Origin of the sequence: Mesorhizobium sp. WSM4983, assembly GCF_029625765.1 — a bacterium.
Classification (GTDB): Bacteria; Pseudomonadota; Alphaproteobacteria; order Rhizobiales; family Rhizobiaceae; genus Mesorhizobium.
The window spans coordinates 398,093-612,674 of sequence record NZ_JARTVM010000003.1; the positions used below are offsets into that span (position 1 = coordinate 398,093).

The 214,582-nt window shown below is 64.5% G+C and carries 212 protein-coding genes, 2 tRNA genes and 4 pseudogenes (1 of these 218 only partly in view); 120 read left to right on the forward strand and 98 right to left on the reverse strand.

The features are described from left to right. The 5 genes from rplT to P9254_RS12825 form a co-directional block, all read left to right on the forward strand. A protein-coding gene (gene rplT, locus P9254_RS12805; protein WP_040968947.1) for a 50S ribosomal protein L20 crosses the window boundary here: on the forward strand, positions 1-98 show its end. 304 nt of this gene lie to the left of the window's left edge; 98 of the gene's 402 nt are visible here — the last part of the coding sequence; its start codon lies off the left edge, out of view; the stop codon is at positions 96-98. Positions 99-283: 185 nt separating this feature from the next. Beyond that, a complete protein-coding gene (pheS, locus tag P9254_RS12810; protein ID WP_278055027.1) occupies positions 284-1,336 on the forward strand; it encodes a phenylalanine--tRNA ligase subunit alpha in 1,053 nt (350 codons plus the stop codon). Further along, a complete protein-coding gene (locus tag P9254_RS12815) occupies positions 1,333-1,773 on the forward strand; it encodes a GFA family protein (protein ID WP_278055028.1) in 441 nt (146 codons plus the stop codon). The genes pheS and P9254_RS12815 overlap by 4 nt, the downstream gene beginning before the upstream one ends. Further along, positions 1,770-4,178: a phenylalanine--tRNA ligase subunit beta gene (pheT, locus tag P9254_RS12820; protein WP_278055029.1), complete on the forward strand. Its 2,409-nt coding sequence runs from the start codon at positions 1,770-1,772 to the stop codon at positions 4,176-4,178. Before P9254_RS12815 ends, pheT begins: the two co-directional genes overlap by 4 nt. 39 nt (positions 4,179-4,217) lie before the next feature. Beyond that, positions 4,218-4,820 carry a nucleotidyltransferase family protein gene (locus tag P9254_RS12825; protein WP_278055031.1) on the forward strand — a complete coding sequence of 201 codons (603 nt, stop codon included), beginning with the start codon at positions 4,218-4,220 and terminating at the stop codon, positions 4,818-4,820. Between the two features lie 82 nt (positions 4,821-4,902). Here P9254_RS12825 and P9254_RS12830 read toward each other — a convergent pair whose 3' ends face one another. After that, the gene (locus P9254_RS12830; protein WP_095799037.1) at positions 4,903-5,898 is read right to left on the reverse strand and encodes an aldo/keto reductase; all 996 of its coding nucleotides are present in this window, start codon (positions 5,896-5,898) and stop codon (positions 4,903-4,905) included. Between the two features lie 96 nt (positions 5,899-5,994). Here P9254_RS12830 and P9254_RS12835 point away from each other — a divergent pair, with 96 nt between their 5' ends. From P9254_RS12835 to P9254_RS12860, 6 genes are all read left to right on the forward strand, one after another. Next, a complete protein-coding gene (locus P9254_RS12835) occupies positions 5,995-6,885 on the forward strand; it encodes a LysR family transcriptional regulator (RefSeq protein WP_278055033.1) in 891 nt (296 codons plus the stop codon). A gap of 64 nt (positions 6,886-6,949) precedes the next feature. After that, positions 6,950-7,522 (forward strand): cytochrome b, encoded by a 573-nt coding sequence (locus tag P9254_RS12840; RefSeq protein ID WP_278055034.1) that lies wholly within the window; start codon positions 6,950-6,952, stop codon positions 7,520-7,522. Between the two features lie 67 nt (positions 7,523-7,589). Next, positions 7,590-8,165 (forward strand): YceI family protein, encoded by a 576-nt coding sequence (locus P9254_RS12845; RefSeq protein WP_067003284.1) that lies wholly within the window; start codon positions 7,590-7,592, stop codon positions 8,163-8,165. Between the two features lie 266 nt (positions 8,166-8,431). Next, complete coding sequence (locus P9254_RS12850; protein ID WP_278055035.1) at positions 8,432-9,418, forward strand: Gfo/Idh/MocA family protein; 987 nt, start codon at positions 8,432-8,434, stop codon at positions 9,416-9,418. 32 nt (positions 9,419-9,450) lie between these two features. Beyond that, positions 9,451-11,106: an FAD-binding dehydrogenase gene (locus P9254_RS12855; RefSeq protein ID WP_278055036.1), complete on the forward strand. Its 1,656-nt coding sequence runs from the start codon at positions 9,451-9,453 to the stop codon at positions 11,104-11,106. 238 nt (positions 11,107-11,344) lie between these two features. Further along, entirely contained in the window at positions 11,345-12,538 is a 1,194-nt protein-coding gene (locus tag P9254_RS12860; protein WP_278055037.1) for a caspase family protein, read from the forward strand. A gap of 233 nt (positions 12,539-12,771) precedes the next feature. Here the strand turns inward: P9254_RS12860 and P9254_RS12865 are convergent. Next, positions 12,772-12,848, reverse strand: a tRNA-Arg gene (locus P9254_RS12865). Between the two features lie 202 nt (positions 12,849-13,050). Further along, the gene (locus P9254_RS12870) at positions 13,051-14,544 is read right to left on the reverse strand and encodes an ATP-binding protein (protein ID WP_067002984.1); all 1,494 of its coding nucleotides are present in this window, start codon (positions 14,542-14,544) and stop codon (positions 13,051-13,053) included. Positions 14,545-14,799: 255 nt separating this feature from the next. Here P9254_RS12870 and rpmH point away from each other — a divergent pair, with 255 nt between their 5' ends. From rpmH to yidC, 3 genes are read left to right on the forward strand one after another with little or no spacing between them, the layout of a single operon-like run. Then, positions 14,800-14,934 (forward strand): 50S ribosomal protein L34, encoded by a 135-nt coding sequence (gene rpmH, locus P9254_RS12875; RefSeq protein ID WP_008833937.1) that lies wholly within the window; start codon positions 14,800-14,802, stop codon positions 14,932-14,934. 16 nt (positions 14,935-14,950) lie between these two features. Then, a complete protein-coding gene (rnpA, locus tag P9254_RS12880) occupies positions 14,951-15,304 on the forward strand; it encodes a ribonuclease P protein component (protein ID WP_278055038.1) in 354 nt (117 codons plus the stop codon). Between the two features lie 14 nt (positions 15,305-15,318). Continuing rightward, a complete protein-coding gene (yidC, locus tag P9254_RS12885) occupies positions 15,319-17,136 on the forward strand; it encodes a membrane protein insertase YidC (RefSeq protein ID WP_067002989.1) in 1,818 nt (605 codons plus the stop codon). Positions 17,137-17,482: 346 nt separating this feature from the next. Here the strand turns inward: yidC and P9254_RS12890 are convergent, their stop codons facing one another. From P9254_RS12890 to P9254_RS29065, 3 genes and pseudogenes are all read right to left on the reverse strand, one after another. Continuing rightward, positions 17,483-19,024 carry a DHA2 family efflux MFS transporter permease subunit gene (locus P9254_RS12890; RefSeq protein WP_278055039.1) on the reverse strand — a complete coding sequence of 514 codons (1,542 nt, stop codon included), beginning with the start codon at positions 19,022-19,024 and terminating at the stop codon, positions 17,483-17,485. Continuing rightward, positions 19,021-20,313 carry an HlyD family secretion protein gene (locus P9254_RS12895; RefSeq protein ID WP_278055040.1) on the reverse strand — a complete coding sequence of 431 codons (1,293 nt, stop codon included), beginning with the start codon at positions 20,311-20,313 and terminating at the stop codon, positions 19,021-19,023. Before P9254_RS12895 ends, P9254_RS12890 begins: the two co-directional genes overlap by 4 nt. Before the next feature lie 90 nt (positions 20,314-20,403). Further along, positions 20,404-20,560, reverse strand: a pseudogene (locus tag P9254_RS29065) (MarR family transcriptional regulator); the annotation flags it as partial. A 161-nt stretch (positions 20,561-20,721) separates the two neighbouring features. Between P9254_RS29065 and P9254_RS12905 the strand changes: the two are divergent. The 3 genes from P9254_RS12905 (at position 20,722) to yihA (ending at position 22,445) form a co-directional block, all read left to right on the forward strand. Then, positions 20,722-21,042 (forward strand): hypothetical protein, encoded by a 321-nt coding sequence (locus P9254_RS12905; protein ID WP_278103881.1) that lies wholly within the window; start codon positions 20,722-20,724, stop codon positions 21,040-21,042. Between the two features lie 96 nt (positions 21,043-21,138). Continuing rightward, positions 21,139-21,777 carry a CatB-related O-acetyltransferase gene (locus P9254_RS12910; RefSeq protein ID WP_278055215.1) on the forward strand — a complete coding sequence of 213 codons (639 nt, stop codon included), beginning with the start codon at positions 21,139-21,141 and terminating at the stop codon, positions 21,775-21,777. Beyond that, the gene (yihA, locus tag P9254_RS12915; RefSeq protein WP_278055044.1) at positions 21,774-22,445 is read left to right on the forward strand and encodes a ribosome biogenesis GTP-binding protein YihA/YsxC; all 672 of its coding nucleotides are present in this window, start codon (positions 21,774-21,776) and stop codon (positions 22,443-22,445) included. Before P9254_RS12910 ends, yihA begins: the two co-directional genes overlap by 4 nt. Positions 22,446-22,602: 157 nt before the next feature. Here the strand turns inward: yihA and P9254_RS12920 are convergent, their stop codons facing one another. Together P9254_RS12920 and P9254_RS12925 are read right to left on the reverse strand one after the other, a co-directional pair. Next, positions 22,603-25,056: a DNA translocase FtsK gene (locus P9254_RS12920; protein ID WP_127247475.1), complete on the reverse strand. Its 2,454-nt coding sequence runs from the start codon at positions 25,054-25,056 to the stop codon at positions 22,603-22,605. A 217-nt stretch (positions 25,057-25,273) separates the two neighbouring features. After that, a complete protein-coding gene (locus tag P9254_RS12925) occupies positions 25,274-25,972 on the reverse strand; it encodes a TetR/AcrR family transcriptional regulator (protein ID WP_067323814.1) in 699 nt (232 codons plus the stop codon). A gap of 135 nt (positions 25,973-26,107) precedes the next feature. On the opposite strand from P9254_RS12925, the gene P9254_RS12930 reads away from it, so the two are divergent. Continuing rightward, on the forward strand, positions 26,108-27,292 hold the full coding sequence (locus tag P9254_RS12930; protein WP_067323813.1) for an HlyD family secretion protein: 1,185 nt from the start codon (positions 26,108-26,110) through the stop codon (positions 27,290-27,292). 116 nt (positions 27,293-27,408) lie between these two features. Beyond that, positions 27,409-29,013, forward strand: a complete 1,605-nt coding sequence (locus P9254_RS12935) for a DHA2 family efflux MFS transporter permease subunit (protein WP_278055047.1) — start codon at positions 27,409-27,411, stop codon at positions 29,011-29,013. Between the two features lie 93 nt (positions 29,014-29,106). Here P9254_RS12935 and msrB read toward each other — a convergent pair whose 3' ends face one another. From msrB to P9254_RS12955, 4 genes are all read right to left on the reverse strand, one after another. Next, positions 29,107-29,610, reverse strand: a complete 504-nt coding sequence (gene msrB / locus P9254_RS12940; RefSeq protein ID WP_067323811.1) for a peptide-methionine (R)-S-oxide reductase MsrB — start codon at positions 29,608-29,610, stop codon at positions 29,107-29,109. Positions 29,611-29,805: 195 nt separating this feature from the next. Continuing rightward, positions 29,806-30,363: a fasciclin domain-containing protein gene (locus tag P9254_RS12945; protein WP_278055048.1), complete on the reverse strand. Its 558-nt coding sequence runs from the start codon at positions 30,361-30,363 to the stop codon at positions 29,806-29,808. A gap of 207 nt (positions 30,364-30,570) precedes the next feature. Beyond that, on the reverse strand, positions 30,571-31,293 hold the full coding sequence (locus P9254_RS12950; protein ID WP_278055216.1) for an anti-sigma factor: 723 nt from the start codon (positions 31,291-31,293) through the stop codon (positions 30,571-30,573). Beyond that, on the reverse strand, positions 31,290-31,829 hold the full coding sequence (locus P9254_RS12955; RefSeq protein WP_095831850.1) for a sigma-70 family RNA polymerase sigma factor: 540 nt from the start codon (positions 31,827-31,829) through the stop codon (positions 31,290-31,292). The genes P9254_RS12950 and P9254_RS12955 overlap by 4 nt, the downstream gene beginning before the upstream one ends. Positions 31,830-32,005: 176 nt before the next feature. On the opposite strand from P9254_RS12955, the pseudogene P9254_RS12960 reads away from it, so the two are divergent. Both P9254_RS12960 and argB read left to right on the forward strand, forming a co-directional pair. Beyond that, a pseudogene (locus P9254_RS12960) lies at positions 32,006-33,501 on the forward strand (amidase). 241 nt (positions 33,502-33,742) lie between these two features. Continuing rightward, positions 33,743-34,636 carry an acetylglutamate kinase gene (gene argB, locus P9254_RS12965; RefSeq protein ID WP_067003018.1) on the forward strand — a complete coding sequence of 298 codons (894 nt, stop codon included), beginning with the start codon at positions 33,743-33,745 and terminating at the stop codon, positions 34,634-34,636. A gap of 7 nt (positions 34,637-34,643) precedes the next feature. Here argB and bchE read toward each other — a convergent pair whose 3' ends face one another. Further along, the gene (gene bchE, locus P9254_RS12970; protein ID WP_278055049.1) at positions 34,644-36,212 is read right to left on the reverse strand and encodes a magnesium-protoporphyrin IX monomethyl ester anaerobic oxidative cyclase; all 1,569 of its coding nucleotides are present in this window, start codon (positions 36,210-36,212) and stop codon (positions 34,644-34,646) included. 325 nt (positions 36,213-36,537) lie between these two features. On the opposite strand from bchE, the gene P9254_RS12975 reads away from it, so the two are divergent. Beyond that, positions 36,538-37,608 carry a class I SAM-dependent methyltransferase gene (locus P9254_RS12975; RefSeq protein WP_278055050.1) on the forward strand — a complete coding sequence of 357 codons (1,071 nt, stop codon included), beginning with the start codon at positions 36,538-36,540 and terminating at the stop codon, positions 37,606-37,608. 125 nt (positions 37,609-37,733) lie between these two features. On the opposite strand, the gene P9254_RS12980 is transcribed toward P9254_RS12975, so the two are convergent. Continuing rightward, the gene (locus tag P9254_RS12980) at positions 37,734-39,713 is read right to left on the reverse strand and encodes a putative bifunctional diguanylate cyclase/phosphodiesterase (protein WP_278055051.1); all 1,980 of its coding nucleotides are present in this window, start codon (positions 39,711-39,713) and stop codon (positions 37,734-37,736) included. Positions 39,714-40,099: 386 nt separating this feature from the next. Further along, positions 40,100-40,576 carry an Lrp/AsnC family transcriptional regulator gene (locus tag P9254_RS12985; protein ID WP_067003023.1) on the reverse strand — a complete coding sequence of 159 codons (477 nt, stop codon included), beginning with the start codon at positions 40,574-40,576 and terminating at the stop codon, positions 40,100-40,102. Positions 40,577-40,716: 140 nt separating this feature from the next. Here P9254_RS12985 and phhA point away from each other — a divergent pair, with 140 nt between their 5' ends. Then, entirely contained in the window at positions 40,717-41,550 is an 834-nt protein-coding gene (gene phhA / locus P9254_RS12990) for a phenylalanine 4-monooxygenase (protein ID WP_278055053.1), read from the forward strand. 159 nt (positions 41,551-41,709) lie between these two features. Here phhA and P9254_RS12995 read toward each other — a convergent pair whose 3' ends face one another. After that, entirely contained in the window at positions 41,710-42,201 is a 492-nt protein-coding gene (locus tag P9254_RS12995) for a MarR family winged helix-turn-helix transcriptional regulator (RefSeq protein WP_278055055.1), read from the reverse strand. 94 nt (positions 42,202-42,295) lie between these two features. On the opposite strand from P9254_RS12995, the gene P9254_RS13000 reads away from it, so the two are divergent. After that, entirely contained in the window at positions 42,296-42,463 is a 168-nt protein-coding gene (locus P9254_RS13000) for a hypothetical protein (RefSeq protein ID WP_278055056.1), read from the forward strand. A gap of 116 nt (positions 42,464-42,579) precedes the next feature. Here P9254_RS13000 and P9254_RS13005 read toward each other — a convergent pair. Together P9254_RS13005 and P9254_RS13010 are read right to left on the reverse strand one after the other, a co-directional pair. Then, positions 42,580-42,726 (reverse strand): annotated as a pseudogene (locus P9254_RS13005) (GMC oxidoreductase); the annotation flags it as partial. Beyond that, positions 42,725-43,486 carry a GGDEF domain-containing protein gene (locus P9254_RS13010; protein WP_067323795.1) on the reverse strand — a complete coding sequence of 254 codons (762 nt, stop codon included), beginning with the start codon at positions 43,484-43,486 and terminating at the stop codon, positions 42,725-42,727. The gene P9254_RS13010 and the pseudogene P9254_RS13005, both read right to left, overlap by 2 nt. 150 nt (positions 43,487-43,636) lie before the next feature. On the opposite strand from P9254_RS13010, the gene P9254_RS13015 reads away from it, so the two are divergent. Next, entirely contained in the window at positions 43,637-44,344 is a 708-nt protein-coding gene (locus P9254_RS13015; RefSeq protein WP_067003034.1) for a pyrimidine 5'-nucleotidase, read from the forward strand. Positions 44,345-44,411: 67 nt separating this feature from the next. On the opposite strand, the gene P9254_RS13020 is transcribed toward P9254_RS13015, so the two are convergent. Further along, entirely contained in the window at positions 44,412-45,251 is an 840-nt protein-coding gene (locus P9254_RS13020; protein WP_082953833.1) for an LOG family protein, read from the reverse strand. Positions 45,252-45,394: 143 nt separating this feature from the next. On the opposite strand from P9254_RS13020, the gene dapD reads away from it, so the two are divergent. From dapD to P9254_RS13035, 3 genes are all read left to right on the forward strand, one after another. Beyond that, complete coding sequence (gene dapD / locus P9254_RS13025) at positions 45,395-46,249, forward strand: 2,3,4,5-tetrahydropyridine-2,6-dicarboxylate N-succinyltransferase (RefSeq protein WP_278055059.1); 855 nt, start codon at positions 45,395-45,397, stop codon at positions 46,247-46,249. 70 nt (positions 46,250-46,319) lie between these two features. Further along, positions 46,320-46,682, forward strand: a complete 363-nt coding sequence (locus P9254_RS13030; RefSeq protein ID WP_067323786.1) for a DUF805 domain-containing protein — start codon at positions 46,320-46,322, stop codon at positions 46,680-46,682. Beyond that, positions 46,675-47,052, forward strand: coding sequence for a DUF805 domain-containing protein (locus P9254_RS13035; protein ID WP_067003040.1), 378 nt, complete (start codon positions 46,675-46,677; stop codon positions 47,050-47,052). Before P9254_RS13030 ends, P9254_RS13035 begins: the two co-directional genes overlap by 8 nt. Before the next feature lie 139 nt (positions 47,053-47,191). On the opposite strand, the gene P9254_RS13040 is transcribed toward P9254_RS13035, so the two are convergent. Next, entirely contained in the window at positions 47,192-48,223 is a 1,032-nt protein-coding gene (locus tag P9254_RS13040) for a 2-dehydropantoate 2-reductase (RefSeq protein WP_278055060.1), read from the reverse strand. Between the two features lie 118 nt (positions 48,224-48,341). Between P9254_RS13040 and dapE the strand changes: the two genes are divergently transcribed. Both dapE and P9254_RS13050 read left to right on the forward strand, forming a co-directional pair. Continuing rightward, positions 48,342-49,541: a succinyl-diaminopimelate desuccinylase gene (gene dapE / locus P9254_RS13045; RefSeq protein WP_067003044.1), complete on the forward strand. Its 1,200-nt coding sequence runs from the start codon at positions 48,342-48,344 to the stop codon at positions 49,539-49,541. A 2-nt stretch (positions 49,542-49,543) separates the two neighbouring features. Then, the gene (locus tag P9254_RS13050; RefSeq protein ID WP_067323778.1) at positions 49,544-50,149 is read left to right on the forward strand and encodes a transporter; all 606 of its coding nucleotides are present in this window, start codon (positions 49,544-49,546) and stop codon (positions 50,147-50,149) included. Here the strand turns inward: P9254_RS13050 and truA are convergent. The 6 genes from truA to def form a co-directional block, all read right to left on the reverse strand. Further along, positions 50,146-50,934 (reverse strand): tRNA pseudouridine(38-40) synthase TruA, encoded by a 789-nt coding sequence (truA, locus tag P9254_RS13055; protein WP_278055064.1) that lies wholly within the window; start codon positions 50,932-50,934, stop codon positions 50,146-50,148. The two genes, P9254_RS13050 and truA, sit on opposite strands and share 4 nt — an antisense overlap. A gap of 23 nt (positions 50,935-50,957) precedes the next feature. Continuing rightward, positions 50,958-51,464, reverse strand: coding sequence for a GNAT family N-acetyltransferase (locus tag P9254_RS13060; RefSeq protein ID WP_067323775.1), 507 nt, complete (start codon positions 51,462-51,464; stop codon positions 50,958-50,960). Continuing rightward, positions 51,461-52,396 carry a methionyl-tRNA formyltransferase gene (fmt, locus tag P9254_RS13065; protein WP_067323773.1) on the reverse strand — a complete coding sequence of 312 codons (936 nt, stop codon included), beginning with the start codon at positions 52,394-52,396 and terminating at the stop codon, positions 51,461-51,463. Before fmt ends, P9254_RS13060 begins: the two co-directional genes overlap by 4 nt. 19 nt (positions 52,397-52,415) lie before the next feature. After that, positions 52,416-52,841 (reverse strand): type II toxin-antitoxin system VapC family toxin, encoded by a 426-nt coding sequence (locus tag P9254_RS13070; protein ID WP_067323771.1) that lies wholly within the window; start codon positions 52,839-52,841, stop codon positions 52,416-52,418. Then, entirely contained in the window at positions 52,838-53,116 is a 279-nt protein-coding gene (locus P9254_RS13075; protein ID WP_082953832.1) for a plasmid stabilization protein, read from the reverse strand. Before P9254_RS13075 ends, P9254_RS13070 begins: the two co-directional genes overlap by 4 nt. Positions 53,117-53,535: 419 nt before the next feature. After that, positions 53,536-54,066 (reverse strand): peptide deformylase, encoded by a 531-nt coding sequence (def, locus tag P9254_RS13080; RefSeq protein ID WP_127324580.1) that lies wholly within the window; start codon positions 54,064-54,066, stop codon positions 53,536-53,538. Between the two features lie 103 nt (positions 54,067-54,169). Here def and P9254_RS13085 point away from each other — a divergent pair, with 103 nt between their 5' ends. Beyond that, positions 54,170-55,411, forward strand: coding sequence for a DNA recombination protein RmuC (locus P9254_RS13085; RefSeq protein WP_278055065.1), 1,242 nt, complete (start codon positions 54,170-54,172; stop codon positions 55,409-55,411). 16 nt (positions 55,412-55,427) lie between these two features. On the opposite strand, the gene P9254_RS13090 is transcribed toward P9254_RS13085, so the two are convergent. Then, the gene (locus P9254_RS13090; RefSeq protein WP_095825477.1) at positions 55,428-55,832 is read right to left on the reverse strand and encodes a GFA family protein; all 405 of its coding nucleotides are present in this window, start codon (positions 55,830-55,832) and stop codon (positions 55,428-55,430) included. A 34-nt stretch (positions 55,833-55,866) separates the two neighbouring features. After that, the gene (locus P9254_RS13095) at positions 55,867-56,826 is read right to left on the reverse strand and encodes a cation diffusion facilitator family transporter (protein ID WP_278055066.1); all 960 of its coding nucleotides are present in this window, start codon (positions 56,824-56,826) and stop codon (positions 55,867-55,869) included. 247 nt (positions 56,827-57,073) lie between these two features. Between P9254_RS13095 and P9254_RS13100 the strand changes: the two genes are divergently transcribed. Together P9254_RS13100 and sugE are read left to right on the forward strand one after the other, a co-directional pair. Next, positions 57,074-57,199, forward strand: a complete 126-nt coding sequence (locus P9254_RS13100; RefSeq protein WP_082953831.1) for a hypothetical protein — start codon at positions 57,074-57,076, stop codon at positions 57,197-57,199. Positions 57,200-57,396: 197 nt separating this feature from the next. Further along, entirely contained in the window at positions 57,397-57,711 is a 315-nt protein-coding gene (gene sugE / locus P9254_RS13105) for a quaternary ammonium compound efflux SMR transporter SugE (RefSeq protein ID WP_095825476.1), read from the forward strand. A gap of 65 nt (positions 57,712-57,776) precedes the next feature. Here the strand turns inward: sugE and P9254_RS13110 are convergent, their stop codons facing one another. Continuing rightward, the gene (locus P9254_RS13110; RefSeq protein WP_095776825.1) at positions 57,777-58,205 is read right to left on the reverse strand and encodes a DUF6481 family protein; all 429 of its coding nucleotides are present in this window, start codon (positions 58,203-58,205) and stop codon (positions 57,777-57,779) included. Between the two features lie 225 nt (positions 58,206-58,430). Between P9254_RS13110 and P9254_RS13115 the strand changes: the two genes are divergently transcribed. The 10 genes from P9254_RS13115 (at position 58,431) to P9254_RS13160 (ending at position 68,104) form a co-directional block, all read left to right on the forward strand. Then, positions 58,431-59,483 carry an LLM class flavin-dependent oxidoreductase gene (locus tag P9254_RS13115; protein WP_278055068.1) on the forward strand — a complete coding sequence of 351 codons (1,053 nt, stop codon included), beginning with the start codon at positions 58,431-58,433 and terminating at the stop codon, positions 59,481-59,483. Between the two features lie 91 nt (positions 59,484-59,574). Next, on the forward strand, positions 59,575-60,744 hold the full coding sequence (locus P9254_RS13120) for an AI-2E family transporter (RefSeq protein WP_067003075.1): 1,170 nt from the start codon (positions 59,575-59,577) through the stop codon (positions 60,742-60,744). An 88-nt stretch (positions 60,745-60,832) separates the two neighbouring features. Continuing rightward, positions 60,833-61,024 (forward strand): hypothetical protein, encoded by a 192-nt coding sequence (locus tag P9254_RS13125; RefSeq protein ID WP_245459223.1) that lies wholly within the window; start codon positions 60,833-60,835, stop codon positions 61,022-61,024. Between the two features lie 3 nt (positions 61,025-61,027). Then, positions 61,028-62,026: an LLM class flavin-dependent oxidoreductase gene (locus tag P9254_RS13130; RefSeq protein WP_278055070.1), complete on the forward strand. Its 999-nt coding sequence runs from the start codon at positions 61,028-61,030 to the stop codon at positions 62,024-62,026. A gap of 386 nt (positions 62,027-62,412) precedes the next feature. Beyond that, positions 62,413-64,329 carry a molecular chaperone DnaK gene (gene dnaK / locus P9254_RS13135; RefSeq protein WP_095782077.1) on the forward strand — a complete coding sequence of 639 codons (1,917 nt, stop codon included), beginning with the start codon at positions 62,413-62,415 and terminating at the stop codon, positions 64,327-64,329. 220 nt (positions 64,330-64,549) lie between these two features. Then, positions 64,550-65,680, forward strand: coding sequence for a molecular chaperone DnaJ (dnaJ, locus tag P9254_RS13140; protein ID WP_067003083.1), 1,131 nt, complete (start codon positions 64,550-64,552; stop codon positions 65,678-65,680). Between the two features lie 120 nt (positions 65,681-65,800). Further along, positions 65,801-66,406, forward strand: coding sequence for a phospholipid N-methyltransferase PmtA (gene pmtA / locus P9254_RS13145; RefSeq protein WP_278055072.1), 606 nt, complete (start codon positions 65,801-65,803; stop codon positions 66,404-66,406). A gap of 75 nt (positions 66,407-66,481) precedes the next feature. Continuing rightward, positions 66,482-67,078, forward strand: coding sequence for an NADPH-dependent FMN reductase (locus P9254_RS13150; protein WP_278055074.1), 597 nt, complete (start codon positions 66,482-66,484; stop codon positions 67,076-67,078). Continuing rightward, entirely contained in the window at positions 67,078-67,779 is a 702-nt protein-coding gene (pyrF, locus tag P9254_RS13155) for an orotidine-5'-phosphate decarboxylase (RefSeq protein ID WP_095799003.1), read from the forward strand. The genes P9254_RS13150 and pyrF overlap by 1 nt, the downstream gene beginning before the upstream one ends. A gap of 37 nt (positions 67,780-67,816) precedes the next feature. Then, positions 67,817-68,104 carry a DUF1330 domain-containing protein gene (locus tag P9254_RS13160; protein ID WP_067324640.1) on the forward strand — a complete coding sequence of 96 codons (288 nt, stop codon included), beginning with the start codon at positions 67,817-67,819 and terminating at the stop codon, positions 68,102-68,104. Positions 68,105-68,228: 124 nt separating this feature from the next. On the opposite strand, the gene P9254_RS13165 is transcribed toward P9254_RS13160, so the two are convergent. The 6 genes from P9254_RS13165 to P9254_RS13190 all read right to left on the reverse strand — a co-directional run bounded on the left by P9254_RS13165 (position 68,229) and on the right by P9254_RS13190 (position 74,091). Further along, entirely contained in the window at positions 68,229-69,287 is a 1,059-nt protein-coding gene (locus P9254_RS13165; protein ID WP_278055076.1) for a D-alanine:D-lactate ligase-like protein, read from the reverse strand. 94 nt (positions 69,288-69,381) lie between these two features. After that, positions 69,382-70,254: an SMP-30/gluconolactonase/LRE family protein gene (locus P9254_RS13170; protein ID WP_278055077.1), complete on the reverse strand. Its 873-nt coding sequence runs from the start codon at positions 70,252-70,254 to the stop codon at positions 69,382-69,384. Beyond that, positions 70,254-70,892, reverse strand: a complete 639-nt coding sequence (locus P9254_RS13175) for a 2-dehydro-3-deoxy-6-phosphogalactonate aldolase (protein ID WP_278055078.1) — start codon at positions 70,890-70,892, stop codon at positions 70,254-70,256. The genes P9254_RS13170 and P9254_RS13175 overlap by 1 nt, the downstream gene beginning before the upstream one ends. Next, entirely contained in the window at positions 70,889-71,824 is a 936-nt protein-coding gene (locus P9254_RS13180; protein WP_278055080.1) for a 2-dehydro-3-deoxygalactonokinase, read from the reverse strand. The genes P9254_RS13175 and P9254_RS13180 overlap by 4 nt, the downstream gene beginning before the upstream one ends. After that, a complete protein-coding gene (locus P9254_RS13185; RefSeq protein ID WP_278055081.1) occupies positions 71,821-72,588 on the reverse strand; it encodes an SDR family NAD(P)-dependent oxidoreductase in 768 nt (255 codons plus the stop codon). Before P9254_RS13185 ends, P9254_RS13180 begins: the two co-directional genes overlap by 4 nt. A 153-nt stretch (positions 72,589-72,741) precedes the next feature. After that, a complete protein-coding gene (locus tag P9254_RS13190) occupies positions 72,742-74,091 on the reverse strand; it encodes a putative bifunctional diguanylate cyclase/phosphodiesterase (protein ID WP_278055218.1) in 1,350 nt (449 codons plus the stop codon). Positions 74,092-74,341: 250 nt separating this feature from the next. Here P9254_RS13190 and P9254_RS13195 point away from each other — a divergent pair, with 250 nt between their 5' ends. From P9254_RS13195 to P9254_RS13210, 4 genes are all read left to right on the forward strand, one after another. Beyond that, positions 74,342-75,352 (forward strand): glycosyltransferase, encoded by a 1,011-nt coding sequence (locus P9254_RS13195; protein WP_095825571.1) that lies wholly within the window; start codon positions 74,342-74,344, stop codon positions 75,350-75,352. Next, a complete protein-coding gene (locus P9254_RS13200) occupies positions 75,352-75,726 on the forward strand; it encodes a GtrA family protein (RefSeq protein WP_067323734.1) in 375 nt (124 codons plus the stop codon). The genes P9254_RS13195 and P9254_RS13200 overlap by 1 nt, the downstream gene beginning before the upstream one ends. 67 nt (positions 75,727-75,793) lie before the next feature. Next, positions 75,794-76,735, forward strand: coding sequence for a glutathione synthase (gene gshB / locus P9254_RS13205; protein ID WP_067323732.1), 942 nt, complete (start codon positions 75,794-75,796; stop codon positions 76,733-76,735). Between the two features lie 146 nt (positions 76,736-76,881). After that, positions 76,882-78,411 carry a YifB family Mg chelatase-like AAA ATPase gene (locus P9254_RS13210; protein WP_067003103.1) on the forward strand — a complete coding sequence of 510 codons (1,530 nt, stop codon included), beginning with the start codon at positions 76,882-76,884 and terminating at the stop codon, positions 78,409-78,411. 24 nt (positions 78,412-78,435) lie between these two features. Here the strand turns inward: P9254_RS13210 and P9254_RS13215 are convergent, their stop codons facing one another. The 6 genes from P9254_RS13215 to P9254_RS13240 all read right to left on the reverse strand — a co-directional run bounded on the left by P9254_RS13215 (position 78,436) and on the right by P9254_RS13240 (position 85,101). Next, positions 78,436-80,610 carry a malate synthase G gene (locus tag P9254_RS13215; protein ID WP_278055085.1) on the reverse strand — a complete coding sequence of 725 codons (2,175 nt, stop codon included), beginning with the start codon at positions 80,608-80,610 and terminating at the stop codon, positions 78,436-78,438. Positions 80,611-80,862: 252 nt separating this feature from the next. Beyond that, positions 80,863-82,899, reverse strand: coding sequence for a hydantoinase/oxoprolinase family protein (locus P9254_RS13220; protein WP_278055087.1), 2,037 nt, complete (start codon positions 82,897-82,899; stop codon positions 80,863-80,865). 191 nt (positions 82,900-83,090) lie between these two features. After that, a complete protein-coding gene (locus P9254_RS13225) occupies positions 83,091-83,462 on the reverse strand; it encodes an endonuclease domain-containing protein (protein ID WP_278055219.1) in 372 nt (123 codons plus the stop codon). Between the two features lie 119 nt (positions 83,463-83,581). Then, a complete protein-coding gene (locus P9254_RS13230; RefSeq protein WP_127242250.1) occupies positions 83,582-83,929 on the reverse strand; it encodes a hypothetical protein in 348 nt (115 codons plus the stop codon). 199 nt (positions 83,930-84,128) lie between these two features. Continuing rightward, on the reverse strand, positions 84,129-84,638 hold the full coding sequence (locus P9254_RS13235; protein ID WP_278055089.1) for a hypothetical protein: 510 nt from the start codon (positions 84,636-84,638) through the stop codon (positions 84,129-84,131). Positions 84,639-84,693: 55 nt separating this feature from the next. Further along, positions 84,694-85,101, reverse strand: a complete 408-nt coding sequence (locus P9254_RS13240) for a hypothetical protein (protein WP_245456837.1) — start codon at positions 85,099-85,101, stop codon at positions 84,694-84,696. Between the two features lie 219 nt (positions 85,102-85,320). Between P9254_RS13240 and P9254_RS13245 the strand changes: the two genes are divergently transcribed. Genes P9254_RS13245 through P9254_RS13255 form a run of 3 tightly spaced genes read left to right on the forward strand, consistent with a single transcriptional unit; the run spans position 85,321 to position 88,040 of the window. Then, a complete protein-coding gene (locus P9254_RS13245; RefSeq protein WP_127213846.1) occupies positions 85,321-85,665 on the forward strand; it encodes a hypothetical protein in 345 nt (114 codons plus the stop codon). Beyond that, entirely contained in the window at positions 85,662-86,177 is a 516-nt protein-coding gene (locus P9254_RS13250) for a type II TA system antitoxin MqsA family protein (RefSeq protein ID WP_127213845.1), read from the forward strand. The genes P9254_RS13245 and P9254_RS13250 overlap by 4 nt, the downstream gene beginning before the upstream one ends. After that, complete coding sequence (locus P9254_RS13255) at positions 86,178-88,040, forward strand: KGGVGR-motif variant AAA ATPase (RefSeq protein ID WP_278055093.1); 1,863 nt, start codon at positions 86,178-86,180, stop codon at positions 88,038-88,040. It begins immediately after the preceding gene. A gap of 14 nt (positions 88,041-88,054) precedes the next feature. On the opposite strand, the gene lepA is transcribed toward P9254_RS13255, so the two are convergent. Next, a complete protein-coding gene (lepA, locus tag P9254_RS13260) occupies positions 88,055-89,860 on the reverse strand; it encodes a translation elongation factor 4 (protein ID WP_095782361.1) in 1,806 nt (601 codons plus the stop codon). A gap of 425 nt (positions 89,861-90,285) precedes the next feature. Between lepA and P9254_RS13265 the strand changes: the two genes are divergently transcribed. The 4 genes from P9254_RS13265 to msrA all read left to right on the forward strand — a co-directional run bounded on the left by P9254_RS13265 (position 90,286) and on the right by msrA (position 93,582). Then, on the forward strand, positions 90,286-91,350 hold the full coding sequence (locus P9254_RS13265; protein WP_278055095.1) for a TadE/TadG family type IV pilus assembly protein: 1,065 nt from the start codon (positions 90,286-90,288) through the stop codon (positions 91,348-91,350). Between the two features lie 287 nt (positions 91,351-91,637). Then, the gene (locus tag P9254_RS13270) at positions 91,638-92,339 is read left to right on the forward strand and encodes a DUF1223 domain-containing protein (RefSeq protein ID WP_278055096.1); all 702 of its coding nucleotides are present in this window, start codon (positions 91,638-91,640) and stop codon (positions 92,337-92,339) included. An 85-nt stretch (positions 92,340-92,424) separates the two neighbouring features. Continuing rightward, complete coding sequence (locus P9254_RS13275; protein ID WP_278055098.1) at positions 92,425-92,733, forward strand: hypothetical protein; 309 nt, start codon at positions 92,425-92,427, stop codon at positions 92,731-92,733. 120 nt (positions 92,734-92,853) lie between these two features. Further along, on the forward strand, positions 92,854-93,582 hold the full coding sequence (gene msrA / locus P9254_RS13280) for a peptide-methionine (S)-S-oxide reductase MsrA (protein ID WP_278055100.1): 729 nt from the start codon (positions 92,854-92,856) through the stop codon (positions 93,580-93,582). 194 nt (positions 93,583-93,776) lie between these two features. On the opposite strand, the gene P9254_RS13285 is transcribed toward msrA, so the two are convergent. Both P9254_RS13285 and P9254_RS13290 read right to left on the reverse strand, forming a co-directional pair. Continuing rightward, the gene (locus tag P9254_RS13285; RefSeq protein ID WP_278055102.1) at positions 93,777-94,781 is read right to left on the reverse strand and encodes a cytochrome d ubiquinol oxidase subunit II; all 1,005 of its coding nucleotides are present in this window, start codon (positions 94,779-94,781) and stop codon (positions 93,777-93,779) included. Between the two features lie 145 nt (positions 94,782-94,926). Continuing rightward, entirely contained in the window at positions 94,927-96,288 is a 1,362-nt protein-coding gene (locus P9254_RS13290; protein ID WP_127325792.1) for a cytochrome ubiquinol oxidase subunit I, read from the reverse strand. Positions 96,289-96,550: 262 nt separating this feature from the next. Here P9254_RS13290 and P9254_RS13295 point away from each other — a divergent pair, with 262 nt between their 5' ends. Next, the gene (locus tag P9254_RS13295) at positions 96,551-97,477 is read left to right on the forward strand and encodes an ABC transporter ATP-binding protein (protein ID WP_278055104.1); all 927 of its coding nucleotides are present in this window, start codon (positions 96,551-96,553) and stop codon (positions 97,475-97,477) included. Between the two features lie 14 nt (positions 97,478-97,491). Further along, on the forward strand, positions 97,492-98,253 hold the full coding sequence (locus P9254_RS13300) for an ABC transporter permease (protein ID WP_067324602.1): 762 nt from the start codon (positions 97,492-97,494) through the stop codon (positions 98,251-98,253). A 15-nt stretch (positions 98,254-98,268) separates the two neighbouring features. Here P9254_RS13300 and P9254_RS13305 read toward each other — a convergent pair whose 3' ends face one another. Beyond that, entirely contained in the window at positions 98,269-99,306 is a 1,038-nt protein-coding gene (locus P9254_RS13305) for a phosphatidylglycerol lysyltransferase domain-containing protein (RefSeq protein ID WP_067323399.1), read from the reverse strand. 235 nt (positions 99,307-99,541) lie between these two features. Between P9254_RS13305 and P9254_RS13310 the strand changes: the two genes are divergently transcribed. Further along, on the forward strand, positions 99,542-100,048 hold the full coding sequence (locus tag P9254_RS13310; RefSeq protein ID WP_067323402.1) for a MarR family winged helix-turn-helix transcriptional regulator: 507 nt from the start codon (positions 99,542-99,544) through the stop codon (positions 100,046-100,048). Continuing rightward, positions 100,045-100,725, forward strand: a complete 681-nt coding sequence (locus tag P9254_RS13315; RefSeq protein ID WP_067323405.1) for a GNAT family N-acetyltransferase — start codon at positions 100,045-100,047, stop codon at positions 100,723-100,725. The genes P9254_RS13310 and P9254_RS13315 overlap by 4 nt, the downstream gene beginning before the upstream one ends. Positions 100,726-100,786: 61 nt before the next feature. On the opposite strand, the gene P9254_RS13320 is transcribed toward P9254_RS13315, so the two are convergent. Next, on the reverse strand, positions 100,787-102,781 hold the full coding sequence (locus P9254_RS13320; RefSeq protein ID WP_278055108.1) for a PhoX family protein: 1,995 nt from the start codon (positions 102,779-102,781) through the stop codon (positions 100,787-100,789). Between the two features lie 349 nt (positions 102,782-103,130). On the opposite strand from P9254_RS13320, the gene P9254_RS13325 reads away from it, so the two are divergent. The 4 genes from P9254_RS13325 to P9254_RS13340 all read left to right on the forward strand — a co-directional run bounded on the left by P9254_RS13325 (position 103,131) and on the right by P9254_RS13340 (position 106,341). Continuing rightward, positions 103,131-103,469, forward strand: a complete 339-nt coding sequence (locus tag P9254_RS13325; protein ID WP_067324604.1) for a hypothetical protein — start codon at positions 103,131-103,133, stop codon at positions 103,467-103,469. A 16-nt stretch (positions 103,470-103,485) separates the two neighbouring features. Next, the gene (locus tag P9254_RS13330; protein ID WP_067323413.1) at positions 103,486-104,187 is read left to right on the forward strand and encodes a phosphatase PAP2 family protein; all 702 of its coding nucleotides are present in this window, start codon (positions 103,486-103,488) and stop codon (positions 104,185-104,187) included. Between the two features lie 94 nt (positions 104,188-104,281). Then, entirely contained in the window at positions 104,282-104,551 is a 270-nt protein-coding gene (locus P9254_RS13335) for a helix-turn-helix domain-containing protein (protein ID WP_067323416.1), read from the forward strand. 80 nt (positions 104,552-104,631) lie between these two features. After that, positions 104,632-106,341, forward strand: coding sequence for a SulP family inorganic anion transporter (locus tag P9254_RS13340; protein ID WP_278055111.1), 1,710 nt, complete (start codon positions 104,632-104,634; stop codon positions 106,339-106,341). A 14-nt stretch (positions 106,342-106,355) separates the two neighbouring features. Here the strand turns inward: P9254_RS13340 and P9254_RS13345 are convergent, their stop codons facing one another. Together P9254_RS13345 and P9254_RS13350 are read right to left on the reverse strand one after the other, a co-directional pair. Further along, positions 106,356-107,285: a DMT family transporter gene (locus P9254_RS13345; RefSeq protein ID WP_067323422.1), complete on the reverse strand. Its 930-nt coding sequence runs from the start codon at positions 107,283-107,285 to the stop codon at positions 106,356-106,358. Positions 107,286-107,390: 105 nt separating this feature from the next. Then, positions 107,391-108,251, reverse strand: a complete 861-nt coding sequence (locus P9254_RS13350; protein ID WP_278055114.1) for an SMP-30/gluconolactonase/LRE family protein — start codon at positions 108,249-108,251, stop codon at positions 107,391-107,393. Between the two features lie 112 nt (positions 108,252-108,363). On the opposite strand from P9254_RS13350, the gene P9254_RS13355 reads away from it, so the two are divergent. After that, the gene (locus P9254_RS13355; protein WP_127213832.1) at positions 108,364-109,158 is read left to right on the forward strand and encodes a helix-turn-helix domain-containing protein; all 795 of its coding nucleotides are present in this window, start codon (positions 108,364-108,366) and stop codon (positions 109,156-109,158) included. Between the two features lie 3 nt (positions 109,159-109,161). On the opposite strand, the gene P9254_RS13360 is transcribed toward P9254_RS13355, so the two are convergent. Both P9254_RS13360 and P9254_RS13365 read right to left on the reverse strand, forming a co-directional pair. Then, a complete protein-coding gene (locus P9254_RS13360; RefSeq protein ID WP_278055117.1) occupies positions 109,162-110,100 on the reverse strand; it encodes a CHAD domain-containing protein in 939 nt (312 codons plus the stop codon). Beyond that, the gene (locus tag P9254_RS13365) at positions 110,097-110,570 is read right to left on the reverse strand and encodes a CYTH domain-containing protein (protein ID WP_278055119.1); all 474 of its coding nucleotides are present in this window, start codon (positions 110,568-110,570) and stop codon (positions 110,097-110,099) included. Before P9254_RS13365 ends, P9254_RS13360 begins: the two co-directional genes overlap by 4 nt. Before the next feature lie 90 nt (positions 110,571-110,660). On the opposite strand from P9254_RS13365, the gene P9254_RS13370 reads away from it, so the two are divergent. From P9254_RS13370 to P9254_RS13385, 4 genes are read left to right on the forward strand one after another with little or no spacing between them, the layout of a single operon-like run. Next, positions 110,661-111,365, forward strand: coding sequence for a DUF1956 domain-containing protein (locus tag P9254_RS13370; RefSeq protein ID WP_067323437.1), 705 nt, complete (start codon positions 110,661-110,663; stop codon positions 111,363-111,365). Further along, positions 111,362-112,315, forward strand: coding sequence for an HlyD family secretion protein (locus P9254_RS13375; RefSeq protein WP_095799517.1), 954 nt, complete (start codon positions 111,362-111,364; stop codon positions 112,313-112,315). Before P9254_RS13370 ends, P9254_RS13375 begins: the two co-directional genes overlap by 4 nt. Next, the gene (locus P9254_RS13380; protein ID WP_095825068.1) at positions 112,312-113,232 is read left to right on the forward strand and encodes an ABC transporter ATP-binding protein; all 921 of its coding nucleotides are present in this window, start codon (positions 112,312-112,314) and stop codon (positions 113,230-113,232) included. The genes P9254_RS13375 and P9254_RS13380 overlap by 4 nt, the downstream gene beginning before the upstream one ends. A gap of 8 nt (positions 113,233-113,240) precedes the next feature. Then, a complete protein-coding gene (locus P9254_RS13385; RefSeq protein ID WP_095777075.1) occupies positions 113,241-114,377 on the forward strand; it encodes an ABC transporter permease in 1,137 nt (378 codons plus the stop codon). 15 nt (positions 114,378-114,392) lie between these two features. Here the strand turns inward: P9254_RS13385 and P9254_RS13390 are convergent, their stop codons facing one another. Together P9254_RS13390 and P9254_RS13395 are read right to left on the reverse strand one after the other, a co-directional pair. Next, positions 114,393-115,373, reverse strand: coding sequence for a threonine/serine dehydratase (locus P9254_RS13390; protein WP_278055123.1), 981 nt, complete (start codon positions 115,371-115,373; stop codon positions 114,393-114,395). A gap of 313 nt (positions 115,374-115,686) precedes the next feature. Further along, positions 115,687-116,010: a hypothetical protein gene (locus P9254_RS13395; RefSeq protein WP_067003166.1), complete on the reverse strand. Its 324-nt coding sequence runs from the start codon at positions 116,008-116,010 to the stop codon at positions 115,687-115,689. 176 nt (positions 116,011-116,186) lie between these two features. Here P9254_RS13395 and mbfA point away from each other — a divergent pair, with 176 nt between their 5' ends. Then, a complete protein-coding gene (gene mbfA / locus P9254_RS13400) occupies positions 116,187-117,170 on the forward strand; it encodes an iron exporter MbfA (RefSeq protein ID WP_067003167.1) in 984 nt (327 codons plus the stop codon). Between the two features lie 167 nt (positions 117,171-117,337). On the opposite strand, the gene P9254_RS13405 is transcribed toward mbfA, so the two are convergent. Continuing rightward, positions 117,338-117,682: an antibiotic biosynthesis monooxygenase family protein gene (locus tag P9254_RS13405; protein WP_067003170.1), complete on the reverse strand. Its 345-nt coding sequence runs from the start codon at positions 117,680-117,682 to the stop codon at positions 117,338-117,340. After that, on the reverse strand, positions 117,679-118,047 hold the full coding sequence (locus P9254_RS13410) for an NIPSNAP family protein (RefSeq protein ID WP_067003171.1): 369 nt from the start codon (positions 118,045-118,047) through the stop codon (positions 117,679-117,681). Before P9254_RS13410 ends, P9254_RS13405 begins: the two co-directional genes overlap by 4 nt. Positions 118,048-118,233: 186 nt before the next feature. On the opposite strand from P9254_RS13410, the gene P9254_RS13415 reads away from it, so the two are divergent. After that, positions 118,234-118,908, forward strand: a complete 675-nt coding sequence (locus P9254_RS13415) for an ArsR/SmtB family transcription factor (RefSeq protein WP_067323441.1) — start codon at positions 118,234-118,236, stop codon at positions 118,906-118,908. A gap of 24 nt (positions 118,909-118,932) precedes the next feature. Here the strand turns inward: P9254_RS13415 and ligD are convergent, their stop codons facing one another. Beyond that, positions 118,933-121,446 carry a DNA ligase D gene (gene ligD / locus P9254_RS13420; RefSeq protein ID WP_278055126.1) on the reverse strand — a complete coding sequence of 838 codons (2,514 nt, stop codon included), beginning with the start codon at positions 121,444-121,446 and terminating at the stop codon, positions 118,933-118,935. Between the two features lie 153 nt (positions 121,447-121,599). Next, the gene (locus P9254_RS13425) at positions 121,600-122,106 is read right to left on the reverse strand and encodes a YciE/YciF ferroxidase family protein (protein WP_067003177.1); all 507 of its coding nucleotides are present in this window, start codon (positions 122,104-122,106) and stop codon (positions 121,600-121,602) included. Between the two features lie 398 nt (positions 122,107-122,504). Here P9254_RS13425 and P9254_RS13430 point away from each other — a divergent pair, with 398 nt between their 5' ends. Together P9254_RS13430 and P9254_RS13435 are read left to right on the forward strand one after the other, a co-directional pair. Then, positions 122,505-122,651: a hypothetical protein gene (locus P9254_RS13430; protein ID WP_082953820.1), complete on the forward strand. Its 147-nt coding sequence runs from the start codon at positions 122,505-122,507 to the stop codon at positions 122,649-122,651. A 195-nt stretch (positions 122,652-122,846) separates the two neighbouring features. Continuing rightward, positions 122,847-123,299 carry a thiol-disulfide oxidoreductase DCC family protein gene (locus P9254_RS13435; RefSeq protein ID WP_095799522.1) on the forward strand — a complete coding sequence of 151 codons (453 nt, stop codon included), beginning with the start codon at positions 122,847-122,849 and terminating at the stop codon, positions 123,297-123,299. A 201-nt stretch (positions 123,300-123,500) separates the two neighbouring features. Here the strand turns inward: P9254_RS13435 and P9254_RS13440 are convergent, their stop codons facing one another. Genes P9254_RS13440 through P9254_RS13450 form a run of 3 tightly spaced genes read right to left on the reverse strand, consistent with a single transcriptional unit; the run spans position 123,501 to position 126,999 of the window. Beyond that, on the reverse strand, positions 123,501-123,878 hold the full coding sequence (locus P9254_RS13440) for a DUF1850 domain-containing protein (protein ID WP_127216016.1): 378 nt from the start codon (positions 123,876-123,878) through the stop codon (positions 123,501-123,503). Next, positions 123,875-126,001 (reverse strand): TRAP transporter permease, encoded by a 2,127-nt coding sequence (locus P9254_RS13445; RefSeq protein ID WP_278055128.1) that lies wholly within the window; start codon positions 125,999-126,001, stop codon positions 123,875-123,877. The genes P9254_RS13440 and P9254_RS13445 overlap by 4 nt, the downstream gene beginning before the upstream one ends. A gap of 38 nt (positions 126,002-126,039) precedes the next feature. Continuing rightward, positions 126,040-126,999, reverse strand: coding sequence for a TAXI family TRAP transporter solute-binding subunit (locus P9254_RS13450; RefSeq protein ID WP_067003186.1), 960 nt, complete (start codon positions 126,997-126,999; stop codon positions 126,040-126,042). A 252-nt stretch (positions 127,000-127,251) separates the two neighbouring features. Here P9254_RS13450 and P9254_RS13455 point away from each other — a divergent pair, with 252 nt between their 5' ends. Further along, entirely contained in the window at positions 127,252-127,614 is a 363-nt protein-coding gene (locus tag P9254_RS13455) for a YciI family protein (RefSeq protein ID WP_127241934.1), read from the forward strand. Between the two features lie 4 nt (positions 127,615-127,618). Further along, positions 127,619-128,866 (forward strand): RNA polymerase sigma factor, encoded by a 1,248-nt coding sequence (locus tag P9254_RS13460; protein ID WP_278103882.1) that lies wholly within the window; start codon positions 127,619-127,621, stop codon positions 128,864-128,866. 22 nt (positions 128,867-128,888) lie between these two features. Here the strand turns inward: P9254_RS13460 and P9254_RS13465 are convergent, their stop codons facing one another. The 6 genes from P9254_RS13465 to hrcA all read right to left on the reverse strand — a co-directional run bounded on the left by P9254_RS13465 (position 128,889) and on the right by hrcA (position 134,553). Continuing rightward, the gene (locus tag P9254_RS13465) at positions 128,889-129,518 is read right to left on the reverse strand and encodes a glutathione S-transferase family protein (protein WP_278055133.1); all 630 of its coding nucleotides are present in this window, start codon (positions 129,516-129,518) and stop codon (positions 128,889-128,891) included. Between the two features lie 364 nt (positions 129,519-129,882). Continuing rightward, complete coding sequence (cysK, locus tag P9254_RS13470; RefSeq protein WP_278055135.1) at positions 129,883-130,863, reverse strand: cysteine synthase A; 981 nt, start codon at positions 130,861-130,863, stop codon at positions 129,883-129,885. A gap of 188 nt (positions 130,864-131,051) precedes the next feature. Beyond that, a complete protein-coding gene (locus P9254_RS13475; RefSeq protein WP_278055136.1) occupies positions 131,052-131,669 on the reverse strand; it encodes a LysE family translocator in 618 nt (205 codons plus the stop codon). A 112-nt stretch (positions 131,670-131,781) separates the two neighbouring features. After that, a complete protein-coding gene (locus P9254_RS13480; protein WP_278055138.1) occupies positions 131,782-133,131 on the reverse strand; it encodes a PQQ-dependent sugar dehydrogenase in 1,350 nt (449 codons plus the stop codon). A 110-nt stretch (positions 133,132-133,241) separates the two neighbouring features. Then, positions 133,242-133,439: a hypothetical protein gene (locus P9254_RS13485; protein WP_067003314.1), complete on the reverse strand. Its 198-nt coding sequence runs from the start codon at positions 133,437-133,439 to the stop codon at positions 133,242-133,244. 31 nt (positions 133,440-133,470) lie between these two features. Then, a complete protein-coding gene (gene hrcA / locus P9254_RS13490) occupies positions 133,471-134,553 on the reverse strand; it encodes a heat-inducible transcriptional repressor HrcA (protein ID WP_067003197.1) in 1,083 nt (360 codons plus the stop codon). 181 nt (positions 134,554-134,734) lie between these two features. Between hrcA and rph the strand changes: the two genes are divergently transcribed. The 5 genes and pseudogenes from rph (at position 134,735) to P9254_RS13515 (ending at position 138,212) form a co-directional block, all read left to right on the forward strand. After that, the gene (gene rph / locus P9254_RS13495; RefSeq protein WP_067003199.1) at positions 134,735-135,451 is read left to right on the forward strand and encodes a ribonuclease PH; all 717 of its coding nucleotides are present in this window, start codon (positions 134,735-134,737) and stop codon (positions 135,449-135,451) included. Between the two features lie 178 nt (positions 135,452-135,629). Next, positions 135,630-136,040 (forward strand): VOC family protein, encoded by a 411-nt coding sequence (locus P9254_RS13500; protein WP_278055140.1) that lies wholly within the window; start codon positions 135,630-135,632, stop codon positions 136,038-136,040. Beyond that, a complete protein-coding gene (gene rdgB, locus P9254_RS13505; protein ID WP_067323458.1) occupies positions 136,041-136,718 on the forward strand; it encodes an RdgB/HAM1 family non-canonical purine NTP pyrophosphatase in 678 nt (225 codons plus the stop codon). Beyond that, positions 136,715-137,893, forward strand: a complete 1,179-nt coding sequence (gene hemW / locus P9254_RS13510) for a radical SAM family heme chaperone HemW (protein ID WP_095825081.1) — start codon at positions 136,715-136,717, stop codon at positions 137,891-137,893. The genes rdgB and hemW overlap by 4 nt, the downstream gene beginning before the upstream one ends. Next, positions 137,890-138,212 (forward strand): annotated as a pseudogene (locus tag P9254_RS13515) (low molecular weight protein tyrosine phosphatase family protein). Before hemW ends, P9254_RS13515 begins: the two are co-directional and overlap by 4 nt. An 82-nt stretch (positions 138,213-138,294) precedes the next feature. On the opposite strand, the gene P9254_RS13520 reads toward P9254_RS13515, so the two are convergent. Continuing rightward, entirely contained in the window at positions 138,295-138,483 is a 189-nt protein-coding gene (locus tag P9254_RS13520; protein ID WP_095782034.1) for a hypothetical protein, read from the reverse strand. Between the two features lie 7 nt (positions 138,484-138,490). Continuing rightward, a complete protein-coding gene (locus P9254_RS13525; RefSeq protein WP_067003211.1) occupies positions 138,491-138,688 on the reverse strand; it encodes a hypothetical protein in 198 nt (65 codons plus the stop codon). A 153-nt stretch (positions 138,689-138,841) separates the two neighbouring features. On the opposite strand from P9254_RS13525, the gene rsmI reads away from it, so the two are divergent. Together rsmI and P9254_RS13535 are read left to right on the forward strand one after the other, a co-directional pair. Continuing rightward, positions 138,842-139,738, forward strand: coding sequence for a 16S rRNA (cytidine(1402)-2'-O)-methyltransferase (rsmI, locus tag P9254_RS13530; protein ID WP_278055141.1), 897 nt, complete (start codon positions 138,842-138,844; stop codon positions 139,736-139,738). Further along, positions 139,731-140,108, forward strand: coding sequence for a YraN family protein (locus tag P9254_RS13535; protein WP_278052003.1), 378 nt, complete (start codon positions 139,731-139,733; stop codon positions 140,106-140,108). Before rsmI ends, P9254_RS13535 begins: the two co-directional genes overlap by 8 nt. Before the next feature lie 34 nt (positions 140,109-140,142). Here P9254_RS13535 and P9254_RS13540 read toward each other — a convergent pair whose 3' ends face one another. Beyond that, complete coding sequence (locus P9254_RS13540) at positions 140,143-140,949, reverse strand: undecaprenyl-diphosphate phosphatase (protein WP_095799534.1); 807 nt, start codon at positions 140,947-140,949, stop codon at positions 140,143-140,145. A gap of 160 nt (positions 140,950-141,109) precedes the next feature. Between P9254_RS13540 and P9254_RS13545 the strand changes: the two genes are divergently transcribed. From P9254_RS13545 to P9254_RS13600, 12 genes are all read left to right on the forward strand, one after another. After that, on the forward strand, positions 141,110-141,802 hold the full coding sequence (locus P9254_RS13545; RefSeq protein WP_067003220.1) for a glutathione S-transferase family protein: 693 nt from the start codon (positions 141,110-141,112) through the stop codon (positions 141,800-141,802). Next, a complete protein-coding gene (gene queG / locus P9254_RS13550) occupies positions 141,783-142,940 on the forward strand; it encodes a tRNA epoxyqueuosine(34) reductase QueG (RefSeq protein WP_278055143.1) in 1,158 nt (385 codons plus the stop codon). Before P9254_RS13545 ends, queG begins: the two co-directional genes overlap by 20 nt. A 17-nt stretch (positions 142,941-142,957) precedes the next feature. Continuing rightward, positions 142,958-143,863, forward strand: a complete 906-nt coding sequence (locus tag P9254_RS13555; protein ID WP_278055145.1) for an SDR family oxidoreductase — start codon at positions 142,958-142,960, stop codon at positions 143,861-143,863. A gap of 190 nt (positions 143,864-144,053) precedes the next feature. Next, positions 144,054-145,136 (forward strand): penicillin-insensitive murein endopeptidase, encoded by a 1,083-nt coding sequence (mepA, locus tag P9254_RS13560; RefSeq protein WP_067323472.1) that lies wholly within the window; start codon positions 144,054-144,056, stop codon positions 145,134-145,136. Positions 145,137-145,376: 240 nt separating this feature from the next. Further along, on the forward strand, positions 145,377-146,396 hold the full coding sequence (locus P9254_RS13565) for a glucokinase (RefSeq protein WP_067003316.1): 1,020 nt from the start codon (positions 145,377-145,379) through the stop codon (positions 146,394-146,396). A gap of 131 nt (positions 146,397-146,527) precedes the next feature. Continuing rightward, positions 146,528-148,387, forward strand: coding sequence for an ABC transporter ATP-binding protein (locus tag P9254_RS13570; protein ID WP_278055146.1), 1,860 nt, complete (start codon positions 146,528-146,530; stop codon positions 148,385-148,387). Continuing rightward, on the forward strand, positions 148,384-149,205 hold the full coding sequence (gene dapB, locus P9254_RS13575; protein WP_278051989.1) for a 4-hydroxy-tetrahydrodipicolinate reductase: 822 nt from the start codon (positions 148,384-148,386) through the stop codon (positions 149,203-149,205). The genes P9254_RS13570 and dapB overlap by 4 nt, the downstream gene beginning before the upstream one ends. A 96-nt stretch (positions 149,206-149,301) precedes the next feature. Further along, a complete protein-coding gene (locus P9254_RS13580) occupies positions 149,302-149,922 on the forward strand; it encodes a 2,3-bisphosphoglycerate-dependent phosphoglycerate mutase (RefSeq protein WP_067003230.1) in 621 nt (206 codons plus the stop codon). 396 nt (positions 149,923-150,318) lie between these two features. Next, positions 150,319-150,403: transfer RNA gene (locus P9254_RS13585), tRNA-Leu, on the forward strand. Positions 150,404-150,526: 123 nt separating this feature from the next. Next, entirely contained in the window at positions 150,527-151,246 is a 720-nt protein-coding gene (locus P9254_RS13590; RefSeq protein ID WP_278055148.1) for a hypothetical protein, read from the forward strand. Positions 151,247-151,333: 87 nt separating this feature from the next. After that, entirely contained in the window at positions 151,334-153,019 is a 1,686-nt protein-coding gene (locus tag P9254_RS13595; protein WP_278055150.1) for an FAD-dependent oxidoreductase, read from the forward strand. Then, positions 153,019-153,324: a UBP-type zinc finger domain-containing protein gene (locus P9254_RS13600; protein WP_067003235.1), complete on the forward strand. Its 306-nt coding sequence runs from the start codon at positions 153,019-153,021 to the stop codon at positions 153,322-153,324. Before P9254_RS13595 ends, P9254_RS13600 begins: the two co-directional genes overlap by 1 nt. A gap of 36 nt (positions 153,325-153,360) precedes the next feature. On the opposite strand, the gene P9254_RS13605 is transcribed toward P9254_RS13600, so the two are convergent. The 5 genes from P9254_RS13605 to P9254_RS13625 form a co-directional block, all read right to left on the reverse strand. Then, on the reverse strand, positions 153,361-153,543 hold the full coding sequence (locus tag P9254_RS13605; RefSeq protein ID WP_164746949.1) for a hypothetical protein: 183 nt from the start codon (positions 153,541-153,543) through the stop codon (positions 153,361-153,363). Positions 153,544-153,644: 101 nt separating this feature from the next. Beyond that, entirely contained in the window at positions 153,645-154,466 is an 822-nt protein-coding gene (locus P9254_RS13610; RefSeq protein WP_278055152.1) for a maleate cis-trans isomerase family protein, read from the reverse strand. Between the two features lie 39 nt (positions 154,467-154,505). Next, a complete protein-coding gene (locus P9254_RS13615) occupies positions 154,506-155,747 on the reverse strand; it encodes a D-amino acid dehydrogenase (RefSeq protein WP_278051979.1) in 1,242 nt (413 codons plus the stop codon). A 279-nt stretch (positions 155,748-156,026) separates the two neighbouring features. Continuing rightward, positions 156,027-157,196, reverse strand: a complete 1,170-nt coding sequence (locus tag P9254_RS13620) for a trans-sulfuration enzyme family protein (protein ID WP_278055153.1) — start codon at positions 157,194-157,196, stop codon at positions 156,027-156,029. Beyond that, complete coding sequence (locus P9254_RS13625) at positions 157,193-158,629, reverse strand: pyridoxal-phosphate dependent enzyme (RefSeq protein ID WP_127216580.1); 1,437 nt, start codon at positions 158,627-158,629, stop codon at positions 157,193-157,195. Before P9254_RS13625 ends, P9254_RS13620 begins: the two co-directional genes overlap by 4 nt. Positions 158,630-159,572: 943 nt before the next feature. On the opposite strand from P9254_RS13625, the gene P9254_RS13630 reads away from it, so the two are divergent. The 3 genes from P9254_RS13630 to P9254_RS13640 all read left to right on the forward strand — a co-directional run bounded on the left by P9254_RS13630 (position 159,573) and on the right by P9254_RS13640 (position 162,285). Further along, entirely contained in the window at positions 159,573-159,935 is a 363-nt protein-coding gene (locus P9254_RS13630) for a septal ring lytic transglycosylase RlpA family protein (RefSeq protein ID WP_066991454.1), read from the forward strand. Between the two features lie 234 nt (positions 159,936-160,169). Next, a complete protein-coding gene (locus tag P9254_RS13635; protein WP_127216581.1) occupies positions 160,170-161,447 on the forward strand; it encodes a polyhydroxyalkanoate depolymerase in 1,278 nt (425 codons plus the stop codon). A 220-nt stretch (positions 161,448-161,667) separates the two neighbouring features. Beyond that, positions 161,668-162,285 carry a transglutaminase-like cysteine peptidase gene (locus P9254_RS13640; protein WP_127216582.1) on the forward strand — a complete coding sequence of 206 codons (618 nt, stop codon included), beginning with the start codon at positions 161,668-161,670 and terminating at the stop codon, positions 162,283-162,285. 10 nt (positions 162,286-162,295) lie between these two features. On the opposite strand, the gene P9254_RS13645 is transcribed toward P9254_RS13640, so the two are convergent. The 4 genes from P9254_RS13645 to P9254_RS13660 form a co-directional block, all read right to left on the reverse strand. Beyond that, positions 162,296-162,658, reverse strand: a complete 363-nt coding sequence (locus tag P9254_RS13645) for a helix-turn-helix domain-containing protein (protein ID WP_066991880.1) — start codon at positions 162,656-162,658, stop codon at positions 162,296-162,298. A gap of 25 nt (positions 162,659-162,683) precedes the next feature. After that, positions 162,684-163,208 carry a Smr/MutS family protein gene (locus tag P9254_RS13650; RefSeq protein WP_067323498.1) on the reverse strand — a complete coding sequence of 175 codons (525 nt, stop codon included), beginning with the start codon at positions 163,206-163,208 and terminating at the stop codon, positions 162,684-162,686. Further along, positions 163,205-164,311: a murein transglycosylase A gene (mltA, locus tag P9254_RS13655; protein WP_278055157.1), complete on the reverse strand. Its 1,107-nt coding sequence runs from the start codon at positions 164,309-164,311 to the stop codon at positions 163,205-163,207. Before mltA ends, P9254_RS13650 begins: the two co-directional genes overlap by 4 nt. A 130-nt stretch (positions 164,312-164,441) precedes the next feature. After that, complete coding sequence (locus tag P9254_RS13660; RefSeq protein WP_066991466.1) at positions 164,442-165,149, reverse strand: Tim44/TimA family putative adaptor protein; 708 nt, start codon at positions 165,147-165,149, stop codon at positions 164,442-164,444. A 203-nt stretch (positions 165,150-165,352) separates the two neighbouring features. Here P9254_RS13660 and P9254_RS13665 point away from each other — a divergent pair, with 203 nt between their 5' ends. Both P9254_RS13665 and secB read left to right on the forward strand, forming a co-directional pair. Next, entirely contained in the window at positions 165,353-165,850 is a 498-nt protein-coding gene (locus P9254_RS13665; RefSeq protein WP_278055159.1) for an FxsA family protein, read from the forward strand. 166 nt (positions 165,851-166,016) lie between these two features. Next, positions 166,017-166,517 carry a protein-export chaperone SecB gene (gene secB, locus P9254_RS13670; RefSeq protein ID WP_066991472.1) on the forward strand — a complete coding sequence of 167 codons (501 nt, stop codon included), beginning with the start codon at positions 166,017-166,019 and terminating at the stop codon, positions 166,515-166,517. 295 nt (positions 166,518-166,812) lie between these two features. Here secB and dnaQ read toward each other — a convergent pair whose 3' ends face one another. From dnaQ to P9254_RS13695, 5 genes are all read right to left on the reverse strand, one after another. Further along, entirely contained in the window at positions 166,813-167,520 is a 708-nt protein-coding gene (dnaQ, locus tag P9254_RS13675) for a DNA polymerase III subunit epsilon (protein ID WP_066991475.1), read from the reverse strand. A gap of 74 nt (positions 167,521-167,594) precedes the next feature. Then, complete coding sequence (gene coaE / locus P9254_RS13680) at positions 167,595-168,200, reverse strand: dephospho-CoA kinase (RefSeq protein WP_278055162.1); 606 nt, start codon at positions 168,198-168,200, stop codon at positions 167,595-167,597. 1 nt (position 168,201) lies between these two features. Further along, positions 168,202-169,035, reverse strand: a complete 834-nt coding sequence (locus tag P9254_RS13685; protein WP_278055164.1) for a shikimate dehydrogenase — start codon at positions 169,033-169,035, stop codon at positions 168,202-168,204. Then, positions 169,028-169,627: a Maf-like protein gene (locus tag P9254_RS13690; RefSeq protein WP_067323506.1), complete on the reverse strand. Its 600-nt coding sequence runs from the start codon at positions 169,625-169,627 to the stop codon at positions 169,028-169,030. Before P9254_RS13690 ends, P9254_RS13685 begins: the two co-directional genes overlap by 8 nt. 106 nt (positions 169,628-169,733) lie before the next feature. Further along, positions 169,734-170,651 carry a pyruvate, water dikinase regulatory protein gene (locus P9254_RS13695; protein WP_442920312.1) on the reverse strand — a complete coding sequence of 306 codons (918 nt, stop codon included), beginning with the start codon at positions 170,649-170,651 and terminating at the stop codon, positions 169,734-169,736. Between the two features lie 306 nt (positions 170,652-170,957). On the opposite strand from P9254_RS13695, the gene hemE reads away from it, so the two are divergent. The 3 genes from hemE to rho all read left to right on the forward strand — a co-directional run bounded on the left by hemE (position 170,958) and on the right by rho (position 173,952). Further along, positions 170,958-171,986, forward strand: a complete 1,029-nt coding sequence (hemE, locus tag P9254_RS13700) for a uroporphyrinogen decarboxylase (protein WP_278055167.1) — start codon at positions 170,958-170,960, stop codon at positions 171,984-171,986. Then, positions 171,983-172,519, forward strand: a complete 537-nt coding sequence (gene hemJ, locus P9254_RS13705) for a protoporphyrinogen oxidase HemJ (RefSeq protein WP_066991492.1) — start codon at positions 171,983-171,985, stop codon at positions 172,517-172,519. Before hemE ends, hemJ begins: the two co-directional genes overlap by 4 nt. A gap of 167 nt (positions 172,520-172,686) precedes the next feature. Then, positions 172,687-173,952, forward strand: a complete 1,266-nt coding sequence (rho, locus tag P9254_RS13710; protein ID WP_082953824.1) for a transcription termination factor Rho — start codon at positions 172,687-172,689, stop codon at positions 173,950-173,952. 188 nt (positions 173,953-174,140) lie between these two features. Here the strand turns inward: rho and P9254_RS13715 are convergent, their stop codons facing one another. Further along, positions 174,141-176,159 carry a thioredoxin domain-containing protein gene (locus tag P9254_RS13715; RefSeq protein ID WP_278055168.1) on the reverse strand — a complete coding sequence of 673 codons (2,019 nt, stop codon included), beginning with the start codon at positions 176,157-176,159 and terminating at the stop codon, positions 174,141-174,143. A gap of 110 nt (positions 176,160-176,269) precedes the next feature. Here P9254_RS13715 and mnmE point away from each other — a divergent pair, with 110 nt between their 5' ends. The 5 genes from mnmE to P9254_RS13740 all read left to right on the forward strand — a co-directional run bounded on the left by mnmE (position 176,270) and on the right by P9254_RS13740 (position 182,238). Next, complete coding sequence (gene mnmE / locus P9254_RS13720) at positions 176,270-177,583, forward strand: tRNA uridine-5-carboxymethylaminomethyl(34) synthesis GTPase MnmE (protein ID WP_278055169.1); 1,314 nt, start codon at positions 176,270-176,272, stop codon at positions 177,581-177,583. 380 nt (positions 177,584-177,963) lie between these two features. Continuing rightward, entirely contained in the window at positions 177,964-179,838 is a 1,875-nt protein-coding gene (gene mnmG / locus P9254_RS13725) for a tRNA uridine-5-carboxymethylaminomethyl(34) synthesis enzyme MnmG (RefSeq protein WP_278055170.1), read from the forward strand. Beyond that, the gene (gene rsmG, locus P9254_RS13730; RefSeq protein WP_127247392.1) at positions 179,835-180,476 is read left to right on the forward strand and encodes a 16S rRNA (guanine(527)-N(7))-methyltransferase RsmG; all 642 of its coding nucleotides are present in this window, start codon (positions 179,835-179,837) and stop codon (positions 180,474-180,476) included. Before mnmG ends, rsmG begins: the two co-directional genes overlap by 4 nt. Positions 180,477-180,493: 17 nt before the next feature. Next, complete coding sequence (locus P9254_RS13735) at positions 180,494-181,291, forward strand: ParA family protein (RefSeq protein WP_278055172.1); 798 nt, start codon at positions 180,494-180,496, stop codon at positions 181,289-181,291. A gap of 56 nt (positions 181,292-181,347) precedes the next feature. Continuing rightward, on the forward strand, positions 181,348-182,238 hold the full coding sequence (locus P9254_RS13740) for a ParB/RepB/Spo0J family partition protein (RefSeq protein ID WP_127215706.1): 891 nt from the start codon (positions 181,348-181,350) through the stop codon (positions 182,236-182,238). Between the two features lie 185 nt (positions 182,239-182,423). Here the strand turns inward: P9254_RS13740 and holA are convergent, their stop codons facing one another. Further along, positions 182,424-183,467 carry a DNA polymerase III subunit delta gene (gene holA, locus P9254_RS13745; protein WP_278055175.1) on the reverse strand — a complete coding sequence of 348 codons (1,044 nt, stop codon included), beginning with the start codon at positions 183,465-183,467 and terminating at the stop codon, positions 182,424-182,426. Between the two features lie 532 nt (positions 183,468-183,999). Here holA and P9254_RS13750 point away from each other — a divergent pair. The 4 genes from P9254_RS13750 (at position 184,000) to lpdA (ending at position 189,250) form a co-directional block, all read left to right on the forward strand. Beyond that, entirely contained in the window at positions 184,000-185,232 is a 1,233-nt protein-coding gene (locus P9254_RS13750) for a 3-methyl-2-oxobutanoate dehydrogenase (2-methylpropanoyl-transferring) subunit alpha (RefSeq protein WP_278055177.1), read from the forward strand. 3 nt (positions 185,233-185,235) lie between these two features. Beyond that, positions 185,236-186,249, forward strand: a complete 1,014-nt coding sequence (locus P9254_RS13755; protein ID WP_278055179.1) for an alpha-ketoacid dehydrogenase subunit beta — start codon at positions 185,236-185,238, stop codon at positions 186,247-186,249. 13 nt (positions 186,250-186,262) lie between these two features. Then, a complete protein-coding gene (locus tag P9254_RS13760) occupies positions 186,263-187,576 on the forward strand; it encodes a dihydrolipoamide acetyltransferase family protein (protein ID WP_278055181.1) in 1,314 nt (437 codons plus the stop codon). 276 nt (positions 187,577-187,852) lie between these two features. Further along, complete coding sequence (lpdA, locus tag P9254_RS13765) at positions 187,853-189,250, forward strand: dihydrolipoyl dehydrogenase (protein WP_278055182.1); 1,398 nt, start codon at positions 187,853-187,855, stop codon at positions 189,248-189,250. A 172-nt stretch (positions 189,251-189,422) separates the two neighbouring features. Here lpdA and P9254_RS13770 read toward each other — a convergent pair whose 3' ends face one another. Next, a complete protein-coding gene (locus P9254_RS13770) occupies positions 189,423-190,526 on the reverse strand; it encodes a saccharopine dehydrogenase family protein (protein WP_278051934.1) in 1,104 nt (367 codons plus the stop codon). A gap of 120 nt (positions 190,527-190,646) precedes the next feature. Between P9254_RS13770 and P9254_RS13775 the strand changes: the two genes are divergently transcribed. Then, a complete protein-coding gene (locus tag P9254_RS13775) occupies positions 190,647-191,075 on the forward strand; it encodes an Lrp/AsnC family transcriptional regulator (RefSeq protein ID WP_066991894.1) in 429 nt (142 codons plus the stop codon). A 171-nt stretch (positions 191,076-191,246) separates the two neighbouring features. On the opposite strand, the gene P9254_RS13780 is transcribed toward P9254_RS13775, so the two are convergent. The 5 genes from P9254_RS13780 to P9254_RS13800 form a co-directional block, all read right to left on the reverse strand. Next, on the reverse strand, positions 191,247-193,274 hold the full coding sequence (locus tag P9254_RS13780) for an aldo/keto reductase (protein ID WP_278055185.1): 2,028 nt from the start codon (positions 193,272-193,274) through the stop codon (positions 191,247-191,249). Positions 193,275-193,329: 55 nt separating this feature from the next. After that, positions 193,330-194,415, reverse strand: a complete 1,086-nt coding sequence (locus P9254_RS13785; RefSeq protein WP_127214483.1) for an ABC transporter ATP-binding protein — start codon at positions 194,413-194,415, stop codon at positions 193,330-193,332. A 12-nt stretch (positions 194,416-194,427) separates the two neighbouring features. Continuing rightward, entirely contained in the window at positions 194,428-195,264 is an 837-nt protein-coding gene (locus P9254_RS13790) for a carbohydrate ABC transporter permease (protein WP_278055187.1), read from the reverse strand. Continuing rightward, a complete protein-coding gene (locus tag P9254_RS13795; protein ID WP_067323545.1) occupies positions 195,261-196,121 on the reverse strand; it encodes a carbohydrate ABC transporter permease in 861 nt (286 codons plus the stop codon). Before P9254_RS13795 ends, P9254_RS13790 begins: the two co-directional genes overlap by 4 nt. A gap of 267 nt (positions 196,122-196,388) precedes the next feature. Then, positions 196,389-197,657, reverse strand: a complete 1,269-nt coding sequence (locus P9254_RS13800) for an ABC transporter substrate-binding protein (protein WP_278055189.1) — start codon at positions 197,655-197,657, stop codon at positions 196,389-196,391. A gap of 106 nt (positions 197,658-197,763) precedes the next feature. Here P9254_RS13800 and P9254_RS13805 point away from each other — a divergent pair, with 106 nt between their 5' ends. Beyond that, positions 197,764-198,630, forward strand: a complete 867-nt coding sequence (locus tag P9254_RS13805; RefSeq protein WP_278055190.1) for a helix-turn-helix domain-containing protein — start codon at positions 197,764-197,766, stop codon at positions 198,628-198,630. A gap of 9 nt (positions 198,631-198,639) precedes the next feature. Here the strand turns inward: P9254_RS13805 and P9254_RS13810 are convergent, their stop codons facing one another. The 3 genes from P9254_RS13810 to P9254_RS13820 are packed head-to-tail and all read right to left on the reverse strand — an operon-like array spanning position 198,640 to position 201,138. Beyond that, a complete protein-coding gene (locus P9254_RS13810) occupies positions 198,640-200,019 on the reverse strand; it encodes a sensor histidine kinase (RefSeq protein ID WP_278055191.1) in 1,380 nt (459 codons plus the stop codon). A 4-nt stretch (positions 200,020-200,023) separates the two neighbouring features. After that, positions 200,024-200,404, reverse strand: a complete 381-nt coding sequence (locus tag P9254_RS13815) for a YkvA family protein (RefSeq protein WP_278055193.1) — start codon at positions 200,402-200,404, stop codon at positions 200,024-200,026. A 56-nt stretch (positions 200,405-200,460) separates the two neighbouring features. Next, the gene (locus P9254_RS13820; RefSeq protein ID WP_127214473.1) at positions 200,461-201,138 is read right to left on the reverse strand and encodes a winged helix-turn-helix domain-containing protein; all 678 of its coding nucleotides are present in this window, start codon (positions 201,136-201,138) and stop codon (positions 200,461-200,463) included. 196 nt (positions 201,139-201,334) lie between these two features. Here P9254_RS13820 and P9254_RS13825 point away from each other — a divergent pair, with 196 nt between their 5' ends. Next, a complete protein-coding gene (locus P9254_RS13825) occupies positions 201,335-201,967 on the forward strand; it encodes a methyltransferase family protein (RefSeq protein ID WP_095825125.1) in 633 nt (210 codons plus the stop codon). 131 nt (positions 201,968-202,098) lie between these two features. After that, positions 202,099-202,284, forward strand: coding sequence for a hypothetical protein (locus tag P9254_RS13830; protein WP_127403648.1), 186 nt, complete (start codon positions 202,099-202,101; stop codon positions 202,282-202,284). A 43-nt stretch (positions 202,285-202,327) separates the two neighbouring features. Here the strand turns inward: P9254_RS13830 and P9254_RS13835 are convergent, their stop codons facing one another. Then, positions 202,328-202,546, reverse strand: coding sequence for a hypothetical protein (locus P9254_RS13835; protein ID WP_066991559.1), 219 nt, complete (start codon positions 202,544-202,546; stop codon positions 202,328-202,330). Between the two features lie 90 nt (positions 202,547-202,636). Beyond that, positions 202,637-203,398 (reverse strand): COG4280 domain-containing protein, encoded by a 762-nt coding sequence (locus tag P9254_RS13840; protein ID WP_278055196.1) that lies wholly within the window; start codon positions 203,396-203,398, stop codon positions 202,637-202,639. A gap of 204 nt (positions 203,399-203,602) precedes the next feature. On the opposite strand from P9254_RS13840, the gene P9254_RS13845 reads away from it, so the two are divergent. Beyond that, on the forward strand, positions 203,603-205,096 hold the full coding sequence (locus tag P9254_RS13845; protein ID WP_278055197.1) for an aldehyde dehydrogenase family protein: 1,494 nt from the start codon (positions 203,603-203,605) through the stop codon (positions 205,094-205,096). 168 nt (positions 205,097-205,264) lie between these two features. Beyond that, positions 205,265-206,284 carry an LLM class flavin-dependent oxidoreductase gene (locus P9254_RS13850; RefSeq protein ID WP_095825128.1) on the forward strand — a complete coding sequence of 340 codons (1,020 nt, stop codon included), beginning with the start codon at positions 205,265-205,267 and terminating at the stop codon, positions 206,282-206,284. Between the two features lie 100 nt (positions 206,285-206,384). Here P9254_RS13850 and P9254_RS13855 read toward each other — a convergent pair whose 3' ends face one another. From P9254_RS13855 to P9254_RS13865, 3 genes are all read right to left on the reverse strand, one after another. Further along, positions 206,385-206,618: a hypothetical protein gene (locus tag P9254_RS13855; RefSeq protein ID WP_164746687.1), complete on the reverse strand. Its 234-nt coding sequence runs from the start codon at positions 206,616-206,618 to the stop codon at positions 206,385-206,387. 70 nt (positions 206,619-206,688) lie between these two features. Beyond that, positions 206,689-207,132, reverse strand: a complete 444-nt coding sequence (locus P9254_RS13860) for a carboxymuconolactone decarboxylase family protein (RefSeq protein WP_095776734.1) — start codon at positions 207,130-207,132, stop codon at positions 206,689-206,691. A gap of 112 nt (positions 207,133-207,244) precedes the next feature. Beyond that, positions 207,245-208,321, reverse strand: coding sequence for a class I SAM-dependent methyltransferase (locus P9254_RS13865; RefSeq protein ID WP_095825130.1), 1,077 nt, complete (start codon positions 208,319-208,321; stop codon positions 207,245-207,247). Positions 208,322-208,513: 192 nt separating this feature from the next. Between P9254_RS13865 and P9254_RS13870 the strand changes: the two genes are divergently transcribed. The 5 genes from P9254_RS13870 to P9254_RS13890 all read left to right on the forward strand — a co-directional run bounded on the left by P9254_RS13870 (position 208,514) and on the right by P9254_RS13890 (position 214,360). Beyond that, on the forward strand, positions 208,514-209,605 hold the full coding sequence (locus tag P9254_RS13870; RefSeq protein ID WP_066991583.1) for a GlxA family transcriptional regulator: 1,092 nt from the start codon (positions 208,514-208,516) through the stop codon (positions 209,603-209,605). Positions 209,606-209,749: 144 nt separating this feature from the next. Next, positions 209,750-210,721 (forward strand): sugar ABC transporter substrate-binding protein, encoded by a 972-nt coding sequence (locus P9254_RS13875; RefSeq protein WP_095776731.1) that lies wholly within the window; start codon positions 209,750-209,752, stop codon positions 210,719-210,721. Positions 210,722-210,826: 105 nt separating this feature from the next. Beyond that, positions 210,827-212,329 carry a sugar ABC transporter ATP-binding protein gene (locus P9254_RS13880; protein ID WP_278055224.1) on the forward strand — a complete coding sequence of 501 codons (1,503 nt, stop codon included), beginning with the start codon at positions 210,827-210,829 and terminating at the stop codon, positions 212,327-212,329. After that, complete coding sequence (locus P9254_RS13885) at positions 212,326-213,342, forward strand: ABC transporter permease (RefSeq protein WP_095825133.1); 1,017 nt, start codon at positions 212,326-212,328, stop codon at positions 213,340-213,342. Before P9254_RS13880 ends, P9254_RS13885 begins: the two co-directional genes overlap by 4 nt. A 16-nt stretch (positions 213,343-213,358) precedes the next feature. Continuing rightward, positions 213,359-214,360, forward strand: coding sequence for a LacI family DNA-binding transcriptional regulator (locus P9254_RS13890; RefSeq protein ID WP_278055199.1), 1,002 nt, complete (start codon positions 213,359-213,361; stop codon positions 214,358-214,360). The last annotated feature ends 222 nt before the right edge of the window (positions 214,361-214,582 follow it).

Genomic DNA, 214,582 nt, shown 5'->3' on the forward strand with positions numbered 1-214,582 from the left:
AGCCGCAGGCTTTCGCAGCCCTTGTGGCCAAGGCCAAGGTGGCGCTCGAATATCTGAAGAACACCACGCCGAATGCTTTTGAGAGCGCTGTCGCCTAAGCCAGCGCTTCCCAAGCATTCGCTATTCTGATTTGGGGAACCCGCGCTGGCACGGCTGGCGCGGGTTTTTCTTATGCCTGATGCAACCAAATTGGTGACGCACCGGACCCCGGTGGTTGCCCGATCGAGAGAGTTTCGCCGTGAACGCCACCGCTGGAAATCTTGAAACCCTTGAAGCTTCTTTGATGGCCGACATCGCGGCCGCGGCCGACGAGCAGGCGATCGAGGCTGTGCGCGTCTCGGCGCTGGGCAAGAAGGGCTCGGTCTCCGAGATGCTGAAAACGCTCGGCGCGATGAGCGCCGAGGAGCGGCAGGTCAAGGGCCCGGCGATCAATGGGATGAAGAACCGCGTCACCGAGGCGCTGACGGCGCGCAAGTCGGAGCTGAAGGACGTGGCGATCGCGGCGCGGCTCGCCGCCGAAACGGTCGACGTCACGCTGCCGGTGCGCCAGTCGCCGGCCGAGCGCGGCCGCATTCATCCGATCAGCCAGGTGATCGACGAGATCGCAGCGATCTTCGGCGATCTCGGCTTCGCGATCGCCGAAGGTCCGGACATCGAGACCGACTATTACAATTTCACCGCGCTCAATTTTCCCGAGGGGCATCCGGCGCGCGAGATGCACGACACCTTCTTCTTCCAGCCGGACGAGAAGGGCGAGCGCAAGCTTTTGCGCACGCACACCTCGCCCGTGCAGATCCGCACAATGGAGCAGCAGAAGCCGCCGATCCGCATCGTCATTCCCGGCAAGACCTACCGGCAGGATTCGGACGCCACGCACTCGCCGATGTTCCATCAGGTCGAGGGGCTGGTGATCGACAAGACCGCCAACATCGCCAACATGAAGTGGGTGCTGGAGGAATTCTGCAAGGCCTTCTTCGAAGTGCCGAGCGTCAAGATGCGCTTCCGGCCGTCCTTCTTTCCGTTCACCGAGCCCAGCCTCGAGGTCGACATCCAGTGCGACCGCTCGCGGCCGGGCGAAGTGCGCTTCGGCGAAGGCTCCGACTGGATGGAAATCCTGGGCTGCGGCATGGTGCATCCCAACGTGCTGCGTTACGGCGGGCTCGATCCCGACGAATACCAGGGCTTTGCCTGGGGCATGGGCATCGATCGCATCGCCATGCTGAAATACGGCATGCCGGACCTGCGCGCCTTCTTCGACGCCGACGTGCGCTGGCTCACGCATTACGGCTTCCGGCCGCTCGACATGCCGACGCTGTTCGGGGGCCTTTCCACATGACTGCTCCCCACACCGGGGGCTGCCGCTGCGGTGCGGTGCGGTTCGAGGCCTCGGCCGAGCCGCACCACATCAGCTATTGCCATTGCGGCGATTGCCGGCGCGCCAGCGGCGCGCCAGTGTCGGCCTTTATCGGCTTCGCGGCCGACCAGATCGCGCTCGAAGGCAAGTCGCTGAAGAGCTACCGGAACGGCCCGGTGGCGCGCTCGTTCTGCGGCATTTGCGGCTCGCCGATCGCCTATAGCGACGAGCGGCTCGCCGGCCATATTTACTTCACGCTCGGCGCCATGGACATGCCTGCCTATTTCAGGCCGACGCTGCATGCGCATGTGCGCGAGCAGCTGCCCTTCCTGCATATGCCCGATTCACTGCCGCGGCACCTCAAGACGAGCGTGGCTAGACCTGACGCGCAAAGCCATTCCTACGGAACACAGTCATGAAATTCACCCTCTCCTGGCTCAAGGACCATCTCGAGACCGACGCTTCGCTTGCCGAAATCGTCGAGCGGCTGACGGCGATCGGCCTCGAAGTCGAACATGTCGACGACAAGGCGGGCCTAAAACCCTTTGTCATAGCCAAGGTGCTGACTGCCGTGCAGCATCCCGACGCCGACCGGCTGCGGGTGCTTACGGTCGATACCGGCGACGGCAAGCCGCCGGTGCAGGTGGTGTGCGGGGCGCCCAATGCCCGCGCCGGCCTTGTCGGCGCTTTTGCTGCGCCCGGCACCTATATTCCCGGCATCGACGTCACGCTTTCGGTCGGCAAGATCCGCGGCGTCGAGAGCCATGGCATGATGTGCTCCGAACGCGAGCTGCAGCTTTCGGACGAGCATACCGGCATCATCGACCTGCCCGAAGACGCACCGGTCGGCACCAGCTTCGCCGCCTACGCCCATCTCGACGATCCGGTGATCGAGATCAACCTGACGCCGAACCGCCCCGATGCGACCAGCGTCTACGGCATCGCCCGCGATCTCGCGGCGAGCGGCCTCGGCCGGCTGACCGGCGGCGCGATCATGCCGCATGCCGGCGACGGCATGTGCCCGGTCAAGGTCAAGATCGAGGCACCGGAACTCTGCCCCGGCTTCGCGCTGACTCTGGTGAAGGGCGTGAAGAACGGCCCGTCGCCGAAATGGCTGCAGCAGCGGCTGATCGCCATCGGGCTTCGGCCGATCAGCGCGCTGGTCGACATCACCAACTACGTCACCTTCGACCGCGGCCGGCCGCTGCATGTGTTCGACGCGAAGAAGGTCACCGGCAACCTTGTGGTGCGCCGCGCCAGGGACGGTGAAAACGTGCTGGCGCTCGACGGACGCGAATACTCGCTGACGCCCGAGATGTGCGTGATCGCCGACGACAACGGCATCGAATCGATTGCCGGCATCATGGGCGGCGAGCATTCGGGCTGCGACGAGAACACCACCGACGTGCTGATCGAATCGGCGCTCTGGGACCCGATCACGACGGCCCGCACCGGTCGCACGCTCGGCATCATCAGCGATGCGCGCTACCGCTTCGAGCGCGGCGTCGACCCTGAGTTCATGGTGCCCGGCGTCGAGCTCGCGACCAAGCTGGTGCTGGAATTGTGCGGCGGCACGCCGACGGAAATCGAGGTGGCGGGCTATGCCGGCCACAAGCCGAAGATCATTTCCTTCCCGCTGTCGGAAGTGACGCGGCTGACCGGCATCGAGGTACCGAGAGAAGAAGCGCTCACTATACTGACCCGTCTCGGCTTCGAGCCGCGCAGCTCAGGTGACGCCGTCGAGGTGAAGGTCCCCTCCTGGCGTCCGGATGTCGACGGCAAGGCCGATCTCGTCGAGGAAGTGATGCGCATCCACGGCGTCGACAACATAGCGCCGCAGCCGCTCACCTCGCATGACGCGGTCAACGGCAGGATCCTGACCATGCTGCAGGTGCGCACCCGGGCCGCCAAGCGCGCGCTCGCCGTGCGCGGCATGATGGAGGCGGTCACCTGGTCGTTCATTCCGGCGAAACACGCGGAGCTGTTCGGCGGCGGCCAGAACCGGCTGAAGCTCGCCAACCCGATCGCCGCCGACATGTCCGACATGCGGCCGTCGCTGCTGCCCGGGCTGATCAGCGCCGCCCAGCGCAATGCCGATCGGGGCATCGGCGACGTGGCGCTGTTCGAAGTGTCCGGCACCTATGAAGGCGACTTGGCCGACCAGCAGCGGCGCGTCGCCGCTGGCCTCAGGCGGGGCACCGCCAAGCTCGACGGCTCGGGCCGCAGCTGGGCCGGCAATGCCGGGCCGGTCGGCGTGTTCGACGCCAAGGCCGATGCGATCGCGGCGCTCGAAGCTTGCGGCGCCCCGGTCGACAGGCTGCAGATCGAGCCCGGCGGCCCGGCTTGGTACCATCCTGGACGCTCAGGCACGATCAAGCTCGGGCCAAAAACCGTGCTCGGCACTTTCGGCGAGTTCCATCCAAAGACGCTCGAAGTGCTCGACGCCTCCGGGCCGCTCTGCGGTTTCGAGGTCTTTGTCGATGCGGTGCCGGAGCCGAAAGCCAAGCCGACGCGGACCAAGCCGAAGCTGGAGCTCTCGCCGTTCCAGGCGGTGAAGCGCGACTTCGCCTTTGTCGTCGACCGCTCGGTCGAAGCGGGCGCTCTGGCGCGGGCAGCTTTGGCCGCCGACAAGAAGCTCGTCACCGGCGTCTCGGTGTTCGACGTCTTCGAAGGCGCTGCGCTCGGCGCCGCCAAAAAGTCGATCGCCATCGAAGTCTCGATCCAGCCGGTCGAAAAGACGCTGACCGACGAGGATTTCGAGGCGCTGGCCAAGCGCATCGTCGAGAACGTCAACAAGCAGACGGGCGGCGTGCTGAGAGCATAAAGGATTGCCGAAAGGTGGCGAATCGCCCTCCATTGGGCGATGCACCATCTCCGCTATTCCGGCCTGCCTTTCGAGGAGCAACGCGCGGCGTTCCTCGAAATCGTGGCGGCGGACCCGCTGCTGGCCAAAACGCTGGCGCGAGTGCGTGAACTGGCGTTGCCGGACTGGCTGGTGGTTTTAGGCGCGCTCTACAACAGCATCTGGAACCACCTCACCGGCAAGCCGCCGGGCTACGGCATCAAGGATGTCGATCTGTTCTATTTCGACGATGTCGACCTCTCCTACGAAGCCGAGGACGCGGTGATCCGCCGGGCGGCGCAGCATTTCGAAGGACTGACGCTGCCGGTGGAGGTGCGCAACCAGGCACGCGTGCATCTGTGGTATCCGGCCAAGTTCGGGCAGGCATGCCCGCGCTACACGAGCGCGAGTGAATCGGTCGGCTATTTCGCCTCGAAGACGCATGCGGTCGGGGTGCGGTTCGACGCAGACGAGGCGTTGGAGCTGGTGGCGCCGTTCGGGCTCGACGACATTTTTTCGTTCCGTATCACGCCGAACCGGGCGCTGGACAACCAGCGGACGCATGAGGCGAAGGGGAGGAGGGCGCGAGAGAACTGGCCGGAGATCAGCGTGGTGCCTTGGTAGGTCAGCGCGAGGCGCCCCCCTCTGTCCTGCCGGACAGAGGGGGGGCGCTGTCCCGCCAGCGTCTCAAAGCAAGCTGAAATGTCTAACCATTCACCAGCGCCAGCAGCTCTTCGGTATAGCGCTTACCGACGACCTTGTCGGGCGACAGCGCGTCGCCGATGGCCGCGACCTCGGCGGCGCTCAGCTTGATCCCGGCCGCTGCCGTGTTCTGCTCCAAATGGCGGATCTTGCGCGCGCCGGGGATCGGCACGATGAAATCGCCCTGGTGCAGCACCCAAGCGAGCGCCAGTTGTGCCGCTGTCACGCCCTTTTCCATCGCCAACTTTTCCAGCACGGCAATGACGGCATTGTTGGCTTCCATGGCTTCGGCCTGGAAGCGCGGCAGGCCGAGGCGCCAGTCGCCGGCGCCGAGCGTATCGCGCTTGGCGATGGTGCCGGTAAGCAGGCCGCGGCCGAGCGGACTGTAGGGGACAAAGCCGATGCCGAGCTCGCGGCAAACGGCAAAGACCTCGTCCTCGGGATCGCGGCTCCACAGCGAATACTCGCTCTGCACGGCGGCGATCGGGTGCACGGCATGCGCCCGGCGCAGCGTGGCGCCGCTCACTTCCGACAGGCCGAGCGCCCGCACCTTGCCCTCGCGCACCAGTTCGGCCATGGCGCCGACCGTGTCCTCGATCGGCACGTTCGGGTCAACGCGATGCTGGTAGTAGAGGTCGATGACGTCGGTATCGAGCCGCTTCAGCGAGGCCTCCGCCACCGCCTTGACGTGCTCAGGGCGGCTGTCGACGCCGATCATGCGGTCGATGCCCGAACCGTGCTCGGATATCTTGAAGCCGAATTTGGTGGCGATGGTGACCTTCTCGCGTACCGGCTTCAGCGCCTTGCCGAGCAGGATCTCGTTCTCGTAAGGGCCATAGACTTCGGCGGTATCGAAGAAGGTGACACCGATCTCGATGGCGCGGCGCAGCGTAGCGATGGCTTCCGCCTCCGGCTGTCCGCCATAGACAAAGCTCATGCCCATGCAGCCGAGGCCGACGGGGAAGACTTCGAGTTCAGTTCCTAATTTGCGGGTTTGCATGGCGCATCTCCTTGTTGCGATGGAGATGAAATAGCGCCTAGGCATCCGTTCGATAATCATGTCTCTTTCGCACAGCTCGCTCTATAAGATAGATCAATGAACCGGACGAACCTTTCCCAGCTGGCCGTTCTCGCCGCGGTTGCGCAATGCGCCAGCTTCCGCGGCGCGGCCCGCGAGCTCGGCATCGCGCCGTCGGCGGTCAGCCATGCGGTGGCGAGCCTGGAGGCGCGGCTCGGCGTGCGGCTTCTGGCGCGCAGCACGCGCAGTGTCGCCCCGACCGAGGAAGGCGCGCGGCTGTTGGAGCGCCTGCGGCCGGCACTGTCCGAGATCGACCTGGCGCTGGAAACGGCGGTCGAGACGCGCGACCGGCCGGCTGGCAATCTCAGGCTTAGCGTGCCGCGCACCGCCGCGCATCTGGTGCTGACGCCGCGGCTCGCTGCCTTCACGGCCGCCTATCCCGAGATCATGCTGGAGATCGTGATCGAGGACCGCTTCACGGATGTGGTGGAGGGTGGGTTCGACGCCGGCGTCAGGCTGGGCGAAAGCCTGCAGCGCGACATGATCGCGGCGCGCATCGGGCCGAACATCCGCGGCGCGTTGGTCGGCGCGCCCTCCTACTTCGCGACCATGCCCAAACCGCGTCATCCGCGCGATCTCGCCGATCACCGCTGCATCCGCTTCCGCTTCTCCAGCGGCATCCTCTACCGCTGGGAGTTCGAGAAGGACGGCGAGGAAATCGAGATCGCAGCACAAGGGCCGCTGATCCTCGACGAGGACCATCTGATCGCCCAGGCCGCGATCGACGGCGCCGGGCTCGCCTTCGTCTTCGAGGACTATGTGAAGGCGCCGCTCGCCGATGGCCGGCTGATCCGCGTGCTGGAGGACTGGTGCCCCGCTTTCGACGGCTTCTTCGTCTACTACCCAAGCCGCCGCCAGATGCGGCCGGCGTTGCGGGCCTTCGTCGATTTCTTCAAGGTGAGCCCGTAGGGCTCCTCCGTTCCGCTTGTGGGGAGGGCTGGAAGAAAGGTGATTTCAGCGACGTTTTTCGACCATGCAATCGTCCATCACCAACACCGCCACCCGCTATGGCTGGGCGATGATCATCCTTCACTGGCTGATCGGCATCATCTTCATCGGCCAGTTCGTGCTCGGCTTCGTGATGATGCGCATCGATAGCCAGCGGACGTCCTTCGAGCTGATCCAGCTGCATAAGTCCGTCGGCTTCCTGCTGCTTGGGCTGGTCATCCTGCGCATCGCCTGGCGTGTCGGCAATGCGGCGCCAGCACTCCCGCCTTCGGTCGGAACATTGGAGCGCAAGGCAGCGCCGCTGGCGCATTTGGCGCTTTACGCCTTCCAGGTTGCGCTGCCGCTCTCCGGCTGGGCGCTGGTCTCGGTCTCGACGCTGGAAATCCCGACGATGCCGTTCAACCAGTTCGTCATGCCCGACCTGCCGCTCGCCGAATCCGACGCCGCGGAAAGCTTCTGGTCGGCCGCGCATTGGTATCTTGCCTATGCCGGCATCGCGCTGGTCGAGTTGCATATCCTTGCAGCGATGCGCCACCATTTCCTGCTGCGCGACGGCGTGCTCACGCGCATAATCACGCCTTCGTCTGCCCGGGAATAGAGCGGGCCGCCCGTTCGTTGGTGGCGGGAAGACAGCAATGCGCTGGTTCAGGATAGGAAAGATGTCGATGCATGCGCGCATCCTCGGATTGGCGGCCTTTGCCGCTTGCCTTGCCGCGCCGGTTTGCGCCGCGGTGGCGCTCAGTGACGCCGCCGGCAGCTACACGATCAGCCCGGCGGGCTCCTCGATCCGCTTCACCATCGGCAAGGCCGGCGGTGGCGGCTTCGGCGGCGCCTTCGGCCGCTTCAAGGGCACGATCCGCATCGACAATGCCGATGTCGGGCGCTCGAAGGTCAACCTCACCATCTTTCCGGAAAGCGTCGGCACCGGCCAGGGCCGCATCGATGCTTTCCTGCGTTCCGACGCCGTCTTCGACAGCGCCAACAATCCGGAGATCCAATTCCGCTCGACAAACGTGACCCGCACCGGCGAGACCACCGCCGTGGTCACCGGCCGGCTGACGGCGCGCGGCAAGACGTTTTCGGAAAAGTTCACGGCCGAGCTCGATGGGCTGAAGTCAGGAACCATCAAGTTCCATGTCACCGGCAAGGTGCTCAGATCGCGCTACGGCATGGATGTCGGCACGCCGATCTATTCCAACGTCGTCGACTTCGACATGACCCTGACGGGGAGAAGGGGTTAGCTCTGGTCGCGCATCCTCGGGTTCGTCATCCTAGGGCGGAGCAAGGAGCGAAGCGACGCGCGCAGACCCTAGGATCCATGCCGTGACGCTAGGCGTTGCAACGGTGACAGAACTCTGCATCCCTGCACTTTACGTCATAGGTCACGGAATGGATCCTCGGGTCAAGCCCGAGGATGACGAAGGCGCTTTGTGGCCCGCGTCTGCGATTGGCTTTTCTCCGGAATTGGGGCACACCTCCATCGACGTAACCGACATGGAGAAGCATGATGTTCCGATGGGGTGTTCTGTCGACGGCCAAGATCGGCCGCGAGCAGCTTTTGCCGGCGATCGTGGATTCGGAGAATGGCGTGCTGTCGGCGATCGCCAGCCGCGATCTGGCGAAGGCTCGCGCCCTGGGCGAGCGTTTCGGCGCGCCGCATGCCTTCGGCTCCTATGAGGAACTGCTCGCTTCCAAGGAGGTCGATGGCGTCTATATCCCGCTGCCGACCTCGCAGCATGTCGAATGGACGGCAAAGGCAATCGAGGCGGGAAAACATGTGCTGGTCGAGAAGCCTCTTGCGCTCGACGCCAAGGACATCCCGCCGCTGATCAAGTTGCGCGACGAGAAGAAGGTGCTGGTCTGCGAGGCCTTCATGGTCGTCTACCACCCGCAGTGGATCAAGGTGCGCGACCTCATCGCCAGCGGCGCGATCGGCCGGCTGCGCCACGTCCAGGGCGCGTTTTCCTATTACAATGTCGATCCCAGCAACATGCGCAACCAGCTGGATCTTGGCGGCGGCGCGCTGCCCGACATCGGCGTCTATCCGACCGTGTCGACGCGCTTCTCGACCGGCAAGGAACCGGTCCGCGTGCAAGCCACCATCGAGCGCGACAAGACCTTCGGCACCGACATCTATTCCTCGATCCGCGCCGATTTCGGCGACTTTGAACTGTCCTTCTACCTGTCGACGCAGATGGCGGCGCGGCAGGTGATGGTGTTCCACGGCGAGAAGGGTTTCATCGAGGTCTTTGGCCCGTTCAATGCCGGGCTCTACGACCACCACCGCATCGAATTGCACAATCAGAACCACACCGAAGCGCAGGTGTTCCGCTTCCCGGGCACCCAGCAGTACCGGCTGGAATGCGAGGCCTTCGTACGCGCGGCCCAGGGCGGCGAGGACCGTGTCTTCACGCTGGAGGAATCGGTCCTCAACCAGAAGGTCATCGACGCCATCTTCCGCGCCGGCGGCAAGAACGGCTGGGAGCCCGTCTGACAGGCCGTCGGAAGGCGCTGGGGGGAACGAAGATGGCTGACGACGCGGATGTCATCATTGTCGGCGCGGGGCTGGCAGGCCTCGTCGCCGCGGCAGAACTTGCCGATGCCGGCAAGAAAATCATCATCGTCGACCAGGAGCCCGAGCAATCGCTGGGCGGCCAGGCCTTCTGGTCGTTCGGCGGGCTTTTCCTGGTCGACTCGCCCGAGCAGCGGCGCATGCGCATCCGCGATTCCCACGACCTCGCGCTCGCAGACTGGATGGGCACCGCCGCCTTCGACCACCCTGAGGATTTTTGGCCGCGAAAATGGGCTGAAGCCTATCTCGGCTTCGCCGCCGGCGAGAAGCGCTCCTGGCTGATCGAGCGCGGGTTGAAATTCTTCCCCGTCGTCGGCTGGGCCGAGCGCGGCGGCGGCAATGCCAGCGGCCACGGCAATTCGGTGCCGCGCTTCCACATCACCTGGGGCACCGGGCCCGGCGTGCTGGAGCCCTTCGTGCTGCGCGTGCGCGAGGCGCAGAAGCGTGGGCTCGTCGAGTTCAAGTTCCGCTACCGGGTCAACGAGATCACGCGGACCGGGAAGACGGTGACCGGGGTGCGCGGCGACGTGCTGGAGCCAAGCACGGTCGAGCGTGGACGCAAGAGCTCGCGCAACGTGGCCGGGGATTTCGAGCTCCACGCCCAGGTCGTGATCGTCGCTTCCGGCGGCATCGGCGGCAACCACGAGCTGGTGCGTAAGAACTGGCCGCAGCGTCTCGGCGCGACGCCGAAGCGCATGATCACCGGCGTGCCGGACCATGTCGACGGCCGCATGCTGGCAATTGCCGAAGCAGCGGGCGGGAGGGTCATCAACCGCGACCGCATGTGGCACTATGTCGAGGGCATCAAGAATTGGGCGCCGGTCTGGACCGATCACGCCATACGTATTCTGCCGGGCCCCTCTTCGCTATGGCTCGACGCGCGCGGCAGACGGCTGCCGGTGCCGCTTTTCCCAGGGTTCGACACTTTAGCCACGCTCAGCCATATCATGAGCACCGGTTTCGATTATTCCTGGTTCATCCTGACGAAGAAGATCATCCAGAAGGAGTTTGCGCTGTCGGGCTCGGAGCAGAATCCGGACCTCACGGGCAAGAGCTGGCGGCAGGTGCTCGGCCGCGCCACGTCGGGCATTCCCGGGCCGGTGAAAGCCTTCATGGAAAAGGGCGAGGATTTCATCGTCGAGGCCAACCTTTCGAAGCTGGTGGCGCGGATGAACGGGCTGGCCGGCGAGCCGCTGCTCGATGTGGCGCAGGTCGAACGCGAGATCCGCGCCCGCGACATGCAGCTCGACAACCCGTTCTCCAAGGATGCGCAGGTCACCGCGCTGCGCGGCGCGCGCGCCTATCTCGGCGACAGGCTGATCCGCACCGCAAGGCCGCACAAGATGCTCGATCCGGCGAACGGTCCGTTGATTGCGGTCCGCCTCAACATCCTCACCCGCAAGACGCTGGGCGGCCTGCAGACCGATCTCGACAGCCGCGTGCTCGACGCGGCGGGCGAGCCGGTGCCTGGTCTCTATGCGGTGGGCGAGGTCGCCGGCTTCGGCGGCGGCGGCGTGCACGGCTATGCGGCGCTCGAAGGCACCTTCCTCGGCGGCTGCATCTTTTCCGGCCGCAGCGCCGGAAGGGCGGCGACGAAGGCGGTCGGCTGAGCGAACGAACGGTTTGCCACAAGCTCGTGAGGCCTGCCCACCTTGTATGCTGCGGCCTCATTCAGGGGATTGATGGTGTTTGAAGTCGATGCCGCAAAGGGCGTTGACGATGCACGGAGACCTCATACCAAGCGGCCTCCGGCAAGTTTGGCCTCTTCCCCAAGCAAGATGGCCCTTACAACGGGTACCAACGCGCTTTAACGGATGCTAATATTCTCCGTTACTCGGGAAGGTCGCAATGTCCAAGGTTTGTTTGTTGTGCGCGTGCCTTCTTTTGCTGGCCGGCTTGTCGACACCGGCCTCCTCTGAGACCCAGATCGGTCAACGCAGCCATAGATATGCGCTCGTAATCGGTAACTCGGCCTACCGTTTTGCGTCATCGCTTCCCAACGGGGTAAATGATGCGAATGCCATCTCCCGAGTTTTGCAAGAGACGGGCTTCGACGTCACCCTTGGATTGGATACCGACGCATCAACGTTCAGGGCTCTCATCGGAAAATTCAGGCGAAACTTGCGGCCGGGTGACGTCTCCCTTTTTTACTTCGCCGGACACGGGCTCCAAGCGAACGGGGAGAACTACCTATTGCCCGTTGACGCCGCCCTTCAACGTCCGGCCGACTTGGCTCTGGAGGCTGAGCGCCTGCAAGACATCATCGCCGCCATGACGGCCGAGGAAAATATCGCAATCGTCCTTCTCGATGCCTGTCGGGACAATCCTTTCGTTAAGCAATTGAGTGGACCGGGTCAAAGTCGCGGCCTTGCCATAGCAAAGGGGCTGGGAGCCTTGGATGCTGGCAGGGGAGTCTTTATCGGCTTTGCAACACAACCCGGCAACGTGGCTCTCGATGGAGCCGTCAATCATAGTCCGTTTGCAGACTCTCTTGTGAAGCGGATAAAGACTCCTTCGATCGACATTGAAATTCTCATGCGTCGCGTCCGGTTGGACGTCATGAACGCGACTTCTGGGAAGCAGGTTCCCTGGAGCAACTCGTCCCTGGTGGAGCCGGGATTCTCATTCAACCCAGATGCCGCGTCTAGTCCGTCTTCGGCAGACACCTATCAGCCAGACACCAACGCGGCGGCAGAGCTCGAATTCTGGAAATCAATCAAGGATACATCCGATGTCTCGATGTATCGTGCCTATCTAGCGGCATTTCCGAATGGTGCATTCGTCGAAATTGCAAAGAGCCGAATTGCCAAGTTCCAAGCACCTACGCCGCCACGCAAAAAGATTCTGCCGAAGAAAGTCAGTCGCAAGCCGCAAGTGTCGTTGCCTGTCGATGAACCTTCCAATCGTTCGGCAAAAACGAGCGCACCAGCTAAGCCGGAAACCGTGGGGCGATGCAGGGATGGCAACAAGGAGAGGTGTCGCCAGAGATGCCGTGAAGGCGCAAGGCGTGCCTGTCGCAAGCTGCAACAGCTAGGGGGTTAGTAACGCCGATGACTGCCTTGCGCGCGGTGGGACTTAGGCCGCGCCGCCGACTGCGGCTGGAGAGCAGCAAGGGTGCATGAAAAAAAGCAGAACTCAAGAACGCTCCGGGCACCACTGCCGACCCGATCAGGATCGTGGATTAATACGCCACGTGAACGTCGCCGCGTGAGCGTAGGCAGTCAGCGACTGCTTCGGCCGGCGAGGCAAATGCGCGGGAGTTCAGTTTGATTAATTGGCGCGCCCGAAGAGATTCGAACTCCTGACCCCCAGATTCGTAGTCTGGTGCTCTATCCAGCTGAGCTACGGGCGCGCATCAGGCCGTGTGAGACACAAGCCCCGCGATCCGGTCGAGACGCCGGCCGCGATGTGGAGTGTTCCCTAACGACTGAATTTCGGAAAAGCAAGCCGGCCCGGCAAAAGTTTTGTCGCAGGCGTTTACAGGATCACATTCCGACCGGGGTCTTTGCTTCGCGGAACTCCGAAGCAGGAACGTCTTCCCTGGCCTGCCACGGTCAAGCCGGGCGGCGCAGGCCGTTGCGGGCCTGATCGAGCCGCACCGGCTGGTCGGGGATGGTGACGGCGAAGACCGTGCGGCCGCCGATCGATTCGACCAGCTCCACCGTGCCGCCATGGGCGCGGATCAGCTCATGGGCGATCGCCAGGCCAAGGCCGGTGCCGCCGCTGCGCGCCGAGCCGCGGAAGGCGGCGAACAGGTTCTCGCGCGCCTTGGGCGGGAGGCCGGGGCCGGTGTCGCTGACGGTGATGCGGCTGACGCTGCCCAAGCGCTCGGCCGAGACGGCGAGCCGACGCACCACCGCGCTCTCCGTGTCCGCCGCCATTGCCTGCACCGAGTTGCGGCACAGATTGGTGAGCACGCGGAAGAGCTGGTCGGAATCGGCGTCGACTTCGAAGGTGAGCTCGACGGCATTGATGAATTCGATGCCCTCCTCGATATCGAGCAGGCCGTGCACGTCGTCGACCAGCTGGCGCAGCCGCAAGCGGCGGCGCGACGGCGCCGGCTCCTGTGTGCGGCCATAGGCAAGCACGCCCTCCGAATAGGCGACGGCGCGGTCGAGCGCGCGCAACAGCTTCGGCGCGAAGGACTGGACGGTCGGATCCTTCACCTGGCGCAACCGGTCCGACATAAGCTGCGCGGAAGCCAGGATGTTGCGCATGTCGTGGTTGATCTTGGACACGGCAAGCCCGAGATTGGCGAGGTGCTTCTGCTCGGCGAGCATTTTTTGCAGCCGATCCTGCATCTGCGACAACTCGCGCTCGGCGACGCCGATCTCGTCGGCACGCTCCGTCGGGCAAATTATGCGGCCGGGATCGTCCGGCGCCTCGGAGAAGGACAGGATCGAGCGCGTCATGGTGCGGATCGGGCCGATCATGATCAGATCGATTGCCGCATAGACAAGCATGGCGGTGAACAGCGAGATCAGCAGCGAGACGACGGCGACGTTACGCGAATATCTGAGCATGGCGTTGCGCAGACTGTAGTCCGGCATGATCAGCTCGAATTCCTTGTCGCTGTCGCCGACCGGGCCGAAGACGCGCAGCATCCGGTTTCCGCCGGCGAACAGCGTTTCCAGCGCGCCGGTCATGCCGTTGACCAGACCGACATTGGCAATGTCGATATGCTCGTCGACCTTCGGCGGCATGTCGGCCACGACCAGCAGCCGCGAGACGCCGCCGTCGCGCACCGCGATCGCCTTGGCGCCGATCGCCATCAGCACGTCGTTCTGGGCGGTGTGCGACAGGGAGTTGGGCTCGCCCTGCAGCAACACGATCGACACGGCGGCGGAGGTGCTCAGCCGCTCCTTCAGCCAGTTCACCCGGTAGCTGGCGATCCAGGGCAGGAAGATCAGGATTTCGGCGAGCAGCACGAAGACGATGGTGAGAAGCAGAAGCTTGGTCGACAGACCGCGCGACAGCGGCACCCGGCGCGGCGAGCTTGCCGCCGCGGGGCGTGGCTTTTCATCCGTTGACAGGACTTCACTTGTCATGACGCGGTTTTCACGAAGGCTTGATCGAGCAAGATTATGCGATTTGCGGCTTTTTTGCCAATTTCGCCGCCAGCCAGTGAAAAAATGCCTTTGGGCGGGCTGGATTGACTTCCAAAATCCTTCTTCCTATAAGCCCGCTCACGCTCGGGCCTTCCGTCCCGGCGCGGTTTCGATCGCGCCTATAACCGGCCCGGCAAAGCTCCTGTTACAGTGTGACAGAATCAAGAAGGGCCGCACGCCGCGGTATTAAAACAAATGAAGCGTACCTACCAACCGTCCAAACTCGTCCGCAAGCGCCGGCACGGTTTCCGTGCCCGTATGGCCACCAAGGGTGGCCGCGGCGTCGTCGCAGCCCGCCGCAACCGCGGCCGCAAGCGGCTCAGCGCCTGAACGAAAGACGAGATCGTTGCCCGCAACCGGCAAGCCAAAGGGGAAAACTCCCGGGCGGCTTCTGAAACGCGCGGATTTCATGGCTGTGCGCGGCGGCGAGAAGCGCCGCGGGCGGCTTTTTCTCGTCGAGGTTCTCGACCGGGGCGACGATTGTGCGCCACGCGTCGGCTACACCGTGACCAAGAAGGTCGGCAACGCCGTGGTGCGCAACCGCGTCCGGCGGCGGCTGAGAGAAGCCGTGCGAACGCATGCCGCCGATGACATGGCGCTCGGCAGTGACTATGTCATCGTCGGGCGCGAAGACGTGCTTGCCATTCCGTTCGGCCAGTTGAAGGCCGAGCTTTCCCGCCGGCTGCGCGGAACACGATAGGCCAAGGGCTTTCGATGGAAAACAACCGCAATTTCTTCATCACCATCGCGCTGTCGGTGCTGATCCTGACGCTCTGGCAGGTGTTCTACATGAACCCCAAGATGGAGCAGCAACGCGAGCAGGCCCGCATCGAGCAGCAGCGCGTCGAGGCGCAGAAGAAGGAAGCGCAGGGGACCAATCCGGGCGCGGCCGGGACGCCGGCGCCGGCTCCGGGCGCCATCCCGACCGCACCTGGCGGCGAGACAGTCACTGTCGAGAGCCGTGACCAGGCTGTTGCCGCGACCAAGCGCATCAAGATCGACACGCCGAGCCTCGAGGGCTCGATCAATCTCACCGGCGCTCGCCTGGACGACCTCAAGCTCAAGCACTACACCGAGACGGTCGACAAGAATTCGCCCGAGATCCAACTCCTCAATCCGCAGGCGCTACCGACCGGCTATTTCGCCGAGATCGGGTTCGTCGGCACCGACAAGACCGGCGCGGTGCCGAGTTCCGACACGGTGTGGAGCGTTGAGGGCAATCCGACGCTGACCCCGTCGACGCCGGTGACGCTGACCTACACCAACGACAAGGGCCTGACCTTCAAGCGCACCATCTCGGTCGACAACGATTATATGTTCACCGTTTCGGACACCGTGCAGAATTCGGGAAGCGCTGCCGTCAGCCTGTTCAACTACGGTCGCGTCACGCGCTACGACAAGCCGGCGGTCGCCAGCACTTATGTGCTGCATGAAGGCCTGATCGGCGTTACTGGCACCGAGGGGCTGACGGAATACAAATACGCCGCCATCGAGAAGGACAAGGAAGTCAAGCCAGGCAAGTCGACCGACGGCTGGCTCGGCATCACCGACAAGTACTGGGCCGTCACCATGGTGCCGACCGAAAAGCAGCCCTTCCAGCCACGCTACGGCTATTTCGAGGACGGGCGCCATCGCTACCAATCCGACTTCCTCACTGATCCGATCAACATCGAGGCCGGCCAGTCCGCAACCATCGAAACCGAAGTGTTCGCCGGCGCCAAGGAAGTCGCCAAGATCAACGCCTATGAGGCTGACCGCCATATTCGCCAGTTCAATCTGCTGATCGACTGGGGCTGGTTCTATTTCATCACCAAGCCGATGTTCTGGCTGATCGACACGCTGTACAAATTCTTCGGCAATTTCGGCCTAGCGATCCTGGCCACGACCGTCATCGTCAAGGCCATCTTCTTCCCGCTGGCCAACAAGTCCTACGCGTCGATGGCGAACATGAAGAAGGTGCAGCCGAAGATGCTGGAAATCCGCGAGAAATACGCGGACGACAAGATGAAGCAGCAGCAGGCGATGATGGAGCTCTACAAGACGGAAAAGATCAATCCGTTGGCCGGCTGCTGGCCGGTGGCGCTGCAGATCCCGGTCTTCTTCTCGCTCTACAAGGTGCTCTACATCACCATCGAGATGCGGCACGCGCCGTTCTTCGGCTGGATCCACGACCTCGCGGCGCCCGATCCGACCTCGGTGTTCAACCTGTTCGGCCTGCTGCCCTTCGCGCCGCCGGCCTTCCTCCCGCATATGGGCGCCTGGGCGGTCGTGATGGGCATCACCATGTTCCTGCAGATGCGCATGAACCCGACGCCGCCGGACCCGACGCAGGCCGCGGTGTTCACCTGGATGCCGGTCCTCTTCACCTTCATGATGGGTTCCTTCCCGGCCGGCCTCGTCATCTACTGGGCCTGGAACAACCTGCTCTCGATCCTGCAGCAGGGCGTGATCATGAAGCGCCAAGGCGCCAAGATCGAGTTGTGGGACAATCTGGCGGCGATGTTCCGCAAGAAACCATCGCCGGCGGAATAGATGGCACCCCGGCCCTAACACCAAAAACCCCGGCATGACCGGGTTTTTTCGTTGGCGGCTTGCCCTATGGCGCTCCGGACAGAACTTCGCGCAGCCGTCTTTCGGAATTTGGCCTGCCCCCGCGAAACTGCGGCATGGCCTGCCTCGTAGCTTCCCCGGTCCTCCCCAAAAGCCGCGACGGCTTCCGGCGCAGCGACGCCGGTGTTGGGAAGGCCGTCCGGCAGGCCGGGGTCCCGCGGGGGGACCCCGGTTTTCCTCCTAAAGCGCGACGCGCTTTAGGGACTTTGTTTTAATGCAGTGTCGTTTTCCCAAAACCGCTCCACGCTTTTGGGCGACATGCACCAGCTCACTCCATGACGGCATTGTGGTCGACCTTGGTCGGTGTGCCAGGCTTGCGCAGCAGAAGCACAAGCGGGATGGCGGCGAGCGAGAGCAACATCATCAGCTCGAAGTCGTCGACATAGCTGATGATCGTTGCCTGCAGCGTGACCAGCCCGTCGAGCGCTGCGCGGCCGGCGGCGGTGTAAGGGCTCAGCGCCTGCGCGATCGCCGGATCGCCGAACGCCGGATTATAGGGCGTCACATAGTCGGCGATGTTGGCATGGTTGATCTGCTGGTTCTGCGTCAGAAGCGCGGTGACGACCGAGATGCCGACGCTGGAGCCGATGTTGCGCGACAGATTGTAGAGGCCCGTCCCTTCAGCGCGCCGTTCCGGCGCCAGCGTGGCGAAGGTGATGGTGGTGAGCGGCACGAACAGGAAGCCTAAGCCGGCGCCCTGGATGAAGCCGGTGCGGATGATCGTCCATTGCGAAACGTCCGGGGTCCAGCCGGTCATGTCGTACATCGCCCAGGCGGTGACCGCGAGCCCCGTGAACAGCAGCCAGCGCGTGTCGACCTTGCCGACCAGCCGGCCGACAAGGAACATGCAGGCCATGGTGCCTAGGCCCCGCGGCCCCATGACGATGCCGGCGGTCACCACGGGATAGCCCATCAGCGTTTGCAGGTAGGGCGTCATCAGCGCCAGCGAGGCGAGATAGGTGATGCCTATGATGAAGATGAACACCATGCCGACCGCGAAATTCCGGTCGAGGAACAGCCGCGGGTTCACGAAGGTGTCGCGGGCGGTGAAGGTGTGGACGATGAAGATATAGAAGGCCGACGCGCAGACCAGCGCCTCGACGATGATCTCGGACGAGGAGAACCAGTTGAGCTGCTCGCCGCGGTCGAGGAACATCTGCAGCGAAGCGATGGCGAGGCTGAGCATGCCGAAACCCAACCAGTCGAGCCGGGCCTTGAGGTCGAGCTTGGTCTCCTGCACGAACATCGAGACGCCGGCGAAAGCCAGCACGCCGATCGGCACGTTGATGTAGAAGACCCAGCGCCAGGAAACATTCTCGGTCAGCCAGCCGCCGATGACGGGCCCAAGCACCGGGCCGACCATCACCGAGACGCCGAACAGCGCCATGGCCGAACCGCGCTCCTCGACGCTGTAGATGTCCAGCAGGATACTCTGGGACAGCGGTACAAGGGCGGCGCCGAACAGGCCTTGAAGCAGCCGAAAGCCGACGATCTGCGGCAGCGACTGGGCAAAGCCGCACAGCACCGAGGCGACGACGAAGCCGGTGATGGCGACCAGCAGGATGCGCTTGCGGCCGAAGCGGTTGGCAAGATAGCCCGAAGGCGGCGTCATCACCGCCGCGGCGACGATATAGGAAGTGAGCACCCAGTTGATCTGGTCGGCGCTCGCCGACACGCTGCCCTGGATATAGGGCAGCGCCACATTGGCAATGGTGGTGTCCAGCGCCTGCATGATGACCGCCAGGATGACGCAGGCGGTGATGGCTCCGCGATTGGCGACCGCAGGGGTGCCCGTGGCGACGGTGCTCATGACTTTTGCTCAAACCGCTTGAAGAGGTCGGTCACGAAATCGGGCAGGCCGCGGGCATGGCCGGTGTCTATGCTGAGAACCGCGCTCATGCCCCCGCGCAGCGGCGGCTTGCCTTGCGGGTCGTCGATCGTCACCCGCATCGGAATGCGCTGCACGACCTTGACCCAGTTGCCGCTGGTGTTCTGCGCCGGAAGCAGCGAGAAGCTCGAGGACGAGGCCGGGCTGATGCTGCCGACCTCGCCATGCCAGACCTCGCCCGGATAGCCATCGATGCTGATCGTCGCCTTTTGCCCCGGCCGGACATAAGTGAGCTCGGTTTCCTTCGGCTCGGCGGCGATCCAGATGTCGGTCGACGAGACCAGGCTGAAGGCCGGCTGCGAGGCGGGAAGGTACTTGCCGACCTGCAGCGCATCGACATTGGTAACGACGCCGTCGAACGGCGCCTTGACGACGGAATCGCCGAGATTGCGCTGGGCATCATCCAGCGCCGATTGGGCCTGCAGGTAGAAGGGGTTCTTCTCGACCGGCTGGTCGGCGTCGCCGCCGAGCTGGGCGAGCGCTGCCTGCGCCTGCGCCTTGGCGACGATGACTTTCTGCCGGGCGGCGATGAGATCGTGCTGGGCGCTGTCGAAAGTCGCCTTCGAGGCGGTTGAGGTCTTGAGCAGATCCTGCTGACGCTGGAAGGCCGACTCGTAATAGGGGATGTCGGCCTCGGCTTGGGCGATCTGCGCCAGCGACTGCTGGTAGCTCGCCTGCAAGGTCAGCACCTGGTTGCGCACCGTGCCGAGTTGCGCCTGAGCGCCGGCCAGCGCGGTCTCGAACGAGGCCGGCCGCAAGCGGAAGAGCACCTGGCCCTTCTTAACCGCCTCGTTGTCATGCACGTCGATCTCCTGCACGGTGCCGGAAACATCGGTGGAGACGCCGAGCGACTGCGCCTGGATATAGGCATTGTCGGTGGTCATGACCTGACCGCCGACGACGTAGTAATAGCCGCCGACCGCCAGCGCCACCGGAAGCAGCGCAAACAGGACAGACCGGGTTAAGCTGCGCCGCGGCTTGGCCCGGGCCGGCGAAGCTGTCGTGACGGCGGCCGGCTTCGGCTGGGCCGAGGGTGCTTCGAGCGCAGCAGGTTCCGGCGCGACAGGCGCTTCCAGCTCATCGTTTTCGATCGCCGGATTGGCGGCACGCCTTTGCTCGCGCTGGCTGTCCAGGCGAATGATCTGGTCGCTGCTTCTGTCGCCGGCATTGTCGCCGTCGGCGGGCTTGCGTGGTGAGGCTGGTTCAGACATGGACTTTCTCCCGGTCGACAGCCGGCTGGGCGCAGGCCTCGAGCAGATTGGATTTGATCAGACAAAGTGTTTGCAGCTGCTGCCGCGCGTCCGCGGAAAGGTGAATGCCTTCCTGTCGAGACAGATAAGCCCGCACCTGCCAATGCCCGCGGGTCAGGCCCGAGCGGCGCGAGCGCTGCTCGAAGCGCTTTCCGGGCAGGCGCGCGACGTCGTGCAGCACGAAGCTGCTGGTGAGCGAGGAAGGCATGGGAGAAACTTCGCAGTCGGCAGACAGGCTTTCGTGAGCATGCTTATTATCATCATGCACCTAATCCTGCTGGACGCGGTGTGCAAGACCGGCTAAGCCGCCTGGAGCAAACGTCGCGCCGACGTGGCGCAACTGAAGGCCGGCAGAGGCACGCACGAAAAATGAAGACGAACCGGCTCAGGATCGCGACCGTGACTGCCCTGCTGACATGCGCGTTTCCGGCCGCCGCCAAGGAAGCGGTGAGCTGCGGCGGCGCGGCAATGCTCGGCGGCGCGCAACTCAACTGCAGCCACGTGCAACCCAAGGCTCCGCCGCAGTTCTGCACATATAGCTGGGCCCTGCACACCTCGGCCGGCGACCAGAAAGTCGTCGACGGCAGTTTCACGCTGCCGCCCGGCGCCTCCAACGCCCAGGTCTATCAGGGCAGCGGTTTCGACAGCGCGCTTTCCAACCCGATCGTGATCTGTCGCGGCAGCCGCTGAGCGCGGGTTGGTGCTGCAGCCGGATCACGGTAGTTTGATCGGGAGACAGCGTCGCCAGGGCGCCGCCTCGTGCCTGCCAACTACGGACTGACCGCGATGACCGGACCCAACCCCAACATCAAGCATCCCATTGCGATGCATCCGCGCGTCGGCTTCCTGAAGCCGCTGGTCAATGCGCCGAACATCGAGATCGGCGACTTCACCTATTACGACGACCCCGACGGCCCGGACAAATTCGCCGAGAGGTGCGTGCTGCACCACTATCCCTTCATCGGCGACAGGCTGATCATCGGCAAGTTCTGCGCCATCGCCGAGGGTGCCCACTTCATCATGAACGGCGCCAATCACGCGATGTCCGGCTTCTCCACCTATCCGTTCAACATTTTTGGCCATGGCTGGGAGGAAGGTTTTGACCCCGAGACCTGGTCGAAAGAGATCCGCGGCGACACGGTCGTCGGCAATGACGTGTGGATCGGCATGGATGCGGTGATCATGCCGGGCATCGAGATCGGCCATGGCGCGATCGTCGCCGCGAAATCGGTTGTCACGCACGACGTGCCGCCCTATGCGATCGTCGCCGGCAATGCGGCCAAGGTGGTGAAGATGCGCTTCGATGAGTTCACGGTGCGACGGCTTTTGAAAGCGGCCTGGTGGAACTGGCCGGTCGACAAGGTCAGCCGCAACCTCAACGCCATTCGAGGCGCCGACATTTCCAAGCTGGAGGCCGCCGTTTGAACGCGCCGGACAAAACCACGAGCGAAACTGCCATAAGTCCGGAGCTGTTCACCCGCGCGTGGATCTTCATCCGCGGCGTGCCGTCGATGAAATTCCTGCCGCCGGAAGGGCCGCCGGAGATCGCGTTTGCCGGCCGCTCCAACGTCGGCAAGTCGTCGCTGATCAACGCGCTGGTCGGCCAGAAGGGGCTGGCGCGCACCTCCAACACGCCCGGACGGACGCAGGAGCTGAACTATTTCGTGCCGGACGGCTTCTCCGGCGAAGGCGCCGACCTGCCGCCGATGGCGCTGGTCGACATGCCGGGCTACGGCTACGCCAGCGCGCCGAAGGACAAGGTCGACGCCTGGACGAAGCTGATCTTCGAATATCTGCAGGGCCGCGTCACGCTGAAGCGCGTCTATGTGCTGATCGACTCCCGGCACGGCATCAAGGCCAAGGACGAGGAGGTGCTGTCGCTGCTCGACAAGGCGGCGGTGTCCTACCAGATCGTGCTGACCAAGACAGATAAGATCAAGGCGGCCGGCGTGCCGAAGCTGATCGAGGAGACGCTTGCCAAGATCAAGAAACGGCCGGCGGCGTTCCCGGCGGTGCTCGCGACTTCGTCGGAAAAGGCCTCAGGGCTCGAGGATCTGCGCGCGGCGATCGCCTTGGTGGCGAACGGCGGCTGACGCATTTTTCGCCTTGGAGCAGGGCAGCCGCGTACTGCGCTCCCCCTCACCCAGTCTCCGCTTCGCCCGGCTGACCTCTCCCCGAGGGCCCCAGATAGACAAGGACGGGCAGGACCAGCCGCGATCGGCCGACCTGACTGCGCGCCCTAACGCCCGCTCAATCCGTCTCGTCGCGCTCCGGCGCATGGTCGCGCCGGCCGGCAAGGATTTCGCGCTTGCCGACATGGTTGGGCGCGCCGACCAGGCCTTCCTTCTCCATGCGTTCGACCAGCGAGGCGGCGCGGTTATAGCCGATGCCGAGGCGGCGCTGGATGTAGGAGGTCGAGCATTTCTTGTCGCGCTTGACCACTTTGACCGCTTCCTCATAGAGGGCGTCGCCATCCTCGGCGTCGATCGAGCCCTTGTCGAAGACTGGACCCGTGTCGGCCGGATCTTCTTCCTCTTCCTCGCCGGCGGTGACCGTATCGAGATATTCCGGGCGGCCTTGCGCCTTCAAATGCGCCACGACGTGTTCGACCTCGAGATCGGAGACGAAGGGACCGTGCACGCGCACGATGCGCCCGCCGCCGGCCATGTGCAGCATGTCGCCCTGGCCGAGCAGTTGCTCGGCGCCCTGCTCGCCAAGGATGGTGCGGCTGTCGATCTTGGACGTCACCTGGAAGGAGATACGGGTGGGGAAATTGGCCTTGATGGTGCCGGTGATGACGTCGACCGATGGGCGCTGTGTGGCCATGATCAAATGGATGCCGGCGGCGCGCGCCATCTGCGCCAGCCGCTGGATGGCGCCTTCGATCTCCTTGCCGGCCACCATCATCAGGTCGGCCATCTCGTCGACGATGATGACGATGTAGGGCATCGGGGCGAGGTCGATCTCCTGCTCCTCGAACAGCGGCTCGCCCGTGCCCTTCTCGAAGCCGACCTGCACCTGCATGACGACGACCTCCCCCTTGTCGCGGGCGGCCGCGGCGCGCTGGTTGTAGCCGTCGATGTTGCGCACGCCGAGGCGCGCCATCTTGCGGTAGCGCTCCTCCATCTCGCGCACCGCCCATTTGAGCGCGGTGACCGCTTTCTTGGAATCGGTGACGACCGGCGTGAGCAGATGCGGGATGCCGTCGTAGACGGACAATTCGAGCATCTTGGGATCGACCATGATGAGGCGGCACTCCGCCGGCTTCATCCGGTAGAGCAGCGATAGGATCATGGTGTTGATGGCGACCGACTTGCCCGAGCCGGTGGTGCCGGCGACCAGCAGATGCGGCATCTTGGCGAGGTCGGCGATGACCGGCTCGCCGCCGATGGTCTTGCCCAGCCCCAGCGCCAACTTACACGATGTGTTGCGGAAGCCGGCCGATTCGATCAGCTCGCGGAAATAGACCGTCTCGCGCGTTTCGTTGGGCAGCTCGATGCCGATGACGTTGCGGCCCGGCACCACCGCGACGCGCGCCGAGATGGCCGACATGGAGCGGGCGATGTCGTCGGCCAGGCCGATGACGCGGCTGGACTTCACGCCCGGCGCCGGCTCGAACTCGTAGAGCGTGACGACCGGACCCGGCCGGACATGGATGATTTCGCCCTTGACGCCGAAATCCTCCAGCACGCTTTCGAGCAGGTCCGCGTTCTGTTCCATCCGCTCCTGCGACATGTAGAAGCCCTGGCCTTCCGGCGGCATCTGCAGCAATTCCTCGGACGGAAGCTCGTAGCCGGCCGAAGCGGGCTGCGGCGCGACCTTGCCGGCGACGGGCAGGGGCGGCGCGGGTCTGGCGGCCTTGGCGCTCTTTGCGATGGGACGCGGCGCGACGGACTCAGGCGCGGGCGCGCGCGATTCGATTTCCCCAGGAGCGGACCGGAGAGCGGGCAGATCGACCGGCGCCGTCAGCGGGGCCAGACTTGCGGCCGGCCCGTGCGAGCGCCATTCGATGACGCGGTAGAACGAGGTCGCCTCGCCGATCGCGGCGGGGCGGAACGGGCTCGGTTGCGCCGCAGGACTCATCCGCGCGGGAGCCGCGGGCGTCTGCAAAGGATCGTTCAGCCGTGCCCGCGCCAGGCGCTCGGCGAGCAAGGGCAGGCTGAACTCGAAAAACGCATCGTCGGAAAGATAGGACCAACGAAATTTCGGCGGCTGCGGCTTTTGTGCCGGAGTGGCTACGGCCCGTGGCGGCGGCGCGGCGCTGGCCTGCTGCGGCTTGACGATGGCCTGCGGCGGCTTGGCCGGGGCGGTGGCGGCCGCGCCGGGGACTGCCCGGCCCGGATTGGTCGGCTGGGGCGCCAGCGGCGCCGGACGAATGGGAAGCCCGCGGGAAGCCACCGCCTTGGCCGGCGCTTCATCAACTGGCTCCGGTGCGGGCCGTTTGTCGGAATCCGGCGTGCGAGTGAAGCGCACATTGGGCGCGAGGAAGAAATATTGCTGCCAGGCCTGGCCGCCGAACTCGTCGCCGCCAGCCGAATCGGCGGCGTTCGATTCGCCGTCAGCGGCGGCTCGCAGCGTGACGACCTGCCCTGTTTGCCGCTGCGGCGGCACGGCAGCGCCATGGTGCCGCGCGTCTTCCGAGCTGCTGTCGTCGTTGTCGCCGTAAGCGGAAGCACCGGAAGGATTGGCACGGGTAAAACGCATGGATGTCACACTCGAGATTCATCGAACAAACGTGTCCCGAGACATAGGAACCGATGGTTAACAAGCTCTTCCGGAAGGGTCCGGGAAAAGTGCCGGTCGACGGTTCGAGTTGGGCTGGAAGAAGGAGGGTGACCGGTGGCATCGAAGTCGGCTGCCGCGGCGCCGTAGCGTCGTCAAAGCGCCTCGCGTTCCTTCGCAATCGCTGCGCGCCGCAGGTTCACGCCGAGAGCGACGCCTGCTCCTCGGCCGCGAGCTTCTCGGTGCCGTAGGCCTTCAGAAAGACGTTCACGCCGGAGCGAACGACATGCTCGATCTCGGCTTGGCTCGGCGCCTTGGTGCGGTAGGAAAAAATGCATTGGCGGAAGAGGCCGGCGAGGCAGAGCTCGGTGAACTGATAGGCGGCGAGATCGACATCGTCGATCTTCAGCAGGCCGCGTTCGACGGCTTCATTGAGGAAGATCATCACCTTGTCGTGGCCACGCTTGGGACCGCGCTCGTAAAAGCGAGCGCCAAGCTCGGGAATCCTGTCGGAAGCGCCGACCACCGTGCGCTGCGCCTGGATGACCTTGGCCGAGGTGATCTTGGCGGAGAGCACCATGCCGAACTTCACCAGCGTCTTGCGCAGGTCGTCGAAATGGTCGAGCACCTCATACATATTCTTGAAGATGGTGCCGCGCTCTTCCTCGATGAGAGCCTCGAACAGCTCTTCCTTGTTGGCGAAATAGACATAGATCGTGCCCTTGGAGACGCCGGCCTCGCGCGTGATGTCGTTCATCGACGCGGCTTCGAAGCCCTTGTCGATGAAGACGCGGCGCGCGCCTTCGATGATCTGGGCCCGTTTGATCGGATCCTGCCCGGCCGCGGGACGGCCTTTGCGCAGGTCGAGCAGATCGCTATCGGCTGTCGTTTCGACCATCGGAGTCAAACCTCACGAAATATTTCGAACCAACCGGTTCGATTTGCTCTTGATATGGGCCTCTTTCCGCGCTATGTCAATCACCAATTCGAACCGAACGGTTCAGTCTGACTGACTTGTCCCAGAGAGATTATCATGTCCTCGAACGCGCCCGCTACCGCCGAAGTCCGCAATTTCCCCAACGCCAAGGTCCAGCCGTCGACCGAAGCTCCGGAAGTGCCTGTAGTGCCCGCTCCTCCCGCGCCTGCCGAAGCGCCGGCCAAGAAGAAGCGCTCTGTCCGCTCGCTGCTGCTGCCGATCATCGGGCTGGGCCTCCTCGGCGCCGGCTCTTGGTACGGCTACGATTACTGGACCGACGGCCGGTTCATGATCTCCACCGACGACGCCTATGTCCAGGCCGACATGTCGTTCGTGTCGCCGAAAATCTCCGGCTATGTGGACAAGGTGCTGGTGAGCGAGAACCAGAGCGTCAAGGCCGGCGATCCGCTGTTCGTCATCGATGACGGCGACTACAAAATCGCGGTCGGCCAGGCGGAGGCGCAGATCGCCACGCTGGCGAAGACGCTCGACCGCATCGATGCGCAAACCAAGGCGGCGCAGGCCTCGCTGGCGCAAGCACAGGCGCAGAAGATCGCCGACCAGGCGGCGGCCGACAATGCGGCACGCGCACAGGCCCGCGCGGCGCAGCTGCTCAAGACGCATGTCGGCACGCAGGCACAACTCGACGACGCCCAGACGGCGCTCGACCAGGCGAAGGCAGCCCTCGCCGGCGCCGACGCGCAGATCACCGCCGCGCAGGCCAATATCGGCGTGCTCGAAGCCCAGCGTGCGGAATCCGCCAGCACGCTCGCCTCGCTGCAGCTCACCCGCGACAAGGCGCAGCGTGACCTTTCCTTCACCGTGCTCAAGGCGCCCTATGACGGCGTCGTCGGCAACCGCTCGGTCGAACAGGGCGACCTCGTCACGCCCGGCCAGAAGCTCGCCGTCGTCGTGCCGATGGATAAGCTCTACATCGTCGGCAACTTCAAGGAGACGCAGCTTGGCCGGCTGGTGCCTGGCGAGAAGGTCCGCATCACGGTCGATGCCATCGACGGCCAGACCTTCGAGGGCACGGTTTCGTCGCTGGCGCCGGCTTCGGGCGCGGTGTTCTCGCTGCTACCGCCGGAAAACGCCACCGGCAACTTCACCAAGGTGGTGCAGCGCGTGCCGGTCCGCATCGACGTGCCGGCCGACGTGCTGAAGACCGGCAAGTTGCGCGCCGGCCTGAGCGTCATCGTCGCCGCCGACAGCCGCACCGCGCCGGCCGCGACGACCAACTGAGCAGTTTGGGGGGCGGCCCGGTGGCCAATTGAGCGCCGAGCCGCCCAGCCTGTTTTGACGCAGTTCCGGGCGGAAAACGCCGCGCACTTTTGGAGCTGCCGCAGGGAGGCCATGAGATGGCAACCGCAACCATTACCGCAGGAGCAGCGCCGGCACGTCCGGCAGCCGTCGCCCCCGCCGACCACATGCCGGCGCGCCGCGTCATCGCCTTCCTGGCGATGGTGTTCGGCATGTTCATGGCGATCCTCGATATCCAGATCGTCTCGGCATCGCTGGCCGAGATCCAGGCCGGCCTCAGCGCCAGCTCCGACGAGATCCCGTGGGTTCAGACCGCCTATCTGATCGCGGAAGTGGTGATGATCCCGCTGTCGGGCTTCCTCAGCCGCATGCTGTCGACCCGCGTGCTGTTCACGACCGCGGCCGCCGGCTTCACAGCAGCAAGCGCGCTGGCCGCGACCGCCACCAACATCGACCAGATGATCGTCTACCGCGCCATCCAGGGCTTTATCGGCGGCGGCATGATTCCGAGCGTGTTCGCTGCCGCCTTCACCATCTTCCCGCCGTCGCGCCGCGCCGTCGTCTCGCCGATGATCGGCCTCGTGGCGACGCTGGCGCCGACCATCGGCCCGACGGTCGGCGGCTATATCAGCCATGCCATGTCCTGGCACTGGCTGTTCCTGATCAATGTCGTGCCGGGCATACTGGTGGCGACGGCTGCCTGGTCGCTGATCGATTTCGACAAGCCGAACCTCAAGCTGTTCTCCAAGTTCGACTGGTGGGGCCTGATCGGCATGGCCGCCTTCCTTGGCTGCATGGAATACGTGCTGGAGGAAGGCCCGAACCATGACTGGCTGCAGGAGCCGGCCGTCTTTGCCTGCGCCATCATCATGACCATAGGCGGTCTCATCTTCTTCTGGCGCGTGTTCACCGCCGAGGAGCCGATCGTCGATCTGCGGGCCTTCAACAATGTCAATTTCGCCTTCGGCTCGCTGTTCTCCTTCGTGGTCGGCATCGGCCTTTACGGGTTGACCTACCTCTATCCGGTGTTCCTCGGCCGCATCCGCGGTTACGATTCGATGATGATCGGCGAGGCGCTGTTCGTCAGCGGCCTGGCGATGTTCTTCACCGCGCCCGTTGCCGGCATCCTGTCGAACAAGATCGATCTCAGGCTGATGATGATGGTCGGCTTCATCGGCTTCGCCACCGGCACATGGTGGATGACGCATCTCACCGCCGACTGGGATTTTTATGAGCTCTTGATCCCGCAGATCCTGCGCGGCTGCTCGATGATGCTGTGCATGGTGCCGATCAACAACATCGCGCTCGGCACGCTGCCGCCGGAGCGGCTGAAGAATGCGTCGGGCCTGTTCAACCTGACCCGCAATCTCGGCGGTGCCGTCGGCCTGGCAGTCATCAACACGGTGCTGATCGACCGCAATGCCTTTCACTATGCAAGGCTTTCCGAGCATGTGCAGTGGGGCAGCGAGGCCGCGCAGACCAAGCTGCAGACCATGACGCTGACCTTTCAGCAAAACGCCGGCCTCGACGCCACGGCCGCCGCCATTTCAAAGCTGTCCGGCATGGTGCAGCAGCAGGCGGCGCTGTTGTCCTTCATGGACGTGTTCATGATGCTGACCGTGCTGTTCGCCTCGCTCGGATTTTTCGTGCTGTTCATCAACAAGGCGGCACAGCAAGGCGGCGGTGGCGGCGGAGGCCATTGAGGAGCCGGAACCCCCGCCTGGCGTCCTCAACGCGTGACCCCGGAAATCGTCGCCGATTTCCGGGGTCATTTCTTTGGACAGATCGCAGTCCGCTCAGGCCGCGGCGGGCTTGAAGGTCAGCGCCACGCCGTTGATGCAGTGGCGCAGGCCGGTGGGCGGCGGGCCGTCGTCGAAGACATGGCCAAGATGACCGCCGCAACGGCGGCAATGCACCTCGGTGCGCGTCATGCCGAGCGAACGGTCTTCGGTCTTGCCGATGGCATTGGGGATCTCCTGCCAGAAGCTCGGCCATCCGGTGCCGGAATCGAACTTCGTTTCCGACGGATAGACCGGCAGGTCGCATCCGGCGCAGGCGAAGATGCCCTTGCGGTGTTCGTTGAGCAGCGGGCTGGTGCCCGGATATTCGGTGCCCTCCCTGCGCAGCACGTCGAAGGCGGCATCCGAAAGGATGGCGCGCCATTCGGCGTCGGTCTTGGTGATCTCGAAGGTCTCGGCGGCCAGAGCCGGCTTCGCGCCGCCCATGTGCAACGCCGCTCCGGCTCCGATTGTGAGGGCAGTGGCGGCGGCACCGCTCCAGAGAAAGTCGCGACGGTTCATGGCCTTTCCTCCTGACGTGATCTTACAAACTAGGACGCCACCGGAAAAGCAAAAGCCGGTGACGGTTCGCGCGCCATCCCGCGTCGACCCGAGCCCTGGCGATGCGGAGCGGCGCTTGACGGCAGCACGGATCGTGGGAGGGAGACCGTGCGGCCGGCGCGGACATACGCCACTTCGCCGGCCGCACGCGCTTTGTTACATCTTCGGCAGAAGAACCTTGTCGATGACGTGGATGACGCCGTTCGACTGGCGCACGTCGGCGATTGTGACATGAGCGACGTTGCCGTTCTCGTCGGTCGCGGTGACCTTGCCCTTTTCGGACTTCAGCGTCAGGGCGCAACCGCCGACGGTCTTGACCTCATGCGCACCGCCATCGGCCTTGGCCATCTTGGCGACGTCGGCGGCCAGCGCCTTGGCGGCAATGACATGGCAGGTGAGGATCTTGGTCAGCTTGTCCTTGTTCTCGGGCTTGAGCAGCGTCTCGACGGTGCCGGCCGGAAGTGCAGCGAAGGCCTCGTTGGTCGGGGCAAAGACGGTGAAAGGACCGCGGGTCTGCAGCGTGTCGACCAAGCCGGCGGCCTTGACGGCGGCGACCAGCGTGGTGTGGTCCTTCGAATTGACGGCATTCTCGATGATGTTCTTGTTGGCATACATCGGGGCGCCGCCGACCATCGGATTGGCGGCATAGGCAACGGCGCCAAGCGCGGAAAGGCCGATTGTAGAGGCAAGCAGAAGGGTGGCGAGTTTACGCATTGTATCAGTCTCCTCGGGTTGTTTTCCCCATCCTTGGGAACGCGAGAAGATACGACGCGTCAAAAACTTAGTTTCGCGAACTTCGAAGATTTTTTATTCGTCGGCCCGGATGCAAACGTACCGCGTCTAAGCGCACGAAAGCGCTGCTGCCGACACATCTCGGGTGGATAGACTTGGGCTAGTCTCCAATTCTTTTCCGAAATGTCGTCAGATGCCCTTCAGATCGCCGGCGGCGACGACGGGGCCGGTCGGCTGGCCGGTCGGCGAACCGCCGGCCGGCTCAAGACTGACGGCGAGCACGGCGCCTTGCGCCAGCTTCTCCTGCACGGCCGGCGTGACGGCCATGCGCGCGGTCTGACCGGCCGGGATGACGCCCATCGAGACCGGCGCAGTCTTGCCCTCGATCATCCACAGCTCGAAATCCTTGCCGGCGCCGCGTTCGCCGGAAACATGCGAGAGGCCGACCTCCTGGCGCGCCGCGTCATAGACGGCAAGGTATTTGACGTTGCTGTTGTCGGCGGCGAGCGAGGCGACCAGCCTGGTTTCGGGCTGCGGCAACGGCGGATTGACGAGAGGCAGGGCGACAAAGACGGCCAAAGCGGCAAGCGCGGCCGCGGCAAGCCCGCGCCAGAAGGCGAGGCTCCCCAGCAGGCCGGTGCTGGGCGCGGCGGGGGTGGCCACTGATGAGGCAAACAGCCGCCGGTCAATCGCCGCCTTGACCGAAGCCGGCGCCTCGACCGCAGCGTAGGCGGCTGCCATCGGCGCGAAATGGGCTTCCCAGGCATCGACCAGGCGGGCAAAACCCGCCTCGGTATCGATGCGGCGGGAGGCGATCTGGCGTTCGTCGGCTGCCAGAACGCCGAGAACGTATTCGGCGGCGAGCAGGTCGTCGCCTCCGCGTTCCGGTCCGTTTTCTTCCGCCAGCGTCATCTTTCCAGGCATTCTCTCAGTTTGAGCAAGCTTCGCCGCAGCCAAGTCCGCATCGTGTTCAGCGGGACCTTGTGGCGCTCCGCCAACTCGGCATAGCTTTCGCCGTTGAGATAGGCGCCCCGGACCGCCGCCGCCCGGTCTTTCTCCAATTCGTCGAGGCAATGGTAGATGCGTTCGGTCTCGCCGCCCGCGACAGCCATGGCCTCAGGCCCCGGCGCCGGATCGGCGACCTCGAGCGCTGCATCGATATTGGCGGAAGGACCGCGCCGGGCCCTGATGCGGTCGATCGCATGGTTGCGCGCAATGGCCACCAGCCAGGAAATCGGGCTGAGATCGGAAATCGCGAAACGATCGGCCTTGGTCCAGATCTTGACGAAGACCTCCTGCAGTGCTTCTTCCGCCTCACTCTTGTCCCTCAATACACGAAGGCAGACGCCGAAAAGTTTCCCGCTGGTCTGCTTGTAGAGCAGATCGAACGCAGCCCGGTCCTTCATCGAAGTCCGGACGATCAGCTTGCTAATGTCCTGAGGCCCCATGCAGGCAAATTAGAAGATTGCGATTTATTTGCAACGGCGCGGGCGGTGTTGTCCACCCAAGGCTGTCGCGGCGCCAGTACGTGAAGTCATCTTCCGCAATGCGAGATGAACAACGCAAATCCGGATTTCGATTTGCGGCTTCATGCGATAGCCTTCGCCAAAACAGGGGAGCGGCGATGTCGATCGAACGCGTGCTTTGGGAACAGGATGCGACCGGACTTGCCGAACTCATCCACAAGGGGGAAATCTCGCCGCAGGAGCTGGTCGACGCCGCGATTGCCCGCGCCGAGGCGACAAGACCCGACATCAACGCCATAGCCACGCCGCTCTATGACGCCGCCAGGGCGCGGGCGAAGGCGATCGACCGCAAGCAGCCGCTCGCCGGCGTACCCTTCGCGCTGAAGGATCTCGGCATCGGCATCAAGGGCGTGCCGATCCATGGCGGCAGCCGCATTCCGGCCTTCACGGCCGATTTCAACTCGGTGATGGTCGAGCGCTATCTGGCCGCGGGCCTGATCCCGATCGCTACCAGCACCTCGCCTGAGCATGGGCTGCGGCTGATGACCGAATCGGCCCGCTTCGGCATCACCCGCAACCCCTGGAACACCGGCCACACCACCGGCGGCTCGTCCGGCGGATCGGCGGCGCTCGTCGCGGCCGGCGTGGTGCCGGCGGCGCACGCTTCCGACGGCGGCGGCTCGATCCGGTGCCTTCGGCCTGCAGCGGCTTGGTCGGGCTCAAGACCTCGCGCGGCCGGGTGCCGCTGACGCCGCTCACCAGCGAGAGCTGGTACGGCATGGTCGTCGACCATGCGGTCAGCCGCTCGGTGCGCGATACAGCCCTCCTGCTCGACCTGACGCACGGCGCCGATCCGCTGTCGCCTTATGCGGCGCGGGAGCCCAAGGGCGCCTTCACCGCCGCAGCGGCGCGCGATCCAGGCCGGCTCAGCCTCGCCGTCTACCGCAAATCGCCGCTCGGCCTGCCGATCTCGGCTGAGACGATGGAAGCGCTGGACACCGCGGTGGCGCTGGCGCGCGAGGGCGGGCACACGGTGGAAGAGATCGACCTGCCCTATATCGGCCGCGACTTCATCGCCGATTTCTGCAAGAGCGTCGCGTCGGCCATCGCAGGCATGATGCGTGCCGAGGCGAAGCGCGTCGGCCGCCCAGTGTCCGGCGAGGTCGAACGTGCGACGCGCGTGCTTGGTCGCCTCGGCGAAATGCTGTCCGCCGGCGAGGTCTATGACGCCGTGCAGCGGCTCAACGCCACCGCGCGGCAGATGATCGAAGACACGGCGCGCTTCGATGCCGTGCTGATGCCGATCATTGCGCACCCGCCGCTCGCCTGCGGCGCGATGGACCCGAAAGGCGCCGACGAGCTCGTCGAGAACGTCCTCGACAAATTGCATCTAACCGGGCTGCTCAGGATCAAATCATTTTTCGGCCAACTGATGGACAAGAGCCTGTGGTTCACTCCCTGGCCGGCGATCCACAATGTCAGCGGCCAGCCCTCGATCGCGCTGCCGGTGCATGTCACCGCAGGTGGCCTGCCGCTCGGCATCCAGGCCGCGGGACGGCCAGGCGACGAGGGGACGCTTTTGTCGCTCGCAGCGCAGATGGAGAAGATTTCGGGATGGCTGAAGCGCCGCGCACCGCTCAAGGTGCCCGGCTAGGTCTGTCAATATTCAGGTGATGCCGGCCTGCGAATGGCGGTCTTCTGCGCTTCCGTACTTGCGGACCAGAAAGTACGCTCCGTTCCGGTTCTCGAAATCCGCCATTCTCGACTCGGCCTGACCTGAATCTCGACAGACCTTGAAACCCGCCGATTTCGTCATTGTGAGCGCAAAGCCGTTTGCGACCTGCGGCAATTCCCGCTAAGACGCCCGCCATCCTTGCCACCTAGGGAAAGCACCGATGACGGACATCGCCGCCAACGCCGAAATGCAGGCCGCGCTGCTCTCGCGCGCGCTTCCTTATATGCAGCGCTACGAGAACAAGACGGTGGTGGTTAAGTATGGCGGCCATGCCATGGGCGACAACGAGCTCGGCAAGGCCTTTGCCCGCGACATCGCGCTGCTCAAACAGTCCGGCGTCAACCCGATCGTCGTTCACGGCGGCGGGCCGCAGATTGGCGCCATGCTCAACAAGATGGGCATCGAATCCAAGTTCGAGGGCGGGTTGCGCGTCACCGACCAGAAGACGGTCGAGATCGTCGAGATGGTGCTGGCCGGCTCGATCAACAAGGAAATCGTGGCGCTGATCAACGCCGAAGGCGAATGGGCTATCGGTCTCTGTGGCAAGGACGGCAACATGGTCTTCGCCGAAAAGGCGCGCAAGACCATGATCGACCCGGATTCCAACATCGAGCGGGTGCTGGATCTCGGTTTCGTCGGCGAGCCGGTCGAGGTCGACCGCACTCTGCTCGATCTGTTGGCCCGTTCCGAGATGATCCCGGTGCTGGCGCCGGTGGCGCCCGGCCGCGACGGCCATACCTACAACATCAACGCCGATACTTTTGCCGGCGCCATCGCCGGCGCCTGCCGCGCCTCGCGCCTGCTTTTCCTGACCGACGTGCCCGGCGTGCTCGACAAGAACAAGAAGCTGATCGACGAGCTGACGGTCGGCGAGGCCAAGGCGCTGATCAAGGACGGCACGATATCGGGCGGCATGATCCCGAAGGTCGAGACCTGCATCGAGGCGATCGAGCGCGGCGTCGAGGGCGTGGTCATCCTCAACGGCAAGACGCCGCATTCGGTGCTGCTCGAGCTGTTCACCGAGCACGGGGCCGGCACGCTGATCGTGCCGTAGCGATTATTTAGCCGGCTAGCCTTCTGCTTTCGGCGACCCGCTTATCTTCCGCGACGGGCAGGGCCGGCTTTCGCGCCGGGCGCTGAAAGACCATCGATTCCTCGTCGGCGTCCTGCGGCGCGCCCCAGAATTCGGCAAGCGTCGGGCCCGTGGCCACGCGGCGGTCCCGCACCAGAAAACCCCAAACCTCACGGAACCAGACGCGGCGGCCCATATTGGTGTACCAACGCATCGAATGCCGCTGCTCTGGGTCCGGATGGAAAAGGACGCGCGCCAGCGCTTTCGGCCGTGACTGCACGGCAAGCTCGATCAGTTTGACGGCGAAGAACAGCATCCACGGCTTCAGCCGGGTCATATGCAGCACCTGGTGCTTGTAGTCCCAGAGCCGGACGTCCTTCTGGATCACCCTGCGATCCTTGGCGATGCGGAAGAACGGCGTCCAGCGATGCGGCGTCACATAGAGCGCCTGGATCTGGTCGGGATCATAGGCGATGAGCTGGCGAAAGCCGCGCCAGAGATCGCGAAAACCCTCATCCTCGAAGCCAACGACCCAGGTCGCCATGGACAATATGCCGTGCCGGCGAAGCAGCCGGATCGCCTCGCGGTCGGACTTGGTGCTGCCGCCCTTGCGGATCAGCGACAGTGTGGCCTCGTCGGTGTTCTCCATGCCGAGCAGCCAGCGGATGACGCCGGCCTTGCGATAAAGGTGCAGGATATCGGCATCGCGCACGATATCGTCGGCGCGCGTCGAGCCGACGATCAGCACCGGCACGTTCTCGGCGATCATCGCATCGAGAAAGGCGCGCCAAGCCTTCTTCGAGGAGGTGGGGTTCTCGTCGGCCAGATTGACCAGTTCGACGCCATACTCGCGGTGCAGCCAGGCGATCTCCCTGGCGAAGCTGGCCGGGTCGCGATGTCGCCAGCGGGTCCAGAAGCCGCGCTGGCCGCAATAGTTGCACAGATGCGGACAGCCGCGCGAGAACTGCATGACCACGGCGCGCTTGCCGCCCCAATAGCTGTAGCGGCCATGGTCGATCAGCTCCCAGCCGATGCGGCAGGCGTCGAGATCGGTAATCGTCATCGCAGGCGGCGCCGCAAAGGGTCGGCCGCAATCGTCGCGATAGGCGATGCCGGCGACACCCGACACCGGCCGGCGCCTTTCCAGCGCCTCGACCAGCGCCAGCGCGGTCGCCTCACCCTCGCCGCGCACGATGAAGTCGAAGACGTCCGTTGCGGCGAGCACGTCGCGCCAGTGATAGGTCGGGAAGACGCCGCCATAGAGGATGACGACCCCTAGCGCGCGGGCTTTGATCATTTCCGCGATCCGCAGCGCGGTCGGATGCGCCGAGGTCGAGCCGGAATGGCCGATCAGGACGAAATCCGGATTATCGCTCAGGGCCTCATCGACGAGCGTGGAAAGCGGCATCGGCCCTAACTCCGCATCGACCAGGCGCACCCGATGGCCGGCATCGAGCAGCGGACCGCCGATCGCCAGCAGACCCAAAGGCGGCAGGTGATCGTCGGGCACGCGGCTGCCGATGGCCGTATGCGGCGGGTTGACCAGCACGATGTTCATGGCGGACCTCCGTTGCGTCGGTCCGCCGGTCGTATTTGGCGATGTCGAAGCCGCCTGGGCGCGGTTCAGCAGTTTCGATGCAGCTTTCCCACAGATTTGATGGGCACACCCGAAACGTCGCGCAGAGCGGGAGACGGCGTCAGCCCAGTGCATAACAAAAGGTTAAGGACGTGCGCGTTGCGCAGCTCGATCGAGCTCTGGTTTTCGGCGCTTCAAACCTTCGGCAAGGAGAGTATTAGCAGAAACTAATGCAGTTGACCCTAAACTTTTATTAAAACTCTAGGCATTTATAATTGTCGGTGGGGGACCACAAGGAAATGCCCATATGGCGCTGAATCCCGATCTGAAAATCGATGAGGCGAGCCTCATCACATCGACGTTGATCAAGAAGCACAAGGCGGCGTCCGCGGAGGCGGTCGACGCCGCCGAGCTCAAGGCGCGGGCGGCCCAGCTCGCCCTGGTGCTGGACCTCGCTCATCAGGCTTTCGCGCGCCAGGAGCCCGCAGGGCAAATCGTCGAGCGCCTGGCGGGTCGACTGCATGAACTGCGCCGGGAGGTCGCTCCGGCTCTTTGGCAGGAACTGATCCCGCTCACTCAGCAGCACCGCGTGGCGGCCTACCTGAAGCAGGATCCGTTCACGCGCTGGTCCTTCGAAAAGCCGCGCGGCTATTCGGGCGACGCGACGCTGCTGGACATCTACTACAAGCACCCGAGCGCCGACGAGATCGTGGCATCGTCGAGCGAACTCGGCCGCGAGATCTTTGCCTATACGAGCGAAGCGGCAAGCTCGGTGGCGGGGCGCGAGCGCCGCGAGATACTGGCCAAAACGGTCGACGAAACGGCTGCCCGGGTAGAAAACGCCGAGGTGCTGGCAATCGCCTGCGGCCATTTGCGGGAAGCCGAACTCTCAAAGGCGCTCGCCGAGAGAAGGTTAAAGCGCTGGATCGGTCTCGACCAGGATCCGGTGAGCGTCGGCACGGTCAACCGCGACCTCACCGGTACGGCAGTGGAAGCCGTGGACGGATCCGTGCGCGGTCTTTTGCGGCGCGCCTACCCGCTTGGCACATTCGATCTCGTCTATGCTTCCGGGCTGTATGACTACCTGCCGCTTCCGGTCGGCGCACGGCTGCTGCAGCGCGCCATGGAACTGGTCAAGCCGGACGGCGAATTCCTCTTCGCCAATTTCAGCGACGAGATCACGACCGACGGGTACATGGAAACGTTCATGGACTGGCCGCTCATCCTGCGATCGGCCGGCGACATGTGGGACATCATCAATGCCGCGGTGGATAAGAACCGCGTCGAAGCCGAGGTCTATTACGGATCGAATAGGAACATCGTCTACGGCAAGATCCGCAAACGCGTGGATTTCGCGGCGCCCGCCATGGAGCGGTAGCGGAGCCGCTTCACATCCGGATTTTCAAGTCGGGCCGTGCAGCGGCCCGGCTTTCTGATGCATCGCGCGGCGTCCTCGTTTCGCCGAGATGGCGCCGCCCTACATTCCTGCCGCACTGCTTTGAGTTAAGCGACGAGGTCCTGCCTGGCCTGCATGATCTCTTCGATCGGGACGGGACGTCCGGTCAGGAAGCCCTGGATCGACTGGATGCCCATGTGCTGCAGCAAATTCTGCTGCTCTTTCGTCTCGACACCCTCGACAAGGACCGTATGGCCCAGATTGCGCAGCAGTCTGACCATGTCCTGCAACAGGCTCAAGCCTCGAACCGTCTGGCAATCGTGCAAGAAACTCCGATCGATCTTGACGACGTCGAACTTGAAACGACGGAGCCAGGCCAGACCTGCAAATCCGGTTCCGAAATCATCGAGCCAGATCTGAACGCCCAAGGTTCGAAGCTGCTCGATACTTCTGGCGGCCTGCGCCTCCAGGGATATATCGCTGCCTTCCGTGACCTCGAGCGCCAGCCTCTGAGGCGCCATGCCGTGGCGACCAAGGATCTCGGTGACGTGAAGCGGGAAATTCGGAGCCTTGAGCTGGACGACCGAGACGTTCACGGACACGACCGATCCCAATCCGTGCTCGACCATGTCGCCGCAAGCCCGATCGATCACCCACATCCCGAGTTCCTCGATCCCGCCGGTCTGCTCGGCGACAGGTATGAACACGGACGGGCTGATCACGCTGCCGTCGAAGTCGCGCAGCCGCATCAACGACTCATGGCCAAGCACCTTGCCGGATATCGCATCGCAGATCGGCTGATAGACCACGGAGACCAGTCCCTCCGAAACGGCTTGCTTGAGCAGTTCCGAAAGATTCTGGCTGGCGCGCTTCTGATCGATGGCCTGCGCATCATAGATGGTGAAGGTCGCGCGACCGGAAAACTTGGAGGCGTAAAGCGCGCGATCGGCCTCCTGCAACAAGATCCGAAGCTCTATGCTTTGATCGGCGCGCGTCAACGAGGCGCCAGCGCTGATGGTGACGATGTTGAGTTTATCGTCCCGATCGGGATGGGAGATGTTCAAGTCCTCGACGGCCCGGCAGAATTGATGGGTCACCTCGCGCAGGTGATCCGGTCCGGCGACCTTGCAGAGCACGACGAATTCTTCGCCGCCGTACCGTCCCGCGATGGCGTGATTGGACGCCGCCGTCTCGTCGAAGGCTCGGGCAAGCTCGATCAGGCAGTCGTCGCCGGCCTGATGGCCGAGCCGGTCGTTGAACCGCTTGAAGTAGTCCACGTCCATGAGAATGACGCCTATTTCGTCATTGTCCCTGGCCCATTCCTTGCACAACTCCGCGAATTCTCGGGTGATCGCCCTGCGGTTCTTAAGCCCGGTAAGCGGGTCGGTGTCTGCGATCTCGATGAGCTTTTGACCATTTTCGATGGCGACCTGCTCCTGGATCTGCGCCTGAAGGGCATGCAGGAAGGTTTGGTAGCGCTCCATGCTGAGGCGCCATGACAGATAAAGCGACAAAACAAGGCAATTCACGAAATAGGTTGCAAGCACCAGACGGGTGCCAAGATCGGCTTGAAGCAAGAACAGCGTGGCGCCGAGGAATGCTATTGTCACGGTTGCGGACGACAGCGCCGAGAGCCATAGCCGGAAGTTGAAGAAAAGGTTGGCACCGAGAATGAAAACCGTGCCGAAGATGATGAAATGGGACAGCGCCTCCTGATGCGTCGTTCCGAGGGCCGACAGCAGCCATCCGATCGCGCCCGCCACGATCGCCAGAGCAGCAACGTAGTGCAGAGTGGTGACGGCAAAATCGCGTCGAGCAACAAGTTCGACAAGCACCAGGAAGGTCAATCCCAACGTCAGGCGCGTCAGAATCACACGGTCGGCAATGTCCGGGAAAAGGAACCAGTCAAAGGCCCCGTAGCATATGTAGCTCAACACGGCCGCCGCTATGCCCCAGCGCACGACCTTGCGATTCTGATCCGCGTTCTTCTGCAGCAGCATCGCAAAAAGCGTCGGATCGGCGGATTTCCACGGCGGGCGTGAAATCGCTTCAGTGACCCTCTGAGCCACGTCCTCCGTCAGTTGCATGCAATGCTCCTTTGCGATCATCCTCCGCATGAACGGGTTCGAGCAAGCGAAGTCCGTCAAGTCCTTACGGAAGGACGAAGGCAAGCCTGGTTCATTAAAAGACACTAATGTTGCTAACCGCCGGTAAACGGATCATGCGATTGCACCGGCACAGCGACCCGCTAAGGATTCCATGCAACAATCGTGAGTTACCGAATAATGCATGGTCACACTTTCTCCAGATCGCAAGAGACGACGCACGAAACATTGCGTAAATTTCCGAGCGCGTCTTTTGTTAAGGTTCGTGTAACCTTAATTTCAGTTGATATCGGGGAAATCGTCCCGAAGTAGATTCGCTCCGACCACATTGTCGGGCCGTTCTTTGCGGAGAACCGTTTCGGGTACGATTACCGCCGCAGATGGCTGAGCGGCACGTGGCCTGGCCCCTTGATGTTCTGCAGCACAAGCTGGGTATGGACGTCGCGGACGCCGGGCAGCCGCATCAGTCGGTGCATGACGAAAGCATTGAGATCGTCCACCGACGGCACCATCACATGCAGCAGGAAATCGTGGTCGCCGGTCATCGTCCAGCAGGACGAGACCTCGTCCATGCGCTGCACGGCGGCGATGAAGCTTTCCGGCGAGCCGTCGCTGTGGCTCACCAGGCGGACCTGGATGAATACCTCGACCGTCAGCCCCAGCGCGCGTCGGCTGAGCACGGCGGCAAAGCCCTTGATGATGCCGGCGCCTTGCAGCGCCTCGAAGCGCCGAGCGCAGGGAGTGGTCGACAGGCCGATCTCCTGCGCGAGTTCCGACACGGCCTTGCGCCCGTCGCGCTGCAGGGTGTCCAGCATTCTTATTTCGAACTCGTCCAACTGAGGCATTTTCCCTCCTAAACGTTTAAATTTGAGCGGAGTTTACCTCAAAATCCCTCGCGTGGCTACAAAGAAGGCTGATTTGCCTCACGAGCCGCGGCTACGATGACGCCACCATCCGGGAACCGACGATTTTTCAGGAGGAAGAAATGACGATCAGCGTTGCCGACTATGCCCGCGAGTGCGCGGCGCAAGGCCTTCGCGGCGACTATTCGGTGTGCCGCGCCGACTTCACAGTGGCTCAGCATTACGACTATTCCGCCGACGAGCAGGCAGTGTGGCGCACGCTCTGCGATCGCCAGACGAAGCTGACGCAGAGGCTGGCGCACCGTTCCTATCTCGACGGCGTCGCGACGCTCGGGCTGCTCGACAAGATTCCGGATTTCGACGCCATCAGCGAGAAATTGCGCAAGCTCACGCGCTGGGAAATCGTGGCGGTGCCCGGGCTGATCCCCGCCGGCCCCTTCTTCGACCATCTCGCAAACCGCCGTTTCCCGGTCACCAACTGGCTGCGGACCAGGCAGGAACTCGACTACATCGTCGAGCCGGACATGTTCCATGACTTCTTCGGGCATGTGCCGATCCTGACGCAGCCGGTGTTCGCCGATTTCATGCAGATGTATGGTGAGAAGGCCGAGGACATGATCGCGCTGGGCGGCGACGAGATGATCACCCGGCTCTACTGGTACAGCGCCGAATACGGCCTCATCCAGGAAGCCGGCCAGCCGGTAAAGGCTTTCGGCGCAGGACTGATGTCGTCTTTCACCGAGCTGCAATTCGCGGTCGAAAGCAAGGACGCCCATCATGTGCCGTTCGACCTGGAGACGGTGATGCGCACCGGCTACGAGATCGACAAGTTCCAGCGCGCCTACTTCGTGCTGCCGTCCTTCGACGCATTGCGCGATGCATTCGCCGGCGACGACCTCGCCGGGATCGTCACGCGGTTCAAGGGTCAGCCGGCGCTCGACCCCGCCACGGTGTAGGTACCGAAACAAATGCGCGGCGCCCAAAATCGTTCGGTGCGGCGCGCTTCGGGGTCCGGCTTTCGCCCAGCCGGCCGTCAGAGCGGTTCGGTGGCTAAAAGGCGACTGAGCCGCTCTGGGTTTGCGGAAGCAAGCCGCCAGTGTCCGGTCCCTCGGGCATCAGCCGGTCGAAGCCGGCTCGGCCTTGAGCCTCGCCAACTGCTCGCTTTGCAGCTCCAGCGCGGCGTCGATGAAACGCAGCACGGTCGCCAACTCGGCGTCGCTGAAAGCCGCCATCACTTTCTCGCCCTCGCGCGCGATGGCGCCATAGTAGCGCTCCGAAAATTCTCTGGTCAGCTCGGTCGCCTCGATCACCACCTTGCGCCTGTCTTCCAGGCTGCGGGTTCGGGTAACGAGCCCACGCGCCTCAAGGCGGTCGATCAAGGCCGTCACCGCTGCCGGCGTCAGCCCCGTCGCCGCCGCCACGGCGCCGGCCGATTGCGGCCCCGCGTAGAGCAAGCCCAGACAATGCCGCTCGGCCGCGATCAGCCCAAGCCGCTCCCCGACCGCCTCGTCATAGGCTTGCGTCGCGTCCTGCCAGCGCATGACGGCACGGCTGACGGCCGCCGTCATCTCAGCACGATTCATGCTTGACGAATTTAGTTCGATCATCTAACTATCAAGTTGTCTAACATTCAGACTATCGTATCAATATGCGATGCCACCCTTTGCGAAGCAAGGGCAAAGTCGCCGACAGGAGTGAACAATGACCTTGATTCAACAGCGCCCCCCTCTCTCGCATGAGGAGGAGTACAGATACGCCAAGCTGGCCATGGAATGGTATGGCTGGGGCTCGCCAATTGGCCTCGGCATCCTGCTGGTGGCACTTGCCGCCGCGGCCGTGCTGGTGCGGGTCGCCGTTTACGGACTGTAAATCCGACCCCCAAAGGCGCGCCAGGGCGGCGCCGGTTGCCATTGCAGGCGCCGGCGCCGCCCGCCTGTCGGGAGTTCAGACTATGATCACCTTCCTGAGGTGGCCGCCCGTCGGCAGGTACCCATGCGGGTGCCGCCCATATGGTGATGGCCCGCCGTCTCCTTATTCGTCGAATAATCGCCGCCTTTGCCGATCCAGTCGGCGATGCGCACGCGGCCGAGATTCTTCCGCGCCATGGTCGTGCCGAAGAGCCGCATGCCCTCAGGCGGCTTCCGAAAGGTCGCGATCGAGAACGGACAGGTTGCGGCCGCGATGCTTGGCCTCGTAGAGCCTGCGGTCGGCGGCGCGCATCAGCTCCGACACGGTGGCGCTCTCGCCACAGGTGATGCCGCCGATCGAGACCGTCAAAGGCACGGTCCGCTCGTCGACAGGGCGAAAGCGGATCAGTTCGACCTCGCGGCGGATGCGCTCGGCCACGCGCCTTGCTTCCGGTTCGGTGGCGCCAACCAGGAAGGCGGCGAACTCCTCGCCGCCGATTCGGCCGAGCACATCGCCGCTGCGCACGCCGCGCTCGATGGCGCCGGCGATCAGAAGCAGCGCATCGTCGCCGGTCAGGTGACCGTAATTGTCGTTGATGGTCTTGAAGTGGTCGGCATCGATGATCAGCAGGGCGCCGCGATCGGCCTTGCGCCGGGAACCGTCGAGCGCGGCGAAGAAGGTCTCGCGGTTGAGCATGCCGGTCATGTCGTCGCGGCTTGCCTTCTCCGACAGGCGTCTGTGGGCCGCGGCGAGCTGAGCATGCGCGCGGGCAAGCTCGCGATGCGCATTTTTCAGCCGGTCGCTTTGCCAGAAGGTGCCGACGCTGGCGATCCAGGCGAGAATCAGAGGGCAAACCGTGGCCGTCAGCCAGACGGTGCGGCTGATCGGAAAGCCCATGGCCGGGACCACAACCAGCGTCAACAAGAGCGAGACAGCGACCGAAGCGAACGCGACGACTGCGGACTTCAAGATTATGCGACTCATCGCTGTCTCCCAACGGACTGCCTCTGTGCCAGCAAGCGCTGAAGGTGACCTTTCCGGGACGATTAAAATTTGAAGCGAGGCGCCATTTTCACGACGCAAGACGCGCGGAAGTTGTGGATAAACTCCGCGTCCGCATGCCATAAGGAGGCCATGACGACGACACCCGAGCCCGCCCGTTTTGCCCATGTCACGGATTGGGTATTCGACCTCGACAACACGCTCTATCCGCATCACTCGAATCTGTTCGCGCAGATCGACGTGAAGATGACCGCCTATGTCGGCGAGTTGCTGACGCTCTCGCGCGAGGAGGCGCGCAAGCTGCAGAAAGAGCTCTACCTGGAGTACGGCACGACGCTGAACGGGCTGATGGCGCGCCATGGCATCGACCCCGACGACTTCCTCGAGAAGGTGCACGACATCGACTATTCCTGGCTGGTGCCCGATCCGGTGCTCGGTGCCGCGATCCGCCAATTGCCGGGCCGCAAGTTCATTTTCACCAATGGGGACCGCAAGCATGCCGAGCGCGCCGCGCGCCAGCTCGGCGTATTGGATCATTTCGACGACATCTTCGACATCGTCGCGGCGGGTCTCAACCCCAAGCCGGCCCGCCAGACCTATGAGCGGTTCGCCGAGCTGCATTCCGTGACCGGCCACAACGCGGTGATGTTCGAGGACCTGGCGCGCAACCTCTCTGTGCCGAAATCGCTCGGCATGACGACGGTGCTGGTCGTGCCGCGCAATTTCGAGCCGACTTTCTCCGAGATCTGGGAGCGCGACCCGGCGAATGAGGACGACGTGGATTTCGTCACCGACGACCTCGCCGGCTTCCTGACGGCAATCGTCGAGGTCCCGGGCTGAACCAACTCCAGATTGCCGGCGCCGCCGTCAGAACTCGCTGGTCATTGCGGTAACGACGAGCGCGCACTCAGAGGCTGTAGAAGCGGCGAACGATGTCCCAGGCTTCGTCGGCGGTGTCGACGAAATCGATGATGTCCTGGTCGCCGGGCGAGATCGTGCCTTGCTCGGCAAGGAAGTCGAGGTCGATCGCCCGTTGCCAGAACGCCTTGCCGAACAGGATCACCGGCACGCGCTCCATGCGCCCGGTCTGGATCAGCGTCAGCGTCTCGAAGAATTCGTCCATCGTGCCGAAGCCGCCCGGAAACACGGCTACCGCCTTGGCGCGCATGACGAAATGCATCTTGCGGATGGCGAAATAGTGGAAGTTGAAGCAGAGTTCGGGCGTCACATAGGCGTTCGGCGCCTGTTCGTGCGGCAGCACGATGTTCAAGCCGATCGACGGCGCGCCGACATCGTCGGCGCCGCGATTGCCCGCCTCCATCACTCCCGGTCCGCCGCCGGTGACGACGACGAATTCGCGATAATAGGACGTGGCCGACTGCTGCGAGCACAGCCGGGCGAACTTGCGCGCCTCTTCGTAATATTTGCTGTTCAGCTCGAGGTTCTTCTTCTGCGTCTCGTTCTTGGCGGCCCAGGCGGCGCCGCCCGGCTCGGGAAGCCGCGCCCCGCCGAACAGGATGACGGTCGAGCGGATGCCGCGCTCGGCAAGGATCATCTCCGGCTTCAAGAGCTCGAGCTGCAGGCGCACCGGACGCAATTCGCGCCGCGTCATGAAGTCGGGATCGTTCCAGGCCAGGCGATAGGTTTCGGCCCGCGTCTGCGGCGTGTCCGGCACGCTTTTCGACCGCTCGAGATCCTCGTCCGAATGGGGCAGCGGCGTCCAGCCCGCCTTTTCCATGGGTGTCATCGAATCCACCGTCCTAATTCCTTTACTTGCGCCGTCCCGTGACGCAGTCGCGATTGACCCCCATTAAGGCTTCACATAGGGTCCGCGCGATTTCAAAACAGGTTAAGGCGCAGGCCTTAACAGCTTTGTAATGGAGCAAATTCATGTCGAAGCCCGATCCGGCGAGCCTCGAAAAGACCATCGAAAAGGCCTTCGAGGAGCGCGATACGATTTCGACCGCGACCCGCGGCGAAACGCGCGACGCCATCCAGTCGGCGCTCGACTTGCTCGACCGCGGCGTGGTTCGCGTCGCCGAGCGGCAGGACGACGGCAAGTGGCTGGTCAACCAGTGGCTGAAGAAGGCGGTGCTGCTCTCCTTCCGGCTGAACCCGATGGAGATAATCAAGGGCGGCCCGGGCCACTCGGTATGGTGGGACAAGGTGCCGTCGAAGTTTGAGGGCTGGGGCGCGGTCGATTTCGAGAAGGCCGGCTTCCGCGCCGTGCCGTCCTCGGTCGTGCGCCGCTCGGCCTATGTTGCCCCGGGCGCGGTGCTGATGCCGTCCTTCGTCAATGTCGGCGCCTATGTCGATACAGGCACCATGGTCGACACCTGGGCCTCGGTCGGCTCTTGCGCCCAGATCGGCAAGAACGTGCATCTCTCCGGCGGCGTCGGCATTGGCGGCGTGCTGGAACCGATGCAGGCCGGTCCGACCATCATTGAGGACAATTGCTTCATCGGCGCGCGCTCCGAGGTGGTCGAAGGCTGCATCGTGCGCGAAGGCTCGGTGCTCGGCATGGGCGTGTTCATCGGCCAGTCGACCAAGATCGTCGACCGCGCCACCGGCGAGGTCTTCTACGGTGAAGTGCCGGCAAATTCGGTGGTCGTCGCCGGCTCGCTGCCGGGCAAGCCGCTGCCAAATGGCGAGCCGGGCCCGAGCCTCTACTGCGCCGTCATCGTCAAGCGCGTCGACGCCAGGACCCGCTCCAAGACGTCGATCAACGAATTGCTGCGCGATTGATCTTTCCCGCGAACAGACGCACCCTCCGCCGGCGCGACATTCCGTCGCGCTGGTTCAACGGAGGGGCGTCATGGACTGGAAGTATCTGCTGACGAGTTTCGACGGCCGCATCAACCGGGCCAAGTTCTGGGCCGGCATCGGCATATTCATCGTCATCGCCATCATTGCGTTCATTCTCGACTCGATCCTCGGCACACGTTTCACCACCGCCGGCGGCGACCAGATCGGCATCCTCGGCATCCTGGTCGCGCTGGCATCGATCTATTTCGCGATTGCTCTCTATGCCAAACGCTGGCACGACCGTAACAAGTCGGGCTGGTGGACACTGATCGGCCTTATACCCATCATCGGCGGCATCTGGCTGCTCATCGAACTGGGCATGCTCGAAGGCACCAGGGGCGCCAATCAATACGGACCGGACCCGCTTGCCTGAAAAAGCAGACTTCATCTGGCTCTTCTTCAAAACCTCGGGCCGCGTCAGCCGCGCGGCTTATTTTCTCGGCGGATTGCTGGTTGCTATCGTCCAGGCCTTTCCGCTTTATCGCTTCACGCTGGTGCCGGAAGGTTCGGCCGAGAGCAACATGTGGTCGTTCGTCTTCTTCCTCACGTTCCTCGCCTCGTTGTGGTCGAACGTCGTGCTGGCAGTGAAGCGGCTGCACGACCTCGACAAGCCGGGCATCGCGGCGCTGGTGCTGTTCGTTCCCGTCGTGTCGATCGTTGCCTTCCTGGTGCTCTGCCTGTTTCCGGGACAGCCCGGATCCAATCGCTACGGCAGCCGCACGAATGCGCCGGCCGACCGCTAGCGCCGGATGATTTTTAGGTCGTTTCGACCTCAAATCTGATCCGGCTCTAAATCACAGAGATAACGTAATCGGTCGACGATGTTGCCATCCTTGGCGTCAACGAGACCGAGAATTTGAGCTCGAACCTGTCGCGCAAATATCACGCTGATCGAAGACCGCGGCTGACCTCGTCGGGCGTCAATCCGGGCGGACCGCGCCTGTCCGCTTCCGCCTGACGCACCAGCGCCATGATGCGCTTCGTCACAGGCGCCGGCACTCCGGTCTTTTGCGCGAGCCGCAGTATCGCTCCCTGCAATTCGTCGACCTCGGTCGGCCGACGACGATGGAGATCGTCCCACATCGAGGAGCGCGCCTTGGGGTCGATCGCCAGCAGCCGCCGGGCCAGGATTCCGAACAGCCAGTCCGGAAGCCGCAGCACTTTCGGCAGCAGCCATGGGGGCGGCCCAGCGATGCGCGCCGGCTCGATACGACAAGCTTTCATTGCGGCCAGCGCCTCGTCGATCTGGTCCGCCAGAATGACGCGCCAGCCGCGGTCCGCCAATTCGGTCGCCAGCGGCAGATCGGAGAGCGCGACCAGCGCATTGTTGAGGTTCATCAGCAGTTTGCTCCACTGCACCGCCCTCATGTCGGCATGGGTTTCGACCCCAAGTCCTTCGACATTGAGCAGTGCTGAAAGGCCGGGCTCAGTATTCTCGATGATGACCATGCCGTCGCTGGCGCGGCGGACGCTGAACGGCGTCTCGCCATCCGGCGATTGCACGACGTTGAACGCAACCATACCGGCAAGCACGCGATGCGCGGGAAGCGCTCCACGCAGTTTGTCCGGATTGTCGACGCCATTCTGCAGGCTGATCACAATGGCATCGGGGCGGGCATGAGCCGCAACAAGCGCCGCCATCTCCTCGGTCGCGCCGCTCTTTACGGTGACCAGAACGATATCCGCGTTGCGCAGCGCCAGCGCCGGATCGTCGCTGACCGCCAGCGTCTCAGGCCCGATGCGTCTGTCGCGGCCGTCAAGATCGCTGATCCGCAGCCCGTTGCGCAACGCCTCCACAATGCGGCCGCGGCCAAGGAAGACGACCTTACGCCCGGCGAGCGCTAGGCAGCCGCCGACATAGCAGCCGATGCTGCCGGCGCCGGCTATCGAGATCGTCTTTCCTTGTTTGGCCATGCGATCATCCCGTCCTGGCCCGCGCGACTATACGACACGACAACCATATTGTCGGCGGCTTGCTCGGCGAACATCTGCCACCGTGACAGGCCTGCCGCTTTCGACTATCGCTTTGCCCATGAAATTGCCGACCGACCCTGCCCAGAACCTTGCCGCCCTGATCCGCTGCCCTTCCGTGACGCCCGCCGAAGGCGGCGCGCTGCAGACCTTGGAAGACATGCTGAAGCCACTCGGCTTCGCCGTAGAGCGGCCGATATTCTCGGAAGATGGCACGCCGAACATCGAAAATCTCTATGCGCGCCGCTCCGGCAACGGCCCACATCTGATGTTTGCCGGCCATACCGACGTGGTGCCGGTCGGCGACGAGGCGGCGTGGACGCATCCGCCCTTTGCCGCCGAGATCGCCAATGGCGAGATGTATGGCCGCGGCGCCGTCGACATGAAAGGCGGCATCGCCTGCTTCATCGCCGCGGTGGCGCGCCACATCGAGAACAATGGCGGCCCGAAAGGCTCGGTCTCGCTGCTGATCACCGGCGACGAGGAAGGGCCGGCCATCAACGGCACGGTGAAGCTGCTCGACTGGGCTGCCGCCAAGGGCGAGAAATGGGACGCCTCGATCGTCGGCGAGCCGACCAATCCGGATGCGCTTGGCGATATGATCAAGATCGGCCGGCGCGGCTCGCTCTCCGGCAGCGTCATCGTCAATGGCCGTCAGGGCCACGCCGCCTATCCGCAACTTGCCGACAACCCGGTGCGCGGGCTTATGAGCCTTGTCGACGCGCTGCTCCATCCGGTGTTCGACAGGGGAACAAAGGATTTCCAGCCGACCAATCTGGAAGTGACGTCGATCGACGTCGGCAACCCGGCGACCAATGTCATCCCGGCCAAGGCCACCGCCACGTTCAACATCCGCTTCAACGACACTTGGGATGCCGAGACCGTCCAGGCCGAGATCCACAACCGGCTCGACCAGGCGGCGGGCCGCAAGAAATATCGGCCGGGCAAGAAGACCGCCGTCGACTACGAGCTTGTCTGGCGCGACCGGCCGAGCCATGTCTTCCTTACCCGCGACGAAAAGCTGATCGACACGCTGAGCGGTTCCGTGGCCGCGGTGGTCGGCAAGAGGCCTTCGCTCTCCACCTCCGGCGGCACTTCGGATGCGCGTTTCATCAAGGATTTTTGCCCGGTGGTCGAGTTCGGGCTGGTCGGCAAGACCATGCACATGGTCGACGAGCGCGTGGCGGTCGCCGATCTCGAGACGCTGACAGGGATATACGAGCGCTTTATCGAGGACTGGTTCGGACAAGGTCTGACGTGACCATGCTCTCAACGGACGAAACCTTTGCTTCGCTGGCCGGCGCCTGGCGGCTGATGCTCGGCAGGGCCGACGGCCTGCGCATGCTCGATCTGTCTGCGGACGGTTTTTGGAATTCCTTCTTCGCCATCGTCGTGGCGGCGCCGGCGCTGATCGTCGGCTGGGTCGGCATCGCCAATGAGATAGGCGATCCGAATGCGTTCGCCGGGCGGCTCGGCATGCTGCTCCGGCTGGCAACCGTCGACATCGGTTCCTGGGTGCTGCCGCTGGTGGCGCTTGCGCTGGTCGCGCCGCGCGCCGGCATCGGCGGCCGCTTCGTCCACTACGTCGTCGCCTCCAACTGGGCCTCCGCGATCATCGCCTGGCTGATGCTGCCGTCGGCGCTGCTGAGGCTGTTCCTGCCCTCGACCGACGAGGTCAGCGGCCTGGTCTCGCTGCTTCTGTTCGCGCTGTCGATGGTGCTGACCTGGCGCATGACCAACGCGACGATCGGCAAGGGCGCGGCTGCCGGCACCGCGGTGTTTGTCGGCATGTTCGTCGCCTCGCTGCTCGTCTTGTTCGGGCTGCAGGCGCTGCTCGGCATCGACATTCCGGACGGCGCGAGGGGCTAGGTCTCCGCGTCCTCTGCCGCGGCGGGTTTGTCAGCCGTCGCCGGATAATCCACCCCGACCAAGAACAGGCCGTCGGGCGGCGCTACCTGTCCGCAGGCTGCCCGGTTGCGCGCTTCGAGCGCTGCCTTGAGATCGGCGGCGCTCCAGGAGCCGTCGCCCACCCTGCGCAGTGAGCCGACCATCGAGCGCACCTGGTTGTGCAGGAAGGAGCGCGCCGAGGTTCGCACATCAATGAGATCTCCGGCGCGGGTGACATCGAGACGGTCAAGCGTGCGCACCGGGCTTTCGGCCTGGCACTGGGTGGAGCGGAAGGTGGTGAAATCGTGCCGCCCGAGCAGCACCTTCGCCGCCTCGTGCATGGCCTCGGCATCGAGCCGTTTCGGTACCCACCAGACCTTGCCCTTTTCAAGCGCCGACGGGGCGCGGCGGTTGAGGATGCGATAGAGATAATGGCGGCCGGTGGCCGAAAACCGCGCATCGAAATCGTTGGCGACGACGGCAGCCTTGAGGATGGCGATGCGCGCGCCGGCTGCCTGCAGATGGGCGTTGACGGCGTCGCGCACCTTATCGCCCGCCCAGTCCCTGGCCAGATCCACATGGGCCACCTGGGCGGTCGCGTGCACGCCGGCATCGGTGCGGCCGGCGGCACGTATTCGCACCTCTTCGCCGCAGAACTTTTCGATCGCCTGCTCGATCGCCTGCTGCACCGAAAGCTGGTCCGCCTGATGCTGCCAGCCGGCGAATTGGCTGCCGTCATATTCGATATCGAGTCGAAAACGCGGCATGCCAGCTCTGCGTTCGCGCTCGCCTAGGCGGCCAGCGCGGTGAAGGCCGAAGCGTATAGCAGTCTGCCGGCCTCGGGCGCGTCGCCCCAGGCCAGCGCCTGCAGCGCCTCGCCCTGGTATTCGCTCTCGAATTTCTCGGCGCGGGCGTGGGTGTAGCCGAAGCGGCCGTAATAGGCCGGATCGCCGAGCACCACCGCCAAAGCCTCGCCGGCTTCCTTCAGGCGGACATGCGCCTCGCGGATCAGCGCGCCGCCGATGCCGGTGCCGTGGAAGGACGGCTCGACGGCCAGCGGCGCCAGCGCCACGGCCGCGAAGCGCTTGCCGCCGTTCTGCACAAAAAGCCTGGAAAACAGGATGTGGCCGACGACCTGGCCATCTTCTTCCGCAACCAGCTCGACGACGGCGTCGCCGCCGGTGACCAGCGCATCGACCAGGCCGGCCTCCGCCTGCTGGCCGAAGGCATGCTCTTCGACGAGGCGGATCGCCTCGCGATCCCGCGGCGTCGCCGCACGTATCGACATCATGCTCATTGGAGTTTCGTTCCTTTTTCGATCTTGGCCCCGCGCAAAAACTCCTGCGCGGCGGCGGGCCTTCCACCCGCCCGTTGAACTTCGACCAGCCGCACCGCGCCTGACCCGCAGGCGACCGTCAGCCGATCATCGAGAATACCTCCCGACTCGCCGACGCCGTTGGAAAGCGTCGAGCGAAGCAGTTTCAGCCGCTCCACGCGGCCACCAATTTCGACCTCGCACCACGCGCCCGGAAAGGGCGAGAGGCCGCGAATGTGATTGTGGACTTCGCCGGCAGGCCGCGTCCAGTCTACGCGTGTCTCCGATTTATCGATCTTTCGCGCATAGGTCACCCCTTCCGTCGCCTGCGGGGCAAATGTCAGACAATTTATCCCCAACTGTGCGAGCGCATCCACCATCAGCGAGGCGCCTCGAGCCATGAGGAGGTCATGCAATTCCCCGGCGGTCATATCGGGACCAATGGCGCATTTTTCAACCAATGCCACCGGGCCGGTGTCCAGCCCCTCTTCCATGCGCATCACCATCATGCCGGTTTCGACATCGCCGGCCATGATGGCGCGCTGTATGGGAGCAGCACCGCGCCAACGCGGCAAAAGTGAGGCATGGCCGTTGAGGCACCCGAGCCTGGTGGCCTCAAGAACGGGTTTCGGCAGAAGGAGGCCATAGGCGACGACCACGGCGACATCGGCCCGCAAACCGGCAAAGGCCTGCTGCTCGGTCTCTGCCTTGAGCGATGTCGGCGTGCGCACCTCGAGCCCGAGCCGTTCCGCCTCGCGCTGCACGGGCGAGGGCGTCAATTCCAACCCGCGCCGGCCGGCGGCGCGCGGCGGCTGCGTATAGACGGCGGCAATCTCGTGGCCGGCCTCGGCGATGGCGCTGAGCGTCGGCACGGAAAACTCCGGCGTGCCCATAAAGATGACGCGAAGGGGCATTTCTCCTGCCATGCTATGTTCAGGCGTCCGCTTCAAACGGGTTCACGAGCTTCAGGCCAAGCTCGTCGAAGTCGCGAACATTGCGTGTCGCAAGCGTAGCGTCATGGGCCAGACAGATAGCCGCAATCATGGCATCGGAAAGACTGACCGGACGACCGAGATTTTCCCGCATTGCCCGAAGCTTGCCGGTAAGGCGAGGTACCGAGCCAGCAAAGTCAACGATGCGACCCGAAAACTGCTTCGAGATCAGATGGTCGAGAGCACGAACGTGCCGATCAGAGCCGGTCTTATTCAGAAATCTCTCGGCGCCGAAAGATTGTTCCATGACGACCGGGCCGCACAGGTAAAGATTGAGCAGATCCTGTTTGCGAAACCATTCGACCACGTTCGGATCAGGTGTGATCCTGCTTGCTTCGGAAACGACGTTGGTGTCGAGAATAATCAATCGAAACCCTCGACCAAGGGGCCAAAGTCCTGTTTCCTCGCAGCTTCGATTTCAGCCATTGTCTCAGCAAACTCGTTGTCAATTGCGCTTTCGTTTGCGAATGCAGAGCGGATACTCTCCCATGCTGAGAAGTTTGGCTCTAGCCTTCTTTCCTTTTCCACACTCATGCCCTTCCACAAAAGATCGATGGCTTTGCCCGATAGGCTCTGGCCGACTTTTCGAGCGGCTTGCTCAATTTCGCGCTTTAGGGGTTCTGGTACATTTCTGATTAGCATATCGCTCAAGGCAAAACCTCCAAATTGATATCATGATATCATGGTTAAGCGATTTGCTCAATCATACCCAGCACGGATTTGCGCGGCGCTGAAGACTCTTCGGTAACTAAGTTCGAATGCTTTCCTCATATGATTCGGGCCTCTTGCCCCTTCGGAGCCATTCATATGAAGACTCGTCAAAAGACATTTGGGGCGTGTCGTACGCCAGGTTCAAATCGCTCGATGAGGAATCTACGAAGGGCGAGTTGTCCAAACGACGTGAGCGGGCATTAGCTGTCTACCTCACGCCGCTTTTTGCAGTGGCATTAGTCGTGGTTTTGATATTCTCGCCAAAGTCTCGCGCGCTTGCGTTTGAGTTGGGTTCCAAAGCCATCGAAGTCGGGAAAGACTGGATCCTGCGTGGAATGCTCGAATGAGGTTCAGCCCGCCATCTTGCCCGGCGCCTTGTCCTTGGCGAGCTTCTTGAATTTCCTGACCACCATGTCGCGCTTCAGCTTCGAGATATGGTCGATGAACAGCACGCCGTTAAGATGGTCGATCTCGTGCTGCAGGCACGTCGCCATCAGGCCTTCGGCCTGCATCTCCTGCAGCTTGCCCTCGCGGTCGAGATATTTCACCCGCACCGCCGCGGGACGCTCGACCTCGGCATAGTAGTCAGGGATCGACAGGCAGCCTTCCTCATAGACCGAGCGCTCGTCGGAGCTTTCGAGGATTTCCGGATTGATGAAGACATGCGGCGCCGGCGGCTCGCCTTCCTTGGCGAGGTCGATGACCAGCAAACGCCGCGGCTCGCCGACCTGGATCGCCGCCAGCCCGATTCCCGGCGCGTCATACATGGTTTCCAGCATCTCGTCGGTGAGCTTGCGCAAGTCACCGTCGACGCGCTCGACCGGTTTGGAAACCTGGCGCAGGATTGGATCGGGAAGGATGATGAGCGGCTTGATCGACATGGCGTCTCACCTAAGACGTCGATGGAAAAGCGTCAACCGGGGCGGCTTTGACTTGTTCACGTTTTGATCTGTGCCAGCAGAGCGAATCGGTTATGCTGCCCAAATGAACGACATGACCTCGATCCTTTCGCTGCCCGTCGCGCGGCTCGGCGCCACCACGATCAGGCTCGGCGAGACGCTTGGCTTCGGAGCGCTGCTGCTGCTGACGCTGTTCCTGGCGCTCGTCATCGCGTTGTGGCGCGCGGGAAAGGCGCGCGCGGCAGCGGCGGCCGACCATGCCCGCGACACCGAGGCCAGGATGGCGGACATTCTTCAGGCGCAGGCCGAGATGCAGGGTCGCATGGGCGCTATCGCCGAAGTGTTCGGCGCCAGGCAGGCCGAGCTCACCCAATCGCTCGGACAGCGGCTCGACGCCATGACCGGCCGTCTTGGCCAGACCATGGCCGAGCAGACCAAGTCGACGCATGAGAGCCTGGCCAAACTGCAGGAGCGGCTGGCGGTGATCGACACGGCGCAGGGCAACATCCAGTCTTTAGCCGGACAGGTCGTGCAGCTGCAGGCGATCCTCTCCAACAAGCAGACTCGCGGCGCCTTCGGCCAGTCGCGCATGGAGGCGATCATTGCCGACGGCCTGCCGCACGGCGCCTACGAGTTCCAGGCGAGCCTTTCCAACGGCAGCCGGCCCGACTGCCTGGTGCGGATGCCGAACGGCGCGCCGATGCTCGCCATCGACGCCAAGTTTCCGCTGGAGGCCTGGAATGCCATTCGTGCCGCCGAAGCCGCCGACTTGCAGAAGGCGGCGGCGCAGGCGTTCCGGCGCGACATCGAGGTGCATATCCGCGACATCGCGGAAAAATACCTGATCCAGGGCGAGACGCAGGACACCGCCTTCATGTTCGTGCCCTCGGAATCGGTGTTCGCCGAGATTCACGAGAATTTCGAGCCCGTGGTGCAGAAGGCGCACCGCGCCCGCGTCGTCATCGTCTCGCCGTCATTGCTGATGCTGTCGATCCAGGTCATCCAGGCGATCCTGAAGGACGCGCGCATGCGCGAGCAGGCGCATCTGATCCAGGGCGAGGTCATCCGCCTGATGGAGGACGTGGCGCGAGTCGACGAGCGTGTGCGCCGGCTGCAGACGCATTTCGGCCAGGCGGCCAGGGATATCGACGACATCCTCGTCTCGACGACGAAGGTCACCAAACGCGGGCAGAAGATCGAGGCGCTGGAGTTCGCCGAGGGCGAACCCGAACCGCCACGCGGTCCTGCCAAGGTGGAGGCGGGCGCACGCGTGGCCGATTCCAAGACGGGTCAGCTCAGGCTGCGCGTCGTCGAAGGCGACGACTGAGCCTGCCGTAACTCCGTTACTGCTCCTCGATGGTGGTGATGCCTTCGATCTCCGGCAGCCAGTGCAACGCCGAGCGGTGCCAAACCTGTCTTCTCGGCACCAGCTGGTCGCGCTGGCGCGCCGTGCCCACCCGAATGCCGTAGATTTTCGGTCCATCGCCAACCGACGTCGCATAGAGATGCGATCCGCATTCGCCGCAAAACCCCTGAGCGCGCCTGGCGCCGCTGGATCCGGTCTTGATGTAGACCTTCGGCGTGCCCTTGGTAATCCGGTAATCCTCTTCTGGCGCGCCCACCGTCACGCGAAAGGCCGTTCCCGTCAGTTGCTGGCAATCGGTGCAATGGCAGATCGAGGTCTTTTCGGGATCGACCTCCGCTTCGTAGGTGATGGCGCCGCAATGACACCCGCCGTCGATTCTCATTCGGCATGCTCCCAAAAGATTGCTTCGCTCAAATCTAATCCTCTTCGGAGGTCCCGGCGATAGCCTTACGCCTGCGCTCCCATGTGCCAGTCGCCTGCGGCTTGACGAACAGCCTGGTGATTTCGGGCATGTCGCTTTTCAGTCGCGCCTCCAGGCGTTCAACGCAGGCTTCGATCTCAGGCGCCGTGAGATGATCTTCGAATTCGATGCTTAGGCCTGCGACGATCTCCTCCGGGCCGATATGGACGCTCAGTATGCCGTTCGCCCGCTGCACGGCCGGCTCTTCCTGAGCGATCGCCAGAACCTTGCGCTGCACCTCGGGCGAAGCGGGCTCACCGATGAGCAGACCCTTGCTCTCGCGCGCCAAGAAGATGGCGGTGGCGCCCAGGATGACGGCGATGCCGATCGAGCCGGCGCCGTCGAGCTCGGGGATCGCCAGAAGTTCAGACGTAAGGATGCCCGCGAAGGCGACGACGAGGCCGAGCAGCGCCGCGCTGTCCTCGAACAGCACGGTGTAGACGCTGGGGTCCTTGCTGCGGCGCACCGCCTGAAACCAGCCCTGCTTGCCCTTTTGCTGGCGGAACTCCTTCAGCGCCACCAGCCAGGAACTGCCTTCGAACAGAAAAGAAAGACCAAGCACGATGTAGTTGACCTTGGCGTTGACGACCGGTTCCGGCGCCATGATGTGGACGACGCCCTCGTAGAAGGAAACGCCGGCGCCAAGCGCGAACACCAGCAGGGCGACAATGAAGCTCCAGAAATAGAGTTCGCGTCCGTGTCCGAGCGGATGCGTGAGGTCGGGCGGGCGCGCGGCACGGCGCATGCCGTAAAGCAGAAGCGCGCCATTGCCCGTGTCGACCAGCGAATGCACCCCCTCCGACAGCATGGCTGAAGAGCCTGTGAAGAATGCTGCGGCGAATTTAGTCAGCGCGATCGCAATATTGCCGGCGAGCGCGGCGTAGATCACTCTTTTCGAGCCGCTATGCCCTGCCATGCGCTTCCGATCCTCTTCCAAGTGGGAGCTTAGCGGCCGCCGCCCAAAGCTCCACCGACAATGCGCCAGCCGCTCCGAGGTTCAGATGCCGCTATGCATTTCTGTTGCCTGATCGATCCCGAGGTCGCGGGATGAAGGGAAAACGGTTGACATAGCGCAAGCCGGCTTTCGAAGCTGCAAGCGGCCTCTTGCGGTCGGGCGCTTCTCTTGTTTCACTTGTGCTGCCCACAAATCGGAGGAGCGAATCATGGCGAAAGGTGCGATGAAGGCGGGCAAGGAACCCCGCAAGCCGAAAAAGGACGCCAAGAAACCGGCCGCGGCCCCGGCTCCGAAGGCGCCGCCGGTCAAGGCGATGCGCATCAAGGAGAAGTAGGCCGTCAGCGCGGCCGATCCGTCTCGATGCGGATTTGAACCGGCGGCATGCCGAATGCTGCCGGTGTTTTGTTGATCGGGGTACAGAACTCACTATATCGGTACCGCGAGGACGACCTCGCTTCCCCGAAACCCGGCCGGGACGACCCGCCACGTCAAACGTCGAGCATTCGATGCTCGATCGATGGAGCGTTCGCGATGTCCTGGATCTTCCTTTTCTTCGCCGGCCTGTTCGAGATCGGCTGGGCGATCGGCCTCAAATATACCGATGGTTTCTCGAAGCCGCTGCCGACCGTGCTCACGATCGTCTCGATGATCGTCAGCCTTGGCCTGCTCGGGCTTGCGTTGAAGACATTGCCCGTCGGCACGGCCTATGCGGTATGGACCGGCATCGGCACTGTCGGCACGGCCTTGCTCGGCATCTGGCTGCTCGGCGAGCCGGCGACCGCAGTGCGGCTTGCCTGCATCGGCCTGATCGTCTGCGGCATCGTCGGGCTGAAGCTCGTCGGCTGATGTAGCACGAACGCGTTCAGGGCCGCTCCTGGCGACCCTGACTCATTTTCGAAACGAACTCGAACCTAGCGGGCCGAGAAGCCCGGAGGCGTGCGACCGACGCGCGCCTTGCGGGCGGCGTAGCGCGCATCGCGCTTGGCCTTGCGTTCGGCCTCCTCGGCGAGCAGGCGGGCGATGCGTTCGGTTTCCTCGGCTTCGCGGATCTTGGCCTCGGCAGCCGCTGCCTCTTCGGCAGCAATACGGGCCGCTTCGGCCACTGCCTCGCGTTCAGCCTTCTCGGCCGCTTCGCGCGCCAGCTTTTCCTGCTTCAACCGGGCCTTCTCGGCCTCGCGGATAGCACGGGCCTCGAGAATCGCCTTGCGTTCCGCCTGACGCGCCAGAACCGCTGGGTCGTCCGCCGCCGGCTTTGACTTGAAGCGCTCCAGGAGCGCCTTCTTTGCCTCGTTCGCGGCGTTGCGCCGCTCGAATATGTCTTTTTCCCTGTAAATAGCCAAGTCCACTTCCCTGAAGTCAATTCGCGACGCTTACATACGCGCGAAAGCGGTGAGTTCAAGCGCCAAAACGGTATGCCAGCCATGAAAATCTGGGCTGTTGCCGTCGGGATACGTCGTCGCGGCGCGATGCACTGTTCACAAATCGCGCCTCTGGCGGCTCTGGGGGCCGGTCGCTACCTCTAGCGCCAACAATCAACGCCAAGCGGCGCATCAGGATGCATGAAAATGGAACTTGGCCTCTACACTTTCGCGGATGTCAGCCCGGAGCCGGGCCCCGGCGCCATCGGCCCGCACGAACGGCTGCGCAACCTGATCGAGGAGGTCGAGCTGGCCGACCAGGTCGGTCTCGACGTGTTCGGCCTCGGCGAACACCATCGCCCCGACTATGCGGCCTCGGCGCCGGTCGTGGCGCTGGCCGCGGCCGCGGAGCGGACGAAGCGGATCAAGCTCACCAGCGCGGTCACGGTGCTTTCTTCCGACGATCCGGTGCGGGTCTTCCAGCAGTTCGCGACGCTCGACCTTCTGTCCGGCGGCCGCGCCGAGATCATGGCCGGGCGCGGCTCCTTCATCGAATCGTTCCCGCTGTTCGGTTACAATCTCGAGGACTATGACGAGCTCTTCGCCGAGAAGCTCGATCTCCTGCTTGCCATCCGCGACCAGGTGAAGGTGACGTGGCAGGGCAAGCTGCGCGCGCCGATCAACGGCCGCGGCGTCTATCCCCGACCTTTCCGGGACAAGCTGCCGATCTGGATCGCTATTGGCGGGACGCCGCAGTCCGCCGCCCGCGCCGGCGTGCTCGGCCTGCCGCTGGCGCTTGCCATCATCGGCGGCGAGCCGGCCCGCTTCGCGCCGCTGTTCGAGATCTATCGCGAGGCGGCAAGGCGCGCCGGCAACGATCCCGCCTCGCTCGCGACCAGCTTGAACGTGCATGGCTTCGTCGGCGAGACGACCGAGAAGGCGGCCGACGATTTCTACGCACCGCAAGCCGAGGTGATGAACCGCATCGGCCGTGAGCGCGGCTGGGGGCCGACCTCGCGGGCGCATTTCGATCAGGCGCGCGGGCCGAACGGCGCGCTGTTCGTCGGCGATCCCGAACAGGTGGCGGAAAAGATCGTCGCCCAGCACAAGATCTTCGGCAACGACCGCTTCCTGTTGCAGATGGCGATCGGCACCATGCCGCATGCCAAGGTCATGAAGGCGATCGAGCTCTACGGCACCAAGGTGGCGCCGGTCGTGCGCAAGGAAACGGTGAAGGCCGCGCCGGCGCCCGTCACCTGAGCACGCCTGCCCAGCAAGATGCGCCCTCACCGCCGGCTAAGGAACCTTGGCGGCGGCGCGTACGTTTTCCTCGGCGATCGCGAGGGAACGGATGAAGGTCGAAACGAGCGCTTCGGGTTCGAACGTTGCCGAAAGCCCGGACGAGCGCGCCAGCGCCCGCGCCGAATTGCGCCTGATTCGATTGCTGCTGATCGGCATCTTCGTGCTGATAACGATCGCCGCGCTTTATTTCGCCCGCGCCTTCTTCATGCCGGTGATCCTCGCCTTCCTGCTGGCGCTGACGCTGACCCCGATCGTGCGCTTCCTGCGCAAGCGCGGCATCCCCGAGGTGGCCTCCGCGACACTGCTGGTTTTGCTGTCCCTCTTCGTCTTCGCCAGCGCCGGTTACCTGCTCAGCGGCCCGGTCATCGACCTCATCAACAACAGCTACTCGATCGGCGAGCAACTCACCGAGCGGCTGGCGCCTTTCAAGCGTCCGCTGGAGAGGGTCATGGATCTCTCGCGTCAACTGCAGGCCCTGACCGAGACATCGCAGGAACCGGGTGTGCAGAAGGTCGCGCTGGCGCCGTCCGGCATCCTGTCGACGGCGGCCAGCAACATTCTGGGAGCCGGCACGAGCATCACCCTCGTCTTCGTGCTGTCGCTGTTCCTGCTCGCCTCCGGCACCTTGTTCTACGAGAAGATCGTCCAGTCCTTCGCCCACCTCAGCGACAAGAAGCGCGCGCTGCGCATCGTCTATGACGTCGAGCACGAGATTTCCCATTACCTGCTTACCGTGGCGGCCATCAATGCCGGCCTCGGCACGGTGATCGGACTTGGCCTTTGGGGACTTGGGATGCCGAACCCGCAGGTCTGGGGCGCGGCCGCGGCGCTGCTCAACTTCCTGCCCTATGTCGGCGGGCTGATCACCTTGCTGCTGGTCACGATCATCGCGCTGATCAGCTTCGATACGATCCCCTACGCGTTGCTGGCACCCGCCTTCGTTTTGTTGTGCGACATCGTCGAGGGCCAGTTCGTGACCCCGACGGTGGTCGGCCGGCGGCTCGAGATAAACGCGGTGGCGATCTTCATCGCCATCGCCTTCTGGTCCTGGCTCTGGGGTTTCGTCGGCGCGCTGATGGCGGTGCCGCTGCTGGTGGTCATCAAGGTGTTCTGCGACCATTTCGATGGCCTCAGCCATGTCGGCAATTTCCTCGCCGCGCAGCAGACCATGGCGATCGACGACGAGGCCGGCGATAACAACCACAAATCCGGCGCGTGAGGCCTGGCCCAATCTGCATGTCCGGCCGGCTGTTTGCGGCGCCCATGGCGAGTGCCTATATCGGTCCGGTCTAACCGGACCCGCCTGCATGAATGACTTCGATCTCGCGCTGCGCAACAACCGCCTGTCTATCCACCATCTCGGCGGCCGCAGCGAGCAGCGGGAAATCGCCTCGGCGACCGAACTCGCCGACGTGCTGGAAGGCCAGTTCGCCATCGTCATTCCCGACCGCGCCGAATTCGAGGCCCGGTTGCGGCAGAAGCAAATCGTGGAGACCTGACCAATGACGGCCCTTTCGGTTCTCGACCTGTCGCCGATCACGCAAGGCAGCGATGCCTCGCGGTCGCTGGCCAATTCGCTCGACCTTGCCTGCCATGCCGAGCGGCTTGGCTACAAGCGCTACTGGCTCGCCGAGCACCACAACATGCCAGGCATTGCCAGTGCCGCGACGTCGGTTGTCATCGCCCATGTCGCCGGCGGCACCAAGACTATCCGCGTCGGCGCCGGCGGCATCATGCTGCCCAACCATGCGCCGCTGATGATTGCCGAGCAGTTCGGCACGCTGGCAGCACTTTTCCCCGGCCGCATCGATCTCGGCCTCGGTCGCGCGCCAGGCACCGATATGATGACGGCGCGGGCGCTTCGCCGCAACCTGGAGGCCAGCGACAACTTCCCCCAGGACGTGGTCGAGCTGATGGGCTATTTCCAGCCGGCCGAGGAAGGTCAGCGCATCCGCGCGGTGCCGGGCGAAGGCCAGGACGTGCCGGTCTGGATCCTTGGCTCCAGCCTCTATGGCGCGCAGCTCGCGGCGCTGCTTGGGCTGCCCTATGCTTTCGCCTCGCATTTCGCGCCGGCCGAACTCGACCACGCGCTGGAGGTCTATCGCACTCGCTTCCAGCCGTCGGCGCAGCTCGACAAGCCTTATGTGATGCTCGGCCTCAATGTCTTTGCGGCACCCACCGATGCCGAGGCGAAGCTTTTGTTCACCTCGCTGCAGCAGGCCTTCGTCAACCTGCGCAGCGGCCGGCCCGGCCAGCTGCCGCCGCCGGTCGAAAACTACGACCGCGACCTTGATCCCGTCGCCAGATCCATGCTGGCCCAAGCGCTGTCCTGTGCCGTCGTCGGCGCGCCGGAGACGGTCCGCCAGGGCATCGACGCCTTCGTGCGCCGCACCGGCGCCGACGAATTGATGGTGACGGCGCAGATGTTCGACCACACCGCGCGGGTGCGCTCCTTCGAGATCCTCGCGGACGTGCGCAGATCGATGTCGCAAGCCGCCTGACCGCTGGCCGCCTGTCGACCGGGGGGCGCAAGCGATCGCGGAAAACACATCTTTCTGAAGCTCCGCGCAACTCCGTTCGCAGGCATTCACGCCTCAATCATGGCGACTGCGACGTTTTTGCCCGCGCCGGATTTACCTCGGTCCGGGCGTATCGGGCGGCAAATCGGCCGCAAAATTGGCGATTTAGCACCGTTCCCGGCAGAGGATCGGCTTGGTGGATGCGTTGCGCAGGATGCTTGCGCCTCGTGCCGCCTGTTCTTATATACGCGCCAACCGCCCGGCCTTGAAAACCCGGGGACCGTGGCGGAATTTCTTGTGAACAGGGGCTTTCGTCGGAACGCCTTATTCAGGGTCCTGAGAGCCTGCTTAGAGGAGAGACTAGAACAATGGCAAAAGTAATCGGTATCGACCTCGGAACCACCAACTCCTGCATCGCCATCATGGACGGCAAGGAGCCCAAGGTTATCGAGAATGCGGAAGGCGCGCGCACGACCCCTTCCATCGTCGCCATCAACAGCGATGGCGAACGCCTCGTCGGCCAGCCGGCCAAGCGCCAGGCGGTCACCAATCCTGAAAACACCATCTTCGCGGTCAAGCGCCTGATCGGCCGCCGCTATGACGATCCGGTGACGGAGAAGGACAAGAAGCTTGTCCCCTATAAGATCGTCAAGGGCGACAATGGCGATGCCTGGGTCGAGGCCGGCGGCAAGAAGCTTTCGCCCAGCCAGATCTCGGCCATGATCCTGCAGAAGATGAAGGAAACGGCTGAAGCCTATCTCGGCGAGAAGGTCGAGAAAGCGGTCATCACCGTTCCGGCCTATTTCAACGATGCCCAGCGCCAGGCGACCAAGGACGCCGGCAAGATCGCCGGCCTCGAAGTGCTGCGCATCATCAACGAGCCGACGGCTGCCGCACTTGCCTATGGTCTGGAGAAGAAGGACGGCAAGACCATTGCCGTCTATGACCTTGGCGGCGGCACGTTCGACATTTCGGTGCTCGAGATCGGCGACGGCGTCTTCGAGGTGAAGTCGACCAACGGCGACACCTTCCTCGGCGGCGAGGACTTCGACATGCGCCTGGTCGAGTACCTGGCGGCCGAGTTCAAGAAGGAGCAAGGCATCGACCTCAAGGCCGACAAGCTCGCCCTGCAGCGCCTGAAGGAAGCGGCCGAGAAGGCCAAGATCGAGCTGTCGTCGACGACGCAGACCGAGATCAACCTGCCCTTCATCACTGCCGACGCCAGCGGGCCGAAGCACCTGACGATGAAGCTCACCCGGGCGAAGTTCGAGAGCCTGGTCGAGGACCTCGTGCAGCGCACCATCGACCCCTGCAAGGCGGCGCTCAAGGATGCCGGCCTGAAGGCGGGCGAGATCGACGAAGTGGTGCTGGTCGGCGGCATGACCCGCATGCCCAAGATCCAGGAGATCGTGAAGCAGTTCTTCGGCAAGGAGCCGCACAAGGGCGTCAACCCGGATGAGGTGGTCGCGCTCGGCGCCGCCATCCAGGCCGGCGTGCTGCAGGGCGACGTGAAGGACGTGCTGTTGCTCGACGTGACGCCGCTGTCGCTCGGCATCGAGACGCTGGGCGGCGTTTTCACAAGGCTGATCGAACGCAACACCACGATCCCGACTAAGAAGAGCCAGGTGTTCTCGACGGCCGAGGATTCGCAGTCGGCGGTGACCATCCGCGTCTTCCAGGGCGAGCGCGAGATGGCGGCCGACAACAAGCTGCTCGGCCAGTTCGATCTGGTCGGCATTCCGCCGGCTCCGCGCGGCGTGCCGCAGATCGAGGTCACCTTCGACATCGACGCCAACGGTATCGTCAACGTCTCTGCCAAGGACAAGGGCACCGGCAAGGAGCATCAGATCCGCATCCAGGCTTCGGGCGGTCTGTCCGACGCCGACATCGAGAAGATGGTGAAGGACGCCGAGGCCAATGCCGAGGCCGACAAGAAGCGCCGCGCCCTCGTCGAGGCGCGCAACCAGGCCGAATCCCTGGTGCATTCGTCCGAGAAGTCGCTGAAGGACTATGGCGACAAGGTCTCGGAGGCCGACCGCACCGCGATCGCCGACGCGATTGCGGCGCTGAAGTCCGCAGCCGAAGGCGATGACGTGGCCGATATCGAGGCCAAGTCGCAGTCGCTCGCCGAAGCTTCGATGAAGCTTGGCCAGGCCATGTACGAGGCCTCGCAGAAGGAAGCGGCCGAAGCCGACGCCAAGGCGGACGCCGCCAAGGATTCGGACGTGGTCGACGCCGACTTCGAGGAAATCGACGAAGACGACGACAAGAAGAAGTCGGCCTGAGCCGGCTGACGGCCAAATAATGCGAAAAGCCCGGCGCAAGGCCGGGCTTTTTTGCAACCTTCACCGAAAAAGTGCGGACCTGGCCCAAAAATTGACGGAAAAACACCGGTGAGCCCGGCTCGGCTCTGGCATCCGGGCAACATCGCTCCTAAATCGAACAACGTGCCGGCGACGACGCGACAATGCTTGAAGACATTGAGCATCCGGACAGCGGGATAAAATGAAAGCTGATTTCTACGAAACGCTGGGCGTGCAAAAAGGCGCCGACGACAAGGAGCTGAAGAGCGCTTTCCGCAAGCTCGCCATGCAGTTCCATCCCGACCGCAACCCCGGCGACCATGCCTGCGAGCACAAGTTCAAGGAAATCAACGAAGCCTACGAGACGCTGAAGGACCCGCAGAAGCGCGCGGCCTATGACCGTTTCGGCCACGCCGCCTTCGAGCAGGGCGGCATGAACGGCGCGGCGCACGGCTTCGGCGCCGGCGGCTTCGCCGACATCTTCGAAGACATTTTCGGCGATATGATGGGTGGCCGCCAGCGCCGCTCGTCGGGCGGCCGCGAGCGCGGGGCCGACCTGCGCTACAACATGGAAATCTCGCTGGAAGAGGCGTTTTTGGGCAAGACGGCGCAGATCCGCGTGCCGGCATCGATTTCCTGTTCGGAATGCTCCGGCAGCGGCGCCAAGCCCGGCACGCAGCCGGTCACCTGCGCGATGTGCCACGGCCATGGCAAGGTGCGGGCAACGCAAGGCTTCTTCTCGATCGAGCGCACCTGCCCGCAATGCCAGGGGCGCGGCCAGACGATCAAAGACCCCTGCCCGAAATGCGCCGGCCAGGGCCGCGTCACCGAGGAGCGTTCGCTGTCGGTCAACATCCCGGCCGGCATCGAGGACGGAACTCGCATCCGGCTTGCCAATGAGGGCGAGGCCGGCCTGCGCGGCGGCCCATCGGGCGACCTCTACATCTTCCTTGCCGTCAAGCCGCACGAATTCTTCCAGCGCGACGGCGCCGACCTCTACTGCAAGGTGCCGATCTCGATGACGACCGCCGCCCTCGGCGGCTCGTTCGAGGTCACCACGCTCGACGGCACTCAGACCAAGGTGAAAGTGCCGGAAGGCACCCAGAACGGCCGCCAGTTCCGGCTGAAGGGCAAGGGCATGCCGGTGCTGCGGCAGCCCAATGTCGGCGATCTCTACATCCAGACCGCGGTCGAGACGCCGCAGAACCTGTCGCGGCGCCAGCGCGAGCTCCTGGAAGAGTTCGAGCAGCTCTCCTCGAAGGACAATTCGCCCCAGTCGAGCGGCTTCTTCGCCCGCATGAAGGACTTTTTCGAATCCTTCGGCGAACCCTGAGTGGGATGCGGCAGGGGTTGACGCGCTGCCTCAACGTCATCAACATCTTATGCTAGATCTTGCCTTGCCTTGTTCCACCTAGCTGCTAAGTAGCGTCGGGGAGCGTTGAGGAGAGCTCGCATGGCACGTGGTCCCGGGTTGCGCAAAGCGCTGGCGGAAAAATTCGACGACGAGCTGAAGTTCTTCAAAGGCTGGATCGGCAAGCCGAAAGCTGTCGGCTCGATCGTTCCCACCAGTTCCGTGACCGCCCGCAAGATGGCCTCGATCGTCAACCCGAAATCGGGCCTGCCGGTGCTGGAGGTCGGCCCCGGCACCGGCGTCATCACGCGTGCCATTCTCGCCCAGGGCGTGAAGCCGGAGAACCTCTACGCGATCGAATACGCGACCGACTTCGTGCGCCATCTGCGCCGGCTCTATCCGCGCGTCAACGTCATCGAGGGCGACGCCTTCAACCTCGACGCAACACTCGGCGACAAGCGCGACTTGGTGTTCGATTCGGTCGTCTCCGGCGTGCCGCTGCTCAATTTCCCGGTCGCCCAGCGCATCGCCTACATCGAAAGCCTGCTCGACCGCATTCCCGTCGGCCGGCCGATCGTGCAGCTGACCTACGGCCCGCTCTCGCCGATTCCGCCCGGCCGCGGCGACTACACGGTCAAGCATTTCGATTTCATCATCCGCAACATTCCGCCGACGCAGCTGTGGATCTACCGGCGCGAGGCATGTTGACCGAAAGCGCTTGGCCATCGAAAGCGCTTGGGGATTGATCGCTCTTCGACCTATACGTCTCTCGACAGGTGGCCGATGGCAGTAATCGCAAGAATCCTCGTCTTTGCAGGCTCGATCCGCACCGGCGCTTTCAGCGGCCGGACGGCCGATGTGGCGCAAAAGGAACTCGCCATGCAGGGTGCGGAGGTGACCCGCATCTCGCTCGGCGACTATCCGCTGCCGATCATGGACGAGGATCTTGAGAAGGACAAAGGCATTCCCGAGAATGCCGTGAAGCTCGGGCATCAGATTTCCGCCCATGACGGGCTGGTGATCGCGACGCCTGAATATAACGGCTCGATCCCGCCGCTCTTGAAGAATTCCATCGACTGGGTGAGCCGGCTCCGGCGCGACGGCAGCCGCTCGTTCAGGCCGCTTTACGGCAAGCCCGTCGCGCTCTGCTCCTCCTCCGAGGGCAAGTTTGCCGGCATACGCTGCATCAACCATCTGCGCGCGGTGCTGGTGCGCTGCCAGATGGAAGTGATCACGCCGGAATGCTCGGTTTCCGGCGCCGATGAAGCCTTCGCCGAGGACGGACAATTCCGCGACGCCAGACTGCACCAATCGATGGAGCGCCTATGCCGTACACTGATCGAAACCTCGCGCATGCTGTCCGTGAGGATCGAGGTCTGATGCATCCGGTCGAGACCATGCGCGACCGGCTGATCGTCGGCCTCGACGTGCCGACGCTGAAGGAAGCCGAAAAGACGGTGCGCGCGCTCGAAGGCAGCGTCTCTTTCTACAAGATCGGCTATCAGCTCGCCTTCGCCGGCGGGCTCGATTTCGCGCGCGAGCTCGCCAGCGGCGGCACCAAGGTCTTCCTCGACATGAAGCTGCTCGACATCGACAACACGGTGGCCAAGGGGGTCGAGAATATCGTCAGGATGGGGGTCTCGATGCTGACACTGCATGCCTATCCCAAGGCTATGCAGGCGGCGGTGGAAGCAGCCAAAGGCAGCGATCTCTGCCTGCTCGCGGTGACCGTGCTGACCTCGATGGACGAGCAGGACATGATCGATGCCGGCTATGAACACGATCCGCACACGCTGGTGCTGAGGCGCGCCGAACAGGCGCTGCATGCCGGCATGGGCGGCATCGTCTGCTCGGCCGAGGAGGCCGAAGCCGTGCGCCGGATCGTCGGTCCCGACATGGCCGTGGTCACGCCGGGTATACGGCCGAGCGGCAGCGACCATGGCGACCAGAAGCGTGTGGTGACGCCGGCGCAGGCGATCCGCAACGGCTCCAGCCACCTTGTCGTCGGCCGGCCGATCGTCAAGGCGCCGGATCGGCGGGCGGCGGCCGAGGCTATCTTGGCCGAAATGTGCTCGGCATAGGGCCGATCCGGTTTGCGAACCGAAACAGGAGAAAATGATGCCAAAGGGATATTGGGTTGCCCGCGTCGATGTGCGCGACCCGGAAGGCTACAAGGACTATGTCGCCGCCGCCAAACCGGCTTTCGAGCGCTTCGGCGCGAAATTCCTGGCGCGCGGCGGCGAGCATGAGAAGGCCGAGGGGCCCGGCCGCGCGCGCAATGTGATCATCGAGTTCGATTCGCTTGCCGCCGCACATGACTGCTACCACTCGCCGGAATATCAGCGCGCCGTCGCCATTCGCCAGAAAGTGGCCGACGGCGAGATCGTGCTGGTCGAGGGCGTTTGATCGTCTGAATCGTTCTGCCTTGACATGATCAAGGAAGGCGGTGGCGCAGAATAGAGATTTGCAGCGATCCTTCGCCGGCGTCTCAAAGCCGCTCCGCAGCCGCAGGCCGGTGCAATCCCTAAGCTTATGCCCTCAGCCGGCTGGTCGCCGTCTCCGCCATCGCATCCGCCAGGCTCATGCTCCATTGCCTGCGGCAATAGTCGCGGAAATCGAAGCAGGGCAGGCCGGGACAGACTTCGAACTCGATGAGATGGACGGTGTCGTCGGCCTCGACCCTGAAATCGACCGAGAAGACGTCCTTCAGGCCAAGCCCGGCGATCAGCTCCTGCGCGATGGCGCGGATCGCGCGATCGGCCGCCGGCTGGCTGGCGGCGACCTGCTCGAGCTCCGGCTCGGCATAGGTGCCTGCGTCCCTGGCGGCTTGGCCGCTATCGCCGTAGAGCGCCATGGAGTCGGCCATGGTCTGGAAGTCGCCGCCGGACTCGACGAAGGCGATGCCGAGCGCCTCGACGCCGGTATCCGGCTTCAGACCGAGGAAGCTTGCCCGCACATTACGGCCGGCGACATAAGGCTGGACGACGACATCGTCGCGATAATGGTCAAAGACCCGCCGGCTGAGCTCCAGCGCATGACCAAGATCGCGACAGCGCGAATCCGGCCAGATGCCGATCTTGGCGCCGAGCCGGTTTGGTTTGACGAACCAGCCGGCGGACGAGGCCGACGGCTCGACCAGCCATTTCCCATTGCGGGCCAGCCCGGCCGGCGGCACCGGCAGGCCAAGCGCGCCGAGCACGGCGCCGGAGCGGAACTTGTCCTGGCAGAGCGCGAACAGCGAATCGTCGGCGCCGATCGTCTTCAGTCCGTTCAGCCTTGCCAGCGCAGGCGAAGCGCCGCCGCGGAAATAGGCGATGCCGTCGGTCAGCGTCCAGACCAGGGTTTTGACGGGATCGGCATTCGCCAAGACGGTCGCGGCGTCGTCCAGCTCGACGGCCATCAAGGTGAGGCCGCGCGTTTCGCAAGCGGCGGCGAGCTGGCCGAATTCGGGCGCGAGGTCGGTCGACTGCGCCAGATAGGACGAGATCTCGGTTGCGCGTTCCGTCGGGTAGCCGTCGGCGACCAGCCGGTCGAAGCAAGCCTTCTCCGGCTCGTGGACAAGGATCAGCGTCGGGCCGTTGCTCGGCATGGAAGCTCCCAGAAGAGTCAGGTGCTACCATCGCATGGCGGTTGCAATCGGCTTTCAGGAAACCGACCTGAGCGAGCGATAATGCGCAAGCCGCTCAGGCGATCAGCACGCGCGGCTCGAAGCGGCCCCGGACCGGAATGTCGAGCAGGAAGGTCATGCCGGCCTGAGGATCGAGCTTGCGCTGCTTGTCGTCCTTGCCTTTCCAGGCCGATGTCACCGCAAGGCGGTCGGCGTTCGGCCCGACAAAGGCGGGGCAGGAAGGCTGCGTTACCGGCATCGGGATTTCGCGCAGCAGCATGCCGTCCGGCGAATACGCCTTCACCGCCTTGCCGCCCCAGACGGCGTTCCACAGCACGCCGTCGCGGTCGACGACCGAGCCGTCGACATAGCCTCTTTGCGAACGATGATCGACGAAGACGTTCGGCTCGCCCGTCGGCAGGCCGGTCGCCGGATCGCAAGCGACGCGCATCAGAAGCCCGGTCGCGGTGTCGGTGTAGTAGGCGATCGTCCCGTCGTCGGAAAAGCAGATCGAGTTGGACACGGTAATGTCGGAGAACAGCCGGCGAAGCTCGCCCTTGAAGAACCAGTAGATCGCGCCGGCGCCCTTGCCCTCGTCCTTGCCCATCGTGCCGGTCCACAACGCGCCGCAGGGATGGACGCGGGAATCGTTGGAGCGGGTCAGCGGATTGTCGGCTTCTATCGGCGTGTGCAGCGTTAACTTGCCGGTTGCCACATCGCGGACCTGCACGCCAATCTCGGTGGCGATCAGCTGGCGGGCATCGTCGATGACGGCGATGGCGCTGGCCATCACGCCGAGATCATGGATTTTCAGCGCGCCGGCGAGCGGCTTTTCCAGAAGCTTGCCATTGACGATGTCGAACCAGAACAGTGTCTCGGTGCCGGGATCGTAGCTCGGTCCCTCCCCCAACTGGCAAATGTGATCGCTGAAGACCGAAACGCTGTCCATCAAATCCCTCCGAAGGCTTCGTCCCAGGCCGCGACCGCGGCACGGGCGCGCTCAGCCACTTCATCGACGCTGGCGCCCGGCTTATAAAGGCTCGACCCCAAGCCGAAGACGCTGACGCCGACGGCTTTGTAGCCGGCAAAATCCTTGTCCGAAACGCCGCCGACGGCGCCGATCAGCGCCGTTGCCGGAAGCACGGCGCGGATCGCCGAAATGCCGCCGACGCCGAGCACGCTTGCCGGGAAGAATTTAAGCGCCGAAGCACCGAGCCTGATCGCCTGGAAGGCCTCGGTGGGCGTGAACACGCCCGGCATCGTCACCATGCCATACTGCATGGCGCGGCCCATGACATCGGCATCGATGTTGGGGCTGACCAGCAGCCGGCCGCCGGCCTTGTGCAAGGCATCGACATCGGCCGCCGTCAGCACCGTGCCGGCGCCGACCAGCGCGGTTTCCGGAAGGACTTCGGCGATCCTGGTGATCGACGAAAACGGTTCCGGCGAATTGAGCGGCACCTCGATCGCCTCGATGCCAGCGTCGAAGATCGCCTGGCCTATTGAGATCGCCTCTGTCGGCTTGAGGCCACGCAAGATGGCGACCAGCCCGCGTTTCAGTCTCGGAAAGGGTGCTGTCTGCGTCACGCGTCGCCTCCGATCATGCGGTTCTCGCGCGCGGCTTCGACAAGGCCGGCGCGCACCGCTTCATCCGCATCGACGACCCGAAAAGCAAGACCGGCGAAGCCAAGAGCGGCGCCATAGAGCGAAGCCAGCGCGCCGGAAGCGATCAGCACGACGGGCGCTTCACTGATGCCGTAGCGCCGCTTCGCCGAAGCGATCTCGCCGCCGATCAACAGCCCGGACAGGCACGCCGCCGCCTCGTCGGATTTCAAATCTTGCAGCAGCCCGGCGGCGCGGATCGCAAACAGCTTTGAGGTAACGTCGCCGCCTTCGCCCAGCGCCCGCTCGCACCACCGACGGAAGAACGGACCATCCGCCGTGACCGGTGCCGGATGTTCGCCCAGCGAATGTTTCAGGATCGAATGCGCGGCCAATACCGAAAACAACTCGCCGGTCGGCCAGGTGCCGAAGCCGGCGACCGCGCCGTCCTCGGCCACGACCCATTTGGAATGGGTGCCCGGCATGCAGACGATGTGGCGCCCCGTTGCCGGCAGATTCGCGCCGGCAAGCTGCGTTTCCTCGCCGCGCATGACATCCGGCGCGTCGGCGAGGCGCTGTGCGAGGCCGGGCACGATACGGATGTCGCGGCGCTCGCCTTCGATGCGGGCGGCACCTGCCAAGATGGCGCCGATCGGGGCAGGCACGGTGACGTATGGCGCCTCGATCCAGCCCTGGCGGGAACCCGCCATGCCGCAGATGATGACGGGCAGGGACTTCGGCGCGCCCATGGCGGCGAGATGGCCTTCCAGCACCGTCGCAAAACCCTTTTCGCGCGCGGTGATCAGGCCGTCGTCGCCGCGCCGCTCGGCGAGCAGCTGACCCGCGCCGTCGAGCAGCCAGGCCCTGAGCCTGGTCGTGCCCCAGTCGAGGGCGGCGACCGCAGGCGCGCCGCTCACAGCACGCCTCCGTCGACGATCAGCATTTGCGCGGTCAGCATGCGCGAGGCGTCCGACGCCAGGAACAGCACCGTGCCCACAATGTCGTCGGGCCGCATGGGCTGCTTGATGCATTGCTTGGCGACATGGGCGGCAAGCGCCTCCTCGGTAACCCAAAGCTCGCGCTGACGTTCGGTGATCACCCAGCCGGGCGCAACCGCGTTGACGCGGATGCCGTCGGCGCCGAGCTTGCCGGCAAGGCCTTTGGTGAGACCGAGGATACCGGCCTTGGCGGCGGTGTAAGCCGGCAGATCGGGATGGTTGATGAGATAGGACGTGGAGCTGAAATTGATGATCGAGCCGCCGCCGGCGCGCTTCATGCCCGGCGCCACCGCCTGGGCGGTGAAGAAATGCGGCCGCAGGTTGATGGCCAGGTTGTTGTCCCAGAACTCGACCGTGACATCCTTCACCTCATGGCGATCGTCAAGCGCGGCGTTGTTGACCAGCGCCGTGACATCGCCATGCGCTTTCGCCGCCTTCGCTGCCGCGGCGCGCAGCGCCTCGACGTCGCGCAGATCGGTCTTGAGATAGAGCGGACGCCGGCCAAGCTCTCTTTCCAGACGGTCGGCCAGCGCCGTGGTGGACTTGTCGGCGATGTCGATGAAGGCGACCTTGGCGCCTTGCCGCATGAAGCCCTCGGTCAGCGCCGCGCCGATGCCGGAACCGCCGCCGGTGATCAACACCGAGGCGCCGTCGAGGTCGGCGAAACGCGCCGATGGCATCATGATTTCTGTCTCCCTTTGGCCGGCGCGCATCCTAGCCATGCCGGCCCCGGGAGCAAGGGTGAAAAGGCGATTTCGGCGGCAATATGTCTGACAAAATAGCAGCCGCGCTTCCGTGAGGCGCAGACGGGTCGGCTTGGATCGCAGGTTGGTCGATCAGATCGCCTTGGCGCGCAGCGCGCCGCGATAGGAATCGCGCAGATAGCCAAGCGTGGCGTCGGCATCGACGGGCTTGCCGAACAGATACCCCTGGCCACCCGCGCAGCCGAACTGGACGAGGCGGTCGGCCTGCGCTTCCTCCTCTATGCCTTCGGCCACAACGTCCATGCCGAGTCCTTCGCACATGGCGAGAATGGCACGGATGATGTGTTCCGAGGGGCGGTCTTCGAGGATCGAGGAAACGAAGGCGCGATCGATCTTCAGCTTGTCGAAATGGAATTCGCGCAGGCGTCCGAGCGACGACTGGCCGGTGCCGAAATCGTCGAGCGAGACGCGGATGCCGACGCGGCGCAGATCCTCGACGATCTTCTCGGCCGAAGCCGGGTCGGTCATCAGGCCGGTTTCGGTGATCTCGATCTCCAGCCGGCGCGGATCGAAGCCGGTGCGGTCGAGGATCGCCAGTATATGCAGGCCGGTGTTCTGGTCGACAAGCTGCGACGGCGACAGGTTGAAGGACAAAAACAGGTCCTTCGGCCAGTTGCGCGCCGCCTCGGTCGCCTTGCGCAGCACCAGCTGCGACAGCGGGCCGATGATGCCGCGCTCCTCTGCGATGGGAATGAACACGCTCGGCGGCACCATGCCGAGATCGCGATCGGTCCAGCGAGCCAGCGTCTCGAAGCCGATGGTGCGGCGACTGGTGAGGTCGACGATCGGCTGGAAATGCGGCTCGACCTCGCCGGCCGAGACGGCGCGGCGCAGCGCCTGCTCGATGCGGGTGACGCGCTTGGCGGCCTCCTCCATCTCGCGTGTGTAGACGACGACGCGGCCGCGGCCCGAGCGCTTGGCGTGGTAGAGCGCGGTCTCGGCCTTGTTGATCAGGATCTCTGTGGTCTCGTCGCCGGAATAAAACAGCGAGCAGCCGACCGAAGCCGACAATCTGGCGGTGCGCTCGCCGACATCATAGGGCGCCGACAGGATCTCGATCAGCATGCGCGATTTTTCGGCGGCCTGCTCCTCGCTGAACACCATCGGGTAGAGGAAGCCGAACTCGTCGGCGCCGATGCGACAGACGGTGGAGTAGCCATCCATCGAGGCACGCAAGCGCATAGCTACCTGGATCAGGATGTCGTCGCCGGCCTTGTGGCCGAACAGGTCGTTGATCGGCTTGAAGCCATCGAGATCGAGGATGCCAACGGTGAAGGGCGCGGGATCGTCGGCGCGGTCGCTGATCAGGCGATCGACCTTGTCGTAAAAGCGACGATGGTTGCCAAGCCCGGTCAGCGGATCGGTGAAGGCCAGATCCGCGTTTTCCCTGCCTGGCTGCCCGGTGCCAAACGTCGTTTGCATCATGTCCCTGTTCTGATGGGGAATTTGTAACCAGACTGGCAGCAAAGCGTTTAGGAAAGGTATCGGAAAATCGATTTTCTGAAGTTGCGAAAGGGTCTTGGCGCCATGCCTGGCGGTCCAGGGTCTTTGGCGATGGAGGCTTAAACCGGGCATTAACAGCTTCAATAAATAGTAAAGCGGCCCGGAGACGCCGGCATTGGGACCGGCATTGGCGCGGCTGGTCGGCTGGGCCCGGGCACCGGAGACAGGCATGCCGCACGAGGTCCGCAACGAGCCGGCGATCGCCGTGCTCCTGCCCTGCTACAATGAGGAGCTGACGATCGGTGAGGTCGTGCGGCGCTTCCGCGAGACGCTGTCCTCCGCGACGATCTATGTCTACGACAACAATTCGAAGGACCTGACCGCGCTCAGGGCCCGCGCGGCCGGCGCGGTCGTCGTGCGCGAACCGCGCCAGGGCAAGGGCAATGTCGTGCGCCGCATGTTCGCCGACATCGACGCCGACATCTATGTGATGGCGGACGGCGACGGCACCTACGCGCCGGAAGATGCGCCGGAGCTGATCAACACACTCTTGACCGAGCGCTCGGACATGGTGGTGGGCACCCGGCGGGGCGTCACCGACGACGCCGGCCGCTCCGGCCACGCCTTCGGCAACCGCATCTTCAACCGGCTCTACAAGGGCCTGTTCGGCGCCGATTTCACCGATATCTTTTCCGGCTACCGGGTCTTTTCGCGGCGCTTCGTCAAGAGCTTCCCGGCGGTTTCCGGCGGCTTCGAGATCGAGACCGAGATGTCGGTCCATGCCTCGCAGCTCAAGCTGCCGGTGAACGAGATGGCGCTCGACTACGGCCGCCGCCCGGAAGGCTCATCGTCGAAGCTGTCGACGTTCAGAGACGGCGCCAGGATCCTGTGGATGTTCGCCATGTTGGTGAAGGAGACGCAGCCGCTGCGTTTCTTCGGCACGTTTGCCCTGTTCTTCCTGGCGGCCAGCATCGGGCTGATGATCCCGGTGCTGATCGAGTTCGCCGAGACAGGACTTGTTCCGCGCATGCCGACCTGGGTGCTGTCGGTTGGCCTGCTCCTCTTGTCCATGCTGGCGATGGTCACCGGACTGATCCTCGATTCGGTGTCGCGCGGCCGGGCCGAACAGAAGCGCATCTTCTATCTTTCCATCCCTGCCGGCCGCATCGAGCGACGCGCCGGCTTCAACGGCGAGGCCTCCCCGAAAAGGGAGCCGGGCAAGGCCTCGCGAGCCGCCTGATGGTCCGGCTTGCCCGCTTCGTGCTTGCCGGCGGCATCGGCTTCGTCGCCGATGCGGCCGCGCTCTGGCTGCTGCTTTCCGTCACGCCGCTCGGACCGCTGGCGGCGCGCGTGCTGTCGATCGGCTTCGCGCTCACCGTCACCTGGCAGATCAACCGGCATCTGACCTTTGCGCCGTCGAGCCGAGGCATCGCGCAGGAAGGCGCGCGTTACGGGGGCGTCGGCGTCGCCACCAGCATCGTCAATTATCTCGTCTATTGTGCCCTTCTGTTCGCGCTGCCCTCCCTGCCGCCGCTGGCGGCGCTGACGGTCGCCTCGCTGGTCGCGATGGCGCTGTCCTTCGTCGGCTATTCCCGGCTGGTCTTCGACCGATAATCTCTGGCCGATTGGCAGAAGCCGCCGATTTCCCTATATCGGCGGCAGAGATTGCCGGAGACCCGAGATGCCGTTGAAAATCGCCGTCCAGATGGACCATGTCTCGACGGTGTCGATCGCCGGCGACACCACGTTCGCGCTGTCGCTGGAAGCGCAGCGGCGCGGCCACAAGCTTTTCCACTACACGCCCGACCGGCTGTCGATGCGGGACGGCAAGGTGTTCGCGCGCGCCGAGGAGATGCAGGTGCGCGACGAGAAGGGCAGCCATTATTCGCTAGGCGAGCCGGTGCGCACCGATCTCTCGGAGATGGACGTAGTGCTGCTGAGGCAGGACCCGCCCTTCGACATGAACTACATCACCACCACCCACATTCTGGAACGCATCCATCCGAAGACGCTGGTGGTCAATGACCCGGCCTGGGTGCGCAACAGCCCGGAAAAGATCTTCGTCACCGAATTCCCGGACCTAATGCCGGAGACGCTGATCACCAAGGATCCGCAGGAGGTGGCCGCCTTTCGCAAGGAGTTCGGCGACATCATCGTCAAGCCGCTCTACGGCAATGGCGGGGCGGGCATCTTCCATCTGCACGAGGCCGACCGCAACCTCGCCTCGCTGCTCGAAATGTTCGGCCAACTGTTCCGCGAGCCCTATATCGTGCAGCGCTACCTCAAGGACGTGCGCAAGGGCGACAAGCGCATCATCCTGATCGACGGCGAGCCGGTGGGCGCCATCAACCGTGTGCCGGCCGAGCACGATTCGCGCTCCAACATGCATGTCGGCGGCCGCGCCGAGAAGACCGAGCTGACGGAGCGCGAACGCGAGATCTGTGCCCGCATCGGGCCAGCGCTCAGGGAACGCGGCTTCATCCTCGTTGGCATCGATGTCATCGGCGACTACATGACCGAGATCAACGTCACCTCGCCGACCGGCGTGCGCGAGGTGCGGCGCTTCGGCGGCGCGGACATTGCTGCCCTGTTCTGGGACTGCGTGGAAGGGAAGCGGAAGTAGCGCCCCTCAGCTGCCCGGTGGGCGGGACCGTATGTTCCCGTAATGTTCTTGCTTAAGCTGCAAATCTGTGGTTGTCTAACCTGATCCCGCTCGCCGCCTGATCGCAGGACCGGCGAGCGAGCCGGTATCCGGGGGCTTGAGACAAGATGGTAGCGCGGGTTCGCACGGTGGCTTTCCAGGGCATCGAGGCCGTGCCGGTCGATGTCCAGGTGATGATCGCGCCGGGCAAGGTCGGCATGCAGATCGTCGGTTTGCCGGACAAGGCGGTGGCAGAGAGCCGGGAACGCGTGCAGGCCGCGCTTCATGCCTCCGGCCTGTCGATGCCGTCGAAGAAGGTGACGGTGAATCTCGCGCCGGCGGACCTGCCCAAGGAAGGCAGCCACTACGATCTGCCGATCGCGCTCGGATTGATGGCCGCGCTCGGCGCCATTCCGGGCGATATGCTGGCCGGCTATGTCGTGCTCGGCGAATTGTCGCTCGACGGCACCATCGCCGCTGTCGCCGGCGCGCTGCCGGCGGCGATCGGCGCCAACGCCGAAGGCAAAGGGCTGATCTGTCCGTTCGCCTGCGGGCCGGAGGCAGCCTGGGCCGGCAAGGATTTCGATATCCTGGCGCCGCGCAGCCTGATCGCCATCGCCAACCATTTTCGCGGCACCCAGGTGCTGTCGCGTCCCGAGGCCGGCATCCAGGTCGCCGCGCGCGATCTGCCGGACCTTGCCGACATCAAGGGCCAGGAAAGCGCCAAGCGGGCGCTGGAAGTGGCGGCGGCGGGCGGCCACAATCTCCTGATGGTCGGACCGCCGGGCTCGGGCAAGTCGATGCTGGCGCAAAGGCTGCCCTCGATCCTGCCGCCGCTGGCGCCGAAGGAGCTGCTCGAAGTCTCGATGATCGCGTCGGTGGCGGGCGAGCTCGGCGAAGGCAAGCTGACAGACCGGCGGCCGTTCCGGGCGCCGCATCACTCGGCGTCGATGGCGGCGATGGTGGGCGGCGGCTTGCGCGTGCGGCCGGGCGAAGTGTCGCTTGCGCATCACGGCGTGCTGTTCCTCGACGAATTCCCGGAATTCACGCCGCAGACGCTGGACGCGCTGCGCCAGCCGCTGGAGACCGGCGACTGCGTGATCGCGCGCGCCAATCACCGCGTCACCTATCCGGCGCGCATCCAGCTGGTGGCGGCGATGAACCCGTGCCGCTGCGGCATGTCGGGCGAGCCCGGCTATCGCTGCCTGCGCGGCGAGCGCTGCCGCACCGAATACCAGGCGCGCATTTCCGGCCCGCTGCTCGACCGCATCGATCTCAGGATCGAGGTGCCGGCGGTCTCGGCAAGCGACCTGATCCGGCCGGACAAGGCCGAGACGAGCGCCGCTGTGGCGCAGCGCGTGGCGCGCGCCCGGGCCATGCAGCGCGAGCGGCTGGAAAGGCTGGGTGCGGCGGCCACCACCAACGCGCACTGCCCGCCTTCGGTCATCGAGGCGATCGCCAGGCCCGACGCCGCCGGGCTGACGCTGCTCAAGGACGCCAGCGAAAAGCTCGCCTTCTCGGCGCGAGCCTATCACCGCGTGCTGAAGGTCGCGCGGACGCTCGCCGATCTCGACGCCAGCGAAACCGTCGGCCGCATCCATCTCGCCGAGGCGATCTCCTACCGCATGAGCGCGGAGCGCATGGCGCAGGCGGCGTAAGGTCCCTGGCGCGGATTTCCGGCGCTACCCCGCCCGGTCCCTCGCCTTCAGCTCCAGCCTGCGCGCATGCAGCACCGGCTCGGTGTAGCCGTTGGGCTGGACTGTCCCCTTGAACACCAGGTCGCAGGCGGCCTGGAAGGCGATCGACTTGTCGAAATCCGGCGCCATCGGCCGGTAGAACGGGTCGCCGACATTCTGGCGATCGACGATCGCCGCCATGCGCTGCAGCGAATCCCGGACCTGGATCTCCGAGCACACCTTGTGGCGCAGCCAGTTGGCGATGTGCTGCGAGGAGATGCGCAGCGTGGCGCGGTCCTCCATCAGGCCGACATCGTTGATATCGGGCACTTTCGAGCAGCCGACACCCTGATCGATCCAGCGCACGACATAGCCGAGAATGCCTTGCGCGTTGTTGTCGAGCTCGCGCTGGATCTCGTCCGGGGTCCAGTTCGGCCGCACCGCCACGGGCACCGACAGGATGTCGTCGAGCCTGGCCTTCGGCCGGCTCCTCAGCGCCGCCTGCACGGCGTGCACATCCACTTTATGATAGTGGGTGGCGTGCAGCGTCGCCGCGGTCGGCGACGGCACCCAGGCGGTGTTGGCGCCGGCCTTGGGGTGCGCGATCTTTTGCTCGAGCATCGCCGCCATCAAATCCGGCATGGCCCACATGCCCTTGCCGATCTGGGCGTGGCCGGCGAGGCCGCATTCCAGGCCCGTGTCGACGTTCCACGCCTCATAGGCGGAAATCCAGGCCGCCTGCTTCATGTCGCCCTTGCGGATCATCGGGCCGGCTTCCATCGAGGTGTGGATCTCGTCGCCGGTGCGGTCGAGGAAGCCGGTGTTGATGAAGACGACGCGCTCCCTTGCGGCGCGGATCGCTTCCTTGAGGTTGACGGTGGTCCGCCGCTCCTCGTCCATGATGCCCATCTTGATGGTGTTCTTGGCCATGCCGAGCAGGGCCTCGACGCGATCGAAGATTTCCACGGCGAAGCCGACTTCCTCCGGCCCGTGCATCTTGGGCTTCACCACATACATCGAGCCGGCTCGGGAGTTGGCGCGGCGGCCGTTGTCGCCGACATCGTGCAGCGCGATCAGCGCGGTGAGCGCCGCGTCCATGATGCCTTCCGGCACCTCGTTGGCGTCGCGGTCGAGGATCGCCGGATTGGTCATCAGGTGGCCGACATTGCGCACCAGCATCAGCGAGCGTCCGGGCAGCAGCAGCTGGCCGCCATTCGGCGCCGTGTAGCGGCGGTCCGGATTGAGCTTGCGGACAAAGCTCTTGCCGGCCTTGGTGATCTCTTCCGCCAGATCGCCCTTCATCAGGCCGAGCCAGTTGCGATAGACGACGACCTTGTCCTCGGCATCGACCGCGGCGACCGAATCCTCGCAATCCTGAATGGTGGTCAGGGCGGCCTCGAGGACGACGTCGGCAATGCCGGCCGCATCGGTCTTGCCGATCTGACTGGCATGGTCGACGACGATCTCGATATGCAGGCCGTTCTTTACCAGAAGCACGGCTTCCGGCGTGGCGGCGTCGCCGCGGTAGCCGACGAACTGCTTCGGGTCGGCAAGCGTGGTGGCGCCGGCGCCTTCGCCGACCTTCAGCGCGCCGTTCGCCACCGAGAGCCCGTTGATGCCGGCCCATTTGCCGGTGGTGAGCGGCACGGACTGGTCGAGGAAGTCCCTGACCCAGGCGATCACCTTGGCGCCGCGCGTGGGATTGAACGTTTTGCCCCTTTCGGCGCCTCCCGTCTCGGGAATGGCGTCGGTGCCGTAGAGCGCGTCATAAAGCGAGCCCCAGCGCGCATTGGCGGCATTGAGCGCATAGCGCGCGTTCATCACCGGCACGACCAGCTGCGGCCCGGCGACGGCCGCGATCTCCGGGTCGACGTTTTCGGTCGAGACGCTGAAGGCCGGACCTTCCGGCACCAGATAGCCGATCTCTTCGAGGAAAGTTCTGTACACCTCCATGTCGACCGGCGCGCCGTTGGCGCGGTACCAGACGTCCAGCCTCTCCTGCATGGCGTCGCGCTTGGCGAGCAGCGCGCGGTTCTTCGGCGCGAGGTCGTGGACGATGGCGGAAAAGCCCTCCCAGAACTTTTCCGGATCGATGCCGGTGCCGACTGCTGCCTCCTCGGCGACGAAGTCATGGAGCTCCCGGGCAATCTGCAACCCGGCGATCTCGATGCGGTCGGTCATCAGCACGTCTCCAGATGGGTAGGCTTTGCCGGGGCTTTGACATGTTTGGGGTTCAAGGGTCAATTCGGCTTAGGGTGAAGGTGCGGCGCGGTTTCCCTTCTCCCCTTGTGGGAGAAGGTGGATCGGCGCGCAAGCGCCGAGACGGATGAGGGGTGTTCCAGCGGAATGCGGCGCTGGTGTTCCCTGGAGCACCCCTCATCCGTCGCCTCCGGCGACACCTTCTCCCACAAGGGGAGAAGGGGGAAGGCGCGCTCACACCGCAATCCTTGGGCGCCCTGAGGCCACCGCCACCACATGCGCCTCGATGAACATGCGCTGGTTCTCGACCGTCGAGACCTTGAACTCGGTGGACACATCGATTTCGGCGCTGTCGGTGCCGGCATTCTTCGCGCGTTCGGCAACGATCGCCCGCACGTCGGCTTCCGCCGCGGCGATCGCCTTCTCCTCCTCGGTGAAGTCGCGCACCGTCTGCCCCGAGGCGAGCCGGAAAAGCCCTTCCCTGGGCTGGCTGACGCGGGCTTCGGCTGAGACCCGCACCTGGCCGACGACGGCGCCGAGCGCGTTGGCGACGTCGGTGTCCTCCGGCACGATGCAGCCATTGCCGATCAGCGGCGGCAGGCCGGCGTAATGCAGCGGCGCCGAGGCGCCGAGGCCGATCACCGGCCGGTCGAGCGCGACGCTGAAGCGGGCGATGCCGGGATGCGCATCGACGGCGCGCTGCACCAGCGCGTGCGCGACGGTCGCGGCGCCGTCCAGCCCGTCCTCGGCGAAGGCGGTTTCGAGAATATATTCGGCCGACCAGCGCGTCAGCGTGACGAGCACGCGCTGGGCGAGCGCTTCCGGCGTCGCGGCGATCGCCTGGCCGCGGCCGTCGCGGCGGCGGGAAAACAGCTCGGCGCCGAGACGCGCGGCGGCGGGATCCCAGTTCGACTGCTTGCCGAGCACATGGGCGGCGTCGGACGGCGTGAAGCCGCAAATGTGCACCAGGCCGCGCGCCACCAGCCGGTTGAGCGTAGCGTTCTGGGCGTTGGAGCTGAGCAGCCGGTCAAGCGCCAGCGGGGTGGCGCCGATCGCCTCGTAGAGTTTCGCTTCCGGCGCGGTGAGGCCGGCGGCGAGGCGATCCGGCACGCCGGTGCGCACGGCAAAGCGCCCGTCCATGCGGCCGGGATTCGGCGCGCGCAGCTGCCGCTCCAGCTCGGCGGTGACCGCCTCGCCATGCGCCAGGCCGGCCAGCGCCAGCGGCACCAGGCGGCGCGGCCCGAGCAGGATCTTGGGGTCGAGCGCGCCGTCCTCCAGCGCCACTTCGGAGTCGCCGCCGAGGCCGAAGGTGCGCATGGCGACGGCTTCGACCATGGTGCGGAAGCCGCCGACGGTGGCGCCTTCCGGATCGAGCCGCGGCCGGCCGCTATCGAGCACCGCAACGTCGGTGGTGGTGCCGCCGATGTCGGAGACCATGGCGTCGTCCAGCCCGGTCATGTGGCGGGCGCCGACCAGGCTGGCGGCCGGGCCGGAGAGGATGGTCTCGATCGGCCGCTGGCGGGCGAAGGCCGCCGACACCAGCGCGCCGTCGCCGCGCACCACCATTAAAGGTGCGGCGATGCCGCGACGGCCAAGAAAGCCTTCGGTCGCCGCGACCAGCCGGTCGATCATCGAGATCAGCCGGGCGTTGAGCAGCGTGGTGAGCGCGCGGCGCGGGCCGCCGAGCTTGGCCGAAAGCTCGTGGCTGGCGGTGACCGGCAGGCCGGTTTTTTCGCGGATCAGGTCGCGCGCGGCGAGCTCATGCGCCGGATTGCGGGTGGCGAAATAGGCGCAGACGGCGAAGCCCGACACCGAACCCCCAAGCTCCGGCAACGCCGCCTCGAGGCCGGAAAGATCGAGCTTGGCGGCATTGCCGTGCACGTCGTGGCCGCCGGGGCAGAACACCACCGGATCGCTGCCGAGAGCCGTCTTCAGCCCGTCGCGGGCAAGGTCGGCCTCGGCAAAGCCGATCATCACCAGCGCCACGCGCCCGCCCTGGCCCTCGACCAGCGCGTTGGTGGCCAGCGTGGTCGACATCGACACCAGCTTGATCGCGGCCGGGTCGGTGCCGGATTTCTCCAGCACCGCGTCGACCCCGCCGGAAATGCCGACGGCGAGGTCGTGGCGCGTGGTCAGCGCCTTGGCCTTGGCCAGCACCTTGCCCTTATCTGGGTTGTCCAGGGGCCCGCCCTCCTCCGACCACAGCACGGCATCGGTATAGGTGCCGCCGGTGTCGATGCCGAGGAAGAGCGGTTTTGGCTTGGCGGTCATTTGGCGGTGGCAAGTCCGGGCAAGAGGTTTTGGTGCCTGCCCCTTAGCCGATACGGGCCGGCGGATAAAGGCGGGAGCGATGGGCCAAGGGAGGGGCAAGCTCCCTTCTCCCCCTGTGGGAGAAGGTGGATCGGCGCGCAGCGCCGAGACGGATGAGGGGTGCTCCAGCTTGGCAAATACGCCCATCGGCATCATCGCCAAGGCTGCAGATCTTCGTCCCGCACATAGGCAATGATGGTATCGCAGACAGCATCGAGGTCCTTCAGAACGTCGTCATTCCAGAACCTCAACACGCGAAATCCCCTCGCCTTCAATTCGGCGTCGCGCTTCTGGTCGTGGGGCGAGTCCGCATGCTGACTGCCATCGATTTCGATGATAAGCCGAGCCTCGGCGCAAACGAAGTCGGCAACGAATCTACCCACTGGCACCTGCCGGCGGAACTTGATCTTGTCGAGACGGCGGCCGCGCAGCTCCTGCCACAGACGACCCTCCGCCTCTGTCGACTCGCGGCGCATCCGACGAGCGAAATTGCGCTTGGCCGGGGTTACGGGTTGATGCGGCATGGCGGAAGACTCGGCCTCATTTCGTCCAATTCTCCAACATCGCACTCCGTCCAACACCCCTCATCCGTCTCGGCGCTGCGCGCCGAGCCACCTTCTCCCACAAGGGGAGAAGGGGTGCCCTACTCCGCCAGATCCACCGTCTCGGTCGAATGCTCGACGCAGATGAAGCAGCAGGTGTCGCAGGGCTGGTCGTTGTCGGGGCCGACGCCGGCGGTGACGGAATCGTTGCCGACCACCCAGGCGCCCCAGCAGATGTGCTCGCCGGGCTCGCAGGAGATCGGCACGGATTTGCGCGCCTGCGGCCGGATCAAGAAAACCTTGTCGCCGCCCGGCCAGACCTTTTCGCTGTCGCGGCTGAACAGTTCCAGCGCGACGCCGTCGGAGCGCTGGTTGCGGACAAAGACCGACATGTCGGCGGCGAAGGCCGGCGCGGTGAGGAGAAGAGCGGCGAGCAGAGCGCGAATCATGGCGAGGGTTCCCGAGGGGGAGTAGAGCACGGGAAGCACCGGTAATCTCCCCCCTCGAGGGGGAGATGGCCGCGAAGCGGTCAGAGGGGGTCCTTGCGCGTAGAACGCCGACTTCATCTCGTGCCGCACGGCGTCGGCGCTCCACGCGCGGCGACCCCCTCTGTCGCCTTTGGCGACATCTCCCCCTCGAGGGGGGAGATCAGCGCCTCACCACCACGTGCGGCGCGAATGTCGTCACCGCCGCGATCAAGTCCTGGTCGTGGATGTCGAGCGAGGAGATCTCCATGTGCACGGTGGTCTTGCCGAAGGGCATCAGGCCGAAGGCATTGGCGGCGGCGTATTTGATCGCGTCGGGCGGCTCCTCGGTGAGTTCGAAATTGAGCATCGCCGCGCCCTTGCCGCCGGCGGCGAGCCGCACGCTCTGCACCTTGCTCCAGGGCACCAGCACGTCGCCGGCGCGAGCATCGCGGAAGCCGTGGCTGTCCAGCACGACCTTGACCGAAGTGTCGAAGGCGCCGCGCGCGATGAACGCGCCGAGTCCGAGACAAGCGGCGCCGAGCAGCGCGATCCACAGCACATGCCCGCCATCCGCCCCCGAAGCCGCGCCCTGCAGCGCGCCGAAACCGAAAATGCCGCCGATCAGGAATGGCCCAACGGCGGGCAGGATCTTTCCCGACGGGCTGTTGCGGAGTTCGAGCGGCGCGGCCATGGCCTAGGCACTCAACGCTCCGGCTGCAGCAAAGTCCAGATCCAGCCGATGAAGGTCAGCACCAGGAACGGATAGCCGAGCGCCGGCAGCGGCGACGACGTGGGCAGCAGCGGCGCGCCCACAGGATCATAAGGACCGAGACGGCGAAGAGCACGGCGGCGACGAAAGCCGGGAGCCGCATCCACAGCGCGAAATTGGCTTGCGCGCTGACCATCACCAGCCCCGCCGCCCAGAGCGCAATGGCGCCCGCATAGGAAGGCACGGAAACCTGCAGCCCCGCCGCATTGCCGGCCAGAAGCAGGCTTTCGCCGGCGAGGAAAGTCAGGAAGCCGGCCGCGACGAGGTCATTGCCGAGCCGCTGGTATTTCATGGTGAGCAGCGCTGCCGCGACGACGATGCCGACACCGTCGATGGTCCACAGCGTCTCACGCAGCGCATCGCTGGCATCGAAGGTCCCCGTCATGCCAACGCGCCGCCGATGGCGAGGCCGATTGCGGCGACGGTATCCGAGGTGCGCATTTGGTACCGTCCTATCAATGATTGATTAGCCACCGGGTTGACTCAAGAGAAAAAGTATCATTTGATACCGACAAAGGGTGGGCTCGTGGACAAGGATCGCGAAGACATAAGCCTCCAAGTCCGCAAGCTGATGGTAGCCCGATGTCGCTCAAGGCGAACTAGGGTGGCCCTGTTCACGCCCGATGCGCCGACCAGATGGCAGCCAAGAACTCTTAGGGATCCTCGGTCCCCGGAGGAGTATTTTACCGATGATTCGGCATGGGAATACATCGCTGATTGCCTTGAAAGCGGATGCCCGGTTGAAACCATCGTACTGGATCATCCACCCGGAAAGACAGGCTTTGTCTTTAAAGTGGCCGGCCATGCGGCGGTTGAAGCTATTTATGTAAAGCTTCAGATGGGCTCCGACAAAGTAGTTGGCCGAAGCTTTCACGAAGACAACCCTCCAAAGGGCACCATTGTGAAGAGATCGTTTGTTCTGATCGAACGACGAAAGGGACGTGCATGACCACCGACTCCCAAACTTGTGAACTCTGCGGGGCGAAGGCTCTGGTCAAGACGATACAGACCGAGCAGTTTCCGTACGGCTCAGGAGACGATGCAGTAATATTGACCGCAAACGTGCCTGTTTGGTCGTGCATTAAATGCGGAGAGAGCTTTACCGGAGGCGAGGCGGAAGACCTTCGGCATGAAGCTGTTTGCTTACATCTGGGCCGCCTCGCACCTAAGGAGGTTTGGGCGATTCGGGATTCTTACGGGCTAACGCAGGAGCAGTTTGCAGAACTGACCGGTTTTGGTGTGGCCTCTATCAAACGTTGGGAAAGCGCCCATCAAATACAGAATCTGTCCGCAGATCGATATTTGCGCCTGCTTCGCATGCCGCAAAACTTTCGTTTCATCCAGCTTTTAAATGATGGCATGCCTCCTTTGGAGCCATCTTTCCGTACGCCGCTGTCAGAACGCGCAATAAGCGATGCTAAAATATTCAGGCTTCGCCGGAACTTAGAGGCGGTCGCCTGAATGTTTGTGATAACATTTTATTCGTACAAAGGCGGCGTTGGCCGAACGATGGCTCTCATGAACACCGCGGCCGAGCTGACGAAGCGTGGCCGGCGTGTTTTGATCTTAGATTTTGACTTGGAGGCACCTGGTATCTCCACTTATAGACCTTTTCAGCATTCGAGTGAGTGTCCTGGAATTGTTGACTATGTTTCCGAATTTGCTGAAACCCTTAAGGCTCCTAATGCTTCTGACTTTATCGTCGAATGCTCTTTCTCCACCGACGGCGAAATTCGTCCAGTCTGGGCATTTCCGGCAGGCCGCAGAGGTGAGAGCTATGGAGCAAAGCTAGCTTCAATCGATTGGCAAGACCTTTACGTCAATCGCGATGGATATCTCCTTTTCGAGGACCTGCGTCAGCAACTTAAAGACGACCATCGAAACTTTGACTACGTTCTGGTAGATAGCAGAACTGGTTACACCGATGTTGGCGGGATTTGCACTCGCCAACTTGCGGACGTAGTGGTCGTTATGTTCTTTCCAAATGAACAGAACATTTTCGGACTTGAATCTATAGCAAGTGAGATACGAATCGATTCTCTCATTCGATCTCGAAAGACCGAGCTCTTGTTTGTGCCATCAAACGTTCCGGACCTCGATGATGAGGAAGGCATCTTGAAGCATATGATGGAGTTAGCTAGCGAACGTCTCAAGTATGATGAGGCCTCTGCCGTGATTCATCATTATGATAGCATGTCTTTGATTGATCAAAGCATATTCACGCTATCCAGGCCTAACTCGAGATTGGCCGAGGAATATCGTGGCCTTACGAAATCTATTGTACAGCTTAACATCGAAGATCGGGAAGGTGCTCTTTCTTCGCTTCAGAGGCTCAGACGACATCTTGAGTATGGCGAGGGCCGCAATGGTCGCAGGAGAGCGGATAGCAAACCTTGGGACACGAAAACGATCGGTCTGCTCGATGAGATTGGTCGCATCCACTCAGCGGATGGCGAGGTGGCGTGGGTCTTGGCCACCGTCTATAAATCCCTTGGCAATCTGTCTAATGAATTAAATGCCCTGAATGACGCGCTTACGGCGGGTTACAATTCTGCCAACGTGCATCTGCGGCGCGCCTTTAACCTTATGAGCCAATCACGAGTGGCTGAGGCTAGAGACGACTTGTTGGCAGTGGTCGCCTCCGAGACCACACGACCGATCGAATTGACGTCGGCTATAGAAGCCTTAAGGGCCATCGATCCCGACTGGTACAGGGCTTTGGAGGTTTCGCCTGCTCTTCTAAACTTAGAATCTTCGGATCTGTCCAGGCTATCAGAGGTGTTGATGACCGAGACAAACGGGCTAAAAATAGCTTATAAGATTTTCGAGCGATCCCTCATTAATAATGAACAGGCTACCAACGATTTCGTCAGAAATCATTTTGCGCTTACACTCATTGGGCTCGGACAGTTCGCAGATGCAGTGAGCTTCATATCATCGGACAGGTCTGAGCTGGTTTCGGGTGGCGATACCCCTGCGATATTTAATTTCGCCATGGCCCAATGGGGACTGAATGGGACCCCGCCCTATGAGCTTATAACCTACTTGGTGTCATCCGACAAAAAGGAGATTAGCCCGCACGGGGCAAACTATTTTCAATGTTTGGCACTGTGCTACGCGCTATCAGATGATTACACGACCGCTCGTTCGTATATAACTAACGCAAAGCGGTCTTTGGGCCCTGGAAGAATTTTTAGCTCATGGCGCTATCGGTATGTTGACCGCGATTCTATGATTGAGGACTTGGAAGAAATGGACCGCTCGCTCCAAGCCGGGCAGATAAAGCCACCTTTCTTAAATTCAAATAGGGAATACCTGCACTAAAGCTCCATCCTTTCTCAATCCCCCATCTTCAGCGCCTGGATAAACGCCTCCTGCGGAATGTCCACCTTGCCGAACTGCCGCATCCGCTTCTTGCCCTCTTTCTGCTTGTCGAGCAGCTTGCGCTTGCGGGTCACGTCGCCGCCGTAGCATTTGGCGGTGACGTCCTTCCTGAGCGCCGAGACGGTCTCGCGGGCGATGATGCGGCCGCCGATCGCGGCCTGGATCGGGATCTTGAACAGGTGCTGCGGGATCAGCTCCTTCAGCTTCTCGCACATGGCGCGGCCGCGCTTTTCCGCCGCCGACCGGTGCACCAGCATGGATAAAGCGTCGACCGGCTCGTCATTGACCAGGATCGACATCTTCACCAGGTCGCCCTCGCGATAGTTGGTGAGGTGATAGTCGAAGGAGGCGTAGCCCTTGGAGATCGACTTCAGCCGATCGTAGAAGTCGAACACGACCTCGTTGAGCGGCAGATCGTAGGTGAGCATGGCGCGCTTGCCGACATAGGAGAGATCGGCCTGGATGCCGCGCCTGTCCTGGCAGAGTTTCAGGATGCCGCCGAGATAGTCGTCGGGGGTGAGGATTGTGGCGCGGATCCACGGCTCCTCGATCGAGGCGATCTTGACCACGTCGGGCATGTCGGCCGGATTGTGCAGCTCCTTGGTCGTGCCGTCGATGAGGTTCATGCGGTAGACGACCGACGGCGCGGTGGCGATGAGGTCGAGGTTGAACTCGCGCTCCAGCCGCTCCTGGATGATCTCCAGATGCAACAGGCCGAGGAAGCCGCAGCGGAAGCCGAAGCCGAGCGCGGCGGAGGTCTCCATTTCATAGGAGAAGGAGGCGTCGTTGAGGCGCAGCTTGCCGACGGCGGCGCGCAGATCCTCGAAATCGGCGGCGTCGACCGGGAACAGGCCGCAGAACACCACCGGCTGCGCCGGCTTGAAGCCGGGCAGCGCCTTTTGTGTCGGGCGGCGGTCCTCGGTGATGGTGTCGCCGACGCGGGTGTCGGCCACTTCCTTGATCGAGCCGGTGAAGAAGCCGAACTCGCCGGGGCCGAGCTCGTCGACATTGACGCGGGCCGGCTTGAAGACGCCGGTGCGCTCGACGAGATATTTTGCGCCGGTGCCCATCATGCGGATGGTCTGGCCCTTCTTCATCACGCCGTCGATGACGCGGACCAGCACGATGACGCCGAGATAGGCGTCGTACCAACTGTCGACCAGCATCGCCTTCAGGGGCGCTGCAATGTCGCCCTCGCGCGGCGGCGGCAGCTGGTGGACGATCGCCTCCAGCACGTCCGGCACGCCAAGGCCGGTCTTGGCCGAGATCAGCACGGCATTGGAGGCGTCGAGGCCGATCACCTCCTCGACCTGCTCGCGGATGCGCTCGGGCTCGGCCGCCGGCAGGTCGACCTTGTTCAGCACCACGACGATCTCGTGGTTGTTGTCGATCGCCTGATAGACATTGGCCAAGGTCTGCGCCTCGACCCCTTGCGAGGCGTCGACCACCAGCAGCGAGCCCTCGCAGGCGGCCAAAGAGCGCGACACTTCATAGGCGAAGTCGACATGGCCGGGGGTGTCGATGAGGTTCAGGACATAGTCCTCGCCGTTCTTGGCGCGGTAGTTGAGCCGAACGGTCTGGGCCTTGATGGTGATGCCGCGCTCGCGCTCGATGTCCATCGAGTCCAGCACCTGCTCCTTCATGTCGCGCTCCTCCAGCGCGCCGGTGAGCTGGATCAGCCGGTCGGCAAGCGTGGATTTGCCATGGTCGATATGGGCGACGATGGAAAAATTGCGGATGTGGTCGAGGGGCGTCGTCATGCGGCGCGCTTTAGCAGGGGCGGGTTTAAGGGGCAAGCGGTGGGCCCGGGGAGATCGGAGCAGAGCAGGCAAACACGCTCGCCAATGTCTGAACACGGCCAATGATCGGAGGCCGGCGCTGCCCCTCATCGCCCTGCCGGGCACTTCTCCCCGTAAGTGACGGGGAGAAGGGGCTGGCCGCCGCCTCGGTACCTTTCTTGCAGCGTTCCAAATTGGCGAAATCGTCGATGGGGGCGCCCCTCTCCCCGTTACCACACGGGGAGAGGATGCCGGCAGGCAGGTGAGGGGCAGCGCAAGCGTTTGAAGGCTGGGGCGCCTCCGCGCAAAAATTCAAATCCACTTAAACTTTCATGCACTCATTTTGGGCATATCTCCACCTCTGGTGGCAGGCAGGTTGCATTGCCGGGTGTGTATGGGGTTGGGGCATGTTCTCGTCGGCAAGAGATTTCGTTCGATCGCAAGGCGGCTCGATGCTGCCGATGATGGCGCTGTTGGCGATCCCGCTGCTGCTCGCGGTCGGCTTTTCCGTCGACTACACCTCGGCGGTGACGACCAGGAGCAACATGCAGCAGGCGCTGGACGCCGCGATCCTGTCGATCACCACGCTGCCGACCACCACCTCGAAGGCCGACCGCCAGACGGCGCTGCAGCAAGCCTATGTCGCCAATAGCGGGCTGGGCGACGCGACGCTCACCGCCGTCAACGTCGCCGCCGACGGCACGGCGATGTTCAGCGCCACGGCGGCCTATCAGATGCCGACCAGTTTCATGCAGATCGCCAGGATCAATTCGGTCGATGTCGGCGTCGGCTCCTCGGTGCGCAAGATGCCGGCGCTGGTGCAGTCCACCTTCAAGGTGACGAAGGTGTCGGGCTACTGGAACAAGACGATGACGCTCTACGGCACCCAGTTCGGCCAGACCAAGGCCAAGCCGCTGATGACGATCAGCTATAACTACAACGGCTATGGCGACCCGAAGGGCTACGGCACAACCACGGTGAGCACCATCAACGGGTCGACGACGACCGTGGTGCAGAAACAGGTCTGCACGACCTCGACGGTCGACAATTTCAACAATCTGCCGAACGGGGCGATCACCCAGACCAGCGGCAGCAACAAGTACGTCACGACCTGCGCCGATACCTTCTATCCGGCCAATGGCGCCGGCGCGGTGATCGATGTCAGCCAGATGGACCAGCTCTATCTGCAAATGGACGTTCCCTCGGGCAACCCGAAGGTGCTGAAGTCGAACGATCCCAACACCTCGAACCGGCTCTACATCGGCAGCAGCCAGACGAATATGCCCGAGGTCGCGACCGGCCAGAAAGTCGACATCTTCACCTCGGTGCCCTGCGGCCAGACCGGCTACCAGGCCTGGGAAGACGGCGGCAACCCTGTGCCGGCGCCGGTTTCCAATGCCGACTTCTTCTACAATGTGACCGGCAAATGCGCCTTCAATCAGCGCCCGTCCGAGACGGTGCTGACGCAGTAGCGCCCTCCCTTCTCCCCCTTGTGGGAGAAGGTGTCGCCGAAGTCGACGGATGAGGGGTGCTCCAGCTTGGCGGCGCCTTAAGTCTAGACAAGAATCTAGCAGACGCGCTCGCGAGCGTCTCACTCCGCTGGAGCGCCCCTCATTCGTCTCGGCGCTGCGCGCCGATCCACCTTCTCCCACAAGGGGAGAAGGGGAAGGCGCCTCTCAATCACAAACCGGTGAAGCTGTAACGAAGTCCTCCGCGGCGGCGAAATGGGAGCATTGCCCCGCTACGGAGACTGCTTCCCATGACCGGATTGAAGACAAGGATCGGCCTGCTTGCCGGCGCGACATTTGCTGCGCTTGCCGCCACGCTCGATGCCGCTTCCGCCGAGCCGCTTACCGTGGTCGAGCTGTTCACCAGCCAGGGCTGCTCGTCCTGCCCGCCGGCCAATGCCAATCTGATCAAGGTCAAGGACCGGCCGGGCGTGCTGGCGCTGTCCTTCAACGTCACCTACTGGGACTATCTCGGCTGGAAGGACATTTTCGGCCGGCAGGAATTCACCCAGCGCCAGGTCGCCTACGAGCCGCCGCTCGGCCATGACGGGCCGTTCACGCCGCAGGTGGTGGTGAACGGCAGCGCTGACGCCGTCGGTGCGGCGCCCGGCGAGATCGAGCGGCTGATCTCGACAACCCCGTACGCCAAGGGTCCGGCGCTCTCGCTCGGCGACGGCAAGGTGAGCATCGGCGCCGGCACGGCGCCCGGTGGCGCGGCCGATGTCTGGCTGGTGCGCTACGCACGCCGCGTCGTCGAGGTGCCGGTGGCGCGCGGCGAGAACACCGGACGCACGCTGCCGCATGCCAATGTCGTGCATTCGCTGCAGAGGCTCGGCCGCTGGAACGGCGAGGCGACGACGCTGCCGCTGCCTACGGCACCCGGGGGCTTGAGCACGGCAGTGCTGGTGCAGACGCCGGACGGCGGGCCGATCCTGGCCGCCGCGGCAAACTGATTTTTCTTTTCGCGCGGGCCGCATCAGAGCGGCAACGCTTAACCAAGGGCCCGCATCCGCGCGCCGCAACCCAAGGAGAACTAGCATGACCAAATTCCTCACGCTGCCGACGCTGGCCTTCGCGCTTGCCGCTGCCGCGTTGGTTGCCGGCGCCCGCGCCGACGACACGACCGACGCGATGAAGCCCGCCAATGCGATGGCGACGGAAAGGATGAAGCCGGCGACCGATGCTATGATGCCGACCGGCGCGATGAAGCCCGCGGATAAAATGAAGCCCGATGCGATGGCGTCCCAGGCGATGAAACCCGCCACGGATGCCATGAAGCCCGCGGATGCGATGAAGCCCGCCACGGATGCGATGAAGCCTGCCGACGCGATGGCGCCGGCGCAATAAGTCAGCGGCCCCGGTCTCTTGACAACAATCGCCGCCGGCCAGCAGCCGCCGCACGGCAAAGTGAGAAACCAGCGGCGGCTTGCATCGTATATAATGGAACAACGAACAAGGAGATCCGATATGAACGGCATCGAAAAAAAGGCGGCGCGGCGCTCGCTGGCCCCGCTTGCAGCGCTGGTGCTGACGGCGGCCGCGGCCGCCTTCTGGCAGACGCCGGCGCGTTCGGCCGAGGACGCGGTGGTGATCCCACCGCCGGCCATGGATGAAAAGGCCGGCGGCGGCACGGAGAAAGCGATCTTCGCTGGCGGCTGCTTCTGGGGCGTGCAGGGCGTGTTCCAGCACGTCAAGGGCGTCAGCATGGCCGTCTCCGGCTACGCCGGCGGCAGCGCCGAGCACGCCGTCTACGAGATCGTCGGCACCGGCCGCACCGGCCACGCTGAATCGGTCGAGATCACCTACGATACGTCGAAGGTCACCTATGGCCAGTTGCTGCAGGTCTATTTCTCGATCGCGCACAACCCGACGCAGCTCAACTACCAGGGGCCGGACCAGGGCACGCAGTACCGCTCGACGATCTTCGCCGAGAACGACGAGCAGAAGAAGATCGCCGAGAGCTACATCGCCCAGCTCGACAAGGCCAAGGTGTTTTCGAAGCCGATCGTGACGACGCTTGAGACGGGCAAGACCTTCTATCCGGCCGAGGATTACCATCAGGATTTCCTGACGCTGAACCCGACCTACCCTTATATCGTCTACAACGACCTGCCGAAGATCGAGAATTTGAAAGCGCTGTTTCCCGCGCTCTACAGCGAGAAGCCGGTGCTGGTGCTGGCAAGTAGCAAGAGCTGAGGATGACCATCTTAGGCCTTCTCCCCGTCACCATACGGGGAGAAGGTGCCGGCAGGCGGATGAGGGGCGGCGCCGGCATTTGCAGGAACGGGCCGCCGCTCTGCTTGACAGGTTTGCGCTGCCCCTCATTGCCCTGCCGGGCATTTCTCCCCGTATGGTGACGGGGAGAAAGACGCCGTCACCAACGCCTCTCCTCAATCATAGGTCAGATCCGTCGCCTTTCCCCCGAACACGCAATAGGCGTAGAACGAATAGAAAATAATGATCGGCAGCACGACGACGGTGCCGACCAGGATGAAGGCCAGGCTCTCGGGCGCCGAGGCGGCCTGCCAGATCGTCAGCCTGTCGGGCACGACATAGGGATAGAACGACCAGGCGAGCCCGGCGAAACCAAGCGCGAAGATGGCGGCTAGGGTCAGGAAGGGCCGCAGCGCATGCCGGTCGTCGGGCTTGGGCAGATGAAACGTCTGCCGCCACAGCCACAGGAACAGGAGCGCCGATACGATCGGCAGCGGCGACAGATAGAGGATCTCCGGCCAGAGGAACCATCTGTCGAAGATGCGCGGGCTGGCGAAGGGCGTCGCCAAAGAGACCGCGACCATGCCGAGCGCCGTCAACACCAGCGTGACGCGCAGCCAGCGCACCGCCTTTCCTTGCAGGTCGCCCTCGGTCTTGTAGATCAGCCAGGCCGAGCCCATGGCGGCGTAGGCCGCCGACAGGCAGAGCGCGACCAGCGCGCCGAAGGCCATGCCGCCAATGCCGACATCGAGGCCGAGCACATAGACGCCGAGCATATAGCCCTGCGCCAGCGAGGCCATGGTGGAGCCGAGAAAGAAGATACGGTTCCAGCGGTGCTTCTTGCCGGCCGGCACCTTGGCGCGGAAATCGAAGGCAACGCCGCGCAGGATCAAGCCGACCAGCAGCAGGAACACCGGGATATAGAGCGCGGTGAGGATGGTGCCGTGCGCCATCGGGAAGGCGACCAGCAAGAGCCCGACCGCCAGCACCAGCCAGGTCTCGTTGGCGTCCCAGAACGGGCCGATCGCGGCGATCATCGTGTCCTGCTCGGCATCTTCGGCGCCTGCGAACAGGATGCCGATGCCGAGATCGAAACCGTCGAGAATGACGTAGATCAGGATGGCGAGGCCCATCAGGCCGGCGAAGATCAGCGGCAGCGCGGTGGGCCAGTCGAAGGTCATCTTTCTTTCCTCCAACCGAGATTGGTCCGACAGACGGCCATACTGTTTGAAGCACCCGTGCCGACCGCAACGTGAGGGGCAGCGCCGACCTCAGAAGAGGGTCCCGCATCGAACCGAGCGCACCGCTTGTCTTGCGCCTGCATGTTCATTCTCCGGCGGCCGGCTGCGACATCGCGGCGTTCATGACGCCGGGCAGCGGCGAGGTGTCGCCTTCCTTGGCCGCCTTCAGCGCCAGATGCACCAGCACGCCGAGATAGGCGATCAAGAGCAGCACATAGAGGATGAGATAGACGGCCAGGGTCAGCGCGACATGGCTGCCGGCGACCGGGCCGACGGCATCCGCCGTCTTCAATATCCCGGTGACCAGCCAGGGCTGGCGGCCGATCTCGGTCGTGTACCAGCCGGCCAGCGTCGCCAGCCAGCCGGACAGCGCCATCGGAACCATGATCAGGGCCAGCGGCTTAGGCAGGCTGCGGCGACGCTTGAGGAAGAAGGCCGCCGACCAGGAGACGATGAGCATCAGGATGCCGGTGCCGACCATGACGCGGAAACCCCAGAACACCGGGAAGACCGGCGGGTGGTTGCCCGGATAGTCGTTGAGGCCGGGCACGACGCCGCTTGTGCTGTGGCGCAGGATCAGGCTGGCGCCGTCGGGAATGGCGAGCTCAAACCTGTTTTCCTTGGCCGCCTCGTCGGGCAGCGCGAACAGCACCAGCGGCACGTGGGCGCCGGTGTTCCAGTTCGCTTCCATGGCGGCGATTTTCTGCGGCTGGTGCTCGAGCGTGTTCAAGCCGTGCTGGTCGCCGGCAAAGATCTGGATCGGAATCAGGATGGCGGCGGCGAAGACGCCGGTGCGCAGCGCCTTCCACATCGATTCCGAGCGGTCGCCATAAAGGTAGCGCAGCGCCGAGCAGCCGGCGATCAGGAAGGAGACCGTGAGCCCGGAGGCGAGCAGCATGTGGACCAGCCGGTAGGGCATGGACGGATTGAAGATGACCGCCCACCAGTCGAGGGCATGCGCCTTGCCGTCGATCATCTCGAAGCCGGCCGGCGTCTGCATCCAGGAGTTCAGCGCGATGATCCAGAAGGCGGAAACCGTGGTGCCGCCCGCCACCAGCACGGTCGCCAGCGTGTGGATGCGGTTGGAGACGCGGCGGAAGCCGAACAGCATGATGCCGAGGAAGGCCGCCTCGAGAAAGAAGGCGGTCAGCACCTCATAGGCAAGCAGCGGGCCGGCGATGTTGCCGACCGTTTCCATATAGCCCGGCCAGTTGGTGCCGAACTGGAAGCTCATGGTGACGCCCGAAACCACGCCCATGGCGAAGGACAGCGCGAACACCTTCACCCAGGTGAAATAAGCGCGCATCCAGGCCGAGTCGCCGGTGGCGTTGTAGCGGAGCTTGAAGAAGAGAAGCACCCAGCCAAGTGCAATGGTGATCGCCGGAAACAGGATATGGAACGAGATATTCGCGCCGAACTGGATGCGCGACAGGATGAGCGGGTCCATGCTGGGCTCCGGCTGCAATTCAGGCTTGAAGGATAGGCTTCGAACACGCATCGGTCAAAGCGGCGCGGCGTCACGCGAGGCGCGTTGTCGCAGCGTCGGGCGGTCATGGACAGACGCACCGCGTGACCGCTTGCCGGCGCTGTTGGAGGCCGCGAGCGGCGGCGACTGTCGAGAACTGTCAGGAGCACGGTCGATTGCCGATTTGCATAAAACGACATCCGACCTATATCAGGTCACGTTTTCCAGCCGGCCATATTTCAGCATGTCACCCATCATCTCCATCTCCGGCGTCACGAAAACCTATGCCACCGGTTTCAAGGCGCTGAAGGAAATCAACCTCGACATCGAGCGCGGCGAGATCTTCGCCCTGCTCGGGCCGAACGGCGCCGGCAAGACGACGCTGATCTCGATCGTCTGCGGCATCGTCAACCGCTCGTCGGGCAGCGTCACCGTCGATGGTCATGATATCGGCAGGGACTACCGCGCGGCGCGCAGCCTGATCGGGCTGGTGCCGCAGGAGCTCACCATAGACGCCTTCGAGACGGTCTGGGCGACGGTGAACTACAGCCGCGGCCTGTTCGGCAAGGCGCCCGACAAGGCTTTCGTCGAGAAGGTGCTGCGCGATCTCTCGCTTTGGGACAAGAAGGACGCCAAGGCCATTACGCTTTCGGGTGGCATGAAGCGCCGGCTGATGATTGCCAAGGCGCTGTCGCACGAACCGCGCGTGCTGTTCCTCGACGAGCCGACGGCGGGCGTCGACGTCGAGCTGCGCCAGGACATGTGGGCGATGGTCAGGCGGCTGCGCGAGGACGGCGTCACCATCATTCTGACCACGCATTACATCGAGGAGGCCGAAGCCATGGCCGACCGGGTCGGCGTCATCAACCGCGGCGAGATCATCCTGGTCGAAGGCAAGGCCGAGCTGATGCGAAAACTCGGCCGCAAGCAAATGACGCTGGAGCTGCGCGCGCCGCTCGCCGCGTTGCCCGACGGCCTGTCGCGCTATGCGCTGGAGCTGTCGGCGGACGGCAACGAACTCACCTACACCTATGATAGCCAGAGCGACCGGCCGGGCGTCGCCTCGCTGATCCGCGATCTCGAGGCCGCTGGCATTCAGTTTCACGACCTCGATACCAAAAACAGCACGCTCGAAGAGATCTTCGTCAATCTGCTGAGGCAAGAGCCATGAACCCGCGCGCGGCCATGAACCTTCGTGCAGTGTGGGCGATCTACCGGATGGAGATGGCGCGTGCGTTCCGCACGGTGCTGCAAAGCATCGTCTCGCCGGTGATCTCGACATCGCTCTATTTCGTCGTCTTCGGCTCGGCGATCGGCTCGCGCATCACCGAGATCGACGGCATCAGCTACGGCGCTTTCATCGTGCCGGGGCTGATGATGCTTTCGCTTTTGACGCAGTCGATCTCGAACGCGTCGTTCGCGATCTATTTCCCGAAATTCGTCGGCTCGATCTACGAGCTCTTGTCGGCGCCGGTCTCCTATCTCGAGATCATCATCGCCTATGTCGGGGGCGCGGCGACCAAATCGATCATGCTCGGGCTGATCATCTTGGCGACCGCGGCGCTGTTCGTGCCGCTCAGGATCGAGCACCCGTTCTGGATGATCGCCTTCCTGGTGCTGACGGCGGTGACCTTCAGCCTGTTCGGCTTCATCATCGGCATCTGGGCCAAGACCTTCGAGCAGCTGCAGCTGGTGCCGCTGCTGATCGTCACGCCGCTCACCTTTCTGGGCGGCAGCTTCTATTCGATCCATATGCTGCCCGGCATGTGGAAGACGATCACGCTGTTCAACCCGGTCGTCTACCTGATCAGCGGGTTCCGCTGGAGTTTCTACGGCAAAGCGGACGTCTCGGTCGGCGTCAGCCTCGGCATGACGCTGGTGTTTTTGGCCGCCTGCATCGCAATCGTGGCGTGGATTTTCAGGACCGGGTATCGGCTGAGGAATTGACGAACAGGGCTTGCTTCAAATCGCCTTGATCAGCCGCAGCAGTCCAAGCATCTCCATCAGCGTTCCCTTGCGGAAGGCAATGTAGGTCGGCTCCTCCAGCCCGTGGAAGCGGCGCTTGAAGGCGGCCTGGCCCTGCAGGTTGAAGCGCGAGCGGTTGACCCAGGGCGACTCGTAGGCGCGCCGGAAGGTGCTGCGCCAGAAGCTCGATTCGGCAAAGCCGCTCGGCTCGACGTCGAGCAGCGGCGACAGGCCAAGCGTGACCACCGAAACGCCCTCCTCGCGAAAGCGATCGACGGCGAATTTGGTCAGGCCGATCTCGGCATGCGGCGTGGCGTCGACCTGCTTGCGCTTGAAGGCGGTGGTATAGCCGATGACCTCGCCATTGCTGAACAGCGGATCGAAATCGAGGATGGCGACGAGCTCACCCTGCGGGCCGTGAAGGACGAAGCGGCGCATGTCGGCGCCGAGATGGTCGGCGAAAGGGCGGTTCAGGAAGCCCATCTCCCAACGTTTGACGATGCGCTCGCCGCGCCAATTCTCGGACAGCCGCGAAACCTCGTCGAGCAGCATGTTGGCCCTGTCCTCGGCGAAGGTGAAGCCCTTCTTTGCCAGCCAGCGCTCCGAATAGCGCACGGTCTCGTTGCGCTTGCCGGAGAAATCATGCGCCGGCAGCTGCAACCTTGTGTCGACGCCCAGCCGATTGATCTGATAGCCGAGCCCGGCCAGCACCTTTGCCGTGGCGGCGCTTATCTGAACGAACCAGGGGCCGCCGGCGGCCTCGACGAAGCGCTTGATGTAGCCTGGCCGGTCCGGCAGATCGACGACCGGATCGCCAAGCGCGAAATGGTGCTTCATCTTGGTGCCGAATGCGATGTAGCCATCGCCTTCGCTGAAGTAGGACAGCTTTTGCTGCACGGCGGTGGAATAGGCGAGCGAGAAGTCGCCATGGCGCCGCACCAGCGCCAGGCGCTCGAGATGCGACAGCTCGCGCCGCGGCACCTTGGGCGCCGCGCCGTCAAGAAACCTGTCGATATGGATGCGCAGGGATGGCATCAAGCGTCCGCATGCCGATGAAGAAGGACCCGGAGCCCACGGGCCTCGAATCAGTCGCCTTGGCGCGACGGATCGGTCATGTCGCGCCAGCGCCATATAGGATGCTATCGGCGGCGAATGAAGAGGGAATGTCTACCGGCCAAAGCCGGCGCTCCGGCTGCATCGTGAAACCATATTGCCAATTTCCATGCAATGTTATATATCATGTTATCCTTTTTGTTCCGGCAGTTCGACGATGGAAGATGTTCTGAGGTCCCTCGGCTTTCTCTGCCTCGGCAGCAGGCTGAAGCGCATTGGCGAGCAGTTGCAGGCCGACACGCAGCGCGTGCTCGATCGCCTGGATGTGCGGATCCAGTCGAGTCAGTATCCGCTGCTCGCCGCGCTCGACAGGCTGGGGCCGCTGCCGGTCGGCGAACTGGCGCAGTCGCTCGGCATCGCGCAGCCGGGCGTGACGCGGGCCGTGTCGCTGCTCACCGGGCTCGGCCTGGTCGAGGTCGCACAATCGGATGACGACCAGCGGCGCCGGATCGTTTCCCTCTCCGCGGACGGCCAGCGGCTGGTCGATGCCGCGAAGCACGACGTCTGGCCGCGCATCGAGGGCGCGGTCGCGGAATTGTGCGCGGACCTCTCCGGGCCGCTGCTTGGCCAGCTCGCCGCCATCGAGGATCGACTGGCCGCGACCCCGCTCGACCGCCGGGCGGACAAGGCCAAGGCAGTCGCACCCAAGGCCGTCGCACAATGAAACATGTTCTCGACCGTCCGATCTGGAGCGCATTGGCGACGCGCCATCAGGCCTTTGCGGAAGGCGATACCCTTGCCAGGCGGTACCGGCCTTCGATCGTTCCCTTCGCCGCCACCGTTGCGGACGATGCGGAAAGCCTACAAGCCCTGGGCAAGCTGCTCCCGCCGCTTGAAAGCGCCATCCTGGTTCAGACGGACCCGATCGCCCTGCCTTCGGAACTTGCCGCGGTTTCGACCGCGTCCTTGGTGCAGATGGTTGCCGAGCAGCCGGTTGAGGCCGCCTCCGACGAGCGCGTGCAGCGACTGACGCCGGACGATGCGGCCGAGATGCTCGCTCTGGCATCGCTCACCAAGCCCGGCCCGTTCACGCTCGAAGCCTTGAGCCTCGGCGAGTTCTGGGGCGTGAAGATCGACGGCAGGCTCGCGGCGATGGCCGGCGAGCGCATGAAGCAGCCCGGCTACTCCGAGCTCAGCGGCGTGTGCACGCATCCGGATTTCCGCGGCGGCGGCCTTGCCAAGCTGCTGTCGCTGTTCGTGGCGAACCGGATCATGGCGCGGGGCGAGGTTCCATACCTGCACGCTTATGCCAGCAATGCTCCGGCCGTCGGCCTCTACGAGGCCATCGGCTTCCGGTTGAGAACCACCCTGAACATGGCCGTGGTCCGAGGCGTGGAGTAATCGCAAGGTGAGGAGGGTCGCGGATCACCGCAACCCTTCCCCTGTTTAAGCGAGTCGCCAATCAGACCGCGATCTTGCCGCCGCCCTGCTTGGTGATGGCAACGACCGCCGGACGCACCGGCATGTCCGGCTTGAAGTCCGGCCACCGGGTCGATGGATCCTCGTAATATGAGGGGCGGCCAAAAGCTTCCCAGTCCTCGCCGCCATCGCCCGGATGCTGGACGGCGACGAAGGCGGTCTGGTCATCCGGCGCGAATAGCGGGCCGCACATCTCGGCGCCGATCGGCACGCGGAAGAACAGCTTTGAGGTCGCCCGCGCCGCGCCCTCGGTGTCGACCGCCCACAGGCCGTCGGTACGGCCGGTGGCCTTCGGGCCCTGGCCGTCGGTCGCGACCCACAGGCGGCCGGCCGAGTCGACGGCACAATTGTCCGGCATGCCGAACCAGCCATTGGCGGTGGTGGCAGTCGAGAAGGTGGCGCCGACATCGGCCACCGAAGGATCACCGCACTTCAGCAGCACTTCCCACTTGCCCTTGGTGGCGGCGAAGTCGCCGCCGTCTTCGACGATCTCGATGATGTGGCCGAAGGCGTTCGCCGCGCGCGGATTGGCGGCGTCGACCTGATCGGCCTTGCGCTTGGAATTGTTGGTCAGCATGACATAGACCTTGCCGTTGCCGGCATTGGGCTGGATGTCTTCCGGCCGGTCCATCTTGGTGGCGCCGAGCAGGTCGGCGGCGCGACGCGTCTCGATCAGAACGTCGGCCTGGCTGGCGAAACCGTTTTCCGCCGTCAGCGGACCTTCGCCGAACACGATCGGCATCCATTCGACCGAGCCGTCCTCGGCGAATTTGGCGACATGCAGTGTGCCCTCGTCGAGCAGGTTCATGTTGGCGGCGCGGTCGTTCGGATTGAACGTGCCTTTGGTGACGAATTTGTAGACATAGTCGAAGCGCTCGTCGTCGCCGAGATAGAAGACGACGCGGCCATCCTTGGTCACGATCGATTCGGCGCCTTCATGCTTGAAGCGACCCATGGCGGTTCGCTTCCTCGGCACCGAATTGGGGTCATTGACGTCGACCTCGACGACCCAGCCGAAGCGGTTGGGCTCGTTCGGTTCCTTGGCGAGGTTGAAGCGATCGTAATGCGCGCCCCATTCATAGGCGCCCTCCGGAATGCCGAGACGCTTGTAGTTGGCGGCCTCCTTGTGGCCTTCCGGCAGCTCGCCCGAGAAATAGCCGTGGATGTTCTCCTCGGCCATCACATAGGTGCCCCAGGGCGTGACGCCGCCGGCACAGTTGTTGAGGGTGCCGAAGACCTTGGTGCCAGACGGGTCGGCATTGGTCTTGACGCGATCATGGCCGGCTACCGGACCGGACAGCGCCATTTCGGTGGTGGACATGATGCGGCGGTTGAGCTTGCCGTCACGCACCACCTGCCATTTGCCGCCCTCCTTGCGGATCTCGACGATGCTGCCGCCGTGCGCCGCCATCTCGACATCGACCTGCTCCTTGCTGAGCGGCGCCACTTCGGCGGCCTTCTTGCCGTCCTTGTCGACGATCTTGACGATGCCGGGGAACATCAGATGCGGGTTGGTGTATTCGTGGTTGACGACCAGCAGGCCATGCTCGGCCGAGCCATCGATCGGGATATAACCGATATAGTCGTTGTTGTAGCCGAACTGTCTTGCCTGGGCTCCGGCCGTTTGTTTTGCCGGGTCGAATTCCGGCGAATCGGTAAACAGCGGGTCGCCCCAGCGCAAGAGCACGTCGGCATCGTAGCCCGGCGCGACGTGGTGCTTGTCGTCGATGCCGGCCTCGAGCTCGTCGAATTTGAAGGCCGAGACCTCGGCGGCGCGCGCCTCGTCTGCCGCGACGAGCGCCAGCGGGCTCACGGTGGCGGCGATGGCCGAGACAGCCAGCGAACCCCTGAGGAAGTCGCGGCGCGAGAAGCGCGCGGCGATGATCTCGCCCATCGTGCGGTTGTCGGTAGGATTGACGGGCGGGCCGTCATTCTCCTCGAGCTGGCTGGTACGGAAGCGAATCTCAGGTTGGGTCATGGGCTGTCCTCTGGCTCTTGAGGTGGCTGGAACGGGTAACCGGTCGATCCCTATAGGCGCCCGATCACATTTTCGTGACATCAGCCCCATTGAGCAATGCCAATTTGCCGGCTGATGACTGTTCGCCCACGCATTGGCGCCACACGAGGCCCACAACACACGGCGAGCAGACTCCCGAGCGCGCTCGGCGCAAGGACGCCAACCATGGCTGCGGGGCTTGCCTTGCGAGATTCCGCCTTCGATCCCGTCGCACCGTAGCTTGCCCGACGCCATCAGCTTGACGGCTTCGCGCGCTTCGGAAACAAAAGCGGCGAGCGGCGCGGCGAAGGCCGCTTCGGGAGGGATGAACGTGAGTCTCTGGGGACTGGCGCAGCTTGGCGTTTCGACTGTGATTTTCCTGCTGGCCGCGATGGCGGCCAAACAATGGGGATTGGCGCCGAGTCTCGGCAAGATCGTGCTGACGCTGGCGCTCTATTCCGCCGGCAATCTGATCATGCTCAGGCTGATCCGCGAATTCGGCATGTCGGTGTCGTTCAGCCTGTCGGCAGTGATCCAGCTGGTCTCAGTCAATATCGTGGCGCTGGTCTTCTTTGGAGAGCGCCTCAACACTTTCCAAGCGACAGGCGTCGTGCTGGCGATCGCGGCCGTCGCGCTGATCACGCTCGGACCCTATATGCAGCGGCTGTAATTGGAGCAGGCCCGGCATGAAATCGACCGCCAAGGCGCTGCTCAACAGAATAGAATTCCCGGTGCTTGCGGCCGGGCTGGCCATCGCCTGCGGGCTATGGGGCCTGGTGGAACTCATGGGCGTGGCGCGCGCCACGACTCCGCATGCGTTGGACACGGAAATCCTGCTCGCCTTCCGCCATGCCGGGCAGCCGGACAGCCCGATCGGTCCGCTTTGGCTGCAAGGCGCGGTGCGCGATATCACCGCGCTCGGCAGCACCAGCGTGCTGGTGCTGATCACGACTGCGGTGATCGTCTATTTTCTGCTGATGCGCCGACCGGCGACCGCACTGTTCGTGTTCGTTTCGGTGGCGGGCGGTCAGGCGGCGTCCAGCCTGCTCAAGTTCGAGGTCGACCGGCCCCGCCCCGATCTCGTCTCGCATCTCGTCAACGAGACCTCGCTCTCCTTTCCGAGCGGCCATGCGATGCTGTCGGCGGTGACCTATCTCACGCTGGGCTCGCTCGCCGCGCGTTTCCTACCGAACCGCAGGACGAAGATCTTCGTGCTCGGCCTCGCCGTGCTCACCACGGTGCTGGTCGGAACCAGCCGCGTCTATCTCGGCGTGCATTGGCCGTCCGACGTGCTTGCCGGCTGGTGCGCCGGCTTTGCCTGGGCCATGTTGTGCTGGCTTGCAGCGCGCCTGCTGCAGCGGCGCAAAGTGGTGGCGGACAGCGAATGAGTACTCATGTTTCAACTGTTTGTTATGATGCTTGAAACATCATGATCTTTGGATTATCCATTGATACTGCAGACTCAGACAGGGGTTCTGGCCGATGATCACTGCCGCGCAGATGCGCGCCGCGAGGGCGTTGGCCGGTATCGACCAGAAAACGCTCGCCGAGCGCGCCGGGGTTTCGCTTCCGACCATCCAACGCATGGAAGCGAGTGAAGGTGTCGTCAGAGGCGTGGTCGATACGCTGATGAAGGTCATCCAGGGACTCGACGAGGCCGGGGTGGAGCTGATCGGCGAGAACCAGGCCAGCGAGCGCGGCGGCAGGGGCGTGCGTCTCAAGCCTGCCACGCCGCAGAACTCCCAAGGCTGAGCCGCACAAGAAAGTCGCGACGGCGACCGCCGACAGCCCTGCCGACGATCCCGCCGCCCTTACGGAGCGGAAGGCAGTCCATGGATCAGGTCCGGCGGTCAATCCACCCCCAGGCGCGGCCGTCCTTTGCCGAGCTGTTCACGCCCAAGCTGGTCACGGTGCTGCGCGAAGGCTACACGCTGGCGCATTTCAGGGCTGACGCCGTCGCGGGGTTGACGGTGGCCATCGTGGCGCTGCCGTTGTGCATGGCGATCGCCATCGCGTCCGGCGTGACGCCGGAGCGAGGCCTCTACACCTCGATCGTTGGCGGCTTCATCATCTCCGCGCTTGGCGGCAGCCGCTTCCAGGTCGGCGGTCCGGCCGGCGCCTTCATCGTGCTGGTAGCGGCGACGGTGGCGCGCGTCGGCGTCGACGGGCTGCTGCTCGCAACGATGATGGCGGGCGTCTTCCTGCTCGCCATCGGCTACCTCAGGCTTGGCACCTACATCAAGTTCATTCCCTATCCCGTGACCGTCGGCTTTACCGCCGGGATCGCGGTCATCATCTTCTCCGGGCAGATCGTCGAACTGCTCGGGCTGAAACTCGGCGGCAAGGAGCCCGGGCCGCTGGTGCCGAAGCTGACCGTGATCGGCGAGGCGATCGGCACGATCAGTCCGGCCGCGACCTTCGTGGCGATGCTGACTGTCCTAACCATTGTCTTTTTGCGGCGCTGGCAGCCGAGATGGCCCGCGATGCTGATCGCCATCGGCGTCGCCTCGCTGGTCGTGGCGCTGTTCGCCCTGCCTGCGGAAACGATCGGCACGAGGTATGGCGGCATCCCGCGGAACCTGCAATGGCCAGCCCTGCCGCCGGTCAGCTTGGAGAGGATGATCCACGTGCTGCCGGACGCGATCGCCTTCGCGCTGCTCGGAGCGATCGAGTCGCTGCTCTCGGCCGTGGTCGCAGACGGCATGAGCGGAAGGCGGCACCGCTCCAATTGCGAACTGGTGGCGCAAGGCTTCGCCAACATCGCGTCAGCCTTGTTCGGCGGCATATGTGCCACCGGCACGATCGCTCGCACGGCCACCAACGTGAGGGCCGGCGCGCATGGCCCCGTCTCCGGCATGCTGCATTCGGCGATCCTGCTTGTCCTGATGCTGGCGGCGGCGCCCTTGGCCAGCTACATCCCGCTCGCCGCATTGGCCGGCGTACTCGCCGTCGTGTGCTGGAACATGTTCGAGAAGCAGGCTTTCCTCACGCTGCTCAGAGCCTCGCGTGGCGACGCGCTGGTGCTGATGGCGACGTTCCTGATCGTCATCTTCCGCGATCTGACGGAAGGCATCGTCGTCGGCTTCGCGCTCGGGTCGATCCTGTTCATCGATCGCATGGCCAAGTCCATCGCCGTCGAGGCCGATCTGCCGCTGGTGCCGGAGGACGTCGCCGATCGCGCCGCCACTTATGATTCAAGCCAGGCGGCAGACGCCGATACCGCCATCTATCGAATCTCCGGGGCCTTCTTCTTCGGTGCCGCCTCGACCGTCGGCGCCGTGTTCGACCGCATCGCAGACCAGCGCAAGAATTTCATCCTCGATTGCTCGGCGGTGCCGTTCCTCGACTCGACGGCGGCAAACGTCATCGGGGGTGCCGCGCACAAGGCCGGACGCGCCGGCGTGCGCTTGATCATCGCGGGCGCCGCGCCGCAGACACGGCGCATGCTGGTCAACCACGGCCTCAAGCAGCCGCTGGTCACCTATGCCGCCTCGATTCGCGACGCGCGGGCGCAGCTGAAAGGACAATCGCAGTCCGCGTAGAGCGACATGTTCTCTCAAACTGCCGCTTCGATCGGCTCCGCAAGTTTCGGGTTGGCGCGCGCCGCGATCAGGCAGCCGGCGACGATCAGGCAAGCCCCGGTCAGCGTGGTCCAGGCCACCTCCTCGCCGAAGAAGAACCAGCCGAGCGCGATCGCCCAGATGAAGGCCGAGTATTCCGTCGGGATGAGATATTGCGCTTCGGCGCGAGCGTAGGCCCAACTCATCAAGAATTGGCCGGCAAGCGACAGCATCGCCACCCCGACCAGGTGAAGCCACAGGTCACTCGGCAGCGCGACGGCGAGCCACGGCGCGGCGAGACCAAGGATGACCGCGATGCAGAGGTTCTGGAACAGCATGATCTCGACCGGCTTGGCCAACAGCGCCTGCCGCCGCGCGAGGATCAGATTGTAGCCATAGAACACAGTCGATACGAGCACCGCGGCCGTGCCCAGGAGCGCATCCTGCGAGTGGCCGGCCTGCCCGAACTGGCCGGCCAGAATAATCGCGACGCCCGCGATGCCGGCCAGAGACGCCCACACCGCCTGGCGCCGGATTCTCTCGCCCAGCAACAAGGCTGCGAGAAAAAGCGCAAACAGGGGCGCGACAAAGCTAAGCCCGATCGCCTCGGCGAGCGGCAATCTGGCGAGACCCCAAAAGAACGAAACCAGGACGATGCCGACGACCGCGGCGCGCAGCGCATGCAGCCCCAGCACCGGAAGAGCCGGCTTCGAGCGCGGCCCCGCCGACCAGGCCGCGCCCGCGATCAAGGTCGAGACCAGGCTGCGCCACAGCACAGTGTTGTACACACCGACCGCGATGACCAGGGACTTCATCGCCGCGTCCATCCCGGACAAAAGGAAGATCGCCAGTGCGCATACGAGCACCGGGATCATTGGCGACACGGCGGCGCCGGTCAGGCTGGATGTCTTCACGGCTTGGCCCATGTGACGGTTGCTGCCGGATATCCCGGAGCGAGCGGCTGAACCAGATGGCAGCCCCGTCGATATGGCGGTCCAGCCCGATCGACCTCGTTCCCGCCGCAATCGTCCTCAGTCGAGCTTCAGCGCCGCGACCGCGCCTTCGTTCATCAGCGGAACATAGATGGTCGAGTTGCCGTCGGTGCCGATATCGGCGCTGCCCGGCTTGAAAGTGGCGATCGCTTCCGGCGCGCCGCCGCCCTTGTAGCGATAGAGCGCGCCGGTCATGTAGGCGGTGGCATAGATCGTGTCGCCGATGGCGATGACGCCGTCGAGGTCGGCAAAGTTTTGCGCGCCCGGCAGCGGCGTCACCTTCTTGCTGGCGAGGTCGACGGCCAGCAGGCCGCCCGGCGCCGCCGTGCTGAAATCGGGCTTGATGCCCCTGCCCCAGGACGCGACGATCAGCCGGTCGCCATCGGCGAAGACGCCATTGGGCGAGGCGAGCAGCGCATCCTTGATGAACAGCTCCGGTTTGTCGCCGTCGATACGGTAGATCGTGTCGGCGAGCATATCCGTGACATAGACCTTGCCCGAGGCATCGGCGGTCGTGTCGTTGAGGAAGACGGCGCCGGGCACATCGATGGTAGAGACCAGCTTGCCGCTGGCGAGGTCGACGACGCGGACCTTGGTGATGTCGGCGGCGTAGAGCTTGCCGCCGGCAATCGCCATGCCCTTGGGCGCGTCCATGCCGTCCACCCAATGGCGGCTGATGACTTTGCCGTCCAGCGACAGCAGCGACAAATAGCCGTTGCCATCAGCTTCGCCCGGATTGCCGACGATGTTGGAGACGACGATGCGCTTGTTGGCGGCATCGACCAGCGCCGATTCCGGCTGCTCGAAGCCGCCGGCGCGCCAGATCTCGCCGGCCTCGGGGGTGGCAGCCGTTGCGATGCCGGCGATGGCGAGAAAGGTCGAAGCGATGAGGTTTTTCATGATGCTCTCCTGTGTTGACGGCCAAGAGCTAGGTTTTTCGATACTTTTCCGGAAGCCAGTTCGAGCGTAGTATCGAGGAGCGATACGAATTCGCGCAAACGAGGTGCATTCCATGAACGGGCCGATCTTCGAGGCGCTGAAACGGACATTGAAGGCCAAGGGCCTGACCTACCGGGCGCTGGCCGAGCGCATGGGCGTTTCCGAGCCGACAGTGAAGCGCATCTTTCATGAGCGCAACTGCAAGCTCGATCGGCTGATACAAATCTGCGCCGCTGCGGACGTGGAACTGGAGAATGTGCTGGGCTCGATGAACCGGGGACCGGGACCGGCCAACCACGTCGCGCCGGAGATCGAGCGGAAGCTCGCCGCGCGGCCGGCGCTGCTCTTCGTCTTCATCATGCTGTCCGAAAAATTCACGCCAGAAGGCATCATGCGCTCACAGGGTCTCAGCGAAGCATCTATGTTCCTCTACCTGCGCGACCTGGAAGAGCTTGGGCTGGTGGCGCTCGGGCGCGGCCTGTCGGCAAGATTGCTGGTCGAGACACCGATCCAGTGGGATTTCGAGGGGCCGCTGCGGCCGCATTTCGAGACGACCAACAAGAATTTTGTCGGCTGGGCGATAACCCATCTGGAACGCGAAGCGACCTTCGTCAGCTTCTCGCGGCGCATGCGGCCGGAAACGGCGGAGATGGTGCGGCGCGAGGCGGAGGAGCTGGCGGAGCGCGCCAGGCTGCTTGCCCATCACGACCAGCACACCACGCCGGAAGAGCAGCTCATCGGCTACAAATGGACCTTCGCCTTCGGCGCGACGCCGTTTCCGGCGATCATGCCGATCGGACCGCATCCGCGCGATGCCGGCGCTCGGACGGATGCCGGGGCGAAAGCAAGGCGGCCGCTGCCGGCGTAGGCGTCAGGCCGCGACCGGGCCGGCTTCCTCATGCGGCGGCGCGAGGTCGTCGCGAGCCTTGCGCGCGAGCTTTCTGACCGACCGCTTGGGGCTGTCGCCGAACAATTCGGCGGCATCGGCAAGACAGGTCTCGCTGAGGCTTTTTTCCGCACGCTTCAGCAGCTTGCGCAGAAGCCTGGTGTCTTCGGGCGGACCGAGCGGCTCGCCAGCGGCGACGAGCAGTGCGCGCATGACGAAGACGTCATGCAGCTCGCCCAGCCGTTCGCCAAGCTTGTCAACCGCCTTGCGGCGCGCCTTGATCGGCGCCGGCCACAGGCGGCCGAGCAGCGACAGATGCATCGAATGCGTCTTGCACGCCTTGCGCAGGTCGTGAAAGTCATCGGCCTCGCCGCGCGAGCTCGCCTTATCCAGCGCCTTTTTCGCCCGCCGCAAGGCGGCGCGGGCGCCTTCGGCCAGTATGTCGGCCGCCTGCTCGGGCTGATCGGGGAGCGACAGCCTGTCGATACGCTCCAGCCCTTCCCGGCAGGCAGCGACCGCGGCGTTTATGGCAGCGTCGAGACCGGGGCCGGCATGGAGCTCGTGCTGGCGCAGCACCAGCCGCTCGCGGATGGGATCGAGCTCGCCGGCCGCGGTTTCATCCGGAAAAGCGGAGCCCAGACGGTCGATGGTCTCGATGAGAGCGGTCGCCTCGCGCGGGCCGGCAAGCAGCGCCGACACCTGCTTGTAGCATTCGTTCTCGGTCTGGCAGAACGGTTCGTCTCCGGAACGAACCAGGCGCAACAAGGCGCGCACGCCCTTAAGCCGCTTACGGCACTTGTGCAGTCCCTGCTCCGGCTTGTCGCGCGCCGTCTCGAGTTGGCCAAGCGCCTTGCCGATCTCGTCAGCCAATATGCGCCTGACCTCGCCGGTCAGCGGCAAGCGCGGATCGATGCGAAAGCTCATGCGGCTATCTCCGGAATCCCGCCGAGGGCCAGCGACGCGTTGTAAAACCTCGACTCACCGGTGACCTCGCGACCGAGCCAGTCGGGCAGCATTTCGTCAGGCACGTCCTCCGGCGTCTCCAACTCCGCGACCACCAGCCCCGAGAGCACTCCGCCGAACACATCGACTTCATAGAGATAGCCGCGGTGCCTAACATGGTGACGTGTCTTCTCGATGACACGCCCGATCGCGAAGGCCATCAATTCCTCGGCCTCGGCGAGCGGGATCGGATATTCGAATTCGTCGCGCTCGCGCGCCTTGCTGCCGAACTTCAGCGTCAGCGCGGCGGAGCCTCCGTCGCTGATGCGTACGCGAACCGTGCGTCCAGGCTGCGCGGCGACGTAGAACTGACGAATGCGGATATGCGCCTCGACCAGGCTGCGCCAGGCGGGATCAGCGACCAGGAACTTGCGCTCGACTTCCTTGCCCATGGCCGCGCACTAAAGCCCGCCCGCAGGAAGATGGCAAGCCGCGTTGGAATTCAATTTGACCTTAATCAATCGATTGATTAAATGGGTGCAATGAGCAAACAAACGAACGCCAAAGGGCCGCAACGCGAAGCCTCTCCCGCCGATCAAACGCGCGCGGCGCTGGTGCAGGCCGCGCTGAAGCTGTTCGGCCGGCAGGGCTTCGACGGCACCTCGACGCGCGAGATCGCGGCCGAGGCCAAGGCCAATATCGGCTCGATCGCCTATCATTTCGGCGGCAAGGAGGGGCTGCGCGCCGCCGCCGCCGACTTCATCGTCGAGACCATCCAAGGGATCGCCGGCCAGGCGCTCGGCGCACCCCAGCCGGCGGCCCCTTCGAGCCCGGAAGCCGCCCGGGCGCAGCTCTTTGCCGCGCTGGCGCGGATGGTCGGCTTTGTCGTGGCAAGTCCCCAGGCCGGCGAGATCGTACAATTCGTACTGCGCGAGCTCTCACACCCGACGGCGGCGCTCGACCGCATTTATGCCGGCGTGTTCGAACCGACGCATCGCCGGCTGTGCCAGATCTGGGAGCAGGCGACCGGCGAACCGGCCGAGAGCGAGGCCACCAGGCTCACCGTGTTCACCATCATCGGGCAGGTCATCTATTTCCGCATCGGACGCGAGGCGGTGATGCGCAGGATGGGCTGGCGCGAGATCGGCGACAAGGAGGCCGCCAAGGTCGTGGCGGTCGCGACCGACAACCTCAGGGCAATGCTTGCGGCGCGCGACGCAGCCGCCGGCAGGAAGGTCAAATCATGAGCTTACTCTGTTCGCTGCCGCTCGCGGCCCAGCTGTTCGGCGCCTGCGCGCCGGCCGCCCCGCTTGCCGTCGGCTATGTCGAAGGCGAATATGTGCTGCTGGCGCCGATCGAAGTCGCGCAGGTCGAGACCGTGACGGTCAAGCGCGGCGACCGTGTCGAGTCGGGCGCGCCGGTGGTGACGCTGGAAAGCGCCGATGCCAAGATCGCCGTGGCGCAAGCCCAGGCCGCGCTCGCCCAAGCGCAGGCGCAGCTTGCCGACCTCAAGGTGGGCAAGCGGCCGGAAGAGATCGCCGTGCTCAAGGCGCAGGTGGACATGGCGAAGGCGCAGGCTGCCGACGCCAAACGCAAATATGACCGCGCCAGCGATCTCTACAAGCGCGGCACCGGCACCCAGGCCGATTATGACACGGCCTCGGCTTCGCTGGAGACCGCCAACGCGCAGGTCGGCCAGGCGGAGGCGAACCTTGCCGTCGGCGGCCTGCCGGCGCGGGCCGAAACGATCAGAGCTGCCGAGAACCAGGTCAAGCAGGCGCAATCGGAATTGGGGCAGGCCGAGTGGCGCCTGTCCAAGCGCGTGCTGGCGGCGCCTTCGCCCGGCCGCATCGACGACGTGATCCGCAATCCCGGCGATACGGCCGGACCGACCGCGCCGGTGATCTCGATGCTGCCCGACGGCGCGGTAAAACTCAGCGTCTATGTGCCGGAGACGGCCTTCTCCTCGGTCAAGGTCGGCACCCTGCTCAGCGTCCGTTGCGACGGCTGCGGGCCGGATTTGAAGGCACGCGTCAGCTATGTGTCGCCCGATCCCGAGTTCACCCCGCCGGTGATCTACTCGCTCGAGAACCGGCAGAAGCTGGTCTATCTCGTCGAGGCGCGGCCGGAGGGCGATGCCCATCCGCTGCAGCCCGGCCAGATCGTCGATGTCGACCTGGCGGATATTGACAGATGAACGTCATCGACGTCCGTGGGTTGGTCAAGCGCTTCGGCGACAAGACCGTCGTCGACCATGTCACGATGGCGGTCGCCGAGGGCGAGATCGTCGGTTTCCTCGGGCCGAACGGCTCGGGCAAGACGACGACCATCCGCATCATGTGCGGGCTTTTGACGCCGGATGCGGGCGAGGGCACGGTGCTCGGCTTCGACATCCTTACCGACGCGCTCAAGATCAAACGCGAAGTCGGGTACATGACGCAGAAATTCTCGTTCTACGAGGATCTGACGATCGGCGAGAATCTCGAATTCGTGGCGCGGCTCTACCAGCTGAAGCCGGTCGAGGAGTATGTCTCGCAAACGCTGCAGGAACTCGGCCTGACGACGCGCCGCAACCAGCTCGCCGGCACGCTTTCCGGCGGCTGGAAGCAGCGGCTGGCACTCGCTGCCTGCATCATGCACAAGCCGAAGCTGCTGCTGCTCGACGAGCCGACGGCTGGCGTCGACCCGAAGGCACGGCGCGAGTTCTGGGACGAGATCCACCGCCTGGCCAGCGGCGGGCTCACCGTGCTGGTCTCCACCCATTACATGGACGAGGCCGAGCGCTGCCACCGCATCAGTTACATCTCCTACGGCAAGATGCTGGCCACCGGCACCGTGGACGAGGTGGTGAGGAATGCCGGCCTTACCACCTTCGTGCTGCAGGGACCGCGGCTCGACCGCGTGGCCGAGGCGCTGCAGGGGCGTCCGGGCGTCGACCAGGTGGCGCCGTTCGGCGCCACGCTGCATGTCGTCGGCTCCGACAAGGCAGCCCTCGAAAAGGCGCTCGCCGATGTCGAGAAGGAGCACAAAGGGGTGACGGTGGCGCCGGGCGAGACCAGCCTGGAAGATGTCTTCATCCAGTTCATGTCCGGCTCGAAGGACAACATGGCATGAGAGATGGCGTGAGAGCGATCTTTTCCTTCGCGAGACTCGGCGCGCTGCTGATCAAGGAATTCATCCAGATGCGGCGCGACCGCATCACCTTCGCCATGATGCTGGGCGTGCCGCTGATACAGCTGGTGCTGTTCGGCTATGCCATCAACAACGACCCGAAGAGCCTGCCGGCAGCACTCGTCGCGACCAGCAGCGATCCCTACACGCGGGCGATGGTCTCGGCGCTGCAGACCACCGGCTACTATCGCTTCGACCATGTGGCGCAAAGTGCGTCGCAAGCCGAGTTCCTGATGTCGCGCGGCGATGTCGCCTTCGTCGTCACCATCCCGGCCGATTTCGCGCGACGGGTGGAGCGCGGCGACAATCCGCAGATCCTGATCGAGGCGGACGCCACCGATCCGGCGGTGGCGAGCGGTGCCATCTCGACGCTGAGCACCGTCGCCGGCCAAGCGCTGCTGAGAGCGCAAGGCATGCAGGAAGCGGCGAAGGAGGCGGCGCGCGGCCAGCTCGATGTCGTCGTGCACCGGCGCTACAATCCGGAAGGCATCTCGCAATACAACATCGTTCCCGGCCTGCTCGGCGTCATCCTGCAGATGACCATGGTGATGATGACCTCGATCGCGCTGACGCGCGAGACCGAGCGCGGCACGATGGAAAACCTTTTGGCCATGCCGTCCAGCCCGCTCGAGATCATGCTGGGCAAGGTGCTGCCTTACCTGGTGGTCGGCGCGGTGCAGGTGGTGGTGGTGCTGGCAGCGGCGAAGCTCCTGTTTTCCATTCCCTTCATGGGATCGCTGTCGCTCCTGCTCTCGGCGGTGCTGGTTTTCGTGCTGGCGCTGGTGCTGCTTGGCTACACGATTTCGACGATCGCGCGCACGCAGATGCAGGCGCTGCAGCTCACCTTCTTCTTCTTCCTGCCCTCGATCATGCTGTCGGGCTTCATGTTCCCCTATCGCGGCATGCCGGGCTGGGCCCAGATCCTTGGCGAGATCTTTCCGCTGACGCATTTTTTGCGCATCACCCGCGCCGTCATGCTGAAGAGCGCGGAACTGCCGGCTGTGGCGACCGAGATCGGCTGGCTGGTGGTGTTCGTGGCGTTGTTCGCCGGCGTTGCGCTGGTGCGGTTCCGGCGGACGCTGGATTGATCGGCGACTGACCGATCAGGCCGCCGCCGCCATGATCTCCGCGTAGGTGCCGAAATCGACATTGCCGCCGGAAAGCACCACCGCCACGCATTTGCCGGCGAGATCGATCTCGCCGGACGCGAGCGCCGCGAGCGCGACGCAGCCGCCGGGCTCGACCACCAGCTTCAAGTACGCCATGGCGTCGCGCATGGCTTGCGCCGTGGCCTTGTCGGAGACGGCGATGGCGCCGGCGAGGTTTTTGCGGTTGATCTCGAAGGTGATGGCACCGGGCTCGGCGGTCAGGATCGCATCGCAAATAGAGGCGTGGCCCGGCTCGTTCGAGACCCGCTCACCCTTGGCGAGCGAGCGGCGCGTGTCGTCGAAATGCTCCGGCTCGACCGCCCAGACTTGCGTCTGTGCCGAGGCGTCCTTCACCGCGACGGAAATGCCGCTCGACAGACCCCCGCCGCCGCAGGGCACGACAACTGCGTCCAGGCTGACGCCCAGCGCCTTCACCTGGCGCACCAGCTCCAGCCCGATGGTGCCCTGGCCGGCAATGATGGCCGGATCGTCGAAAGGCGGCACCAGCGCCATGCCCTTCTCGATATAGGGGCGAACGATGGTCATGCGGTCGTCCTTGAAGCGGTCGAAAGGCACCACCTCGGCGCCCATCTTGCGCACATTGCCGACCTTGAGCGCCGGCGCGTCCGCGGGCATGGCAATGACCGCCCTGACGCCGAACATGGCGGCCGAAGTGGCGACGCCCTGCGCGTGATTGCCGGACGAAAAGGCGACGACGCCGCGGCTGCGCTCTTCTTCGCTTAAGCACGACAATTTGTTGTAGGCGCCGCGGATCTTGAAGGAACCGGTGCGCTGCAGCGTCTCCGGCTTGAACAGGATGCGGCCGCCATAGCGCTTGTTGAGCTCCGGCGATTCGATCAGCGGCGTTTCGACGATCAGCCCGGAAAGCCTGGCGGCAGCGGCGTGGATGTCGGAGATGCCGGGGAGGGCGGTCATGGTGGGCCTCGTGAGAATGATGCACATATGCTGCACGGAAAATGCCGCGGCGCGCCAACGAAAAAATGTGATGGAGACAATATTGGCGATGATAGCGTCGACGGCCGTCACCTTCGTCAGTCTCAGGCGGAGCAAGGAGCGAGGCGACGCGGGAATCCATGTGGGCACCTTCGCGATGCGGGCAGCCGAAGCAGAACGGACACTCTTCGCAGGGTCCTCCAGAGCGCGCTCTCGCTTCTGCATTCCGTGATAGCGCTCGCGACATGATCCTCGGGTCAAGCCCGAGGATGACGAAGCGAAGGGCGGCCGCTGCTCACCCCAGCAGCGCGCGCGTCCGCTTCTTGCCGCCGAGCTTGCGCCAGCTGTTGAAACGATGCGTGGCGGCAGCAAAAGAGATCTTCATCTGCTGGGCGACCGTGTAGCGCGACTTGCCGTCGTCGAACATGCGGTAGCAGCATTCGACGCCTTCCTCGGTCAGCTTGCCGTCCAGCGTCTTGTTGTGCGGATTGGCGGGGTCGAATTTTTCGGCCTGCTGCTCGACCAGGCCTTTGAGCCGCTGCAGGTCGGCCTCGATGCTGGCGATGAGATCGAGAACCGGCTTTGGATCGAATGCGTGCGGGGGCTTCTTGTCCGTCATCCCGTGTTTCCTTCGTTTTTGGCTAATGCGTTCCATATAGGTGAACATTCGGCAATAATGAAGGGTGCGAGCGGAAAGCTGGATCGACGAATTCTGCCTGTCCCGCGGCGTTCGCGATTGACCCTCGGCAAACGATTCCCTAGTTTAGAATCGTTCTAAACTAGGGTGATTTTCTCATGCTTTCCCGTGTTTTCGGCTTTGGCCGCCGCTCCTTCGATTCGCTGTCGGAGCAGGAAATCCTGGCGCTGGCGATTTCGTCGGAGGAGGACGACGGACGCATCTACCGGGCCTATGCCGACGGGCTGGCACAAGAGTTTCCACAATCGGCCAAGGTGTTCGAGGCCATGGCGGAGGAGGAAGACGGCCACCGCGATTCCCTCATCGAGCTTCACCGCAAGCGCTTCGGCGAGCGCATCCCGCTGATCCGGCGCGAGCATGTGCGAGGCTACTACGAACGCAAGCCCGACTGGCTGGTGCGGCCGCTCGGCATCGAGCATGTGCGCCGTCAGGCCGAGGACATGGAGCGGCAGGCTTATCGCTTCTATGTCGAGGCGGCCAAGCGCACCACCGATGCGTCGACCCGGAAGCTGCTCGACGAATTGGCGGCGGCGGAACTCGGCCACGAGAACTCCGCGCATGAACTCGAACAGGAGCACGTCCCGGGCGAGGTAAAGGAGGAGGAAGCGACAACCGAGCAGCGCCAGTTCATCCTCACCTATGTGCAGCCGGGGCTGGCCGGGCTGATGGACGGGTCGGTGTCGACCCTGGCGCCGATCTTCGCCGCCGCCTTCGCCACCCATGCAACCTTCCAGACCTTCCTCGTCGGCCTCGCCGCCTCGATCGGCGCCGGCATCTCGATGGGCTTCACCGAGGTGGCTTCCGACGACGGCAAACTTTCGGGGCGCGGCTCGCCGGTGAAGCGGGGGCTCACCGTCGGCATCATGACGACGCTGGGGGGACTCGGCCACGCGCTGCCCTATCTCATTCCCTATTTCTGGACGGCAACGATCGTTGCCGCGATCGTCGTGTTCTTCGAACTGTGGGCGATCGCCTTCATCCAGAACCGCTACATGCAGACGCCGTTCTGGCGCGCCGCCTTCCAGGTGGTGCTGGGCGGCGCGCTGGTGTTCGGAGCGGGTGTGCTGATCGGCAATGCGTGAGGGCCGACCCTCCTTCTCCCCTTGCGGGAGAAGGTGTCGCCGAAGGCGACGGATGAGGGGTGTTCCAGGGAACGCCGACGTCTCACTCCGCTGGAACACCCCTCAACCGTCTCGGCGCTGCGCGCCGATCCACCTTCTCCCACAAGGGGAGAAGGGAGAGCCGCGTTTCACCCATTCACTATGCGGCTGTCTTCGGGCGCTTCAGCCCTTTCATTTAGCCCGTAATCGCGCACCACATGGGCGATGCGCAGACGATAGCCGGCAAAGATGCCGCCACGGCCGGCCTTCTGCGCCTGCCGGTGCTCCTCGGTGTTGCGCCAGGCCTTGACGGCTTCCTCGTCGCGCCAGAAGGACAGCGAGAGCACGCGCCTCGGATCGGTCAGGCTCTGGAAGCGCTCGACCGAGATGAAGCCATCGATGCCGTCGAGCAGGGGCTTGAGCTCGGCGGCGATGCCAAGATAGGCGTCACGTTTTCCCTCCGCCGGCTCGACTTCGAAGATGACGGCGATCATGCCTCTATCCCTTCTTTGACCGTTACGTCGGTGCGAAAGACCTGCCTCGGGCCATGCGGTGCCGAGACCAGTTTCAGGAAGATCCGGTCTTCCTTGAGAATGAATTTCTCGCGCCGCGCGAACTCATAGTTTGCCTTGCCGGCTGGGTCGGCGGCAAGCCGCGCGCGATAGGCTTCGTAGGCCGCGAGGTTCTCGATGTTGTAGGCCGCGTAAGCCGTGGTGGCCGAACCCTCATGCGGCGCGAAATAGCCGATCAGCTCGGCGCCGCAGCGCGGAATGGCCTGACCCCAGGCACGCGCATATTGCTCGAACGCGGCCTTGCCGAAAGGGTCGATCTCGTAGCGGATGAAGCAGGTGACGGTCATTTCGGTCTCCTCGTCGATTGGCTTACTGGGTCGGTGGGCTTGCTGGCGGCGACGGTTCGACCACGGTCGAAACATCGCTTCACCGGCTGTGCTAGACGTTCTGGTGTCAGCAGCGTTTGCCGAGCTCCTTGAGCTCGCCTGAGAATAGTGCTTCCCTCACGGGAATGCTTCGATGAGGATCGAACTATGCGTGAAGGACCCGATATCGCCCGCATCGCCAGCCTGGTCGGCGACCCGGCCCGCGCCAACATGCTCAACGCGCTGATGGGCGGCACGGCGCTGACCGCGTCGGAGCTGGCGCTTGAAGCCGGCGTGTCGCTGCCCACCGCGTCCTCGCATCTGTCCAAGCTGATGGACGGCGGGTTGCTGACGCTGGCGAGCCAGGGCCGGCATCGCTACTACGGCCTTGCCGGCCCGCAGGTGGCGGGCATGCTCGAGGCGATCATCGGCGTCGCCGAGGCGGTCGGCCCGAAGCGGGTGCGGCCCGGCCCGCGCGACGCGGCCATGCGCGTGGCGCGGGTGTGCTACGACCATCTTGCCGGCGAGCAGGCGGTGGCGATGCTCGACCGTCTGGTCGACCGGAAGCTGCTGCTGCGCCAGGAGAACGAGATCAGGCTGTCGCCGTCAGCCATTTCGCATTTCGCCGCGCTCGGCATCGAGATCGACAGCAAAGCGAAGCGGCCGATCTGCCGCGCCTGCCTCGACTGGAGCGTGCGGCGCTCGCATCTGGCCGGCGCGCTGGGCGCCGCCATCCTCGACAAGGTCATCGTCGAAAAATGGGCGCGGCGCGACAAGGACAGCCGCGCCGTGGTGTTCTCGCCGAAGGGCAAGCAGGAGTTCGAGAGGGTATTTCTGGCGTGACGGACTGGCCGGCTCGGCTGTTGGCTAAGCCCGCTTGAGCGGTTTGCCCAGCTTGAAGAAATCCGCCCACGGATCGGCCTTCTTCAGCTGCTTTAGCGTCGTGGCGTCGCCGAGCGGAAACGCATTGGGCGGCAGGCCCTTCTCGATCTCCGGCCAGGTCACCGGCATCGACACCGTCGCGCCCTTCTTGGCGCGCGAGGAATAGGGCGCGACCGTGGTCGCGCCGCGGCCGTTGCGCAGGTAGTCGACGAAGATCTTGCCGGTGCGCGCCTTCTTCGACAGCGTCGCCGTGTAGCGGTCGGGCGCGGCCTGCTCCAGGGCGCGGGCGAAATCATGGGCGAAGTCCTTCACCTCGTCCCATTCGGCGGAGGGCTTGAGCGGCACCAGCACGTGATAGCCCTTGCCGCCAGACGTCTTGACCAGCGTCGGCAGCGACAGGTCGTTCAGCTTGGCTCGGATATCGAGGGCGGCGGCACGCACCGCCTCGACCCCGATGCCCTCGTCCGGATCGAGGTCGAAGATGATCTGGTCCGGCTTTTCCAGTTCGTCGACGGTCGAGCCCCAGATATGAACCTCGACGACGCCGTATTGGACAAGGGCTGCAAGCCCGTCGAAATCCCTGATGAACAAGATCTCCTCGCCGTCGGTCGGATCGTTCATCCTGGCGATCTTGTCGCTCATGCCCGGTGAGGCATGTTTTTGGAAGAAGCGCTGGCCATGGATACCGTCGGGCGCCCGCACAAGGCTGAGCGGCCGGTTGACGACGAATGGCTCAATTCGCGGCCAGACCAGGGCGTAGTGATCGAGGAGATCCTGCTTGGAGACCTTTTCGTCGGGCCACAGCAGCTTGTCGGGATGCGACAGCTTCACCGAGGTCTTCGCCGTTCCGGCCGAGGTTTTTGTCTCGGTCCTGCCGCTGCTCGCCTTTGCTCCGCTTTTTGTCTTGCCGTCGGCTTGCTTCGGCTTTTCCTGCACCACGTCCTCCGCCGGCTTGTCCTCGCGCAGCCCCTGGAACGAGGCGTGGCGGATTATATGGTCGGATGTCCAGCTGCGGAACTCCACTTCGCCGACAAGCTCGGGCTTGACCCAGACGAGGCCCTTGCCCTTCGGCACGGCGGCAGAAAAAGGCGACTTCGTCGTCCTGAGGCTGTCGAGTTTTTTCTTAAGGTCCGCAGCCACCTTGCCGGAAAAGCCGGTGCCGACGCGGCCGGCATAGTTGAGCTTGCCGCCTTCATGATAGCCGACCAGCAGCGAGCGCAGGCCGCGCCCGGTCTTGTCCGAGGGCAAGTAGCCGCCGATGACGAATTCCTGGCGCAGCGTGCACTTCGACTTGATCCAGGTGAGGCCGCGGCCGCTGCGATAGGGCGCGTCGGCACGTTTCGACACCACGCCTTCGAGACCCATGCGGCAGACATGCTGCAGCATGACGCTGCCTGGTTCCGCAAAATGATCGCTGAAGCGGACGGCGGATTGCTCCGACCGCTCGCCGAGCAGTTCGGCCAGCGCCTGCTTGCGCTCGACCAGCGGCTCGCGGCGAAGGTCCTCGCCATTGAGCCGCATCAGGTCGAAGACGTAGTAGATGAAGCGGTCGGTGCGACCGGCCGAGAGATCCGCCTGCAGCATGGCGAAGGAGGACACGCCGCTGTCGGCCAACACGACGATCTCGCCGTCGATGATGGCGTCGCGGCATTTCAGTCCGGCAAGCTCGGCCACGACCGGACCTTCGAACTTCTTCGTCCAGTCAAGGCCGGTGCGGGTCAGCAGCCGGACATCGCTGCCGGCGATCTGCGCCTGCATGCGGTAGCCGTCGAACTTCACCTCATGCACCCATTCCTCGCCGGAAGGCGCATTCTTTTCGAGCGTCGCCAGCTGCGGCTCGACGAATTCGAGGCGTGGGGATTTTGCCTTGCCTGCAGCCGGCTTGTTGGAATGCCAGACCCTTGGTTTGGCGCCCTTGGCCGTCTTGCCTTCGCCGATCTCCTCGATGGTCAAGCCCGACTTTACCGATTGCGGCGCCTCTACAAGTATGTCTTCACCAGGGCGGGCGGCGGCGTCATTGGATTTGATCAGCAGCCAGTTGTCGCGCTTTTCGCGCGGGCGCGGCTTCAGCCTGACCAGATGCCAGCGGCCGTTGAGCTTCTGGCCTTCGAGCTCGAAGTCGATATGGCCCTTCTTCATGCCCTTGGCCGGGTCGCCGTCGGGGATCCACCGGCCTTCGTCCCAGACGAGGACGGAACCGCCGCCATATTCGCCCTTCGGAATGGTGCCCTCGAAAGACGCATAGTCGATCGGGTGGTCCTCGACATGCACCGCCAGCCGCCTCTCGTGCGGGTCGAGACTCGGTCCGCGCGTGACCGCCCAGCTCCACAACACGCCATCATGCTCGAGCCGAAAGTCATAGTGGAGCCGCGTCGCGGCATGCTTCTGGACAACGAAGATGCCGCCGGCGTCGGTCTTCTTGCTGGGCGCGAGCTGGCCGGCCGGCTCCGAGGTTTTCCGGAAATCGCGCTTGGCGTGGTATTGCTCGAGGCCGGCCATGACATCGTGCTCCTATGCGGATCTGCGCCTGGACGTAGACGCCACGGCGACCTCCCTGGCAGGCGGGTGCCATCGCAACGGCCAAGGCTCCGCTTCGGTTCCGGGCAGGCGAAAGCCGGCGGCTGTCCGCCGGCCTTTCGGACTCACAACTAGCTATTCGGCAGCCTGGAGATTGACCTTGCTTTCCGCGATCTCGGTGAGCTTGCGATCTGTCGCCTCTTCTTCCTTGAGGTTCTTGGCCAGCACATTGGCGCAGTCGCTGCGGCCGAGCTGCTTGGCCCAGGCGATCAGCGTGCCGTAGCGCGTTATCTCGTAATGCTCGACGGCCTGAGCCGAGGCGATCAGCGCGGCATCGAGGACCTCCTTGTCCTCCACGTCGCCGCTCACGTCGTCAGCCTCCTCGAGGATGCCGTCGATGGCGGGGCAGTTGACGGTCTTGGCCTTGACGCCATGCAGCTCGAATACCTGCTCGACCCGTTCGATGTGGCCCTTGGTCTGCGCGAGATGCTTCTCGAAACCGGCTTTCAATTGCGAATCCGTCGCCTTGTCGATCATCTTCGGCAGCGATTTCTCGATCTGTTTTTCGGCATAATAGATGTCGCGCAGCGTGTGGACGAAGAGGTCGTCCAGCGTCTTGATGTCCTTCGAAAAGAAACCCATGGCGGTTGCCTTCCATGTCTGGTGTTGTCTGGAAGTTGCGCGGCCGGTCCGCCGCCAACGCGGCCGGGTTCGGCCCCGGCCTTGATCGATCAACGTCACCGCGCAGGGCAGGTTCCGGCCGGCGGACGACGCCGCACGGAAATTTCAAGCCACCTTCGATGCGTGAAACAGAAGCGCGCCCAAGCGACATAGAGACGAAACATATGTGATGCAAAAGTCACACGAGCCGGAAACGCGACAAAAGGCGTGGAAACACCGCGAATCAGCCGCATTCCGGCCACGATGCAACGCGTTTCGGACCAGAAATTAACATGGCGTTCACCGACTATTCACGCCTCGAAGGCTATGATCCCCGCAATTCGGAAGGGACATCCGAAAACGGGACAGGGACAGGGAAAATGAACTTCTGGAACCACATCGCCGGCTATGCCGCCGCCATCCGCGAATTCGTCGCGCCGACCTATCGGCCCGAGCGCTATTACATGCGCGGCCCGGGCCCGGCCTGCGCACGCCGCGGCAACCAGCTCGGCATCGGCACGCACTGACCACGATGCTCGACAGCCGCCACAACAGCCGGATCTGCAAGCCGGTCGCCGACACCCGCGCCACGACCTATCGTGACGAGCGCCCCGCCGTCATCGACGGCAGGCGTGCGACAACGCCGCGACTTTGACGCCGCCGCCGGCTGGCTTAGTGTCCCCCTAGCTTAGTGCCTAGGGGCACAAGCAGCCGGGGCCGACATGACCGACCTGTCCGAACAGAAACGTCCCCTCCTCCCAGGCCAAGCTTACGATGCCCGCCAGCCGCTGCTCGTGTTCGACGGCGTCTGTGTGTTCTGCTCGGGCTTCGTCCAGATCGTCCTCAAGATCGACCGGAACAAACGCTTCCGCTTGGCCACCGCGCAATCGCCGCTCGGCGAGGCGCTGTTTCGTGAGCACGGCCTGCCGACCGAGGATTACGACAGCAACCTCGCCATCATCGACGGCGCCGCCTTCACGAAGCTCGACAGTTTCGTCGCCGTCATGGCGGCGCTCGGCTGGCCGTGGCGCGCCGCGAGATTGCTGCTCGTCCTGCCGCGGCCGCTGCGCGACTGGCTGTACGACCGCATCGCCAAGAACCGCTATGCGCTGTTCGGCCGCAAAGACAGCTGCGAGATCCCCTCCGCCGAGCTGCGGCAGCGGCTGATCAGTTGAGATCGGAGGGTCGGATGAAGCTTCTGATTGTCCGCGGTTACGGCACCTTCGGCGGACGCATCGTGCAGTTGCTGGAGAGCGAGCCGCGTCTGACCTTGCTCGTCGCCGGCCGCTCGCTCGCCAAGGCCGAGGCCTATTGCAAAGGACGAGGCGGTACCAAGGCCAGGCTCGTGCCGGTGATTTTCGATCGCGACGCGGATTTTATCGCGGCTGGCTCGAACCGGCGCAGGCTTCGAGCGCGACCGTATCCCCGGCCGTCCCGCCAAGCTCGCGACAGCCCTTGGCCGTGCACAAGGTCCAGCCTCCCCCGGTTGCGCCGGAGGCCGCGAGCACCAGCCGCGGCTGTGGCCCGATCCGTGGCGCATAGACCCACCATCCGTCCCGCAGCACCGAGCCTTCCGGCGGCTCCATGCCGGCGCCGGAGCCCTTGACGCGCGCTTCGACGACGCGCAGACCTGCCGGCGTCACCTTCCAATCCTCTTGCCAGCGCGTCCGTTCCACCGAATGCGTCCAGGACAAGGTAAAGGCGGCAACGGCAAGCGTCACCGTCTTGCCGGCTGCGAGGATGCACAGGCTCATGCAGGGCCGGCCGCGGATGCCTGGCGCGCGCGCCAGCAGTGCCAGCCGATCCAGAGCAGCGCCAGCGCCCAGCCGGTTTCGTCGGTGAGCGGCAGCGCCGCCACCAGCAGCGCGCCGGCGGCGAAGGCGACCAAGCGCTCCCACCAGGCCATGCGGCGAGCGAGGAAGCCGACGGCGGCGGCGCCCCAGAGCACGATGCCCATGCAGGCTTTGGCGACGACGTAGGCGACCTCGACCGGATAGCCGAACGAAGCCGCGATCGGGCCTGCATCCTGCAGCATCAGCGCCGGCGTGTAGACGGCCATGAACGGCACGACGAAGCCGGCGATGGCGAGCTTGGTCGCCTGAATGCCGATCTTCAGCCCGCTTTCCCTGGCCATGGGCGCCGCGGCGAAAGCGGCGAGCGCCACCGGTGGGGTGAGATCAGCCATGATGCCGAAATAGAAGACGAACATGTGGCTGACGATGAGCGGCACGCCGAGCGACAGCAGCGCCGGGCCGGCGAGCGAGGAGGTGATGATGTAGTTGGGGATGGTGGGGATGCCCATGCCGAGCACCAGGCAGGTGAGCATGGTGAGCAGCAGCGACAGGAACAGATTGTTCTCGCCGATGGAGATGATCCAGCCGATGAAGGTCGAAGCGATGCCGGTCAGCGTCAGCGTGCCGATGACGATGCCGACGATGGCGCAGGCGATGCCGACCGGCAGCGCGTTCTTCGCCCCTTCGGCAAGCGATTCGACGCAGATGCGCAGCGTCTCGCGACCGCCCTTGAAAGTGACGCAGGCGACAATGAGCGCCGCGATGACGAGGCCGAGGATGTTGACGCCGAAGCGCATGAAGGAGGCGGCGGCAAGGCCGAGCGCCAGCCAGAAGACGACGCGGAAGGCGAACGGTCCGATCAGCGCCGCCAGCGGCGTGCCGAGGATCAGCACGATGGTCAGCGCCAGGCCCATGGTGCCGGCGAAGATCGGCGTATAGCCGGCGAAGAGCAGGTAAACCAGCACGGCAAGCGGCAGCACCAGCGGCCAGTGCTGCCGCACCGCATCCCAGGGATTGGGCAGCTCAGCCTTGGCCATGCCGTGCAGGCCGGCCTTGCCCGCCTCCAGATGCACCTGCCAGAAACAGGCGCCGAAATAGAGCAGCGCCGGAATGATCGCCGCCTTCACCACCTCGGCGTAGGGGACGTTCAGCGTCTCGGCCATGATGAAGGCGACCGCGCCCATCACCGGCGGCATGATCTGGCCGCCCATCGACGACGTTGCCTCGACGGCGCCGGCGAAGGCCGAGCGGAAGCCGAAGCGCTTCATCAGCGGAATGGTGAACTGGCCGCTCGCCACGACATTGGCGACGCCCGAACCGGAGATGGTGCCCATCAGCGCCGAGGAGAGCACGCAGACCTGGGCCGGACCGCCGCGCCAGGAGCCGACCAGGCCAAGCGCGAAATCGTTGAACAGCGCGATCATGCCGGCGCGTTCGAGGAAGGCGGCGAAGACGACGAAGATGAAGATGTAAGCCGCCGAGACATAGACCGGCGTGCCGTATATGCCTTCGGTGCCGAAGGCGAAGGTGTCGACGAGCTGGGCGAAATCGTAGCCGCGATGGATGAAGGGCGGCGGCAGGTGATTGCCGACGAAGCAATAGGCGAGGAAGATGAAGGCGATCACCGCGAGCGGCAGCCCCATCAGCCGCCTTGCCGCTTCGAAGACGAGCACCACCAGCAGCGTGCCGACGATCAGGTCCGGCGTGGTGAGGAAGCCGGAGCGGCGGATGAGGTCGGCGTAGAAGACCCAGTTGTAGAGGCCGGTGCCGAAGCCGAGCGCGCCGAGCGTCCAGAACGCGGCCTTCGCCGCTACGCCGGTGGCGCGCAGGTTGGCGATCAGGCCGAAGCCGAGCAGCAGCAGGAAGCCGACATGCATGGCGCGCACCACCTGGCTGGGCAGGCTGCCATAGGCGGCGATGTAGATCTGGAAAACGGAGAAGGCGACGGCAATCAGGAAGGCCGCCTTGCCGGCGATGCCGCCGCCGAAGCCCGGCGGCAGGCCTTCGACCTGTTCTTCGGCGACAGGGAGATGAAAAGTGGTCGAATTGCCGTCGGTCGTTGTTCCAGACGTTGCTTTGCTCATCCGACGCGCTCCATAGCAGACTGCCGCGCCATCCTCGCTTACTTGATCAGCCCTTTTTCCTTGTAATATTTCTCCGCGCCGGGATGCAGCGGCACCGGCATGCCGTCCAGCGCCTTGGCCGGATCGATCGCCTTGGCGGCGGCATGGGCGGCGGCGAGCTGGTCGAGATGCTCGAACATCAGCTTGGTCATCTGATAGGCGGTCTCGTCGGAAACATCGGCCCGGGTGACAAGGAAATTGCCGACCGCGGCGGTGGCGACATCCTCGGTCTGGCCCTCATAGGTGCCCTTGGGAATGATCACCGAAAGATAGGGCGAGCCGATCTTGGCGACGTCCTCGGCCGGCACGGCGACGACGTTGATCGGCACCGAAGTTGCGAGATCGCGGATCGAGGCGACGCCCAGGCCCGCCGATTGCAGCGTGGCGTCGAGCTGCCGGTTCTTGATCAACTCGACCGACTCGGCGAATGGCAGGTACTCGACCCGTCCAAGATCCTCATACTTCAGCCCGGCGGCGGCGAAGATGGCGCGGGCGTTGAGCTCGGTGCCGGAGGCGGGCGCGCCGACCGACAGGCTCTTGCCCTTGAGGTCGGCGAGGGTCTTGATGCCGGACTCCTTGCTGGCGACGATCTGAATATAGTTCGGATAGATGGCGGCGATGCCGCGCAGCTTGTCGAGCTTGCCGGGGAAGCCGGCTTCGGTGTTGCCTTCGGCGGCGAGCTTGACGGAATCGCCGAGCGCGAAGGCGATCTCGCCCTTGCCCTGCTGCAGCAGGTTGAGGTTCTCGACCGATGCCTTGGTTGCCTGCACCTGGGTGCGGGCGCCTTCGATGCCCTTGCCGTAGATTTCCGACAGCGCGACGCCGAGGGGATAGTAGACGCCCGACGTGCCGCCGGTCAGCACGGTGATGAATTCCTGTGCCCCGGCCGACATGGCGCCGAGGCCGAGCGACAATGCCAAAGCGCCGGCGGCAACAAATTTCGTCCTGAAATCGAGCATTTTGTTTCCTCCTCCTGATGGTCGCGCCGCGCCGCCTCTGCCGGCGCGAAGCTGGGAGTTTAGACAGGAGACGCCAAATGCCAACCCGCAATTGCAGCCATTAGACGAACGATCGAGGGGTGGCGAAAGCGCCGGCTTGCGCTCGATTGCTTTGGAGGCGAAAGATTTTCGCGGCGCCTGTCGAAATCGGCCGTGGCCGCACGACATAGGTCGGCCCGCGACGACGCGGCCTTCGAGAAAACGGAGAAGACCATGCGATACATGCTTTTGATCTACAATGACGAAGCGGCAATGGCGAATGCGCCGCGCGACAAGACCGAACAGACGCTTGCCGCCTACGGTGCCTATACCGAAGCCTTGAAGAGATCCGGCGCGTACCTCGCCGGCGAAAGGCTGCGTCCGACCCAGGCGGCCACTTCGATACGGCTCGCCGACGGCAAGACCAATGTGCTCGACGGTCCCTATGCCGACACCAAGGAACAGCTTGCCGGCTTCTACATGATCGAAGCGACCGACATCGACACCGCGATGGAATGGGGCGCGCGCTGCCCGGCAGCCAGCACCGGCACGGTCGAGGTGCGGCCGATCTGGGAAATGACCGACTACCGGTCCTAGCAATATGGACAAGCGCCCGGAGACGGCGCGGGCGGCGGCCGCGGCGGCCGCCCGGCAGAGCTACGGCAAGCTGGTTGCCTATCTCGCTGCTCGCATGCGCGACGTTGCCGGCGCCGAGGACGCGTTGGCCGACGCGTTCGCCGCCGCACTGGAGCGCTGGCCGAAGAGCGGCGTGCCCGAAAAGCCGGAGGCCTGGCTGCTGGCGGTGGCGCGCCGCCGCGACGTCGACGCCGTGCGGCGGCGGCTGACCGGCGAGGCGGCCCGCGGCCACCTGCAGCTGATTGCCGAAGAGGCGGAGGCGCGCATGACGCACGAGGATTTGCCCGACGAGCGGCTGAGGCTGATGTTTGCCTGCGCACATCCGGCGATCGAGGCCAGCGTACGCGCGCCGCTGATCCTGCAGACCGTGCTTGGCTTCGACGCCGCAACCATCGCCTCGGCCTTTCTGGTCTCGCCGACGACGATGGGCCAGCGCCTGGTGCGCGCCAAGAGCCGCATCCGCGAGGCCGCCATCCCCTTCCGGGTACCGGAGCGGGCCGAGCTCGGCGAGCGGCTCGAGGCGGTGCTGGAAGCGATTTACGCCACATTCGCCGAGGGCTGGTCGGATCCGGCCGGCACCGAGACGCGCCGACGCAACCTGGCTACGGAAGGCATCTGGCTCGGCCGGCTGGTCGCGTCGCTGATCCCGGATGAGCCGGAAACGCTCGGGCTCCTGGCGCTGATGCTTTTCGCCGACGCGCGGCGCACGGCGCGGCGCAGTCCCGACGGCGACTTCGTGGCGCTGGCTGAGCAGGACGTGGCGCTTTGGGACGACAAGCTGATCGACGAGGCGGAAGCGCTGCTCAGGCGCGCCGCGATCAGGGGAACCATCGGCCGCTACCAATTGGAGGCTGCGGTCCAGTCGGCGCACACGGCAAGGCGGCGGAGCGGCCGCACCGACTGGACCGCGATCCGCCAGCTTTACGACGCGCTGATGGCGATTGCCGGCTCGCCGGTGGTGGCGATCAACCGCGCTGTCGCGATCGCCGAAGCCGAGGGCGCAGCCGAGGGTCTTGCCGCGCTCGACGAGATCGGCGGCGACAAGCGGGTTGGCGAGTACCAGCCTTATTGGGCGGCGCGGGCCGAGCTCTTAGCCAGGCTCGGCAGGACGGCCGAGGCCGCCGAGGCTTACGACCGGGCGATCGGCCTCGAGCGCGATCCGGCCTTGCGCCATTTCCTGCAGGCCGAGCGGGGGAAGCTGGTCCGCAACTGAGGCGAGACGGCGGTTCCAGCAACTAGTCCTGCGGCCACATCTCATGAGAAAGGTTCAGTTTCCGCATGATCGCATGCTGGCGCAACTTGCCCCACAGCCGTTCGATGTTCGGCCAGGCCACGCGAGCGCTCTTGGTGTCGGGATGCCAGGCCACCAGCATCACGAGATAGATGTCGACCAGCGAAAGTTCCTCACCGGCCAGCCACTCACGGCGGGCGAGCGCGCTATCGAGAATGGCAAAGCCGCGATCCATTTCGGCGATAGCCGCCTCCTTGACCACCTGCACGCTATCGGCGTCGGCCGTGTAGCGGTGGGGGTAATAGAGCCTCAGGATCGCGGGATAGAGCGCCGACGACATGAAGGCCATCCAGCGCAGGAAATCGGCGCGCGCCGGCGAGCCCGCTTGCGGCGCCAGATGCGCTTCTGGATGACGCTCGGCGAGCAGGATGCAGATCGCCGCCGATTCGGTCATCGACCGGCCGTCGGGCAATGTCAGCGCCGGCACCTGGTTCAGCGGGCTGATGGCGAGGAAAGCCGGATCGGGCGGATCCTTCTTCGGCACGTCGATCTGCCGGAAAGGCGCGCCGGCCATAGCCAAGGCCGCCTCGACGACGAAGCCGCCGCTGCCGGGACGCGTGTAAAGCTTGTACATAAAATCCTCCCGCCGGCCGATTCGAGGCCGGCGGCGATTTGAACCGGAAGCGGCGCCTTCCTCAAGCCGGGCTCCGCTTGCCACAGACGCTTTTTGAGCGATCCAGCTTGCATCATCCCGGGAGTGCCGCTTGTTCGCAAGCTCTTGAGATTGGCTGTGGCGTTCCCGACTTGGTCATCCACGTGCGAGCAACGAGCTGCGCGACGCGCGCAGACCCGAGGATCCATGCCTTGACGTCTCCACGTCACAAGCGTTGCGGATCTTTCTGCGGAGGAGGAACAGCGGCTCCGTTAATCTCGGATAAGACAGGTGGTATCCATTCTGGACCGTGGCATTTCCCGGCCATTCTTCGAGGTATGAGCGCCTACGCCCCCAGCCCGTCGAACAGGATCGTCGAGAGATAGCGCTCGGCGAAGGACGGGATGACGACGACGAGGTTCTTGTCCTTGTTTTCCGGCCGCGAGCCGACGACGATCGCCGCCTGCAGCGCGGCACCCGACGAGATGCCGACCGGCACGCCTTCGAGGCGGGCGACGAGGCGCGCATTGGCGACCGAATCCTCGTTCGAGACCCTGACGATCTCGTCATAGATCGTGGTGTCGAGGATCTTGGGCGCGAAGCCGGCGCCGATGCCTTGAATCTTGTGCGGGCCGGGCTGGCCGCCGGAGAGCACCGGCGAGGCTTCCGGCTCGACCGCCACGACATGCAGCGAAGGCTTGCGCTTCTTCAGCACCTGGCCGACGCCGGTGATCGTGCCGCCGGTGCCGATGCCGGCCACGAAGATGTCGACCTCGCCATTGGTGTCGTTCCAGACCTCCTCCGCCGTGGTGCGGCGGTGGATTTCCGGATTGGCCGGATTCTCGAACTGCTGCGGGATGATGGCGTTGGGCAGCGTGGCGGCAAGCTCGTCGGCCTTGGCGATGGCGCCCTTCATGCCTTTCGGGCCTTCGGTGAGCACCAATTCGGCACCGAGCAGCGCCAGCATCTTGCGACGTTCGACCGACATTGTCTCCGGCATGGTGAGGATCAGCTTGTAACCCTTGGCGGCGGCGGCGAAGGCCAGCGCGATGCCGGTGTTGCCGGAGGTCGGTTCGATCAGCGTGGTCTTGCCCGGCGCAATCTTGCCGGCCTCCTCCAGCGCCTCGATCATCGAGACGCCGATGCGGTCCTTGACCGAGGCGATCGGGTTGAAGAATTCAAGCTTAGCCAGCAGGTTGGCGACGACGCCCTTCTCCCTGGCGAACTTATCCAGCCGCACCAGCGGCGTGTCTCCAATCGTCTCGGTGATCGAGTTGAAGATGCGGCCGCGGCCGGGGACGCGCGCGGAGGTGACGGGCTTGTTCATTGGTTTCGCTCCCAAGGCAAAGGCATAGGCATACAGAATAAGGCTTTCAGCCGCGCAAGATAGGCTGCCCGCCGAAAATATCCGAGTGGGGCGGCTGCTGAAAACCTCCCCGCGCCGGAAATGCATTTTTTGGATCGGCCCGTTTTGGGGACGCTTTCCCCGAAATGGGGGCCGGTTGAGAATGCGGCCTATTGACGGGCCGCGATGGCGGCTGCCGCTCCCATCATGAAGCCGGCGGCGGTGCGGTTCAGCACCTTGAGCGCGCGCGGCGACTTCAGGAACCAGCGCGCCTTGGCAGCCAGCGCCAGATAGGGGACCAGCACCACGAACAGGACGACAACGGTCAGCGCGACAAGGATGCCGTAGTCGGCCGGCGTGATCGTCTTCAGGTCGACGATGGTCGGCGTGATGGCGAGATAGAAGATCATCGTCTTCGGGTTGCCGAGCGTCACCGTCAGCCCGGCGATGAAGCTCGACGCCAGGCCGCTCTTGCCCTTCCGCGCCTCGACCGTTTCGGGCGAGATGCCGCTCGTCCAGAAGCGCCGGGCAAGGAAGGCGAGATAAGCGACGCCCGCCCATTTGATGGCGAGAAACACTATGCCGAAGGTCTGGGCGACGAAGGCGAGGCCGAGCACGACGGCGGTGAGGTAGGTACTGTCGCCGAGCATGAGACCGAACGACATAGCGAGCGACGAACGGAAGCCGGAGCCGAGCGCGCGGGCAACAAGCGCCGTCACGCCGGGACCCGGAATGGCGGCGGCGACGCCGAGGGCGGCGCTGTAGGCGAGAAATCCTGTCAGTGTCATGGCTTGAACCCAGCGCTATCCCGAGATCGGGATCCAGAGCGGCGGCCTTTTACCACGGCGTCGGGGCGGCGTTAATTGCCTTGCGGCCGGATTCGGTTGCACCAGCGCCGCTTCAGGACCGGCCGTCGCCGTAGGTGACGCGCCATATCGTGCCGTTGCCGTCCTCGGTCAGGATCAGCGAACCATCCTTCGCCACCGCGACACCGACCGGCCGGCCCCAGACCGCATCGTCGGCAATGACGAAGCCGGTGGCGAAATCCTCATATTCGCCGGTCGGCTTGCCGTCCTTGAACTTCAGCCGCACCACCTTGTAGCCGGTGCGGACATTGCGGTTCCACGAGCCGTGCAGGGTGACGAAGGCGTCGCCCTTGTAGTCGGCCGGGAAGTTGCCGCCCTCATAAAAGGCGATGTTGAGCGGCGCCGAATGTGCCTGGATCAGCACGTCCGGCACCGTGACCTTGCCGGCGAGATCGGGCCGCGCGCCTTTGTGGCGCGGATCCTCGTTGTCGCCGATATAGTACCAGGGCCAGCCATAGAAGGCTCCCTCCTTGACGGCGGTCGCATATTCGAAAGGCACGTTGTCGCCGAGCTCGTCGCGTTCGTTGACGACGCACCAGAGCGCGCCCGTAGCCGGCTGCACCGTTATGCCCGAGCAGTTGCGCAGGCCGGTGGCGACCATCCTGCGGTTCTTGCCGTCAGGATCGAAAGCGAGCACATCCGCTCGGCCTTCCTCCGCGCCCCAGGTAGCGCCGAGCGGTGCCGATCTCGCCCATTCTTCGACGCCGCCCTTCGGCCTCGCTCCCATGCCCTCTGCGGTATTCGAGCCCGAGCCGACCGAGAGATAGAGCGTCTTGCCGTCGGGCGAAAAAGCGATGTCGCGCGTCCAGTGATGGCTCGACGGGATGTCCGAGACGATCGTTTCGGGCTCGCCGGAAGCTTTGAGGTCGCCGTCGCGATAGGCAAAGCGGACGACGCTGTTGCTGTTGGCGACATAGACCCATTGCGGCTTGTCGCCCGGCGGATAGAAGGCGATGCCGTAGGGCCGGGTCAGGCCTTTGGCAAAGACCGACTTCTCGGCGGGCTTGGCGCTGCGTTCGGCCAGTCGATAGACGCGGACCTGGCTCGCCCTGCTGTCGGCGACGAAGAGATCGCCGTTCGGCGCCGTGCGCACGACACGCGGGCTGCTGATGCCCGAAGCCACCAGTTCGGCCGAAAAGCCGGGTGGAAGGGCTGGCGTGGCATCCTCGGGGCGATCGGTGACACCGCCGCCGTTCGAGGCGGATTCGGCGACATTCGGCTTCGGGAGATCGTCGGGCCTGATGAGGCGCCGCACGCCGGGCCGGTCGGCCCTCCAGTCACCGAAGGCCTTTTTGCCGGTGAGCAGGGGCTGGTCGGCCTGCTGCGCGACGGCGCCGGAGGCCAGGAACAAAGCGAGGGCGGCAAGGCCGGCAATCCGTATCATGCTGTTCTCCGTTATTCGCCAACGTGCATCAGCAACCAGACAGCGAATATCGGGCAGGCTTTCCAAAAGAGAAGCCGGGCATGCAGATTTTGACGGAAAGCGCCGGCAGTTCAGCTCTCTTCGATATCCAGATCGTCGTCGAGCTGCTTTTCCAGCGCGACCAGATCGGCCGGCAGCGGCAGGCCCATGGCGCGCATTTCCCTGAGCTTCTCGCGCAGTAGCTCCTGGATCTCGTGATCGTCTTCCGGTTGGTTCACCATCTCCTCGAGCAGCAGGCTGATCTGGGCCTTGAACGATTCCAGCGCCATTTCCACCCTCCTTGCGACGTTTCCCGCTTGCCTATCTCAGCATGCGCGAAATCAACTGGGCCGTATAGTCGACCATCGGGACGATGCGGGCATAGTTCAATCGCGTCGGGCCGATGACGCCGAGCGCGCCGACGACGCGGGCATCCTTGTCGCGATAGGGCGCGACCACGAGCGACGAACCGGACAGCGAAAACAACTTGTTCTCCGAGCCGATGAAGATGCGCACGCCCGGACCTTCCTCGGCGAGGTCGAGGAGCTGCAGCAGTCCGTCCTGCGTTTCCAGATCCTCGAACAGATGGCGCAGCAATTCGAGATCGGCCTGGGCGGTGACGTTTTCCAGAAGATTGGCGCGGCCGCGCACGATGAGGCGCGCCGGCAGGCCGCTTTCAGCGCCGGCCCAGACCGCGAGGCCCTTCTCGACCAGCTCCTGCGACAGCGTGTCGAGAGCCGCCCTGGTCTCGTCCTTGATGCGCGCGATCTCAACCCGGGCCTCGGCCAGCGTGCGGCCGCGGATATGGGCGTTGAGGAAGTTCGAGGCCTCGTGCAGCTGCGAGACGGTGATACCGGCCGGCAGGTCGACAACGCGGTTCTCGACATCGCCGCTCTGCGACACCAGGACGGCGAGCGCCTTGGTGGGTTCCAACTGGATGAACTCGATGTGCTTCAGAGCCACCTCGTTCTTGGCGGCGAGCACCAGGCCGGCGCCGCGCGACATTCCGGAGAGCATCTGGCTGGCCTCGGTCAGCATATGCTCCAGCGTGGCGCCCGAGCCCGAGGCACGCACCTGCGCCTCGATGACGCGACGCTCGTCGTCCGACAGATCGCCGAGCTCCATGAAGGCATCGACGAAGAAGCGCAGGCCGGTCTGGGTAGGCAGGCGGCCGGCCGAGATGTGCGGCGCGTAGATCAGCCCCAGATGCTCGAGGTCGCTCATCACGTTGCGGATGGTGGCCGGCGACAGCGACGACGGCAGGATGCGCGACAGGCTGCGCGAGCCGACCGGCTCGCCGTCGCGCAGATAGGAATCGACAATCCGCCGGAAGATGTCGCGCGAGCGCATGTCGAGCGACTGAAGCACGGGCGGCTGCGATGCGGGATCGACTGCCTTGTTCATTCCAGCGAAAAACCTCCTATCGAAAGATATAGACTTAAGCCTCCCTGGCGCAACCCGGGGGCATTTTCGCTTGCGCCGTTTTCTTGGCGCTCCGTTTCCTTGGCGCCCTTTTCCTTTGCGCCATCCGCCGCATGCGTCTACAAGCCGCCGACGAATCCAAAACCATAGGAAAGAAGGCCGAATGCGCCCCTCCAAACGCCAGCCCGACGAAATGCGCGCCATCTCCTTCGAGCGCGGCGTCTCCAAGCATGCCGAAGGCTCGTGCCTGGTGAAGTTCGGCGACACGCATGTGCTGTGCACGGCGAGCCTGGAGGAAAAGGTGCCGGCCTGGATGCGCAATTCCGGCAAGGGCTGGGTTACGGCCGAATACGGCATGCTGCCGCGCTCGACGGGCGAGCGCATGCGCCGCGAGGCCTCCGCCGGCAAGCAGGGCGGCCGCACGCTCGAGATCCAGCGGCTGATCGGTCGTTCGTTGCGCGCCGTTGTCGACCTGCAGGCGCTAGGCGAACAGCAGATCACCGTCGATTGCGACGTCATCCAGGCCGACGGCGGCACCCGCACCGCCTCGATCACCGGCGGCTGGGTGGCGCTCTATGACTGCCTGCGCTGGATGGAAGCGCGCCAGATGGCCAGCGTTTCCAAGGTGCTCAAGGACCATGTCGCGGCGATCTCCTGCGGCATCCATGACGGACAGCCGGTCATCGATCTCGATTATCTCGAGGATTCCTCGGCCGGCACCGACGCCAATTTCGTCATGACCGGCAAGGGCGGCATCGTCGAGATCCAGGGCACGGCGGAAGGCGAGCCCTTCTCCGAAGAGCAGTTCTCGGCGCTGATGGGGCTGGCCAAGAAGGGTATTTCGCGGCTGGTGAGCCTGCAGCAGATGGCGGTGGCGTAGGTTTTCGAATGCCGAGCCTAGGCACCCCCCTCTGGCCTGCCGGCCATCTCCCCCTCAAGGGGGGAGATCGGACCTCACCTCGGCCTTCGCCAATCTTCGCCGTCGAGACACTGTCGGTGGAGCTGCCAATCTCCTCCCTTGAGGGGGAGATGCCCGGCAGGGCAGAGGGGGGCGCCTCGTGACCCCCTCCGCGATTCTGGAATCAGCGCTCTACGTCACAGATCTAACCGCTGCCGAAGCCTTCTACGGCGACATCCTCGGCCTGGATCCGCTGGGCAAGGTCGAAGGTCGCCACGTCTTCTTCCGCTGCGGCAACGGCGTGCTGCTCATCTTCAATGCCGAGGCGACGAAAATTCCGCCGGCGCCCGACGCCAGGCTGAAGGTGCCGCCGCACGGCACGGTCGGCGAAGGGCATCTTTGCTTCACCGCGACTGCGGCCGAGATCGCGCAATGGCGCAAGCATTTGGCGGCCAAGAACATCGCCATCGAAAGCGATTTCGAGTGGCCGCAGGGCGGACATTCGATCTATATCCGCGACCCTTCGGGCAATTCGATCGAGTTCGCCGAACCAAGGATCTGGGGTCTCTGAATGCATTCTTTGAACGGACAAAAGATCGTCGTCGCCAGCCACAATGAAGGCAAGCTGCGCGAATTCGCCGACTTGATGGCCCCGTTCGGCTTCGAGGCGAAGTCGGCCAAGGATTACGGCCTGCCGGAACCGGACGAGACCGGCACGACCTTCGAGGAGAATGCCTATATCAAGGCCTATGCCGCCGCCAAGGCCACCGGCCTGCCGGCGCTGTCGGACGATTCGGGGCTCTGCGTCGACGCGCTCGACGGGGCGCCCGGCGTCTACACCGCCAACTGGGCCGAGACGGCGGACGGCACACGCGATTTCGGCATGGCCATGCAGCGCACCGAAGTGGCGCTGCAGGAGGTCGGCGCGACCGAGCCGGCGCAGCGCACCGGCCGTTTCGTCGCCGTCATCTGCCTCGCCTTTCCCGATGGCGAGGCCGAATATTACCGCGGCGAGGCCGAAGGCACGCTGGTCTGGCCGCCGCGCGGCACGCTCGGCTTCGGCTACGATCCGGTGTTCCTGCCCAACGGCTTCGCCAAGACTTTTGGCGAGATGAGCGCCGAGCAAAAGCATGGCTGGAAGCCCGGCCAGGCAACAGCCCTGTCGCACCGCGCCCGCGCCTTCCAGAAGTTTGCCCAGGCCCGCTTGGATTTGGCGCGGCTGGATCTGGCGCGGCTCAGGTCAAAATGATCGGAACAGGCCAGACCATGCCGCTCGACCGCAGCCCCGGCTTCGGCGTCTATATCCATTGGCCGTTCTGCGCTGCCAAATGCCCTTACTGCGACTTCAACAGCCACGTTCGCCACCAGCCGGTCGACCAGGAGCGTTTTGCGCGGGCCTTCGAGACGGAGCTCAAGACGATGCGCGCCCGCACCGGGCCGCGCGAGGTGACCAGCGTCTTCCTCGGCGGCGGCACGCCGTCGCTGATGAAGCCGGAAACGGTGTCAGCGGTTCTGGAAGCCGTAGCGAAGAACTGGACGGTGCCTGCCGGGATCGAGGTGACGCTGGAGGCCAACCCGTCCTCGGTCGAGGCGGAGCGCTTCCGCGGTTATCGGGCGGCCGGCGTCAACCGTGTCTCGCTCGGCGTGCAGGCGCTGAACGACAAGGACCTGCGCTTCCTCGGCCGGCTGCACAATGTCGAGGAGGCGCTGCACGCCATCGGGCTGGCGCGGGAAATCTTTCCGCGGCTCTCCTTCGACCTGATCTATGCGCGGCCCGGCCAGACGCCGGAGGCTTGGGCTTTAGAGCTTGAGGAAGCGATCGGGCACGCCGCCGACCACCTGTCGCTCTATCAGCTCACGATCGAGGAGGGCACGCCGTTCCATGCACTCCACTCAGCGCGAAAATTCGTCCTGCCCGACAACGACCATGCCGCCGACCTCTACGCGCTGACGCAGGAGGTGACCGCGGCGCACGGGCTTCCGGCCTACGAAATCTCCAACCACGCGCGGCCGGGCGCGGAAAGCCGGCACAACCTGACTTATTGGCGCTACGGCGAATATGTCGGCGTCGGACCCGGCGCGCATGGCCGCTTCGTCGAGAACGGCCGCCGTACCGTGACGGTCGCGGAAAAGATGCCTGAGACCTGGGCCAACCTGGTCGAAGCCAGGGGCCATGGCGTCAACGGCGGCGAGGTGCTGACGCGCGCCGAAGAAGCCGACGAGTTCCTATTGATGGGGCTGCGGCTGGCCGAAGGCATCGACCTCCAGCGCTACGAGACGCTTGCCGGGCGTAGTCTGGCGAGCGACCGATTGTCGGTGCTGCAGGAAGAGGGGCTGGTGGCGCCGGTCGGCAACGCCCGCCTCCGCGCCACGACCGCCGGCATGATCGTGCTCGATGCGGTGGTGGCAGACCTCGCGCGGTGAAAAAGGTTCTCTTCGTCTGCAGCCAGAACCGCCTGCGCAGCCCCACCGCCGAGCAGGTGTTTTCCAGGCGCCGCGACCTCGAGGTCGAATCGGCCGGCACCAATCACGACGCGGACAACCCGCTGACGCATGAACTGGTCGCGTGGGCCGAGATCATCTTCGTCATGGAGAAGGCGCATCGCGTCAAGCTGCAGAAGAAGTTCCGGTCAAGCCTGATGCGGGCACGGGTGATCTGCCTCGACATCCCGGACACTATGCGTTCATGGATCCGGAACTGGTGCGGCTGCTCGAGGCGAAGGTCACTAACTATCTGGGCTGAATGGCGTCAGGCGCCAAGCATGGCGCTTCGCTCCTCGCTCCGCCTGGGATGAGGCGAGAGATCGCGAAGGGTCGCAGCTGCTCTAGGCGTCGTGCTTCTGGCGGTGCTTCCCGCGATCCTTTTCCGCATGCGCGTCGCCGGAACGGCCCTGCTTCAGGTCGGTCTTGTCGCGGCGGTTCCCGTGCTGGGCGGCGATCGGATGGGAAGGAATGCCCTCGCGGGCGGTCTTGCTTTCGAGTCGTGTGATGAAAATGTCGAAGCGATTGGGCATCGTCCGGTCAGTGCTCCGTCGTGCTTTCGGTTTCGGTCGAGGCGTCTTGAACCGCGGGGCTTGGAAGCGGCTTCATCGCTTCCTTGTCCTTTGTCCTGGCGGAGGGTTCCCGATCCTCCGAACCGGCAACCTTCTCCGATCCGGCAAAGCGCTTGCAGCCCGAATAATAGGGCGTGAAAGCGTCTTGAATGATCAGGCTGTCCATCCTGTCCTCCTCCTCGGGAATCAGGGGTAAAATCCGCCTTACGCGGTTTGGTTCCGCATCGTGGCAAAGGCATGGCGATTCCCTTGCATCGCCATCACGTTTTGCAACCGCAGATCAGCCGTGGCAAACAGTGGCGCGTGGGGAGGGCCTCAATTGACCGGCGACAAACGCAGCTATGTAATCGGGCAGACCGAAATTGCGGCGCGGCCGCTGGAGCCGGCGCTCTATCTGGTGGCGACGCCGATTGGCAATCTCGCCGATGTCACGCTGCGTGCGCTGGAGACGCTGGCCGGCGCCGACATCGTCGCCTGCGAGGACACGCGCGTCTCGCGCGTGCTGCTCGAACGCTACGGCATTCGCCGGCGCACCACGGCCTATCACGAGCACAATGCGGCCGAGGCCGGGCCGAAGCTGATCGAGTCGCTCGCTGCCGGACAAAGCGTGGCGCTGATCTCGGATGCCGGCACGCCGCTGGTTTCCGATCCCGGCTACCGGCTGGTCGGCGAGGCGCTGGAGTGCGGCATCCGCGTTATTCCGGTGCCCGGACCGTCGGCGGCGCTTGCCGCGCTGACCGCTTCCGGCCTGCCTTCCGACACCTTTCTGTTCGCCGGCTTCTTGCCGGTCAAGGCAGGCCAGAGGCTCACCAAGCTCGAAAGCTTCAGGCAGGTGCCGGCGACGCTCATCTTCTATGAATCGCCGCGCCGGCTGGCCGAGACGCTTGCTGCGATGGGGCAAGTGCTTGGCGGAGCGCGCAAAGCGGCGATCGGCCGCGAGTTGACCAAGACGTTTGAGGAGATGCGAACGGGGACGCTCGGAGAGCTTGCCGATCACTACGCGGCGGCCGAGACGCCCAAGGGCGAAATCGTGGTCTGCGTCGGCCCGCCGGAGGCGGCCGAGGACCAGCCGGCCGACATCGACCGGCTGCTGTTGTCTTTAGCCGCCGAAATGCCGGCCTCCAAGGCGGCGGCGGAAGCGGCGAAGATGACCGGCGGCCAGAAACAGGCGCTCTATCGCCGGCTAATCGAGCTGAAGGCGGACGGCGGTGGCTGAGCGCACCGTCGGGCATCGGCGAAAAGCCTATCGGCGCGGCCATCGCGGCGAATGGCTGGCGGCGCTGGCGCTGATGCTGAAGGGCTATCGCATCGTTGCGCGCCGCCATCGCACAAAGCTCGGCGAGATCGACCTGATCGCCAGGCGCGGCGACCTTGTACTGTTCGTCGAGGTCAAGGCGCGGCGCACGCTGATGGATGCGATGGAAGCGATCGCCCACGCCTCGGAACGGCGCATCGAGGGTGCCGCCGACCTCTGGCTGTCGCGACAGCCGGACTATGGCCGGCTGTCGGTACGCTTCGACATGGTGGCGGTGCTGCCCTGGCGCTGGCCGGTGCATGTCGAGAATGCGTTTTATGGGCGGAATTGAGGGGCTCACCCTCCCAACTCATGGGAGGGTAAGCTCACCCCCAGATCATCAGCGCCACCAGTCCGAGCCCGCCAACCACCAGCCGCCACCAGCCGAACAGTGAATAGCCCCTGCGCGAGACGTAATCGAGCAGGAAGCGCACCACGAAGAGCGCGGTGACGAAGGCGGCGATGAAGCCGACGGCAATGATCGGCAGGTCGGCCGAGGTCAGCACGTTACGGTTCTTGAACAGATCGAAGGCGAAGGCCCCGACCATGGTCGGCATGGCGAGGAAGAAGGAAAACTCCGCCGCCGCGCGCTTGTCGACGCCCAAGAGCAGCGCGCCGACGATGGTCGAGCCGGAGCGCGAGGTGCCGGGTATCAGCGACAGACACTGGAACAGGCCGATCTGCAGATAAAGCCTGGTCGGGAAGCGCTCGACATCGCGGTAGACGGGCTTCAGGTTCATGCGGTCGACGGCGAGCAGCACCACGCCGCCGATGACCAGCATGATGCAGATCAGGCGCGGCGATTCGAACAGGAAGGTCTTGATAAAGTCATGCGCCAGCGCGCCGATGACCGCCGCCGGCAGGAAGGCGATGAGGATGCCGATGGCGAAATGCCTTGTCAGCCGGTCATGCGGCAGTTCGAGCAGCATCTTCCAGAGGCGGCGGAAATAGACGCTCAAGATCGCAAGAATCGCGCCGAGCTGGATCAGGATCTCGAAGGCCTTGCCGGTCGAATGGAAGCCGAGGAAATGGCCGGCGAGCAGGATGTGACCGGTCGACGAGACCGGGATGAATTCGGTCAGGCCCTCGATCAGCCCAAGCAGCAGTGCTTCGACGATGGTCTGGCTTTCCATGGCAACCTCTGCTTCGAGTGACGGCTAAGGGGAAGGGCTTGCTTGTCATGGCGCGGAAGTGCCCCTATAGGTCGCAACACATGACAGTCCCTGGAATCGGGCCGCCAAGACTTACCGGCGCTCACACCAATTTGCCAGTGCGCCCTATCATCGCGGAACCATGCTGACGCTTTTTCACCACCCGATGTTCGCCACCTGCCGGTTCGTCCGCCTCGCCTTCGGCGAGTATGGCGAGGAGCTGGCCTTGATCGAGGAGAAACCCTGGACCCGGCGCAAGGAGTTTCTGGCGCTCAATCCGGCCGGCACGCTGCCGATCCTGCTGGCCGAAGGCGATGTGCCAATCGTCGGCGCCATGGTCATTGCCGAATATCTTGACGAGACACGCGGGGTGCTGAAGCGCGACAGGCGGCTGTTTGCCGAGGACCCGATGCAGCGCGCCGAAATCCGGCGACTGACCGACTGGTATCTCAGCAAGGCCGAAAGCGAGGTCACCCGCCATCTGGTGCGCGAGCGGGTGCTGAAGCCGGTGATGCCGGAGACGGCGGGCGGCGGCTCACCCGATTCGGGCGCAATCCGCGCCGCGCGCGCCAACATCCGCCAGCACATGAAATACACCAACTGGCTGGCGGGCACGCGTCATTGGCTGGCCGGCAACAAGGTGACCTATGCCGACCTCGCCGCGGCCGCGACGCTTTCCGTGCTCGACTATCTCGGCGAGATCGACTGGCGCGAGCACGCGGCGGCGCGCGAATGGTATACTCGCGTGAAATCACGGCCGTCGTTCCGGCCGCTGCTCACCGATCGCGTGCGCGGCCTGTCGCCGGTATCGCATTATGCGGACCTCGATTTCTGACACGACGAAGCTGCGCGCGCTGATCGACGCGGAGGCGCGCCGCGCCGGCTTCGACGCCGTTGCCGTCACCCGGCCGGACGCGATCCCGCTGGCTCCCGCGCGCCTGGCCGAGTTTGTCGCCGAGGGATTTCACGGCTCGATGGACTGGATCGCCGAGACGATCGGGCGGCGCGCCGAGCCTTCGACGCTGTGGCCGGAAGTGCGTTCGATCATAGTGCTCGCCATGAACTATGGTCCGGACCGGGATCCGCGCGATGTCCTCGACAAACACGATCGCGGCGCGATCTCGGTCTACGCGCAAAATCGCGACTATCACGATGTGATGAAAGGTCGGCTGAAGGAAATCGCGGGCAAGATCGTCGCGCGGGCCGGCGGCGACGTGAAGGTCTTCGTCGACACGGCGCCGGTGATGGAAAAGCCGCTTGCCGAAGCCGCGGGGTTGGGCTGGCAGGGCAAGCACACCAACCTGGTGAGCCGCGAGCATGGCTCATGGCTGTTCCTCGGCACCATCTTCACCACGGCCGAGCTTGAGCCGGACAAAGCCGAGATCGACCATTGCGGCTCCTGCCGCGCCTGCCTCGACATCTGCCCGACCGATGCCTTCCCGGCGCCCTACCGGCTCGATGCGCGGCGTTGCATCTCCTACCTCACCATCGAGAACAAGGGGCCGATCCCGCGCGAATTTCGCGAGGCGATCGGCAACCGCGTCTATGGTTGCGACGACTGCCTCGCCGTGTGTCCGTGGAACAAATTCGCCAGCGTCGCCGCCGAGGCCAAGCTTGCCGCTCGCGAAGATCTGCGCGAGCCGCGGCTGTCGGAGCTGCTGTTGCTCGACGATGCGACGTTCCGCTCCTTTTTCTCGGGCTCGCCAATCAAGCGCATCGGCCGCGACCGTTTCATCCGCAACGCGCTGATCGCCGCCGGCAATTCGGGCGATGCTTCGCTGACGCCGGTCGCGCGCGGCCTAATCGACGACGGCTCGCCGCTGGTGCGGGGTGCGGCAGTATGGGCGCTATCGCGACTGATGCCGCGGCGCGATTTTGCGGAGTTCGCCGCATCGGCCTTGCAGGCCGAAGGCGATGCAACGGTGCGCGAGGAATGGCTGTCAGCGCTGCCGGTTCCCGCAAAGGACCATTGAGGAAGAGGATTTAATTGATGGGCGAGAGACGCTTCTTCATTTTCGGCGCCGGTTATTCCGGCAAGGGTTTTGCGAGAGCCAATGAAGATGGCGCGCCGATCCTTGGGACGACGCGATCGCCGGAAAAGTTCGAGGTGTTGCGGCAGGCAGGCATCAATCCGTTAAGCTTCGACGGTTCGTTGACGGCGGAAATCAGCGATGCGCTTCGGCACACAACACATCTCATCGTCTCGGTCGCTCCGGACGAAGCGGGCGATCCGGTGCTCAACGCGGCAGGCGAGGCGATCCGGGCCAAGATGCCGGCGCTCAAATGGATCGGCTATCTTTCCACCGTCGGCGTCTACGGCGACCATGGCGGCGCCTGGGTCGACGAGAGCGCCGAGTGCAGGCCGGTTTCGAAGCGCTCGGTAATGCGGGTGGCGGCCGAACAGGAATGGCTGGCTCTTGGGCGGGAAATCGGAAAGCCGGTAGCGATCCTGCGGCTTTCCGGCATTTACGGCCCGGGCCGCAACGCGCTGGCCAATCTCGAGGACGGCACCGCGAGGCGGCTGGTCAAGCCCGGCCAGGTCTTCAACCGCATCCATTGCGACGACATCGCCGGCGCCCTGTGGCACCTGGCCGATAGCAATCGCGGCGGCATCTTCAATGTCACCGACGACGAGCCGGCGCCGCCGCAGGATGTCGTCGCCTACGCCGCCGGGGTGATGGGCGTGGAGGCGCCGCCGGAAATCCCCTTCGAAACCGCGCAACTTTCGCCCATGGCGCGGTCCTTCTACGGCGAGAACAAGCGCGTCGCCAACGCGGCGATCAAAGCGGCAGGCTACAGCTTTCGTTTGCCGAATTACCGGGTGGCGCTGGAGCGGATGTGGGCCGACGGCAACTGGCGAGACGGACAGCCGCGCAGTCCGATGAAACGCTCGTGAGCGAAGCGACGTGCATGGCGTGATATGATTCGCGCCTGAACTGCGTCGCGAATCTTTCAGCTTCGCTCCATGCGCTCCAGTTTTGATTTTATGCATGTCTTTATCCCGAAACCGGGTCCCACTTTCGGGAGACATGTTTTAGCATGCCGCCTGAGATTGCGTCGCGCCACTGGAGAGGGGACCCGACCTGATGACGTTGCGACCGCTGCCCGACAGGAAGCCGTTCCTGACCGCCGCGCTTGCCCTGGTGACCTTAGCCGGGCTGGCGGCGGCCGCGATCTCGGCCGAACCGCGCGCAAAAGACCTGTTCGGCGCCAAGAAGCTGCCGGCGGTGGCGCACGCGCAATCGTTCGGCTTTTACTCAAGAGGCTGCTTCACCGGCGGCGTCGCCTTGCCGGTGGACGGGCCGAGCTGGGAGGTGATGCGCCCCTCGCGAAACCGCCGCTGGGGCCATCCGGCGATGATTGCGCTGATCGAGAAGCTCGCTCGAGACGCCCAGGCGGATGGCTGGCCGGGGCTGCTGGTCGGCGATGTCTCGCAGCCGCGCGGCGGCCCGATGACGACCGGCCATGCCTCGCACCAGATCGGCCTCGATGCCGACATCTGGCTGACGCCGATGCCGCGGCGGCCGCTGACCATGGCGCAGCGCGAGAGCATGAGCGCGACGCTGATGGTCGACGAGAAGACGCATCTGGTGAAGGACGCGCTGTGGACGCCGTCCCATACGCGGCTTTTGAAGCGTGCGGCGAGCTACCCTGAGGTCGAGCGCATCCTGGTCAATCCGGGCATCAAGAAGAAACTTTGCGACACGGTCACTGGCGATCGCTCCTGGCTGCGCAAGATCCGGCCGTTCTGGGGCCATGACTATCATTTCCACATGCGTATCGGCTGCCAGGCGGGCTCGCCTGGCTGCAAGGCGCAGGAGGCGACGCCGGCCGATGACGGCTGCGGCAAACCGCTTGCCTGGTGGTTCACCGAGGAGCCGTGGCGGCCCAACAAGAACCCGGATGCGCCGAAAGCGCGCGATCTGATGACCATGGCCAATTTGCCGAAGGAGTGCCAGGCGGTGCTTGCAGCGCCGGACGCGCCTTCTCTGGAAGCGGTCACCTATCAGGGCGACGGCGCGGCAGCGGTGGCGGCGGCCAAATCGAAAGCGACCGAGCCGGCGGAGACGATCTCCAGCGATGCGGCGACGCTGCCGGCGGCGGCGAGCTCCTTTGCGCCGACGCCCAAAATCGGCATTCCAGTGCCCCGGCCAAGGCCGGGGAACTGAGGCCACGCCACGGCGTCCAGATGGTCGAGGCCGGCGGCGCCCCTCATCCGCCTGGCTGCCCGCAATGCGGGCTTTCTTCTTGCGAAGCTGGCGATTGGCGAAACCATTGGCGACGGGGAGAGGATGCCGGCAGGCAGGTGAGGGGCGGCGCCGACGCTCGAGATAGGCGCCGAAGCCGCTTTCCCTTTGCAGGACCATGCGCTAGTCAGCGACGGAGCGGGAACGAACGGGACAAAAAGCATGGTTGGCGAAGACGATACAGCGCTGCGGTTTCCGGTCCTGATCGGTGATATCGGCGGCACCAATGCGCGTTTCTCGATCGTGCTCGACGCCAATTCGGAAGCGACCGAGCCGCAAATCGTCCAGACGGCCAATTTCAAGACGATCGACGAGGCGATCCAGGCGGCGGTGCTCGACCGCTCGTCGATCCAGCCGCATTCGGCGGTGCTGGCGGTGGCCGGGCCGGTCGACGGCGACGAGATCCGGCTGACCAACTGCCCCTGGGTGGTCAAGCCGCACCAGATGTTTGCCAATCTGGGCTTGAGCGAGATCGTCGTGCTCAACGATTTCGAGGCGCAGGCGTTGGCGGTGGTGGCGCTGGGCGAAGAGCATATGGAAAAGATCGGCGGCGGGACGCCGGAGCCGAATGCCGGCCGGGTTGTGCTCGGCCCGGGGACGGGGCTCGGCGTCGCGGGGCTGATCTACGCGCTGCGCCGCTGGATACCGGTGCCGGGCGAGGGCGGGCATATGGATATCGGCCCGCGCACGCCACGCGACTTCGAAGTGTTTCCGCATATCGAAAAGCTCGAGGGTCGCATCTCCGGCGAGCAGATCCTGTGCGGCCGCGGACTGGTCAATGTCTATCGCGCGGTGGCCAGGGCCGACGCAAAGCCGACGCCTTTCACGACGCCGGCGGAGGTTACGGCGGCCGCGCTCGCTAAATCCGATCCGGTGGCACAGGAAGCGCTGGAACTGTTCGTCACCTGCCTCGGCCGCACCGCGGGTGATCTCGCGCTGGTGTTCATGAGCCGCGGCGGCGTGTTCCTGACCGGCGGCATCGCGCAAAAAATCGTGCCGGCGCTGAAAGCCGGCAATTTCCGCGCCGCGTTCGAGGACAAGGCGCCGCACAGCGCGCTGATGCGCACGATGCCGGTCTATGTCATCACCCACCCGCTGGCCGCGCTTCTCGGGCTGGCCGCCTATGCCAGAACCCCGTCGCTGTTCGGCGTTCAGACCGCCGGACGGCACTGGCGGGCATGAGCGCGCCCGGGTTCGGGATGGCAATCGGCCACCGCGACGAAGTTTCGCCATAGGCAAGCCGTAGCCGGGGCGCTAAGAGGGTGCCGACATGCTCCCCGACCTTTGACGAGAACCCACGAAGCGCTGCCGATTTGACATTTCAAAATCCAAACAAGCTAAAGGCCCGGCCCGGCGAGGTAACGGCGGTACTGCGCCGTATCATCGCCGAGAACGGCTATGACCATCGCTGGTCCTACGCGATCGTCATCGTCTGCTCGTTATTGGTTTCGGGCGCGACCGCCTTTTCGGCCTGGGTCATGGCGCCGATGGTCAATCAGATCTTCTACGAGCGGAGCAGCGACGCCGTCTGGTGGATTTGCGCCGGCTTCATGGGCGCCTTCCTCGTGCGCGGCTTCGCCGGCTACGGCCAGGCGGTGATGCTGGCCACGATCGGCAACAATCTGGTCGCCCGCTACCAGAAGCGCAGCTTCGACCAACTGATGAAGCTCGGCGTCAATTTCTTCAACGACACGCGCTCGGGTCGACTGGCGGCGCAGCTGGACGAGAATATCGGCGGCATCCGCGACCTGCTGTCGCTGACATTGATTTCGATCACTCGCGACGCAGTGACGCTCGTCGGCCTGGTCGGCCTCATGGTCTACCAGGATCCGGTGTTGTCGCTGAGCTCGCTGCTGATCGGGCCGCCGCTGATCTGGGCCGTCGTCTACATCACGCGCCGGGTGCGCAAGATCAATCGGGAATCCGTGCTGATCAATTCTCGGCTGAGCGGGTCGGTGCAGGAGGCCACCCAAGGCATCGCCATCGTCAAGGCCTTCACCCTGGAGGACGAGCTGGCGCGCCGCATCGGCATCATGGCCGACACGGCCGAACAGCGCAGCAACAAGATTGCCCGCGTCTCGGAACGGCTGTCGCCGATTTCGGACATGCTGGCCGGCCTCGCCGTGACCGCCGTCATCGCTTATTCCGGCTATCGGGCATTGTATCTCGGTCAGCCGCCGGGCGCGGTCTTTTCCTTCATCACCGCGCTGATCTTGGCCTATGATCCGGCGCGGCGGCTGGCGCGCATGCAGGTGGCGATGGAACGCGCGCTGGTCAACGCGCGCATGATCTATGAATTGCTCGACCTCGAGCCGAAACAAAGCGACGCGCCCGACGCCGCCGAAGCGAAGATCATTTCCGGCGAAGTGACCTTCAACAATGTGACGTTCGGCTATAGCGCCGACATGCCGGTGCTGAGGGATCTGAGCTTTACCGCCGCCGCCGGCAAGGTGACGGCGATCGTCGGCGCTTCGGGCGCCGGCAAGTCGACGCTGGTGGCGCTCTTGCAGCGCTTCTATGACGTCGACGAGGGCAGCATCGAGGTGGACGGCCAGGACATCTCGAAGGTGACGAAGCGGTCGCTGCGCCAATCGATCGCCTATGTCTCGCAGGCGCCGTATCTCTTCGAAGGCACGATCCGCGACAACATTCGCTACGGCCGGCTCTCGGCCACCGACGCGGAGATCGAGCAGGCGGCGAAACAGGCCGCCGCCGACGAGTTCATCCGCCAGCAGCCGCAAGGCTACGACACGCCGGTCGGCGAAGGCGGCTCGACGCTTTCCGGCGGTCAGCGCCAGCGCGTCTCGATCGCCCGTGCCATCGTGCGCCAGGCGCCGATCCTGCTGCTCGACGAGGCTACGTCGGCGCTCGACAACGAGGCCGAAGCGCGCGTCCAGGAAGCGCTCACCCATGTCATGGAAGGCCGCACCACCATCGTCATCGCGCATCGGCTGTCGACCGTGGTCAATGCCGACCGCATCATCGTGCTGGAAGAGGGACGGCTGGTTGAGGAAGGCACACACGCCTCGCTGATGGCCGACCCGCACAGCGTCTATGCCCGCTTCCACCGGGTGCAGGGCAAGAAGGGGCTGGGGCTTGTCGATGACGCCAAGACAACCCAAACTCCTCTGCCGCGCACGCGCGCGAAGAAGACCGTCGGGAGAAGCGCATGAGCGAAACGGGCGATATGGGCCTGGTGGTGGTGGGCGCCGCCGGCCGGATGGGTCAGACGCTGATCCGCGCCATCCACTCCATTCCCGGCGCGTGCGTTGCCGGTGCCGTCGAGCGGCCGGACTCGCCGCACCTCGGCAAGGATGCCGGAGAGCTCGCCGGCATCGGCTGCATCAATGTGCCGATCGCCGACGACCCGCTGCCGGCATTCGCCAAGGCCGACGGCGTGCTCGATTTCACGGCCCCGGGCGCAAGCGTCGAATTCGCCGGCTATGCGGCGCAGGCGCGGATCGTCCATGTCATCGGCACGACCGGCTGTTCGGCCGGTGACGATGCGAAGATCGCGGCGGCGGCGCGCCACGCGACCATCGTCAAATCCGGCAATATGAGCCTCGGCGTCAATCTTTTGGCGGTGCTGGTGGAGCAGGCGGCGCGCGCGCTCGATGCGCAGGATTTCGACATCGAGATCCTGGAGATGCACCACAGGCACAAGGTCGACGCGCCGTCCGGCACAGCGCTGCTGCTCGGCGAAGCAGCGGCCAAAGGCCGAGAGATCGCGCTCAAGGACAACAGCGTGCGTGTGCGCGACGGCCATACCGGCGTGCGCAAGGCCGGCACGATCGGCTTCGCCACCTTGCGCGGCGGCTCGGTGGTCGGCGAGCACAGCGTGATCCTGGCCGGCACCGGCGAGCGCATCACGCTCGCCCACCAGGCCGAGGACCGGGCGATCTTTGCCCGCGGCGCGGTCAAGGCGGCGCTCTGGGGCCGCGGCAAGAAGCCGGGCCTCTATTCCATGCGAGACGTGCTCGGCCTGGGCTGAGGCGGCTTTTTTCTGCTTTTCTTCCGCAATTCCGGGCCGAAACCGCTACACACTTTTCTTGGAATTGCTCAATCCAACGACGTATCAGGAGCAAACATGTCGGGAACTCTCGTGCTCGTGCGCCACGGCCAGAGCGAATGGAACCTGAAGAACCTGTTCACCGGCTGGCGCGATGTCGACCTCACCGACCAGGGCAATGCGGAAGCGCTTGCCGCCGGCGAGAAGCTCAAGGCGCGCGGGCTCAAATTCGACATTGCCTACACCTCGGCGCTGAAGCGTGCGCAGAAGACCTGCCAGCACATTCTCGACGTCGTCGGCCAGAGCAAGCTCGAGACCGTCCGCGACCAGGCGCTCAACGAACGCGACTATGGCGATCTCTCCGGCCTCAACAAGGACGACGCGCGCAAGAAGTGGGGCGAGGAGCAGGTGCATATCTGGCGCCGCTCCTACGACGTATCGCCTCCCGGCGGCGAAAGCCTGAAGGACACCGGCGCGCGTGTCTGGCCCTATTACCTGCACGACGTGCAGCCGCATGTGCTGCGCGGCGAGACGGTGCTGGTCGCCGCGCACGGCAATTCGCTGCGGGCGCTGATCATGGCGCTGGACGGCAAGTCGGGGGAAGAGATCGTCAAGCTGGAGCTCGGCACCGGCGTGCCGGTGATCTACAAGCTCAACGCCGATTCCACCGTGGCAAAGAAGGAAGTGCTGGAGGGGTGAGGGATTCCATTGTTCCGGCCCCGCTCGGAACGGGTGGCCGTCTCGGGACAACCGCTTCAGGCTGGAATTCCGTCTCGCCGTTAACTGACCAGCGTCGGCGCCGCCCCTCACCTGCCTGCCGGCATCCTCTCCCCGTATAGTGACGGGGAGAGGGAAGCTCCGGCCGCCGATTTCGCCAATCGCCAGCGTCTCAAGAGGACGCCAACGCCGCGGCCAGCCCCTTCTCCCCGTCCTATACGGGGAGAAGTGCCCGGCAGGGCGATGAGGGGCGGGGCCGACGCCGACAATTGCCGTCCGTGCCTGAAATCAACCCCAGCTGCCCTCTGGTCAGTCTTGAGCTCCTCGAAAAAACCGCGTTGACACGCTTCGTTTGCCCGCTTACATGAGCGCCCACCAGCCCAGATGGCGGAATTGGTAGACGCGCACGGTTCAGGTCCGTGTTCCGCAAGGAGTGGAGGTTCGAGTCCTCTTCTGGGCACCAAATTCCCGTTTCAGACGATCTGACGCGATGAGCAAAAAGCCCGGATTTTCCGGGCTTTTTTGTGCCTGCAACTCGTCTCGGGTTAAACCGTTCCTATCTTGTCTGTTAAGCCGAGGTTCCGTGATGCCCGCGCCGTTCAAGGAGTGGAAGGTTCTGCCGCATGGCAGGCTCTCTCCTGTCGACGACGATATTCTGACGGTGACCGGCGACATACCGATGCCGGTCGGCAACCTGAAACGGCGCATGACCGTGGTGCGATTGCGCGACGGACGGCTCGTCATCTTCAGCGCCATCGCGCTCGATGACGAACAGATGCGCGCGATCGAGGCCTTCGGCCAACCGGCCTTCCTGATCGTCCCTAACGACCATCACCGGCTCGATGCAAAGCCATGGAAAGATCGCTATCCCACCCTGCAGGTGATTGCCCCGGCGGGCGCGCGCAACAGCGTCGAGAAGGTGGTGCATGTCGATGCGGCAGGCGGCGACTTTGGCGATCCCGACGTCAAGCTCGTCACCGTCCCCGGAACCCGTGATCGCGAAGCGGCGCTGCAAATCGACGGACCGAACGGCACGACGCTCGTTCTCAATGATATCGTCGGCAACATCCGCGGCGCATCCGGTTTTGCCGGCTGGGCATTGCGCATGATGGGATTTGCCGGTGATGAGCCGCGTATACCCTGGCCGGTCAAGCTGACGATGGTCGGCGACAAGGCGGCATTCGCAGCGCAATTGAGACGATGGGCTGACCTGCCGGCGCTCAAGCGCATCCTCGTCTCGCATGGCTCCGTCATTGCCGATGATCCGCAGGGGGCGCTGCGCAAGCTGGCGAGGTCGCTCGGATAGATGAAAGCGTAGCGGCCAACCTGCCCTTCCGGCCAGTCCCCGAACAAACCGCTTCAAACCCGCTGCCCCGGGCGCTACGGTCCGGTCATGGCCCCCTCCGTCAGCCCGACCATCGCCGCCCGCCGCGACCAGATGTTCCCCGTGCTCGCCGATGCGGACATCGAGCGCATGCGCCGCTTCGGCGTGCCAAGAGCCTACGGCGCCGGCGAGCATATCGTGACGGCCGGCACGGTCTCGCCCGGACTGGTCGTCATCCTGTCGGGCAAGGTCGACATCACGCAGGCCAGCGGTCTTGGCCCGCGCGAGGCGATCATCACCTATGGTCCGGGCAATTTCATCGGCGAGCTGGCGCAGCTTTCGAGCCGGCCGTCGCTCGTCAATGCCGAGGCGACCGAGCCGGTCGAAGCCATCGTCATCCCCTCGCAGCGGCTGCGCGATCTGATGGTGCAGGAGGCGAATCTCGGCGAGCGCGTCATGCGCGCGCTGATCCTGCGCCGTGTCGGCCTGCTCGAGAGCGGCACCAGCGGGCCGATCGTCATCGGCCGTCCCGGCAATGGCGATGTGCTGCGGCTGCAGGGTTTCCTCACCCGCAGCGGCCTGCCGCACCGCGCGCTCGATTCCGACACCGATCCCTGCGCCAAGACGCTGATCGAGCGTTTTCATGTCGATCCGCACCATCTGCCGATCGTGCTCTGTCCCAACGGCAAGCTGCTGCACAATCCCGGCGAAAGCGATCTCGCCCGCTGCGTCGGGCTGCTGCGGCCGCTCGACGCCGGCAAGATCTACGACGTTGCCATCGTCGGCGCCGGGCCGGCGGGATTGGCGGCCGCGGTCTATGCGGCCTCCGAGGGGCTGTCGACCATCGTGCTCGACTGCCGCGCCTTCGGCGGGCAGGCGGGGGCATCCTCGCGCATCGAGAACTATCTCGGCTTTCCGACCGGCATTACGGGCATGGCGCTGATGGCGCGCGCCTACAACCAGGCGCAGAAGTTCGGGGTCGAGATGGTGATCCCCGATGAAGCCAAATTGCTCGGCGCCGCCGACAACATGGCCGGCTACCGGCTGGACGTTGGCGACGGCGAGACCCTGCGCGCGCGCACCGTGGTGATCGCCAGCGGCGCGCGCTACCGTCGCCTCGACATCGGCAATATCGCGCAGTTCGAGGGCACGTCCGTGCATTACTGGGCCTCGCCGATCGAAGCACGGCTCTGCCGGGACCAGGAAGTGGCGCTGGTCGGCGCCGGCAACTCGGCCGGCCAGGCGGCCGTCTTTCTCGCCAGCCAGGTGCGCAAGGTGACGCTGTTGGCGCGGCGCGACAGCCTTGACGCCACCATGTCGCGCTATCTGGTCGAGCGGATCGTGGCGCAGCCGAACATCGAGGTGCTGACGGAAACCGAGGTCGAGGCGCTCGACGGCCATGACGGCAACCTCGACCAGCTGTGCTGGCGCAACCGGGTCACCGGCGTGGCGACGACGCGGACCATCCACCACCTCTTCCTGTTCATCGGCGCCGACCCGAACACCGACTGGCTGGCGCGCTGCGACGTGGCGCTCGACGCTAAGGGCTTCGTGCGCACCGGACCGGATGTGGCGCCGGGACACGGCCCGATGGAGACGAGCCGCAGCGGCGTGTTCGCCATCGGCGATGTGCGCTGCGGCTCGACCAAGCGTGTCGCGGCCGCCGTCGGCGAAGGCGCTCAGGTGGTGGCGGCGCTGCATGCCTATCTTGCGCGCGACGGCGGGCGTGCTGCTCAGCCCGAAAGGAGACCCTGATGGACGAATGCAGGCATACGGACGACATAAAGGATGTGGTGCCGAGCGCCCTCGGCTGCGAGGAATGCCTGAAGAGCGGCTCCTGGTGGGTGCATCTCAGACTCTGCCGCACCTGCGGCCATGTCGGCTGCTGCGACGACTCGCCCAACCGCCACGCCACCAAGCATTTCCACGCCACTCAGCATCCGGTCATCGAAGGCTACGATCCGCCCGAAGGCTGGGGCTGGTGCTATGTCGACGAGGTGTTCATCGACCTCGGCGACCGCACGACGGCGCAGAACGGCCCGATCCCGCGCTTTGTCTAGCGTGCACGGAATACCGCGAGCCTCTTGCCGGGTCGCCTACTTCACCGAGCTGGTGACGGTCCGGTCGATGACGACGTGATCGCGGTCGTTGCCGGCAAGCGCGCCGATGATCAGCAGGCTGACGATGATCGGGACGAACAGGATCGCCACACGCGCCTGCACGTAGAAGATGGCGCGCCATTCATTGCGCTTTTCGGGGCTGTCGTTCATCGCGCTCACTCTGTCCTGCCTCCCGAAGCGGGACATAGTAGCGAAGCGTTAAGCAACCTTTTCCGCAAACGTTAACCGGCGGATTTCGAACCGGCCAACCGTCAATCGGATCAGGCAATCGGCAACGCGAACAGCCGGCCGCCGGAAGGCACGAGGTCGTCGATGCCGGCGAGCCGCAGGCAGTGCCAGGCCATGGCGTGGTTGGACGAGGTGACGGGAATGCCGATGCGCTGCTCCAGTTCCGCCACCGCCTCGGCGACGCGCAGGCTGGTGCAGGAGATGAAGATCGCGTCCACGCCGGGCGCCGCCGCCATGCGCTCGGCCGCGGCCTCGATCGAGGCGAGCGAGATGCGGGCCGCCTCGCGGTCGTCGCGCCGGTCGAAAGTGGCGACGGCGGCAATGTCGAGGCCGCGTCCGGTGAAATAGGTGACGAGGCCCTGGTTGATCTCGGGGGCATAAGGCGTCAGCAGGCCGATGCCCTTGGCGCCGAGCGCCTTGAAGGCGGCAAGCGCGCCCGTCACCGGCGTGGTGCAGGCGACGCCCGGCCGCGCCTTCCTGATCTCGGCGAAGACGGCTTCCTCGCCGAGCGTCATGGTGGCCGAGGTGCAGCCGAAGCCGACGACGTCGAGCGGGATGCTGGGCAGGATGAGGTCGACGGTGGGCGCGATGCGCGGGCCGATGGCGCGCAGCGTGTCGGGGGTGATGTCGTTGTCGTTGAAGAGGCGGGCCTCGTAGAAGGCGACGCCCGGAATGCGCACCAACGCGCGGAACTCATGCTCCAGCGTCTGGTCGGTGGCGAGGATCGCAAGCCCGATCGCCGCGCGCGAGGCAAGGCCGCCGTCGAGTTCGGACGGCAGCACGCCCAGATCGACCGGCTTGGGATCGACCGGTCCCGAAGATCGAGGGCGGGTAGCAGCCGCGCTGATGGACATGGCATTCCCTTTCTTGGCCGATCCCCCGGGATCATGCTCTCAATTCAAAAGACCGTCCATCGAGATGGCCGGTTTGCGGCCGGCGATCAGGTCGGCGGTGATGCGCGCCGAGCCATGCGACATGGTCCAGCCGATATGGCCGTGCCCGGTGTTGAGATAGAGATTGCCGAGGCGGCGGCGCCCGAACTCGGGCAGATTGTTCGGCGTCATCGGCCTCAAGCCCGCCCACATTTCGGCGCGGTCATAGTCGGCGCCCTCGGGATAAAGCTCCTGCGTCACGCCCTTCATGAAGGCGAAATCGGCCGGCTTGTGGCTGGTGTCGTAGCCGGCGAATTCCGCCGTCGCGGTGACGCGCAGCCGGTCGCCGAAGCGCGACACGGCGACCAGATTGTGCTCGTCTATCGCCGCGATGGTCGGCGGCCGAGGCTGGTTGCCGATCGGAATGGTCAGCGAATAACCCTTGATCGGGTAGATCGGCAGGTTGATCCCGACCGTCTTCGCGATCAGCGGGCTGTAGGAGCCGAGCGCCAGCACATAGGCGTCGCCCTTGACGCTGCCCTTGTCGGTCAGCACCTGTGCGACGCGATCGCCCGAGGTCTCGATGCCGGAGATGGTCGTGCCGGTGCGGATTTCGCCGCCGCGCTCGACGACCTTTGCCGCGAGCGCCCGGGTGAATTTGGCCGGGTCACCGGTCTCATCGGTCGGGCAATGGATGCCGCCGGCGATCTTTTCCCGCGCGGAAGCCAGCGATGGGTCGAGCGCGACGATGGCGTCGCGGTCGAGCACCTTGATCAGCTGGCCGTCTGATTCAAGCAGCCGCATATGCTCGACGCCTTTATCGAGCGCCTGCTGGCTGCGATAGACATAGAGGATGCCGCGACCGTTGCGGTCGTAGTCGATCTGCTCGTCGGCAATTACCTCGTGCAGCACGCTCTGCGAATAGACGGCAAGCCGATGCTTGAGCAGCGTGTTGCGCCTGGCCTTCTCGGCCGTGCATTCCATCAGGAACAGCCATGACCAGCTGTAAAGCCTCGGATCGGCCGACAGCTTGAAGCGCAGCGCCTGATCCTTCAGCACCAGCGATTTCAACAGGACCAATGGCGCCCTGGGCGACGACCAGACGAAGGAATGTCCCGGCGCAATCATGCCGGCATTGCCCCAGCTGGTCTCGGCGGCGACTTGGCTCTGGCGCTCGAGGACGACCACCTCGTGCCCGTCCTTCTGCAGCTGATAGGCAGTGGTGACGCCGACAACGCCGCCACCCAACACGATCACGCGCATCACGCCTCCGGAGATCGCATGTTGGCAGGCAGTTTAGTCGGTGGATTGCGGTCTGCAATGGCACAGGCACCGAGATGTCGGCGGGACAGCGCCCCTCTCTGGCCTGTCGGCCATCTCCCCCCTCAAGGGGCAGATCAGGTGTCACGGCGGCTTTCGCAAATTACCGGCGTTGCAGCAAGGGTGAGGCGATGAAACAGCCAATCTCCCCCCTCCTGGGGGAGATGTCCGGCAGGACAGAGGGGGGCGCGAAGGATCACAACGATTGATCCTCGAAGGCACTCACCCCCGCAACGCCTGCTCCAGATCCACGATCAGATCATCGCCATCCTCGATACCGGCCGACAGCCGCACCAGCGAATCCGATATCCCGATCGCCCCGCGCTTTTCCGCGGGGATCGAGCCGTGCGTCATCAGCGCCGGATGCTCGATCAGGCTTTCGACGCCGCCGAGGCTTTCGGCGAGCGTGAAAAGCTGCGTGCGTTCGAGGAAGCGTTTGGTACCGGCGAGGTCGAGGTCGAGGTCGGCCGAGATCATGCCGCCGAAGGCGTGCATCTGGCGCTTGGCGATCTCGTGCTGCGGGTGGCTCGCCAGCCCGGGGTAGATGACGCGGCGCACGTCCTTGCGGGCTTCCAGCCACTGCGCGATCTTCAGGCCGTTGGCGGAATGGCGCTGCATCCGAAGCGCCAAGGTCTTGATACCGCGCAGCGCCAGAAAACTGTCGAACGGGCCGGAAATGGCGCCGATGGCGTTCTGCAGGAACTTCAGCCGATCGGCGAGGTCCTTGTTGTCGCCGACGACCGCGACGCCGCCGACCATGTCGGAATGGCCGTTCAAGTATTTCGTCGTCGAGTGGACGACGATGTCGATGCCGAGCTCCAGCGGCCGCTGGATGTAGGGGCTGGCAAAAGTGTTGTCGGCGACAGTCAGCAGGCCTTTGCGCCTGGCCAGCGCCGCCAGGCCTTCGAGGTCGACGACGCGCAGCAGCGGATTGGTCGGCGTCTCGACCCAGAGCAGCTTTGTCTCCGAGCGGATCGCACTCTCGACGGCGGCGAGATCGGTGAAGTCGGCGAAGCTGACCTGCAGGCCGGCGGAACGCTTACGCACCCGCTCCATGAGCCGGAACGAGCCGCCATAGATGTCGTCGGTGGCCACCACATGGGCGCCGGCGTCGAAAAGCTCCAGCACCGTGGCTATCGCGGCCAGGCCTGAGGCGAAGGCGAAGGCCGCGGTGCCGCTTTCGAGGTCGGCGACGGCCCGTTCGAAGGCGAAGCGCGTCGGGTTCTGGCTGCGAGCATACTCAAAACCCTTGTGCACGCCGGGTGACTGCTGGCCATAGGTGGAGGTGGCGTAGATCGGCACCATCACCGCGCCGGTCAGCGGATCGTGGCTCTGGCCGCCATGGATGGTGCGAGTGGAAAAGGCCAGGCGGTTCTTGCCGTTCGAAGTCATTTTGCGCGACGCCTCAGATGGTTGATCAGGTCGATACGGGTGATCAGGCCGATGAATTCGTCGCCCTCGAAGACGATGGCGACCTCGTTGCGGTCGAAGACGGGGAGCAGCGCGTCGAGCGTCTGGCTGGCCTGCAGCGTGTGCAGGTTCGAGGTCATGGCCGTGCGCACCGGGGCGTTGAAGCGATCCCAGCGGCCGTCATAGGGGCCGTCGACCTTGGCCAGGATATCGCTCTCGTCGACGATGCCGACGAGCTTGCCGTCATCCAGCACCGGTAGCTGCGAGACATCGGAGCGGCGCATGCGGCCATAGGCGTTGAGCAGGGTTTCCTCGGGGCCAACGGTCACGATGTCACCAGTGCGCGGCGAGCGCATGACGAGGTCGCGCAGGTCGCCGTGCTGCTCTTGGTCGGCCAAGCCCTGCTCGGCGAGCCAGATGTCGTCGAAGACCTTCGACAGATATTTGTTGCCGCTGTCGCAGACGAGGGTGACCACGCGTTTGGCCGTCGTCTGATCGCGGCAGTAACGCAGTGCCGCCGACAGAAGCGTGCCGGAGGACGAGCCGGCCAGGATGCCTTCCTTGGACAGCAGGTCGCGCACCGCCAGCATGCTCTGCTTGTCGGGGATGGAATAGGCTTTCTTGACCAGCGACAGATCGGCATTGGGCGGCACGAAATCCTCGCCGATGCCTTCGACGGTCCAGCTGCCGGCCTCTGTCATCTTGCCGGTCTTGATCAACGGCGCCAGCACCGAGCCGACCGGATCGGCAAGCACCATCTCGGTCTTCGGCGAATGCTTCGCGAAAAAGCGGCCGACACCGGTGAGCGTGCCGCCGGAACCGACGCCGACCACCACCGCGTCGACATCGCCTTCGAGTTGCGAAAAGATTTCCGGGCCGGTGGTGCTTTCGTGCGCCAGCGGATTGGCGGGATTGGCGAACTGGTTGGCATAGAAGGCGCCGGGAATTTCGGCGGCGATCTTCTCGGCCATGTCCTGGTAATATTCGGGATGGCCCTTGCCGACATCGGAGCGGGTCATGCGCACCTCGGCGCCCAGAGCGCGCAGATGCTGGATCTTCTCGCGCGACATCTTGTCGGGCACGACGAGGATGATGCGGTAGCCCTTGGGAATGCCGACCTGGGCGAGGCCGAGGCCGGTGTTGCCGGCGGTGGCCTCGACGATGGTGCCGCCGCGCTTCAGCCTGCCATCCTTCTCGGCGGCCGCGATCATCGACAGCGCGATGCGGTCCTTGATCGAGCCACCGGGATTCTGGCTCTCGAGCTTGATGAACAGCCGGCACTTGCCGGTATCGAATTTGGTGAGCTCGACCACCGGCGTCTGGCCGATCAGGTCGAGCACGGAGGCGTAAGGCGGACGCAACCGCGACAAAGCGCTTTCCGCGCCGTCCGGCGCCGCTTTCCTGTGCACGCTCATCTCGGGCCCTCCATGGGAAGCAGTTCCGACGGGATCGGCCGTCACCAGTCTGCGCATAATGCCGCCGAACGCCATGCCGGGTTCGCAGATCACACGCTGTTGTCTTTTCCAGCCCTTTTCATCCGGAAAGAAGATAGATCGTGCCATTCCGGCGACGAGTGGCGGAATGGAATTTCACGGGCGGCGCAGCACACCGCCTCTAAATGTTGAAAGCCGGCGGGACAGCGCCCCCTCTGTCCTGCCGGACATCTCCGCCACAAGGGGGAGATTGGAGCTCGACCCTTGGCGCCCTTGCTTGCAAATGTTGGCGATTGGCGAAAGCCGACGCGACATCTGATCTCCCCACCTGTGGGGGAGATGGCCGGCAGGCCAGAGGGGGGCGCCGTAGAGCGCCGACCTCAGCAGAAATTTCACCCCAGCAACTGCTTGCTGAGCTTCGCGCGTTGCGCGCGGATGTCGGGATGGCGTCGATCTCGAAGAGGTGCCCGGCGTCAGCGGTCCGACGGCGGGAGTCTGCGCGCGTCGCTTCGACCGTCCAACCGGACGCGCGGCGCCATCTTGCCGGTCGGATCAAACGCGCGGGTGGTTTGCCCAACGGAGGCCGATCAGCGCCAGTAAATTCCTGATCAGTCGCATCGGCGAGATCCCCGCGCAAAGTCGATCCTTCACCGGAATGCGCGCGCAGTAAAGGAGCAGAAGGAAGCGAAGCAATCGCTTCCGCTTTTACTTGCGCCCCGAGGGCCGCTCCTACTCGGGACTTCCTGCAAAACCGGGTCGGTCTCCATGAAGAATACGCTGGCGCTCGCGGAAGATGTCATGACAAACTGTTTCGCGGCGACTCCAAACGTGTGCCTTTGCCATGGAACCGCCAGATGCTTGCCGCATTTCATGCCTCATTCGGCACTTACGGCGGGTTGTCTATAACGGAGCCCACCCCTAAAAGATGAATAAAACCAACCGCACCGCGCTTGTCGCGGCAACGATCGCGGCTGGCCTGATGGCTGGCGCCTCTTCCGCCTCTTCAGCCGCCGCACAATGCGGCCGCGCTTCCTGGTACGCGCTGCATTCCAGAACCGCCTCCGGCGAGCGCATGAACCCCGCCGCGCTGACTGCAGCGCACCGCAGCTTGCCGTTCGGAACCAAGCTCAGGGTCACCAACAAGAACAACGGCCGCAGCGTCGTCGTGCGCATCAACGATCGCGGCCCGTTCGTCCGGGGCCGCGTGCTCGACCTCTCCCGCGGCGCCGCCACCCAGCTCGGCTTCATCGGCTCGGGCCACACCGCAGTCTGCATGGCGCGCGTTTAAGATGTCGATGTCCGGCAAGAGGGAGCCGGACATATTTCCTACACATTGCGGCAGCGCACAGTGAGCCGGCTCCGCCATACGTGACGAGTTTTCAACAGTTTGGACCAAAGCAGCATTCGTCACGGCAATTGACGTATTGCATCGCAACAATATCTTGTTAACCTCACTGCGAGACATTCAAGGCTCGGCGCTGCTCGTCGGCCCTTTGGTCGTCAGGCAGCAGCGGGGTTCTTGATGTTCTACCAGCTCTACGAACTGAACCATGCGGCGCTGCAGCCCGCCCGCCTTTACGCAGATGCGGTGCGGTTCTTCTATTCCAACCCGCTCAATCCGGTTTCGCATACGGCGCTCGGACGCTCGGTCGCGGCAGCCGCGGAACTCTTCGAGCGCACGACGCGCCGCTACGGCAAGCCTGAATTCGGCCTGACCAAGGCGGTGGTCGACTGGAAGAGCGTCGACGTCGCCGAACGAACCGTGTGGTCGAAGCCGTTCTGCAACCTCGTCCGCTTCGAGCGCCAGCTTCCCGCGGGCCGCAAGCCCGATCCGAAGCTACTGATCGTGGCGCCGATGTCCGGCCATTATGCGACGCTGCTGCGCGGCACGGTCGAGGCGATGCTTCCTCACGCCGACGTGCACATCACCGACTGGGTCGACGCCCGCATGGTCCCGCTGTCGCAGGGCAGCTTCGATCTCGACGACTATATCGACTATGTCATCGAGATGTTCCACGCGCTTGGTCCCGATACCCATGTGATGGCAGTCTGCCAGCCCTCGGTGCCGGTGCTGGCGGCGGTGGCGCTGATGGAAAAGCGCGGCGACCCCTTCGTGCCGTCAACCATGACGCTGATGGGCGGGCCGATCGATACCCGCCGCAATCCGACCGCGGTCAATCTGCTCGCCGGGGAAAAGGGCACCGACTGGTTTCGCGAGAACGTCATCATGCAGGCGCCCTGGCCGGTGCCCGGATTCGGCCGCGATGTCTATCCCGGCTTCCTGCAGCTTTCGGGCTTCATGAGCATGAATCTCGATCGCCACATCATCGCCCACAAGGACTTCTTCATGCACCTTGTGAAAAACGACGGCGACAGCGCCGAGAAGCACCGTGACTTCTATGACGAATATCTGGCGGTGATGGACCTGACGGCGGAGTTCTACCTGCAGACGGTCGATACGGTGTTCGTCCGCCACGCCTTGCCGAAGGGCGAGATGACGCATCGCGGCGAGGCCGTCGATCCCCAGGCGATCCGCAACGTCGCGCTGTTCACCGTCGAGGGCGAGAACGACGACATTTCCGGGCTCGGCCAGACCCAGGCCGCGCATGAGCTTTGCGTGAACATTCCGGCCGACCGGCAGGCCCACTACGTGCAGCCGGCCGTCGGCCATTACGGCGTCTTCAACGGCTCGCGGTTCCGGTCGGAGATCGTGCCGCGCATTCTGGACTTCATCTCCAGCTACGGCCGCCAGACCCGCCTGGCGGCGAAGCCGAAGCTGGTCCGTTCCGCCAAGAGCTGAGCGGGAAGCGGACGCGGCTCGGCGCCGCTCAAAGCGCGTGACCTTTCCGTGCAACCAATGTTCAGGGCTGACCGGCGTCCCGACGCCGCTGTTGCCAAACTGCCGCTATGCGGGCCTGGCGGGTAACCATGCCACCAAACTAGCCGTTGTCTTCAATTGACACGGACTGTAAATCCCCCTTAACGTTTCGTTAATAAACAAGGGCGGACCCCGGGGGACAATGACTTCCTCACCGATGGCGCGGATGCTGCGTTTGTGTGCAGTCGCAGGGCTGGCGATCTCGGCCCACTGGGCGGTTCCGGCATGGGCTGCCGGCGCTATGACCACCGGCGGCCTGACCTCGCAGCCGATCGGACATTATGATTTCTGCAAGACGCATCCGAGCGAATGCAACATTCGCCCGGCCAATCTCGCGCCGGCCAAGCTGACCGATGCTCTGTGGCGCAAGCTGATCAACGTGACCGCCAGGGTCAACGCCGCCGTCAAGCCGATGAGCGATCTCGACAATTACGGCAAGGACGAGGTCTGGACCTATCCGGACAACGGCTTTGGCGACTGCGAGGACTACGTGCTGGAGAAGCGGCGCCAGCTCTACCGCATGGGCATCTCGCTTGCGGATCTCTTGATCACCGTAGTGCGCAAGCCCGACGGCGAAGGCCATTCCGTGCTGACGGTGCGCACCGACAAGGGTGACTACATACTCGACAATTTGACCGACAAGGTCCAAGCCTGGGACGAGACCGGCTACCGTTATCTCAAGCGCCAGGCGATCGACAACACCGGCCGCTGGGTGTCGATCCGCGATGGCCAGCAGCTGCTGGTCGGCTCGGTGCAGTAGATCTCGGGACCTACCTTCTCAGCGCCGCACGAATCGACGCGCTGAGGCGGCGCAGCTCCGCCTCGTCCAGCTTCTCGATGCTCTCGGCCAGAAGATTGGCCAGTTCGGTCGCGGCCGGCGACAGGCCCGACGTATCGATCCTGACCCGTGGATGCGAGGTTTCGGCGAGGCGGGCAAGGTCCTCGGCGTCGTCCCAGATGATGTTGAAATAGCCGATGATCTTCTGGATCAGCGTCCAGGTCGGCGCGCCGCGGCGGCCATGCTCGAGCGCCGACAGATAGGCGGCGCTGACGCCGATGGCCTGCGCCATCGCCTTCTGGCTGACGCCGCGCTCGGCGCGCAGCGCCCTTAGCCTTTCGCCGAACGGGGTCACAGTTGCGTCCTCATGGCCGGCATCCTCATGCGCGCGTCCGCCTGAGCCGCACATAGAGCGCGCCCGAGCCGCCATGGTTGCGGGCGGCGTGATCGTGGCTCGAGACCAGGTGCCGGAAAGCCGGGGTCGACAGCCAGTGCGGCACCGAGCGGCGCAGGATGCCGTCGCCGCCGGACGATGAGCCCTTGCCGGTGATGACCAGCACATAGCGGATGCCGCCGGCATGGGCGCGGTGCAGGAAGGTGAGGAGCAGCGAATAGGCCTCGTCCTGCGTCATGCCGTGCAGATCGACTCTGCCCTCGATCGGCAGCCGGCCTTTTTTCAGTTTCTCGTGCGTCTGGTCGTCAAGCGAATGCGCGACGTGCTGCGGCTTCGGCTTGGCGGCAGCGGTGGGAACGCCGTTGGCCGGCGTAGGCGCCGGCGCCGGCGTCGGCTCGACAATATCGGGAATCTCGACCGCGGCCTTGCCTTTGAGGGGCCGCGTCGTGCGCGCCACCAGGTTCCAGAGGATGCGATCGTCGTCGCTCAGCGTGTCGTGGCGGCGGTTCACGCGTGCCCCCTATCGAACAGCCCGCGCGGGACCAGCGCATAAAAGTCGGCGACGTTGCGCACGACGCCGGCGATCTCGCCCGCGGCATCGCCCGAGCCGGCGAAGAGATCGCCTCGCGCCGCTCCGGTGATGGCCGAGCCGGTGTCCTGCGCGATCATCAGCCGCCGGAACGGTTTTCCGCCGAAAGCGGTGAGCGTCGGCGCAACAATATAGAAGGGCGTGCCGAAGGTGTGCAGCAGCCGGTCGACGGCGACCGAGCGGCCGGGCGTCAGCGGCACCTTGGCGGCGGCAATGGGACCCAGCTCCGGGTCGTCGACCGGCGCCTCACGAAAGAAGATGTAGGAGCGGTTCTGCCAGAGGATCTCGTCGACCCGCTCAGGATGCGCCTTGAACCAGGCGCGGATCGACTGCATCGTCACTTTTTCCAGCGGGATTTCGCCGGTCTCGCTCAAGATCCTGCCCGGCCCGGTGAAGCGCTGGCCGGATTTTGCGGCATAGGTGACGCGGCAGAGCCGACCATCGGCCATCTTCAGCCGAGCCGCTCCCTGCACATGGATGAAGAAGGCATCGACCTTGTCGGCGAGCCAGGCAATCTCGAGGTTCCGCCCGGACAGCGCGCCGCGCTCGATGGCGCCGCGATCGAAATATTCGACCGGACCTGTCATCGTCGCGCGCGCGAAGGCGAGATAGGGATCCATTCCGAGGGGGCGATTTTTATCGTCGATGTCGACCAGATCGGCGGGACGGGAGAGCAGCGGCACCGTGAACCGCTCCGTCCTCACCGGCGAGGCCTCGACCTCGGGCTCGTAGAAGCCGGTGACGAGGCCGGCGCCGCCGCTTTCGGCCGCCACCAAAGCCGGAGCGAAATGGCGCTCGAAGAAGGACCGCGCATCCGACCGGTTCGCCGGCGAAACGGAGCGCGCCTCAGTATAGGCCTCGGCGAAAGCGGCGAACGCGACGCCGAGCGAACCTGTTCGATAGGGCTTGGTCAGTACGTGGAAAGCCGAACGTTTGAACGCCGCGAAGGCGGCGAGGTGATCATCCTCGTCCCAGCCGGGCAGGTCGCCGAAGGATTTTTCCTTGAATGCCGAAGACAGCGACATGACAGCCGCCACTAGAGCCGGATGATTTCAGGCCGGATCGACCTGAAATCTGAATCCGGCTCCAAATTAAAGAGATGGAGCATGATGGCGTCCGAAAACCGCTCCACACTTTTCGGCATCATGCTCTAGGTCAATCTTCTTCTTCCGTGGCGACCAGCTTCCAGTTCGGATCACGCGACCGGGTATCGCGGAAGAAGGTCCAGACGTCCTTGACCTCGGCGACTTTTTCCGGATCGCCGTCGATGACGGCGCCGACCTTGTCGCGGGTCGCCGAGATCAGCTCGCTGACAATGCGCAGCGTGATATGCGCCTCGGTGCCCTTCATCTCGGCGGCGACGACATCGACCTTGTCGATGCCGACGAAGGAAGACTGGATCTTTTCCGCTTTCGCCTCGCGCTCGCCGATCGCGGCGACGAAGCTGTCATAGACCTCGCGCGACAACAGGTTCTTCAGCGTTTTGCGGTCGCCGTCGGCAAAGGCCATGACGATCATCTCGTAGGCCATCTTGGCGCCGTCGATAAAGGTCTTGGGATCGAAGGACGGATCGTTGTCCTTGATCGCGCGCAGGCCTTTGTTGAGATCGCTGTCCGGCTTGGCGAAAGCGTCGATCGCGGCATAGGTCTCCGCCGCCGGTTCCCCCGGCATGCGCTTGCGCGGCAGCGACACCACATTCTCGGACTTCTGCGCCGCATCCTGCTCGCGCGTGCGGCTTGCCGAATAAGGATCGAAGGGCGGGCGTTCGTTTCCGGTGCGACGGCCCAGCACGTTGCGAAGCTGGAAGAAGATCACAACCGCCGCAATCAAAAAGAAAATCGTGCCGAAGTCGAAGAAACCCATATCTTCCGCCAATTCGATCCCTGTCCAGGCCGGACCACCAGAGCCCCTAGAATGGCGGCGGTCGCATAGCGTTCATTACCCAAAGCATATAGAACGGCGGGCGCAATCATTCAAATCAAAGCCAGCCATACCTATCTAAAGGTCCTAGTGCCAGCGGCGATTTCCCGCGAGGCCCGCAAAAGAAGAAAGCGACCGGTCTTAATTTGCGCATTTCGTTCATTCCCCTGTTCCTGCTCCTGCTGCCGCTTCTGGAGATCGCCGGCTTCGTCATCGTCGGCCGCGAAGTCGGCGCTTTGGCGACGATTGGGCTCGTCATCCTCTCCACCATTGCCGGCAGCCTGCTGCTTCGGCACCAGGGTTTCGGCGTGATGGCGCGGGTGCGGACGGAAATGGATGCCGGGCGCGATCCAAGCCGCCAACTCGCGCATGGCGCGATGATCGTGCTGGCGGCACTCCTGCTCATCATTCCGGGCTTCATCACCGACATTATCGCCATCCTGCTGCTCCTGCCGCCGGTGCGCGATCTTGCCTGGCGCCTGCTCAAGAACCGCATCGTGATGGCGACCAGCTTCGGCAGCGGCTTTTCGGCCCGCCGCCGCGACAGGGTCATCGATCTCGATGGCAGCGACTTTTCGCGCCAGGACGACTACAAGCGCGGGCCGGATCACAATTCCCCTTGGCGGCGGCTGAAAGACGACTAGCTCTCTTCAGGGTCCGCTCGAATAGCTGTCTCATGCGCGCCGTCGCCCCGAAACGGCTGCGCAGTTTCAGGCGGCGCGCAAAACTTGTCTTGTCCTGCCGAGCATGATAGCGAACCCCCGATTTCAATCCGGTCAGCAATGCTGCCCAGGCAAAAGGACAAGGCTCATGGCCAGCAATGATGATGCCGCGGCGGGCGCCGCCAACGGCAACGGCAAACAGGAACAGCCCTCGCTCAACGTGCTTGCGCAATATGTGAAGGACCTGTCGTTCGAAAGCCCCGGCGCGCCGAATTCGCTGCGCGGCCGCGACAAGGCTCCTGGCATCGCCATCAATGTCAACGTCAACGCCAATCCGCTTTCGGACAAGCAGTTCGACGTCAATCTCACATTGAATGCCAAGGCCTCCTTCGACCAGGAAGTGCTGTTCAACGTCGAACTGGTCTATGGCGGCGTCTTCGCCATCAGCGGCTTCCCGCAGGAGCACATGCTGCCGATCCTGTTCATCGAATGCCCGCGGCTGCTCTTCCCCTTCGCCCGCCAGATCATCGCGGACGCCACCCGCAACGGCGGCTTCCCGCCGCTGATGCTCGACCCGATCGATTTCGCGCAGATGTTCCAGCAGCGCATCGCCGAGGACCAGGCCGCCAGCAAGGTCCAGGTGAGCTGAGGCGGCGGGCCACCCATCGTATCGGGAGCCCGGCTTCGCGCCGGGCTTTTGTTGGGGCGTCTGAAATTAGCGACGGCATTCGTTAGGTCGTCATTCTGGGGCGGAGCAAGGAGCGGAGCGACGCGCGCAGACCCCAGCATCCATGCCTGACTCTAAGGCGTTGCGGCGGTTACAGAATTTTGCGCCGTTGCACTCTGCGCAAGGGTCACGGCATGGATACTCGGGTCAAGCCCGAGTATGACGAGGGATGGGCGGTTCGGCTAATCGCGTCGGTTGCCGCCGGGAGCGCCCCGGCTCAACCCGCAGACGCCACCTTCAGCCATAGCGCCTTTTCGCCGAGCGTGCCGACAAGCCCGGCATGCGCCGCCCGATCCGCCTCGGTGAGGCGCGGCGGCAGCGCGATCGGCCTCGCGCCGATCGAGATGTCGATATCGGCGACTTCGCCGCTACCGTTCATCTGCACGGCCACGGTTTCCAGGACCAGCGCCGCCTGTTTGCCGCCGATGAGCTCGATATAGACCTCGGCCAGCAATTCGGAGTCGAGAAGGGCGCCGTGCTTGGTGCGGCGGGTGTTGTCGATGCCGTAGCGGCGGCAAAGCGCGTCCAGCGAGTTCGGACCCATCGGATGCTTGCGGCGCGCGATCGCCAGCGTGTCGACGATGCGGCCGGGATCGATGGCCGGATGACCGAGTCGGCTGTATTCGAGGTTGAGGAAGCCAAGGTCGAACATGGCGTTGTGGGCGATCAGCTTGGCGCCGTCGGTGAAGGCCAGCCATTCCTCGGCGATTTCGGCGAAGGTCGGCTTGCCGGCCAGATCGGCCGCGCTGATGCCGTGCACGGCCTGCGCCTCGGCGTGAATGGCGCGGCCTTGCGGATTGATGAACTTGTGGAAGGTGCGGCCGGTCGGGAAACGGTTGACCAGCTCGACGCCGCCGAGCTCGATGATGCGGTCGTCGCGCAAATCGAGGCCGGTGGTTTCGGTATCGAAGATGATCTCACGCATTCGAATCAATCCGCTCTAAAGAGCAGAATCACAAACCGGAACAAAATGGCAATGGGGACTGCTGACAGCGGCCGTCAGGAAGCGTTTTTGCCGGACTTATCCCCGGTCAATTCGCTGACGATGGCTGCCACCGCCGCACGTGCGGCATCAAAACCCTGGCCGGTGTCGACGATGAAATCCGCCTGACGGCGTTTCTCGGCGTCAGGCACCTGCTTGGCGAGGATGGAAGCGAATTTATCTTCGCTCATCCCGGGCCTGGCGAGCACGCGGGCGCGCTGGATCTCGGCCGGCGCGGTGACGACCACGACCTTGTCGACGCGATTGCGGCCGCCGGTCTCGAACAGCAGCGGAATGTCGAGCACCGCAATCGGCGCCCCGGCCGCACGATGCCGAGCCAAAAATCCATCGGCGTCGGCCCGTACCAGCGGATGGATGATCGCCTCCAGCTTTTTCAGCGCGGCGGGATCGCCCAGCACTGTCTCGGCCAGCCTTGCGCGATCGACCACGCCCGCTTTTGTCGTGCCGGGAAAGGCTCGTTCGACCAGGGGTGCTGCCTTGCCGGCATAGAGGCGATGCACGGTCTCGTCGGAATCATGCACCGGAACGCCGGCCTCGGCGAACATCTTTGCCGTGGTCGACTTGCCCATGCCGATCGATCCGGTGAGGCCGAGCACGATCATGTCAATGCGCTTCGATGTCGGCGACGATCATGCGCCGCAATTGCGGCGTCACCTCAGGCCGCTTGCCGAACCAGCGCTCGAAGCCGGGCACGGCCTGGTGCAGCAGCATGCCGAGGCCATCGACCGTCTTCAGGCCGCGCGCCCTGGCGGCAGCAAGCAGCGGCGTCTCCAGCGGCACATAGACGATGTCGGTGACGATGGCGTGGCCGGGCAGACCGGCCGGATCGGCGGCGAGGGTCTCGTTGCCATGCATGCCGAGCGCGGTGGTGTTGATGAGCAGGCCGGCGTCGGAAAGCAATTCGCCGACCGCGCCGGCGCCATGCGCCGAAACCCCGGCGCCGAACCGGTCGGCGAGTTCCTCAGCCCTTGCCAGCGTACGGTTGACGATGCGGATGTCGTTGAGACCTCGGTCCTTCAGGGCGTAGATGACGGCGCGGGAGGCACCGCCCGCGCCCAACACCACGGCCGGACCATTCGCCGCCCAGCCGGGGGCATGTTCATCGAGATTGCCGGCAAAGCCGAGAGCGTCGGTATTGCCGCCCCACAGCACGCCGTCTTCCAGCCACAGCGTGTTGACCGCGCCGATGGCTTCGGCGGCCTCGTCGCGGCGTTCGACCAAGGCGAAGGCTGCTTCCTTGTGCGGGATGGTGACATTGCCGCCGCGATAGCCATTCTCGCCGAGTGATTTCATGAATGCTGCGAAATCCTCCGGCCGAACGTCGATCGCTTGGTAGCTGCCGTCGATGCCGTATTCCTCCAGCCAGTAGCGGTGGATCTTGGGCGAGCGGGAATGCGCGATCGGGTGGCCGGTGACGAAGGCCCGCTTCTCAACCATCGATCGCTCCCAATGCGCGCAGCTCCTTCAGCACCGGCAACAGCGGCAGGCCGACGATGGTGAAATAGTCGCCCTCGATCCTTTCGAAGAGCTGGATGCCCTCGCCCTCGATCTGGTAGGCGCCGACACTCGCCAGCGCCTTGGCGCCGACGCGCGCCAGGTGGCGGCCGATGAAGGCGGGATCGAGCTTGCGCATGGTGAGGCTGGCGATGCCGACATGGCGCCACAGCACTTCGCCATCGCGGCAGAGCACGGCGGCGCTGTTCAGCTGATGGGTCTTGCCCGACAAGGCCAGGAGATGCCTCCGCGCCCCTTCCATATCGGCCGGCTTGTGGAAGATTTCGTCGCCAAGCGACAGCGTCTGGTCGCAACCGAGCACCAGCGCGCCCGGCCGGCGCTCGCTGACCTCGGTCGCCTTGGCTTCGGCAAGGATCGAAGCGACATCCTCGGGAGACACGCCGCTGTCCTGCAAGGGCGCCTCGAGCGCGCGCTCGTCGACGTCTGCCGGCACCGCCTCGATGTCGAGCCCGGCATTGATAAGCATTGCCTTGCGGAACGGGCTGCCCGAAGCGAGGACGATTTTGCCGGCCATACTGGTTCACCAACGGTTGCGATCCGTCCAGCGCCCGTCATCCATCTCGGCGCTATGCGCCGAGCCACCTTCTCTCAGGACGGAATGCTCACTTATATCGCCTGCCCTAGCGCGTCTTTCCCCTCAGAGCAACGATGGCCGCCGCGGTTTCCTCGATCGAGCGCCGGCTGACGTCGATCATCGGCCAGCCATGCCTGGTGCAGAGCTGACGCGCATAGGCGAGCTCCTCGGCGATGGCGGCGCGGTCGACATAGTCGGTCGGCACGTAGTTGTTGCTGTTGCCGAGGATGCGGTTCTGGCGGACATGCGAGATGCGCTCGGCCGTGGCGACGAGGCCGACGATCAGCGGCGTCCTGGCGTTAATCAGGCTGTCCGGCAGCGGCACGCCGAGCACGATCGGAATGTTGGCGGTCTTGATGCCGCGATTGGCGAGATAGATGCTGGTCGGCGTCTTGGAGGTGCGCGAGATGCCGATCAGCACGACATCGGCATCGTCCATGTTGGCCGGCAACTGGCCGTCGTCGTGTTCCATGGTGAAGTTCAGCGCATCGATGCGGCGGAAATATTCGGCGTCGAGCACATGCTGGGCGCCGACGCGCCGGCCGGCCGGCGTGCCGAGATAGGACTGGAAGACGCTGAGCACGGGCTCCAGCACCGAAACGCAGGGCAGGCCCATGGCGGCGCAGCGCTCGTCGATGCTGCGCGCGAGCTTCTGGTCGACGACGGTGTAGAGAATGATGCCGGGCTCCTCCTCGATATCCTCGAACACCTTGGCGACCTGCTTTTCCGTGCGGATCAGCGGATAGATGTGCTCGATGGCGCGCGCGTCCTTATATTGCGCGGAGGCGGCGCGGCCTGCCGCCAGCAGCGTCTCGCCGGTGGCGTCGGAAATCAGATGCAGATGGAAGAAGCTCTGGGGTTTGTTCACAAGAGTTGGTTCCAGACTGTGGGCAGATGTGGACAAGGTTGGACAGAAAGGTCGTGACGTCGAAGGCGACTGTATCAGATGCCACCTTGTCCACAATTCGCCCCGCTGTAGGCTTTGTCGGGGCGCTGGGGACAAAACCGGGGATCAACTTTTCTTGGCCGATATCATCCACAGCTCGAGGTCCGCAGCAGAAGAGCCAAGGCGCTGACTCGAAAGCCTGAATCCAGTTCGTCCCCAGATCGCTCCAAATTGAGAAAGCGGCTGCGCGACAATATGCTGACTGGCCTTTTCGAGCGGCAGGCGGGACAGGTCGCAACCACCACAACCAACAGACTCTTAGAATCAGAAGACTCTTTTAAAATAGATATTTGATTTAAGAGACCTGGAGAGGGCGAGCACTGGATGGCTGGGAAACGGATCATGCTGGACGTCCTCAAGGGCGAGACGGTTTCACCGCCGCCGCTCTGGATGATGCGTCAGGCAGGGCGTTATCTGCCGGAGTATCGCGAGACCCGGAAGCGGGCCGGTTCTTTCCTCGATCTCTGCTATGACCCGGATCTTGCCGTCGAGGTGACGCTGCAGCCGATCGAGCGCTTCGGCTTCGATGCTTCGATCCTGTTCTCCGATATCCTGGTTGTGCCCGATGCGCTGGGACGAGATGTCCGCTTCGAAGAGGGATACGGGCCGATCCTCAAGCCGATTGCGGCGGCCGAAATCGAGGCCCTGGACGGCGAAACGTTTCACGTGAATCTCGAACCGGTCTACGAAACGGTCCGCCGTCTGCGTGCGAAGCTTCCGGTGGAAACGACCTTGATCGGCTTCTGCGGCGCGCCGTGGACGGTGGCGACCTATATGATTGCCGGCCGCGGCACGCCGGACCAGGGACCGGCCAGGCTTTTCGCCTATCGCGAGCCGGAGGCCCTTGCGCGGCTCCTGAAGATACTGGCCGATCATTCGGCCGCCTATCTCATCCGCCAGATCGAGGCCGGCGCCGATGTGGTGCAGATTTTCGACTCCTGGTCGGGTGTTCTCGATGAAGCGTCCTTTGAGGCGTTTTGCATCGAGCCCGTTGCCGAGATTGTCCGGCAAGTGAAGGCCGCGCGTCCGGATGTTCCGGTGATCGGGTTCCCCAAGGGCGCCGGCGAGCGCTATCGCGATTACAGGAAGAAGACCGGGATCACCGGTCTCGGGATCGACTGGACCGTGCCGCTGTCGATGGCGCAGGAATTGCAACGCGAAGGCGCGGTGCAGGGCAATCTCGATCCGCTTCGCCTGGTTGCCGGCGGCAGGGCGCTGGCCGACGGCGTCGATGCCATCCTTAGCACGCTGGGCAACGGGCCGCTGATCTTCAATCTCGGCCACGGCATCACGCCGGAAACGCCGGTGGCGCATGTCGAGGCCATGGTGAAAATGGTGCGGAGCCATCGATGACCGAGACGACCAACGAGAACAGCGCCGGCCAGGCGATGAAGCGCATGTTGATCGGCATCGTCCTGCTGGTCGTCCTGACCGCCCTGCTCTTCCTTGTGGCCCCGGACAGCTTCTATCCCTGGGCGAAGGCAATCCATGTGATTGCCGTCATCGCCTGGATGGCTGGGATGCTCTATCTGCCCCGGCTCTTCGTCTATCATGTCGACGCCGAGAAAGGCTCCGTGCAGTCCGAGACCTTCAAGGTGATGGAGCGCCGGCTGCTGCGCGCCATCATCAACCCGGCGATGACCGTGACCTGGGTGTTCGGGCTTTGGCTCGCCTGGAAGGGCTTCGGTTTCCAGGGCGGCTGGCTGCACGCCAAGATCCTCGCCGTGCTGCTGCTTTCGGGTCTGCATGGCTATCTCGCCGGCGCGGTGAGAAAATTTGCCGAGGACAAGAACGAAAAGCCGGCGAGGCACTGGCGGATCGTCAATGAACTCCCCACATTGCTGATGATCGTCATCGTCATCCTGGTCATCGTGAAGCCGTTCTGAGGCTTCCCCACACCCGGCAAAAGGCGGCTTGCTCTTTCAGGCGACCGACGATAAAAGACGGGTCTTCCTTCCCGTCATGCGCCGCCCCTTTCTCGCTTTCGGCCGCGCCCGGCATTTGTCGCATCCAGCCGATTTTTTCTCCCCAAAGCCTACCCAGAGTCCATCTAATGCAAGAAATGAAACTCGCAGAGTTCAAGAATAAGAAGCCGCCGGAGCTGATCGCTTACGCCGAATCGCTCGAGGTGGAGAACGCCAGCGTCATGCGCAAGCAGGAGCTGATGTTCGCGATCCTGAAGAAGCTCGCCATCCAGGATGTCGAGATCATCGGCGAAGGCGTGGTCGAGGTACTGCAGGACGGTTTCGGCTTCCTGCGCTCGGCCAACGCCAATTACCTGCCAGGTCCCGACGATATCTATATTTCACCGTCGCAGATCAGGCGCTTTTCGCTGAAGACCGGCGACACGGTCGAAGGGCCGATCCGCAGCCCGAAGGAAGGCGAGCGTTATTTCGCGCTGCTCAAGGTCAACACCATCAATTTCGATGATCCGGAGAAGATCCGGCACAAGATCCACTTCGACAATCTGACGCCGCTCTACCCGACCTCGCGGCTGAAGATGGAGGTCGACAATCCCCCGACCAAGGACATCTCGCCGCGTGTGATCGACCTGGTGGCGCCGATCGGCAAGGGCCAGCGCGCGCTGATCAACGCTCAGCCGCGCACCGGTAAGACGGTGCTGTTGCAGAACATCGCGCACTCGATCACCGCCAATCATCCGGAATGCTACCTGATCGTTCTTCTGATCGACGAGCGTCCGGAGGAAGTCACCGACATGCAGCGCTCGGTCAAGGGCGAAGTCATTTCCTCGACATTCGACGAACCGGCAGCGCGCCATGTGCAGGTCGCCGAAATGGTGATCGAGAAGGCCAAGCGCCTGGTCGAGCATGGGCGCGATGTCGTCATCCTGCTCGATTCGATCACCCGCCTCGGACGCGCCTACAACACCGTGGTGCCGTCATCCGGCAAGGTGTTGACCGGCGGTGTCGACGCCAACGCGCTGCAGCGTCCGAAGCGCTTCTTCGGCGCCGCCCGCAACATTGAGGAAGGCGGGTCGCTGACCATCATCGCCACCGCGCTGATCGACACCGGCAGCCGCATGGACGAAGTCATTTTCGAAGAGTTCAAGGGCACCGGTAACTGTGAAATCCAGCTCGACCGCAAGGTGGCCGACAAACGCATCTACCCGGCGATCGACATCCTCAAGTCCGGGACCCGCAAGGAGGACCTTCTGGTGCCGCGTTCGGATCTGCAGAAGATCTTCGTGCTGCGCCGGATCCTTGCGCCGATGGGAACGACCGATGCGATCGAATTCCTCATCGACAAGCTCAAGCAGACCAAGACCAACGCGGATTTCTTCGATTCGATGAATACCTGATCGGGCGCCGAGGGACCGGTCCTTTCTTCGGCATACAAGGCGGAGCAAGGAGCGAGGCGACGCTGCGCAGAACCCTAAGTCCATGCCGTTGTTTTTTGAGCTTTGCGGCGGTGCAGAATTCCGCACCGCCGCATTCGTCGGAAGCGCCGCGACATAGATCCTGGGTCAAACCGAGGAGACGAAGCTGTTTATTCCGGCCGCAACAGCTTCTCCAACTCGCCCGCATCCGTAACCGCCGGCAGGCATGTCTGTCCGCTGCAGAACCAGGCTCCCGGCTTGTCCGTCGGCGGCAGCACGCCGCCCGGCAAAAGCGGTTGATTCGCTTCCGTACCGATGGGCAGTACGACATCGACCCGGCGTGGATCGGAACTTCGATTCGCCACCGGAACAAGGCTTGAGGAATCAAGCTTGTCTATGATGACGAGCTTCAGCGGTTCGAGCGCCAGCGCGCACGCGTTGATGATGCCGGCCTGGCCGTAGGCTTGCTGCGCGGCGCGACCCATGGCGTGTTCGGCTGTCGTCCATGCCTTTGCCCAAAGATGGTGATCGCCGGTAAGGGACGAGAGCCGGACCAGCGCCTCGACGATCTGGCCGGTGGCGGAGGGGATTGCCTCATCGACATCGCCGCGGATACGGATCGGCACATCGACGCTGTCGGACGCCGTCAGATAATAGCCGGTCTTTTCAGGATCCTGATGCCAGCGGTCGAGCCGATCGATGAACTGCCGGGCATGGTCCATATAGGCAGAACTGCCGGTTGCCTCGAACAGCGCGATCGCCGCGTTGGTCATGGCGGCATAGTCGCTCGACAGCGCCGGGAAAAGCTTCTTGTCGCCGAGCATCGAATGCGGCAGGCGGCCGTCCTTGCTGGCTTCGACGATGTGGGCGAAGGCCTTGACGGCGGCGTCCACCCAGTCGGCTCGCCCGACGGAGCGGCCCGCTTCCGCGAGGGCCGCAATCATCAATCCGTTCCAATCGGTAAGCGCCTTGGCGTCGCGGCCGGGCCTGACGCGATTTTCTCTGGCAGCTAGCAATTTCGCCTTCAGCGCTGCGAGCTGAGCGTCATCGCTGATCCCCTGGCGCGGCTGTGCCTCGCTCTGGCGGATGATGGGCTTGCCTTCCCAGCCATGCGGAGCGGCGAGCTCGAAATATTGGAAGAAGCGAGCGGAATCAGCACCGAGTGCGGCTTCAACCTCTTCCCCGCTCCAGGTGTAGAACAACCCCTCCTCGCCTTCGCTGTCGGCATCGAGGCTGGCCGCAAAAGCGCCGCCCTCGACGCGCATTTCCCGCAGCAGCCAGGCCACGGTTTCCTCGATTCGCTTCCGAAACAACTCATTGCCTGTTGCCGCGAAGGCCCAATTGCACATGCGGATGAGCTGGGCGTTGTCGTAAAGCATCTTCTCGAAATGCGGGACCAGCCATTCGGCATCGGTCGAGTAACGGCTGAGACCGCCACCGACATGGTCGTAGATGCCGCCGGCGAGCATTTTTTCCAGGCTGATGAGCACGGCGTCGCGATGGGCGGTCTGGCCGTCGCGCAGCCAGGACAGCCACAGACTGTGCATGAAGGGCGCGTTGGGGAATTTCGGCGCGCCGCGCAAGCCGCCGAGATCGCCGTCGACCATGCCCTCGATGCGGCCGGCGAGATCGGCAAGCGTGCCGCGGTCGAGCACCGCCTTTCCCTTCGCGCCGGCCAGCCGCTGCTCGACATGGGTGGTCAGCGCGTCGGCGCTTTGGCCAAGGCTCTCCTGCTTCTCGCGCCAGGCCTTGTCGACCGCCTCCAGCACCTGGACAAAGCCCGGCCGTCCATAGCGCGCCTCGCGCGGAAAATAGGTGCCGCCCCAGAAAGGCTTACCATCGGGCGTAAGGAACATGGTCAGCGGCCAGCCGCCCTGCTCGCCCATGGCATGGAGTGCCGCCATGTAGATCTGGTCGATATCCGGGCGCTCCTCGCGATCGACCTTGATATTGACGAAGAGGCGGTTCATGACGGCGGCGACGGCATCGTTCTCGAAGCTTTCATGGGCCATGACATGGCACCAGTGGCAGGCGGCATAGCCGATGGACAGCAGGATCGGCCGTCCGAGTTCCTTCGCCTCGGCAAGGGCGTCCGGCGACCAGCCCCGCCAATGCACGGGATTGTCGCTGTGCTGCTGCAGATAGGGGCTGGCCTCTTCGGCAAGCAGGTTTCGCGCGGGCAAGGTCACAATGAGCGGCTCGGCTTGGTTGATGAGCAGGCAATTCCGGGAATGCTACGGCTGACGTCCGGAACGGCGCCTGAAAGAAGATACCTAGGGTGGTTCGGCAGGTCGGGCAAATGGCAACCTCGAAGGAATCTATCGTAGCGCTGTCGAGCGGTCGCCTGCCCGCCGGCATCGCCGTGATCCGCATCTCCGGCCCGAAGACTCGATTCGTACTCGAAACGATTGCCGGCGGCGGTATTAAGGATCGCTTTGCCACTTTGCGCAAGCTGATGGCATCCGACGGTTTGGTCATCGATCACGGGCTTGTCGTGTTCTTTCCCGGACCTAGCAGCTTCACCGGCGAGGACGTTGGCGAGTTCCATGTACACGGCAGCCGCGCCGTTGCGGCAAAAATGCTGGAAACGCTCACCGGCTTTGCCGGCGTCAGACATGCCCAGCCTGGCGAATTCACGCGGCGCGCCTTTCTCAACGGCAAGCTCGATCTGGTCGAGACCGAAGCGCTGGCGGACCTCGTCAATGCCGAGACGGAGGCGCAGCGACGCTTTGCCGTGCGTAACGCCGAGGGCGCGCAGAGCGAGCTCTATTCGGGGTGGCGCCGGCGGTTGATCCATGCCCGGGCAATGATCGAGGCGGAAATCGACTTCGCCGACGAGGAGGATGTGCCGGGTTCGGTCTCGAAGGCGGTCTGGACCGATGTGGCGGCGATGGCCGACGAGATCGAACGCCATATTCAGGGGTTCAAGTCGGCCGAGATCATTCGCGATGGCTTCGAGGTCGTCATCCTCGGCGCGCCGAACGCCGGCAAGTCCAGTCTGTTCAACGCCCTGGCCCAACGCGAGGCGGCAATCGTCACCGACGAGCCGGGCACCACGCGCGACCTGCTGGAGGTGGTGCTGGACCTCCACGGGATGAGAGTTCGGGTCGTCGATACGGCAGGCCTGCGCGAGGCCGCCGGCAAGGTGGAGACGATCGGCATCGAACGAGCGCGTGCCAAGGCCGGTGGCGCGGACCTGGTTTTGCTGCTGGAGGATATGGTCGATCCACAGCCCGTCGGCGCGGTTCCGACAGGTGTTCCGCTCCTGAGGATCGGGACCAAAACCGATCTCATGGGAGCGCGTAGAGGGGCCTATGATGTGGCCATCTCTTCCAAGGAAGGTACCGGAATTTCGGAACTGCTGGACGAGATTGCGGGTCGCGCCGCTGCCGCAGTCGGAGGGGCCGGTGAGATCTTGCCGTCGAGGCTCCGCCATATCGAGCTGCTGGAGGAGGCGAAGGATTTTCTCTCGGCGGCGCTGTCGGGGCAAAGCCTGGAGCTGCGCGCGGAAGAGTTGCGGGTGGCCACGGACCGGCTTGGGCGAATTATCGGCGCCGTCGATGTCGAGGATATGCTCGACGTCATCTTTTCCCAGTTCTGCATCGGCAAGTGATTCACGTGAAACGCGGGGCGGCTATGCGCTCCGGATGATTCACGTGAAACAACGGCAGGATGCGGCGGATGGTGTTTCACGTGAAACGAGTCCCGGCTCCAGACGCGTGACGTGCTAGCCAAACGGCGCTGCCCCTCATTGCCTGCCTCGTAGAAGGCGAGGACGGCTGGCCACTAAAGCCAATGGCGCTGATTCGCAGCGCTTGAGAAGTGAAAAATCGTCCGTGGGATAAGCGCCTTCCTTCCTTCGGGACGAGGTCGGACAGGCAGACCACTGGCACGCAGCCCATCCCCGGCGATCACCTCCGCAACGGACTGCATCCTTGACAGCGGAGGCTGGCGGGGACATGTGTCAAAGCATCTCTGAAACGGATTCTTGCAATGACCAATCACTATGACGTGGTGGTGGTGGGCGGCGGCCATGCCGGATGCGAAGCGGCGAGCGCGGCTGCGCGCGCCGGCGCCCGGACGGCGCTGGTGACGCTGCGCTTCGAGACGATCGGCGTCATGTCCTGCAATCCGGCCATCGGCGGACTCGGCAAGGGTCATCTCGTGCGCGAGATCGACGCCATGGACGGGTTGATGGGCCGCATCGCGGATGCCGCCGGCATCCAATTCCGCCTGCTCAACCGCCGCAAGGGCCCGGCGGTGCGTGGGCCGCGGACCCAGGCCGACCGCAAGCTCTATCGTCTTGCCATGCAGGCGGCGCTCCGCGAGCAGGCCAATCTCGACGTGGTGGAAGGCGAAGTCCTGGACCTCGAGATCGAGGACGGTCGGGTTGCGGCCGTGCTGGTCTCCGGTGACAGGCGGCTCGCCTGCGGCGCCGTGGTGCTGACGACCGGCACATTCCTGCGCGGGCTGATCCATATCGGCGAGAAGAAGATCGTCGCCGGCCGGATGAACGAGCAGGCGAGCCATGGGCTCTCGGCGACGATGGCGCGGGCCGGTTTCAAGCTCGGGCGGCTGAAGACCGGGACGCCCCCTCGCCTCGACGGCCGCACCATCGATTGGGCCTCGCTGGAACGCCAGGCCGCGGACGATCAGCCGGTGCCGTTCTCGCTGATGACAGACCGCATCGCGAACCCGCAGATCAAATGCGGTATCACTCGCACTACGCAACCGACACATGAGTTGATTCGCCTCAATTTGAAGCGTTCGGCGATGTATTCCGGCTCGATCGAAGGCGTTGGGCCGCGCTACTGTCCCTCTATCGAGGACAAGATCGTCAAGTTCGGCGACCGCGAGAGTCACCAGATCTTCCTCGAGCCGGAAGGCCTCGACGACGACACCGTCTATCCGAACGGCATCTCGACCTCGCTGCCGGAAGAGGTGCAGCTCGCCATATTGAAGACGATTCCCGGGCTGGAACGGGCGACGATGCTGCAGCCGGGATACGCCATCGAATATGACCATGTCGACCCGCGCGAGCTCAAGCCGACGCTGGAGACGAAGCGCGTCGCCGGGCTGTTTTTGGCGGGGCAGATCAACGGCACCACCGGCTACGAGGAAGCCGGCGCGCAAGGCCTGCTTGCCGGCATCAACGCCGCGCGCAGGGCATCGTCAAGCGAGCCGTTCGTGCTCAGCCGCACCGAAGCCTATGTCGGCGTGATGATCGACGACCTCACCAGCCGCGGCATCGCCGAACCCTATCGCATGTTCACTTCGCGGGCGGAGTTCCGGCTTTCGCTGCGCGCCGACAATGCCGACGAGCGGCTGACGCCGCTGGCCGACCGCTTGGGGATCGTCTCCTCCGAGCGGATGCAACGTTTCGGCGCGATCAGTGGGAAGCTCGACGCTGCCCGCGCGCTGGCAAAGTCGATCGCCTTCACGCCGAATGAAGCCGCGCGGCATGGACTGGAGATCAACCGGGACGGCGTTCGGCGTTCGGCCTACGACCTTCTCGCCTATCCCGGCGTCGACATGGCCTGGCTGACGCGGATCGAGCCACGGTTTGGCGAACTCGACCCCAACACGGCAGAGCGGCTTGAGACCGAGGCGAAATATTCCGTCTATCTCGAGCGCCAACAGGCTGACGTGGCGCAGATCAGGCACGAGGAATCGCGGCTCATTCCGGAGACCATCGACTTCGCGGACGTGCCAGGCCTTTCCAATGAGCTGAAGCAGAAGATGAAGGCACGCCGGCCGCGCTCGATTGCCGACGCGCAGCGCATGGAAGGGATGACGCCAGCGGCTCTGGCGATCATTGTCGCGCATGTTCGCAATGCCGAGCTGGCTGCACGAAGGTCGGTCGCGTGAGTGGCGATGCCTGGGCGGAGCTGCAGAAGGCAGCGGGTCCGGTTTCACGTGAAACATTCGAGCGGCTGCAGGCCTTCGAGCGGCATTTTCAAAAATGGAACCGCAGCATCAATCTGGCGGCGCCATCGACGCTAGACGACGTCTGGCGCCGCCACATCCTGGACAGCGCCCAGCTTGCGCGAATCGCGCCGACCGCAATGCGCTGGGTCGACCTCGGCTCGGGCGGCGGCTTTCCCGGATTGGTACTCGGTTTTCTGCTTGCAGAGAGGCCGGGCGCCACGATCGATCTGGTTGAAAGCAATCGCAAGAAGGCGTCGTTCCTGCAATCGGTCGTCGGCCAATTCGGCCTACCGGCGCGCGTGCTGGCGCGACGCATCGATGACAGCTATCCACTTGTTTCTGCACCGGAAGTCGTTACCGCGCGGGCATTGACGGCGCTTCCGGACCTGCTCGATCTTGCCGCACCCTGGCTGACCAAGGGCGCGCGTTCGCTTTTTCACAAAGGCCGGGATTACCGGGCCGAAGTGGAAGAAAGCGCTCACCGCTGGACCTTCGATCTGGTAGAACATCCAAGCATGACAGACGCTCATGGCGTCATTCTGGAAATCACCGATCTGCACCCGGCGACCCCGCAATGAATCACTGGCATCGACCCATGAAAACTGGACCGCGTATCATCACCGTTGCCAACCAGAAGGGTGGCGTCGGCAAGACGACCACGGCGATCAATCTGGCGACGGCGCTGGCCGCGATCGGGGAGCGCGTGCTGATCGTCGACCTCGATCCGCAGGGCAATGCCAGCACCGGGCTCGGCATCGGACGCAAGGATCGCACCGTATCGTCCTATGACGTGCTGATCGGCGAACTCGAGCTGGAGGCGGCCGCGGTGCCGACGGCGGTGCCGGGCTTGTCCATCGTGCCCTCAACCCTCGATCTGCTCGGCATCGAAATGGAGATCGCCTCGGCGCCAGACCGGGTGCTGCGCCTGCGCAATGCGCTGCGTGCGGCAGCCGCGCGCGCGGCGCCGTTCGGCTATGTGCTGATCGACTGCCCGCCGTCGCTCAATCTTTTGACTTTGAATTCAATGGCGGCGGCCGATTCCGTTCTGGTGCCGCTGCAATGCGAGTTCTTCGCGCTGGAAGGCCTTAGCCAATTGCTCGAAACGGTCGAGCAGGTGCGCGGCACGATCAATCCGGACCTCACCATCCAGGGCATCGTGCTCACCATGTTCGATGGCCGCAACAACCTCGCCAACCAGGTCGTGCAGGATGTGCGCGCGCATATGGGCGACAAGGTCTACGAGACGATCATCCCGCGCAACGTGCGCGTTTCCGAAGCGCCGTCCTACGGCAAGCCGGCAATCCTTTACGATCTCAAATGTTCCGGCAGCCAGGCCTATCTGCAGCTTGCCTCGGAAGTGATCCGACGCGAGCGCAAGCTGCGCGCCGCCTGAATAGCCCAGGCAATTTCCAATGGCCGATTCGATTCCGAAACGATCTGGACAGAAGAATGAGTGAAGACCAATCGAGAAAAAGACTGGGCCGCGGCCTGGCCGCGCTGATCGGCGAGATCGATCGTCCCGTCGCGCCCGAAAAGCCGAGCGCGGTCGCCGCGGATGGCAAGGTGCCGATCGAGTTCGTCAGCCCGAACCCGAAGAACCCGCGCCGGCATTTCGGCGACGCCGAACTCACCGACCTCGCCCAGTCGATCCGAGAGCATGGCGTGGTGCAGCCGGTGGTGGCGCGGCCTTCGCCGTCGCAGCCCGGCCGCTATGAGATCATCGCCGGCGAGCGGCGCTGGCGCGCCGCGCAGCGCGCGGGGCTGACCGAAATCCCGCTCATCGTGCGCGACGTCAACGACCGCACCGCGCTGGAGCTGGCAATCATCGAGAACGTGCAGCGCGCCGATCTCAATCCGGTCGAAGAAGCGCAGGGCTATCAGCAGCTGATCGACGAGCATGGCTACACGCAGGCCGATCTCGGCCAGGTGATCGGCAAGAGCCGCAGTCATGTCGCCAACACGCTGAGGCTCCTGAAGCTGCCTGACGTCATCCGCGACATGCTGGTCGACGGCGCGTTGTCGGCCGGCCATGCCCGCACGCTGGTCACAGCCGGAGATCCGGCGGGGCTCGCCAAGCGAATCGTCGAGGAGGGGCTTTCGGTGCGCCAGGCCGAGGCGCTGGCGCAAATGCCCGCGGGACCGACACCCGCCAAAGTAAGGTCCGCGCCGAGCGCGCCGGAAAAGGATCCCGACACGCTGGCCTTGGAAAAGCTGATGACCGACACGATCGGCATGATTGTCTCGATCGAGCATAAGGCCAAGGGCGGCACGCTGCGGGTCGACTACCGGTCGCTGGATCAGCTCGATGAGTTGTGCCGGCGGCTGAAGGACGACCGATAAGTAGCTGAATTACATGAAATTAGCCGACTAATAAAGTTCTGGCTTAGGATTAGATCTAGGCTGATATACTGGTGATAGGCACAACAAGGGCCGGCCGCTGCGTCGGCCTCTTCCTTTTTGCGGCGCCCGCGATAGGCGAAAGCCGAGGCGCCGGCCAATCGCCTCACGGGGGGAGGGCTGATCGCCTACCTCTGCGCCAGTCTCGCGCTTTCCACCGCGATGCCGAGCAGCGCCTGACGGGCCAGCGCCTCCGACAGGTCGGGCCGCTTGCGCGTTTGCAGCACAGCCGCCTGCAGCCGGTTCAGCGCGCGGCCGAGGGCTTCGCTGTTCCAGCGCTCGAGCGTCTTTTCCACCAGCTTGCGGCGCGAGAAGAAGACCGGTGGACGCGCTCCCGCCACGACCGAGGCGGCGTTGCGGCCGCCGGATTCCATCTGGCCGCGCATGACCTGAATCGCCTGCAATTGCCGCATCGCCGAGGACAGCACCAGGAAAGGATGGCCGCCGGAGGCACAATGCCGGGTGAAGGCAATGTCGAAGTCTCCGACCTTGCCGTCGAGCATGGCGTCGACCGCACCGTCGAAGGAGGCGCCGGAGACATCGCCGGACAAGGCGTTGACGTCGTCGAGGTCGATCTCCTTCTTGCCATGGGCGTAGAGCACCAGCTTGTCGATCTCGCCGCGCGAGGCCAGACGGTCGCCGCCGAGATTGCGGCGCAGCGCCTGGCGGGCGTCGAGCGTCATCGACATGCCGGCCTTGCGCAGCTCGTCGTCGATCACCGAGTCGAGATCCCGGGCCTCGTCGGCGTAGCAGGGCAAGGCGATGGCGTTGCCGGCTGCCTCGACGATGGCCCGCAGGCCAGTGCCCTTCTTCAGGTCGCCCGCCTCGATGAGGATGAGAGCATCCGGCGCCGGCTCCGCCGTCAGCGCCTTGATGTCGTCGGCCAGCGCCTTCTGGCCGCTGGCGTTGCGGACCCAAAGCAGCCGCCGGTCGGAAAACATCGGCACGGTGCGCGCCTCGTCGAGCAGACGGCCTTCGTCGCGGTCGACTTCCGCGCCATCCAGCTTGACCACTGAGAAAGGGTCGTCGAGCGGCAGCCCGGTCTTCAACGCGAAGGTCTTGGCCCGCTCGGCGACCAGGCCGCGATCGGGGCCGTAAAGCAGGACGATGGCCATGGACGGGTCCGGCCGCGCCAGCCACGAATCGACCTCGTATCCCTTCTTCTGTGCCATGCGGGATGAGTTAGCATGAGGCGGAGACGGAGTGAACGGAGAAGCGGCCGGCCTCTCTTCATCATCCTCGGGCTTGACCCGAGGATCCATGCCGTGACTTTTGCCGAGGAGCGCCGGGGTGCAGAATATTCTCCAACCGCCGCAACGCGTCAACGTCGCGGCATGGATTCCAGGGGTCTGCGCGCGTCGCTCCGCTCCTTGCTCCGCCCTGGAATGACGACCCTGAAGCAGAGTCTGTCACGCCCCTCTGCCCTGCCGAGCAACTCCCCACGAGGGTGGAGATTAGCTGCGTCGGCCGGCGCGCATGCCTTGATTGTCTTTTGTGGCGGCAAACGCTCCGCAAACTTCCGCCAAATTGCGCGACGCTTGGAAACATCGACAAGAAATTTCAGCGCCATATCTGCATCTTGTCGGCCATGTGCCGCATCGGCTCGACGAGGCTGATGACCGGGAGGACGGCCGCCATCTCGCCCGATGAAATGGCGGCGCGGATGTGCAAGTATCGCATCGGCAACATTGGAGGAGGAAGGTCATGGCCGATGCTGGAATGTTGCGCTTTCATGTTCCCGAGCCCGAGGTTCGGCCCGGCGGCACGCCCGACTTCTCGAATGTGACCATTCCCAAGGCCGGTTCGGTGCCGCGGCCGGAGGTCGATGTCGATCCGCGCACCATCCGCGACATGGCCTTCTCCATCATCCGCGTGCTTAACCGCGCCGGCGAAGCCGTCGGGCCATGGGCCGGGCTGCTCACCGACGAGGAACTGCTCGAAGGCCTGCGCCATATGATGACGCTCAGGACCTTCGATGCGCGCATGCAGATGGCGCAGCGCCAGGGCAAGACTTCCTTCTACATGCAGCATCTGGGTGAAGAGGCGGTGAGCTGCGCTTTCCGCAAGGCACTCAAGCCTGGCGACATGAATTTCCCGACCTATCGGCAAGCCGGCCTGCTCATCGCCGACGGCTATCCGATGGTTGCGATGATGAACCAGATCTATTCCAACGAAGCCGATCCGCTGAAGGGCCGGCAGCTGCCGATCATGTACTCCTCGAAGGAGCACGGCTTCTTCTCGATCTCCGGCAATCTGGCGACGCAGTACATCCAGGCGGTCGGCTGGGCGATGGCCTCGGCGATCTCCAACGATTCCCGCATCGCCGCGGCCTGGATCGGCGACGGCTCGACCGCGGAGTCCGATTTCCATGCGGCGCTGGTCTTCGCCTCGACCTACAAGGCCCCGGTCGTGCTCAATGTCGTCAACAACCAGTGGGCCATCTCCACCTTCCAGGGCATTGCCCGCGGCGGCTCGGGCACTTTCGCCGCGCGCGGTCTAGGCTTCGGCATCCCGTCGCTGCGGGTCGACGGCAACGACTATCTCGCCGTCCATGCGGTAGCCAAATGGGCGATCGAGCGGGCGCGTCGCAATCTCGGGCCGACCCTGGTCGAATATGTCACCTATCGCGTCGGCGCGCATTCGAGCTCGGACGATCCGTCGGCCTACCGGCCGAAGGCGGAATCGGACGCCTGGCCGCTCGGCGACCCGATCATCCGGCTGAAGAACCATCTCATCAACAAGCAAGTCTGGACGGAACAGCGCCACATCCAGGCGGAAGCCGAGATCCTCGAAACCGTGATCGCGGCGCAGAAGGAAGCCGAAAGCCACGGCACGCTGCATGCCGGCGGCAAGCCGTCGACGCGCGACATGTTCGAAGGCGTCTATGCCGAGACGCCGCCGCATCTCAGGCGCCAACGCCAGCAGGCAGGGGTCTGATCGATGCCCAGACGCACCATGATCGAGGCGATCCGCGACGCCATGGATGTCTCGATGGCTCGCGACGAGCGCGTCATCGTCTATGGCGAGGATGTCGGCTTTTTCGGTGGCGTGTTCCGCTGCACGCAGGGCCTGCAGGCCAAATACGGCAAGCACCGCTGCTTCGATGCGCCGATCAGCGAATCCGGCATTGTCGGCTCGGCGATCGGCATGGCCGCCTATGGGCTGAGGCCCTGCGTCGAGGTGCAGTTCGCCGACTATGTCTATCCGGCTTACGACCAGATCGTCTCGGAGGCGGCGCGGCTGCGCTATCGCTCCAACAACGATTTCACCTGCCCGATCGTCGTCAGGATGCCGACCGGCGGTGGCATCTTCGGCGGCCAGACGCACAGCCAGAGCCCGGAAGCGCTGTTCACGCATGTCTCCGGCCTCAAGACAGTGGTGCCGTCCAATCCGCATGACGCCAAGGGCCTATTGATCGCCGCGATCGAGGATCCGGACCCGGTCATCTTCCTGGAACCGAAGCGGCTCTACAACGGCCCCTTCGACGGCCATCACGACAACCCGGTGACGCCTTGGTCGAAGCACGAGCTCGGCGAGGTGGCGGATGGCCATTACACCGTACCGCTCGGCAAGGCGGCGATCCGCCGGCAAGGCTCGGCGGTCACCGTGCTCGCCTACGGCACCATGGTCTATGTCGCGCAGGCCGCGGCCGCGGAAACCGGCATCGATGCCGAAATCATCGACCTCAGGACGCTCCTGCCGCTCGACCTCGACACGATCGTCACCTCGGTGAAGAAGACCGGGCGCTGCGTCGTCGTGCATGAGGCGACGCTGACCTCCGGCTTCGGCGCCGAGCTCGCGGCGCTGGTGCAGGAGAACTGCTTCTACCATCTGGAGGCGCCAGTGGCGCGGGTCGCCGGCTGGGACACGCCCTATCCGCATGCGCAGGAGTGGGAGTATTTCCCCGGCCCCGCGCGGGTCGGGCGCGCGCTCGTCGAGACCATGGAAGCCTGAGGGGGGCCGGACGATGGGCGAATATGTCATCAAGCTTCCCGATGTCGGCGAAGGCGTCGCCGAGGCCGAGCTTGTCGAATGGCATGTCAAGATCGGCGACCTGGTGCGCGAGGATGCGGTGCTGGCGGCCGTCATGACCGACAAGGCGACCGTCGAGATCCCCTCGCCGGTCGATGGCGAGATCCTCTGGCTCGGCGCCGAGATCGGCGACACGGTGGCGATCGGCTCGCCGATCGTGCGGCTTAAAATAGCCGGCGAAGGCAATGTGAAAGCAGGCAGCGGTGCCAAGGCTGCGCCGAAGGCAGAAGCGCCGGCCGAGCCCGTGGAGGCAAAATCCCAACCGCTGTCGGACGCCTCGAAAGCGGCGCCGAAACCGGCACAGATCCCGGCCCAGCCTTCCGTCGCGGCACCGAAGGCTGGGCGCCCGGCGTCCGTCATCGGCGCGCCGCGCGCCGAAGGCGAAAAGCCGCTGGCTTCTCCTGCCGTCCGACTGCGCGCCAAGGAAGCCGGCATCGATCTGCGCCAGGTTGCAGGCAGCGGTCCGGCCGGGCGCATCAGCCATGAGGACATCGAGGCCTTCCTGGCGCGCGGCCCGCAGCTTGCCCGCGCGACCGGCCTTGCCCGCAAGGAGGGCATCGAGGACATCAAGGTCGTCGGGCTGCGGCGCAAGATCGCCGAGAAGATGGCGCTCGCAAAGTCGCACATTCCCCATATCACCTATGTCGAGGAGATCGACGTCACGGCGCTGGAAGAACTGCGCGCGGCGCTCAACAAAGAGAAGCGGCAAGACCGGCCGAAGCTGACGCTGCTGCCGTTCCTGATGCGGGCAATGGTCAAGGCGATCGCCGATCAGCCGAACCTCAACGCGCTGTTCGACGACGAGGCCGGCGTTATTCACCAACACGCGGGCATCCATGTCGGCATCGCCGCCCAGACGCCGACCGGGCTCGTCGTGCCGGTGGTCAAGCATGCCGAGGCGCGCGACCTCTGGGAAAGCGCCGCCGAGATCAACCGGCTTGCCGACGCGGCCAAGTCCGGCACGGCGACGCGCGATGAGCTTTCCGGCTCGACCATCACCATCACCTCCCTCGGGGCGATGGGCGGCGTGGCTACCACGCCGGTCATCAACTATCCGGAAGTGGCGATCGTCGGCGTCAACAAGATCATGGTGCGGCCGGTATGGGACGGCACGCAGTTCCTTCCGCGCAAGATGATGAATCTGTCGTCCAGCTTCGACCATCGCGTCATCGACGGCTGGGACGCCGCGGTTTTCGTGCAGCGGATCAAGGCCTTGCTTGAGACGCCGGCGCTGATCTTCGTGGATTAGTCGTATGGATACGGACGACGTTGCCCCCTCGTCATCCTCGGGCTTGACCCGAGGATCCATGCCGCGACCTCGCCCGAAGGGCGCGGCGGACCAGAATTCTGGACCGTTGCAACGCCTTCACGTCACGGCATGGATCCTGGGGTCTACGCGCGTCACTACGCTCCTTGCTCCGCCCCAGGATGACGAGATTCCACGGATATCGGCCAATCGCCACGGTCTGCGTTCGCCAGGCCCTAACCCTCTGCCAAAATCCCCGTGCTCAGCAACGAGAAGCCCATGAAAGAGATCTCCTGCAAGCTGCTCGTCATCGGCGCCGGTCCGGGCGGCTATGTCTGCGCCATCCGCGCCGGGCAACTCGGCGTCGACACGGTGATCGTCGAGTTCGGCAAGCCGGGCGGCACCTGCCTCAATGTCGGCTGCATCCCGTCCAAGGCGCTCATTCACGCGGCGGAAGAGTTCGAGAAGATCGCGCACATCGCCGGCGGCAAGGGGCCGCTCGGCATCGCGGTCGCCCCGCCGACGCTCGACCTGACCAAGACGGTCGCATGGAAGGACGGCATCGTTAGCCGGCTGAACAGCGGCGTCGCTGGGCTGCTGAAGAAGGCCAAGGTCAAGACCGTGCAGGGCTGGGCGACGTTCCGCGACGGCAAGACCGTCGAGGTCGAGACCGAGACGGGAAGCCAGGTGATCCGCGCCGAGGCGGTGGTGATCGCCAGCGGCTCGGTGCCGGCCGAACTGCCGTTCCTGCCCTTCGGCGGCCCGGTCATCTCGTCGACCGAAGCGCTGGCGCTGAGCGAGGTGCCGGACAAGCTCGCCGTCGTCGGCGGCGGCTATATCGGGCTCGAGCTCGGCATGGCCTTCGCCAAGATGGGCGCCAAGGTCGCCGTGGTCGAAGCCCTGCCGCGCGTGCTTGCGCAATATGATGCCGAGCTGACGCGGCCGGTGCTGAAGCGGCTCGGCGAGCTCGGCATCGAGGTGATGCTGGGTGCCAAGGCCAAGGGGCTGTCGACCAAGGGCGATGCGCTTATGGTCGAGACGGCAGATGGCAAGAACGCCAAGATCGCCGCCGACAGGGTCCTGGTCACGGTGGGGCGCAAGCCGCTCACCGAGGGCTGGGGGCTGGAGCAGATCGACCTCGACATGGTCGGAAGATTCATCCGCATCGACGACCAGTGCCGCACCTCGATGCGGGGCATCTACGCTATCGGCGATGTCACCGGAGAGCCGATGCTGGCGCACCGGGCGATGGCGCAGGGCGAGATGGTGGCCGAGATCGTCGCCGGCCACAAACGAGGCTGGGACAAGCGCGCGATCCCGGCGATCTGCTTCACCGATCCCGAGCTGGTCACCGCCGGCCTGTCGCCGGATGAGGCGAAGGCGCTCGCCGGCGAGATCAAGATCGGACATTTTCCGTTCGCAGCCAACGGCCGCGCCATGACCAGGCAAGGCGAGGATGGGTTCGTGCGCATCGTCGCCCGCGCGGACAACCATCTGGTGCTGGGCATCCAGGCGGTCGGGCAGGGCGTTTCGGAATTGGCCGCGGCCTTTGGCCTGGCGCTCGAAATGGGCGCGCGGCTGGAGGATATAGCAGGCACCATTCATGCGCATCCGACCCAGGGCGAGGGCTTCCAGGAAGCGGCGCTGAAGGCGCTCGGGCACGCGCTGCATGTTTAGAGGGAGCGTGATCTCCCCCCTTGAGGGGGAGATGGCCGGCAGGCCAGAGGAGGTCGCCGCGCGTGAAGCGCCGACTTCCGTCTTTGGCTTTTACATGCGCTGCACTGGCTGAGAGGACCCCCTTCTGTCGCCTTCGGCGACATCTCCCCCTCAAGGGGGGAGATCACACAGCTCAGCCCGCCAGGCGGCTCGCCGTCTCGTGCTGGGCGTAGGCGCGGCCGAAGCGGTTGGCCAGAAATGCGTCGAGCGCGATGTCTTCCTGCCGGACGAAACCTTTCGCCGGCAGCGTGCCGTCGGCCAGCATGTCGAGCACGGCGCAGATGCCGGAGGCGGTGGTGATCTGGATGGCGCTGCGAACGACGTTGCCGACGCGGTGCGAATAGATCTTGTTGGCGTAGGTCTCCTGCAGCAGGCGGCCGTTGCGGCGGCCCGAGACGGTGACGAAGACGATGACGACATCCTGCAGCGTCGCCGGCAGGGCGCTCTCGAAAATGTCCTTCAGCACGTCGCGGCGGTGGCGCAGCCCGAGGTCGTTGAGCAGCGCCTTCATGATCGCGGCATGGCCGGGATAGCGGATGGTGCGGTAGTTCAGGGTCCGCACCTTGCCCTTCAGCGTCTCGGCCAGAGTGCCGAGACCGCCGGAGGTGTTGAAAGCCTCATAGGTGACGCCGTCGAGCGAGAATTCCTCGCGCTCCTCCAGCGGCGGCACCTCGACCAGCTCGCCCTCGACGATCGCCTCGCAAGGCTCGCAATATTCGTTGATGACGCCGTCGGTGCTCCAGGTGAGATTGTAGTTCAGCGCGTTCGACGGATATTGCGGCAGCGCGCCGACGCGCATGCGCACGCTTTCCAGCGTGTCGAAGCGGCTGGCCAGATCGTTGGCGACGATCGAGATGAAGCCCGGCGCCAGGCCGCATTGCGGGATGAAGGCGCTCTTGCCCTCGCGCGCCAGCTCCTTGACCCGGCGGGTGCTGGCGACGTCCTCGGTGAGGTCGAGATAATGCACGCCCGCCTTCGCCGCAGCCTCGGCGATGCGGGTGGTGAGGTGGAAGGGCGCGGCGCTCAGCACGGCGAATTTGCCGGCAAGCGCTGCCTCAAGCGCGCCGGGCAGGGCGATGTCGAGCTCCTTGGTCTCGACGCCGGCCGGCAATTCGGCTGCGGCGAGCTGGGCCGCCGAGCGGTCGACCACCGTGACGCGGTAGTCGCCCGTGGTGGTAAGCATTTCAGCGATGGTCGAGCCGATCTTGCCGGCGCCGACGACAACAATGTTTTTCATGACGATACCCCTGCCAGTTCGAATTGGCAGGAATCATCGCAGCTTGCCTGTCGAAAGGAAGCTCGGAATCTGGCAAAATGAAACTCAGCATAGCGCAATTTGCCGAAGGGTTTCGTCGAAATGATCAGTGAAGCTGAACAGGCCCTGCTGACGCTGCTGCGCGCCAACGCGCGCGCCTCCACCGCCGAGCTGGCGAGAAAGCTCGGCGTGTCGCGCACAACGGTGCAGAGCCGGATCGAGCGGCTGGAGCAGCGCGGCATCATCGCCGGCTACGGCGTCAGGCTGTCGCCCGACTATGAGCAGGGTCTGGTCAAGGCGCATGTGCTGCTCACCGTCACGCCGAAACTCGCCGACAAGGTGGTGCGTAGCCTGGAGGCGATGCCGCCGGTCCGGACGGTACATTCGGTGAGCGGCAATTTCGACATGATCGTCATCGTCGACGCGCCGTCGATCCGGGATCTCGACGCGCTGCTCGACCAGATCGGGGCAATGGAGGGAGTGGAGCGGACGTCGTCGTCGATCATTTTGTCGACGCGGGTTGATCGGTGAGGGCAGCGAAACTGGTGATCTCCCCCCAAGTGGGGGAGATGGCCGGCAGGCCAGAGGAGGTCGCCTCGCGTGGAGCGCCAACCTCCATCTGCCGCAGCAGGCCGAGCCCAGTCGGACCGACCCCCTCTGGCCGCTTTGCGGCCATCTCCCCCTCGAGGGGGGAGATTGGCGCTACGCCCTCCGTCTCTCCGGCCCGTTGTCGAGCCACTCCAGATCGTCCTGCGACAGGGCAATATCCAGCGCCTTGAGGCTGTCCTCCAGCTCGTCCAGCGTGCGCGGACCGATCAGCGGAACGGACGGAAAGGACTGCGCCAGGACATAGGCGAGCGCGACATGGATCGGGCTTTTGCCGAGCCTGCTTGCAAGTTCGATGGCGCGGTCGCGGCGGCCGAAGTTCTTTTCCGAATACCAGACCCGCACCAGCTCTTCATTGTCGGTGCGGTCGCGGCCAGCGCGGTCGGTGAAGAAGCCGCGGCCCTGGCTCGACCAGGCGAAGTTGGGCATCTGCCGCGTCGTCAGCCAAGCTTTCCAATCGTCGGTGGAAGAGGTGATGCAGCCGGCCCATATCGGCTCCAGCATCTCGGCCAGCGAAAAATTGTTGGAAAGCGCGCCGGGCTTCTGCTTGCCGGTGCGTTCGGCATAGGCGATCGCCGCGTCCATACGCTCCATCGTCCAGTTGGAGCCGCCGAACAGGCCGCGGATGCGGCCGGCCTTGACCTCGCGGTCCATGGCATCGACGAACTCGCCGACCGGCACGTCCGGATTGTCGCGATGCATGAAATAAATGTCCACATGGTCGGTCTGCAGCCGGTCGAGCGTCTGGGCGAGCTGCTTGCCGATCACATCGGGATAGCAGAGCGGCGTGTGCGCGCCCTTGGCGATGATGACCGACTGCTGGCGCACGCCGCGATTGCTCAGCCATTGCCCAAGCAGCGTCTCGGTGTAGCCGGCGCCATAGACGAAGCCGGTGTCGAACAGGTTGCCGCCGGCTTCGAAATAAGCGTCGAGCAGGATCGAGCCCGAGGAGAAGGTGCGGAAATCCTCGAAGCCGAGCGCCAGGCGCGAGACGGGCTTCGGCAGGCCCGGAATCGCGCGTTTGCCGATGGCTGTGCCGTTGGCGCCGAGCGGCCGGCCGGAGATGGTGTTGACGCGCTTAGCCGGCCTTTCGATCTCGTATTCCAGCCCGACGGCGGCGCGCCATTTGTCGAGAACGCGCAACGTGCCCAGGCTGTCGGTCCAGCCCATGCCCGGCCAGGCGAATTCCTGGCGGCCGGCCAGGATCGCCTCGCCGGCGGCGTCAACCTCGAAGGAATAGAGGTGGCGGGTCTCGTTGACACTGATCACCTCGCGCGTGCCGCCGGACCGGATCACCTCGATCCGGCCCGGTCCGACATCGCGGTTGCCACCGGCGAACCAGAAGTCCGGCACCTCGATTTGGCCGTTGGTGCCGAAAATGCGCAGGACATTGTCCTGGTTAAGCGAGATGCTGCACGAGACCTCGGCGACGATGCCGCCGGGGAAATGGAGCAGCGCCGAGGCCCATTCATCGACGCCGGACTGGCCGAGATGGCCCGCACCGACGACCTTGTCCGGCTCGAGGAAAGGCTTTCCCGCCGCGGCGCCGGCAATCAGCCGCGCCATCGAGACCGGGTAGCCGCCGACGTCCAGGATGCCGCCGCCGGCCAGCTCGTTGGCGTAGAGCCGGTGCTCCGGCATGAAGCCCGGCATAGCGAAGCCGAAGCTCGACTTGATCATGCGGACCTCGCCGATGGCGCCCGATTTGATCAGCTCGACCAGCTGCAGCGTCTGCGGATGCAGCCGGTACATGAAAGCTTCGCCCAGGAAGGTGCCCGCTTTTCGCGCCGCATGCATCATGGCGTCGGCCTCGAAGGCGGTGAGCGCCAGCGGCTTTTCGCACAGCACATGCTTGCCGGCCTCTGCCGCCTTGATCGCCCATTCGGCATGGCCTGGATGCGGGATCGAAATATAGACCGCATCGACGTCCTCGTCGGCAAGCAGCGCGTCATAGCCGCCAAGGATGCGCGCGCCCGGAAACGTCTCGGCAAGGCCCGGCTTGCCGGGATTGCGAGCGCCGAGCGCGACCAGCTCGCCGGTGCGCGACTGTGCCAGGCCGCCGGCAAAGGATTTGGCGATGCTGCCGGGTCCGAGAATGCCCCAGCGAATTTTTCCGGATGTCATGTCGAATTCTCCATGCGGTCGCCGCCACGCCTTCGCGATCGGGCAGAAAGGAAAGTCAGCGAATCCTGGCGCCTGTCTTGTCGAAGAGCAGCGAGCGCTCGGCCTTGATCGAGACGGTGAAGTGGTCGCTGCCGGCGCGCTGGCGCCTGGCCTCGCGCTCGATGATCAGCTCCTCCGGCCCGGCATCGGCGTAAACATAGCTGACCGAGCCCAGATGCTCGGCGACGTCGGCCTTCACCGGAATGTCGCAGTCGCCCTCGCCGGCCTCGAAGAAATGCTCCGGCCTGACGCCGAGCACGACTTCCGCGCCGGGCGCCGGCAAGGGGCCGCAGAGCGGCTTGCGCAGCCTGGCGCCGCCATGATTGACGAGCTCGACGGTCGCGGCGCTGTTGGACAAATCGACGACCTTCGCCGCGATGAAATTCATCTTCGGGGAACCGATGAAACCGGCGACGAAACGGTTGGCCGGATCGTCGTAAAGGTCGAGCGGGGCGCCGATCTGCTCGACATTGCCGGCCTTGAGCACGACGATGCGGTCGGCCAGCGTCATCGCCTCGGTCTGGTCGTGCGTCACATAGATCATGGTGACGCCGAGCTCCTTGTGCAGGCGCGAGATCTCGACACGCATCTGCACCCGCAGCTCGGCGTCGAGATTCGAAAGCGGCTCGTCGAACAGGAAGACCTGCGGCTCGCGCACGATGGCGCGGCCGATGGCGACGCGCTGGCGCTGGCCGCCGGACAATTGCTTCGGCCGACGCTGCATCAGCTCGTCTATGCAAAGAATTTCGGCGGCGCGCTTGACCCGCCGTTCGGTGTCGGCCTTCGGATTGCCGTTCATGCGCAGGCCGAAGCTCAGATTCTGCTCCACCGTCATGTGCGGATAGAGCGCGTAAGACTGGAACACCATGGCGATGCCGCGGTCGGCCGGCTCGACATCGTTGACCACCTTGCCGCCGATGGCGATCTCGCCGCCGCTGATGTCCTCCAGCCCGGCGACCATGCGAAGAAGCGTGGACTTGCCGCATCCCGACGGGCCGACGAAGACGACGAACTCGCCATCGGTAATGTCGATATTGGCGCCATGGACGACCTCGAAGGTGCCGAAACGCTTGACGACATTGGTGAGGGTGACGGCCGCCATCTCGTTCCTATCCTATTTGACCGCGCCGGCGGCGATGCCGGCGATGAAATGGCGCTGCAGCAGCACGAAGACGATCAGCATCGGCACGGTCAGCATGACGGCGCCGGCCATGATGCCGCCCCAGGACACCTTGGTCAGGCCGATCAGGGTGCCGAGCGCCACCGGCGCCGTCATCGCGCCGGGCTGGCTGTTGATCAAAAGCGGCCAGAGATAGTTATTCCACGAGGCGAGGAAGAGAATGATGGCGAGGGCCGCCAGCATCGGCCGCGCCAAAGGCAGCGCCACGAACAGAAAGATGCGCCATTCCTTCACGCCTTCGACCCTCACCGCGTCGAACAGCTCGGCCGGCATCATCGAAAAGGCCTGGCGCATGAAGAGCACGCCGAGCGAATTGAACAGCGGCGGCACGATCAGCGCGATCCAGGTGTTGGCGAGCTGGAAGTCGCGCGCAACCATGATGAATTGCGGGATCAGCACCACGGCGTAGGGAAGCGTGATGGTGCCGAAGATGATCGCCACCACCACGCCCTTGCCGAGGAAGTCGTAGCGCGCCAGCGCCCAGCCGGCCATCGAGGTGAGCAGCACCGAGAGAAAAGTGTAGGTCACAGCCACCGAGACCGAGATGCCGATCGCGCCGACGAAATTGGTGTCGCGCTGCAGATTGTTGAAATTGTCGAGGAAACGGTCATGCGGCAGAAGCTCGATGCCGGGACTGAAGATGCCGTTGTCGGGCATGGTGGAGAACACCACCATCATCCACAGCGGGAACAGCCAGATCAGCGCCAGCGGCGTCAGGACGAGATGCAGCAGGATGCTGCGTCCGAGCCGCCTTTGCGAGCGCGAGGTCATTTCGGCTCCCTCGTCAGCCAGAGCTGCACCAAAGTGATGGCGATGGCGAGGCCCGCCATGGTGTAGGCGATGGCCGAGGCATAGCCGAAATTGAGCGAGCGGAAGCCCTGGCGGTAAAGCAGGAGGCCAAGAGTTTCGGTGCCGCCGCCCGGCCCGCCGCGTTCGGTGATCAGGAAGGGTTCGGTGAAGAGCTGCATGGTGCCGATGATCGACAGCACGGCGCAAAAGACGATGACCGGCTTCAACAGCGGCAGGGTGATGTAAAAGAACTGCTTCACCTTGCTGACGCGGTCGAGCGTGGCGGCCTCGTAGACGTCATCGGGAATGGATTGCAGGCCGGCAAGAATGATGATGGCGTTGTAGCCGGCCCAGCGCCAGGTCACCGCGATCATGATCAGCGCCATGGCCGGCGTGACGTTGGAGAACCAGTCGATCTTCTCCAGGCCGACGCTGTTCAAGAGCTTGTTGACGATGCCGAAATCGAGGCTGAACATCAGCCGGAACACCGCCGAATAGGCGACCTCGCCGACCACGACCGGGGCGAAGAACGCAAAGCGGTAGAGGCCGCGCGCCTTGAGCAGCGGCGAATTCAAAAGCACCGCCATCACGACCGCCAGCGAGATCATCACCGGAACCTGGATGACGAGGATAAGCAGCGTGTTCTTCAGCGCGTTGAAGAAGGCGGGGTCGCCGATCAGGCGGCCCCAGTTGAAGGTCGGCGCGAAGCGCCACGGCACGGTGCGGGTCGCCTGGAAGGAGATCAGGAAGGAGCTGATGATCGGCCAGATCCAGAAGATGGCGAAGATCAGGAGATAAGGCGTGAGGAAGCGATACGCGGCGGCGTTGCGGTAGCGCATCGTGTTCCTCCTCCTTCCAGTTTCGGGTCGCGCCTTCCTAGCGGGCGCGGTGTTGATCATGTGTTGAATTGCTGGAGCAGTGCCAATGGTCGATGCAGGCGCTGCCCTGTCTTGCCTTCTCCCCTTGTGGGAGAGGGTGGCCGCGAAGCGGCCGGATGAGGGGTGTTCCAGCTTGGCAACGACGGCAATCCGTCCAACACCCCTCATCCGTCTTGGCGCTACGCGCCAATCCACCTTCTCCCACAAGGGGAGAAGGAAAAGCGACGCTCACTTGACCGGCAGGCCCGTCGCAGAGGCGATCTGGCTGGCGGCGTCGTCGAGTGCGGCCTTGGCATCGGGATAGCCGCCGGCAAGATACTTGGTCTGCACGGCCCGCACGATGATCTCGGCATCGCTCTGGAACTGCGTGCCGCGGCTCGGCACGACCTTCGGCAGCGTGGCGAGGATATCCTTCCAGACCGCCTGGCCGCCCCAATAGGGCTGGCCCTGCGCGACGTAAGAATCGTCGAGCGCGGAAATCAGCGACGGCACCAGGCCGAAATCCTTCAGCATGGTGATCTGACCTTCATTGGTCTCCAGCGTGTATTTCAGATAGGCGTAGGCCGCTTCCTTGTTCTTGCTGGCCGAGGTGATGGCCAAAGAGGAGCCGCCGAGATTGGCGGCGCGCGGGCCGTCGGCGGTCAGGCTCGGCATCAGGTAGACGCCCCATTTGCCGCTTTCCTTCGGCGATTCGGTTCGAATCGTGCCCTCATACCAGCCGCCATAGACCTGGGTGGCGACCGTGCCGGCGGTGTTGTTGGTGATCTTGGTCGACCAGTCGGCGGAAGAAACGATGCCGGCGTCCTTCATTTCCTTGACCTTGGTCATGGCGTCGACGCATTTCGGCTGGTTGACCGTGATCGACTGGCCGTCCTCGGCGAAATAGGCGCAGCCCTGCTCGTTGGAGATCATGCGGAAGAATTCGGTATCGCCGTTGAAGTCGGCGTTGGTCATTATGACGCCGGGGTTGGCGGCCTGGATCTTCTTGCCGGCGGCGATGAAATCATCCCAGGTCTTGATCGATGCGGGGTCGACACCGGCCTTCTCGTAGAAGTCGCGGCGGTAGAAGACGGCGACCGGGCCGGAATCCCAGGGCATCGCATAGGCCTTGTCGCCGACCTCGAGCTCGGTGCGCTTGAAATCGGGGAATTTCTTCTGGTCTTCCGCGCTGTAGCCCAGCGTGTGCAGGTCGACGAAGCAGTCCGGGAACTGGCTCCAATAGTTCTCGGCCTCGCCGTTCTCGATCGAGACGATGTCGGGCAGGCCGACACCACCGGCGGCGCAGCCGGCGATCGACTTGTCATAGGTCGGCTGGTTGCCGAGGTCCTGAACGGTGACCTTGATGTCGGGGTACTTCTTGTTGAAGCCCGCGACGGTGGCCTTCAGCGACGAAGCGGCGATGTTCCAGCTCCAGATCGTGAGTTCGCCGGATTGCGCCAAAGCGGGGCCGGAGCCCAGGGCAAGCAAAAGCGCGGCGCAGGTCAGTGTGGTGCGCATTGAAATCCTCCCATTTCGTTTGCTCTCTCACCGTGAGCCTGGCTAGATTATGCGGCGCGGAAGGCTTGTCCCCGACAAAGGGAATAAGAAATTGGCGGAAAGTAAGATGCCTCAGCGTCCGTTCTACCAGCCAGGCGCGAGCAGCGTCGAAGGCCTGCCGCTGGCCTTGCAGATGTTCCACAACCAGCCGTTGGTGATGCTGAAGCCGCATTGGCACGCCCAGGTCGAGGTCAACTTCATCGTGCGCGGCAGCGTGCACTACCGCATGGCGGAGCATGAGATCGCGCTCTCTGCCGGCGACATGTGCCTGTTCTGGGGCGGGTTGCCGCACCAGATGGATGATCTCACCGATGACGCCATTTATGCCGGCGCGCATCTGCCGCTGGTGCATTTCTTCAGGCTGCATCTGCCGGCCGATGTCCGGCATCGGCTGATGACGGGCGCGACGCTGGTGACGAATGCCACCGACCAGTCCGACAACGACAATTTCAAGCGCTGGAACGAGTATGCGCGCTCGGGCGATGCGGCCAAGGCCGAACACGCCGTCAACGAGCTGCTCTTGCGGTTGGAGCGGGTGCGCTTCGAGCCGTACCGGCTGGTGCCGGCAACCGCGTCCGGCCACGGCGCCGGCAGCGCCTTCGACCAGCAGTCCTCGCGCAATGTCGGGCGCATGTGCGATTTTATCGCCGAGAATTTCCTCTACGACATCGACTGCGTGAACATCGCGGCGGCGGCCGACATCCATCCGAAATACGCCATGAGCCTGTTCAAGAAATCGACCGGCATGACGCTCAACGAATATGTCAATCTGCTGCGGCTGAGCTATGCCCAGGCGCTTTTGATGCATGAGGGCGCCAATGTGCTGAAGGTTGCCATGGACTCGGGCTTCGGCTCGCTCAGCGCCTTCAACAAGTCGTTCCGCAAGCTTGCCGGCATGTCGCCCTCCGATTTTCGCAGGGCGGGCGTGCGCTGAAGCCCGCCGTCACGCGGCCGGCTCCCTCACCGCGGGGAAGTCGACGATGACGGCAAGCCCTGGATGGTTGTCCTCCAGCGTGATCGACGCGCCATGCAGGTCCGCGACCGCCTTGACGAGGCTTAGGCCGAGGCCGCTGCCCGGCGTCGTGCGGCTGGAATCCAGCCGGTAAAGCCGCTGAAAGACCTTTTCGCGCTCGCCGGCCGGAATGCCGGGCCCATCGTCGCGGACATGGACGAGGACACGCTCGCCCTGCCTTGTCACCGACAGCTCGATCGCTGTGCCGGGGGGACAGTGCCTGAGCGCGTTCTCGACCAGGTTGGCGAGCATCTGCATCAGCAGGTCGCGGTCCCCGTGGACGTACCATTTGGTGTCCGGAACGAGCGTCGTCGACAACGATTTTCCGTCATCCTCGGCGACGTCGGCATAGACCTCGCCGATGGTGTCGACGACACTGCCGACGTCGAGATCGACAAAGCGGGCCTTGCGCGCGCCGGCCTCGATCTGAGCGATGCGCAGCAGCGCATCGAAGGTGTCGTTGATCTGCCGGCTTTCGCTGCGCGCATCGGCCAGCTCGGCTGAAACGGTCTCGCCGGAGGCGGTCTTGTCGGCAGCCTGCTCCAGGATCATCTGCAGGCGGTTGAGCGGCGTCTTCAGGTCGTGCGCGATGTTGGCGCTCACCTCCCGCATGCCGTCGACCAGGCCCGACAAGCGGTCGAGGGCTGCGTTCACCTGGGTGGACACGGCGTCGATGTCGTCGCCATTGCCGGTCAACGGGATGCGCGCGTCGAGCCGTCCGTGCGAGACGTCGACCATGGTGGCGGCAATGCCGTCGAGCCGCCGCTGGACGCGCGAGGCGAGCAGGGCGCCGCCGGCAATGGCGAGCCCGGTGATAAACAGCGTGCCCCAGCCGAAGCTCATCAGCACGATGGTCTTCAACTCGTCCGTCTCGGCAAGCGAGAAGGCAACCGTCAGATTGTTGCCGCCGACCTCGCCGGTATAGGCGCGGTACATCGTGTCGGGCGGCACGCCCGGCAATCTGGCGGCGAACATCGAGAAACCGTCGGGCAGGCCGGAGGCGGTGAAATTGCCTGCCAGACGGTTGCCGGCGGGGTCGGTCAGCGAGAAAAGCTGGTCCTTGTCGGGGCTGAGGTCGGCGTTGTTGTTGACCGAGGCGACAAGATCCTCCTTGTCGTTGGCGGCATAGGTCAGGGCAACGACCGAATAGGTCTCCTTGATGGACTTATCGAGCCGCCTCGCCAGATCGGCGCTCATCAGCTGATAGACGACCGCGCCGGACAGGATGAAGGCGAGCACGAAAAGGAAGGCAAAGGTCAGTGCCAGGCGGAACGGCGTGCTGCGCAGCAGGCTGGGGCGTGCTTCCTTCATCGTTTCAGGCGGGGCTCGGCCAGACCAGCCATAGCAGGGCCAGGGCCGCCACGATCCAGACGGCAATCATGAAGATCAGACCGGTCAGGCTGACCGGCCGGGTGCTGCGCGTGGCGGTGTCGCGGAATTCCCGCATGAGCCCGGCCGGAACCAGCTTTACCGCAAGCAGGATGCCGAGCGGAACGATCACAAGATCGTCCAGATAGCCGATGATCGGAATGAAATCCGGAATGAGGTCGACAGGGCTCAGCGCATAGGCCGCGACCGCGCCGGCCACGACCTTCGCGTACCAGGGGACGCGTGGATCGCGGGCGGCAAGCCAGAGCGCCACGACGTCGCGCTTCATGCGAAGCGCCCATTGCCTTGCGGAGTCCAGCATTGCCATGTCGCTTATATACGGACAGCCGGCGGGAGGCGCGAGATGCGATCGGGCATGGATCGTCAACCCTGCGCGTGCAGGCTGTAGCCGGTGTTGCGCACGGTATGGATGAGCGGCACGTCGAACGGCCTGTCGACCTTGGCCCTGAGCCGGCTGATATGGGTCTCGACGACGCTGGTCTTGGGGTCGAAATGGAAGTCCCAGACGCGCTCCAGAAGCATGGTGCGGGTAATCACCCGGCCCTCGCCGCGCATCAGCACTTCGAGCAGGCTGAACTCCCGGGGCTGCAGGTCGATGGTCTGGCCCTGCCTGGTCACGCGCCGCATGATCAGGTCCATTTCGAGGTCGGCGACGCGAAGGCTGGTCTTCTGCTCCTGCGCCGCCGGCCTCCGGCCGAGCGCGTTGATGCGGGCAAGCAGTTCGGAAAAGGCGAAGGGCTTGACCAGATAGTCGTCGCCGCCGGCCTCCAGCCCCTCCACCCGGTCGTCGACGCCGCCGATCGAGGTCAGGAATATCGCCGGCGTCTTGATGCCCGCCGCTCGCACCGCCTTGATCATCGACAGGCCGTCGAGACCGGGGACCATACGGTCGGCCACGATGACGTCATAGGCATTCCGGGTTGCCGCCGCGAGCGCTTCGTGGCCATTGCGCAGGAGATCGCAGGCGTGCCCGGCCTCGCTCAGTCCCCTGACGACGTAGTCGGCAGTCCTTGGGTCATCCTCAACCAGCAGCAGTCGCATCTTGGCCTATCGTCCGGTGTCGAGTTCAAGCGGCACGGTAGCATCGGCGAGGCCCCATTCCCACAAGCCGGACTTACGCAGGCCTGTCCGGGTCCTTACAAATTCGTAAGAATGATCGAAAATAATGGGAAGACCTCGCCGCCGGGCGCGAGAAAGGTTAGGGGAGCGCTGGCCCGGCCGGAGTGACTCAAATCGAATGGCTTACACATCGCTCAAGTCAGCGCCAAAGGCCTTCGACCAGCACAAGCGTCTGATCGTCGTCCAGGTCGCCGCAGTGACGGCCATCGTCTTGCTGCTGTTTGCCAAGCCGTTCCTCAGCGAGGGCTCGAGCGGACACGAGCTGATGGAGACGGCCGGCTTCGGCTTCGTGCTCGTCTGCTTTCTCGGCCGGCTGTGGAGCATTCTTTATGTCGGCGGCAGGAAGAACGACGAGCTGGTCGTCTCCGGTCCGTTCTCGATGAGCCGCAATCCGCTCTATTTCTTCTCGATCATCGGAGCGGTGGGTATCGGGCTGATGTTCGGATCGGTGCTGGCCGCGGCGATGCTTGGGCTTGCAAGCTTCCTCGTCTTCCGGTTCACCGCCGGCCGGGAGGCCGAGTTCCTGTCCGGCAAGTTCGGCGCCGCCTACACGGCCTATGCCGAGCGGACGCCGCGTTTCTGGCCGAATCCGATGCTCTACCGCGACGAGGACCACTGGGTCTTTTCCACCAGCGCGCTGAAAAGCACGTTCCGGGACGGTCTATATTTTCTGGCCTTCTTTCCGCTTATCGAGGCGGTCGAGCATTTTCGTATGATCGGCATGCTGCCGACCTTGTTCACAATCTACTGATTGCGATTGGGCGTTTCGCTGCCCGAGCTAAAAAGCCCGGCGATTGCACCCAAAAGAAGTCAGGGGCAATGCCTTGAGTCCGAGCTGGCGAAGCATATACCTCTTTATGACTTGGGCTGTTGGGCTGCGTGATGGACATTCGCACATCGAAACACGATACGCTCGGACGGTTGTCGGTGTTTGAACTCGACGCGTTGCGGGAAGCTTTCAAGCGATCGGTTCGCGAGAACAACGTCACGGAAATCCGGTGGGCCGAGCACGCCGAGCTTTTCGTCAAACGCGCGATCGGCAAGAAAAGTCGCGCCCTCCGAGCCTAAAGCGCGTCGCGTCGAATTGGCCCGCGCCACCCATCAGGCCGGCTTAGCCTTTGCCTCCGCCGCGCGCGCCGCGCCTCGTGCTTTCCAAAAGGATCGCCAGGCAGCCGATCAGGATCAGGACAGCGCCGAGGAGCGGCGGCAGCGCCAGAAGCTTCACGGCGCCGGCGACCAAAGCGATCAGAAGCAGTGCCAGAAGCGCAAGGCTGCCGTCGTCGACGAACATGCCGACGAGCTCCTTCAGGACGAGGCGGACGATTTTCATCGGGCAATTCCCTTCGAGCGGTTCACCATTTCACGGAAACGGCAAGCCGCTCTGTTTCTTTTTGACCGCAATTCCGGACGGAAAACCGTTTCACACTTTTCCTGGAATTGCTTTGGCAGCAGCCACGTGGGCGTTGTGCAGCCAGCGCACCATGGCGAAGGATGCCGCGGCGATGACGACGAAGATGGCAAGCAGCGCAAAATCCTCACCCGGCCATTCGGCGCCGAGGCCTTCGCCTGTCCAGAACACGCCGAAACTGGTCAGCATCAGGCCGACCACGAATTTGAGCGCATTTTCCGGCACCCGCGCCAGCGGCCGGTGCATGGCGAGGCCGATCAGCATCACAAGCACGAATGCGGCCAGCGCTCCGAGACCGGCATAGAGCGTCTGGCCATGCGCGGTCCCGACCGCAATAACGATGAACACCACCTCGACCCCTTCGAGCAGCACCGCCTTGAAGGCCGCCACGCCGGCAAGATAGCCGGCGCGACGGTCGTTGGCGTGGCGGGTCAGCGCGTCGGTTTCCCTGGAAAAGGCTGCCTCTTCGTCGCGGAGCGCAATGATGCCGGCGCTGCGCAGGATCGCCTTGCGCAGCCAGCGCATGCCGAACAGGATAAGAAGCACGCCGACCGCGAATTGCAGGAGTGCAATCGGGATCAGCTGCAGCAGCGGTCCGAAAGCCAGCACCAGCGCCGCCAGCACGGCGAGCGCCGAGACGGCGCCTGTCAGCGCCGGCCGCCAGCCGCGCGTCACGCCGACGGCCAGCACGATGGTGAAGGCTTCGACCACCTCGACAAAGGACGCCAGGAACGAAGCGGCCACGGTGGAGAGAACGGGCGTCAGTTCATGCATGAATGGCTACCGAGGTCCGTGTTTCGCCGCCCTTTTCGGAAGGCGGGGCCGGTTCAGCCTTGTTCAACAGGCGATGACGCACAAAGTATGGCGGATGGATGAATCAGCCGTCGCCGGCTGCACATTCTCGACCGCGGCGGCGAACTTGCGCCCGTGCGCAGGCCGGTGGCATAAGGCCATGCTCATCAGAGGAAGCGGCTTCAGATGACGTTATCGGTGAGAGACCTTCCCCTGCGCACGCCGATCGACGGCCGGCACCGGCAGATGATGATCGACGGTGAGTGGCGCGATGCCGTGAGCGGCCGGACATTCGAGACGCGCAACCCCGCCACGGGCGCGGTGCTGGGCACCGTGCCGCTTGCGGATTCCAAGGACGTCGAACTGGCGGTGGCCGCCGCGCGGCGCGCCTTCGAGGGACCGTGGGGCCGCTTCAAGCCATATGAGCGCCAGCTGCTGCTTTTGAAGATCGCCGATCTCATGGAGCGGCATTGGGAAGAGTTGGCGCTTTCCGACACCACCGACATGGGCATGCCGATCACCCGCACTTTGGCCAACAAGAACCGCGTGCTCGGCATGCTGCGCTTCTATGCCGGCATGGCGACGTCGATCCACGGCCAGACGATCGGCAATTCGCTGCCCGGCGAGATCGTCTCCTACACGCGCAAGGAGCCGGTCGGCGTGGTCGGCGCGATCATTCCGTGGAATGCGCCCACCGCCGCCTCGATCTGGAAGATCGGCCCAGCCCTGGCCACCGGCTGCACCATCGTGCTGAAACCGTCGGAAGAGGCACCGCTGACGCCGCTCCTGATTGCCGACCTGATGCAGGAGGCCGGCGTGCCGCCGGGCGTCGTCAACGTCGTGACCGGCACGGGCGCGGAAGCCGGTGCGCCGCTCGCGGCGCATATGCATGTCGACAAGGTGGTCTTCACCGGCTCGACCGCCACCGGCCAGGCGATTCTGCGCGCCTCGGCCGCCAACATGAAGCGTGTGTCGCTGGAGCTGGGCGGCAAATCGCCGGTGATCGTGCTCGCCGATGCCGACATCGAGCGCGCCGTGCCGGTGGCGGCCATGTCGGTCTTCGCGAATTCCGGCCAGGTCTGCATCGCCGGCTCCAGGCTCTTCGTCGAGCGGCCGATCTATGACGAATTCGTCGAACGCGTCGCGGCCTTCGCGGCAAAGCTGCGGATCGGCGACGGCGCCGACCCCGAGACCGAGATCGGACCGCTGATCTCGCCAAGACAGCTCGAGCGCGTGACGGGCTTCATCGCGGACGGCGCGCGCGAGGGCGCGCGGCTGGTGACAGGTGGTGAGCGCATCACCAAGGGCGCGCTGGCCGCAGGCAATTTCATGACGCCCGGAGTGTTTTCCGGCGTCACCGACGGCATGCGCATCGCGCGCGAGGAAATCTTCGGGCCGATCATCTCGGCGCTGCCCTTCGACACGCTGGACGAAGCGGTGCGGCGCGGCAACGACACGCCCTACGGTCTCGGCGCCGGCGTGTTCACCAAGGATGTCGGCAAGGCGCACCAGCTCGCCAACCGGCTGCGCGCCGGCTCGGTCTGGGTCAACACCTATCACGCGATCGACCCGGCCGTGCCGTTCGGCGGCTACAAGATGAGCGGTTACGGCCGCGAGGGCGGCGCCGAGCATCTCGACGAATATCTCAACACCAAGGGCGTCTGGATCCGGATCGATTGACGGTCTGTATCCGGTCGCGTTTCGTTGAATAGCCGCACGGCTTCAACTATTTGCGTTGCATTGCGCAATTCCGCGGCGGAACGCCGTCGCACGTTTTCCTGGTATTGCGCTGGAGCAACACAAGAACACGAGCGGTTCAGCGGGTCGCTCTGACGCGGAACGGAGCGCATGAAGAAGATCGGATTTCTGTCGTTCGGGCACTGGTCGCCCGCCCCGCAATCGGGCACGCGCTCGGGCGCCGACGCGTTGCTGCAGTCGATCGACCTTGCAGTCGCGGCCGAGGAGCTCGGCGCCGACGGCGCCTATTTCCGCGTCCACCATTTCGCCCGCCAGCTCGCCTCGCCGTTTCCGCTGCTTGCCGCGGCCGGCGCGAAGACCAAGCGCATCGAGCTCGGCACCGCCGTCATCGACATGCGCTACGAGAACCCGCTCTACATGGCCGAAGATGCGGGTGCGGCCGACCTCATCGCCGGCGGCCGGCTGCAGCTCGGTATCAGCCGCGGCTCGCCCGAGCAGGTGATCGATGGCTGGCGCTATTTCGGCTACGTGCCGGAAGAGGGCAAGACCGATGCCGACATGGCGCGCCGCCACGCCGAGATCCTCCTCGATCTGTTGCGCGGCGAAGGCTTCGCCCAGCCCAATCCGCGGCCGATGTTTCCCAATCCCCCTGGGCTGCTCAGGCTCGAGCCGTTCTCGGCCGGCCTGCGCGAACGCATCTGGTGGGGCGCGGCCACCAACGCCACCGCCGAATGGGCGGCCAAGCTCGGCATGAACCTGCAGAGCTCGACGCTGAAATTCGACGAGGGCGGCCAGCCGCTGCACATCCAGCAGGCTGAGCAGATAAGAGCCTTCCGCGCAGCCTGGAAGGAAGCCGGCCATGCGCGCGAGCCGCGCGTGTCGGTGAGCCGCAGCATCTTCGCCTTGGTCAACGACATGGACCGCGCCTATTTCGGCGGCAGCGAGGGCGAGGATCATTTTGGCTATATCGAGCCGGAAAAGCGCGCCGTTTTCGGCCGTACCTACGCCGCCGAGCCGGATCTGCTGGTTGAGCAGCTCAGGCAAGACGAGGCGATCGCCGAGGCCGACACGCTGCTTCTCACCGTGCCCAACCAGCTCGGCGTCGACTACAACGCCCATGTCATCGAGGCGATCCTGAAGCACGTCGCGCCGGCACTCGGCTGGCGGTGATCAATCGAGCGATTCGACGGCCGCGAGGCGAGACCAAACTCGATTTCGGGGCCATGATCGAATCGGCGCACCCGATGCTTTGAGGCACTGCCACCGGCAATCAGCTCGCTGCGCCAGTGTACCGCTCGCGCACGATCCGGGTGATGTGGACCACGTTCAGGCCGATGAAGAAGACGTTCCATGCCACGACGTTCAACATCGGGACGGGCTGGCAGTAGAAGTATACTGCCAGGCAGGTTGCCGCCGTCAGGGTGAGCATTCGCAGGCGCAGCATGTCCATTGTGAAGTAGGCAATCACGTAAAGAATGTTCGCCGCGTTGATGAGCAGTTCCATGAGAGTTCCCATGTGGTGGGGCGTGCAGGAAGGGGCGGTGCCCGGTTGAAACGCCGGGCACCGCCTGCCGTCAGTCGCCGCCAAATTCGGTCTTGAAGGTTTCGAAGTCGATCTGCAGGCCATTCAGCACGGCGCTCCAGTGCCGGACGTAGCCGGCATGGGCCACGGCTTCGGCGACCTCCTCGTCGGTGGCGCCGCGGTCCTTGGCCATCTTGGTTTCCAGCCAGATGCAGTAACGGCACGGAATCTGCGCCGCCACCGCGACGTTGATGAGCGACTTTACCTTCGGTTCGAGAGCGTTGTTCTTGGGTTGAAGCTCGAGACCCTTGAACATCGCCCAAGCGCCGGCGACTGCCGACTTTGGATAGGCCTTGATATGGCTCGGCACGATGCCGAGCGTCGCCTCGATTTCCTTGTAGGTCTGCTCGGCCGCCGGCAGTTCCTGCGCAACGGCGAGCGGTGCGGCAAGTACGGTAGCGATGGCGAAGCCTATGCCTGTGAGAATGTTTTTCATGATCAGTCTCCTGTTTGTTGGGATCGAAGGGATTGCCGCCCGCCCCGCGCCCCCTTTGCGCCGCGAGGCCGGAAGTCGTCCGCTGCGACCGACCGGTGTTAGCTTTCGAAGGTCAGAGCCGGGCCTCGAGGACCAAGTTGAACGGCGTCTCGAAGGCACGACGGAAACGGGTGAACCCGGCCTTGCGGAACACTTCCGCCAGCCGTGCCTCGCCGGCCTGGGCGCCCAGCACGAGGCGGCCGCCGTCCGAAATAGCGTGGGCGCAGCAGATGGTGGTGGAGGCCGCGTAATACATTCTCGCCACCGGCGAGATGTTGTCCTCGACCCGGTCATTGGCGAAAGGCTCGACCAGCATCACCGTCCCGTCCGGCGCCAGCGCCTTTGATGCATGCACTGCCGCGGCGACAGGATCGCCCATGTCATGCAGAGCATCAAAGAAGCAGATCAGATCGTAGCCGCTGCCCGGGTAGTCGTCGGCCCGCGCCTTTTCGAACGCCACGCGCCCTTCCAAGCTCTGCTTGGCGGCGCCGCGACGGGCCTCCACCAGCGAGTCTTCGTGATTGTCGAAGCCATGGAAGCGGGAAGCCGGAAAGGCCTTTGCCATGAGCGCCGTCGAATGGCCGTGACCGCACCCGATGTCGGCGACAAGCGCACCAGTCCTGAGCTTCTCGACGACGCCCTCCAGGGATGGCAGCCATTCGCTCACGAGACTGGCCTTGTAGCCGTTCCGGTAAAAGGCGGCCACGCCGCAGGCCAGGCGTCCGTCATGATCTCCCCAGGCGATGCCCTTGCCGGTGCGGAAAGCCTCTACGGCCTTCTCTTCGTCGGCCCACATCGAAGCGGGCACCGCCCAAGCGTTGGGAATGAAGACGGCGCTGTCCTCGTCGGCGAGCACGACTTCCTGTTCGGGTGTCAACTCGTAGGTGTCGCTGACCGGGTGGTAGACGATATAGCCGCCCGCCACTTGGGAATTGAGCCATTCGCGTACGTAACGTTCGGCACAGCCGGCCCGCCCCGCGAGCGCGCGGGCACTGAGGGGTCCGAGGCCCGCCATGGCCTTGTAAAGACCGAGACGGTGGCCGAGGCTGATCATGACTCCGCCGTAGCCGGCCGAAATATCACCGATCGCTCGCGCGACGAGCGCATCGAGTTTTGCCGGATCGATCTTATGGTTGTGGGTATGCTCCATGTCCAAGTCTCCTGTCCAAGCGCTCGGGCAATCCCGAGGCAGCGGCTGAATCGCAGGAACAGGGAAGAAACGGGAGAGCGCGACTCTCCAGAATCGGGCCATTTGTGCCACTGGCCCGTCGTCAGGAGAGAAACTGGCGGCCGCGCGCGCCGGGCGCTATGGTTGCGGCACCTGCGACATGGATTAGCCGACATGCATCGTCACTTCACCACTGCCGCATCCGAGCCGCTTCACGTGAGTCTGGTGGCCATTCCAGAGGCCGTGGTGTCCACGTTGTCGGGCATCTTCGACGTGATGAATGCCTTCAAAATAATGCCGCTGCCGGGCAGCGAGCCGCGCCAGGCTCCGCCCTTCGAGATTGAGATCGTCGGCCTAGAAACGGGCGCTCTGGAACTGGCCAGCCGCGTGCCGGTCATGGTTCAGCGAAGTGTGGCGGAGGTGGATATGACCGACATCGTCATTGTTCCTTCGATCCTGCTTGGGCCGAACGGCTGGCGAAAGGACCTGCATCCGGAACTGATCGAGTGGTTCCGCGCCATGCATGGCCGCGGCGCGCTCTTGTGCTCGGCGTGCTCAGGCATCTTCCTGCTTGCCGAAACCGGTCTGTTCGATGGCGTGGACGCGACCGTGCATTATGGCTACGCCGGCGACTTCGGCCGGACGTTTCCACAAGTGCCTATCCACCCGGATCGTGTGCTGGTGGTGTCGGGCAAGCGAGAGGAGCTCATCTCCTCGGGTGCTTCCATGACCTGGCATGATCTGGTGTTGTACCTGATCGCCCGACACGCCGGCGCGACCGCAGCCCAGGCCGTGGCGCGCTCATTCGCGCTGCAGTGGCATCAGGACGGTCTTGCGCCCTACATCATCTTTGAGGGTCGCAAGGATCATGGCGATCTTGCCGTTCAGGCGGCGCAGGACTTGATCGCCACCCGATTTTCGGTCGCCAATCCCATAGAAGAGATGATCCGCTGCGCCCAGCTCACGGAGCGCACCTTCAAACGCCGTTTCACGAGTGCGACCGGCCTGAGCCCGATCGCCTATGTACAGCGCTTGAGGATCGAGGACGCCAAGCGCCGACTGGAGCGCACCGACGCGTCAATCGACGACGTCAGCTGGCAGGTCGGGTACGAAGAGCCTGCGTTCTTCCGTCGCTTGTTCAAACGTGTGACGGGGCTGGCGCCCGGCGCATACCGCAAGCGGTTCAAGATCCCCGCCTATGCGCAAAGGCATTTGCCCGACGAGAGCGTCGAACTCCGGCTGGGAAATAGCCAGCGGCAGACCTAAGCCGGGCCGACGCTGCGATATCCGCCCGGCAGGCCGCTCGGGTACGCTTCCTCCGCGAGCGTGTTGACATCCGACGAAGACAAGCAGTAGTTTTTTGCGTAATCGGTTACGTAACCGATTACGCCCATTCAGGAGGAGGAAAGTATGAGCAAGGTTTCAAATACCCGCGGGCTCGACCTGGGATCGTTCTCGCGTCGTCGGTTCCTCAAGACAAGCGCGCTGGCGGCCGGCGCGCTTGCGCTGCCGTTCGGTCCGGCGTTTGCGGCCGACAAGCCGAAGGTAGGCCTGGTCATGAAGTCTTTGGCCAACGAGTTCTTCAAGCAGATGCAGGCCGGCGCGGAGGACTATGCGGCCAAGAACAAGGACAAGTTCGATTTCGCCGCCGTCGGCATGAAGGACGAGCGCGATTTCGCCGCGCAAGTCGATGCGATCGAGAACTTCATCACCCAGAACTACAACATCATCGTCGTGGCGCCGGCCGATTCGAAGGCGATGGTCACGCCGATCGCCAAGGCGCTGAAGGCCGGCATCAAGGTCATCAACATCGACGTCGCGCTCGACGATGAGGCCAAGAAGAAGGCCGGCATCGACCTTGCCTTCTTCGGGCCGGACAACCGAGCCGGCGCCAAGCTCGCCGGCGACGCGCTCGGCAAGGCGCTGGGCAAGGGTGGCAAGGTCGTCATCCTCGAAGGCAATCCGGAAGCCGACAACGCCAAGCAGCGCAAGCTCGGTTTCGACGATTCGGTGAAGGAGCACGGCCTCGACCTGCTCGATTCCAAGACCGCGCATTGGGAGACCGAGGAAGCCAACACGCTGATGACCAACTTCCTGACGCAGCACCCGGACATCCAGGGCGTGATGGCGGCAAACGACTCGATGGCGCTCGGCGTGGTCAAGGCGATCGACGCGGCCGGCAAGTCGGGTCAGATCAAGGTGGTCGGCTTCGACAACATTCCGGCCGTCGGCCCGCTGCTCAAGGAAGGCAAGATGCTCGCCACGGTCGAGCAGTATGGCGCGCAGATGGCGGCCATGGGCATCGACTACGGCCTGCGCGAGCTTGCCGGCGAGAAGTTCTCGGGCTGGGTCAAGACCGACGTCAAGCTGATCACCGCCTGAGGCGAGCACAGGCGCCGGGACTCCCTCTGGCGCCATCCATTGGCTTGTCTCATCATCGCCGCCGGCAAGCAGCCGGCGGCGATGAGCGCCATTCAGGATTGCTGCATGGACGATGTGGTTCTTTCCCTTGAAGGGGTAGGAAAGATCTTTCCCGGCGTGGTCGCGCTGAGCGACGTCTCGCTGTCGATCGCGCGCGGCGAGACGCATATCGTCCTCGGCGAGAACGGCGCCGGCAAATCGACGCTGATCAAGCTCTTGGCCGGCATTTACCAGCCGGACAGCGGCACGATCGCCTTCAACGGCCAGCCCTATCAGCCGAAGACGCCGCATGATGCGCAGCTAAGCGGCATCCGCATCGTGCATCAGGAGCTGAACCTTCTGCCCTATCTCAGCATCGCCGAGAACCTGATGCTGGAAAACCTGCCGCGCCGCGCCTTCGGCATCGTCGACCGCAAGGCGCTCAACCGGCGCGCCGTCGCGCTGCTCAAGGAGGTCGGGCTCGATGTCGATCCGAGGACGCGGGTCGAAGCGCTTGGCGTCGCGCAGATGCAGCTGGTCGAGATCGCCAAGGCGCTGAGCTACGACAGCAAGCTTCTGGTGCTCGACGAGCCGACGGCGACGCTGACGCCGCCGGAGATCGGGCGGCTGTTCTCCATCATCAAGCGGCTGAAGGCCAGGGGCGTCACCATCATCTACATCTCGCACCGGCTGCACGAGGTGTTCGAGATCGGCGACCGGGTGACCATCCTGCGCAACGGCAGGCTGGTCGCGACCCGCGACCTCCACGGCCTCAGCGTGCCGGATGTCGTGCGCATGATGATCGGCCGCGACATCGCCGACGAATTCGGCTTCGACGCCTCGATCGTGCCGGGCAAGGCGGCGCTCAGCGTCACCAATCTGAAGCGCAGCGCCGTGACGCCCGAAATTTCCTTCAACGTCCGCCACGGCGAGATCTTGGGCGTGGCCGGTCTGGTCGGCAGCGGCCGGACCGAAGCCATGCGGGCCCTGTTCGGCGCCGATCCGAGGCTCGACGGCGTCGTCGAGATCGACGGCAAGCCGGTGGCGATCACGGCGCCCAAGGATGCCGTGCGGCATGGGCTCAGCCTGCTTACCGAGGATCGCAAAGGCCAGGGCCTGCTGCTCGATCTGGCCGTGGACAAGAACATCACCATCACCGATCTCGGCAAGGTGTCGCGCCACGGGCTGGTCAACCGCCGGGCCGAAGCCGCGGCAGCGAACGATCTCATCGGCCAGCTGCGCGTCAAGGCAAGCTCGATCGAGCAGGCGGTGCGCAACCTCTCGGGCGGCAACCAGCAGAAGGTGGTACTGGCCAAGTGGCTGTTCCGCGGCACCTCGACGCTGATCCTCGACGAGCCGACGCGCGGCGTCGACATCGGCGCGCGGCGCGAGATCTACCAGCTTCTGTGGATGCTGGCGGCGGCTCAAAAAGGCATCATCATGGTGTCTTCCGACCTGCCCGAGCTGATGGGCATGTGCCATCGCATCATCGTCTTTTCCAAGAACAAGATCGTCGGCGAGGTGCCGCGAGCCGAATTCGACCAGGAGCGCATCCTGTCGCTCGCCTACCAGGAGTATGTGCGACCATGAGCGAGACGTCCGAAACCCTCGTGTCGGCGCCTGTTTCTCCCGGCAAGGCGAAGTTCCTGCGCGTCCTGATCCGCGACGCCGGCGTGCTTCTGGCGCTGGTGCTGATCACGCTGTTCTTCTCGCTCACAGCGCCTTACTTCGCCACGCCCGGCAACGCGCTGAAGATCTTCGTGCAGATCGCCATAAACACCGTGCTCGCCGCCGGCATGACCTTCGTCATTCTCACCGGCGGCATCGACCTTTCGGTCGGCTCGGTGCTGGCGCTCTGCACCGTGGTCGGCGCCACCGTCATGATTGACGAAAGCCTGTCGCCGGCCGTCGCGATCACTTTGGCGCTGCTCGCCTGCATGGCGACCGGTGCTGCCTGCGGCTTCCTCAACGGCTGGATCTCGACGCGCTGGAAGATCCCTTCCTTCATCGTCACGCTCGGCATGCTCAACATGGCGGCGGGCGCCGCTCGCGTGGTCAGCGACAATTCGACCATCACCGGCCTGCCGCAGAGTTTCGTCGATTTCGGCAATCTGATCATCGGCGGCTTCCTGCCGTCGATCTTCCTGGTCGCGGTGCTGGTGATCGCGGCCGGCTGGTTCGTGCTGCGCTTCACCGTGTTCGGCCGCATGATCTTCGCCGTCGGCACCAATGACGAGGCGGTGCGCCTCTCCGGCCACAATCCGGATTTCTACAAGGTCGCGGCCTTCACCATCAGCGGCCTGACGGCCGGCATAGCGGCCATGGTCTATCTGCTGCGCTTGAACATCGGCAGCCCGATCGCCGGCGTCGGCTACGAGCTCAATGCAATCGCCGCCGTCATTATCGGCGGCACCAGCCTCAGCGGCGGCAAGGGCTCGATCATCGGCACGCTGGTCGGCGCCTGCATCCTGCAGGTGCTCAGCACCGGGCTGCAGCTGCTCGGCGTCGGCGACAATTTCAAACCGATCGTGATTGGCCTTGTCATCGTGCTCGCCGTCATCCTAGACGCTTATCGGGAGAGGCTGTTGCGGAGGATCCGCTAGAGGGTCAGAGGGAACCATGACCACAATTGCCGATGTCGCGCGCTATGCGGGGGTGTCCGTCGCAACGGTCTCGCATGTGATGAACCGCACGCGTCATGTCGAGCCCGAGACGGCCGAGCGCGTGCGCGCGGCGATCACCGCCCTGCGCTACAGCCCGAACTCGCTGGCGCGGAGCCTGAGGCGCGGGGAGACCAAGACCATCGGCCTGCTGCTCCCGGACAATTCCAACCCGTTCTTCGCCAGCGTGGCGCGCCAGATCGAGGATGCCGGCTTCGTGGCCGGCTATACGGTGATCCTGTGCAACTCGGATGGCAGCGCCGAGAAGGAAGAGCGCTATCTGTCGGTGTTGATGGCAAAGCAGATCGACGGGCTGATCTTCGCCGGTTCGTCAGACCATGCGCGGGTGTTCTCGCACCTGTCCGCCGCCCTGCCGGCGGTGCTGCTCGACCGCGAGATCCATTCTGTCCATGTCGATTCCGTGCTGGTCGACCACGATCACGGCGGCTATCTCGCCGGGCGCCATCTGGTCGGGCTCGGCCACAGCAAAATCGGCGTCATCGGCGGTCCGCGCGATTCGAGCTCCAGCCCGGCCCGCCTGCGCGGTTTTACCCGGGCACTCGCGGAGGCAGGTATTGACCTGCCTGCTTCGTCGGTGGTCGATTCCGACTATCATTTCGCCGGCGGACGCCTGGCGATGGAGCGGCTGATGACGCAGGCGCCGGAGATCACGGCGGTGTTCGCCTGCAACGATTTGATGGCCATGGGCGCCATCACCGCGCTGCGCACGCGCGGCTTGCAGGTGCCCGACGACATGTCGCTGATCGGTTTCGACGACATCCCCTATGCGGTCACCACATGGCCGCCGCTAACGACGATCGCGCAGCCGGTCGAAAAGATCGGAACGCGGGCGGTGAGCCTGCTGCTCGAGCGCGTCGGCGAGCCGGAGGCGCCGTCGCGCCGCGAGGTGCTGGCGCCAGTGCTGGTGGAGAGGGAAAGCTGCGCGGCTTTGCAGAAGTAGCGTGTAATCTCCCCTCTTGAGGGGGAGATGTCGCCGAAGGCGACAGAGGGGGTCGGTCCGACTGGACTCGGCCTGCTGCGGCAGATGGAGGTTGGCGCTCCACGCGAGGCGACCCCCTCTGGCCTGCCGGCCATCTCCCCCGCAAGGGCAGGGCTATCGCATATGAGTAAAGAGTTCATAGAAGAAGTCTTTGCTCCAGTTGGCCCTGCGCATCTTGCTGGC

What these genes read in the sequence shown, in the direction of transcription:
- P9254_RS13215 (WP_278055085.1), bottom strand. Translation starts at nt 80,610, where the DNA reads ATGACCGACCGCATCGAGATCGCCGGGTTGCAGATTGCCCGGGAGCTC.
- P9254_RS13590 (WP_278055148.1), top strand. Translation starts at nt 150,527, where the DNA reads ATGCCCGCGCCGTTCAAGGAGTGGAAGGTTCTGCCGCATGGCAGGCTC.
- P9254_RS12910 (WP_278055215.1), top strand. Translation starts at nt 21,139, where the DNA reads ATGACCGGACCCAACCCCAACATCAAGCATCCCATTGCGATGCATCCG.
- argB (WP_067003018.1), top strand. Translation starts at nt 33,743, where the DNA reads ATGACGGACATCGCCGCCAACGCCGAAATGCAGGCCGCGCTGCTCTCG.
- P9254_RS13305 (WP_067323399.1), bottom strand. Translation starts at nt 99,306, where the DNA reads ATGCCATCCCTGCGCATCCATATCGACAGGTTTCTTGACGGCGCGGCG.
- P9254_RS12890 (WP_278055039.1), bottom strand. Translation starts at nt 19,024, where the DNA reads ATGAGCACCGTCGCCACGGGCACCCCTGCGGTCGCCAATCGCGGAGCC.
- P9254_RS12945 (WP_278055048.1), bottom strand. Translation starts at nt 30,363, where the DNA reads ATGCGTAAACTCGCCACCCTTCTGCTTGCCTCTACAATCGGCCTTTCC.
- P9254_RS13275 (WP_278055098.1), top strand. Translation starts at nt 92,425, where the DNA reads ATGACCAAATTCCTCACGCTGCCGACGCTGGCCTTCGCGCTTGCCGCT.
- gshB (WP_067323732.1), top strand. Translation starts at nt 75,794, where the DNA reads ATGCCGTTGAAAATCGCCGTCCAGATGGACCATGTCTCGACGGTGTCG.
- dnaJ (WP_067003083.1), top strand. Translation starts at nt 64,550, where the DNA reads ATGAAAGCTGATTTCTACGAAACGCTGGGCGTGCAAAAAGGCGCCGAC.
- P9254_RS13835 (WP_066991559.1), bottom strand. Translation starts at nt 202,546, where the DNA reads ATGAAAATCGTCCGCCTCGTCCTGAAGGAGCTCGTCGGCATGTTCGTC.
- P9254_RS13430 (WP_082953820.1), top strand. Translation starts at nt 122,505, where the DNA reads ATGAACTTCTGGAACCACATCGCCGGCTATGCCGCCGCCATCCGCGAA.
- pheT (WP_278055029.1), top strand. Translation starts at nt 1,770, where the DNA reads ATGAAATTCACCCTCTCCTGGCTCAAGGACCATCTCGAGACCGACGCT.
- dapD (WP_278055059.1), top strand. Translation starts at nt 45,395, where the DNA reads ATGTCGAAGCCCGATCCGGCGAGCCTCGAAAAGACCATCGAAAAGGCC.
- P9254_RS13335 (WP_067323416.1), top strand. Translation starts at nt 104,282, where the DNA reads ATGATCACTGCCGCGCAGATGCGCGCCGCGAGGGCGTTGGCCGGTATC.
- P9254_RS13410 (WP_067003171.1), bottom strand. Translation starts at nt 118,047, where the DNA reads ATGACCGTCACCTGCTTCATCCGCTACGAGATCGACCCTTTCGGCAAG.
- P9254_RS13750 (WP_278055177.1), top strand. Translation starts at nt 184,000, where the DNA reads ATGGCCGATGCTGGAATGTTGCGCTTTCATGTTCCCGAGCCCGAGGTT.
- P9254_RS13285 (WP_278055102.1), bottom strand. Translation starts at nt 94,781, where the DNA reads ATGACCTTCGACTGGCCCACCGCGCTGCCGCTGATCTTCGCCGGCCTG.
- P9254_RS13015 (WP_067003034.1), top strand. Translation starts at nt 43,637, where the DNA reads ATGACGACGACACCCGAGCCCGCCCGTTTTGCCCATGTCACGGATTGG.
- P9254_RS13425 (WP_067003177.1), bottom strand. Translation starts at nt 122,106, where the DNA reads ATGGGTTTCTTTTCGAAGGACATCAAGACGCTGGACGACCTCTTCGTC.
- secB (WP_066991472.1), top strand. Translation starts at nt 166,017, where the DNA reads ATGGCCAGCAATGATGATGCCGCGGCGGGCGCCGCCAACGGCAACGGC.
- P9254_RS13125 (WP_245459223.1), top strand. Translation starts at nt 60,833, where the DNA reads ATGAATGACTTCGATCTCGCGCTGCGCAACAACCGCCTGTCTATCCAC.
- P9254_RS13775 (WP_066991894.1), top strand. Translation starts at nt 190,647, where the DNA reads ATGATCAGTGAAGCTGAACAGGCCCTGCTGACGCTGCTGCGCGCCAAC.
- def (WP_127324580.1), bottom strand. Translation starts at nt 54,066, where the DNA reads ATGTCGATCAAGCCGCTCATCATCCTTCCCGATCCAATCCTGCGCCAG.
- P9254_RS13685 (WP_278055164.1), bottom strand. Translation starts at nt 169,035, where the DNA reads ATGGTTGAGAAGCGGGCCTTCGTCACCGGCCACCCGATCGCGCATTCC.
- P9254_RS13085 (WP_278055065.1), top strand. Translation starts at nt 54,170, where the DNA reads ATGAACGACATGACCTCGATCCTTTCGCTGCCCGTCGCGCGGCTCGGC.
- P9254_RS13210 (WP_067003103.1), top strand. Translation starts at nt 76,882, where the DNA reads ATGGTAGCGCGGGTTCGCACGGTGGCTTTCCAGGGCATCGAGGCCGTG.
- P9254_RS13640 (WP_127216582.1), top strand. Translation starts at nt 161,668, where the DNA reads ATGACTTCCTCACCGATGGCGCGGATGCTGCGTTTGTGTGCAGTCGCA.
- P9254_RS13820 (WP_127214473.1), bottom strand. Translation starts at nt 201,138, where the DNA reads ATGCGACTGCTGCTGGTTGAGGATGACCCAAGGACTGCCGACTACGTC.
- P9254_RS13340 (WP_278055111.1), top strand. Translation starts at nt 104,632, where the DNA reads ATGGATCAGGTCCGGCGGTCAATCCACCCCCAGGCGCGGCCGTCCTTT.
- P9254_RS13090 (WP_095825477.1), bottom strand. Translation starts at nt 55,832, where the DNA reads ATGAGAATCGACGGCGGGTGTCATTGCGGCGCCATCACCTACGAAGCG.
- P9254_RS13290 (WP_127325792.1), bottom strand. Translation starts at nt 96,288, where the DNA reads ATGGACCCGCTCATCCTGTCGCGCATCCAGTTCGGCGCGAATATCTCG.
- P9254_RS12860 (WP_278055037.1), top strand. Translation starts at nt 11,345, where the DNA reads ATGTCCAAGGTTTGTTTGTTGTGCGCGTGCCTTCTTTTGCTGGCCGGC.
- dnaQ (WP_066991475.1), bottom strand. Translation starts at nt 167,520, where the DNA reads ATGCGTGAGATCATCTTCGATACCGAAACCACCGGCCTCGATTTGCGC.
- P9254_RS12930 (WP_067323813.1), top strand. Translation starts at nt 26,108, where the DNA reads ATGTCCTCGAACGCGCCCGCTACCGCCGAAGTCCGCAATTTCCCCAAC.
- mltA (WP_278055157.1), bottom strand. Translation starts at nt 164,311, where the DNA reads ATGTCGCTGTCTTCGGCATTCAAGGAAAAATCCTTCGGCGACCTGCCC.
- P9254_RS13615 (WP_278051979.1), bottom strand. Translation starts at nt 155,747, where the DNA reads ATGCGCGTGATCGTGTTGGGTGGCGGCGTTGTCGGCGTCACCACTGCC.
- P9254_RS13635 (WP_127216581.1), top strand. Translation starts at nt 160,170, where the DNA reads ATGTTCTACCAGCTCTACGAACTGAACCATGCGGCGCTGCAGCCCGCC.
- P9254_RS13150 (WP_278055074.1), top strand. Translation starts at nt 66,482, where the DNA reads ATGGCAGTAATCGCAAGAATCCTCGTCTTTGCAGGCTCGATCCGCACC.
- P9254_RS13780 (WP_278055185.1), bottom strand. Translation starts at nt 193,274, where the DNA reads ATGACATCCGGAAAAATTCGCTGGGGCATTCTCGGACCCGGCAGCATC.
- P9254_RS13520 (WP_095782034.1), bottom strand. Translation starts at nt 138,483, where the DNA reads ATGCCCAATCGCTTCGACATTTTCATCACACGACTCGAAAGCAAGACC.
- P9254_RS13195 (WP_095825571.1), top strand. Translation starts at nt 74,342, where the DNA reads ATGCCGCACGAGGTCCGCAACGAGCCGGCGATCGCCGTGCTCCTGCCC.
- bchE (WP_278055049.1), bottom strand. Translation starts at nt 36,212, where the DNA reads ATGAACATCGTGCTGGTCAACCCGCCGCATACGGCCATCGGCAGCCGC.
- P9254_RS13830 (WP_127403648.1), top strand. Translation starts at nt 202,099, where the DNA reads ATGGACATTCGCACATCGAAACACGATACGCTCGGACGGTTGTCGGTG.
- P9254_RS13460 (WP_278103882.1), top strand. Translation starts at nt 127,619, where the DNA reads ATGGACAAGCGCCCGGAGACGGCGCGGGCGGCGGCCGCGGCGGCCGCC.
- P9254_RS13360 (WP_278055117.1), bottom strand. Translation starts at nt 110,100, where the DNA reads ATGAGCTTTCGCATCGATCCGCGCTTGCCGCTGACCGGCGAGGTCAGG.
- P9254_RS13860 (WP_095776734.1), bottom strand. Translation starts at nt 207,132, where the DNA reads ATGAAAAACATTCTCACAGGCATAGGCTTCGCCATCGCTACCGTACTT.
- mepA (WP_067323472.1), top strand. Translation starts at nt 144,054, where the DNA reads ATGACGTTGCGACCGCTGCCCGACAGGAAGCCGTTCCTGACCGCCGCG.
- rph (WP_067003199.1), top strand. Translation starts at nt 134,735, where the DNA reads ATGCGCCCCTCCAAACGCCAGCCCGACGAAATGCGCGCCATCTCCTTC.
- P9254_RS13415 (WP_067323441.1), top strand. Translation starts at nt 118,234, where the DNA reads ATGCGTGAAGGACCCGATATCGCCCGCATCGCCAGCCTGGTCGGCGAC.
- P9254_RS13295 (WP_278055104.1), top strand. Translation starts at nt 96,551, where the DNA reads ATGTCACCCATCATCTCCATCTCCGGCGTCACGAAAACCTATGCCACC.
- P9254_RS13825 (WP_095825125.1), top strand. Translation starts at nt 201,335, where the DNA reads ATGGCTTACACATCGCTCAAGTCAGCGCCAAAGGCCTTCGACCAGCAC.
- hemW (WP_095825081.1), top strand. Translation starts at nt 136,715, where the DNA reads ATGATCGGAACAGGCCAGACCATGCCGCTCGACCGCAGCCCCGGCTTC.
- P9254_RS13170 (WP_278055077.1), bottom strand. Translation starts at nt 70,254, where the DNA reads ATGGACAGCGTTTCGGTCTTCAGCGATCACATTTGCCAGTTGGGGGAG.
- P9254_RS13845 (WP_278055197.1), top strand. Translation starts at nt 203,603, where the DNA reads ATGACGTTATCGGTGAGAGACCTTCCCCTGCGCACGCCGATCGACGGC.
- P9254_RS13790 (WP_278055187.1), bottom strand. Translation starts at nt 195,264, where the DNA reads ATGACCTCGCGCTCGCAAAGGCGGCTCGGACGCAGCATCCTGCTGCAT.
- phhA (WP_278055053.1), top strand. Translation starts at nt 40,717, where the DNA reads ATGACGATCAGCGTTGCCGACTATGCCCGCGAGTGCGCGGCGCAAGGC.
- P9254_RS12935 (WP_278055047.1), top strand. Translation starts at nt 27,409, where the DNA reads ATGGCAACCGCAACCATTACCGCAGGAGCAGCGCCGGCACGTCCGGCA.
- P9254_RS13120 (WP_067003075.1), top strand. Translation starts at nt 59,575, where the DNA reads ATGAAGGTCGAAACGAGCGCTTCGGGTTCGAACGTTGCCGAAAGCCCG.
- P9254_RS12815 (WP_278055028.1), top strand. Translation starts at nt 1,333, where the DNA reads ATGACTGCTCCCCACACCGGGGGCTGCCGCTGCGGTGCGGTGCGGTTC.
- P9254_RS13475 (WP_278055136.1), bottom strand. Translation starts at nt 131,669, where the DNA reads ATGACACTGACAGGATTTCTCGCCTACAGCGCCGCCCTCGGCGTCGCC.
- P9254_RS12980 (WP_278055051.1), bottom strand. Translation starts at nt 39,713, where the DNA reads ATGCAACTGACGGAGGACGTGGCTCAGAGGGTCACTGAAGCGATTTCA.
- P9254_RS13445 (WP_278055128.1), bottom strand. Translation starts at nt 126,001, where the DNA reads ATGAGCAAAGCAACGTCTGGAACAACGACCGACGGCAATTCGACCACT.
- lepA (WP_095782361.1), bottom strand. Translation starts at nt 89,860, where the DNA reads ATGACGACGCCCCTCGACCACATCCGCAATTTTTCCATCGTCGCCCAT.
- P9254_RS13850 (WP_095825128.1), top strand. Translation starts at nt 205,265, where the DNA reads ATGAAGAAGATCGGATTTCTGTCGTTCGGGCACTGGTCGCCCGCCCCG.
- P9254_RS13060 (WP_067323775.1), bottom strand. Translation starts at nt 51,464, where the DNA reads ATGAGCATGATGTCGATACGTGCGGCGACGCCGCGGGATCGCGAGGCG.
- rpmH (WP_008833937.1), top strand. Translation starts at nt 14,800, where the DNA reads ATGAAGCGTACCTACCAACCGTCCAAACTCGTCCGCAAGCGCCGGCAC.
- P9254_RS13030 (WP_067323786.1), top strand. Translation starts at nt 46,320, where the DNA reads ATGGACTGGAAGTATCTGCTGACGAGTTTCGACGGCCGCATCAACCGG.
- pheS (WP_278055027.1), top strand. Translation starts at nt 284, where the DNA reads ATGGCCGACATCGCGGCCGCGGCCGACGAGCAGGCGATCGAGGCTGTG.
- P9254_RS13165 (WP_278055076.1), bottom strand. Translation starts at nt 69,287, where the DNA reads ATGCCGAGCAACGGCCCGACGCTGATCCTTGTCCACGAGCCGGAGAAG.
- P9254_RS13240 (WP_245456837.1), bottom strand. Translation starts at nt 85,101, where the DNA reads ATGACGGGGACCTTCGATGCCAGCGATGCGCTGCGTGAGACGCTGTGG.
- P9254_RS13735 (WP_278055172.1), top strand. Translation starts at nt 180,494, where the DNA reads ATGAAAACTGGACCGCGTATCATCACCGTTGCCAACCAGAAGGGTGGC.
- P9254_RS13600 (WP_067003235.1), top strand. Translation starts at nt 153,019, where the DNA reads ATGGACGAATGCAGGCATACGGACGACATAAAGGATGTGGTGCCGAGC.
- P9254_RS13435 (WP_095799522.1), top strand. Translation starts at nt 122,847, where the DNA reads ATGACCGACCTGTCCGAACAGAAACGTCCCCTCCTCCCAGGCCAAGCT.
- P9254_RS13100 (WP_082953831.1), top strand. Translation starts at nt 57,074, where the DNA reads ATGGCGAAAGGTGCGATGAAGGCGGGCAAGGAACCCCGCAAGCCGAAA.
- P9254_RS13660 (WP_066991466.1), bottom strand. Translation starts at nt 165,149, where the DNA reads ATGGGTTTCTTCGACTTCGGCACGATTTTCTTTTTGATTGCGGCGGTT.
- P9254_RS13355 (WP_127213832.1), top strand. Translation starts at nt 108,364, where the DNA reads ATGAACGGGCCGATCTTCGAGGCGCTGAAACGGACATTGAAGGCCAAG.
- P9254_RS13380 (WP_095825068.1), top strand. Translation starts at nt 112,312, where the DNA reads ATGAACGTCATCGACGTCCGTGGGTTGGTCAAGCGCTTCGGCGACAAG.
- rho (WP_082953824.1), top strand. Translation starts at nt 172,687, where the DNA reads ATGCAAGAAATGAAACTCGCAGAGTTCAAGAATAAGAAGCCGCCGGAG.
- P9254_RS13320 (WP_278055108.1), bottom strand. Translation starts at nt 102,781, where the DNA reads ATGACCCAACCTGAGATTCGCTTCCGTACCAGCCAGCTCGAGGAGAAT.
- P9254_RS13220 (WP_278055087.1), bottom strand. Translation starts at nt 82,899, where the DNA reads ATGACCGCCAAGCCAAAACCGCTCTTCCTCGGCATCGACACCGGCGGC.
- P9254_RS13690 (WP_067323506.1), bottom strand. Translation starts at nt 169,627, where the DNA reads ATGGCCGGCAAAATCGTCCTCGCTTCGGGCAGCCCGTTCCGCAAGGCA.
- P9254_RS13350 (WP_278055114.1), bottom strand. Translation starts at nt 108,251, where the DNA reads ATGAAAAACCTCATCGCTTCGACCTTTCTCGCCATCGCCGGCATCGCA.
- P9254_RS13885 (WP_095825133.1), top strand. Translation starts at nt 212,326, where the DNA reads ATGAGCGAGACGTCCGAAACCCTCGTGTCGGCGCCTGTTTCTCCCGGC.
- P9254_RS13395 (WP_067003166.1), bottom strand. Translation starts at nt 116,010, where the DNA reads ATGACGGACAAGAAGCCCCCGCACGCATTCGATCCAAAGCCGGTTCTC.
- P9254_RS13050 (WP_067323778.1), top strand. Translation starts at nt 49,544, where the DNA reads ATGCTCTCAACGGACGAAACCTTTGCTTCGCTGGCCGGCGCCTGGCGG.
- P9254_RS13890 (WP_278055199.1), top strand. Translation starts at nt 213,359, where the DNA reads ATGACCACAATTGCCGATGTCGCGCGCTATGCGGGGGTGTCCGTCGCA.
- P9254_RS12870 (WP_067002984.1), bottom strand. Translation starts at nt 14,544, where the DNA reads ATGACAAGTGAAGTCCTGTCAACGGATGAAAAGCCACGCCCCGCGGCG.
- P9254_RS12905 (WP_278103881.1), top strand. Translation starts at nt 20,722, where the DNA reads ATGAAGACGAACCGGCTCAGGATCGCGACCGTGACTGCCCTGCTGACA.
- P9254_RS13855 (WP_164746687.1), bottom strand. Translation starts at nt 206,618, where the DNA reads ATGGAACTGCTCATCAACGCGGCGAACATTCTTTACGTGATTGCCTAC.
- P9254_RS13160 (WP_067324640.1), top strand. Translation starts at nt 67,817, where the DNA reads ATGCCAAAGGGATATTGGGTTGCCCGCGTCGATGTGCGCGACCCGGAA.
- P9254_RS13250 (WP_127213845.1), top strand. Translation starts at nt 85,662, where the DNA reads ATGACCACCGACTCCCAAACTTGTGAACTCTGCGGGGCGAAGGCTCTG.
- P9254_RS12995 (WP_278055055.1), bottom strand. Translation starts at nt 42,201, where the DNA reads ATGATCGAACTAAATTCGTCAAGCATGAATCGTGCTGAGATGACGGCG.
- P9254_RS13115 (WP_278055068.1), top strand. Translation starts at nt 58,431, where the DNA reads ATGGAACTTGGCCTCTACACTTTCGCGGATGTCAGCCCGGAGCCGGGC.
- hemJ (WP_066991492.1), top strand. Translation starts at nt 171,983, where the DNA reads ATGACCGAGACGACCAACGAGAACAGCGCCGGCCAGGCGATGAAGCGC.
- cysK (WP_278055135.1), bottom strand. Translation starts at nt 130,863, where the DNA reads ATGAACAAGCCCGTCACCTCCGCGCGCGTCCCCGGCCGCGGCCGCATC.
- P9254_RS12850 (WP_278055035.1), top strand. Translation starts at nt 8,432, where the DNA reads ATGTTCCGATGGGGTGTTCTGTCGACGGCCAAGATCGGCCGCGAGCAG.
- P9254_RS13270 (WP_278055096.1), top strand. Translation starts at nt 91,638, where the DNA reads ATGACCGGATTGAAGACAAGGATCGGCCTGCTTGCCGGCGCGACATTT.
- P9254_RS13265 (WP_278055095.1), top strand. Translation starts at nt 90,286, where the DNA reads ATGTTCTCGTCGGCAAGAGATTTCGTTCGATCGCAAGGCGGCTCGATG.
- P9254_RS13755 (WP_278055179.1), top strand. Translation starts at nt 185,236, where the DNA reads ATGCCCAGACGCACCATGATCGAGGCGATCCGCGACGCCATGGATGTC.
- P9254_RS13545 (WP_067003220.1), top strand. Translation starts at nt 141,110, where the DNA reads ATGCTGACGCTTTTTCACCACCCGATGTTCGCCACCTGCCGGTTCGTC.
- dnaK (WP_095782077.1), top strand. Translation starts at nt 62,413, where the DNA reads ATGGCAAAAGTAATCGGTATCGACCTCGGAACCACCAACTCCTGCATC.
- P9254_RS13010 (WP_067323795.1), bottom strand. Translation starts at nt 43,486, where the DNA reads ATGAGTCGCATAATCTTGAAGTCCGCAGTCGTCGCGTTCGCTTCGGTC.
- P9254_RS13230 (WP_127242250.1), bottom strand. Translation starts at nt 83,929, where the DNA reads ATGATTCGCGCTCTGCTCGCCGCTCTTCTCCTCACCGCGCCGGCCTTC.
- P9254_RS13630 (WP_066991454.1), top strand. Translation starts at nt 159,573, where the DNA reads ATGAATAAAACCAACCGCACCGCGCTTGTCGCGGCAACGATCGCGGCT.
- P9254_RS13255 (WP_278055093.1), top strand. Translation starts at nt 86,178, where the DNA reads ATGTTTGTGATAACATTTTATTCGTACAAAGGCGGCGTTGGCCGAACG.
- P9254_RS13040 (WP_278055060.1), bottom strand. Translation starts at nt 48,223, where the DNA reads ATGGCCAAACAAGGAAAGACGATCTCGATAGCCGGCGCCGGCAGCATC.
- P9254_RS13130 (WP_278055070.1), top strand. Translation starts at nt 61,028, where the DNA reads ATGACGGCCCTTTCGGTTCTCGACCTGTCGCCGATCACGCAAGGCAGC.
- mnmE (WP_278055169.1), top strand. Translation starts at nt 176,270, where the DNA reads ATGGCAACCTCGAAGGAATCTATCGTAGCGCTGTCGAGCGGTCGCCTG.
- fmt (WP_067323773.1), bottom strand. Translation starts at nt 52,396, where the DNA reads ATGCCCCTTCGCGTCATCTTTATGGGCACGCCGGAGTTTTCCGTGCCG.
- P9254_RS13020 (WP_082953833.1), bottom strand. Translation starts at nt 45,251, where the DNA reads ATGACACCCATGGAAAAGGCGGGCTGGACGCCGCTGCCCCATTCGGAC.
- P9254_RS13740 (WP_127215706.1), top strand. Translation starts at nt 181,348, where the DNA reads ATGAGTGAAGACCAATCGAGAAAAAGACTGGGCCGCGGCCTGGCCGCG.
- P9254_RS12925 (WP_067323814.1), bottom strand. Translation starts at nt 25,972, where the DNA reads ATGGTCGAAACGACAGCCGATAGCGATCTGCTCGACCTGCGCAAAGGC.
- pmtA (WP_278055072.1), top strand. Translation starts at nt 65,801, where the DNA reads ATGGCACGTGGTCCCGGGTTGCGCAAAGCGCTGGCGGAAAAATTCGAC.
- hemE (WP_278055167.1), top strand. Translation starts at nt 170,958, where the DNA reads ATGGCTGGGAAACGGATCATGCTGGACGTCCTCAAGGGCGAGACGGTT.
- mbfA (WP_067003167.1), top strand. Translation starts at nt 116,187, where the DNA reads ATGCTTTCCCGTGTTTTCGGCTTTGGCCGCCGCTCCTTCGATTCGCTG.
- rdgB (WP_067323458.1), top strand. Translation starts at nt 136,041, where the DNA reads ATGCATTCTTTGAACGGACAAAAGATCGTCGTCGCCAGCCACAATGAA.
- P9254_RS13185 (WP_278055081.1), bottom strand. Translation starts at nt 72,588, where the DNA reads ATGATGCCATCGGCGCGTTTCGCCGACCTCGACGGCGCCTCGGTGTTG.
- dapB (WP_278051989.1), top strand. Translation starts at nt 148,384, where the DNA reads ATGAGCGAAACGGGCGATATGGGCCTGGTGGTGGTGGGCGCCGCCGGC.
- P9254_RS13310 (WP_067323402.1), top strand. Translation starts at nt 99,542, where the DNA reads ATGGAAGATGTTCTGAGGTCCCTCGGCTTTCTCTGCCTCGGCAGCAGG.
- P9254_RS12975 (WP_278055050.1), top strand. Translation starts at nt 36,538, where the DNA reads ATGGCGCTGAATCCCGATCTGAAAATCGATGAGGCGAGCCTCATCACA.
- P9254_RS13300 (WP_067324602.1), top strand. Translation starts at nt 97,492, where the DNA reads ATGAACCTTCGTGCAGTGTGGGCGATCTACCGGATGGAGATGGCGCGT.
- P9254_RS13555 (WP_278055145.1), top strand. Translation starts at nt 142,958, where the DNA reads ATGGGCGAGAGACGCTTCTTCATTTTCGGCGCCGGTTATTCCGGCAAG.
- P9254_RS12955 (WP_095831850.1), bottom strand. Translation starts at nt 31,829, where the DNA reads ATGGGGCCTCAGGACATTAGCAAGCTGATCGTCCGGACTTCGATGAAG.
- P9254_RS13595 (WP_278055150.1), top strand. Translation starts at nt 151,334, where the DNA reads ATGGCCCCCTCCGTCAGCCCGACCATCGCCGCCCGCCGCGACCAGATG.
- mnmG (WP_278055170.1), top strand. Translation starts at nt 177,964, where the DNA reads ATGACCAATCACTATGACGTGGTGGTGGTGGGCGGCGGCCATGCCGGA.
- P9254_RS13865 (WP_095825130.1), bottom strand. Translation starts at nt 208,321, where the DNA reads ATGGAGCATACCCACAACCATAAGATCGATCCGGCAAAACTCGATGCG.
- P9254_RS13000 (WP_278055056.1), top strand. Translation starts at nt 42,296, where the DNA reads ATGACCTTGATTCAACAGCGCCCCCCTCTCTCGCATGAGGAGGAGTAC.
- P9254_RS13580 (WP_067003230.1), top strand. Translation starts at nt 149,302, where the DNA reads ATGTCGGGAACTCTCGTGCTCGTGCGCCACGGCCAGAGCGAATGGAAC.
- P9254_RS13870 (WP_066991583.1), top strand. Translation starts at nt 208,514, where the DNA reads ATGCATCGTCACTTCACCACTGCCGCATCCGAGCCGCTTCACGTGAGT.
- P9254_RS13225 (WP_278055219.1), bottom strand. Translation starts at nt 83,462, where the DNA reads ATGCCGCATCAACCCGTAACCCCGGCCAAGCGCAATTTCGCTCGTCGG.
- yidC (WP_067002989.1), top strand. Translation starts at nt 15,319, where the DNA reads ATGGAAAACAACCGCAATTTCTTCATCACCATCGCGCTGTCGGTGCTG.
- P9254_RS13815 (WP_278055193.1), bottom strand. Translation starts at nt 200,404, where the DNA reads ATGGCAATGCTGGACTCCGCAAGGCAATGGGCGCTTCGCATGAAGCGC.
- hrcA (WP_067003197.1), bottom strand. Translation starts at nt 134,553, where the DNA reads ATGAACAAGGCAGTCGATCCCGCATCGCAGCCGCCCGTGCTTCAGTCG.
- P9254_RS13315 (WP_067323405.1), top strand. Translation starts at nt 100,045, where the DNA reads ATGAAACATGTTCTCGACCGTCCGATCTGGAGCGCATTGGCGACGCGC.
- P9254_RS12920 (WP_127247475.1), bottom strand. Translation starts at nt 25,056, where the DNA reads ATGCGTTTTACCCGTGCCAATCCTTCCGGTGCTTCCGCTTACGGCGAC.
- P9254_RS12985 (WP_067003023.1), bottom strand. Translation starts at nt 40,576, where the DNA reads ATGCCTCAGTTGGACGAGTTCGAAATAAGAATGCTGGACACCCTGCAG.
- queG (WP_278055143.1), top strand. Translation starts at nt 141,783, where the DNA reads ATGCGGACCTCGATTTCTGACACGACGAAGCTGCGCGCGCTGATCGAC.
- P9254_RS13405 (WP_067003170.1), bottom strand. Translation starts at nt 117,682, where the DNA reads ATGATCGCCGTCATCTTCGAAGTCGAGCCGGCGGAGGGAAAACGTGAC.
- P9254_RS12855 (WP_278055036.1), top strand. Translation starts at nt 9,451, where the DNA reads ATGGCTGACGACGCGGATGTCATCATTGTCGGCGCGGGGCTGGCAGGC.
- msrB (WP_067323811.1), bottom strand. Translation starts at nt 29,610, where the DNA reads ATGAACCGTCGCGACTTTCTCTGGAGCGGTGCCGCCGCCACTGCCCTC.
- P9254_RS12830 (WP_095799037.1), bottom strand. Translation starts at nt 5,898, where the DNA reads ATGCAAACCCGCAAATTAGGAACTGAACTCGAAGTCTTCCCCGTCGGC.
- P9254_RS13805 (WP_278055190.1), top strand. Translation starts at nt 197,764, where the DNA reads ATGCCTCAGCGTCCGTTCTACCAGCCAGGCGCGAGCAGCGTCGAAGGC.
- P9254_RS13390 (WP_278055123.1), bottom strand. Translation starts at nt 115,373, where the DNA reads ATGACCGCCCTCCCCGGCATCTCCGACATCCACGCCGCTGCCGCCAGG.
- P9254_RS12845 (WP_067003284.1), top strand. Translation starts at nt 7,590, where the DNA reads ATGCATGCGCGCATCCTCGGATTGGCGGCCTTTGCCGCTTGCCTTGCC.
- P9254_RS13370 (WP_067323437.1), top strand. Translation starts at nt 110,661, where the DNA reads ATGAGCAAACAAACGAACGCCAAAGGGCCGCAACGCGAAGCCTCTCCC.
- P9254_RS13190 (WP_278055218.1), bottom strand. Translation starts at nt 74,091, where the DNA reads ATGCAAACGACGTTTGGCACCGGGCAGCCAGGCAGGGAAAACGCGGAT.
- P9254_RS13200 (WP_067323734.1), top strand. Translation starts at nt 75,352, where the DNA reads ATGGTCCGGCTTGCCCGCTTCGTGCTTGCCGGCGGCATCGGCTTCGTC.
- P9254_RS13800 (WP_278055189.1), bottom strand. Translation starts at nt 197,657, where the DNA reads ATGCGCACCACACTGACCTGCGCCGCGCTTTTGCTTGCCCTGGGCTCC.
- coaE (WP_278055162.1), bottom strand. Translation starts at nt 168,200, where the DNA reads ATGATCGTGCTCGGCCTCACCGGATCGATCGGCATGGGCAAGTCGACC.
- P9254_RS13620 (WP_278055153.1), bottom strand. Translation starts at nt 157,196, where the DNA reads ATGACTTCGAACGGCAAGAACCGCCTGGCCTTTTCCACTCGCACCATC.
- P9254_RS13785 (WP_127214483.1), bottom strand. Translation starts at nt 194,415, where the DNA reads ATGGCGGCCGTCACCCTCACCAATGTCGTCAAGCGTTTCGGCACCTTC.
- P9254_RS13840 (WP_278055196.1), bottom strand. Translation starts at nt 203,398, where the DNA reads ATGCATGAACTGACGCCCGTTCTCTCCACCGTGGCCGCTTCGTTCCTG.
- P9254_RS13365 (WP_278055119.1), bottom strand. Translation starts at nt 110,570, where the DNA reads ATGGGCAAGGAAGTCGAGCGCAAGTTCCTGGTCGCTGATCCCGCCTGG.
- sugE (WP_095825476.1), top strand. Translation starts at nt 57,397, where the DNA reads ATGTCCTGGATCTTCCTTTTCTTCGCCGGCCTGTTCGAGATCGGCTGG.
- P9254_RS13465 (WP_278055133.1), bottom strand. Translation starts at nt 129,518, where the DNA reads ATGTACAAGCTTTACACGCGTCCCGGCAGCGGCGGCTTCGTCGTCGAG.
- P9254_RS13795 (WP_067323545.1), bottom strand. Translation starts at nt 196,121, where the DNA reads ATGCGCTACCGCAACGCCGCCGCGTATCGCTTCCTCACGCCTTATCTC.
- P9254_RS13610 (WP_278055152.1), bottom strand. Translation starts at nt 154,466, where the DNA reads ATGTCCATCAGCGCGGCTGCTACCCGCCCTCGATCTTCGGGACCGGTC.
- P9254_RS13880 (WP_278055224.1), top strand. Translation starts at nt 210,827, where the DNA reads ATGGACGATGTGGTTCTTTCCCTTGAAGGGGTAGGAAAGATCTTTCCC.
- P9254_RS13810 (WP_278055191.1), bottom strand. Translation starts at nt 200,019, where the DNA reads ATGAAGGAAGCACGCCCCAGCCTGCTGCGCAGCACGCCGTTCCGCCTG.
- P9254_RS13450 (WP_067003186.1), bottom strand. Translation starts at nt 126,999, where the DNA reads ATGCTCGATTTCAGGACGAAATTTGTTGCCGCCGGCGCTTTGGCATTG.
- P9254_RS13485 (WP_067003314.1), bottom strand. Translation starts at nt 133,439, where the DNA reads ATGGCGCTGGAATCGTTCAAGGCCCAGATCAGCCTGCTGCTCGAGGAG.
- P9254_RS13525 (WP_067003211.1), bottom strand. Translation starts at nt 138,688, where the DNA reads ATGGACAGCCTGATCATTCAAGACGCTTTCACGCCCTATTATTCGGGC.
- ligD (WP_278055126.1), bottom strand. Translation starts at nt 121,446, where the DNA reads ATGGCCGGCCTCGAGCAATACCACGCCAAGCGCGATTTCCGGAAAACC.
- P9254_RS13095 (WP_278055066.1), bottom strand. Translation starts at nt 56,826, where the DNA reads ATGGCAGGGCATAGCGGCTCGAAAAGAGTGATCTACGCCGCGCTCGCC.
- P9254_RS12835 (WP_278055033.1), top strand. Translation starts at nt 5,995, where the DNA reads ATGAACCGGACGAACCTTTCCCAGCTGGCCGTTCTCGCCGCGGTTGCG.
- P9254_RS12840 (WP_278055034.1), top strand. Translation starts at nt 6,950, where the DNA reads ATGCAATCGTCCATCACCAACACCGCCACCCGCTATGGCTGGGCGATG.
- P9254_RS13345 (WP_067323422.1), bottom strand. Translation starts at nt 107,285, where the DNA reads ATGGGCCAAGCCGTGAAGACATCCAGCCTGACCGGCGCCGCCGTGTCG.
- P9254_RS13480 (WP_278055138.1), bottom strand. Translation starts at nt 133,131, where the DNA reads ATGATACGGATTGCCGGCCTTGCCGCCCTCGCTTTGTTCCTGGCCTCC.
- truA (WP_278055064.1), bottom strand. Translation starts at nt 50,934, where the DNA reads ATGCCGCGTTTTCGACTCGATATCGAATATGACGGCAGCCAATTCGCC.
- P9254_RS12950 (WP_278055216.1), bottom strand. Translation starts at nt 31,293, where the DNA reads ATGACGCTGGCGGAAGAAAACGGACCGGAACGCGGAGGCGACGACCTG.
- pyrF (WP_095799003.1), top strand. Translation starts at nt 67,078, where the DNA reads ATGCATCCGGTCGAGACCATGCGCGACCGGCTGATCGTCGGCCTCGAC.
- P9254_RS13375 (WP_095799517.1), top strand. Translation starts at nt 111,362, where the DNA reads ATGAGCTTACTCTGTTCGCTGCCGCTCGCGGCCCAGCTGTTCGGCGCC.
- P9254_RS13440 (WP_127216016.1), bottom strand. Translation starts at nt 123,878, where the DNA reads ATGAGCCTGTGCATCCTCGCAGCCGGCAAGACGGTGACGCTTGCCGTT.
- P9254_RS13235 (WP_278055089.1), bottom strand. Translation starts at nt 84,638, where the DNA reads ATGGCCGCGCCGCTCGAACTCCGCAACAGCCCGTCGGGAAAGATCCTG.
- P9254_RS13875 (WP_095776731.1), top strand. Translation starts at nt 209,750, where the DNA reads ATGAGCAAGGTTTCAAATACCCGCGGGCTCGACCTGGGATCGTTCTCG.
- P9254_RS13625 (WP_127216580.1), bottom strand. Translation starts at nt 158,629, where the DNA reads ATGAGCGTGCACAGGAAAGCGGCGCCGGACGGCGCGGAAAGCGCTTTG.
- dapE (WP_067003044.1), top strand. Translation starts at nt 48,342, where the DNA reads ATGAAATTGCCGACCGACCCTGCCCAGAACCTTGCCGCCCTGATCCGC.
- P9254_RS13330 (WP_067323413.1), top strand. Translation starts at nt 103,486, where the DNA reads ATGAAATCGACCGCCAAGGCGCTGCTCAACAGAATAGAATTCCCGGTG.
- P9254_RS13540 (WP_095799534.1), bottom strand. Translation starts at nt 140,949, where the DNA reads ATGGAAAGCCAGACCATCGTCGAAGCACTGCTGCTTGGGCTGATCGAG.
- msrA (WP_278055100.1), top strand. Translation starts at nt 92,854, where the DNA reads ATGAACGGCATCGAAAAAAAGGCGGCGCGGCGCTCGCTGGCCCCGCTT.
- P9254_RS13075 (WP_082953832.1), bottom strand. Translation starts at nt 53,116, where the DNA reads ATGCTAATCAGAAATGTACCAGAACCCCTAAAGCGCGAAATTGAGCAA.
- P9254_RS13455 (WP_127241934.1), top strand. Translation starts at nt 127,252, where the DNA reads ATGCGATACATGCTTTTGATCTACAATGACGAAGCGGCAATGGCGAAT.
- P9254_RS12825 (WP_278055031.1), top strand. Translation starts at nt 4,218, where the DNA reads ATGCACCATCTCCGCTATTCCGGCCTGCCTTTCGAGGAGCAACGCGCG.
- lpdA (WP_278055182.1), top strand. Translation starts at nt 187,853, where the DNA reads ATGAAAGAGATCTCCTGCAAGCTGCTCGTCATCGGCGCCGGTCCGGGC.
- P9254_RS13770 (WP_278051934.1), bottom strand. Translation starts at nt 190,526, where the DNA reads ATGAAAAACATTGTTGTCGTCGGCGCCGGCAAGATCGGCTCGACCATC.
- holA (WP_278055175.1), bottom strand. Translation starts at nt 183,467, where the DNA reads ATGGCACAGAAGAAGGGATACGAGGTCGATTCGTGGCTGGCGCGGCCG.
- P9254_RS12895 (WP_278055040.1), bottom strand. Translation starts at nt 20,313, where the DNA reads ATGTCTGAACCAGCCTCACCACGCAAGCCCGCCGACGGCGACAATGCC.
- P9254_RS13760 (WP_278055181.1), top strand. Translation starts at nt 186,263, where the DNA reads ATGGGCGAATATGTCATCAAGCTTCCCGATGTCGGCGAAGGCGTCGCC.
- P9254_RS13565 (WP_067003316.1), top strand. Translation starts at nt 145,377, where the DNA reads ATGGTTGGCGAAGACGATACAGCGCTGCGGTTTCCGGTCCTGATCGGT.